Source organism: Lysinibacillus sp. FSL L8-0312, assembly GCF_038003285.1.
Classification (GTDB): Bacteria; Bacillota; Bacilli; order Bacillales_A; family Planococcaceae; genus Lysinibacillus; species Lysinibacillus fusiformis_D.
Genome location: NZ_JBBOOV010000001.1, coordinates 2534562 through 2765247 on the forward strand (window position 1 = coordinate 2534562; position 230686 = coordinate 2765247).

Below are 230686 nucleotides of genomic sequence, written 5' to 3' on the forward strand. Positions count from 1 at the left end.
ATCGTAATCATTATCCTTGTTCTTTCTTATATGTATCTAAGCATGTTGGACAAATACATGTCCTTTGCTCCGTTTGCACTGCATCTAATAGCTTTTCTGGAAAGCGCACCGTCATACACCAGCACTCTTTTTCACCTTTTGCTACCCCACAATGATTTTCTCCCCCACATAATGGACAGCTCTCTTCTCCAGTTGACATGTTCCTGCACCTCCTTTACCTACCATTGTAAAATAAAAAAAGGAAGAGCATTTAATACTTACTCCTCCCACTACGCTTATTGTTGGTGCTTGTGTATATCTTGCTTTACTTCTTCTATATCTGTGTCACTATAAATGGCCGTCCCCTGCCCTCCACTTTTAGCTAACAATGCCTTTACCTCATTATAGGATAATCCTGCATCTGCATTTTTTTGCTTTACTTCATTAATATTCGTGCCCACAGATGTAAAATGGGCTTCTTTTTCATGATTCATTGCGTTTTTACCTCCTACAATTCATCTGGCTGCATTTCAATTAATTCATCGCCTTCTCTTTTTACTCGTTTATTGAGCTCCTCTACTGGAATGGCGTCGACAGTCTGCATATCTTCATGCAAATCGAAAAGACTAATTGTATCTGATTCAACCATGTCAGGTTTGTCCTTGCTATTTAAATTCATAAACATTTTCTTTTCATGTGGTACTTTACTCATGTCCATTTCTGTCACACTCCTTTCTCTATAATGTGTGTAAAGCTGGACAGATTATGTGTCACTCCCTTTTGCACCTTTATCCATTCGATGATATTCAGCTATTTGAATCACTCGTACATGCTTTGTGTGCAATTCATGGTAGATGCCCCTACTATCCGTAAAGGAGATATTTTGATCGCGTTCACTTTTCACTAATTTCTCTGCTTCTTGTTGTGATTCAATATCAAATCATTTGAAGCATATAGTAAAATCATAAACCTTTGCAGAGGAGGGAATAATGATTGATTCATTCAGTTAAAGCTGGAGAAACACTGACTCAAATTGCTCAGGATTATCGTACTCCGTTGGCATCCATTATTGCTGCTAACCCAGGAATCCAGCCTGATCATCTTTTTATTGGTCAACAAATTGTCATCCCGGGCTTGCCAAATCCCGATACAATTCCTTACCGTATCGAAATATCTACCAATAATCGCTGGCTACGTTTATATAGAAATAATATCCTTCAAAAACAATACCCTATCGCAGTCGGACGCATGCTTCATGAAACACCAGTAGGCAGTTTTATTATCATCAATAAAGCTCCAAACCCTGGTGGTCCTTTTGGAACGATGTGGATGAGTCTCTCTAAAGAACATTATGGAATTCATGGCACAAATGATCCTAGCTCTATTGGGCATGCTGTTTCACATGGTTGTATTCGAATGCAAAATCAAGATGTTGAAGAGCTTGCCAGCATCGTCCCTATTGGTACAGAAGTAGTGATTCATCCCTAACGAAAGAGACTATCTATAGTTGTAAACCAAAATAGATAGCCTCTTGTTATGTTTAATCCTGTTCGCTTGTCTGGGCAAATTGCATATCACCTTTTTTTGAGGGATAAAGTGCATCATGAATAAATTGAGCATGATTTCTAACCAATCCCTATGTATATGCCACAAAATTAGACAATGATTTACCCCATTTCGTGAAATACAATTAGTAGCATTATTGTTTTCGTATAGGATGAAATGCTAAAAGCTATACTACCTATAGTTAAAGGAGAGCTATAGGAGGGAATACGTTGTCCACAAGTAAACAGTTATTATCCATATTTGCCTTAGGAGGCATTAATGAAATTGGAAAAAATATGTATGTAGTACAATATGCAGATGACATCATCATTATTGATTGCGGAGCAAAATTTCCAGATGAAACCTTACTTGGTATTGATTTAATTATTCCTGATATTACTTATTTACTGGAAAATAAAGGAAAAGTAAAGGCTCTAATTGTTACGCATGGTCATGAAGATCACATCGGTGGTATCCCCTATTTATTAAAAAAATTGAATGTGCCTGTGTATGCTACTCGTTTTACTCTAGGGCTTATCGAATTAAAGCTCAAAGAACATAAGCTGTTAAGAGAAACCGATTTAATTGAAATTCACGCTGACTCCGCTCTACATTTAGGACAAATGGATATTAGTTTCTTTAGAACTAATCATAGTATACCTGATTGTTTAGGAATCGTAATGGGCACTCCTGAAGGGAACGTAGTCCATACTGGCGATTTTAAATTTGATTTAACACCCGTTAATAATCAATTTGCCGATATTCATAAAATGGCTGAAATTGGTTCAAAAGGAGTGCTCGTTCTTATCTCGGAAAGTACGAATGCAGAGAGGCCAGGTTTGACACCTTCTGAACAGCTTGTTGGTCACCATATTGAGGATGCTTTTTTACATGCTGAACGGAAAGTAATCATTTCGACCTTTGCTTCAAACGTTAATCGTATCCAACAAATCGTACATGCAGCTATTGCTACCAATAGGAAGTTAGCTTTATTGGGACGCAGCATGGTCAATGTTGTTGATGTAGCGATAGAACGGGGCTATTTATTTGTTCCAGAAGATATGTTAATTGATGCACGAGAAGTGAAATACCTTCCACCAGAGGAGGTCGTGGTACTTTGCACAGGTAGCCAAGGCGAGCCTCTAGCTGCGCTTGCCCGTTTAGCAAATGGCAACCATCGTGAAGTGAAAATTCTTCCAGATGATACGGTTATTTTAGCGGCCTCCCCAATTCCAGGCAATGAGAAGGGTGTATCGCGGATTGTGGATAATTTGTTTCAGCTTGGTGCAAAAGTTATTTATGGATCTTCCAGCCATACAGGCATGCATGTTTCAGGACATGGTCATCAAGAAGATCTGAAGCTTATGCTAACATTTATGAAGCCACAATTTTTCATCCCTATTCATGGTGAATTCCGCATGCTACACCAGCATCGCTTATTAGCAGAAGCGGTTGGAGTCCAAAAAGGGAATACCTTTATTATGAAAAACGGCGATGTCGTTGATATTGAAAACTCGAAGGCACGACAAACTCGTAAAATTCCAGCAGGTGATACGTATGTTGATGGAATCGGCATAGGTGAAGTTGAAGGCATTGTCCTTCGTGATCGCAAGCAGCTTTCAGAAGACGGAATGCTTGTCATCGTCTTAACACTCAATAAAGTAGATGGTGCTTTTATTTCAGAACCTGATACCATATCCCGTGGTTTTGTTTATGCGAAGGATTTCGAGGAGCTGTTGAATAAGGTCAATGTGCTTACCAAAGAAATCGTTGTAGAACTACAAGAAGAAAACAGACAGCAAATCCATGTTCTACGACGTGAAATCAAAAGAGCAGTAGGACAATATTTATTTAACCAAACTAAACGAAAGCCTATGGTTTTACCAATTATTATTGAAATATAACTGATCGGTGCAAGGATTGAATGTCCATCTTGCACCGATTTTTGTTTTGTTCAATCACTTAACATTAAAATGATCATTCAAAAAATCACCATTAAAAAATATATGTAACATATCAATATATTGCCGTTGGAGCTGTTCAAAGCCATAATGTAGGTCATTTGAATGCTGTTTGACTTGCCTTGAAATATGATTAAAATACTGTGGGAGCCCCTCTATCGCCTTTACTAAAGAATCTTTATTAACTAATAAATGTTGGATAGCGTTTAATAACTGTGCTATGTGAAGTTGAATATCAATCGGTGGTAATTCAATCATTATATGATAGACATTACACACGTTATTATTTACTTGATACCATTTTAAAAAGTGCAATAAATAATCACTGACAATTATCGATTCATTAGGGATGATGGCAATAATATCCTGACCAATACATACAGCCTTTTTACACTGATAAATTGAGGATTCTTTCAAATTGATTTTGTTAAGAAGGATACTTTTAGCAGGCACTTGTGACATAGTCAGCGAATCCATTGTATGATCAACTCTCGGTACTTGACTAAAATCATCTTCTATTATTAATTTCATTAGCGTTTTTTCGGTTATGAAAGGAGTGCCTTCTCTCGCAAAACTTGTATCATTCATCATGCTATTACCCATTTGGATTTTTGCTACTTCTTCTATAAAAAACTGCTTCACCATGTTTGATCCTCCAATCCCCTGTCCCATTTTATACCCTTAAAGCAACCTTCACTAACGCCTTTTACCTAGTAACTTATTTAGGCTATTTGTCTAATAAATGATTTATCATTAAACATTGTACCATTTTAACGGTACTTTTTCTCTATTATACCACTATAATAGTATAGTCATTTCCACTATTTTTCACTAGCTTTTAACATAGAGGTGAATCATATGTCAGATTTTTTAAAGCTAGTAGGTGAACAACTCCGTATTATTAGATTATCCAAAGGGCTAAGCCAAGAAGAAGTGGCTGAAAGAACAGGGAAGTTAGGTTTCAGTAAAGGACGCGTTTCCAATATCGAACACGGACAATCTAATATTACCCTTAGTACATTGGAAACAATTATGAAGGCATTGGATATTACCCCTGAGGAGCTTTTTAATTTTCAAAAATTATCTGGCGTTACTGATATTGAGGAAAAGAACCTCATGCTAGACATTCATCGATCATTATTAAGAGAACGTAACTTAGACGAGGTAAAATACGTAGTTCGTATTACGAAGGATTTTTTAGATACGATTGATTCCCAATCGAAGAAAAACAGCTCCAATGGTCAATGACACATTGGAGCTGCTTCTTTTCAATAATAGCTACATACCAAACTTTTGACGATAGCCACATTTTCTGCATAGTTCCTCAACAGCCTCTCTTCGTGAGAAGCCATCTACAATCTTATTGGCACGTTCTCCCTCCACAATTTCTGAGAAGGATTTCTCATGAACATTTCCTAAATTAATGACACCTTCACCATCTAAGCAGCAAGGTACAACTGTTCCATCCACAAGAATAGCTGCTTGACTACGCAATGCATGACAAAAACCTTTACCCTCGTCCTCTTGTTCAAGCAAGCTCGGCCATTTAAATTCATGATCCTGATTCAAATAAACATGAGGAGCAATTTTTACCCCTTTACCAGGCTCTACTCTTTCTTCAATGTGATAGTCAAGATTATACTCGTTTTCTAATATTTCTAATGTCTCACGATTTCGACGTGCTGCAACATCCGAAACATGATCCTGTTGTAAATTCCATAAACGATAGGAAATGATGGTCTTATATTCTCTAGCATCCCGCACAAAATCCAAAATATCCCCCAAATACTTTTCACGGTTTTCAGAACCTTCATGCCCATCAAAACTATGCAATGAGAAATTAATTTGACGTAATGCCGGTTTTCCTAATATTTTTTCCCGATTCTTTTTGATAAGTGTCCCATTTGTTGTGATATTGACTTTAAATCCCTTTGCATGGGCGGCATCTAATAGCTGGTCGATCCTTGGGTGTAAAAGTGGCTCTCCTTTGACATGCAAATAAATATATTTGGTATGTGGGCGAATTTCGTCTAATATTTTATTAAATTGTTCGACTTTTATAAGTCCTTTTGCACGAGCTGTAGGTGGACAAAAACTACATGCTAAATTACAAACACTCGTTATTTCTATATAAACCTTTTTAAATGTTCTCAACGTTGCTTCTCCGTTCCCATTCACTAAATAATCAAATCTCATTCATTTTAACAAATTTATTGGATAGATAGCAAAAATCGTTGAGTTTACCTCTGGACACTCCTACCTTTTCTCTAGATAACATGGCTACACGTACAAGTGGGTTTACGAAGCGCTAATATGTTAATAGTATATTAAACGAAAGGAGGAGAAATAATGTCTGGTTTTAGTTCTAAAAATTTTTTTGGACCTGACGAACCTGAGCGGGAATCCTCTAATAAGCAAGGGAAAAATCATATAACGATTAATTTTACATTCAATATAGGAAATACAGACTTTCACTTTGAACAGCGAGCAGAAGGTGGAGGTCAAATCAATCATGATGTAGGTACAAATGCCAACCAAGGTGGACAAAATGCTAGTAACGGTAGTCATACACGCAATGTTCATTCTCAATTTGCTGATGGAAATGGCAGAAGTGGTATAGCTGGTAATCATAATGACGAGGCAGGTGGCCAGCAAGGAATAAAAGTACGGGATAGCTTAGTAATTGATAGCGATATCCATTCATCTTCAAATCATAGTGAAAGTAATGAAGAGGACATGGATGTGTTAACTGAAGATAGTGAGCAGTAGGATCTAAAAAACTTCTATCTGTTTGAGCAAGCTGTCAACAGATAGAAGTTTTTTATTAGACATTACGTTTATAATTTTTTGTACCATCATATGAATAGAGCATTGGCTTATTATCCACGTATGTTTCTAAATGTACCGGGCGACCCCATAGTTGATAAATATAAGGTAATACATTTTCTAAATACTGCGGATCTAACTCCATCCCTTCGTAACCATGTACTAAGTAGAGCTCACCATTACGTAAATAATCGCCATTTTTCACCACAATATATGGGAAGCCGCCGTTTACACGCATCGATACAAGCTGATCTCGTACCATCTCATGATCTTTATCAGTGATACGATATTCATTCCCTTTCTTTTGGAACAAATATAAATCTTCTCGCTTTGCCAAATCTTTGGTTAGGTAGTTTCGAATAAAGGAAATATCTGATTCTATCTCTCTTACCTCAAAGATTTTTTCACGTCCGGTGTTTGGCTGCACGCCTAACCGCTTCATTTCCTCTGTAGGGTTATTATAGCGATTTTCAATATCCTCAAAAATCTTTATCCCAAGGTAATATGGATTAATTGATGTTTTGGACGGCTGGACAACCCCTGCATTTAACTTGGCGAATTCGATTGTCTCAGCGGTTGTTAATTTTAATTCTCGCATGATTCGTTGATGCCAGAAGGAAGCCCATCCCTCATTCATTATTTTCGTTTCCAATTGTGGCCAAAAATAAAGCATTTCCTCCCGCATCATTGTTAATATATCTCGTTGCCAGTCTTCCAACTCACGGCTATACTCCTCTAGGAATAACAGGATATCCTTTTCTGGCTTTGGTGGAAATTGCTTTAATCTTCGTCTAATAGGTTTATACACTTTTTCTTTTTCTTCGATGCTCCACAAATCATCGTATGGTGATTTTGCTGGTGTTTTTTCATCTTCAAGCTCCTCATCCTCACTCCAAGATAGCTTAGGACGTATAATGGAGGGATCAATATGCTCTTGAATAGCTAACACTGCATCTAAAAACTGCTCAACCTCATCCTTGCCATATTCTCTTTCATAGCCAGCTATTCGTTCGGCCGTTGCCGTCATGCTCTCTACCATGTCTTTTCTAGTATTGGAAAAACGCACATTATTTTTAAAGAAATCACAGTGTGCTAATACGTGAGCGATAATCAATTTATTTTGAGTTAACGTATTGGTATCCAATAAAAATGCATAGCATGGATTAGAATTGATCACAAGCTCATAAATCTGACTAAGCCCTAAGTCATATTGAAGCTTCATTTTATGAAATTGTTTTCCAAAGCTCCAATGGGAAAAACGCGTAGGCATACCATAGGCGCCAAATGTATAAATAATATCTGCTGGACAAATTTCATAACGCATTGGATAGAAATCTAAGCCAAAGCTTGAGGCAATTTCGGTAATTTCATCTATTGCTCGGTGAAGCTCTTTCGTGTCCATTTTACGCCGCCTCCTTTGAACGTGGTGCTGAGCTCACTCTTCATTTTTTTTGAAAAAGCTCTTTAAGGCATCGTATACATCGCCCTTTTTTCTCAAAACATGGTATCTAAATTTGGGATCATCAATTTTCTTGTAAGTATACATAAGTGTTGAAAAACGGTTATGTTGGTTCACCTCACCATAGCCAAACATACTGGAGACATCCATTAACTCTCCCACCAGTTTCAAACACTTTTCATTATCCATTGAAATATTTTCACCATCTGAGAAATGTACAGGATAAATATTATAGCGAGAAGGATGATATTTACCTTCAATCAATTCCAGTGCCTTTTTATAAGCTGACGAACAAATAGTTCCTCCACTTTCTCCCTTTGTGAAAAATTCCTCCTCCGTGACCACCTTCGCCTCTGTATGATGGGCAATAAATTCTATTTCCACTGTTTCATACTTGGAGCGTAAAAACTTCGTCATCCAAAAGAAGAAGCTCCGTGCACAATATTTTTCAAAAGCTCCCATCGAACCACTCGTATCCATCATGGCAAGTACTACTGCTTTGGATTCGGGCTTTTCAATCTCATCCCACGTCTTGAAACGTAAATCATCATTATGGATTGGCGTAATTTCAGCTTTCCCTTTCATGGCATTGCGCTTTATTGCATTTAAAATCGTACGTTTTTTATCAACATTGCCCATTAGCCCTTTTTTTCGAATATCATTAAACTCTATTTTTTCGGTTTTAATATCTGCTTTTTCTTTTTGTTGTAAATTAGGTAACTCAAGTTCATGAAATAAGACGTTCTGAATTTCCTCAATACTGACTTCCGCTTCATAATAATCTTGGCCAGGCTTGTCACCCGCCTCTTTTCCTTTACCTTGAGCCTGATTTGCTTTACTGCCATCTCGAGCTACTACATCTCCAACACTACTATCCCCTTGTCCTTGCCCTACATGCTTAGAGTTATCATAGTTATATCGAATTTTATATTCATCAAGTGAACGAATCGGTATTTTAATAACCTCGCGACCATTAGACATCACAATACTCTCTTCACTAACTAAATCGGGTAAATTATTTTTAATCGCATCCTTCACTTTTTCCATATGGCGTTGCTGGTCCTGGTGCCCTTTACGATGGAGAGACCAATTTTCCTGAGAGATGACAAAGCGTTTATTTTCGTGTTCAGTCATTTTTATCCTCACCCATCTATCAAATTCGCTTTTTCTATACTATGCTTGTGAGCCAAATTCTTGAACTTTTTTCGTAAAATGAATTGTGCATCTATATTAATCCCTTGTCCTGATAGTAAAAGGAGTGCCCTAAAATTGGGACACTCCTATCTGACTTGTAACAATCCAAATCAAGGTGAAAATTAATTACCGATTGAGTAGACTTCCTACATATTGCAGCAGCTCATTTGCCGATGTTGTGTTATAGCCATGTTCATCAACTAGTCTTGCAACAACCTCATTAATTTTCTTCAGTTGAGATTCATCTGGCATTTTAGAAGAAGTAGTAATTTTCACAACATCTTTCAAGTCCGCAAATAATTTCTTTTGAATCGCTTCTCGCAATCTTTCATGAGAGTTGTAGTCAAATCGTTTACCTTTTCGTGCATAAGCAGAAATACGAATGAGAATTTCCTCACGAAATGCCTTTTTAGCATTTTCTGAAATACCAATTTGCTCCTCAATCGAGCGCATTAATTTTTCGTCAGGATTCATTTCCTCACCAGTTAGTCGATCGTATAGCTTATTTTTATTACAAAATGCCTCTACATTATCAAGGTAATTGTTCATCAATGATTTTGCCGATTCTTCATAGGAGTACACAAAAGCCTTTTGTACTTCATTTTTAGCAATTTCATCATATTCCTTACGTGCAACCGCAATGTAATTCATATATTTTTCGCGATCCTCTTGAGAAATAGAAGCATGCTGATCTAATCCATCCTTCAGTGCCCGTAAAACATCTAATGCATTAATCGATGGCACCTCTTTACGAATAATAGCAGAAGAAATACGGTTAATGATATAGCGTGGATCAATACCGTTCATCCCTTCGCTCGGAAACTCTTTTTTCAGCTCCTCCAAGTCAACGGAATTAAATCCCTCCACATTTTCTCCGTCGTACAAGCGCATTTTCTTAATCAGATCCACACCTTGTTTTTTCGGCACTTCTAATCTAGTGAGAACCGAAAAGATTGCTGCGGCCTTTAAAGCATGCGGTGCAATATGGACGTGGGACATATCACTCTCTTTTATCATCTTTTGATATATATGCTCTTCCTGACTAACTTTTAAGTTATACGGTATCGGCATAACGATAATTCGAGAATGTAATGCCTCATTCTTCTTGTTCGAAATAAAGGATCGATACTCCGTTTCGTTTGTATGAGCAACGATTAATTCATCTGCACTAATTAAAGCGAATCTCCCCGCTTTGAAATTTCCTTCCTGTGTTAGAGATAATAAGTTCCACAAGAATTTCTCATCGAGTTTCAGCATCTCCTGGAATTCCATCATACCCCTATTGGCTTTATTGAGTTCCCCATCGAAGCGATATGCTCGGGGATCTGATTCTGAACCAAACTCACCAATAGTAGAAAAATCAATACTTCCTGTTAAATCAGCAATATCCTGTGATTTAGGATCTGATGGTGTAAATGTTCCGATGCCCACACGTTTATCTTCCGAAAAGGTAATACGTTCAATCATCACGTTTTCAATACGCCCATCGTATTCCTTTTCAAGACGCATCGTATTTAAAGGCGATAAACTTCCTTCAATTCTTATACCATACTCTTCAAAAAATTCATTACGCAAATGATGTGGAATTAAATGTAATGGATCTTCATGCATAGGACATCCCTTAATTGCGTAAACCGCACCCTCATCTGTGCGCGAATATTGTTCTAATCCACGCTTCAGTAAAGTAACGATTGTTGATTTACCACCACTAACAGGTCCCATTAATAATAAAATACGTTTTCTAACATCTAACCTGCGCGCTGCTGGATGGAAATATTCCTCCACCAGTCTTTCAATTGCTGTTTCAAGCCCAAAAATTTCTTGTCCGAAAAATTTGTACATTTTTTGCCCATCGCGTTCCTCTACACCAGAACTTTTTATCATATTGTAGACGCGTGAATGGGCTGTTTGAGCAACTTCAGGTCTTTCCCTAATGATGTTTAAATAATCTGCAAATGTCCCTTCCCACTTCAGCCTATTTTCTTCTTCGCGATAGTTTTTCACTTTATCTAAAATGTTAATAGCCTTCCCTCCATTCAGGGCTTGATTTATAACATAGTATGAAGTTAATCGCATGATGATACCCATTACTTTTTCTTTGACGACGTTTCTTCTTATTATTTCTTTTTTAGGGATAAAAAGATTGCGGATTTATTGGCTGTTTAAGCTTACTGAATGAAGATAAAAATTTCGGTTATTCTAACGTTAGAAAGGAGGTCCATCATTGCATCGCCATTTTATTTTTCTTTTCACATTTTTATTTTTAGGAATGATGCTGTACCCTACTGCCTCTTTTGCAAAAGAGGAGCTAACAGAAGAAGAAGCTTTACAACAGCGTATGTCCTATTATGTACAATTTGATGAATTACTCATTCCTTGGCATTTTTTAGCGGCTATCGATCAGTATGAAAGAAATCTCCAATCTGTTCGTAAAGATATCCCTAAACGAGAAGGCTATTTGGCTATCCAATTTTCTGATGAATATTGGTCAGGCGCATTAAATCCTGTAAAGGAAGATACCTCACCTGAGACGATTAGCTATTTCGGTGGTATGGGCCTTGATGGGAATCATGATGGAATCGCTAGTCCAAAGGATGATGAGGATGTCATTTTTTCAATGGCTAGTTATTTAGGAAAATTCGGCACGACTGATGAGGATTTTAAATTAGCATTATGGGAATATTATGGAAGTGAAGAAGCAGTCAATCAAATTTTTACGATTTCCACACTGTACAGACATTTTAAAACAATTGAACTGGATGCACATACCTTCCCTCTCAATATTCGCTCGAATTACAGTTACAGGGGTACTTGGGGTGCCAATAGAGGCTGGGGTGGACGTCGGATTCATGAAGGAACCGATATTTTTGCAAGTTATGGAACCCCTGTCTTATCTACCTCCTATGGAATTGTTGAGGTAAAAGGCTGGAATCAATTTGGTGGCTGGCGTATTGGTATTCGTGATAATCATAACTCCTATCACTATTATGCCCACCTTGGTAGCTATCATAAGGACATTGAGGTAGGCTCTGTTGTAGAGCCTGGCACGGTGCTTGGCTATGTGGGAAGCTCTGGATATGGGAAAGAAGGTACATCAGGAAAATTCCCTCCTCATCTTCATTATGGTATTTACAAATTTAATGGAAGAACCGAATGGGCTTTTGATCCATACCCTTCATTATTGCAATGGGAGCGGCAAGCAAAAAAACAAAAACAATAGATCTTTTATAATACATGGCACTTGAAGCATTTTGCTACAGGTGCTTTTTTCTTATTATATAGGAAAATTATACGCAAATATATTCATTAGTCGTTAGACATCTATATATATTTAACTACAGGCAACCCAGAACCTATTATACGGTTGTACTAAAAAACTATTTTTAACTATTTTTACCGAAAGCCTTATTAATCTACACAAATAGTTATAAAATAATAATTATGATTGAATAAAATTCTCAATGAGATAGTAAAGGGATGGGGAAATGAAAGGCATTTTACAGTTTAAAACACTTAAAGCTCGAATTTTAAGTGCATTTATTTTTTTGTTAGTTTTAGTAGTGAGCTTTACAACCTATACTTACAATTCCAATACAAATATGGAGAGACAGGCAAAAGGTTTAGTAAAGGAAGATCTAGTTGTTTTAAATGCCAGTAAAAATTTAGCATTATCTATGAGTGTGCGACTATCAGCAGCTTTAAACTATGTAATGACTGGTGATGAAAAATATAAGGAAACGTTTAATGAATATCGTCAAATGGCTGAGGAAAACAATGCTATTCTAGACGAATATGAAACATCAGATGAACGTACTCTGCTAGTAGAAATAGCACGTGATTGGAGTAATCTTGTCAACACTGAGGTGTTTGATATCTACGAAAAGGGCAATAAAGAGTTAGCTTTAGAAAATTTAATGGATACACATGCCCTCGTGACAAAAGTACGCAATGGTTATGAGGAACTTGCGGATGAACGTGCCGATGCGATTACGTCCGTTGGTAATGATGTTGTTTCAACAAGCTCTCAAAACCGAACAATCGGGATTGCTTTCAGTTTAATTTTAACTATAGCTGGTATTCTAATTGCTATTATCACTGCTAGTACCATTTCCAGACCGGTTAAAGTTGTAGCGAATCGTATGAAAGAATTAGCAGATGGTAATTTGCAACTGGAGCCATTAGCAGTGAAAACACGAGATGAAATCGGCACGTTAATGCTTGCTGCTAATGAAATGAACAATAAATTAAAACAAACGATTCATTCCATCTACACCGTTTCAGAAACAGTGGCCGCAAGTAGTGAAGAGCTGGCTCAATCATCGAATGAAGTACAAGCAGGTACAGAGCAAATTACAGTAACCATGCAAGAGCTTGCTTCAGGTACAGAAACACAAGCGTCCACAACGGGTGATTTAGCAGAAACAATGACAGCCTTTAAGCGCAGTATTCATGACACGACACAAGAAGGCGTTGAATTAAAAGAACATTCTAGCCATGTCCAAAATTTAACGGTTTCTGGTAAAGGCTTAATGGTTCAATCGACTAAACAAATGGCTGCGATTAATGATATTATGCTAGATTCTGTGAAAAAGGTTGAAAGTTTGAATGAACAGTCCGCCGAAATTTCCAAGCTTGTGTCAGTTATAGACGAGATTTCAAATCAAACAAATTTACTCGCACTCAATGCAGCGATTGAAGCAGCACGAGCAGGTGAACACGGAAAAGGCTTTGCCGTTGTCGCAGATGAAGTCCGCAAGCTCGCTGAACAAGTACAATTCTCTGTCACGGATATTTCAACAATCGTCCATCGTATTCAAGGTGAGACAGACAATGTCACTTCTGCCCTACAATCAGGCTATGAAGAAGTTAAAAGAGGAACCGCACAGCTCGATCAAACAAACGAAACATTTGATCAAATATCAAATGCAGTAGAGGATATGATCGAGAATATTACGACCATTTCTACTAATTTACATCATCTTGCTCAAAATTCGGAGACCATTAATGTCTCTATAGATGACATGGCTTCTATTTCACAGGAATCCGCCGCCGGTGTTGAACAAACAACAGCAACTGTAGAGGAAACCGCCGCTACAATGGATGAAATCGCTAGAAGTGCAAATCAACTCGCAGGAATGGCTGAAGAACTAAACACCCAACTACAGCAATTTAAAATTTAACGAACTACACAACAAAAGCTATCTCAAATTTTTCTAATTCGAGATAGCTTTTTCGATTATTGCCAATGATTGATCGGAACTCTTTCCAATTCATGACGTTTGATAATTACGCTTATCTTTTGAAACCATTTCTCACAAAGCTCCATAGCTTCCTTGTAGTCCTCTTCCTCTTTTGAAATTGGCTCTTCACCATTATCCATAAACATATATTCTTGAATTGGCTCTGATAAATGATCCACCACTAATTTTAAAGAAAGCTGTGAAATTGTATCTTCCTCCACCTCCACTTCCTCTATTTCATCCGCTTCCCCAAGTAAAGACCCACTCATAAGGTGATTCTTTGTTCTAATCATAAACTCTTCGTCTTCCATGATGGCCACTTCATATATTTTGTTAAATGGAATCTCTATTATTGTCAACTCTTCATCTAGCGATTCTCTTCGTGCAAAAATAAGCGTATTTGTCTGTTCATTTAACAATAAAGCATTTAAAGCATCATTGGATAATGTACATTGGGTATGAGGAATAGCCATTATCTCTTCTTCACTAGCTTCCGTCATTTGTACCAAAGTTTGTGCAGCAATATAACGTTCTTTTATATATCGAATGCTACCAATACTGACTAAAGCAAGTCCTATTAAAAAAAATAATGGCTTAATGATGGCTAATTCAATTGCATTTGCTAGAAAAAGATAGACAATCCCTAATAAAATGAAGAAAATATTTTTCATTCAGACCCCGCCTTTATCAAGATAATTGCTAGAAAAAATAGGTTGATGTACTAGCAATTTTATTCTCGACTCTAGCTTTTCATTCTAATAAAAAACACGAATCCATTGAAATTCAATGACCTCGTGCTCTCCATAGTTTAATTTTTCTTTACTGCTTGCACCAAGGACATGTTGTGATGGTAGTACAAGTAAGCTCACCACGACAATTGTGATACCCATTATAAATTGACTTGAAAGCTTCCCCTAACATTCCCGGAATCCGGCTAATCCCAATAACAATCATACCAGCAATAATCATACTGCGTATTTTAGACTATTGAATGCATCTTTAATTAGTGTTTATTTACTTGAGAATACATCATTGTGAAGTTTTCATTCACCATGTCATTTATTGAACCTTTCCATTTCGGTATAAAATCATTTTGTCATATCAACATAAAAAAACAGCTACGACCTCAATGCGAGTTGTAGCTGCCTATTTCATTCCACTTACCCCTAAGTGTTTGATTGCATTATACGTTTTGTGTGACAAGTAAAACGGATGGTATAAACGATAGTGCAAACATAGCGATATACCATAATGAAGTACGACGTAATGAAAAACGAACTTTTTTTCGTTCTGCATAAAAAATATCTAACATAACTGCAACAATAAAAGGCATTGTAACGCATGCAATAGCTACTAATAAGATGTCAAAATAAATCATACAAGCACCCCTTTGTTTGTGAACATTTTTCATCTTTTTTGTGAACAATTTGTGATAAATTTATTGTACACAATTTCGTCACAAATTGTCAACGAATTTTAAAGAAAAAAATGGTACTTTATGATTTAAAACATCTGTCTGTTACCCTCTATATTTATATGTTAAGCCCCTTAAAAAATTACGTACGAACGAATCACCGCACTCTTTATAATTACGGTGACTTGGATTTCTTAAAATGGCACCTAATTCACCTTTTGTCACCTTAATTCCACCATCATATAAAATTTCAAGCATCTCCTCAGTTGTTAAGGATAAGGCAATTTTCACTTTCTTTAATAGCATATTGTTCGGACTTTCTTTTCCAGACACAGGTAGTGGTCCCTCAGCCTGTCCTTCCTTTGGCTTCTGTGGCCCACGTTTAAAGGTAATGAGTCCATTTAAAAAAGCTTCCAACATTTTATTATTACAACTAATGTATGTTTCTGGTGCTTCTTCCTCATCATTAATCTTAATGAGCATATTTAATACTTCTTCTTTCGTATAGTTCATACCACCTAGCTTAAAAATTTCCACCATATCTACATTTTTTATATCGAATGCATAGCGTAAACGAATTAAAATATCATTATTCGTCATTCTGTTGTTCCTCCTTTAATCAACCTTCTATAGTAAAGAGCCAGGCTTAATTATAACAGAGAGTTTGCTGATTATTGCTGGCTTTCCACAAGTTGTTGTTATTAGCATTTAGCGTGTGCGTTTCCTTCTTTTTAAATGTATGAAAAGTTGGTAAGCAACCATTCTAAGCTCAAGGAGGTGAGAACAATGGCTAACAATAACCGTAGTTCAAATAAGCTTCTAGTACCTGGCGTACACGAAGCTGTCAATCAAATGAAATATGAAATTGCACAAGAATTTGGCGTTCAGCTTGGGCCAGAAGCATCTTCTCGCGCAAATGGTTCCGTTGGAGGAGAAATTACAAAACGCCTTGTTGAAATCGCTGAGAAACGTTCAAAAGGTTTATTATAATTAAATAAAAACTAATAAAAAAAGAACGAATCCCATTTGAAGAAGTGGAATTCGTTCTTTCGTGATGTATAGGATTAAGCCGTTTGCAAACCCTTGCCTGTTCCCTGAAGTGTCAGCATGACGATAAAGGAAATGCAATACAATGCTGCTAAGTAAATCATAACGACTGTCATATCGTAACTTTGTAAAATATAGCCGACAAAGATTGGTGAAAATCCTCCTATTGCTCGACCAAAGTTAAAAATAGTATTTGTTGCTGTACTGCGAATTTGGACTGGATAGAAGCTACTAATTAATGCACCATACCCTGCAAACATTCCGTTAGAGAAAAATCCTACAACTGCACCGCCTAATAATATGGCTATTGCACCTGTTGCAAAGGAATAAAGGAATACTGCACAGGCTGAGGCTAATAAAAAGATACCGAATGTACGCTTTGCACCAAAACGATCCATAAATCTACCAAATGTCAGCATTCCAATAATCATGCCGACAGCGGTACTAATTGTCCACAAGGCTGAGCTGGAAACTGATAATCCTTGCGATTTTTGTAGCATAGATGGTAGCCAGATCATGAGGCCATTATAGCCTGCGATTTGAACAGTAGCCATTAAAATCAGCGAAAGAGTCGTCATCGTGATTCGTGGTGAAGCAAATAATTGGGCCAGTTTCCCTTTCTCTTGCTTATTGTTTTGTTTATTCTGTGACGCCACCCATTCTGGTGATTCATCAAGATTTTTACGTACGATAAAGGCAAAAATGACTGGTAATAAACCGACGAAGAATAAAGCTCTCCATCCTAAAGTTGGTAAAATGATGGCACTTAGTAATGCCGCTAAGATCACCCCATACTGTGCCCCTACACTTACATACGAAGAAGCTCTTCCTTGTTTATTCTTCGGCCAAGCCTCCGCCACAAGTGCCATACCAATACCATATTCCCCACCAGCTCCTAAGCCAGCGATAAATCTATAAACATAAACTTGCTCAATACTTGTTGCTACGCCTGTTAAGGCTGTTCCGATGGCAAATAATATGACGGTATACGTAAACACTTTTACGCGACCATATTTGTCGGCCAACACACCAAAAATAATACCACCCATTAGCATTCCAATATTCGTGATGGATGAAATCAATCCACCAGTTGCAAGATCAATATTAAATTCTGCAATAATCATTGTCATAGCAAAAGAAATAAACATAATGTCCATTCCCTCTAGCGTTAACCCTGCCACTGAAGCGACCACGGTTTTTTTACGATAATCCATTCTTTGTAGCCTCCAATTTTCTAGTTGTCGATCTCTTTTAGTGAATGGATTATAGCTGTCTTGTCCATTCTCTTTTGAAGCCTCACGGGACTTCCTTTAAAAGAGGAGTATGGAACAATAATAAAAGCCCTTCCGTCACAGAGGACAAAAGGGCATGACAAAGCAAAGATATTAGCTTAAAAATATCACATAGCCCTTTTCAGCCTCTCTGGACCGTATTAAAGGATTTATATATCGTTCATTTATACCGTTCTACATTCTATAAGATTACGAATGAAAAAGCAATGGTTGAATAGTGGAAATTAGCCTGATACTTCAATAAAGTTTTGGGCAAATTGATAAATCAAATGAGCTGGTACAGCTAAGTTCAGATTCTGACCATCATCAAAGCCTGCTGTTATCAAACCGACCAATCGTCCATGCATATCCAATAAAGCACCACCAGAACTGCCATTGGAAATAGCAGCCGTAAATTGAATCATGGACATTTTTCGAAGATCTCGAAAGCCTGAAACAATTCCATCAGAAACTGAATTAAATAATCCTAAGGGACTGCCAATCGCCACAATTTTTTGCCCGCGAACTAATTGACTCTCTATTTTAACAGGCAAAGGTAGACTTGTTCTGTCTACCTTCAAAATAGCCAAATCATGCATGTCATGATATTTCACAAATTGATGGGTAATATATTCGTTTGGATCATTTTCATATAGCACTGAATAATAGTTCCCACCACCTACAACATGCAAGTTCGTCAAAATATAGCCATCGCGATGGAGAACAACTCCAGAACCAAAACATAACACCTTACCATCTGCACCAAATGTCTTTATCATCACAACAGATGTCGCTAAAGAAGCCAACTGTTCATAACTACACTCTTCTGTAGTAACCATGCTAGTACTATGAACTGGGAGAATCGTCGGTTGTTGTGGTGGTATGCTTTTCATCGAGAGCATTTTAGGGATTATGAATTCTTTTTCATAGCAATTACGACAACTCTGCAAAGTAGATGATGCTGCTATGATAGGATACAAATTAGTGATATCCCCTTTAGGGTTCATATAACATATATCGCAGCCAAGTGTCGATAAAAAATATAAGAATAATGATTCATGCTGCGTAATGTCTCCTATAAAAACAATTTTAAAGGATGCTTGATTTTCCTTAGAAAAAATTTGTGGTAAATAATAATCCATCCAATATAAAAATTTAACTGCAAAGTTTTTTAGTAACGTGTCATTAGCATGCGGCTGATGTTCTTTAAAAAGATGGAGAATTTTTTTAAAGCTAAGCTTTTTTGTCCATTCAAGTTGATCATTCGGTAATTTACCGCATAAAGATGTCTCATACAGTAACTGCATACTATCAGCAGCAGCCTGCCAATCTCCCCAAAGCTCCGACAGTCTATCTGCATCTTTCTTATTATTGATGACCTCAAGCCTATGTAGTCGTAAATAAAATACGCTTTGCTTTGTGAAATACTCATCCATTTTTAAAATATCTTCTTTATAAAGATCTACAGAATCAGGTATACCAATATAACGTAGAAAGACCACTTCCTTCGTAAGGGCATTATTGTGAGGATTGATCTGCATAAACTCCTGAAAAGGATTGGCTAACTTTTTATACTTAATTTTTAACGGTCTCGTTGTCACAACCATCTTCATACAACTCCTATAAAACGTCATTACATATAATGGTACTTATATACAATTCTCTGATTTCTCTCTAAATCCTCTATTCCTTACGAACAAAAAAGCCCAACTCTATAAAGAATTGGACGTTTTCTTCACCTTTCTCAAATAAAAATCGACAGAAATATGACTAATGGTAGGGCTTGTCTAAAACAAGAACCCTGCCACCAGCATCTATAGCTAGAGCACCAATAGCTCATGCAAATGGCAAAACAGACTTAAAAAAGAAATCATATAAGAAAATGAAAAGCAATTAGCATTGAAAGTCCTCGCTCAAATGATCGAAAATTTGAGGACTCATTGGACATTCGTTACGAGCTATCTGGAGACAACATAAAAAATAGAGAAATCCGAATTCGGATTTCTCATTAATTGAAGCTAGTTATACCCCAGCCTCTCAAATGGTTTGCTTACTTAAATACTTGCGCTGCGGCAACAGCCTTTTTCCAGCCTGCATAAATATTGTCACGATACTCGTCACTCATATTTGGTGTAAATTGACGATCTAAATTCCAATACTTACCGATCTCCTCTGTTGAATGCCAATAGCCAACTGCTAAGCCTGCTAAATAGGCAGCACCTAAAGCTGTTGTTTCATTGATAACTGGGCGATCAACAGGGACATTTAATAAATCTGCTTGGAATTGCATTAAGAAATTATTTGCCACAGCTCCGCCATCTACACGCAATTTTGCTAACGGAATATTAGCATCTGCTTCCATCGCTGCTAATACATCCTTTGTTTGATAAGCTAATGATTCTAGTGTCGCACGTACAAAATGTTCCTTCGATGTCCCACGTGTTAAGCCAAAGACAGCTCCTCGTACATCAGAATCCCAATACGGTGTGCCTAAACCAACAAATGCTGGGACAACATAAACTCCATCTGTTGACTCCACACGCGTCGCATATTGCTCTGATTCACTCGCATTACGGAACATACGCAAACCATCACGTAGCCATTGAATCGCTGAGCCTGCTACAAAAATACTGCCCTCTAAAGCATACGTTACTTTACCATCTAAGCCCCAAGCTAATGTTGTCAATAATCCATTATTTGACTTCACTGCCTTTTCGCCTGTGTTCATTAACATAAAGCAGCCTGTGCCATATGTGTTCTTGACCATTCCTTCTTCAAAACATGCCTGACCGAATAATGCTGCTTGTTGGTCACCAGCAGCACCCGCAATTGGGACAGCAGAGCCAAAGAATAAAGCCTCCTCTGTATAGCCATAAATTTCAGAAGAAGGACGTACTTCTGGCAGCATAGAGGCAGGAACAGTTAAAATTTCTAAAAGTTCTTCATCCCACTGTAACTCATGGATATTATACATCAATGTACGAGAAGCATTTGAATAATCTGTTACATGTACTTTCCCACCCGATAACTTCCAAATGAGCCATGTATCAATTGTACCGAATAGCAATTCTCCTGCCTCAGCTTTTTCACGTGCTCCCTCAACATGATCTAAAATCCACTTCACTTTTGTGCCAGAGAAGTAAGCATCGATTAATAAGCCTGTTTTATCACGGAATAAATCATTGTAACCGCTTTCCTTTAGTTGCTCACAAATATCATTCGTTTGACGTGATTGCCAAACAATTGCGTTATAAACAGGTTTACCAGTATTTTTATCCCACACTACGGTTGTTTCGCGTTGGTTTGTAATCCCAATCCCTGCAATTTGGCTTGAATCCACTCCTTTTTCTGATAACACGGTTGCAATACAAGATAGGATAGATGACCAAATTTCCTCTGCATGATGCTCTACCCAGCCTGCTTGTGGAAAATGTTGTTGGAATTCTTGTTGGGCAGTGTGTACAATTTTACCCTTTTCATCAAATAGAATAGCTCTTGAACTTGTTGTGCCTTGGTCTAACGCTAAAATATATTTTTTTTCTGACATAGAAATCCCTCCAAATAAATTAGTCTTCAACTTGAACATTCTTGACAGTTAATTGTGCCCCTATGAAAATAGTAACAACAATCACTGCAACAATCCAAAATGCTATACTATTTTTCCCTTCAAATATTTGTTGGAAAAACAATGCACCAAATGTACCACCAATAATTGGACCTACAACTGGTATCCATGCATATCCCCAACCAGAATCACCTTTTCCTGAAATCGGCAAAATAAAATGGGCAATACGTGGACCCAAATCGCGGGCAGGGTTAATCGCATAGCCTGTTGGGCCACCTAAAGCCATCCCAATCACAATAATTAATAGACCAACTAAAAATGGATTTAAACCATCTGTAATCGTATTTGTACCTAACGCTAAAATGCCTAATACTAAAATAAATGTTCCTATCATTTCAGATAGTAGATTTGATAAAGGATGCTTAATAGCTGGCATTGTGGAAAATGGCGCTAATTTTGTATCTGCATCTGCTGTTGCCTGCCAATGTGGTAAATACATAAAGTAAACAAGCGTTGCTCCTAAAAATGCACCAATCATTTGTGCTGCAATATATGCTGGTACATCTCCCCATGGGAAATTGCCAATCGTGGCAAGAGCAATGGTTAGTGCAGGATTTAGATGAGCACCGCTAATTCCCCCTACTGCATAGGCTGCCATTGCAACAGCAAGTCCCCATGCAAAGGTAATAACAATCCATCCACCACCAAAGCCTTTCGATTTGTTTAGCACAGTACCAGCTACAACGCCGCCACCAAATAAAATAAGAATCATTGTGCCGACCAGCTCAGCTGTAAACGTAGACATAGTGAAGTCCCCCTTTGTGATAATAGCCCATAGAAAACAAAAAGGAACCCACATTTAATCAAACTACATTAAAACATGTAGATGAACAAATGTGGGTTCCTTTTCCTAACCACGCGCTTATGAACTTAAGTTCATTTTAGAGAAAAAAACATACAGAGTCAACTATTTATTGAAATTTTCCCATAATTTCTTATTAGATGTTGTAACGGCGATAGCGCCCCCAGTTAACGCTTCTTCAATATTGTCCACTGTACGCACTAAGCCACCTGTAATAACAGGGATTTGTGTCCGCTCATAGATTTCTTGAATCATAGACGGAATAATGCCTGGTAATAGCTCAATATAATCAGGCTGTGCTGTTTCAATCATCGAATAACTTTTTTCAAGAGCAATCGTATCAATCAAAAACACACGTTGAATAGCCATAATTCCACGAGCTTTGGCTTTCATTAGCATATTGGAACGAGTTGAAATAATACCAGCGGGACGAACATCATTACATAAAAAGTCCGCTGCAAAATTATCCGTTTTTAAGCCATGAATTAAATCAGCATGAATAATTAATTTTTTTCCATGCCGATGTGCCTCACGCTTTAAAGACATCAATAAGCTAATATGCACCTCCAAGAGGACAATATAAGTGAATGGACTTGCTATTATTTCGTCAAACTGCTTAACAGTACGCGCTGCAGGAATTACCTGTTGATTATCAAAATGCATACCATTCTCTCCTTCCCTTATAATACAGGGTAAATGCTCACCTTATATTATGAGAGTAACTACCTCATTATAGCGCAATTGTCGCTCGTTTTATTTCTTTCTTAACATCTTCTTCATATTGTGTACGTTGCTGTGCTGTCCAGTTGAGTTGCTTAGCCATTTCATCTAAAATAGCCTCTTTATATTGTTTAACAATGGCCATTTGGAAGAACATATATCCTGTACGGCGAACCATAAAGTCATTCGGATGAACGACCAATTCATGATGAATACCATACATTAATTGTGCATACAGCCATGATGGTAAAACTGGATGTCCTTCCGTAACATAGTTAAAGACAATATCTACATTGCTACCATAATGCTGTGTTAAAAATTTAGCCTCTTCTTCGGATAAGCCTAATTTTTTGCCTAATCTTGTATGGTCATGTAAGAAGGCATATAATTTCTTTGAACCGCCAATGTCACCACCAGAAATTGGTATTTTTTTTGTTGTACATGGAGAAGATTGAATGCCAAATTGTTGCTCTAGTTCCTGTGCAATCGTATTTAATACCGTTTCAGCCATTTTACGGTAGCCTGTTAATTTCCCACCTGCAATTGTTACAAGTCCTGATGGTGATACCCACACTTCATCCTTACGAGAAATTTCAGACGGATTTTTTCCGTCCTCATGAATCAACGGACGCACACCTGCCCAGCTTGATTCAATATCCGCATCTGTCACCTTTACATTTGGGAACATATAACGAATCGCGTTCATTATATAATCGCGATCCTCTTGATAAATATCCATATTACGAGCATCGCCCTCATAAAATGTATCTGTTGTTCCTACATAGGTCTTACCTTGACGAGGAATGGCAAACACCATGCGACCATCAGGTGTATCAAAATAAACAGCTTGTTTTAATGGGAATTTTGATTCATCAAAAACAATATGCACACCTTTTGATAAAATTAAATGCTTACCTGCCTGCTTCCCTTCAATTGTGCGCACATCATCCACCCACGGACCAGCAGCATTAACCACTGCCTTTGCACGAATATCGATTGTACGATCTGTTATTATATCCTTTGCTACAATGCCATTGATTTTTCGCTGTTCATTATATAAGAAGTTTTCGGCTTTCATATAATTAATTAATGTTGCACCTTTTTCAATCGCTGCCTTCGCTACCTCAATCGTTAAACGAGCATCATCCGTACGGTATTCCACATACATACCACCACCAAGTAATCCCTTTGTCTTCACTAATGGCTCCTTCTCAACGGTTTCAACTGCATTTAACATATAACGACGCTCAGCACGTCTGACTCCTGCTAAAAAATCATAGACACGCAAGCCAAGATTTGTAGAGTATTTTCCAAATGTCCCGCCCTTATGAAAAGGTAACAGCATCCAAACAGGTGTTGTCACATGTGGACCATTTTCATAAACAATGGCACGTTCCTTTCCTAACTCTGCTACCTCTTTTATTTCAAATTGCTTTAAATAGCGTAAACCCCCATGTACTAATTTTGTCGAACGGCTAGAGGTACCTGCTGCAAAATCCTGCATTTCCACTAATGCTACAGAAAGACCGCGAGCAATAGCATCTAGTGCAATACCACATCCTGTAATGCCCCCACCAATTACTAATAAATCATACTCCCTGCCTTGTAGTTCCTCCATTGTTTGTTGTCGTTGTATCGCAGAAGCTGTACTCATATTTTATTTCCTCCCTCATCATTTTAAAGATAAAAAAAGACCATCAAAAGCATATGTACGCTAGGTACATACGTTTTCAATGGTCTCTCAGTTACTCAAACCTGCTATTAACTTACTTTTTATTGTAATATGCACATTCGAAAAAGGCAAGTTTATGTTTTAGCAGTATACTGTTATGTGAAGAAATATGCGCTACGAAAGTAGCTACACATGCCTAAACAAAAACGTTTTTTAGCAAAAGATGATAGCCTCTACTGTTCATTTGAAACTTAATAAACATTTGATCGTAAATATATTAAAAAATTGTAACGGTTAAAAAGGATTGAGAATTTATGAAGGATTGGTGGCAAAGAAGAAAAGGCAAGAAGTACCACAGCGGTTATACATTTTTAGATTTCATTTTTGATATACTCGTTTGGATACCTGAACTCATTCTCTTGCCTTTTAGAGTCCTTTTCTGGTTACTTAGAGGCATAGGGAGATTGATTGGTGATGTATTTGATTTTGTCTAAAAAATGCTGTTTGCTTATAAAGGTTTAAATAAATAGGAAGATTCATTTGTAGCCTTTATACCAGAAAAAAAGCAAGAGTAAGGAGTGGATATTGCTTACTCTTGCTTTTTATGAATTATGCTCCATTCTTACCAGCTTACAGGTCACTCCATATTATTTGCTTCAAAGTTATCTAGCAATACACGCACTTCATCTGTTGATTTCGTGTTCATCAATTGGCTTCTTAATTCACCAGCCCCACGGAATCCTTTGACATAAATTTTGAAAAAGCGGTGAAGCCCTGTGATGGAACGTGGTAGTACTTCCGCATATTGATCTTGCAGATCGAGCTGCAGTCTTAAAAGATCAAGATACTCTTTACTGCTATGCTCTTTTGGCTCTTTTTCAAAAGCAAACGGATTTTTAAAAATACCTCGCCCAATCATCACGCCATCAATACCATATTGTTCAGCTAGCTGCAGTCCCGTTTGACGGTCAGGAATATCTCCATTGATTGTTAGTAGCGTATTTGGTGCAATACGGTCACGTAATTTTTTGATTTCCGGAATAAGCTCCCAATGCGCATCTACTAAGCTCATTTCCTTTCTTGTTCGTAGATGAATCGAAAGGTTCGCTATATCTTGTTGTAAAATATGTGTTAGCCACTCCTCCCACTCATTTATCTCCTTGTAGCCAAGACGGGTTTTCACACTGACAGGCAATCCACCCGCTTTTGCTGCTTGAATCAATTCTGCCGCGACATCTGGACGGAGAATAAGGCCACTCCCTTTTCCTCTTGATGCCACATTCGGTACAGGGCAACCCATATTAATATCAATGCCTTTAAAACCGAGCTCTGCCATACCAATACTCATTTGACGGAAATAGTCGGGATTATCCCCCCAAATATGTGCCACCATTGGCTGCTCATCTTCTGTAAAAGTCAAACGGCCACGTACACTTTTCTGTCCCTCTGGATGACAATAGCTATCCGAATTTGTAAACTCTGTAAAAAATACATCCGGCCGACCCGCTTCATTTACTACATGTCGAAAAACAACATCTGTCACATCTTCCATTGGTGCCAGCACAAAAAATGGTCGTGGTAAATCACGCCAAAAATTATCTATCATGTTAAACCCAAATCCTCTCACTATGAATAAAACTCTATACTTTCAGTCCAAAATATAAAGCTCAATTTTACATTTATATCATGCCCAATAACTTTTTGAAAATCAGTCACGTTTATTATATCGAAAATCGTTCTTAAATGGTAATTGTCTAAATAGAAAGCAGATAGTATAGATTTCTCTACACCATCTGCTTTTCTACTCTACTAACGTTAGCCAAGCAACTGCTTCACAATGCGTCGAATGCGGGAACATGTCTACTGGCTGAATTTCCTGTGTTTGATAGCCGCCATCCTCCAAAATACGAAGGTCGCGTGCTAGTGTAGCTGGGTTGCAGGAGACATAGACCACTCGCTTTGGTTGTTGCTCTAAAATGGTAGTTAGAAGTGCTTCGTCGCAGCCTTTGCGTGGTGGATCGACTACTAGTACGTCTGCTTCCTTGCCCTCCTTATACCATCTCGGTATAACTTCCTCTGCTGGGCCAGCCTCAAAATAAGTATTGGTAAAACCATTGAGTACTGCGTTGCGTTTAGCATCTTCAATTGCTTGTGGGACAATCTCCACGCCCATGACTGCCTTTGCTTTTTGTGCCAGGAATAAAGAGATGGTACCAATGCCACAATACGCATCAATGACGCGTTCATCCCCCTGCAAGTCAGCATAATCCAATGCTTGTTTATAGAGGACCTCTGTTTGCTCTGGGTTGACTTGATAGAAGGAACGAGCTGAAATCTCAAAACGTACATTGCCAATTGTATCAATAATGATGTCCTTGCCCCAAAGATTGATGGTATCATCACCAAAAATCACATTGGTTTTTTCATTATTCACATTTTGCATAATCGACGTAACGTTCGGAACTAATCTTTGAATCACTGCAACGGCTGCCTCTTTTTGTGGGAACTTTTTCTTTTTTGTTACAAGGACAACCATGACCTCACCTGTTGCTCGTGCTTTACGAATGACAACGTGTCGCAGCATTCCTTCGTGTGTATGCTCATTGTAAGGGCGAATTCCTATCGCCGTTAATTCCTTTTTCAAGCCTGCAAGAATGGCGTCCGCTTCTCCTGTTTGAATTAAGCAACGATCCATATCTACAATGCTATGCGTTTTTGTTTTATAAAAACCTGCAATCGCTTGTCCTTCTTCATTTACAGAGAAGGGGATTTGCGCTTTATTACGGTAATGCCAAGGCTCTTCCATTCCTTTTACAGGAAGAACAGGTGCATTAATTTTACCAATGCGCTGCATCACATTGCGCACCATATTTTCTTTCCACTTTAACTGCCCCTCATAGGATAAATGCTGTAGTTGACAGCCGCCACATTGCTTGAAATAATCACAGGGTGCTACTACTCGATCTGAAGATGGCTTAATAATATCTACAACTTTTGCAAAGCCATAATTTTTCAAGGTTTTCATCACATGTATTTCAGCTGTTTCGTTCGGAAGTGCGCCTTGTATAAATAGTGGGTAGCCATCAACCTTTGCGACGCCATTGCCATCATGTGTTAAATCTTCTATATAAACTGAAAGTCGATCATTTTTTTTCACGGGTGCTGACATTCGTACATCCTCCATTTCAATCTCCTTATTGTAGCATGTGTTGGCGAATGAAAAAAGAACAAGACTTGCCCGTTATATTGTTCTCCTCACTAACTTGAAAAAAGAGCCGCTATTCGCGACTCTTTTCTTGCTCTTTTGTAATATGATAATCCCTTGGTGCCCACCAAAATGCACACAAGATCCCAAGAATGACGACAATAAAAGGTGCATAAAAAATTAAGAAACTTTGCATACCTTGATTTCCTCCTATGCGTGATTGTCTTCTTTTCCTGTCACATAGTTTTTATTGAACAAGAATAGTTTCATCAATAAATAGAGTGAAGGAAGAAGAAGGCACAGCCCTAAAATAAATGCGATGACTAAAGCAACCGCCATTTGTGTGCTTGTAAAACTATCATAAATTGTTAAATACGGATACAGTAAGTATGGATATTGTGCTATCCCATATGCAAAGAAGGCTACAGCAAATTGAGCAATAAGAAGCCCAACTGCAAGTCCGTACTTTTTACGCATGGCAATGAGCATGACTGTAATAATAAATAAGACAGCTGAAATCGCAAACATCCACCATAAATTCACCATGTGACTATAACTTTCTGGGTTAATGGATTTCATTTCATACATAATGCCCAGTGCACTAATCATTAACGGTGCTGCCCAAACAAGTGCATATTTTCGCATCAGTTTAGTCGCTTCTACGTCATTTGCTTTATGAGCATACCACGTTAAAAATACGGCTGAAATATACAGCACAGCAGCGATGCTCAGTACCACAATGCTCCAAGCAAATGGACTTGTATATAAAGTCCAGTAGTTTAGCACAGGTTGCCCATCAATCAGATCAACATAGCCTCCACCAGCAATGGCAAAAACAACAGATAAGGAAGCGGGAATTAATAAACCTGCCACACCGTATGTCAGCGTATACCCTATATGTCCTCGCGTGCCGTACGATTCAAAGGCATAGTAGGAGCCACGAATTGCTAACAGTACAAGCGAAATACTGACTGGCACAAGTAAAATCGTTCCGTAATAAAAAGCAGTTTGTGGGAAAAATCCAACGATCCCTACGAAGAAGAATACTAAAAAGACATTGGTTACTTCCCAGACAGGCGATAAATAACGTTTGATAATATTTGTTAAAATATGATTTTTACCAATTAGTAGGCTATAAGCGTTGAAGAAGCCTGCACCAAAATCAATGGATGCGACAATGACATAGCCAAATAGAAAAATCCATAATACGGAAATACCTAATACCTCTAACGTCATAGGATGTCACCGCCTTTTTCAGAGTGGCGATCTTCAATTTCACGCTCGATTGGATTCTTTTTAAACATTCGAACCAAGACGACAATACTTCCTACTGCTAAAACTGCATAAACACCTGCGAACAATAGCATCATTAAATCCACATGGTCACTCGTAGTAGCTCCCTCCGGTGTGCGCATTAGACCATACAGTATCCATGGTTGACGTCCAACTTCCGCAAGCCACCAACCTGCTTCGATGGCAATGATTGACAGAGGTCCTCCCGCAACAATAATCCATCTATACCATCGCGAATGAATAAATTGCCAGCCCCGTGCTTTCCCTACAACATAAAGTAATGAAACTAGCACCATAAACATACCAATGGACACCATAATATCAAAGAGATAATGAATATAGAGTGGTGGTAAATCCTCCTCCGCAAATTGATCTAAGCCAATTACCTCTGCGTTAGGATTAAAATGTGCAAGAATGCTCAAAGCATACGGAATTTTAATGGCGTATTTTACTTCTTCTCCATCTAATACACCAAATAATACAAGCGATGCTTTACCCTCTGTTTCAAAATGCCATTCTGCAGCGGCTAGTTTTTCGGGTTGATATTCAGCTAAGTATTTTCCTGAAAAATCTCCAATTACAGCAGCAGCTATGGAGAAAATTAAGCCAATTTTCATAAGTAAAAGCAAGGATTTTTTATGGTATACATGCTTAGAGCCTTTTAACATTCTGTATCCCGCAATAGCTGCTAGTACAAATGCTGATGTCATATACGCTGTCACAAGTACATGCGCTACCTTTGTCGGCATGGCTGGGTTAAACATCGCTAAAAAAGGTTGAATATTGACAAGTTCTCCGTCTACAATATCAAATCCTTGTGGTGCATTCATAAAAGCATTAACAATTGTAATGAAGACCGCTGACATCGACGCTCCAACAGCGACAGGAATTAATAGTAGCATATGTTTTTTCTGACTATCAAAGCGGTCCCATGTATATAAATAGATCCCTAAAAATATAGCTTCAAAGAAAAATGCAAACGTTTCCATAAACAATGGTAATGCAATCGTTTGACCAGCAAGTTGCATAAAGTTAGGCCACAATAATGAAAGCTGTAAGCCAATGGCAGTTCCTGTTACAACACCTACGGCCACAGTAATAACAAAACCACGCGCCCAACGTCTCGCCATTAAGATATAATGCTCATCATTCTTTTTATACCCAGTCCATTGAGCAATCATAATCATCAACGGGACACCTACACCAATCGTTGCATAAATAATATGGAACGATAATGTTAACTCCGTTAATGCTCGACTCCAAAAGACTGCTGATTCATTAATCATCTCATTGCCCCCCTAACTTCCAAATATTCTTCCAAGAATGGAAAGTAGCATAATAATTGCAACACCAAAACTTATCCATATAAGTTTCTTTTCTTGTGACTTATACAAAGGCAACACTTCCTTTCCCTTATCCATACCCCCATTTTCCACTATTACAACGAATAAAACCTTAATAACGGACCGAAATTTCAGGCTATTATTAAGGTTTCAAATTTTGTTCAACTAATATACGCACATTTGCCAAACATTTTTCTAAATTCATTCACAATCTAAGTTCTAAAGATGAAATTGTATAATTTAGTCCATTCCAATTTAATAAAGCAAGCAATCGGATTAAGTAGGTTTTCAGAGATTCTTATGTGGCACAGTTCTGGTTTTCGGCTTCTATTGGGAAGGTTAACTTTGGGAGTGTGGGGGGGGTAGATATTTTTGGGAGTGGTGAAGCTTTTCTCTTTAGGGGACTTCCTAATATGCAGATCCCTTACTTTTATAAGTACGATCAGATAGAATCCAAAAAGCTCATCCAACTAAAATAGGATGAGCTTTTTGGATTGATTAAATACGGTCTTCTTCTCGAATATCTGCAAGTGGGACAAAGATTTCAATGTGACGCTTCAGATTTTCAAATGTAGCCGGTGCGTCTCCGCCATATTCGCCATCTAGGTTAAGATGGACTTCGTTTTCAGTCGTGACTTTGACAACGCTGGCTTTTTTATAAATGACACGATCGTCATTTAAATGTTCGCCTCGTAATGCCATAGCAGCTAGTTGAATAAACTCTGGAAGGCTTACTTTTTTCAGTACTATTACTGTAAAGTAACCATCATTAATACTCGCATCAGGGGCAAGTTTTTCAAAGCCACCTACTGAATTCGTTAAACCACATAGGAACATCATGGCGTCCCCATCAAATACTTCGCCATCATATTCAATACGCATATGGGAAGCTTTGATGGATGGAATCATTTCTACTGCCTTTACATAATAGGCTAACTGACCAAGCATTGTTTTCATTTTACTTGGTACTTCATAAGTGAGTTCTGTAATGCGTCCCCCAGCAGCAATATTAATGAAATAGCGTTCGCCATTTAAGAGACCCACGTCCACTGGTAATGTGTCGCCTTGAATTATAATGTCTACAGCCTCATCAATATTTCGAGGAATATGCACAGCACGGGCAAAATCATTTGTAGTGCCCATCGGAATTAGACCAACTTTCGGACGGTTTTCAAATGGACTTACACCTGAAACAACTTCATTTAATGTGCCATCTCCACCAACTGCGATGATGATATCAAAACCACGCTCTACCGCATTTTTTGCTGCAAGCGTTGCATCTCCCTCACATGTTGTTGCATGACAGGATGTCTCATAGCCTGCTACCTCTAGTTTTTCCAACACCTCTGGTAGATGTTTCTTAAATACTTCGCGTCCAGATGTAGGATTATAAATGATTCTTGCTCGTTTCATAACATACCTTCCTGCTTCATAAGATTCTATTTCATTCAACGAAATTCTACGTTGAAATGTTGCAATGCTCTTGTTATTTTTGTAATGCGTTTGTTACCTGTTTTTTGAAGTCCTCATAGACATACGTCCAGTAAGTTGAGTTCGAGATATTTTCCTCTCGAATTTCTGCATAAAGAGCTTTTTGAGCTTCTTCAAATGTTGGATCTTCTTTATCTGGTAAACTCGCTCGTTTCGTTACGACTAACTCTTGTAATTCAGGCGCACGTGGTCCCCATTTTCCTACAACCTCACCTGCATCATCTAACAACAGATAAATCGGGATAGCACGACCACCGTTTGTTAAATAACGATCAATTAACTCTGTATCAGCATCGCGAAAAACGGTACGCATTTCTAACCCTGCCGCTTCAGCAACACGACGAATAATAGGATTGTTTAACATAGCGTCTCCGCACCAATCTTCTGTAATAGTTAAAATTTTTGGCTGCTTATCTTTTAGTAATTCGATGAAGCCATCGTTTGTTGGCACTTCAAAACCATCATAAATACGGAAGCTCTCTTCTTTCAACGTCGTCATGTTCTCCATATATTGTTGTATCGAAATAGCTTCTTGAAAATATTGTTGTTCAGTTTTCATTGGCTCGTCCCCCTTATTATTGTCTATTCTATATTTTGCTATGAATACTCTTTTTAAACAACTATTAAGTGTTATAAATTGCAAATTAGTTACATTTTTGAAAATTAATAGCCGAGGGAGCAATAAAGCTCTCTCGGCTATTATGTTACAACGAGTATTATCGTTTGGCAATTTCTTGTTGTAATAATTTATTAACCATTGGAGGGTTGGCTTGACCTTTTGTTGCCTTCATAATTTGACCAACTAAGAAGCCAATCGCACGATCTTTACCATTTTTAAAGTCTTCGATAGATTGTGCATTGTTATCTAAAACTTCTGTTACGATGGCTAGTAGTGCACCTTCATCGGAAATTTGAACTAAACCTTTCGCCTTCACAATATCCTGTGCAGAACCACCGTTTTCTACTAATTCAGCAAATACTTTTTTACCGATCTTAGAAGAAATTGTTCCGTCAGTGATCAATTTCACCATCTCAGCAAGGTTTTCTGGTGTTAGTGCAGTATCTTTAAGGTCTTTTTGTTCCGCATTTAAGTAAGCTGAAACATCACCCATTAGCCAGTTAGCAGAAAGTTTCGCATCTGCACCGTTCACAATCATTGCCTCGAAGAAGTCTGAGATTTCTTTAGAAATAACAAGAACTCCTGCATCATATGGTGTTAAGCCTAATTCTTCTACATAACGTTTTTTACGAGCATCTGGAAGCTCAGGAATTTCTGATTTCACTCTCTCTAGCCATGCATCATCAATCGAAAGACGAACTAAGTCTGGCTCTGGGAAGTAACGGTAATCATCTGTTCCCTCTTTCACACGCATTAAAATTGTTTTACCTGTTTTTTCATCGAAACGACGTGTTTCTTGCTCAATAATACCGCCTGATAATAATACATCTGCTTGACGTAATTCCTCATGCTCTAAACCACGACGAACATAGTTGAAGGAGTTCAGGTTTTTAAGCTCCGTTTTTGTGCCAAATTCTTCTTGACCATACGGACGAAGAGAAATGTTGGCATCACAACGTAATGAGCCTTCTTCCATCTTACAATCAGATACGTCTGTATATTGAATAATTGATTTTAATTTTTCTAGGTAAGCATATGCTTCGTTTGGTGTACGAATGTCTGGCTCAGAAACAATCTCAACAAGTGGTGTACCTTGACGGTTAAAGTCAACTAATGAGTGATCCCCAGCATGTGAAAGTTTACCAGCATCTTCTTCCATATGAAGACGTGTAATACCGATACGTTTTGTATAGCCGTCTACTTCAATATCGATCCAGCCGTTTTTACCGATTGGTTTATCAAATTGTGAAATTTGATAAGCTTTCGGATTATCTGGATAGAAGTAGTTTTTACGGTCAAATTTTGTTTCTTGTTCGATTTCCATATTAAGTGCAAGTGCAGCACGCATTGCGAAATCTACTACATTTTTGTTAAGGACTGGTAGGACACCAGGGTACCCTAAATCAATTACTGTTGTATTTGTATTTGGTTCAGCACCAAAATGAGCTGGTGCTGGTGAGAAGATTTTTGAGTTTGTTTTCAACTCAACGTGTACTTCTAAACCAATGACTGTTTCAAAGTTCATGTTATTTTCCCTCCCACATTTGAGGAACTTGTTTATGGAACTCTGTTGCTTGTTCAAAAGCATGAGCTACACGGTAAATAGTTGCTTCATCGAAGTATTTACCAATAATTTGTAAACCAAGTGGTAGTCCGTTTTCAAAGCCACATGGAATTGAAATAGCAGGTACTCCAGCTAAGTTCATCGGGATTGTTAAAATATCGTTCGCATACATTGTCATCGGATCATCGACGTTTTCACCAATTTTAAATGCTGGTGTTGGGGATGTAGGCCCAATGATAACATCAAAGTCTTCAAATACTTTGTCGTAGTCTGCTTTGATAAGTGTACGTGCTTGTTGCGCTTTTTTATAATACGCATCATACGTGCCGGCACTTAGTGAGTAAGTTCCAAGCATGATGCGGCGTTTTACTTCATCACCAAAACCTTGTGCACGTGTTTCTTTATAAAGGTCCATCAAATTTGTAACATTTTCTGCACGGAAACCATAACGGATACCATCGAAACGAGATAAGTTAGAAGACGCTTCAGATGAAGAAAGGATATAGTATGCAGCAAGTGCATATTTTGAATGAGGAAGTGATACTTCTTCTACAGTAGCACCTAGGCCTTTTAATACCTCTAATGCAGTAAGCACTGATTGACGTGCTGCCTCGCCAACACCTTCACCAAGGAATTCCTTTGGTACAGCAATACGTAAGCCTTTTACATCACCAGTAAGCGCTGCAGCGTAATTTGGTACCTCTACGTTTGCCGATGTAGAATCATTTGGATCTAAGCCTGCGATGGCTTCTAATAATAGCGCATTATCTTCAACGTTGCGTGTAATTGGTCCAATTTGATCTAAAGAAGAGGCAAATGCAACTAGACCAAAACGAGATACACGACCATATGTAGGCTTCATCCCTACAACACCACAGTAAGCTGCTGGTTGACGGATTGAACCACCTGTATCTGAACCAAGAGAGAATGGTACTTCACCTGCTGCTACTGCTGCTGCAGATGCACCTGAAGATCCCCCTGGTACGTGGTTTAAGTTCCATGGATTTTTTGTTGTTTTATAGTATGAGTTTTCGTTAGAAGAACCCATTGCAAACTCGTCCATGTTTAATTTACCAACTGTAATCATGCCAGCTTCACGTAACTTATTGACAACAGTGGCATCATAAATTGGCATAAAGCCTTCTAGAATTTTAGAGGCACAAGTTGTTTCTAAACCTTCTGTTACGATGTTGTCTTTCACACCGATTGGAAGACCAAACAGTGGTCCACGCTCTTCAAATGGGACTTTATCCATTTCAGCAGCTTGTGCAGTTGCTTTTTCTTCGTTTGAAGCAAGGAATGCTTGTACATCGCTGTCAAGCTTTGCAATACGCTCGTATGCTTCTTTCGTTAAGTCAGCGATTGATAAGTTACCTGCTTTCATTTCCGCTTGTAACTCCTTAGCTGAACGTTCAAATAACGTCATGAGGAATCCTCCTATGTTTTAGTATTACATGATAGCTGGTACTTTTACTTGACCATCTTCTTGTTCTTTTACGTTTAACATCATTACTTCACGGTCTAAACCTTTTACAGCTACGTCTTCACGCATTACATTCACTAGTGGTAAAACGTGAGTTGTTGGTTCAACATTCGTTGTATCTAGCTCATTTAACTGCTCCGCAAAGTCTGTAATTTTTCCAAGCTGTTCAGCAAATTTCTCTGCTTCTTCTTCTGTAATAGCAAGACGTGCTAAATTTGCCACGTGCTTTACTTCTTCTTTTGTTAATTTAGCCATTTTTCACACCTCCGAATACTGGTTCAATTCATTGTTTTTATTGATAACAATAGGGTTGAATAAAGTTAACCATGCCAATAATCATAACATTTTTCATATTAAAAATCACAACTTTCACTAAAAATATAGAAACTTTCACTACTATAACAAAGTGTTGTCTCTATCTACCTATTGTGTCCCTCTAATTCTAGCCATCTACATAAAAATATAGCCAGCACAAAGGCTGACTATATTAATCATAGACATGCACGTAAGGGTCCTTATCATTGGCCTTCTTAATGATTAATGCCTCTGGGCCATTTATAGAAGTAACGCTCACCTCAACATGAATATTATCAAATTGATTGATTAGAATACCCGTCAAATATTGCGTAAAGCCTATTATTTCTGCTTTACCGAAAAATTGGATTGGAATTTCAATCGAAAGATTTTGTATTTGCTTATTACGATAGAAGCCTGTTCCAATCACACTTGTATAATTCGAGAAATATTTATCAACGTCTTGCTTAAAAATTTTGAAGTTATTGCTGACATCTCGGTAAACATCCTGTGAATCATCAGTTGGGAACAAGACATAATTTTCATCGATACCTTCCCACTCTGCAATACTGTTCTGTCCAGCTTTTGCTATACCATAGCTAAAATATGACCCTGGAATAATTTGATTGCGAGCTTGCTGCTTAAACAAACCAACAACAATTGGTACATCTTTTAACTCTTCACGTGTACGTAAACGGGAAACAATTTCAGCGGCCATTTTTTTGCCTTGCTCAACAAGTTCAGCTTCTGAAATTGGTTTTTCGTAATATTCGCCATACTGTTCTTTTTGGTAATAATAAATAGAGTTTAAGGCAAGACCTATTGAAATTCCGCCTAATTTCACTTTATTATCATTCGTTTTTATTAAGTAATTTTGCTCTACAATGTGGGATAAATAAACGGGAGCCTTCGTTGCCCGTTCTTCTGGTGTCATTGTGTCTGTGGTCGGCGGATTTAAACCATCTTCTGTTTGTGAACTACGGGCAAGCCAAGAGCTCACCGTACTTTCAGCTAAATATTGACCTTCTTGGAAGTAATAGTTTTCCGTGTCAAACTCATTTTGAGATAGACGCATTAAACCAGATTCAACTTCCTTCATATCATATTTCGTATAAATATTAGACACAACAAGACCTCTGCTTGCACTCTCTTTATAAGGAATAAGCGTCTTATAATAGGATTCATCAATTTGTATGCTTGGGATAATTGTTGTTTCAGCTTTTTCTTTCTGTTGCGTTTCCTGTGTAAGCTCTGTTTCCTTCTTGTCAGAAGGTACACAGCCGACTAGCATTGCAGCAGCTACGATTGCTGGAATGAGTCGAAAAGACTTCATTATTTAGTGCTCCTTTACTAATAGTCAGTTTTAGGTCGAAGAATCACTCGACGCCATGATGTAATCGTTTCGCATTCTCCCTGTGAGAAAGATATGCTGTCATGCACTTATTAGATGAGGTTAAGTTGTTCAATTAAGTTGTCTTCATTCCAAACTTCGATACCTAATTGCTCAGCCTTTGTCAGTTTAGAGCCTGCATCTGCTCCTGCGATCACAAGGTCTGTTTTTTTGCTGACACTGCCTGTGACAGTACCACCTAACTCTTCTATTTTCGCCTTTGCTTCGTTGCGTGTCAATTGCTCAAGTTTACCAGTTAAAACAATTGTTTTACCTGCAAAGGGACTATCACCTATAGCCACTTCTACTTTTTTACCTTTATACGTCATATTCACACCTGCCTCAGCAAGACGCTCAATGACTGCACGTGCATCTTCATTGGAGAAATACTCTACTAACGAAGAAGCCATTTTATCGCCAATTTCATAAATCGCTACTAGCTGTTCCTCTGTTGCTGCCATTACTGCTTCCATCGAACCAAATTGCTCTGATACGATTTTAGCTGCCTTTTCACCAACATGACGTATACCTAAACCTATTAATAAACGTTCCATTGAGTTTTCCTTTGAGGCTTGAATGGCATTCACTAAATTAGTTGCAGATTTTTCGCCCATACGTTCTAGTTCTACAAGTTGCTCAACTGTTAAATGATATAAATCAGATACATCATGTATTAAATCTGCACGCAATAATTGCTCTACTACTTTATCTCCAAGTCCATCAATATTCATCGCATTGCGAGAAACAAAGTATTTTATGCTTTCCGCAATTTGAGCAAAGCAGGCAGGATTTACACAGCGTAGAGCTACTTCACCTTCAATACGAATCAATTCACTATCACAAACAGGGCAATTTTTTGGCATGACATAAGGGACTGAATCCTCTGGACGTTGCTCTATTAGCACACCTACCACTTGAGGAATGATATCACCAGCTTTTCGAATAATGACTGTATCTCCAAGGCGAATATCCTTCTCTCGAATTAAATCTTCATTGTGCAATGATGCACGTTGTACCGTCGTCCCTGCTACTTGTACTGGCGTTAAAATAGCCGTTGGTGTTACTACACCTGTACGTCCTACTGTTAAATCAATAGTAAGTAATGTTGTGACAACTTCCTCTGCTGGAAATTTGTAGGCAATGGCCCAGCGTGGACTTTTGGCAGTGTAGCCTAGCTCATCTTGTTGAGCATACCGATCTACTTTGATAACGATACCATCAATTTCGTAAGCTAAATTCGGACGGTTTTCTGTCCAATGCTCTATAAAGGCCATGACCTCTTCAATTGTCGAGCAACGCTGACGCTCTTTGTTCGAAGGGAAACCAAGACCCTCTAAATAATCAAGCATTTCCGCATGCCCATCAATACCATATAACTCACCATCTCCACCAATAGCATAGATAAAAGTTGATAATTGACGACTTGCCGCAATTTTTGGGTCTAACTGACGTAGTGAGCCAGCAGCCGCATTACGCGGGTTAGCAAATAATTCTTCTCCATTGTCAGCACGTTGCGTATTTAATTTTTCAAATGATTTTTTTGGCATGTACGCCTCACCACGTACTTCGATTGTCACAGGATCTTTTAAACGTAGTGGGATCGCTCGGATTGTCTTTAAATTGGCTGTAATATCTTCGCCTACAACACCATCTCCTCTTGTTGCCCCTTGTACAAACACGCCATTTTCATATTTCAATGAAATAGCCAAACCATCTATTTTCAGCTCACATACATAAGAAAATTGGTCTCCAATTGCCTGACGTACTTTACGATCGAACTCTCGTAAATCTGCTTCATTAAAAGCATTTGAAAGACTAAGCATTGGATAATCATGTGTTACTTTTTTAAAGCCCTCAACCACTGCTCCACCAACACGCTGTGTAGGAGAATCGGGATAAATGAGTGATGGATTTGCTTCCTCTAATGCGATCAGTTCATGTAATAATTGATCGTATACACTATCAGCTACAACAGGATTATCTAACACATAATAGGCGTGACCATATTCATGCAATATTTTATTTAACTCCGCTACACGCTGTTCTATTTCGTTCATTTATGTTCCTCCGCTTACGCTTTTTCAATCGGTGCAAATTGAGCTAGTAATCGTTTTATGCCAATTGGTTGTGGAAAGGCGATATCAAGCTCTGTACTATCACCTTCACCTTTTACACTGACTACCATACCCGTTCCCCATTTTTTATGAATCGCCTTATCTCCAGCCTTCCAGCCAAATTGATCTCCACCCGTTGCTTGTAAACGAGCTGTAGCAGGCTGTGTTTGTTGAATAGCACCAAGCGTGCGCTTTTGATAGCCAGCTGTTGAACGATTATTAGTGGCAAACGGTAGCTTTGATTCTGCACCTGCCTTAGAAATGGACTCTGTAATGTCTTCTGAAATTTCACCTAAGAATCGGGAGGCGTTATTAAAGCTTGAACGACCAAAAATTGTTCGGCTTTGTGCACATGTTAAATAGAGACGTTCCTCAGCTCGTGTCACGCCAACATACATAAGACGGCGTTCCTCTTCCATCTCATCTTGATCGTCTAAAGAGCGTGAATGTGGGAATATATTTTCCTCCATACCGATAATAAAGACAATAGGGAATTCTAAGCCTTTAGCGGCATGCATCGTCATTAAAATAATATTGCCCTTAGAAGCATCTTCTTTATCTAGTGCATCAATATCAGCAATAAGAGCTAAATCTGTTAAAAAAGCAATTAAGCTTTTATCATCACTGCGCTCCTCAAAAGCCTTTGTGACAGATAAAAACTCTTCAATATTCTCTAGACGACTTTCTGCTTCAATTGTTTTTTCATTTTGCAGCATTGTACGGTAGCCTGATTTATCGATGACTTGCTCCACAATTTCAGTAACAGATAAATAATCCTGCATCTCTGTAAAGCCTTTAATCATTGCATAAAATTGCTCAGCTGAATTTGCTGCTTTCCCAGTTAGACCCATGAATACAAGATCATTCATCGCATCAAAAATGGAACGATCCTGATCAATCGCATAGCGTGCCATTTTTTCAAAGGATGTAGCTCCAATACTACGCTTCGGCTCATTAATAATACGTGCCAGTGATAAATCATCATCATTATTGGCAATCAGTCGTAAATAAGCTAGTAAGTCTTTAATCTCTTTTCGATCATAGAACTTTGTTCCGCCCACTATTTGATAGGCCATATTGGATTTAACAAGTACTTCCTCCATCACACGTGATTGAGCATTCGTACGATATAAAATAGCAAAGTCATCAAATGAACGATTTTCTTTTTCAATTAATTGCTGAATCGTTTGTACAACAAATTGCGCTTCTTCTTGCTCATTATAAGCTTTATATAAGGCAATTTTTTCACCCTCTGCATTTTCTGTGCGCAGTTCTTTTGGGTAACGTGTTGTATTATTTTGAATGACGTCATTTGCCGCCTGTAGGATGCGTTTAGTAGAACGATAATTCTGCTCAAGCATTATGACCTTGGCGTTAGGATAATCCTTTTCAAAAGATAGGATATTGCCAATGTCAGCACCACGCCATCGATAGATGGACTGATCGGAGTCCCCTACAACACAAATATTTTTAAATTTCTTTGCCAGTAACTGTACAAGTAAATATTGAGATTTATTCGTATCTTGGTACTCATCTACATGAATATATTGAAATTTATTTTGATAGTATTCGAGCACTTCAGGCACACGTTTAAACAATGTAATCGTCGTCATAATCAAATCATCAAAATCGAGCGATTGATTGCGACGTAGTCTTTTTTCATAGCCTTTATAGACACGTGCAACGGTTTGTTCATAAGGGTTTTTATCGTTCATTTGTCCAGCGTAATCGTCAGCAGTAATACATTCATTTTTCGCTGCACTAATCGCATTTAAAATCGCTCTCGGCTCAAAACGTTTAGGGTCAATATTCTCATCCTTCATCACATTTTTGATGACTGATAGCTGATCAGTGGAATCTAAAATGGAGAAATTACGAGATATGCCTAGTTGATCGATATTACGACGTAAAATTCTTACACACATTGAGTGGAAAGTAGAAACCCACATACTATCGCCGGTACCATTCCCTAGAACGCCATCAATACGCTCGCGCATTTCTCGTGCTGCTTTATTCGTAAACGTAATCGCCAAAATCTTTGATGGATATACTTCCTTTTCTATCACTAAATAAGCAATACGATGTGTTAAAACACGTGTTTTTCCTGACCCAGCACCTGCCATAATAAGTAACGGTCCATCAGTTGTTTTGACCGCTCTTTCCTGTTCAGGATTCATTCCTGCTAGTAAATTTTTTGTTAACTGTTCCATTTTGCACCGCCTTACAAACATTTGTTCTAAAATTATAACGTATTTTTAACAGCCTTAACAGTCGCAAGTGCAGCTTTTAAATCATCATATATAATATTTCCAACTACTACCGTATCTGCAAACTGTGCCATTTCCTTCGCTTGCTTTGCAGATGTTATGCCTCCACCATAAAAGAGCTTCGTATGTTTCAGCTCGTTTTTCACTGCGCGAACTACCTCTAGATCCCCATACATCCCGCTGTACTCGACATAAAATACAGGCAATTTAAAGAAATTTTCCGCCATGCGTGCATAGGCCACTACATCGTCAATCGTTAAATCCGTTTTCGCACCTGTTACTTGTGCTACTTTACAATCAGGATTTAAAATACAATATCCTTCTGCTACCAACTCTTCCCACACCATGATATCTCCGTACTCTTTTATGGCCTCATGATGTAAATTTTTAATCCATTTTGGATCATCACTATTTAATACCGTTGGAATAAAATAATAATCATATCCTGGAGTTACCGCATCAATTGTAGAAATTTCAAGCGCTATTGGTACCTCAAAACGACGTACACGAACAAGCAAATCTAATACGCCATCTAATGTCACATCATCCGTACCACCTACTAAAATGACATCTGTGCCTGACTCACAAATTTTTTCTAGTGCCTCATCTGAAATGTCCTTAGCTGGATCTAGCTTGAACACATGTCTCCATTCTAAATAATCCATTTAATTGACCACCTATCATTTTCTATCTATTCGTTTACAAGTATAGCTTATGATTCACGACAAAAAAATGAAAAAGACTGAGCAGAACTTCTACCCAGCCTCTTTCCCTACTATTCTTTTGGTGCTTGAAACGGTTTTTCATCAGGATACAAACGACCTAACATTTCATCATATGTATCATTCCCATAATCGAAGCAGCGACGCACACGTGAAATTGTTGCTGTACTTGCTCCTGTTTCCTTTTTAATGGATTCATAGGTTTTCTTCAAACGCAATAAATGTGCAACCTCAAAGCGTTGTGCCAACGATTGAATTTCACTAATCGTACATAAATCATCAAAAAACTTATAGCATTCTTCAATGTCTTTCAACTCTAACACGGCTTTAAATAATTGATCTGTTTGATGCCCCCGAATTTTTTCGATTTGCATGCAATTTTCCTCCCTTTAAGGCTGCGTTTTCACCATTGCTTGTAACCCTGGTGAAGATGGTACGAAATGAACCCACGACTTTCCTGGTACAAGCTTTACAGGCTCCCCTGATTGCTCTACAGCCATTGGTATTCCATTAACGTTCGTCCATTCGACTTCCCTCAAATAGCCATTTTGAAATACATACGCATTTCCACCAGACGTTAAATCAATTGCTTGGCGACCAACATCATCAATGGTTTGATGGTCCATTTCAAAAAATAGTACATTTGCCAATGATACTGTTTCGCCTGTTAACATATCCTTTGTGTCCACGCCAGCCGATTGTCGTTCATAGTGATTACTTTGATGATCATACACATACGAGTTGTGGAAATCTTCATTCTTTCCATAGTAAATATCAACTTGACTTGTTTCAATGCCTATTTTACCACGTTCATCGGGTTCATAAAAAGTCTGAAGTACTTTTTCACTGTAATTCATTGAAGCGCCTACCATTTCAGCACCTTTTAGGATGTTTTCGGATGTAATATATGAATTATGCGGAGCCACACGGTCCCTGGAACGACTAAAAAGTATACCATCATAAGCCATTCCATTGATATGATCGACGATACGATGATCGAGCATCGTTTTTGCCTCTGGACTATAGCCATGTGCTACATAAAAAGCATCAAATCCCTTTGCCATATCAATGAAATAGGAGCGTGCACTTCGAACTGGACCAATATTTTCAGGTAGCTCACTTTGGTATATTGCTAAAAAGCGTGTCACATTGCCTTCCGCAAGCATTTCATAAATGACATCTGCATCAGCCAATCCAGATTGTGGACGTGCTGCTGGATGATTATTAATTGTGACCATAATAGGCCGCTGTGTAATTTCTTCTAGCACAGCCTCCCCAGTGAGTGGAGCCACGAATTTGGGTTGTTGAACAGGCTCCTCCCCAACCGTTTCCTCCTCCACTATAGAGTCATCGTCTTCTTTTACTTTTGGTGTATCCTTTGAACATCCACCGATCAACAAAGCACTAAATGCCATTGCAATCCATAATTTCTTTGATTTGAACACAAGCATACCTCTCCTTTGAACACTTACACATGACGGCAATTGTTTAAACAGCTGAAACACTTTCATTAATTAGCGCATAACAGCAGGTAATAATAACTTATTCTTCATCACATCGAAAATCCCTTTTGGTGTTATACGAATATATGGTAAATGAGTGGATTGTAAAAATAATAACGTGTAAATAGCATCTCCTAATTGATAACCTCGATCTGCTAAAGCTTGTTTTAAAGCATTTTCTTTCTCCGTTAATGCAAGTACGTCTCCATCATATAAAAGTCCACCGATTGTTAATGGGATGTCCGCTATCACTTCTCCTTTTTCGACTAGGACAATTCCACCATTTCTAGCCTTCATTTCTTCGAAAGCTTTGATCATATCTTCTTTGTTTTTTCCAATTAGCAAAATATCGCCTGTGTTTGAATAGGAGGATGCAAAGCCTTGAACATCTGTCGCAAATCCTTTAATCATCGTATTCACATGCCAGTTACCTTCCCGGTTAAGGAGCATTAAATAGCACTCGTCATGATTCGCCAGTTGCCCTTCTCTAGTTATGAAAGAGTTATAAGGCTTTGTAATAACATCATTGACTAACTGAATACCAAAGGGCATTGAAAACTGAAAATCTTGTGAATCTAATGAAAAATCTAAATCTAATGCTGGGATTGCAGAATAATCAACTGATGCAAATTTATGCACACGTTCTCCATCACGCTTCAACCAAACACCCTTCGATAAGACACTTTCAGGAATAGGATGATATTCATCTTGTAAAATATTCAGGGAAGCGAAGCGACCTGTCGCGATAAACCCATGTAAATTAGACATATTATAATAGCGTGCCACATTATAAGAAGCCATTTGATAGGCATCGATTGGGGATACTCCTGCATCTAAGGCTGCCTGAATACATTTATCCATCACACCATCCTCATGGAATGAAGGTGGTGAGCCATCTGTTGTCATCATTAAATGATCAAAAATAGGAAGTTCTTTTTCTACTATTCCTTTTAGCAGATGTGGTAAATCTGGACGAATGGAAGAATAACGTAATGTTACTGCATAGCCCTGCATAATACGACGCTCTACTTCCTCCACTGTCATTGCCTCATGGTCCCCATCAGCACCAAGCAGTTTCATGCGTGCTAAAGTTCTTTCTGAAGCTCCTGGGAAATGTCCTTCAATTTTTTTCCCAAGCCCCTTTGCCATTTGCATACGATAAAGCATTTGATCGTCGCCATGCAGCAGCTTAGGCCAGCCTGTCAACTCTCCACCAAGCAAGACATCACTTCGCTCTAGCCATTCCAATATGGACGTATTAGAGAAAACTTCTTCCTCTTGCTCCAGTTCAGTTTGTGAATCAAAGCGAGTCCACCAATAAAAAGAAAACGGTAGCTTTTTCAAGTTATCCAAAATTGAAAACGCTTTCTTATTTTCTAAATTTAAAACAAAACTTAAATTATCGGAAATAAAAGCTGTTGTTCCAAGCTGACCACAAAAATCTGCAAATGACTGTGGATGATAAAGCTGGAACGGATGGACGTGTGGTTCAATATAGCCTGGTACAATTGTTTTCCCTGTACAATCCACCACTTCTGTTCCTTCTAATAAAGGAGGCATTCTGTCACCAGCATAGACAATGCGATCTCCTAAAATCCAAATGTTTCCTACTACAAATTGTTTCAGCATACTATGCAAATAACGTGCATTTTTCAACACGATATCTGGTGCCTTTTTCCCATCGATTACTGCTAATTGCTGTCGTAACTTTGTTATTTTCCATACTGGATCCATGCTATTCGCTCCTTCCTAATTTACGTAATTTTTCATTGTGTAAATCCAACTTGAAATCACATACTACTACTGCATAATCGCATACTTTCATAAAAATTATGCTTTATGCAATCATCTTGTTTCAATCGTAACACAGCACTTTCATAAAGCAAAGTGCACCTCGCTTAATTTTTCCACAATGACTAAAGGAGGAAGTATGATGATGCAGCAAGCAAATTTAAGCGAAAAAAATGCATTTTGTCGTTTTGCAATGGGTACAAGTTTGACAGCATTTGGTATCGCTAAAGTTTCTAGAGATCCTAATTGTACAAAAGGTCGATTAATGATTGCATTAGGTGCCATGAAAATGGCTGAGGGACTCTTTAAATATTGTCCAACAAAGGCGCTCTTAAGCTCCAATATGCAAAATGCCATGAACACCTCTATGCAAAGTATGTTCAGCGGGCAAAATTCTATGTCTTCTGAACAAATCGATAAACTCATGAAGGATTTTTCCTCTGCTATATCTGGTAATTCTTCAGGTTCACAAGCTACCGCTTCAAAACAATCTGACACCAGCACTTCAACTCAAAATTCCTCAAATAGTAGCGATTCTTCAACGAATAAAGCTCAAAATCCTTCTTAGTCAAAGGAGCCGTCCCAATCTATTATTGAGACGGCTCTTACCTCTTACGTTTGAAACAACAAGAGGTTTCAAAAGATGATTAAAAATATTTTAAAATTTAGTGAAAATAACAATTACTTAAATGTACGCCAGCCAATATCTTGACGGAAGAAAAAGTGATCCCATGTTTCTGTAGCAATTCCAGCGTATACCTTTTCCTGTGCTTCCTGCAAAGTAGGAGCTTTGGCAGCAACTAACAGGACACGGCCACCATTACCAACAAATTGGCCATCCACTAATTTTGTACCTGCATGGAATACTGCATGGGATGTGGAAAGTGCCTCTAAATTCGGTAATGCTTTGCCTTTTTCAACGTCACCAGGATAGCCTTCTGCTGCAATGACAACACCAAGCATCGCTTCTTCTGACCATTGTAAATCAAATGGCTGTTCATCCATTAAAGCCATCATAAATGCCCCAAAATCAGAAACCATACGCGGTAACACTACTTGCGTTTCTGGATCACCAAAACGAGCATTAAATTCTATAACCTGAGGACCTTTCTTTGTTAAAATTAACCCAGCATATAAAATACCTGTAAAGGAAGCACCATCAGCATCCATCCCTCTAACAGTAGGTTCTACAATTGTATGATATGCAAGATCAACTACTTCTTGAGAGATTTGTGGTACAGGCGAGTATGCACCCATGCCTCCAGTGTTTGGTCCTTTATCACCGTCATAGGCACGTTTATGGTCTTGTGCAATAACCATTGGATAAATTTGTCCTTTATGTACAAAGGACATAAAGGAGAACTCTTCTCCGTCTAAAAATTCTTCAATGACAACACGTGAAGAGGAATCACCAAAGCGTTGATTGCCAATCATATCCTCGACAGCTTCAATTGCTTCTTCCTCTGTCATGGCCACAACAACACCCTTACCAGCCGCTAAACCATCTGCTTTAATGACAATAGGCGCCCCTTGTTCTTGAATATAAGCGATCGCTTTTTCTGCTTCAGTAAACGTTTCATGTGAGGCTGTAGGAATATTATATTTATTCATCATTTCTTTCGCATAGGATTTGCTACTTTCGATTTGAGCTGCAACCTTTGAAGGGCCAAAAATACGTAAACCTCTAGCTGTAAAGAAATCAACAATGCCTTCAGCAAGTGGCTGTTCTGGGCCAACAAATGTTAACGCAATATCATTTTCCTTTGCAAATTGAGCAAGACCTGCGAAATCCATTGTATCAATAGCTACAACTTCTATTTCGCCTCCCATTCCATCATTGCCTGGCGCTACAAATACTTTGTGAACCGATGGAGAAATGCTAAATTGTTTAGCGATTGCATGCTCACGACCGCCGCTTCCGATTACTAATACATTCATTTTAGAGAATCCTCCTATTTGTAAGTAAGACCGAGATGAACCAGCATCTCGGTCTGTTTTGTTTCTTATATGTTTTATTAATTAGTGTTTAAAATGGCGTACGCCTGTGAATACCATAGCAATTCCATATTCATTTGCTTTATCAATGGAATCTTGATCTTTAATCGAGCCACCTGGTTGAATAATAGCAGTAATTCCTGCCGCTGCTGCTGCTTCAACAGTATCACTCATTGGGAAAAATGCGTCTGATGCTAGTGCAGCACCTTTTGCTTTTTCTCCAGCTTGCTCAAAGGCAATTTTAGCAGCACCTACGCGGTTCATTTGACCTGCACCAACACCAAGTGTCATTTGGGAATCTGTTACAACAATCGCATTCGATTTAACATGTTTGACAACTGACCAACCAAGCTGTAATGCTTCCCATTCCTGTTTTGTTGGTTCACGATCTGTCACTACTTTAATATCTGCATTGCCAAAACCATAGCGATCCGGCTCTTGTACAAGAAGGCCACCTTCAACAGATACTACGTTGAATTGATCTTGTTTTGCTTGCTCAAATGGAATAGTTAGTAAGCGAATATTTTTCTTTTGCGTTAAAATGTCCAACGCTTCTTGTGAGAATGCAGGTGCAATGATGATTTCTAAGAAAATGTGACTTAACTTTTCAGCAGTTGCTGCATCTACTTCCATATTTAACGCGATAATACCACCAAAAATAGATGTTGAATCTGCTTCATAAGCTTTATCGAATGCTGCCTCTAATGTAATACCTGTACCAACGCCACATGGATTCATATGCTTTACTGCTACAGCAGCTGGCATTTCAAATTCTTTGACGATTTGTAGTGCTGCATTACCATCTTGAATATTGTTGTAGGATAACTCTTTCCCATGTAATTGTGTAGCATAGGCCAATGAGAAGTCTGAGCCAAGACGTTTTTGGTAGAAAGCCGCTTTTTGGTGCGGGTTTTCTCCATAGCGTAAATTTTGCTTTAACTCATATGTCATCGTTAAGCTCTCTGGGAATTCTTCTTCTGTCAGGTAGTTCGAAATATAAGAATCATAAGCGGCTGTGTGACGGAAAACTTTCGCAGCTAATTGACGACGTGTTTCAATTGTAGTTGCGCCGTTTGCTTTTAGTTCTTCTAATACTGTTGCATAGTCATTGCTATCCACGATTACTGTTACATATTGATGGTTTTTTGCAGCAGAGCGTAACATTGTTGGGCCACCGATATCAATGTTTTCAATTGCATCATCCCATGTTACATTAGGCTTTGAAATTGTTTCAACAAATGGATATAGATTAACACAAACAATCTCAATTGGCTCAATTCCATGCTCGTTCATTTGTGCTTGATGAGAAGCATCGTCAAACTTTCCTAATAGACCACCGTGGATCATTGGATTTAATGTTTTCACACGACCATCTAAAATTTCTGGGAACTTCGTTACTTCATCTACTGCCGTTACAGCCACCGCATTATCCTGTAACATTTTTTTCGTACCGCCAGTTGATAAAATTTCATAACCTAATGCTACTAATTCCTTTGCAAATTCTAAAATACCATCTTTATTGGAAACACTGATTAATGCACGTTTTGTCACAACAATATCCTCCTAATTTTTATCGTGCTTACCACGAACTGACTTGCTTCTATAAGATTAATAGAGTTAGGTCTTACTTGTTGAGTAAGGTTCTCGACCTAACTCCTCTTCAGTTATTGTAATAATTGCTGTAAAGCCTTTGTATATAATAGATGCTCTTGCTTATGAATTTCAGCTTCTGTTGCCTCTCGATTTCCTTCAATGACAGGTACAGCAGCCTGCGCGATAATCGGACCAGTATCCATTCCTTCATCAACAAAATGCACCGTTACCCCTGTAATCTTTACACCATGATTGATTGCCTGACCAATGGCGTCCTTCCCGGGGAATGCTGGCAATAAGGAAGGATGGATATTAACAATTCGTTGCGGAAAGGCTGCTAATAATACGTCACTAATTAAACGCATATACCCTGCAAGCACAATCCATTTCACATCGCATTCATGTAAAGCATCGATAATGGCTGTCTCATAAGCTGCTTTTGATGCAAACTCTTTTGGATTTAATGCTAACACTGGAATCCCCAAATTTTCAGCACGTGTCACTACAAACGCACCGGGCTTATCTGTCACCACTAGTTCAATCTTTGCATGCAGTTCTCCACTTCCGATCGCCTCTTGAATGGCTTGAAAATTACTCCCGCTGCCTGATGCGAACACGGCGATTTTTGTTGGTGCAGTCATTACACTAAACTCCCATCATGCGAGCCATTAAACACTACTCCGTCGCCTTTGATAACACGTCCGATTGGATAAGCCTTTTCACCATTTGCTTCTACTGCTGCCATTACTTTCTCAGCTTCAGCTACTGGCACAGCTATTACAAAACCAATCCCCATGTTAAAGACATTATATAGATCTTTATCTTCTAACTGGCCTTTATCTTTTAGGAATTCAAAGATACGTAATACTGGCCAAGAACCTAAGTCGATTTCCGTTGCTAATCCTTCTGGCATCATACGCGGTAGATTTTCATAGAAACCTCCACCAGTAACATGAGCACAACCATGTACATCTGCTGCCTTTAAAGCTGCTAATACTGGCTTAGCATATAGCTTTGTTGGCACGAGAAGAGCCTCCCCGATCGGTCCTAAATCTTCATAGCCTTCAACAATGGCATCCACCGCATATTGCTGATCTGCAAAAACAATTTTTCGCACTAAAGAATAACCGTTTGAATGTACACCACTTGATGCAATCCCAATAAGCACATCGCCTTCAACGATTTTTTCACCTGTCACAATGGCAGACTTTTCACAAGCACCTACTGCAAACCCTGCTAAATCATATTCGTCTTCTTCATAAAGACCAGGCATTTCCGCAGTTTCGCCACCAATTAGTGCTGCACCAGATTGCACACAGCCATCTGCAACACCTTTAACAATTTGTTCAATTTTTGCAGGCTCTGCTTTTCCAAGCGCTACGTAATCTAAAAAGTACAGTGGCTCTGCTCCTTGAGCAACAATATCATTGACACACATTGCTACACAATCCACACCAATTGTATCGTGCTTATCTACCATGAACGCTAGTTTTAGCTTTGTTCCAACACCATCTGTCCCTGAAATAAGAACAGGTTCTTTAAGATTTAGTTTTGACAAGTCAAACATGCCACCAAAGCCACCGAACGTTCCCATTACACCTAAACGGTTCGTACGTTCAACATGAGACTTCATTCGTTTTACAGCTTCATAACCCGCTTCAATATTTACACCTGCTTGTTCATATGCCTTTGACACGCAGAGTTCCTCCTTATCATCCAAATCGCCTCAGTACCCTAGAAGTCTTTGTATAGCCTTCTACCGATCACCAATCCGTTGCGATGTTTTTCTTAACGTAATAGTTCTTTTTCATGTGGTAAGATGGTATCCGGGAAAATCTCTGTTGGATATTTGCCTGTAAAGCATGCTAAGCATAGCCCACGATTGTCATCTTCATATGGTCGTGCAATTGTCTCTACCATGCCCTCAACAGAAAGGAACGTAAGAGAATCTGCACCGATTGCATCACGAATTTCATCTACTTTATGACTAGAGGCAATCAGCTCTTCATGTGTGGAAGTATCAATGCCATAATAACAAGGATTTGTCATTGGCGGTGAAGAGATCACAACATGAACTTCTGCTGCACCAGCATCTTTTAACATTTTGACAATACGACGTGATGTTGTACCACGCACAATTGAATCGTCCACCATTACTACACGTTTACCCTTTACAACTTGAACAACTGGTGACAGTTTCATTTTTACACCACGTTCACGTAATTCCTGTGTTGGCTGAATAAACGTACGACCAACATAGCGGTTTTTAATAAGACCTAATTCATAAGGGATGCCACTTTCTTCTGCAAAACCAATCGCTGCTGAAATACTTGAATCAGGTACACCCGTTACTACATCAGCCTCAATATGCGCACATTCACGGGCAAGTTGTTTCCCCATACGCTTACGCGCCATATGAACATTAATGCCATCAATATCTGAATCAGGACGAGCTAAATAAACATATTCCATCGCACACATCGAACGCTTTTCCATATCAGCAAAGCGATCCGATTTTACACCCTCATCATTAATAATGATGAGCTCTCCTGGCTCCACAGAACGAACGAATTCTGCACCAATTAAATCAAATGCACAAGTTTCAGAAGCTACCACCCAGCCATCTCCAAGCTTTCCAAGAGATAATGGACGTAAACCATGTGGATCACGTGCAACAAGCATTTCATCCTTTGTCATAATTAAGAAAGAATACGCACCCTTTAATAGAGAAAGGGCATTTTTCACCTTTGCACGGAATGGTGAATGCGAGCTTTTCTTAATAAGATGCGCCAGCACTTCTGTATCAGAGCTAGAATGGAAAATACTTCCTTGTCGTTCTAGATACTGTTTTAAATGTGTCGCATTGACTAAGTTACCGTTATGGGCAATTGAAAGGCTACCAGTTGAGGAGTGGAATAATAGTGGCTGTACGTTTTCAATACCGCCGCCACCAGCAGTCGTGTAACGAACATGAGCAATAGCCGCTTTGCCGTTGACTGCTTTTAATTTATCTTCGTTGAAAACATCATTAACTAGTCCTTCGCCTTTCACCGCGCGAAGATGCTGTCCATCTGAAACGACAATTCCAGCCCCTTCTTGTCCACGGTGTTGAAGAGCATGTAGCCCGTAATAGCTAAGGTGTGCTGGACTTGGGTTACCCCAAATACCAAACACCCCACATTCTTCGTTTAAGCCTCTGAGTTCAGCAAGCATGGGATTGCTCCTTTCCAATTAGAACGGAATTCCTCCACTGTACCTTCTACAAGCACACCTTTGTCCCCGTTGATTTTAACAAGTGCATCATTTGTTACGACACCAATTTGGTGAGCATCTTTGATGATTTCTACAAATGCAGCAGCATTTTCTTCTTTGACAGTTACAACAAAACGAGATTGACTTTCGCTGAATAATGCAGTTGTAGCAGATCCTGCTAATGTTACTTCAACACCAAGACCGTTTGCACCGAATGTTGTCTCAGTAATAGCGACTGCAAGACCACCCTCTGCAACGTCATGGGCAGATTGTACAAGACCAGCTTTAATCGCCTTTAATAAAGCTTGCTGACATACCGCTTCCACTTCTAAATCTATAGCTGGCGCTTTTCCTGAAATAACGCCATTATTTAATAGTTTTTGTAGCTCTGAACCACCGAATTCAGTTTTTGTCTCACCAATGACAAAGACAAGATCTCCTGCAGCTTTTACATCCTGTGTAGTTACATGAGCTAAATCTTCGATAAGACCAACCATACCAATTGTTGGTGTTGGATAAACGGCTTCGCCTGAACGCTCATTATAAAGAGAAACGTTACCACCGATTACTGGAGCATTTAATGCCGTACAAGCAGCCGAAATACCATCCGCAGATTTTTCAATTTGCCAGAAGATTTCTGGTTTCTCTGGATTACCAAAGTTTAAGCAGTCTGTAATCGCAAGTGGCGTACCACCCGTTGCCACGATATTACGTGCTGCTTCAGCTACTGCGATAGCTCCACCCACTTCTGGATCTAAATAGATATAGCGAGAGTTACAGTCCGTTGTCATCGCTAAACCTTTATTTGTCCCACGTACACGAATAACGGCAGCATCAGACCCAGGCTTCACAACTGTCGATGTACGTACTTGATAATCGTATTGATCGTACACCCACTCTTTAGAAGCAATTGTTGGTGCTTGTAGTAAAGCATTTAAAGTTTCTTTATAATCCGTCACAACTGGTTCTACGTTCTCGATTGCTTGGAACTCAGCATAGTATGCAGGTTCAGCAGATGGTTTATGATAAACAGGAGCATCTTCTGCTAACGCATCAGCAGGTACTTCTGCCACTACTTGTCCTTTGTGTAAAAGGCGAAGCATTTTATCATCCGTTACTCGGCCGATTGCTACAGCATCTAAATCATATTTATCAAAGATCGCTTTAATTTCATCTTCACGACCTTTTTTCACCACTAATAACATACGTTCTTGAGACTCAGATAACATCATTTCGTACGCTGTCATACCTGTCTCACGTTGAGGCACTAAGTCTAAATTCATTTCTACGCCAGAACCCGCTTTTGAAGCCATTTCTGCTGATGAAGAAGTAAGACCAGCTGCACCCATATCTTGAATACCAACTAGAGCATCAGATTTTACAACTTCTAAACATGCTTCAAGTAAAAGTTTCTCCATGAATGGGTCCCCTACTTGTACTGCTGGACGTTGGTTATCTGATTCCTCTGTTAATTCCTCAGAGGCAAATGTTGCACCATGAATTCCGTCACGACCTGTTTTCGCACCGACATACATAACTGTATTGCCGACACCCGCAGCAATACCACGTTGAATATCTTGATGGTCGATTAAACCGACACACATTGCATTAACAAGTGGATTACCTTCATAGCAAGGATCAAATTGAATCTCGCCACCAACGGTCGGAATTCCGATACAGTTACCATAACCTGCGATACCCGCAACAACTTCTTCAAAAAGATATTTACCACGTGCTGATTTTAATTCACCAAAACGTAATGAATTTAGCATGGCGATTGGACGTGCACCCATGGAGAAAACGTCACGGATAATACCGCCAACACCTGTTGCAGCTCCTTGATAAGGTTCAATTGCAGATGGATGGTTATGTGATTCCATTTTAAATACTACTGCCTGTTCATCACCAATATCGACAATACCCGCACCTTCACCTGGACCTTGTAATACTTGTGGCCCTTTTGTCGGGAACTTACGTAGTACTGGCTTTGAATTTTTGTAAGAGCAGTGCTCAGACCACATTACTGAGAAAAGACCTGTCTCTGTCCAGTTAGGTAGACGTCCTAAAATACCTTCTACCATTGCAAATTCTTCGTCTGACATCCCCATACCAGCGTATAGCTTTTCATCCTTAATTTGCTGTGCTGTTGGCTCAAACTTAGTTGTTGACATGATTTTCCCTCCACTGCTTCACAATTGATTTGAATACTGCTAGACCGTCTGCGCCGCCCACCAATGCATCAACAGCTCGCTCTGGGTGTGGCATCATCCCTAATACATTGCCGCGCTCGTTTATAATCCCTGCGATATCTTCTAAAGAACCGTTTGGATTGTCACCTGAGTATGTGAATACGATTTGATTATTATCTTTTAGTGATTGTAAAGTTTCTTCGTCACAGTAGTAATTACCTTCACCATGTGCGATTGGAATATTGATGATTTGACCTTGCTCATATTGATTTGTGAATAATGTATTGTTGTTTTCCACTTTTAGCTGTACTGTACGGCACATAAATTTTAAGTTTTTATTGCGTAGTAAAGCCCCTGGTAATAAACCAGCTTCCGTCAGAATTTGGAAGCCATTACATACACCTAATACAGGTTTACCAGCATCTGCTGCTTTCTTAACCTCTGCCATAATGTTAGATTGATTAGCCATTGCACCACAACGAAGGTAGTCCCCATAGGAGAATCCTCCAGGTACTAATACGCCATCAAAGCCACTTAGATCTGTTGCTGTATGCCATACATATTCTACTTCTTCACCTAGCTCGTCTTTAATCGCATGATACATATCGATGTCACAGTTTGACCCAGGGAATACGAGTACTGCGAATTTCATGATTAGTTAGCCTCCTCGACTTCAAAACGGTAGTCTTCAATTACAACGTTCGTTAAAACCTTTTCACACATTTCTTTTACTAGAGTATCAATGTCACGTTCTGAGTCTTTAAGAGTTAGCTCAAGATATTTACCGATACGTAAATCTTCTACCTCACCGTAGCCCATTTTAGCTAAAGAACCTTGTACTGCAGAGCCTTGTGGATCAAGAATGCTCTCACGTAATGTTACATAGATTTTTACTTTTTTCATTGTTATTTGCCTCCGAGTCTAGAAAGTATAATAGTATAAACTTCAGTTAAATTACCAAGGTCTCGACGAAAAACATCTTTGTCTAACTTTTGCTTTGTAGTTGCATCCCAAAGTCTGCATGTGTCTGGTGAAATTTCATCTGCCAATAATACATTGCCATCCATATCACGGCCAAACTCTAATTTAAAATCAATTAATGTTACATTGATATCTGCAAAGATTGGCTGTAGAACTTTGTTAACAGCTAGTGCTCCATCATAAATGGCTGTTACTTCAGTAGGTGTCGCAAGATCCAGAACGTCAATATGTTCTGTCGTAATGAGTGGGTCGCCTAACGCATCGTCTTTATAGTAAAATTCTACGATTGGTCGTTTTAAGGCTGTTCCCTCTTCAAGACCAAGACGTTTTGCTAAACTTCCTGCGGCAATATTACGAACAACAACTTCAATCGGAATAATTTCTACTTTTTTTACAAGTTGTTGTGTATCTGATAATTGTTTTACGAAATGTGACGCAATTCCGTTTGCTTGTAATTTTTCGAAAATTAATGAAGTAATGCGATTATTTAAAATGCCCTTGCCGTCAATTTCTTCTTTTTTTTCGCCATTGAATGCTGTTGCACTATCCTTGTACTCAACTAGTAGCACATTTGGCTCCTCTGTTGTGAACAATTTTTTTGCTTTACCTTCATACAAAAGTTGACCTTTAGTCATGTCGTTTTTCCCCCTGATATTATGAGATACGCTTGTTATGAATGATCAGAATTGAATCGTGTCTCCACGATTCAACTCTGAAACATTTACTGGTGGCTCTAACATTTACTTTTAGATGGCTAAATAAATATTAGTTAAGTCCTAGTCGTTCAAAAATCATATCAACATGCTGTAAGTGGTAGTTATAATCAAAGCACTCATCCAGCTCTTCTTGTGTTAAATAAGATGTGATTTTTTCACTTGCATCGACCAATGTACGGAACTGAACTTGCTCGTCCCATGCCTGCATTGCTAAAGGTTGTACTGTATCATAAGCTTCCTCACGTACTAATCCCTTATCGATTAATGCTAATAAGATGCGTTGAGAATAAATAAGACCATATGTGCGTTCCATGTTACGTTTCATGTTCTCAGGGAATACTGTTAAGTTTTTCACAATATTACCGAAGCGATTAAGCATATAGTTAAGAGTAATTGTTGCATCCGGTAAAATAACGCGCTCTGCAGATGAATGAGAAATATCACGTTCATGCCATAAAGCTACATTTTCATAAGCTGTCACCATGTATCCACGCATTAAACGAGACATCCCAACCATGTTTTCAGAACCGATTGGATTACGTTTATGTGGCATTGCGGATGAGCCCTTTTGCCCTTTTGCAAAAGCTTCTTCTACTTCACGCGTTTCAGATTTCTGTAAGCCGCGAATTTCTGTTGCGAATTTTTCAATTGATGTAGCAACTAAAGCTAATGCACCTAAATACTGCGCATGGCGATCACGCTGTAAAGTTTGTGTTGAAATCGGTGATGCAGCAAGACCTAGTTGATCACAAACATATTGCTCAACACGAGGATCGATATTGGCATATGTTCCAACAGCTCCAGACATTTTTCCTGTTTCAATTACTTTGGCTGCTGCTTCAAAACGTTCAAGGTTACGCTTCATTTCCTCATACCATAAACCAAGTTTTAAACCAAAAGTTGTTGGTTCTGCATGAACACCATGTGTACGTCCCATCATCACCGTATGTTTATGCTCTTTTGCCTTAGCCGCAATAATATCAATGAAATTCACGATGTCCTTGCGCAAAATATCATTTGCTTGTTTGATTAAATAAGAAAGTGCTGTGTCTACTACGTCTGTAGAAGTTAAACCATAATGTACCCATTTACGCTCTTCCCCAAGTGTTTCCGAAACGGCACGCGTAAAGGCTACAACATCATGACGTGTTTCTTGTTCAATTTCTAAAATGCGATTCACATCAAATGAAGCATTTTCACGAATTTTAGCAACATCCTCTTTTGGAATATCGCCTATCTCTGCCCAAGCCTCACATGCTAAAATTTCAACCTCTAGCCAAGCTTGGTACTTATTTTGTTCTGTCCAAATTGCGCCCATTTCGGGTCTTGTGTAACGTTCAATCATCGCGTTTCTCCTTCTATTCTGACCAAATGCCAGAACTCTCGATTTGTTGTAGTGTTTCCTCTAAGCTTTTTGTCATAATCGTTACATGGCCCATTTTACGGTTTACCTTAGCTTCAGCTTTCCCATAAAGATGGATGGACCATTCAGGATATTTAGCAATTGAGTTACTGAGTGGCACGACATGCTGCCCTAATACATTGACCATAATGGATGGCGCCCAAAGTTCTGGCTTACGTAATGGCCAACCACAAACAGCACGAATATGCTGATGGAATTGTGAAACATTACACGCTTCTATTGAATAATGACCAGAATTATGAGGTCTTGGTGCTAATTCATTAATAACAATGCTACCATCTTCTAACACAAACATTTCTACTGCTAGCGTTCCTACTAAATGTAAGTAATCTGCAATTTTTAAAGCTTCTCGTTCCGCAGCTTGAGCTGTGCTTTCAGATATGCGAGCAGGCACAATTGTTTCATGCAGAATATGATGAACATGAATGTTCTCTCCAACTGGCTGACAATACGATTCACCATGACCATTTCTTTGAACAATGACCGATACTTCCTTTAGGAAAGGAACAAAACCTTCTGCAATACATTGAGAATGTGTGAATAGTTCTTTCGCTAAAGGTAAATCTTCAGTTGACTTTAAAAGCTGCTGTCCCTTGCCATCATAACCACCTCTTGCTGTTTTGACTATACAAGGATAACCAATCGAATCAATATTGGCTACTAATTCTTCATAAGTTTTTGCAACAATATATGGTGCTACTGGGCAACTAGCCTTCACAATAGCGTCTTTCTCTGTTATACGGTTTTGTGTAATACGTACCAACTCTGCTCCTTGAGGAACATAAGCCATTTGTGATAAGCGCTTTAAGCCTTCATAATCAATATTTTCAAATTCATAAGTGATAACATCACTTACTTCTGCAAGTTCTTCTAAAGCAGCTTCATCATCATATGGAGCTACAATACGAATATCAGCTACCTGCCCACACGGCGAGTCCATTGCAGGTTCAAGAACAGCCACTTTAAAACCTGACTCCTTTGCAGCAAGCGCCATCATTCGACCAAGTTGTCCTCCGCCTATAATACCTATCGTTTGTCCAGGATAAATAATCTTCGTCACACTAAGTCACCTGTGCTTTCTAATACTTGCTGCTTCGTTGCTTCACGTCTAGCATCTAATTTATTAGCAAGTACAGCATCTGTTGTTGACAAAATTTGAGCTGCTAGTAATCCTGCGTTTGTTGCTCCCGCTTTGCCAATCGCTACAGTTGCTACAGGTACACCACCAGGCATTTGAACGATAGATAATAATGAATCGAGTCCGTTAAGTGCACGTGATTGAACTGGTACACCAATGACAGGTAATGTTGTTTTAGCTGCTACCATTCCAGGTAAATGTGCAGCTCCACCTGCCCCAGCGATAATTACTTGTAGTCCTCGCTCACGAGCTGTCTCTGCATAGTCAAACATTAAATCAGGTGTACGATGTGCAGATACAACCTTTTTTTCATACGGTACTTGTAATTCATCTAAAATATCACATGCATGTTTCATTGTTTCCCAGTCACTTGAACTACCCATAATGACACCGATTTTCGGATTCATAAATTGTCGCTCCTTTTAAACGATAGAAAAATGATCAATTATTGTGCAAGCCTCTATTATTAATAGCTACTGCAATTTTTATCTATTTACAAAGAAAATCCCCAAATAAACTACTCTCTACTATTACACGTGAAAGCAGTTTACTTGAGGACTTAGTAAGACAAGAATATCTCCATGTACATAACTGCACAAGGATCTTCTCGTAATATGCCAAAAGTGCTTTCCCGCATAGTCCAGCATTTACGGTGCCGGGTAGAGACACTAGAGCCAATCCTCTAGCATATATGGGGGATTTATTTGTTTTTCCTTATCACATTTTAACAAGGGATTGCCTTATCGTCAATGCAAAAATGCGAACGTTTTTTATAAGTGTAAAAAAAACGTTCGGTTTTTGGTCAAATTTATTCAGTATCTTGAGTAGGTATAGCTTTAAATTGAATTTTTTGACGCAAAAAGGCTGGTTCACCATCTACTATATGAAAAAGCGGCTCTTCTTTTCGCCCTATGGCCATGAAACCATCCTGCTGCATTCTTGCTAAACAATCCTCGATCGACTCATTTTCTTGTACCTCATACCAAATTTGCTTTTTCCCCAACTTTTTCTTCCTCTCCACTTCACGTTTTACATATTTACTACTTGTATTACATTATACCTTTTGTTGCTTAAAGAAGTATGTAAGAACATATAATGAAGTTCTTTCAATAGAAAAAACTGCAGATTCATATCCGCAGTTTCAATTAAGGTTCATTAAATCCATAAAAAGCTTTAAAATAGATACCTAAAAATAATAATAGTAGGAATGAATGAAGGACAACAAGAACCATGCGATAGCCTTTAATGCCTAAGAGAGCACTAACAATGCCTAAACCACCTAAAATAAAGGGCATAAACATATTGACTTGATAGAGAAATGTAAAAAAGCCTCCATACCATTTCGTTGAATCATAACCAAACAGAAAGAATATAAGTAGTAGACTCAAGATCGAAATAGCCGTAAAAAGGTTACGCCTCATTTTGATTCCTCCTGTGAATCAAGATCAATCAATATGTACATAATTTATTATAGCATTTTATGAATATTTCATAAAACAAAAAAAAGCCATGGAATATATCCATGACTTTTTAAATTGCCTAGCGACGTCCTACTCTCACAGGGGGAAGCCCCCCAACTACCATCGGCGCTAAAGAGCTTAACTTCCGTGTTCGGTATGGGAACGGGTGTGACCTCTTTGCCATCATCACTAGACTATGGTCGGCTTTCAATATACATCGCATTTCTTCGTCAGCTTCTGTCGTTCAGTCAGTCACGTACTTGAGTACGCTCCTTCCCTCTCTCCATTGCTTCCTCGAACTACTCGTATCTTGAAACCCTTTATAAAAGAAATTGTTCTTTCAAAACTGGATAAACGGTTCATTGAATGGTTCAAACATTTTTGGTTAAGTCCTCGATCGATTAGTATTCGTCAGCTCCATGTGTCACCACACTTCCACCTCGAACCTATCTACCTCATCGTCTTTGAGGGATCTTACTTACTTGCGTAATGGGAAATCTCATCTTGAGGGGGGCTTCATGCTTAGATGCTTTCAGCACTTATCCCGTCCACACATAGCTACCCAGCGATGCCTTTGGCAAGACAACTGGTACACCAGCGGTGTGTCCATCCCGGTCCTCTCGTACTAAGGACAGCTCCTCTCAAATTTCCTACGCCCACGACGGATAGGGACCGAACTGTCTCACGACGTTCTGAACCCAGCTCGCGTACCGCTTTAATGGGCGAACAGCCCAACCCTTGGGACCGACTACAGCCCCAGGATGCGATGAGCCGACATCGAGGTGCCAAACCTCCCCGTCGATGTGGACTCTTGGGGGAGATAAGCCTGTTATCCCCGGGGTAGCTTTTATCCGTTGAGCGATGGCCCTTCCATGCGGAACCACCGGATCACTAAGCCCGTCTTTCGACCCTGCTCGACTTGTAGGTCTCGCAGTCAAGCTCCCTTGTGCCTTTACACTCTACGAATGATTTCCAACCATTCTGAGGGAACCTTTGGGCGCCTCCGTTACCTTTTAGGAGGCGACCGCCCCAGTCAAACTGTCCGCCTGACACTGTCTCCTGCCCCGCTAAGGGGCATGGGTTAGAATTTCAATACAACCAGGGTAGTATCCCACCGACGCCTCCTTCGAAGCTGGCGCTCCGAGATCTCTGGCTCCTACCTATCCTGTACAAGTTGTACCAAAATTCAATATCAGGCTACAGTAAAGCTCCACGGGGTCTTTCCGTCCTGTCGCGGGTAACCTGCATCTTCACAGGTACTATAATTTCACCGAGTCTCTCGTTGAGACAGTGCCCAGATCGTTACGCCTTTCGTGCGGGTCGGAACTTACCCGACAAGGAATTTCGCTACCTTAGGACCGTTATAGTTACGGCCGCCGTTTACTGGGGCTTCAATTCGCAGCTTCGCTTGCGCTAACCACTCCTCTTAACCTTCCAGCACCGGGCAGGCGTCAGCCCCTATACGTCACCTTACGGTTTTGCAGAGACCTGTGTTTTTGCTAAACAGTCGCCTGGGCCTATTCACTGCGGCTCTCATGCGCTTGCACGCTCAAGAGCACCCCTTCTCCCGAAGTTACGGGGTCATTTTGCCGAGTTCCTTAACGAGAGTTCTCTCGCACACCTTAGGATTCTCTCCTCGACTACCTGTGTCGGTTTGCGGTACGGGCACCTCTCACCTCGATAGAGGCTTTTCTTGGCAGTGTGAAATCAGGAACTTCGTCCATACGGACTCGCCATCACAGCTCAACGTTACAGTGTGCGGATTTGCCTACACACACGCCTTACTGCTTGGACGCGCATAACCAACAGCGCGCTTACCCTATCCTACTGCGTCCCCCCATTTCTCAAACGGTGAGGAGGTGGTACAGGAATATCAACCTGTTGTCCATCGCCTACGCCTATCGGCCTCGGCTTAGGTCCCGACTAACCCTGAGCGGACGAGCCTTCCTCAGGAAACCTTAGTCATACGGTGGACGGGATTCTCACCCGTCTTTCGCTACTCATACCGGCATTCTCACTTCTAAGCGCTCCACCAGTCCTTCCGGTCTGACTTCAACGCACTTAGAACGCTCTCCTACCACTGACATCGTAGATGTCAATCCACAGCTTCGGTGAATCGTTTAGCCCCGATACATTTTCGGCGCAGCGTCACTCGACCAGTGAGCTATTACGCACTCTTTAAATGATGGCTGCTTCTAAGCCAACATCCTGGTTGTCTGTGCAACGCCACATCCTTTTCCACTTAACGATTACTTTGGGACCTTAGCTGGTGGTCTGGGCTGTTTCCCTTTTGACTACGGATCTTATCACTCGCAGTCTGACTCCCGTGTATAAATATCTGGCATTCGGAGTTTGTCTGAATTCGGTAAACCGGGATGGCCCCCTAGTCCAAACAGTGCTCTACCTCCAGTATTCTCATCACGAGGCTAGCCCTAAAGCTATTTCGGAGAGAACCAGCTATCTCCAAGTTCGATTGGAATTTCTCCGCTACCCACACCTCATCCCCGCACTTTTCAACGTGCGTGGGTTCGGGCCTCCAGTAAGTGTTACCTTACCTTCACCCTGGACATGGGTAGATCACCTGGTTTCGGGTCTACGACCACGTACTATTTCGCCCTATTCAGACTCGCTTTCGCTGCGGCTCCGCCTTCTAAAGCTTAACCTCGCACGTAATCGTAACTCGCCGGTTCATTCTACAAAAGGCACGCTATCACCCATTAACGGGCTCTAACTACTTGTAGGCACACGGTTTCAGGATCTCTTTCACTCCCCTTCCGGGGTGCTTTTCACCTTTCCCTCACGGTACTGGTTCACTATCGGTCACTAGGTAGTATTTAGCCTTGGGAGATGGTCCTCCCGGATTCCGACGGAATTTCACGTGTTCCGCCGTACTCAGGATCCACTCAGGAGAGAACGAACTTTCGACTACAGGGCTTTTACCTGCTCTGGCGGACCTTTCCAAGTCGCTTCATCTAACTCGCTCTTTTGTAACTCCGTATTGAGTGTCCTACAACCCCAAGAGGCAAGCCTCTTGGTTTGGGCTCTTCCCGTTTCGCTCGCCGCTACTCAGGGAATCGATTTTTCTTTCTCTTCCTCCAGGTACTTAGATGTTTCAGTTCCCTGGGTCTGCCTTCAAGACGCTATGTATTCACGTCAAGATACTACGCGATTAAACGTAGTGGGTTCCCCCATTCGGAAATCTCCGGATCAAAGCTCACTTACAGCTCCCCGAAGCATATCGGTGTTAGTGCCGTCCTTCTTCGGCTCCTAGTGCCAAGGCATTCGCCGTGCGCCCTTAATAACTTAACCTAACGGCTTTCAATACACATCACATTTCGTTGTCAGCTTCACTCGTTCAATCAGTCACGTACTCAAGTACGCTCCTTCATTCACTCGATTGCTTCCTAGAACTGCTCGTGTCTTGAAACCCTTTTAATGTTATTAAGCCTATAAAAAACTTAAAAAAAATAAATGTGTTTGTTACAATTTCAATGTCGTTTTATCCAGTTTTCAAAGAACAAAGCTACTGCCTGCTTCTACATCTCGCAGCTTTGCGACGAAAGCGTAGCGACAGGAGCACATAATTAGAAGTAATTCATTCAAGAAGAATGAACCTTCAAAACTGAACGCAAAACGTAATCTTACAAACCCTAGGTTTGTATTCCGAAATAATCCTTAGAAAGGAGGTGATCCAGCCGCACCTTCCGATACGGCTACCTTGTTACGACTTCACCCCAATCATCTATCCCACCTTCGGCGGCTGGCTCCAAAAGGTTACCTCACCGACTTCGGGTGTTACAAACTCTCGTGGTGTGACGGGCGGTGTGTACAAGGCCCGGGAACGTATTCACCGCGGCATGCTGATCCGCGATTACTAGCGATTCCGGCTTCATGTAGGCGAGTTGCAGCCTACAATCCGAACTGAGAACGACTTTATCGGATTAGCTCCCTCTCGCGAGTTGGCAACCGTTTGTATCGTCCATTGTAGCACGTGTGTAGCCCAGGTCATAAGGGGCATGATGATTTGACGTCATCCCCACCTTCCTCCGGTTTGTCACCGGCAGTCACCTTAGAGTGCCCAACTAAATGATGGCAACTAAGATCAAGGGTTGCGCTCGTTGCGGGACTTAACCCAACATCTCACGACACGAGCTGACGACAACCATGCACCACCTGTCACCGTTGCCCCCGAAGGGGAAACTATATCTCTACAGTGGTCAACGGGATGTCAAGACCTGGTAAGGTTCTTCGCGTTGCTTCGAATTAAACCACATGCTCCACCGCTTGTGCGGGCCCCCGTCAATTCCTTTGAGTTTCAGTCTTGCGACCGTACTCCCCAGGCGGAGTGCTTAATGCGTTAGCTGCAGCACTAAGGGGCGGAAACCCCCTAACACTTAGCACTCATCGTTTACGGCGTGGACTACCAGGGTATCTAATCCTGTTTGCTCCCCACGCTTTCGCGCCTCAGTGTCAGTTACAGACCAGATAGTCGCCTTCGCCACTGGTGTTCCTCCAAATCTCTACGCATTTCACCGCTACACTTGGAATTCCACTATCCTCTTCTGCACTCAAGTCTCCCAGTTTCCAATGACCCTCCACGGTTGAGCCGTGGGCTTTCACATCAGACTTAAGAAACCACCTGCGCGCGCTTTACGCCCAATAATTCCGGACAACGCTTGCCACCTACGTATTACCGCGGCTGCTGGCACGTAGTTAGCCGTGGCTTTCTAATAAGGTACCGTCAAGGTACAGCCAGTTACTACTGTACTTGTTCTTCCCTTACAACAGAGTTTTACGAACCGAAATCCTTCTTCACTCACGCGGCGTTGCTCCATCAGGCTTTCGCCCATTGTGGAAGATTCCCTACTGCTGCCTCCCGTAGGAGTCTGGGCCGTGTCTCAGTCCCAGTGTGGCCGATCACCCTCTCAGGTCGGCTACGCATCGTCGCCTTGGTGAGCCGTTACCTCACCAACTAGCTAATGCGCCGCGGGCCCATCCTATAGCGACAGCCGAAACCGTCTTTCAGTGTTTCACCATGAGGTGAAACAGATTATTCGGTATTAGCCCCGGTTTCCCGGAGTTATCCCAAACTATAAGGTAGGTTGCCCACGTGTTACTCACCCGTCCGCCGCTAACGTCGAAGGAGCAAGCTCCTTCTCTGTTCGCTCGACTTGCATGTATTAGGCACGCCGCCAGCGTTCGTCCTGAGCCAGGATCAAACTCTCCATAAAAGAAATTTGAATAGCTCAAATTGTTTTGCTGGCATCAATTTTGATGTCCAAAATTTTGTTTCGTTCACTAAGCAAAGCTAGTTATTTGAAACTTTATTGATTACGTTTTGCTTGTTCAGTTTTCAAGGTTCATTTAATAGTTACATCAAGTAACTTTTTATAATTTAACATAATGTTAACTTCATGTCAACCGTTTATGTTAATATTTTTTTAGTTGTTCGTTTATCTCGTAACAACGTGTTTAAATATATCATCTTAAAAATAAGTTTGCAAGAGTTTCATTGAAGTAAAACTATTCTTATTTATTCGAAATCAAGTTTCTTCTATATAATGTAGAAAATTAATAACTTGATTTGTTTAGGCTATGCTCTATTTTGAATGTCTTAAACCCCAAAATAGTTTCGTGTTATTTTTGTTGTCAATGAAAAAGCACCTCTAATTATTAGTTTCTTACCTAACAATTGAGGTGCCTTTCAAAATATATTTAACTATCTTACCCAGATAAAGTACGCAAGGAAGACAAAGAATAAGCCATACATCATAGGATGAATTTCTTTTTTACGACCCGCTAATAACATTGTAATTGGATAGAATACAAAACCGATTGCAATACCAGTAGCAATTGAATAACCAAGTGGCATCATTAATACTGTAAAGAATGCAGGTACTGCTATTTCGAATTTATCCCAATCAATTAGACGTAATGATGATACCATCAGTACCCCTACGATTACTAGAGCTGGTGCAGTTACTGCTGGTGTTACAACAGCTAGTAATGGTGAGAAGAATAAAGCTACTAAGAATAGTACTGCAGTTACGACTGCTGAGAACCCTGAGCGAGCACCCGCTGCTACCCCAGAAGTTGACTCTACATACGCTGTTGTTGTTGATGTACCAAATAAAGAACCGATTGTCGTTGCTAGCGCATCCGCCATTAAGGCACGTCCTGCACGTGGTAATTTATTATCTTTTACTAAGCCAGCCTGTGTCGCTACAGCCATTAAAGTACCTGCTGTATCAAAGAAATCTACAAACAGGAATGTTAACACTACTACTAAAAACTTCACATTAAATAACGTTCCAATGTCACCAAGTGGTTCCAATGCTACCATAAATGTAGAGTCTACACTTGGAATAGCCGAAACAACTGCTGTTGGGGGATCAATGATACCTGTGATCATCCCAATAACCGCAGTAATGACCATCCCTAAGAAAATACCAATACTACGGAATTTAATGATAAGAATAACAGAAAGAATGATTCCGAATACTGCTAGTAATGTAGCTCCAGTAAAAGTTCCTAAAGTTACCAATGTCGCTGGACTATCAACTATAATCCCTGCACCTTGTAAACCTACAAATGTGATAAATAAACCAATACCTGCTGAAACAGCATATTTAAGTTGTACTGGAATGGCGTTAATAACAGTTTCACGAATACCCGTTAAAGATAAAATGATAAAGATAATTCCAGAAAAGAATACACCTGTTAAACCAGTTTGCCATGGAATACCATAAGCTCCGACTACAGTAAATGCGAAGAATGCATTTAATCCCATCCCAGGAGCAAGTGAAATTGGGAACTTAGCGAAAATCCCCATAATCAAAGAACCGACTGCTGCTGCTAATGCTGTTGCTACGAAAACAGCACCTTTATCCATCCCTGCATTTTCTAGAATACTTGGGTTAACAGCTAGAATGTATGCCATTGCAAGGAAGGTTGTAATACCACCAATTATTTCTCGGCGATAATTAGTTCCTAATTCATCGAACATGAAATATTTTTTCATTATCAAAAAATCCTCCGTATGGTCGTCTTCAATATCGAAAACAAAAAAGACACGCTGACTACTCTACTAGTCGCATGTCTACGATATATTTCATCACCATAGTGTGTGAAATAAATTAGTGTTTATACATAGATAAACCCAAATCGTAGTCAAGTTATTTACGGTAACTTGGTAGAAACTCACGGGCCTTATTCCCGACATTATACGACGACGTATTTAATTTACATTCGTAATATATCATTTCACTTTTTAGATTTCAACCCCATTTCCGAACATTTTTACAAAAATAAATACGAAAGTTCGTGTAAAATTCTTATTTAATGTTCATATTCAACTAATTCACCGCTAAATAAACGTAGTACTGAACATTTCTGTAATCAATAAAAAGCAAAAACCCCCTGGAACTCTTTCGAATTCTAGAGGATCGTCCCTTGAACGTTATGACTTAATTCATCACTTTACTTTGTAAGATTTGAATCCTTTTTTCTAGTTTTTCTTTCCAATCTTCCGCTAATGCATCCACTGCTTGTATTTGTTTCATAGCTATCGCATCTTTATTTTTAAAGTACACTTCATTGCCGTACAAAACTGTGATACGCGCAGGATGCTTTTCCACAACTTCTATTGTTGAATCTGCACAAATTGACCCCTCCTCCAGTACGCGTGCAAGATAACCTGTATAACCTGTTTCAATTAAACGTTTAAGTAATGTGGTTGCCTCAGTATATCTATCAATCGTACTACATGGAATACGTCCTTGTGTGATTTGTATGACGGCATTACCTATTTTATAAATATCCCCAATACAAACATCCGCTTCTAACATATTCGTTACTGTTAAATTTTCACCAAATGCAGCAGTAGGCAACGGTTTTCCAAGTTCATGTTCCCATTGTATGTAATGCTCTGCAGGGTATAAACAAACTGCACGGTCTGGGCCACCATGATGTTTTTTATCTGCCACATCATCCCCTTCGAAGCCACGCGATGACAAATAAACCTCTTGCATTTGTTGCTTTTCAATTCCTGTAATCATCGAACGTCCTTTACTATCAAGCAATTCTTTCGGCATTCCAACAGCAAGTGTGTGAATTATTGGCCTATTTTTCTCCATTTAAATCCCCCCCTAATCTGAATAGTACAATTCTTTTGCATTCATTTAGTTTACTACATACAGCACTTTACCAGCAATTACTGCTTTAACCTTGATATAATTCGAATTATACAATCTATGAATAGACTAAAAATGATCAAATCAAAAAACCCTAAAAACCTCTCAAGGCTTTTAGGGCAGTTACTGTTATTCCCACTCAATCGTTGCTGGTGGCTTAGATGTAATATCATACAGCACGCGGTTCACGTGTTTTACTTCGTTTACCATGCGGACAGAGATTTTCTCTAGTACGTCCCAAGGGATACGTGCCCAGTCAGAAGTCATGCCGTCGATAGATGTTACAGCACGGATACCGATTGCGTAATCATACGTACGTGCATCGCCCATTACACCAACTGAACGGATATCAGGTAATACCGTGAAGTATTGCCAGATGTCACGGTCAAGACCAGCATTTGCGATTTCTTCACGTAAAATGAAATCTGCTTCGCGAACGATTTCTAATTTTTCTTCTGTAACTTCACCAAGTACACGAATACCTAATCCAGGACCTGGGAATGGTTGACGCCAAACGATTTTTTCATCAAGACCAAGTTCTAAACCTAGCGCACGAACTTCATCTTTAAATAACGTTTTCAGTGGCTCGATTAATTGGAATTGCATATCTTCTGGAAGACCACCAACATTATGGTGTGATTTGATTGTTTGCGCCGTTGAAGTACCAGATTCAATGATATCTGTGTATAGAGTACCTTGTGCTAAGAAATCCATACCTTCAAGCTTCGATGCCTCTTCATCAAATACGTAAATAAATTCATTACCGATAATTTTACGTTTTTTCTCCGGATCTGATACACCTGCAAGTTTGTCCATGAAACGTTTGCGAGCATCAATTTTAATAAGATTCATATCAAAGTCTTCTGTGAATGTTTTCATTACTTGTTCAACTTCACCTTTACGGTTTAAGTTGTGGTCTACGAACATACAAGTCAATTGATCGCCGATTGCTTTATGAATTAAAACTGCTACAACTGATGAATCTACACCGCCAGAAAGAGCACATAATACTTTTTTATCGCCAACTATTTCACGAATTTTTGCGATTTCAAGCTCAATGAAGTTAGCCATTGACCAGTCGCCTTTTGCCTCACAAATATCGAATACGAATTGACGTAGTAAGTCATTACCATAAACAGAGTGACGTACTTCTGGATGGAATTGTACAGCATATAATTTGCGTTCTACATCTGCCATTGCAGCAATCGGACAAGATGCACTTGTAGCAATTACTTCAAATCCAGCTGGAACTTCTGTTACATGGTCACCATGGCTCATCCACACGATTTGCTCAGTTGGTAAGTCTCCAAATAACTTATTTGAAGTAGTGACTTTGATTTCCGCTTTACCATATTCACGCGTTTCAGCACCTTCAACTTTACCGCCATTTGTATGTGCCATTAATTGCATCCCATAGCAAATACCTAATATTGGTAAACCTAATTCAAAAATAGCTGGATCCACATGGAAGGCATTTTCATCATAAACAGAGTTTGGGCCACCTGAAAAAATAATACCCGTTGCGTTCATATCTTTAATTTCTTCCGCAGTTACCGTATGTGGGTGCAATTCACTGAAAACACCAAATTCACGGATACGACGCGTAATTAACTGGTTAAATTGGCTACCGAAGTCCAGTACAACGATTTTTTCTTGCTCTTTTAATAAAGGGCTAGCTGTCAAAATTTCCACCTCTTCTACTATTTTTAAAGGATATTTTCATTTGTTCAAAGAAAAACGCGAAGAAAGTAAAAAAACTTTCTACGCGTTCATAAGCTCTAGAATAGTGATAAAGGCGAATGCGTAGCAAAGTAAAGTGATTTACTATACTTTTCACCTAACGAAAACATCCGCCTTCATAGAGAAATCATTTAAGGTGATTTCGTAGAAACATCCGAACCCTATTATCGAACTTATATGAAAGCAATCCTTGCATTTAATTTTTTTCATTTTACTCTTTGTACACATTAAAATCAACTGATAGTGCGATTGATTAAATATTCCCAACTTTCTTTCAGCTCTCTAAAATCGACTTCTTCCTTATCTTTTCCATAAACATGTTGTTCATATACTTCTGTCAGCTTTTGCATTTCATCTGTCTCTAGCGCAGCATCTACTCGCTCAGCAAACGCACGCAATGTTTCCCCATCTCTTCTACGCAATCCAATACGGGATAATTGCTTCAACAATACATGGTAAGAAGAATCGAAGTTTGACCAATCCGCTACCTTTTTGCGATATACACGCACATGCATCTTAGGAATCCATGTTTTACGTTGTAAGTATAACGTAATACTAATAATGATCAGTAAAACCACGATGGCAATCCACACATAAGTGAATTTTTTCAGCCATGTCCATACTGCATCTAAATTAAATGTTGATGGAGACTGTTCCTTTTCAGATACCTTTTCTTGTGGTTGGGGCTGCTCTGGTTTTTTTTCTGGCTGCAATACCTCTTCCTGATCAGCTGTATCTAGTGGGATATCATAATCAATATTCACATTACCTGTAAAGCCGATGGTAGGTTCAAACTCCATCCAACCCGTGCCAGGTATATATGCTTCCACCCAAGAGTGCGCATTGTCATTCGTGATTCGATATTCGCGCAGTCCGTCTGTTATCGGTCCTACTGTGCCAGGTGCAAAGCCTTTAACCCATCTTGCTGGTATGCCTAGTGAACGTAAAAGCACAACCATCGAAGTGGAGAAATTATCACAATAGCCTACTTTAGTATCGAATAAAAATTGATCGACATAATCTTGATTTTCAGCAGGAATTGCCGCTTCATTTTTATCGTATCTAAAGCCATTGGTTCTAAAGTAACTTTCCACAGCTTTAATTTGATCGTATATCGTAGCTTTACCTTGCGTTATATCAGAAGCTAAATCTCTTACACGCTGCGGCAGCTGGTTTGGTAATTGTAGAAAACGATTATATGAAGGATCTAATGTTTCAAGTGTAGTAGGATATGACAATTGAAGCTGCTCCATACTATAAACTGGTTCACTATAAGACAATGAGTAGTTTGATAACGATTTTGATTCACCCGCCTGCTGCTCTATCGTCATTTTTTCAGTCTGCTCATCCTGAATAAATAAAGTGGCGTCTTGAGCTGAAACAGATAATAAACCATAAGTTTGAATCAAAAATGGCATTGGAACAGCAATATCTAATTGAATTTGTCGCTCATTTTCTGGTAATCCTACTTGTAAAGAAGTATGAATGGGTGTATTTGTTTCATAGACATTTTTGCCAAAGTTTCCATCCGAAATAATCCAGCCTTTTGATGTATACGTATCTTTTGTTTCAATACGCCAATAATGCCGATCACGAGAAGAAGCCGTGAAAATTAATGTATTATCCCCTTGGAATGGGCCTCCGAGCTGACTATCATCTTGGCCATAGCCAACTGATTTTTCCCCAGTTCCGCTTCCAGCTTGGCCAGTAATTTCTTGGATGAATGGCACAGGATCTGCCCATGTTGGTCCTGTCTTTGGTAAAAAGAATGCGACAGAGCTAACAAGCAATACTGAGACAAGCATCGGAATAACAATTTTCCATTTCTCCAGTATAGTACTTGTTGTCTCAACTTGAAGCCATAGACGTTTAACAAAGAGTACTCCTGTCATAATTAATCCAAGTACAATAACTTTTACAATAGCCGCTTTACCATCATAATCACTAAACGTATCTAATGTGGCAATAAAGAAGACAGTCATAGCAAAAAAGTAAAATATATTTTTCCGCACTGAAACCCAATGGTGAATTAAATAAACAAGCATCCAAATTAATACAAGAAATAGCACTGTCCTAAAGGCATTTGATACTTGTCCAAAATCCCCCGATAGTATAGAGGCCATATTCCCTGTCCATTCAGACAATAAAAACGGTAAAGTTTCTCCTGAAAAAACGGGGCTTGTACTATAAGTGAAGACAATAAGCCAAGTAATATAGCCTAACTTCACTAATCCAGATAATATTGGGTGTACTCGGCATAAACTTAACGCTAGGGATAAACCAATAAACACAAGGAAGAGTTGCATCCCGCCAGTATTCGTTAATTGCATAATAGGAATAAGCCATTCACGCAAAATGAAGAATATAATAATATACGCAATGGTTAATTCTATAAATTCCCCTAATGGTCGTTTCACGGTTTCATCACCTCCGTGAATAAATGATAAAAATCTGTTGGGTCTACATAAACGATTTGTATATGTTTATAGCGCATCATAAGCTCAGATTGCACAGGTGGCTGTTTTGCCACTACAAAACAAATACAGCTTTTCACTAAATTCGCAAGAGTATGTAGTAATTCTTCTGATACATCACTTGTCACATAAAGCAATGTTGCAACTTGCTTAAAAGATTGCTGATCATAAAATCTGAATTTGACATTCTCTGTAGGCTTTATAGCAGCTAAATGATACATAATCTGATCTAATTGCTTTTCACCTTGTATAACCGGGAATACTTTCGTCATTTCTCCAGCAGAAATAAAAGATAAATCTCCTCGTTCTTGAACAATCATCTGTAGCATGGATGCTACTAACTCCACTTTTTCTTCAAACATTGGAGATTTTTTAGCGTCTAATACGAGCAATAACTCTGAAGATTGTCGATCCTCAAACTCCTTCGATTGTAAGGTTTGCGTTCTCGCAAATGATTTCCAATGAATCCATGAAAAGCGATCTCCTGGAACATACTCTCTTAACCCAACAGCCATAGATGTGTCCTTTACAATGGAATAGGGTGACATCATAGAGCCAACATCATATTTCGTTTGAAGGGTAGCGTATTTCATCTCCCTGATTCTCGGATAAATTAAAATAGTTTGTTCCTTTTCTGCTATGACAGGCTTTTTTGCCCAGCCAAAGAAATCATAGAAAACCATTGTAACCCCTAAGTAGCGATGCTCTCCACGAGGCATCTTTTCCAAGTCATAATGCCAGCTAAATTTTTTCCTAAAGCCAACAAACTTAATGGCATTTGAATTTTCTATTTTAGCCTGTACTAACCCTTCACTATCTACAAGTTCCTCCATCATGATATAGGCAAATGGGAAACGTGTTCTTCTTTCTATCGTAATAAACACCTTTGCCGATTGCCCTCGTTCTATATGATTTGGTTCAATTTTACGCTCTACAAGTAAAATATCTTCTCTCACTACAAGGAACAAGAGTGCGTACACTAAAAATGGACTAACCGTAAAAAATACAAACCAGCTGACGAATCCTCCTTGGAACATAGCGTAACTAAATGTTACGACCATCAAAAAGGTAATCAATAAAAAATGTTTGCTTTTTTCTAAAAAGCCTTTCCATTTCTTCATTGTTCTGCAAACCTTTTAGTCGGAACAGGTATACTCGCAATAATGCGCTTGATTATTTCGTCTGCGGCTACGTTATCGTAGCGTGCATCTGGTTTTAAAACTAAACGATGGTTAAAGACAAATGGCACAAGATATTGAACATCATCGGGTGTCACATAGCTGCGCCCTTTCATAAATGCATAAGCTTGAGAAGCTTTCATTAGCGCTAATGTTGCCCGCGGACTCACCCCTAAATAAACATAGCTATTTTCCCTTGTTTGGGCAGCAAGCTCCACCATATAATTTTTAACTGAATCTTCCACATACACGCCCTGAACAAGCTCCTGCAATTCAATTAATTGCGTTACAGATAACACTGATTCGATTTTTTCAATTGGTTTACCATTTTCAGCTCTTCGCAAAATTTCTACTTCTTGCCCTCTAGATGGGTAACCCATTTTTATCTTCAATAAAAAGCGATCCAGTTGTGCCTCTGGTAAAGGATAGGTACCCTCATGTTCAATCGGATTTTGTGTGGCCATAACAAAAAATGGCTGGTTAATTAGCAGTGTTTTTCCGTCAATTGTGACAGATGCCTCCTCCATGCCCTCTAATAAGGCAGATTGTGTTTTTGGCGACGTACGGTTTATTTCGTCTGCTAATACAACATCCCCCATAATTGGTCCTGGGCGAAATTCAAACTCCATTGTTTTTGGATTATAAATAGATATACCAACTACATCTGAAGGCAATAAATCTGGCGTAAATTGAATGCGTTTAAACTGAGCGTCAAAGGATTTCGCAAGCGCTCGTACCATCATCGTCTTTCCTACTCCAGGTACATCCTCTAACAAGACATGCCCTCTCGCTAATAATGCGACAAGACTAAGCTCAGCAACCTCTCTTTTACCAATCATTACTTTTTCTATATTTTCTAAAACATCCTGTATTTGAGAATTCATAAATCAAAAAAGCCTCCCATTCCATCAGGCAATTGTGTGAATTGCACGATAACTTATCCTAAGCATAGCGAAATCTGTCTTCTAAAACAATTATCTGAAACCGCTACATACTATTGATCCTCATAAAGAAGGCTTGTTTGAATGTTATCAAACAAGCCTAGTCCTTATTATATAACGTCATTCCGTAATAGAATGTTACAAATTTATTCTTTTTAACCATATTTCTTCCAACGATGTAGCATCTTCTTGTAAAAAAATATTAGTTATCGTCCCAGAAACAATAATTTTCCCTTCATGTAAAACTAATATATCATCTGCTATTTCTTCAGCAAAAGACAGCAAGTGTGTAGAAAATATGACCGTATTCCCTTTCTCCTTTTCCTCCAACATCATATTTTTCAGCTGCGCTATCCAAAACGGATCAAGGCCATTAGTCGGTTCATCTAAGATCAACAAAGAACCGCTGCCAAGTAAGCTTTGCGCAAGATTTAATCGTTGTAGCATTCCCTTAGAAAACTGTTTAGCCTGTTGCCTGCGAACGTCCCACAAGGAAACGCGCTTCAAAACGTGCTCTTGTTCATATTTATCTACTTGTTTTAAAGATGCCAACAACTCTAAAATTTCAGCGGCAGTTAGCATAGTAGGGAAATCTACATCGTCAGGCATATAACGAATTGCCTGTGGTTTATGCCATATCATTTCCCCAGATTTTTGCTTTTCTTGACCCGTTAATAGTCGAATCAACGTACTCTTTCCTGCTCCATTGCCTCCAACCAGCGCTAAAATTCGACCTGAATGCAATGTAAAGGTTGCTTCTTTTAAACCTCTATCATTATCATAGACATTAGCTACATTTTTCGCTTCTAAAAGAATCATCGTTGCTGGTCCCCCTTTAATAACTTCGTAGCAAGCATAAGCGGCAAAACAATCCAACAAGTCGTCACAATCCCATATACCACGTGACCCAATGGCGACAAATAAAACTTCGTTACTCCATAAAACGCTGGACCAAGCACACTAGCTTGATTGCTGAATATAAAATAACCAAAGCGCAGCCATTCCACAGGATTTATATGTATCGTTATGATGGTAAGCTTTTGTAAAACATGACCAGCTACAACTGCACCTAGAGCCATTAAAGCATAAGATATAAGCAATAAAAAAAAGGACCATACAACAAGTGATAATGCTAGTGCAAATAACCTTGTTTGGGCAAATGCCCCCAGTGCAATACCTATTGAGACAAAAATAAAGATACTTAATAGCGTAAGGATAACTAAAACAAACGGTAATCGTACGCCGCCTAAAAAACCACCTAATGCTAAGACAACACCAAATGCCACTAACACAACCAGTAAAAAGGCAAGTGATGTTGCTACATATTTGCCTATAATATATTGTCGTCGTTTCATCGGATAGGTTTTTAGTAACGAATACCAACCAGATTCTATATCACCAGCTATACTCATACTTCCAATGCTTACAATAAATAATGGTAATAGAAACAATAATACATTTAAAAATGATGCTGTTTGACGTGTAAAACCCTCGATATCAGGTAAAGCCATTTGTTGAATGACAATAATTGCTACAAAAACAAATGTAAAAAGAAAGGCTACTAGTTGCATCCAACGACTTCTTAAAATTTGCTTCAGCTCTATTTTCACAAACATCACTCATGTATCCCCCAATTAAACGTTAGCAAATCCTGATAAGCCAATAGTTGACCATCTCCTTCATTAGTCATCCATTTTTGCGCTTCATCTTTTGTCGCAAATGCTAGAACTCCATAGTTCATCGGAGTCCAATACTCTTTGTTGTATACAAATGTCGCTTTATAAATGTCAATCCATTCATTGTTTGCCTTATTTTTAATATAGGCTGCGCCAACTTCATCCTCACCATTTAGCTCAAGATATTCCATCAGACACCCAATATCATCAAAAATCTCATAGTCTCCATTTTTCAAAACAATCTGTCCAGCATATTCATTATGAACAATACTCATATTACAAATTTCACAAACATCTGTTTCACTGATAATCTCACGTGGTTTATATGTTTTATCGCTACATCCTACCAATAGTGCACTGCATAAAATCAAAATAGTTATCCATCTAGTCATATTCGCATCCCTCTTTTCCAAAACCATAAACCACACATAGATACCACTAGACCAATTAACAATTGTATGATATTTATCGAAAACTCCGTCTTTCTCATATCGCTAAGTAATTTTGGTTCATTATCTACGAGTAGATTTTGTTCTGTTTTATTAATTTGCTGATCTAGTGACGTCAAGATCATGACGCTTGGTGATGCTACAAAAAATTGATAAACTGGTTGTCTCACCATCCACTGTCCAAAGCTCGATACAGCTACGTAGGGAACATCCCCGAAACCATCGCCCGCAACATCTATCCCAGTATAATCATCATAAAAATTGCCAATGAGACGCAAACCTTGGTGGTCTGATCTTGCTGTTAATATATTTCCCGTAAACTGATTATCATTTATGATTGAGTCATCCTCTACCTTTGTACCTTCTAATGCGGTCTGATTCATTCGAAAGCGATTTTCTTGTATTTGAATGTCTGAACTTTTTTGCAATGCTACACCTACTCGATTATTATGAAAGCTATTTTTTCTTATCATTGCTTGCTGAGTGTCATACATTAAAAGACCATAGCTATTGAAATCGTTATGGCTACTGACTGTATTATTAGCTATTTCTAAGTCAGTAGTCATCATGATCATTAGACCTGTAACATTATGTAAATACTTATTGAAAAGCACCTCCACACCACTCGAATACATAAAGTGTGTTCCGTAACGGCTATTCGTCACCTTGTTTCGTTGAACATCGATTTGCTTCACTTCTTCTACGTATATACCATCTTGCACTTGTTCAATAGTATTTTGTTCGATGGCAATGTCCTCGCTTTTAAACACAGCAATCCCATTGCCTTTTTCAGCATAATGTGACTGATTACCAATAATCCTATTTTCTAAAATTCGAACATGCTTTGAACGTTGAATATGGATACCTACTTGAACATCTTTTACCTCTATCTCTCTCAACTCTAGATTCTCTGCCTCATTGGCTACAATGCCTTTGTTTTTTGCACTTATCATTATATTTTCTACAGAGACATTAGCTACATGTTCAATTTTTAGTGCAGGGTTATTATTTAAAGAATACAACTCAACCCCCTCTTCTCCTCGTAGTATAATTGGTTTCTTCACCGTAAAATTCCCTTGGTAACGACCAGCAGGAATATGAATAATCTCTCCAGTTTTCGCTTGATCAATAGCAAATTGAATATCAAATTCCGCATATGCCGTTTGACTTGTAAATAGAAAAAACAAAAAGAAAAAACTGATTTGTTTCATCACTCTTCACCTCCCCATTCAGCATGAAAAGACTAGAGGAATGCCCCCTAGTCTAACGCTTTAATGACTGTGTCCCTCTTGTTCATGATTCATTCCATTCGAATGCATGGAACCAGATTCGCCATTTTCTTCCTCAGCCTTTTTTTGCATCATTTTCTTCTTACGTCTCTCCAATGCATCATCTTTAATTTTTTGTAGATCTTCAACGTAAGCTTTCGAATTTTCTTGGATATATTTATCTGCTTCAGCCTTGTTCACAAAATAAATATAGCCCCAGTTCATTGGAGATTTCAGCTCTGTTTTCACAATAGTTACATCTTCAACCTTTGCCCAATCCTTTGTCACAAAATCACGGACAAATTTTTCATTTTTTTCTTCATTGGCAACCTCCGCGTTCAACAAACAGCCAATATCGTCATAAAAAGCAATGGACCCATCTTCTTTTATAGCTTGTGTTGAAAATACTCCCATCTCGTGATCTTTCATGTAAACCTTCATATTACACATTTCACAAACTGTATCTTCCTTTGGCTCTTGTAACCGTGGGTCTACTAGCGAAGCAACCTGGACAGAATCTTCTTTCAATGTTGCTGTTTCATTTTTCGTAGCCTCTTGCTCCGTTTCCTTCTCTTTCACTTGGGCTTTTTCACTGCCACATGCTGCAAGTACAAATAATAATATTAGTGCAGGTAACCATAATTTTTTCACAACTATTTCCTCCAAATTTAGTTTTCTGTTGCTATACTCTACATTACAGATTAGTTGTGAAATTAGTTAAAAATCGGAGTGAAGAATTGGAAAAATTATCTTGAACATTCAATGAACATCTTCACTTCAAATATTTTGAATTTAGAGCAATTCTTTTTCCACTCTTATATAAAAACTCCCCACACTATGAATGTGGAGAGCTCGTTATTTATATGGAAGAACGGTAACTATTGAGTCGCTTCTTTTGTTTGCTTAAACGGCTTAGCTTTAACGCAGTTTCATTTAATTCCCGACGAATTTGTAAATCACTAGCACTATCCATATGAATAGGCGCTGTATGTTGATGTTGCTGCTGTTGATTTGGTGCATTTATTGAACTGTGCTTCTTCTCTTTATTTTTTTGCAAACTATTTTTAAATAGCTTTTGTGGATTTTGCCCAAAGTTATGGCTAATATCCCCAGCATGCAAATACTGATTTTCTTGCCGAAAAACACTGCTTGTCGTTGCACTCACTCTAGAAGTCCTCATAAAAAGTTACCCTCCCCTACATTTTATTATCCTTATAGGTAATTATATCGACATTATATGCTGATCATTAACAACATAGAACCAAATGGCATAAAAAAAGAGAGAAAAGAGCTATTTTCAAAAGCGAAGTTCACTTTTTCATAACTCTTTTCACTCATCTTACTTCCAAAAATCATCAAATATCGTAATTGGCATATGACGTTTATGTTGAGAACGCAAATAATATCCTTCTAAGATTCGGCGTGGTTCTTCAGGAATTTCTTTTCCCTCTAAATAATCATCGATTTGATCATATGATACACCAAGTGCCACTTCGTCTGGCAATGATGGACGATTCTCCTCTAAATCCGCTGTTGGCACCTTTTTATAAAGATGCTCAGGACATTTAAGTTCTGCTAACAGTTGTTTACCTTGTCGTTTATTTAGACGAAAAATCGGCATTAAGTCCGCTCCACCATCACCAAATTTTGTATAAAACCCCGTAATAGCCTCCGCAGCATGATCCGTTCCTAACACAACTGCCCCATTCATCGCGGCAATTGAATATTGCACCTTCATACGCTCACGAGCTTTTTCATTCCCTTTCACAAAATCATTCAGCTCAACGCCTGCATTTGCTAAAGCCAACACACTAGCATCTACAGCATTTTTTATATTCACAGTGTAAATTTTCGTTGGTTTTATATAATCAATGGCATCCTGACAATCTTGTTCATCAGCCTGCACGCCATATGGTAAACGTACAGCCAAAAAAGAATACTTCATTTCCCCAGCCTCTGCATTCAGTTCATCAATTGCCAACTGTGCTAGTTTTCCTGTTAACGTCGAATCTTGACCACCAGAAATACCAAGAACGAATCCTTTTACAAAGCTATAGTGTTGTGCATATTCCTTTAAAAAATCAATGGATTTACGTATTTCTTCCTGTACATTAATAGTAGGCAATACACGTAATTCTTCAATAATTTGTTGTTGTAAAGTCATTGTACCCGTCACTCCTCTTATTTACATTCGCTTAACCATATTGTGCACTTCTTCAATATTACGCATTTTATTATCCCAGCATTTTTGGCTGAGATCGACTGGATACTCTTCAGGATTCATCGCACGTTTATATTCATCCCACAGCAATTCTAAATTTTCCGCAGCATAATCACGCATTTCCACCAAAGTAGGATTTTGATAATTGATTACTCCATTTTTAATGACATGTTGATGTAAATTTTTTGCTTCAAAATTTGTGACAAACTTTGATACAAATGTATGGATTGGATGGAACATTTTTATGCGTTCCTCAGCTTGAGGGTTTTCTTCTTGCATCGTAATATAATCGCCCTCTGCCTTCCCATTTTTTTTATCGATAATACGATAGACATTTTTTAATCCTGGCGTTGATACCTTTTCCGCATTAGCCGAAATTTTGATTGTATCTTCAAGTTGCCCTTCGCTATTTTCGATAGCCACCATTTTATAAACTGCACCTAATGCAGGCTGATCGTAAGCTGTAATAAGCTTTGTACCAATTCCCCAAACATCTACTTTTGCACCTTGAGATTTTAAATTTAAGATTGTGTATTCATCTAAATCATTCGAGACAATGATTTTGGCATCCTGGAAGCCTGCAGCATCCAACATACGACGAGCTTCTTTTGATAAAAACGCGATATCACCGCTATCTAAACGTATGCCAATAAAGTTAATTTTGTCTCCTAGCTCTTTAGCTACTTTAATAGCAGTTGGCACACCTGATTTCAATGTATTGTAAGTATCTACTAAAAAAACACAATCACGATGACGTTTAGCATAAGCATGGAATGCATCATAATCATTTTTATAAGCTTGTACTAACGCATGTGCGTGTGTACCAGAGACAGGAATATTAAAAAGTTTACCTGCACGAACATTACTAGTAGAAGCAAAGCCCCCTATAAACGCAGCACGAGTTCCCCAAATAGCTGCATCCATTTCCTGTGCACGCCTTGTCCCAAATTCCATCGCCACTTCATTTTTAGTAATTTGTTTAATACGGCTTGCCTTTGTGGCAATTAATGTTTGGTAATTAACAATATTAAGCAATGCCGTTTCAATAAGCTGCGCTTCTACTAATGGAGCTTCAATTCGAACAATCGGTTCATTGGCAAAAACAAGCTCCCCTTCTACCATAGAATACATATCCCCTGTGAATCGAATATTTTTCAAGTACTCGATAAAGTCCTCCTTGTAGCCCACTTCCTCACGTAAATAGGTAATATCGGATTCGCTAAAATGAAAATCACGTAGATAATCAAGCATTCGCTCTAACCCAGCAAATATGGCATAGCCATTACCAAAAGGTAATTTCCTAAAATATAATTCAAAAACTGCTTTTTTATTATGTATGCCATCCGCCCAGTAGGATTCTGCCATATTAATTTGATATAAGTCTGTGTGTAGCGCTAAGCTATCATCTGCATAGTTTGATCTCAAAAGAAACCCCTTCTTCCGCTTTGATAATTAGTCCTAGTATACACTATATACCCAAATTCTTGCGTTTTACATATCTTCTATTTGATGTTAGGTTTTCTAACATAAATAGTCAGAAAATTTAGAACTGTTCACATTTTAGACACATTTTTTAGTACCGCTTTCATTCCTTTTATAAAAACATTTTCTGCAAACTATTTCGAGAATAGAAATATAAGATGTAAGGTAATATAACATGCATTCTAAAAAAACAATTGCATTGATTTTTATTCCGCTTTAACATGTAAATTAAATTTACGCAAGGAGCTGGTACACATGAAAAAAATTGAAGCAATCATTCGTCCTGAAGTTTTTGGGGCCGTTCGGGACGGACTTGCAAAGGAAGGAATTGCAGGTTTAAGCGTCTCTGAAATTGCCGGCTGTGGTCGTCAGTTAGGTAGAACAGGACTCTTTCGCGGCAATACGTATGAAATTGAATTTTTACCTAAATTGAAATTGGAAATGATTGTGGACGATGGGAAAATCGATGCCATCGTAGAGATTTTATTGCGTGAAGCAGCAACTGGCAAGGTCGGGGACGGAAAGATTTTCATTTATCCAGTAGAACAAGCAATTCGTATCCGAACAAAAGAAGTCGGATCGATTGCAGTAGAGTAAAGGGGGAAGATATAGATGGATGCAGTATTATTATCGGTTAATTTAATTTGGGTGATGCTTGGCACTATTTTAGTATTCTTTATGCACGCTGGTTTTGCTATGGTCGAGGCTGGATTTACCCGCTCAAAAAATGCCGTCAATATCATCATGAAGAATTTCCTAACGATTTCCCTTGGTGGCATTGTCTATTTTTTATGTGGTTACGCCATTATGTTCGGCGACACAGTAGGTGGTATTTTCGGCACTAGCGGTTTTGCTTTAAAAGGAGTAGATGATCTTTCCTTCTTTATCTTCCAAACAATGTTTGCTGCAACTGGAGCAACGATTTTGTCTGGCGCTGTCGCAGAACGTACTAATATTTTTGCTTATATCGGCGTCATTATACTTATGTCTTTAGTTGTTTATCCTGTTGTTGGTCACTGGGTTTGGAGTGGGCAAGGCTGGTTAACAGATCTAGGCTTTGTTGATTTTGCCGGCTCTACAGTTGTTCACTTAACGGGGGCTGTCGCAGCATTTGTCGCAGCTGTTATGGTTGGACCTCGACTTGGTAAATATGAAAATGGTCGAGTAAATGTAATTACAGGACACAGTATCCCATTAGGAGCTTTAGGCGTATTTTTACTTTGGTTTGGTTGGTTTGGCTTTAATGGAGCTTCAACGTTAGCTGCCGATCCTGAACTTGTTCCTAGTGTTATTTCCAATACATTCTTTGCAGCAGCTGCTGGTGTAGTTGCTACCGCTTTCTATACGAAATTCCGTTACGGTCATATTGATGGCTCCCTTACATTAAACGGTGCATTAGCCGGGCTTGTAGGGATTACGGCTGGTGCTGCGAATGTCAGTATCATGGGCTCCCTCATCATCGGCTTAATCGCCGCGCCATTACTTGTAGAAGGTGTACGTTTCCTTGAATGGAAGCTAAAAGTAGATGATCCTGTTGGAGCGATTGCGGTTCATGGTATTTGTGGTATTTGGGGAACATTGGCAGTTGGTTTATTTGACATTGGTGGTCAAGGTTTATTGTATGGCGGTGGTTTTGGTCTACTAGGGATTCAAGCAATCGGTGTCATCGCAACAGTTGCCTGGGTTAGCGTATCTGTGTCAGCAGGCTTATTGATTATCAAAGCATTTATCCCATTACGTGTAACAGCTGAAGAAGAGATTGCTGGTTTAGATGTAATGGAACATGGCGCTCCTGCTTACGAATTCCAAGACATTTTCAAAAGCTCTGCTGTACGAGGAGAAACCTTTGCTCATCGCTTAACACATTTCGGTAAATCACAAAGCAATGTCCAAGAAGAACAACATGTATAGCTAGTGGAAAATCTGCTCCTGTATCTCTAGATGATGGGGCAGATTTTTCTTTTTTAGTTAGGTAATTATTTCCAATTCTTTCGCTCAAAACGCTCTTCCCATTGCTCAAACCACCCTTCATCAACCTTCACTTAATTTAAACTTGCTCTAACTCAAGTAAAAACTGTTTCATAGCGAGGCCACTTCGGAAGCCTGTTAATTGACCATTTTTGCCAATGACTCGATGGCATGGAATAATCGCTAGTATTGGATTTGCACCAATTGCAGTCCCTACAGCTCTAACTGCTTTCGGATTACCAATGCGTTGTGCGATATTACCATAGGATGTTGTTGTACCATAAGGCAATTCTTTTAGGGCATCCCAAACGGCTAATTGAAAAGGTGTTCCCTTTACATGGACAGGTAGGTCAAACTCAGTAAGCTCCTTGTTAAAATAAGCAGTTAACTGAGCCTTATATGGCTGTAATTTTTCTGGATTTTCTTCAAAGCCATACCCTTTAAAAGGTTTTTTAGCCCACTCTTCTACTTCCTCAAATGATGCATTTGGTGTTCCTATATAGACAATACCTTTATCTGAAGCCACTAGATACATATCCCCTTGTGTATACGTTAATGTATCGACATACAATATTTGCATTTCCAAATCCCCTACTTTCTACTATTTAAACTGCATCTTCCAGTCATTTCATGCTACAGTTATTTTACCGACTATAACAAAGGAGTTTCAATAAATGAATACGTTATATGAGCCTGCCATTCACTTTCAACAAGTTCATTTTTCAGTAAATGACAAAATGATATTAAAGTCAATTACTGGGTCATTTCCAAAAGGGCAAATTACGACTCTTGTTGGTCCTTCTGGTGCTGGTAAAACAACGCTACTTAAATTATGTAATGGTCTTCTGTCACCAACAAACGGGCATATACTCGTTGAAAATCAGCCTATTTCTACATATGAGCCCACCGCTTTAAGGAGACATGTTGGTATTGCTTTACAGGCAGCTCCGATGATAGCAGGTACAGTGCTAGATAATCTCGCCCTTCCCCGTACACTACAGGGGCAAAAACTCTCGCAGCAGGAGGCTGTCCAATATTTAGAGGATGTTGGATTAAACGAAAGCTTCTTACACCAATCAACAAGTGAATTGTCTGGTGGACAACGTCAAAAGGTATCCATTGCACGAACCCTGATCAATCAATCCTCTATTTTATTATTAGATGAAATTACATCTGCGCTGGATCGTCAATCCGTACAAGAAATTGAAAAATTGATTGCTACTATTAACAAAAAATACAATGTCACGATAATTTGGATTACACATAATTTGCAACAAGCATTGACAATTGGTCACTATACATGGGTTATGATGGATGGTGAGTTAATTGAAACTGGTAAAAGTGCTTTACTTGAAGCCCCAACGAATCCACGTGTTGCAGCGTTTGTTCAGGGGGTTAATCAATGACATTTACAGCCTTATCCTTAACCCTAATCTTTGTCTGTATTCCTCTCATATTATCTAAAACATTAAAGTTGGATCTTGAAAAAGATACGCTCATTGCAACGTTACGTTCCATTGTTCAATTGCTTGCTGTCGGCTATATTTTAAAATTTGTTTTTGACGCCAATAGTTATGGTTATATACTTCTCATGGTAGCGCTAATGATTGTCGTCGCAACATTAAATGCACGAAAAAAAGGGGTGGGTATTAAAGGAATTACTTGGAAAATAGCACTGACACTTGTCGTCATAGAAATTGTTACACAAGGTGTCTTGCTAGGATTTCATATTGTTCCAGCTACTGCCCAGTATATCATTCCGATTAGTGGGATGTTAATTGGCAATTCGATGGTGCTGTCCATTTTATTTTTAAATCGTTTTACAGCTGAAATTAGTAGCCATAAAGATCAAATGGAATTAATTTTATCGCTAGGTGGCACGCCAAAACAAGCCGTTCATCGCCAACTGATCAATGCCGTAAAAGCTAGTATGATTCCTACGATAGAAAGCCAAAAAACAATCGGTTTAGTACAGCTACCAGGTATGATGAGTGGGCAAATTATTGGTGGGGCTGACCCTATCCATGCTGTCCAATTTCAACTTTTAATCATCTTTGCGCTCTTAACAACAGCAACATTATCCAGCATCATGATTGGTTTTTTAAGTTATCCTGTGCTATTTAATGAACGTATGCAAATACTTGATATGAAATAATTGTTAAGCTGAAATGAATATAGTTTAAAACATTTATGTTATACTAAAAAGAAAATGCAGTTAGGAGAATGACCATGTTATTACGCGATTTTTTCATCCAGTTATCTGAAAACCAACTATTAAATAGTGCTGCAAAGAAATATGGCCTAAAATTAGGAGCACAGAGTGTAGTAGCTGGTACAAATATTGAAGAAACAATTGCAAGCATCAAAGAACTAAATGCACATAATATTTCTTGTACGGTAGACAACCTAGGTGAATTTGTTTCAAGTAAAGAAGAAGCAACGGCTGCAAAAGAAAAAATCCTTACTGTAATCGAAGCCATCCATGAGAACGGTGTTGCTGCACATATTTCATTAAAACCATCTCAATTAGGTTTAGACATTGATGTTGATTTTTGTTATGACAACCTGTATGAAATAGTAGAAAAAGCCGCTTCTTATGATATATTTGTTAACTTTGATATGGAAGACTACGGCCGTCTTCAAACATCCTTTGATATGGTAGAAGAGTTATCTAAAACATTTAATAATGTTGGTACAGTTATTCAATCCTACTTTTACCGTGCAAAAGACGATATCGAAAAATTCAAGGACTACCGTTTACGTATTGTAAAAGGTGCTTATAAAGAGCCTGTAGAAGTCGCCTATCAAGATAAATTAGATATTGATTTAAACTTTATTGAGTTGATTGAATATCACTTGCTACACGGCAAATTTACGTCAATTGCAACACATGATCATAATATCATCGCACACGTAAAACGCTTTGTTGCAGATCATAATATTCCACTTGATAAATTTGAATTCCAAATGCTATACGGTTTCCGCACTGATATGCAAAAAGAGCTTGCAAAAGAAGGCTATAACTTCTGTGTGTACGTTCCATTCGGTGAAGATTGGTACGGCTACTTTATGCGCCGTTTAGCTGAGCGTCCTCAAAACCTTAACCTTGTAACAAAACAAGTGTTTACGAAAAAAACGAATACTGTTCTTGCTGTAGCAGCAGGTGCATTCGTTCTTGGACGTATAACAAAACGCAAAAAGTAAAAAAACGAACCTTATCGCGCTCATGCGATAAGGTTCTCTTTATTTGTTCCATCCTTTTTCTTTAAAGCGTGCAATGGCCTCAATACGATTACCAACATTTAGTTTTTCTAAAATGGTTGAAATATAATTACGTACCGTTCCAGCAGATAAAAATAGCTCTGCCGCAATTTCCTTTGTCGTCTTGCCCTCTGCCACAAGTGTCAGCACCTGGCTTTCACGCTCTGTTAAAGGATTTTCACTATCATCCTCATAGACAAAATCAACAAGCTCTGGTGCATAAATACGTTTACCGTCCATTATTGTACGAATCCCACTTACTAATTCCTCAATAGGGCTATCCTTTAATAAATAGCCTCTTACGCTCGCTTTCCTAGCACGCTCGAAATAACCTGGTCTGGCAAATGTAGTTAAAATAATGACCTTACAATCTGAGCCAATACTATGCATTTCTTCTGCTGCGTCTAGTCCCGTTTTCACTGGCATTTCAATATCCATAATACAAATATCAGGCTGATGCTCTGCCACCAGCGTCAATGCTTCCTCACCATTTTTTGCTAAGCCGACGACCTCCATATCCTCTTCCATACTAAGTAAAGAGCGAAGAGCCCCTAATAGCATCCCCTGATCTTCAGCGATCACAATTCGTATCATGTCACAAGCCTCTTTTCTATTCTATATGTTCTTCAGATTTTCTTTGACATTTTGATGCGTAATAGCCACTGGTATAGTTACCGTTAATGTAGTACCCTCAACACTTTCAATCTTAAAGGACCCATTAATAAACTCTAAGCGTTCCCGCATTCCCTTCAATCCGTTCCCCGTTTTCCATGCTTGTTTTTTCGTAATACCTTGTCCGTTATCCCGAACGATTAAGTAAACTTCCTTAAAGTTTTGATGGAAAGCAATTTCACATTTTGTTGCTCCACTATGTTTGACAACATTATTAACCGCCTCTTTTAGGCACATGCATAAAACATTTTCGACAAGTGGCGGAACTTGCAATGCATTTTTATCTCCTTCAAAAACAAACTCCATTTCTGCTGCCTTTAGTATTTGAGAAATACGCATTAGCTCATCCTCAAATTTTGCCGTCCGCATGTCTGACACCAATTCACGAACCTCTTTTAAGGCAATGCTTGCCGTCTGGCGTATATCCTTAATCTCAATCAAAGCCTGCTGTGGATCACGTTCAATCAACCTAGAAGCTAGATCACTTTTTAAGCCAATCATGGACAATTTTTGCCCCAAAGTATCATGCAAATCACGAGCAATTCGTTGTCGTTCCTCAAAAACAATTAACTCGGCAATACGTTCATTAGCTGTTTCTAACTGCCCCTCTAAGTTTTCACGTTTATTTTTGGAATAAATCGTTAATGGTAAAAGAACAACAGCTAGAATGGTTAGCACAACAAAAGGTAGCTGCGATAAAAATAAGTGAAGCTCCACAAAGAAGCCGACACCGGTAGATATAACTGTAAACCCAATATGTAGACCGTACATAATATAAAAGCCGACAGGTCTTCGTATGTTGCCAATAAAAAATGCTGTGAAAATAGATAGATACACATAGCCATATAAGATGGTCATGACAATATTGATGGCCATTTCAAAGCTGATCCACATATAAACTAAACCGCTTTTCGAATTCATGGAAAATCGATAGAAAATAAAATAAAGCATTAAAAACGTAATGCCAATCGAGATTTCGATATAAGATGATTTCCTAAAAATGAAGAAAAACGGTAGGAAACAAAAAATAATCCATAAATATACACTGAGCATTGGACTATTCGGAATAATACTATGCCATTTCCTCAACATAATCTCACGCTCTTTCCTACTTTTCCCTTATTATAACAAGAAAATTTAATTTATGCCTGCACACGCTTTAGACAAAACCCATCCTTTTACATAAAACAGCCATCTCGTTTGCAGAGATGGCTGTTTTCAACTAAGCGGCAATACTGCCTCTTGCTTTGCGTTTTATGATTTCATTTACTTCTTTAAACGATACAAATTTGCCTTGATCTTCATCATATAACTTGTAACGTAATGATTCTAAACTTGTACGTAACGTAATCGTTGTTGCCATGTGTAAAGGCGGCGTTTCATTATGTGCTTTTTCAAGATTATAGTTAGGTACTCGAGGAGCTAAGTGATGGACATGGTGGAAACCAATATTCCCTGTAACCCATTGTAAAATCTTTGGCAATTTATAATACGAGCTACCTTCCACTGCGGCTTTAACATAATCCCATTCTGATTCATGTTCAAAATAAGAATCTTCATATGTGTGCTGAATATAAAACAGCCAAATTCCTAAAGAACCAGCAATAAATAAGGTAACGCCTTGGACTAATAAAAATGCTTGCCAGCCCATGAAGAAAATTAAAGCAGCACAAATTCCGACCATAACGATATTCGTTAAAATTGTGTTCAAGCGTTCTTTCTTTCTTGCATCCTTACGATTAAAACGATTTAAGATAAGCACCATATATAATGGTCCTAACCCAAACATAACGAATGGGTTACGATAAAAGCGATACCATAATCGTTGTCCCTTTGAAGCTTGCATATATTCTTCCACTGTCATCATATCAATATCACCAATACCACGCTTGTCTAGGTTTGAGCTTGTTGCATGGTGAATTGTATGTTCACGTTTCCATTTTTCATATGGGAATGATGTTAGCACTCCAGTAAAAAATCCAACCCAGTCGTTTGCCTTTTTACTTTTGAAAAATGATCCGTGTGTGCAATCGTGAAAAATAATAAAAGTTCGTACGACAAACCCCGCTGAAATGGCACTTAAGCCAACTGTTAGCCAAGGTGAAACATCTACTAATAAGTAACCAGCCACCCACAATGCAATTAACGGTACAAGTGTATTTATCATTTGAAAAACACTTTTACCCGTATTAGATTTAGCAAATGGCGCTACATCTTGGCGTAACTTTTTTGTTTTTTCTTTAATAGTTGCCATCCTTTACTCCCTCGTTTCTTTTTTTCTTATGACCTCATCATAAAACAAGAGTACAAGTCAGTAACAGACGCAAACATCATAAAAAGGATATGACATTTGTCATATCCTTTTTATGATGTTGGTCCATTCAAATGCAACTGATAGAACACAAGGTCTAGCCATTGTTCAAATTTATAGCCTGCATTTTTAATTGTACCTGCATATTCAAAACCTAATTTTTCATGTACTTTAATGCTAGCAATGTTTTCTCCATCAATGCCAGCAACGAGTGTTTTGACACCCCGCTCCTCTGCAATCGCTATAAGCTTATGCATGAGCTTCGTTGCAATTCCCTTTTGATAATGCTCATTATGCACGTAGACGGAATGCTCCATTGTATATTGATAACCAGGGTAAGGACGGAATTGACTATAAGTAGCAAAGCCAGCAACAATCCCATTTTCCACAAATACAAGCAGTGGATTGCCGAATGCTTGCTGCTCCTTATACCATCGCATTTTTTCATCTAAAGTTTGTATATCATATCGGTAGACAGCCTTACTTGTTAAAATAATATCATTATAGATGTCTAAAACCTCAGGTATATCTTTTTCTTCCATGAATCGAATCATCCTGCTCACTTCCTTAATGAAATTGTCCTCACACTCTTCAATGATTCAATGGAATGGATATAGATAGTCAATTCATTGACTATCTATATCCTCCTATTTTACGCCTTAAACATTGAAGTAGCGAGCATCGGGATGAGCAAAAACAATCGCTGAAACAGATGCTTCAGGCTCCATCATAAAACCTTCTGTAAGGTGAACGCCAATATCCTCAGGCTTTAATAAGCCGAATAGTTTTTCCTGATCCTCCAAGTTAGGACACGCAGGATAACCGAAAGAAAAACGTTGCCCTTGATATTTAGCTGCAAAACGATCTCTCATTGTAAAATCAGTGGCATCTGGGAAGCCCCATTGGTCACGTATTTCTTGATGCATACGTTCAGCAAAGCCCTCTGCTAATTCTAGTGCAGTCGATTGCAGTGCATGGCTTTCAAGGAATTTGCCAGCCTCTTTTAACTGACGAGCTGTTGCCATAACCCCTTGCCCTGCTGTTACCACCATGAGCGCAATATAATCCATTTCTCCACTCTCTACCGTTTTTAAGAAATCGGCAAGACATAAAAATGGTTCTACTTGCTGGCGCGGGAAAGTAAAACGTTCAATTTCTGTTTTACTATCGGCAGGATCATAAACAACGACATCATCCCCATCCGCTTGAGCAGGGAAAAATTGATATAAACCTGAAGGCTTTAATAAATCACTTTTTAAATAATCATCTACTAAATCCTTTAGTTCTGTTGCTCGTGAATCACCGGCATCTAGCAATTGCTGAACCTGCCCTTTCAAGCCTAAATGATGTCCCAGCAATGTACGCATATTGACGTATGGATATAAATGCGATACTGCATAGTCTTTCTTCACATGACGACGTAAATCAGCTGGTAAAAATACTGACGCTCCCTTTACAGTACGTACTGGCTTTATTGTTATCTCTTTAGCTGGACGTGCAGCTCTTTTTACATCTGCCTCTAGACGTTTTTGACGAGATTCCTGGATTTCAGCTAAGAAATTCGCACGCGTTTCCTTACCCATTAATAGATTTGCTTGCTCTAATCCCTGCATAGCATCCTTTGAATAAATAACTGGACCATTGTATTCATCTGCAATTTTTGTTTCTGTAAAGCGTCGAGAAAGTGCAGCTCCACCAACTAAAATCGGTACATCAATGCCAGCCTCTTTGAAATCCTGAGCAGTAATGACCATCTGTTGCGCTGATTTTACCAGTAAGCCTGATAGCCCGATAAAATCTGGTTTTTCCTTGCGAATCGCTTCAATCAATTGTGCTGGTGTTACTTTAATGCCTAAATCGACAACCTTATAGCCATTATTACTTAAAATAATATCAACAAGGTTTTTCCCAATATCGTGCACATCTCCTTTAACGGTAGCCAAAACCATTTTCCCTTTTCCAGCACTCTCTTCATCCTTTTCCATGAATTGCTCTAAATGGGCAACAGCAGCCTTCATCACGCCTGCTGATTGTAAAACCTCCGCTACAATGAGTTGGTTATCATTAAACAATCGACCTACCTCAGCCATACCAGCCATTAAAGGACCATTAATAATATCAAGTGGCGCCTCAAAGATTTCGCGTGCAGCATCTAAATCCTCAATCAGCCCTTCTTTTGTACCTTCTAAAATATAATAAGCTAAACGACCTTCAACCGTTTTTGGTATATCCGCTTCGGTTTTTTCTTTCTTTTTATCACGATAAAAGTCTGTGAATACTGCTAATGTTTCATCATTCGTATTAAACAGTAAGTCATTTGCAAGTTTAATTTCTGCCTCTGGAATGGATGCATAACGTTCTAGTTTCTCTGTATTGACAATGGCATAATCTAAGCCGGCCTGTGTACAATGATAAAGATACACAGCATTCAGTACTTCACGGCCAACTGGTGGTAAGCCAAATGAAATATTACTTACACCCAGTACAGTTAATGTCTGTGGCATCTTTTCTTTGATTAGTCGAATTCCTTCAATTGTTTCTAGAGCCGATCCAATATACTGCTCATCACCAGTCCCTACAGGGAACATCAACGGGTCGAAAATGATATCCTCCGGTGCAAGTCCCCATTTTTCAGTTAATAATTTATAGGAACGTTCGGCAATTTCAAGCTTGCGATGACGATCAACGGCCATTCCTATTTCATCAATGGTTCCAACTACCAATGAGGCTCCATACTTCTTTACGAGTGGCATTACTGCATCAAATCGTTCTTCACCATCTTCTAGATTTATAGAGTTAATGATGGCTTTTCCTTGAGAAAATTTTAATGCTTCCTCAATGACCTTTTCATCTGTCGAGTCGATTACAAGAGGAACCTTAACCTTTTTCACAACCTCCTGCATAAAACCACGCATATCAGCTAATTCATCACGATCAGGGTTGGCTAAACAAATATCAATAACGTGTGCACCATTTTTTACTTGCGCACGTGCAATTTCTGCAGCTTCTTCAAACTTCCCATCAATGATTAAATTCTTAAATTTACGAGAGCCTATAACATTCGTTCTTTCACCAATAAATAATGGACGCATAGAATCGTCATACAATAATGGTTCGATTCCTGATACCGCATGACCATGTGTTTTCTCTGGTATTTGGCGTGGTTTTTCATCTTTTAAAACCTCACGGATAGCTGTGATATGAGCTGGAGTCGTCCCACAACATCCACCTACAATATTAAGCCAGCCCTTTTCTGCAAAGCCTTTTAATTTTTGTGATAAAGATTCTGGTGATTCATGATAGCAACCTTCTTCATCCGGCAAGCCTGCATTCGGATAACAGCTAATATAGCCTGTGGAAAGCTCTGCTAATGAACGAATATGATCCGTCATAAACTCTGGTCCAGTCGCACAGTTTAAGCCAACGGATAGTGGTTTAATATGTTCAATAGAAATATAAAAAGCATCAATCGTTTGCCCTGCGAGTGTTGTACCCATCGGTTCAATTGTTCCTGAAATCATGACGGGTAGTTCTTTGCCAGTTGCCGCGAAAGCACGTGCTACACCTAGAGTACCTGCTTTTACGTTTAACATATCCTGACTAGTTTCTAGTAAAAGGACGTCTGCTCCTGCCTCAATTAACGCCTTCGCCTGTACATAAAAGTTTTCCTCTAGCTCATCAAATGTAATACCGCCAGTTACGGATAATGTTTTTGTTGTTGGACCCATTGCGCCAGCAACAAAGCGTGGCCAATCTGATGTTGAAAAGTTATCCACTGCTTGACGAGCAATTTCGACGGCACGTTTATTAATTTCTTCCGCTTTTGCGCCAAGATCATATTCATTTAACACAAGAGGTGTCCCGCCAAAAGTATTCGTACAAATAATATCTGCGCCTGCCTCTAAATATTTATGGTGAATTTCCTTAATTACATCAGGTCTAGTAAGCACAAGATTTTCATTACAGCCATCAAGCTCCTCCCCGCCAAAATCCTCAGCGGATAAGTTTTCGTTTTGTAGCATTGTTCCCATTGCGCCATCAAGAATTAAAATACGTTTCTCTAGTTGCTTTTCAATCAAGTGCTTAGCCATGTATACTTACCCCTTTTTTCTGTTCATCCAATTGCTCAATATATTTCATCAACTCTAATGTCACATCATAACGTAAAAATGGAGTGATAAGGTAAATGCCATTGAAATACTGTGCAGCCACCTCAACTAATTCCTTCGCAATGGCAATCCCCTCAAATGTTGCACGTTCTTTATCTTCACCACAGGCCTTCATTCTTGCTAAGGCATCTTCAGATAATTTTATGCCTGGCACCTCATGATGTAAGAATTCAGCACTTTTATAACTTGTAACGGGCATAATACCAATATAAATAGGTGCTTGCAAATGCTTGGTTGCCTCATAAATTTCCACAATTTTTTCCTTCGTATATACTGGCTGTGAAATAAAGTAGTCTGCTCCATACTCAATTTTCTTCTCTAAGCGTGCCACAGCACGATCTAATACACGGACATTTGGATTAAATGCAGCAGCTACTGAAAAATTTGCTTTTTTACGAAGTGGTTTACCTGAGAAGGAAATGCCTTGATTTAACTGCTTAATTAATTGGATCAGCTCCATTGATGAGACATCATAAACACTTGTGGCACCTGGGAAGTCCCCAACTTTTGTTGGATCACCAGTAACAGCTAACACATCATGAATTCCTAATGCATTTAACCCCATTAAATGTGATTGCAGACCGATTAAATTACGATCTCGGCATGTAATATGTGTTAGAGGACGTACACCATTAGTACTCTTCAACAATGCACCCATAGCAATATTGCTAATACGTGGAGAAGCCAGAGAATTGTCTGCCATCATGACGACATCTGCTCCTGCATCATACAATTGTTTTGCCCCTTCCAGAAAACCATCAATTTCCAGATGTCTAGGTGTATCTAGCTCTACAATGACAGAGCGTTCGCGCTTTACTTTTTCATGAAGAGGTTCATACTTCGTTGGCTCTGCTTCACGAACAATTTGAATCTTCTCGGGTTTGGCATACTTTTCATGAACTGGTGATAACTCTTCTAAATACTTCTTCGCTGCTGCTATATGCTTCGGTGTCGTACCACAACAGCCCCCAATTAAGCGTACCCCTTGATCACGTAATTCTACAGCCGCTCGACCAAAATATTCAGCTTCTGACTCATAAACGACACGTCCATCTTCTAAGTCAAGGAGTGAAGCATTCGGATAAGCCGACATAAATGCCTTATCAGGAAGTTCTACACCTTCAAACGCCTGAATAGTATGGTGTGGACCTAGACGACAATTGACACCCACAATATCCGCACCAAGTTTTTCTAGCTCATGCAGGGCGTTATTTAAAGACATACCGTTTTGTAAAACACCAGGTTCGTGCATGGAAACTTGCGCAATAATCGGTAATTTTGTCTTTGTCCGTAGCATCTTTAAGGTAGCTGTTAATTCTTCAAAATCATAATAGGTTTCGAGTAAAAGGCCGTCTGGATTCCCAGCAAGTAAAACACTCGCTTGCTCCTCAATAGTTGCTAAGATTTCATCTAACGTTGCATCACTTTTACGAATACCACGAATACCACCAATTGTCCCTAAGACAAACTGACCTCCATCTGCCGCAGCTCGCTTTGCGATTGTAATCGCTGCTTCATTAAATTGTTGGACACGCGATTCTAATCCATAGCGAGCTAATTTAATGGCATTTGCACCATACGTATTCGTTTGGATGATATCAGCACCAGCTGCAATATATTCTCTATGAATCTTTTCAATTAACTCAGGTTTCTGTACATTCATTTCCTCATGACAATACTCCAAACCATAGCCATAAAGTACTGTGCCTATTGCGCCATCTGCCGTCAATACATGCGTTTTTAACCTTTCAAGCAATCTCATTAAACTAGCCTCTCTTCCTATATCTCTGTATAATAAAAAGCCTTCTTTTATAAAAAAAAGAAGGCTTTAATGACTCATCATTGTTTTTTCCTTCTCATCTTCGACTCAATGGTCTTCTGGATTTAGCACCTGACAAAAAAGTTGGTTGCTGAAGCTTCAATGGGCCAGTCCCTCTGCTTCTCTTGATAAGAATGTAGTATGAATTTTTTAAATAATTAAAAGAATCATATCGTTTACTGACGAATGAGTCAAGACTATTTCACATAACAAAGATATTTTTCACTTAAAAGCTTAGAAATTGGCTAGTTCCTTTGCAAGCTCCTCACCGATTTTTTTCCCATTTTGAATACAAGCACCAATCCCTACCCCAAAGTATGAACAACCTGCGATGGATAGATTAGGATAGTTTTCTTGTAATTCTTGAACTAAACCTTGTAATGCTTCACGGTGAGCTAGATCATATTTTGGCATTTGATCAATCCATTTTGTGACATTAATAACTGTTGGCTGTTCCTCTATTCCTAGGCTCTTGCGCACATCCTCTAAAGCAACCGCTGCTAATTCTTCGTCAGACATGGCACGGAGTTGCTCATATGCTGGATTGATGCTTTTATAAAAGAGTCGCACAAGTAATTTATGATCTCTTGATGTATGCCTCCATTTACGACTTGTCCAAGTTGCAGCATTACATGTAACGTCAGAATTATGTGAGACAATATAGCCCGTTCCATCTGCTGGCAATCTAGAGTCTGGTACATCAAAACCTAAATAGATCGTAATTGCTGAAGCTGTCGTAAATTGGTCAAAATAACGGTTTAATGATTCATCCTGTAGTAGGCCTTGAACAGCCTCATTCGGCAGTGCTAAAACGACATAATCTGTCTCGATGCTTTCACCATTAGCTAAGGCAATTGAATAGTGGTTTTCTTGCTTTTGAACATTGACAGTTGCGACACCCTTGATGATCTCTACATCAGTTAATGTTTGTTCGAGACGATCAATTAGAGAAGATAAACCGTTTTTGAACGATATAAACTTTTTATTGGCTGCTTTAGCAAATTGCTCACGATTCGCATCAAAGCCTTTTATGATACTTCCATACTCGTTCTTATAGTCAATCAAGTACGGTAAAGTAGAGGCAATCGAAAGCTGGTGTAAATCCCCTGAATAAACACCTGCAAGAACGGGTGCAATTTGATTTTTCACAAGCTCTTCCCCTAAATAATAGGTTAAAAACTCTCCAATTGAACTTTCCTTTGTGAAGTCTTTGTTTGGTAAAGTCAAATCTTTTAATGCATCTTGTTTACCTTGCTCTGTAATCAATGTGCTTTGCTCCAAGGATGCCAAACTCATTGGTATTCCAAAAGTAGAATCTGCCGGAATGGCATGTAATTCATTATTCGTATAAATATAGGAAATACCTGTTTCGTTGTAAACTAGATTCTCCTCAAAATCAAGCTCCTGTACAAGCTCCATAACACCTTTATGACGAGCTACAATCGAGTCAGCACCTGTTTCCATAATAAAACCTTGCTCATGTGTTGAATATAATTTGCCCCCTAAATATGTATTTTTTTCTACAAGCACTAGACGCACATCTACATTATTTTCCTTCACTTGACGTTGTAAATAATGCATTGTGCATAATCCTGTAATACCGCCACCTAATACAACAACTGTTTTCATAGTAACCGCCCCTATTTTTAGTTCTTCCTACAGTATAAACTTATTTTCATTGAAAATTACGTTAAACCCTTTACAAATTTAGCAAAAATAGAGCTACCTCATCTGTGAGATAGCTCTAGCTTAATCATATGGAATTTCCATTTCAAGATTTACAAAAATACACATATTTATAGGTACTATAGTGTTTAATATGTCTAAAAAATACGGAAACATAAACGTTAATTTAGTAGTCTATCCTTTTAGATTTTGGGAAAAGCTTGCTAAGTTTTCTGCTGAATTCGTTACTTCTGTAAATGATGTCCCTAACTCGTTTAATATCCCGACGATTGCTTGTATTTTCGTTGCCATACAGTCGTTTTGATCCTTTGCTTCTGTCATGGCTCCCAATATGCTTGTAAATTGACCTTCAGTTTGTAACATGTTTTCCTCACCTGACGCCACTTCATCTTGAATATTTGCCAGAGAATGCTCTAATTTCTCTGTCCGTTCACTCGTTTTTTTCAATAACAATGCCACCGAAGTAACCGAATCCTTCGTTTGAATAGATAATTTACGCACCTCATCAGCCACTACACTAAAGCCTTTGCCCGCTTCTCCAGCACGCGCCGCTTCAATTGCAGCATTCAATGCCAACAGATTGGTTTGATTAGCAATATTAGTAACAACATTCATGATTGTCTCCATTTCCCTAGACATATCCGATAATTGTTCAATATTTTCTTCTATATCATGAAGTGAATGAATAATATTAAGCATATTTTGTGATTGATTTTTTAAACGTTCACGACCTTCAAGTGCTTGATTTTCAGCCAGTGTTGAGACATCAAGTGATTTTTTAGCCAATTGTTTAATTTCGTCAGATTGCTTGCTTAAGCAGCAAAATGAATTATTTGTTTCCTGAGAAATTGTGGCAAGTGCTTCGGAAGAATCAACAATTTGTCGTTCAATAGCTTCTTTCTCATGCATCATTTTTTCTTTCATTTGTTCTACAGTGTTTTCAAAAGCCTCCAAAACCAGCTGCTGCTCGAAATTACAAATTTTCGATATGGCCCTGATCGTATTAAATTGATCTTGGGGGTGCTCTATATTTTTTTCGACTAAATCAATAAATGATATGGATAAATCTTGGAATGCGCAAATATACCATTGGGTTCTAAGCCCAATATGAACATGTACCTTTGCAATTTTTACTCGTCTTTGGTAATACACCTCATCAATGGTTCCGTTAAACATTTCAATAATATGCTGCCGTAGTGTTACTTTAAGTCTGTCTACAGAACTATGATGACTTATAATATCTACCAAATGATGCTCTGTTCCTATCATGTTGTAAAAACGGTTTACGATGTGATCTACATTGTCCATAACATATGGCTGGAAAGCTTTTAAATATTGTAAGTCTTGCTTCGTTAGATTCAGCATTTCAATTTGTTTCACCATTGATTGGCGAGTAGACAAATCCATTTTTACTGTATATTGCTGTAAATCCAATACCTTCGTCTTTCTCTGTTTTTGAAAAATCACACATCTTCCCTCTTTCATTCCGTTTACTTTCAGCAGGCTGAGAAACACCAAATCCCTTTTTTAACATATTGATTGATACAAGAAAAAATACCGATAAAAACAGATTAGCTATTATGCTATGGGCTAATACTCTTTCTGTCTGGCACACTTCCTCCAAAAGCATGTCGAGTACCTCTTTGTACAATCACATAAAAAATATTCCCGCTCAGCAAGCAGACCTAGTCAGTACATGACTAACAGTAGACTTATTTACGTATGCTTTATTTCAAAATCACTCATTTACATTAATCATTTTATAAATTGCTGTCAATCTTATCGATTCCGTTTTTTTACATATACCACACCAAAAGTCCCTATCTTAAAATTAATGGTAATGCATAAGAAAAAAGCTACCACAATATTATTTGGTAGCTTTTTTACCCGTTTTCTTGTTTATTATGCCTATTTTTTTTATTTTTCTTATCCTTTTTTATTAATCTTCTTTAAATATCACTATATCAATATTTTTTACCCTCTCCACAAGAGAATCTATATACCTAAAAACACAGCCCGTTTTAAATCAAAAGTTTTATAAATGTATGGCAAATAAATAATTCAAATAAACTATATTTTTTCACACAAAATTTACAATCCTTTAAGTTCCTGTAATATTTTAGAAGCTTCTGCAACACCAGCATCTGCTGCGAGGCCATACCACTTGATGGCTTCTTTCAGATTTCTAGCAATTCCTTCACCTTTATTGTAAATATGCCCTAGTTGTAGCTTAGCATCCGCGTCTCCTTGAATTGCAGCCTGTTTAAACCAATGAATACCTTTTTCGATATTGCGTATACCAGTTAGTCCATTACTCCATATATAGCCCAAATCATAAAAGGCATCTACATGATATTGTTCAGCCGCTCTTTCATACCAAAAGAGGCCGCGGTTTACCTCCTTTGTTTGACCCAAGCGTCCCTCTAAATATATTCCACCAAGCCGATATTGCGCTTCGACATAACCTAGCTCTGCTGATTTTTTGTAGGCATTAAAGGCTGCTTCTACATCTGCTTCGACACCCAGTCCCTGCTCGTATATAATTCCTAACGTAAACATCGCCTCTGCCACATTTTTTTCAGCAGCATAATCAAACCATTGTTTTGCTAATATAAAATCTTGCGGTACGCCTTCCCCATTGAAATACATATCCGCTAAATTATTGGCGGCATCCGCATGCCCCTGTAAAGCTGCTTTTTCATAGTATGAAAAAGCAAGGGAATCATTTTCTTCCACACCAATCCCCTCAAAGTAAAAATTCCCTAGTACGTATTGAGCATCTGCATGATTCTGAAGCGCTGCTAATTCAAACCATTTCAATGATTTTTCAGGTTGAAAATGTTCACCTTCTCTAGCGTTGTAGTATTCTCCCAATTGATATTGTGCATCTGCGTCTTGTTCTTCAACTGCTTCTTTATATAAATCAATAATGACTTCATGATCTAAATCCTCTTCATCTAAAATAGGGAGCTGTTCATCTTGATGACGGAAGTACCACTCCACAATATCAAGTACATCATCAACTACTGCTATACGGCTTGCTAGCTTTTCTAACGAAGAAATTTGCCAAACAAGGATATAGATAGATTCGGGAATGGCATCACGCAAGACATCGTCATATTCCGCTAACAATGTTAAAACATTCTCCTGTATGGACTGAGATTGTTCTGAATGGATAATTTGTAAATGCCGTTGTTGCTGTTCTTTCAATAGCCCTCGCACTATTTGATACAATATTTTTTGCAAGGCTGTTAGGGTAACTTCCGTGAATGTAAGTAATTTTATATTTTGAGCAAACCATGTATTTTCTGACTGTGTCAGATTTTGTAGGGAATCAATTCTTTCTTTATTTCGCTTGGCTAACATTTGCTCGTACATTATTTTCCTCCCTTGCACACTATGTAAAAAAACTGCCTTGCCACTATTATATGGAAGACAGTTGAAATTTGGTTACACATATGCTCTCAATAATAAGCCAACGAATAGCGTAATGATTAAAAAGACTGTAATATGGGCCCATTTATACATATCTAATAAGCCTATAAATTCTCGTGTAAATGCATTGGGAACATAGTAAAAGGCTGTCTTTGAGCCAATTCCTTCTGCATCTAGCTTTGCTTTCTTAGCATAAATACTTGCACGAAATACATGGAAATTATTGGTCACAAATAGCGAACGATATTTTTCTCCCTGCGCATGATGGTCCATTATTTTTTTGGAAAAGACCATATTTTGTTCTGTATTGGTCGATTGATCTTCGAGCAATATCTTGTCAGTGGGAAGATGATGTACATCTATTAAGTATTGTTTCATGGCATATGCCTCGGTTAGCTTTTCGTCATTGCCTTGACCACCAGAGACAATAACAAAAGCTCTCTCCCCATACTTTTTATACTGCTTTACTGCCTCATCTAAACGACTTGCTAAAAGTGGGGGCACTTTATCCCCAATTAACCCTGAGCCCAATACAATAATATAATTTGGTTCATAGCGTATGGGTGTAAAATGATACAGTATTGCATAGGCAAGGACACTTGTGTATAAAAACATTGTATAGCCAAAAACCAAAAACGCATAGAAGAAAAGAATATGCCAAAGTATATTTTCTATTTGGATAAAAATGACGAAAACATACCATATCATCATAATAACAAAACTTAGTCCGAGAATGGCTAACATTAAATTACGTACTTTACGCCCTTCCTTCTCTAATAATACTTTACTATTGAAAAACATTGCGATTGATAAAATAAACATAATGCTTGGAAAGCTTCCCAATATAATAAATATCCCCATTTCTGAAATAATCCCCTGATCATTTGGCAGCAATAATGGATAGTGCATAATGAACGCTCTTATCATATATATCCCTATTAAACCTAGTGCTACCGCATTGAGAAAGCGCCTTTTTTCTGTTAAGTACAACACGAGAAATAATGTGGTGAAAAGTGTTAAAGTTAGTAGCATCGTTTCACTCCTTTCTATTGCAGAATTTTCACAATCATGGCATTTGTCACTACTTGTTCAAATTTGATGATATAGCTCAATTATTGAAGGCGTTTGTTTTATTTTTTAATATAGTTCATGTAATATTACTATATAAGAACTAGTTTATGACCAAATTCAAAATTATATTGGAGGAATGTAAGTAATGAAAAAAATTCTTGCCGCTCTTTTTGCAGCGACACTGATATTTTCGACTGTTGGTGCAACATTATTCATTTCGGATACGCCAACGGCAGAAGCTAAATCCTATAAATCAGGTAAAAAAGGCTTCACTAACAACAACAACAACAATAATAGCTCGAATATCCAAAAATCTAAGGATACTTCTAAAGATCAAAATAATGCAACAACAAATAAAAACAACTCATCCTCTACTAATAAAGTAGATACTACTAAAAAAGGTGGCTTTTTCTCTGGCGGTCTAATGAAAGGCTTAATGCTTGGTGGTCTAGCTGGTTTATTATTCGGCAGTCTATTTAGTGGCATGGGGATTCTTGGCAATATTTTAGGTCTACTCATTAATGTAGCTGCAATTGCCGTTATCGTGATGCTTGTGGTTAAGATTATGAATATGTTTAAAGAGAAGAAGCGCAAAGAGGAAGCACAATGGCACAAATAATCAACGAACAAGATATTATTAATGCTATTTGTTTATCTCAAGCTTATTATAAAAACATTCGTCCCGAGGCAGTTCTTGTCGAATTGACTTACGAAGATGACGCTGGCTTTGGTGCAGAGGTTGAAGTAAACGGTCAAATCGAAGTGCTTAATACAGCAGCTATGATTGGTGCATTACGTGTTTGGATTAAAGATGTTCTACATAGTGACCCATTCTCAACTGGGATTGAGCTTGTTTTAGACGACGAGGAAGGCATTATTGCCAAACTATCATAAAAAAAGCAGTACAATGAATTGTTCAAAAATTCATCGTACTGCTTTTTACTTTTTCAAACGTTTCTTCATCTCTTCTTTTTCTTCCTCATTCAGAGAAAAATCTACGATAGAACGCCCTAGCATTAGCAACATAATAAACATTACTCCCGTACCAACTATTAAATAAATCATTGTAAATACTTTAGAATAAGTCGTTGTTGGATATAACCCTGTTTCTACGCCTGTTGGTATCAAACTCACTACAGCAAAATACATAGCATCTAACCAGTACCATCCTTCAGTTCCCTTGTAAAACAGTGTTCCTGATAAAATGATTAAAAACAATGTAGTAAATAATGAGATAAATTGAGGACGTTTAAATGACTTCCACAACCCTTTTACTAATCTTTTCGCAGATAATATAAATGACAGCATCCCCATTCTCCTCTTTAAATACGTTCTACAACATAGTTAGACTATACTTCGTTTTTATTAAAAACGTCAAAAGGTAGAGGTGATGTCCCCCTACCTTTTCAGCATTATTTAATGAATATTTGACTAAGGTTTGTAAATATTTTAGCGGCTTGACCTCTTGTTGTGACAGCTTCTGGTGAGAATTCCCCTTCATTTCCTGTCACAATCCCCAACTCATACAACATGGTAATGGCACGTTTTGTTTCTGCATTATAAGAGGTTACATCTGTAAATGGCACATCGCCCTTTGCACTATATGGTTGATTAAATTGCTGTTCATAGGCACGACTTATCATTAATGCTAGTTGAGCACGTGTAACAAACTGTCCAGGGTTAAATTTCCCATCCGTTCCTTTAATAAGCCCATGAACATATGCTGCTGCAATTTCTGATTGTGTTACTGCGTCATAATTTGCAATGTCAGTAAATGGTGCCTTCTCATCTGTAGATAACTCTAAACTTCTCACAAGAATAGCAGCGGCCTGCGCACGCGTTACACTACTATCAGGTCTAAATGTCCCATCCGTATAACCATTCATTAGCCCAGCATCCGCAGCTTTTTGAATGTATTCTTTCGCCCAGTGCTGTGCTGTATCTGTAAAGCTTACTGTTCCCTTTGTAGTGAAAGTAATCGTTGGATTTTGAATACTTTCATTACGAGCTGCATCGATTGCTTTGATGGAAACATTGTAGGTTGTATTTTCTGTTAAATCTTCAAGTGTAAATGTTGTCGTATCTGCATCCAATGTTGAGATTAATTTTCCATTCACATAGACATTGTAATTTGCCACACCTACATTATCTGTCGCGTCCTGCCATTTAACCTCTACAGTTGTACGATCTTTCACATCTACTTGAATAGCCTTCGTTATATCCCATAACGAGCTAGTTTTAATGATTGGTAAAAATGCTTCATTTGCGACTGCTAAATAACCAGCTTCACTTAAATGAATGTTATCAGGGTTTGGTAAATAGCTTGCAACATCCTTTGCAACAACATCGTATGTCGGCACAAAAATGGCGCCTGCTTTTTCAGCGGTTGTTTTAATTGTTGAATTCACTGTAGCCAATAACAGTTTAAATTGATTTTGTAGATTCTCACTATAGTATGGGAAAGAATTATAATAGCCCATCACATATATTTCTGCTTGTGGATTTATCTTTTTGATTTCAGATAGGATTGTAGCAATATTCGATACAGCTTCTTTAGTAGCTTTAACAAGGGCCATCGTATCAATTCCCGTTGTTTGGGACTCTTTTAATAATGGTAATAAATCATTTGCTCCAGCCGTTAATGTAATGATTTCTGCCTCTTTAATAGAAGCTCGTAACTTTACTTGTTCCTTTGTGTATCCAAAACCTGTGACTGTTTTTTCTACATCATTTTGTAAATCTGCTAAAACATTTTTCGTAGTGTAGCCTGACATAGCAAAGCCCTTATTATAAGAAGTAAGGAAGCCACCCTGCTGTAAGGCCTGTGCAATAAAATCCGTGTAGCCTAACCCAATAACACCTACCTCATTCATTCCATGTGCTAATGAGTCGCCTAGTGCCACATAATCAGATTGAATAACCCAGCTTGGTGCTATGTAGTCGTCTTGTTCTTGTGCATTAGCTACTACAGGGATGGTTAATTGCAAAGCCAGTACACTCGCTGCTAAATAACGAAATTTCTTTGATAATCGCATTTACTCTCTCCTCCACTTGTAAAATAGTCATTGTTTTCACTATTTTACTAGAGGCGAGTTAAAAATAGGTTAAATTACAGCAATCTTTTTAAACTTTTCTCTACTCAGACTGTATTTTTCCATATATTCCACCACCACCAACCTCGATCGCTAATTGACCCGTTCTAGCTAAATCAATTAAATGGGCGATTTTATGTGGCACAACTTGTTCAAGCTGGTTGAGCGTTACCACATGTAAAATATTCATTTCAGTACCAAATGCTTCTATTAGACGTTCCATCATTTTAGGGCCAATACCAGGGATGAAATCAAGTGGTACTTGATGAATATAAGGCGGTCTATTTCGTTCATTCAGAAAATCCTCTGATAGTTCCTGAATACGTGTAGCTACACCCTTTACGATTTGCATACTTCCACAGTTTGTACATATGGTAGCTTCGTTACCTAGTCGTTCTCCACATTTAGCACAGACCGTTTGATGATACTTGCCAAGCAAAGGATTTAAACCATAATTCGCTGTTACTGCTCGACCTTGTTGTTCATGTAGAGCCATTTTTAATTCTGCAAAATTTGCTTCTGCTAATTGTAACTTTTGATACTCACGTGCCAGTTTTCCAAGCGAATGGGCATCAGAATTACTAACGAACGTATATGCTTGTAATTCTTTGATACGACTTACCATATTGGTATCAGAGCTTAACCCTAATTCAATGGCATCGATAAGCTGCGGATCAAAGACTTCTGTTAAGCTACGCTCAACCCCTCTACCAAACAAACTTTTAAATGGTGTAAAAACATGGGCAGGAATAAACAGACCTCCCAATTCATGCACCTTTTGCTGTAATATGAGACCGTCACAATAAATTCGCTGTGAACTCAAGTGGATATTTTTCATATGTTGGGACATCCAATCAGAGAACTGCTTCATTAGCATCAGTGTTGGAAAGTAAGCAAGCACATGAATAGGTCCATGACAATATTGATCGTAAATTTCGATTTCCGACCCTGGAATCAACGTTGTTTCCTGAAAGCGTAGGCCGCCCTCTTTTAATTCCTGTAGTTCACCTTGTTCAATCATCTCCATCATTTCTTCGATTACTTCGGGTGAATGACAATCAATAATCCCAATAATATCTAATCCCTTTCTAGCACTAGCAGTCTCTAAAATTTTTGCTAATGTTAATGTTTTACTGCCAGTAATTTTCACTGCTCGCCCACTAGAAGTACGCCCAATATGAATATGTAAATCTGCATAAAATGTTTGCATTTCAATCGCTCCCTTTAGTATTTCAAGTACGTAAATTTTTTTGTTCAAGCGGACTCAAGATAAAAATACCTTACATCACAGCAAGGTATTTCTCACTTTATTATGATGGATGATTGGTGGTAGTGCTATTATTTGTCTCATAAGCACCTGAACTATGTGATGACCCTGACGATGAATCATAGGCAACTAATGTCACACCAATCTTTTTTTCAAGCTCGTTAATTTTCGCAAGTTGCTGTGGATCTAATTGAGCAAATTTAATGTCTTCCATTATCATCAATCCTTTCACTCATAAAGTTCCCTGAAATAAAAAAAGTATACTTCATTCCACCTCAACTTAATTGCTTAAAGCTTTGTGATTTAGCTAATTTCCAAACGTTTGTTGAATGAAAATGACTGATATTCAGTCATTTTTTATTGACATTGTTTTTCTCATCCTGTAACATACTAAACAAGTAAGGCAAAAGTGAGGGATTGCATGTCAAAGGAAGAAAAAATTATTCAAGCTGCAATTGAAGTTTTTCGCGAAAAAGGAATTGAAAAGACGAAGGTTTCAGATATCGTCAAAGCTGCTGGGATTGCTCAAGGAACATTTTATCTCTACTTCCCATCACGCCTTTCTGTCATGCCAGCTATTGCAAAAAATATGGTAGAAAGAATTATTACTACCGTAGATGAAGGTGTTTCAGATCATAAGCCTTTTGATCAGCAACTTGAAGAGGTTGTTGAAATCATTTTCTCGATCACAAAGGAATATGGTGATATCGTTGCACTCATTTATGCTGGAATTGCACAAACAGAGCATTTAAAAGAATGGGAAAGCATTTATGCACCATACTATGATTGGATGAGTAATTTCTTATTAACGGCTCAACAACAAGGCATCATTCGAGATTCAATTAATCCATCACGGTCAGCAAAGCTTATTATTGGTCTAATTGAATCTGCCGCAGAACAAGTTTATTTGTTTGATGACAGCAAGGATGAAACGATGACACTGCTTAAGCTTGAACTTCTAGACTTTTTATATCATGCACTTGGCCTACGTCACGCGTAAGTGACGTTCTCTTTTATCTACAAAATGACTGAACGTCAGTCATTAATTCTATTAATGAAAGGATTTTAATTATGCAAAAAGAATGGTTATATGTCGGTCTAACAAGTTTATTTGAATTGTTTTGGATATTTGGTTTTAATGTAGCAAGTTCCTGGTGGCATTGGATTATTATTGTGTCTATAATTGCTATCGATTTTCACTTCTTATCAAAAGCTTGTGAAAACCTACCTACTGGTACCGTATACGCTATTTTCGCTGGTGCAGGTGCAATTGGCACTACGTTAATGGACATTTTTATTTTCGATGGAGAGTTTAATGCGATTAAAGGTATTTTCATGTTTATTTTAATATCGGGCGTTATTGGATTAAAATTAGCAGATAACGCACCAACAGATCACGATGAAAAGAAAGGAGTGAATGCATAATGGGTTGGGTATATATTTTATTAGCAGCAATAGCCGAAATTATAGGTGTTATTGGATTACGCTTTTATAGTCAAAATAAAACGATACGAAATTTATTATTATATGTCGGTGGCTTTGGATTATCATTTGCCCTTTTATATGCTTCCTTCAATTATTTACAGCTAAGCATTGCCTATGTTGTCTGGGTAGGTATTGGTACTGTCGGTGCAGTGCTTGTCAATATCATTTTCTTTGGTGAATCCAAAAATCTACCACGAATTATCAGTATCATCGCTATTATCATAGGTGTAGCAGGGTTAAAGGCCGTATCTTAATTAAATTACAATCAAAGGACATCCTTCTTATATCGAGGAATGTCCTTTGTCATTTAAACCATTGAGTATATCTTTGAACCTGTTACATTTTTATAATTAAAAACAGATGGTCATTACTCTAGCTAATGAAAAATCCGTCTCCTGTATAAACATTGACTATTTTTCTAACTAAGAAACATAAGAACTCTTCCTGATATGACTGTTTCCTATGCCATGTATTTTCGTAAATGCTACTTTCATAATGAATATATTATGTAAATTAGTTGTCCTTACTTTTTTAAACTTGACTGACCTTCTTTGCGAATTGATCAGGAACATACGTGAGGTATGGTTTACCAGTCAAGGAATGTGTTTGAATATCAGCAAAAACACCAAATACTTCTTGTAACAATGCTGGTGTTAGCACTTCCTCCGGTGTCCCATGACACACGATTCGACCTTGCTGCAACACGTAAATTTGATCACAGTACATTGCCGCAATATTCAAGTCATGTAAAGCCGCAACTACTGTTAAATGTAAGGTTTGAATTAAGTCCATAAGCTGAAGTTGATGTTGGATATCTAAATGATTCGTTGGCTCATCTAATATAAGCACTTGTGCTTGCTGTGCTAGTGCTCGTGCAACCATTACACGTTTTTTCTCTCCACCTGAAAGGGAGCTAAAGCTTCGTTTTTCTAAATGAGCTATACCTGTTTGCTTCAAAGCATCTTTAACAATTTGAAAATCTTGCTCTTGATCTAGCTCTAACAGTTTTTTATGTGGCGTTCTCCCCATGCTAACTAAATCATGTACAGTGAAATCAAATAAAACAGGTGTATCTTGACTAACAACAGCTAAATTCTTCGCAATTGCTTTACTAGATTGCTTTAAAATATCATGCTCATTTAATAATACCGTCCCGCTTTCAGGTTTTAGAAGACGATACATATTTTTTAGCAATGTTGATTTGCCACTACCATTAGGACCAATTAACCCAACAAACTGCTTTTTCTTTATTTGAATACTTACTTCATGTAGTATACGTTGATCGTTAATGGAGAATGATACTTGCTTTGCTTCTAATGTCATATAAGTTAATCTCCTTCACCGAAAGAATAATTATTGCGACGGAGTAGCCAAATGAAAAATGGACCTCCGCAAAAGGCTGTAATAATACCAATTGGCATTTCCTGAGGAGCAATGATAATTCGAGCAAAGGCATCAGCCCACACTAAGAAAATCCCCCCTATTAAAGCACTAATCGGTATCACATATTTATAGTTAGATCCCACAATTAAACGTACTATATGAGGGATAATTAGACCTACAAAACCAATAGAGCCACTGACTGCCACCAGTACACCTGTTAACAGGGAGACAAGTAATATAAGCTGAATCCGAAATTGCTGAAGATTAACGCCTAACGTCACTGCCGCTTCTTCCCCAAGTAAAAGTAAATTTAAATTTCGATAGTGTAGCCAGAGAAGCCCAAATACGACGAAAAATATGGAAGCTGGAATGATAATATTATTCCATTTAGCTCCTGCTAGACTACCTAGCATCCAAAACATAACAGCTTTTAAAGCCCCCTCTTGCTTTGACATCATTAAAATAAAATTAGAAATGGCCGTTAAAATAAAGGAAACAGCCATACCTGCCAATAACAGACGAAAAATAGAAACCCGTCCCCCAACACGAGATAAGAAAAACACCAGTGCAATGGCAAGTAATGATCCTAGAAAGGCTGATATTGAAAGCGCGTAAATACCTAAAAATGAAAAGGCTCCTAAAATAATCACAGATGTCGCTCCGACGGCTGCCCCTGAAGAAATCCCTAAAATATACGGGTCAGCAATGGAATTTCGTACAAGCGCCTGAATCGCTGCCCCCGCAATGGCTAACCCCGCTCCAACAATAGCAGCTAGCAAAACACGAGGTGCTCTTATTTGCCAGATGATGATCTCCTGTGAGCGACTCCAATCCTGCTCTATGGCATTTTGTATAAAGGGGATTTTAGAAAGAATAACTTTCCATACATATAATGGTGTAACTGAAACTGAGCCAACCATTACAGCAAAGGTCATTGAAACAATTAATACCATAAAAAGTACGAAGGAAAATAACATAAATTTTTTATTCATCTGTTTCAAACTCCTACTGAATAGTGATGAATGAAGCAATAAAAAAAGGTATTCCATACGCAACGACGCATAGAAATACCCTAGAATAAACAAAGTCAGAAAAAATCCAGCTATTGTCCGTAATTGCTTGCATCCTCGTGGGCATTACAGGTATTACTAACTGGCAGGTCTCCTGGCTTCGATTCAACACCCTATAATTGCCTTCCCATTCTTCCACAGTGGCAAATAATATTATAGGACTCCTCGTTACAGTTGCGGGACAGCGTCGGACTTACACCGACTTCCCTTTTAAGTGACATTATAAAATGGCACACCAATAGTATTTGAATTTATAAAATTGTGACGATTCTATCATACATTTTTATAGATTGTTAGTCTACATGGAATTTTATTTCTAAGGAAGAACAATATATAAGCTGTATCTTCGCAGTTTTGAGCACAATAGCTATTTGCTCGTTATAAATTGGCTATCTATTACTTAATAGTTTTGGCATGGGAGGATACTCCACCACATCTTAGCCACTTTTCCTATCACATACATCAATAACATTTCGCTCTCTTCATTCATGTCAAAAAGCAATTGACATCCATCATTTCTGCACATTTGTTTGCTACAGTAAGGGAAAATAGTGAGGAGGATATTACATGATATTTAAAAGAAAATGGTCTACTGGACTTCTAGCAGTAACGGCCTTCATTAGTTTAACAGCTTGTGCGGAGGAGCAAACGAAGCCTGCATCTACTTCCAATAACACTGCTGAAGAAATGGATCATTCTACGATGAACCACTCAAGCTCAGGTGAAGTACCATCCACATTAAAGAACGCGGATAATCCGAAGTTTTCTGTTGGAAGTAACGTGATTATTACGGATGGACATATGGACGGTATGAGAGATGCCGAAGCAACAATAATAGGTGCCTATAACACGACTGCCTATGTTATTTCCTATGAGCCAACTTCCGGTGGAAAGCGTGTAGAAAATCATAAGTGGGTGATTCATGAAGAATTGATTGATCCAGAAGAAGCACCACTAGCCCCTGGCACAGAAGTAAAAACGGACGCAGCGCATATGGAAGGTATGGAAAATGCGACTGTCCGTATTGAGGAGGCTATCCAAACGACTGTTTATATGGTTGATTACACTTCGACCACAAATGGTGAAGCTGTTAAAAATCATAAATGGGTGACAGAAGAAGAATTAACCTCAAAATAATATGAACAACCTCTCCAGCATTTCTGGCAGAGGTTGTTTTCTAGCTTTTGTGTTGTAACGGTTTTCTATCAATTGACTTATGCCATTTATAGCCGATACCCCATACTGTTTGCAAGTAATCATCCGCAGGGAACCCACTTTTTCTTAATTTTTCTCGTAAATTACGCACATGAGAATCAATGGTACGATCTTCAATTGTCACATTATATCCCCAGACTGTGGTGATTAGATGTTCTCTAGAAAATACTTTATTTTGATGATCTAAAAATAAAACAAGCATGGAAAATTCCTTTGGTGTTAGGGGAATTGCCTCATGTTGAAAATATAATTCAAAGGATTCCTTATCTAAGCGAAGACCCTCAAAGCTAATAACCTTTTCCTCTATTTTCGATCTTCTTAATACCGCATATATACGTGCTAATAACTCTTCCTCATCGAAGGGTTTTAATATGTAGTCATCAGCACCGAGGTTTAAGCCTTTGACAATATCCGCATGCTCTCCTTTTGCAGTAAGCATAATGATGGGTACATCCCAAAACTTCCTAATTTCTTGGCACGCCTGCCACCCATCCATCTCTGGCATCATAACATCCAAAAGAATTAAATCTGCATGCCCATCTTCTAAAAAATCGAAAGCCTCTTGAACGGAAGACATAGCTCTACAATAAAAATTCGGCTCTAAATAAAGGGTTAATAAATCTAACATTCTTGGCTCATCATCAATGCATAAAATGGTTTTCATCTGTTTCTACCCCTTTAAAAGATAATTCAAAAGTAGTTCCTTTATTTATTTCACTGCTAACCTTCACTTCGCCCCCATGCGCCTGTACAAGTTCCTTGACAATAGCAAGCCCCAGTCCAGAACCACCTAAAGCACGACTACGAGATTTTTCCACTCGATAAAATCGTTCAAAAATATAGGGTAAATCCTTCTTTGGAATCCCCTTCCCTGTATCTTGAACGATAATGCTTAAAACATCATTGTGTTTCTTTGCGGTGACTGAAGTCGTATCTCCTGACGCACAATAGATTAATGCGTTATTTAATAGATTTATTAGGATTTGCTCTAGCCTTGCTTCATCTGCCCATACTGTCAAGCCCTCTTCATAACGTACAATAAAATGTATACCCTTCTCTTGAAAAGCAGGGCTTAGCTTTTTTTCAATGTTTGTAAAAAATGAATTTAAATGTACGTTTTGTTGTTCAATCACAAACGAGTTTTCATCCATTTTAGCTAAATCAAATAAATCTTTAATTAATCGAGAAAGTCTATTTGTTTCTTCTATTATAATGGCTAAATACTTTTGGCGATCCTGCTCTGTTAAATCCCGTTTCGAAAGAATGTCGGTATAGCCTTTAATAAAGGTTAGAGGTGTGCGAAGCTCATGTGCAATGCTCGATAAAAATTCCTTACGCTCATGCCTTAAATGATTCAGATCGTTAGACAACAGCTGTATAGCATTCGATAAATCCCCAAGCTCATCCTTTCCATTGGTAGAAAGGGCGACTGTAAAATCACCTTTGCTCATTTTCAATGTGGCCTCTTTCATTTGAATTAATGGTTTAGCAAGCTTTCGAGATAGAACGATAATGACTGCTATAGTGACAAGACCAGATACTATACCAACGATGAGAAAATGTTTATTTAAGCGTTTCATTAACGCATGAATGGAGTCTGTATTTTGAAACATAAAGACATAGCCAATCGTTCTTTGCTGATTTTGAATAGGACTAATAGTGGCAATCGCTTGAACCTCTTGCCAATCATCTTGTAAGATCCTTCCCTCATACGGTATTTTTCCCTCAATCTTATGGATCATATCACTAATTTCTAAATCAGGCTGCGAAGAAACCAGTATTGTTCCCTCATAATCAGTCACTACTACATCCGTACTTTCATTAGATTCCATAAGTACCACATGTGCTAGCGTTTCCTCGTTGAAGTTCTGTTCTAATACCGTACGATGTGAATTTCCCCTTGCTTGCAAACTTGCTAGCTCTTCCTCAACTCTAGAATTGGTTAAGGAGACATGTAAAAAAAACATCATAAATGTTTCGATACAAAATAATGTAATAAAAAAGATGATGCCCAGCTTTAGTGATAATTTTCTCATCTGTAACCACCATTTTAGAATTTCTTAAAAGTATAGCGTGAAAGTATGAAGATTTCATGCAGAAACAACATTAAAAAAATGTCTATAACGAAATGGACCTCCACTAAGGGAAATTTCTTGATGCTAATGCTTCTTCTTGTGCAGGGTCTTGGATTCGGCACAATGAGCTGCACCCAAAATATTGGACTTAAAAATCTACTATAGGGGGTGCAGGTAGTGATTTCTGATGAACAAAAATTAGCCGCAGTTCTAGCTTACTTTGAAGAAAAAGAAAGTACGTATCAGATTGCCAATCGATTACAGAGGGATCGACAGTACATTCGATTATGGATTGAATTATATCGCTATCATGGCATCGAAGGAATTATTCGTCCTCAAGGGTTCACGAATTACGAAGATTCTTTTAAAATAAAAGTAATTCAACACCTGATAGAGACGGGCGATTCGCTCCTTCAGACTGCTGCGAAGTTTAATATTCCTTCCCGTGAAACCGTTCGGAGATGGAAAAAACAATGGATGTCAACGGCTGGTGAGGTGCTCTATCAAGTAGAAAAGGAGCGCCAATCAATGCCAAAAAAACAACCACCTTCGTCCGATTTAAATGGAAAAACAACGGATGAGTTAAAAGCCGAAATTGAGTATTTACGGATGGAAAATGCCTATTTAAAAAAGTTGAAAGCCTTAGTTCAAGAAAAGGATGCCTTCAAATCCAAGAAAAAGTAAGAGCTGTCTATGAGCTAAGGTTGGATTTTCCTCTTCAAGCTCTATTAAAAGTCGCGAAACTTAAGAAAAGTACGTATTATTATCATCTCCAAAAATGGGTAAAACCAGATAAATATCAAACGATCAAAGAACGAATTCAGACGCTTTTTCATTACCATAAGGGGCGTTATGGCTATCGTCGTATTTGTTTAGCCCTCCGAAATGAAGGGTTTTTCATCAACCATAAAACGGTCCAACGATTGATGCAAGAATTGGGCTTAAAAGGGACGGTACGCCCTAAAAAATACCGTTCGTATAAAGGGACAGTCGGCTATGTCGCAGAGAATGTCATCCAACGTGATTTTGAAGCCACTGCACCCAATCAGAAATGGGTAACCGATGTAACGGAGTTTAAAATAAACGGTCAAAAAATCTATATATCCGCTGTATTAGATTTATTCAATCGAGAAATCGTTGGGTATGAGGTATCAAAATCACCTAATTTTGAGTTAGTTCAACAGTCTTTTAAGAAGGCGTTTACGTATACAAAGTTATCGAAAAAGAGTGGCTTAATCGTCCATTCTGATCAAGGATGGTTATATCAAATACCACGTTTTAAAGCGTTATTGGCAACACATGAAATCAAGCAAAGTATGTCACGGAAAGGAAATTGTTTAGATAATGCCGTGATAGAAAGCTTTTTTGGCATTATGAAATCAGAATTTCTATACGCAACAACGTTTAAGAACTACGAAGCATTCAAAAAAGCGTTAGTAGACTTTATCCACTACTACAATCATGAGCGGATAAAAATAAAACTCAACGGAAAAAGTCCAGTTGAGTTTCGAAGAGTTTCTTAAAAGTTCAAATTTTTGGGGTCAGTTCACAACTTTATAAAACGATTGTCACAACCCATGTACGTCAGCAACAGTTAATTAATTTAGTACTTAATATTGCTTAAGCTATCCTCGTTAACCTGACTTGCTATAAAATTAGTTGATGAGTAGTGGATTGATTGAAGAAAAACAAGCGACTCCTTGGGGATTAGCGTCACAGAAGTAGTTTTGGAGAGAATAATGTGGGTGAAACAGTTTATCGGATGATCCTTGAAAGCTTAGCTCTATGCAAAGAACAAAGTGATCGTTCACAAAGGAAATCAACTTTGCTTTGCTCAACTGCCATTCTTATTTTTCTAATAAGATGACCCATAAGTAAAGTATACTTATGGGTCAGATTTTAATTAAATGTATTTTTTTGCCCAGTTTAAAAAGTTATCGATGACTACATCAAGGAATTTTACTGTACCTTCATCAGTTAAATTGCCTTCTGCATCGAATTTAGTGTGAACAGCACCAATGTAAACATCATTGCCGCTTAGTAATGGTGAGTTAATGCCAGGAGAGAATAAAATATCGCGTAAATGTAATTGCGCTTTTACAGTACCTAAGTTCCCCATAGATGCACCCATAATGATAGATGGTTTACCAATCATTACTTTATCTACACGAGATAGCCAATCAATGGCATTGACCATAACGCCTGGTACTGTACCATTATATTCTGGTGTCACCCATAGTACAGCATCTGCCGCCTTTACTTTTGCTTTAAAATCAAGAACCTCTTGCGGTGCTTCATTTTCGATATCTTGATTATACATTGGTAGATCCTTTAAGCTTAAAACTTCAAGATCTAACTTTTCTGTATAACGTTTTTGAATAAATTGAGCTAATTGCATATTATAAGATTCTTTACGGATACTACCAACGATAGCTACCACTTTCATGATGTTTCCTCCTAAATGTACATTATTCATAGTATTTGTATAGCAATTCTATTTTATACCACATTAATAATAAGTGGCAAATTCTTCAACTGGCTTGCGATAGCCTCGTAAGCGACGACTGTCTTCTTTTTCTTTCCCAATTGTAATCATCAGTGCTATCTCTTTGGTTTCTGGCACATGAAATAGTTCTCGCAATTTCTGATGATCAAAGCCAATCATTGGACAAGTGTCCCAGCCGCGATTTTTTGCAGCAAGCATAAATAGCATGGCAGACAAAGACGCATTTCGAATAGCTTCATCCTTCATAAATGTCTCACCACGTTCTTCATAAAATTTAGTATTCTCTGCAACAATTTCTACTAGTTCACTAGCTGTTATTATACCCAAATCAACCATACCTTGACTTAGTTCAGCAGTATCTTTATAAGCTTCTTTATCACCTAAGACAAGGATTACCCCTGAAGCTGAATGCACTTTATATTGACCAAATGCCGCCTCTCGCACCTTTTCCTTCATATCCTCATCCAGCACAACGATATAGCTTGCATGCTGTAAGTTAAATGCTGATGGGGCGAGCTTAACATCCTCCAAAATAGGACGAATATCTTCCTCAGTCATCTTAACGCCCTTGATAAAATTATTAGCAGAGCGACGCTTATCAATCAGCTTGGAAAATTCCACTTATTAAACCCCCAATATAATTATGTATTCATCCAGTAGTAACCCTACTGAATGAAATAATATTACTCATATTCTTTATCGAACGTAATGGAGCTTCTTACAGTATCTATTGGACGAACGAGGCCTTCAATCTGCTCACGCTTTGGTTCTAAAAACGGTGGTAATGACAGTTTCTCACCTAGCGTTTCATATGGCTCATCACCCATAAACCCAGGACCATCTGTAGCCAATTCAAATAAAATTCGAGGTGCTACCCGTGCATACAATGATTCAAAGAAATGACGATTTACATAGCCAGATGTATGGAAGCCAAAGCTTTCAAAACGTGCAGTCCATTCATCTAATACTGCACGATTCTCTACACGAAAGGCTGCATGGTGAACCGTACCAAAGCCTTGTCGAGCAACAGGTAACACAGTGTTATGCTCTACAATAATTTGAGCGCCATTTCCACCCTCACCTACTTCAAATAGATGGAAATTCCCTTCTTCTGCAATTTCTTTAAAAAGCATCACTTTTTCTAGCATATCTTTAAAATATTTCACATTAGCTACACGAACAAATACTGGCCCTAAACCTGTAATTGCAAATTCTACTGGGATGGGACCATCTTGCCAAGGCGTGCCTGAAGCAACTCCTGTATTATGCTCATCAGAAATAAGCTGATAGTGCTGATCGTCAAAATCAACAAAGGACAATGTTTTTTTACCAAACTGTTCTTTAATACCTGTATGTTTTACAGTCAATCGATCAAAGCGCTTTACCCAATAATCTAAAGCTGCATCCGTCGGTACACGGAAAGAAGTTTTTGATATTTCATTTGTTCCATGTACCCCTTTTGGGATGTTGGGGAAATCAAAGAATGTCATATCTGTCCCTGCACTACCTTTATCATCTGCAAAGAATAAATGGTATGTTTGAATATCATCTTGATTCACTGTTTTCTTTACTAAACGCATACCTAAAACGAATGTAAAAAATTTATAATTCTCTTCAGCACTACTTGTAATAGCCGTTACATGGTGTACACCTTTTAAATGATTCATACAATATTCCTCCCATTTATCTCGACTTCGAGATATATGTGTAAAATTTTTTAATAATTAGTAGCGTTTTTACCTACTTTTTTAAGAGACAAAATCATTGTGTCCAGCTCCTGCGATTCCAATACTTCAAAAATCTCGTTTATTTTTTGTTCATGCCTAGGGAAAATCCTTTCCATTAAAGCCTGTCCCTCATACGTTAATAACACATACGTAACACGTCGATCTTTCGGACATGCCTTTCGATATACATAGCCTTTTTGCTCGAGCTTATCAATTACATAAGTAATACTACTGCTTGCAATTAATATTTTTTTACCAATCGCTTGAATAGGCTGCTCTCCATGATGGTACAAAAATTCAAGAACCGAAAATTCGGTTTGATTTAAATCATATTGAAGTAAATCTCTTTTAGTGGCATCCTGAATCGTTTGATATGCTCGGAACAAGACCGTAAATGCTTTTAAGTTACGATTGTCTTCCTTCATACGACTCCCTCTTTTACTTCGAATTCATTTATCTTTAATTCGAGATAATAATAACATATTCATTTTTAATCAGCAATCATTTTGTTTCTCACGTTTGCCATCTTCTTCTACGGGTAGAATGTAGTTGTAACTTATAAAGGAGGATTTTACATGAAAAAAGACGTCAATCAAAAACAACAACAGCTAAAAGCATTCCGAGTAAGTGATAAAGATCAACCTCTAACAACCAACCAAGGATTAAAAATATCGGAAGATGAACATTCACTAAAAGCCGGTGAACGAGGACCCACTTTATTGGAGGATTTTCATTTTCGTGAAAAAATGACTCATTTTGATCATGAACGAATTCCTGAACGAGTGGTACACGCACGCGGGTCTGCAGCTCATGGAATCTTTGAAACCTATAAATGCGCGAGTGACATTACAAAGGCTCAATTTTTAAATGGACAAGGAACTAAAACACCTGTCTTTGTTCGTTTCTCTACCGTTGCAGGCTCAAAAGGATCTGCTGATACTGTCCGTGATGTACGCGGCTTTGCTACAAAATTTTATACACAGGAAGGTAATTATGATTTAGTTGGTAATAATATACCTGTTTTCTTTATTCAAGATGCCATTAAATTCCCCGATTTTGTACACGCTGTAAAGCCTGAACCGAATAACGAAATTCCTCAAGCTCAAAGTGCCCATGATACGTTTTGGGATTTCATTGCAAATAATCAGGAATCTGCCCATATGGTCATGTGGCATATGTCCGATAGATCCATCCCACGAAGCTATCGAATGATGGAGGGCTTTGGTGTTAATACCTATCGCCTTGTCAACGCTGAAGGAAAAGCACACTTTGTTAAATTTCATTGGAAACCTATACTTGGGGTTAAATCATTAGTATGGGATGAGGCGCAAATCATCGCTGGAAAAGACCCCGATTTTCACCGTAGAGATTTATGGGAATCCATCGAACGAGGCGATTTCCCAGAGTGGGAGCTTGGTGTCCAACTTATTCCCGTTGAGGATGAATTTAATTTTAGCTTCGATATTCTCGATGCAACAAAAATATGGCCAGAGGAAGAAGTTCCAGTACGTATCCTTGGGAAAATGACACTGAACAAAAACGTTGATAACTTTTTTGCTGAAACGGAACAAGCTGCATTTCATGTTGGACATGTTGTACCTGGTATTGATTTTTCAAATGATCCTTTACTACAAGGTCGCTTGTTCTCCTATACAGATACTCAGTTAATAAGACTTGGAGGACCGAACTTCCATGAAATCCCTATTAATAAACCAATCTGTCCCTTCCATAATAACCAACGAGATGGCTATGGCCGACAAACCATTAATGTCGGGCAAGTTAGCTACCATAAAAACTCCTTAGCCAATAACTCACCCTCTCCTGTCTCTGAAAGCGACGGAGGATATAAACATTATGAAGAAAAATTGGAAGGACACAAAGTACGTGCACGTAGCGATAGCTTTAAAGACCATTTTTCACAAGCAAGATTATTCTGGCTCAGTATGACCGATGTGGAGAAAAAGCATATTATTAATGCCTTTAGCTTCGAACTTGGAAAAGTAAAAAATAAAGACATTCGAAAACAAGTTGTAGATATGTTTGCTCATGTCAGCTACACACTTGCATCAGCTATTGCTGATCAAATTGGTATAGTACCACCAATCCAAGTAGAAGTACCACATACTCAACAAATCTCACCTGCTGTTAGCCAAATGATCAATGCAGTCGAAAGTGTTAAATCTTTTAAAGTAGCTCTGATTGTAACAGACAATAGTAGTGAAAACTTAAACGAACTAATGGCTACATTGTTAAGTAAAAATATAGTGGTTGAACTTGTGAGTACTAAGCAAGGCATCCTAAATGGCTTTGAAATTCAAGAAACATTAGCTACTACCTCCTCCGTTCTTTATGATGGGGTTTATGTGACTGGAGCTTTCCAGCATTCTGATCAGCAATCTAAAGCACTACAATTCATTGAACAGGCCTATCAGCACTGTAAAACAATAGGCTATACGGAAAATGTTTCGTTTTTACAGCATCTTGCCAATAAAAATGGTGTGGCAAACAATCTGAATTCTTTTATTCGTTTCCTTGCTAAGCATCGACATTGGGTACGATAATGAATGGAAAAGCCAGCTAACGTATTGAATCTGTTAGCTGGCGTATTTCTTTTATTTAATTCGTGTAAATTCCTTTTCATTTCCGTCAACAAATTCAACATCGACTTCAATGGATTGGTAGTTGGCTTCAATATTAAATACTTTAATTACTTGATCGATTACCTCATCATTAGGTGTTGTCGAATCGAAATTTAACTGCTTAAATAATGGCTCTAATTTTGTATAAGCTTCATCCCCTTGCAGTCTTTCATTCTTACGGTCATCCTGTAACTTCGCTTCTATACCTGATTTTTTGTCTTCATATTCTACCTCATATGACTCTGTTGCAGAATAATCAACATCTAATGAAAACTCTAAAAAATTAAAGGTCATTTGGTCTGTTGGCGTATCACCAGTCTGCTGTGTACCATTTTGATTTGCTGGTGCGTTAGTAGGTACGTCCTTTACCTCATCCTTATTACAGCCATAAAGAATAACAGTCATGAAAGAAATCGTTAATAAAAATTTCAATTTCAAATTATACACTCCCTTCTTTCCATATTATTTCCCCATCCAGCTATAAACTAACCCAAAAAAGACATCTCCTTTGATGAGGAAATGTCCTTTTAATGACACGCTAATTAATAATAGAAGTTGCGATCAACTTTATTTTCTTGAATAGCCTTTGCTAAACGGACTGTTGAGATAGCCAAGTCAGCATATGACACACTCTTCGTAGCATTAAAGTTGTTTTGCTGTGCATCAATTAGACCCATACCATGTGCTAAAGCAATATAGCCTGTATACGCTGGATCAATTGAAGTTGCATCAGCAAAGTTTAATTTATAAATATCTTTATATTTAGCAACATTATCTAATTGTAATAGTTTGATTGACCACTCTGCGAACTCTTGACGAGTCAGAGTCGCATCCAATGCAAATTGATTTGCAGGCTGTATGATCCCCATTTTAACAGCTTGTTCTACTACTCCATAGAGTGGATGCTTTTTATCAATATTGTTAAAGGATTGCTTTTCACCATCTCCATTACCATAGTAACCATATGTTAAGGAATGTAATAAAATTTTCAATGCTTCTCCTTTTGTCACAGCAACATCCGCATTAAAGTTTGCTAGATCTTTTACCTCTAACACATTTTGATTTAATAAATAATTTAACTCTTTGGCAGCCGTTGGGTGAGAAATAACAGGCTTCTCTTTAGAGTCATCTACATTATTTAACCATTCACCAGAAATAGCATCAATCTGGTTAAATAAACTACCATTGTACGTAGGAGCATACACTAAATCATAATGTTGTTTATTCTCCATATCTTGTTTTACATATTGTAGTTGCAATGTAAGTGCCTTGCTATAGGCTTCTTTTGCTTTGTCAGCTGAAATGACCTTATTGATAGATGGCCAGCTATCTATCTTTTGCTTATATACACTTAGTGAGCGTAAAGATCCATCAGAGCCAATACCTACATATAAGCCATCTCCTACAACTGCAATTCCATTCATAATGCGTGGGAAGGTGAAGTAATATTCCTTACTATATTGATCAAATACAGCATCCTCGATTGGCATTGAATACTCATGTAGATATGAAGGTGCCCATTCCTTCAAGTAATCAGTTGCCTTCTTCAATGCAGCGTCCTTCGAAATAGCATTTACTTTGTTATCTACTAAAAAATCTCTCGATAGGTCATGATACTGAACTAGTTCACCTGTCGCCTTATTGATTTCTAAAGAGCTACCAGATCCACCATTGCCATACATATACGTATAGTTTACAGAGTATATCGTCTCACCATTGTCATTTTCTCTTTCATCTACTAATTCTATATTGAGCTTCGCTTTACTCTCATCAACCTTTAAGAAATTTTTCGCGAACTCTTCAGCCTCTGCTGCCGTCATACCGTTCTTTCTTGGTGGTAATGGCTGTGCTGAAATTTTCTCAACACTCTTTGTCTTCGGCAATTGCTCAGTAAAACCATTTGCTGTCTGCCATTGCCCATTTAGAGCATGTACACCATTGAACCCTGTGGCAGGCGTATACACAAGCTTCACATTACGTTGATTAGATCTGTAGTCGTAATCAATATAATAACGAAGCTCGACAGCTAAATTATCACGAACTTGTGCCAGCATATCTTCCTCATTCTTTTTTTGATCTAAACGATCAAAGGAAGCTTTACTAATAGATTCTGCATTACTAGACATCCCCGTAATTTCACCATTTGCCAGAACATGAATAGTAATACTTTGATCTCCAATAAGAACCCCATTATAAATTGGTGAATAGACAAAGGAGTAAGTAATTGGTTCTGATAACGGTCTAGTAATATTAAAACCATATTCGTTATAATCATCACGAAGTTTGTAATTATCCGAATCAACAAATTTACCCAGGAATTTTTGTGCAATTTTTTGCGCCTCATTCTCTAAATACTTTGCTGGATAGATTGCTTCTGCTATATTTGCAGGCTGATAATAAAAACTTTCTAGTTCTAAATCATCGCCCTTAAATACAAAACTACCATGTGCATCTTTACCATTAATTGTCTTATAGAAGTTTAGTTCATATCGAACCGTTGTATCATCTCTATAAAAATGACCTGGTCCAGAATTAAAGTCATTATCTGCTACAAATTTGAACTCTTCTGGGAATAGTGAACGTAATTTTTTTATCAGCATGTTTTTTGTAACTTTTGTTTCAGTTGAAGCTACCTGAATTTCGATACGCTCCGATGATTCCTTTACATTTGCAGATACATGCGAAATTGGTGCTAAAATACCAACAGAAAATGCTGTTGACGTCAAAATAATACCTAACTTTTTAAATTTACCCAAAATATCCCTCCTAAAATACTATTTACCATAATTATAATGTATTTTCCGATATTTAGAAATGTTTTTTACAGATAATTTCCACTTAGAAGAAAATACATTGGGTAAACCCTATTTTCCTTCCTCATGTTATTTCTTCACCACATCAAAATTGGCTCCAATTAATACCCAATTTTGAGGGAATGGTAGCCCCAACTTCCAATAACCAATACCACGGAGATTATATTGTTTAATAAGATTGAATTTTGCTTGAATAGATCTAGCATCTTCAAACCACACCATATGTGCCCTACCTTGCTCATCATAGTATTCAAAGAATGGTGCTTGGGCTCGCCAATCAAACTGAATTGCTGCATTATAACGTTTGGCAATTTCAATGGCTCTTTGTGGGCTAAGTGCTTCCGCGTACGGTCCACCCTGTACAAAAGGTAACGTCCAGTCATAGCCATATAAATTTTGTCCAAGCATAATTTTACTTGCAGGTATTTCACTAATCGCATATTTTACAACAGCTTCTACCTCAGGGAGAGGCGAAACGGCCATTGGCGGTCCTGCAGAATATCCCCATTCATAGGTCATGAGTAAAACAAAGTCGACTATTTCTCCATGCGCCCTATAATCATGTGCTGCTGTCCATGGACCTCGTTCACTATCACTTGTTTTTGGAGCTAGTGCGGTAGACACTGTATATCCTTGAGCATGGAATTTTTCGACAGCTCTTCTTAAAAAATTGTTATAAGCTTGTCGTTGATCTGCTGGCAAATTTTCAAAGTCAAAGTGGATATCTTTCACTTCCCCAAGTCGCTTTGCTTCTGCAAGAATATTATCAAATAATAAATCTTGAACAGCCGTACTTTGAAAAATATCTCTCGCTAACTCGCCACTAAAACTAAAATTCTCCAGATTGGAAATAACCATAGCCAGAGATGCTCCCGTATCATCCGCAATTTGTGTCACACCTTGACTCGGTGGTCTCTGTAGGGTTCCATCCCTTCTTGCCTCATAACTGAATAAAGCTAAATATGTTAAATAGGGACCCGCTTCCCTAGCCTGATTCAAGAGGGCCTCGCTAACAGATGTTCCTCTGGGCTCTAAATACGCCAATGTTTCTGCCCTGGTTTTTGGCGGTTGTGGAATATATAATCTCGTTCCAATAGCTAATGGTTGATTGGGATTAATACCATTTACTTGAGCAAGCGTTACATAATTAATACCAAAGCGTTGCCCGATTGACCATAAGCTATCGCCTGGCTGTACATAATAAAAACTTCCGACAATTGGGATCACAAGAGCTTGCCCCACCACTAAACGATTTGGATCGGGAATTTGATTGGCCTCTACAATACTCTGAACCGTAGTCCCATACGCCTGCGCAATACCCCATAAAGACTCGCCAGCCCGTACAACATGTATTTGAATGATTTTGCCTCCTTCTCGCTTGATAAAATCATACCTATAAATCTTATGAAACCCGATAAGAAAAGATGTCTTGCTACAACACCACAAAAATCTATTACTTCGAATAGTGGATGAATTTTGTCATCCTTTTTAAAATAGTTTTTTTATTAGTGTATGAATAATAATTTCCTAAGGCTTCGGAACCCCCATTCACCTGATTTTTTGTTTGCTATGTATTCTACTGCTGTATGCCATGTACTCGATAATATCCATGTTTTTACTTTCCCTTCATTTTAATGTTTTCAATATATCTAGTGTCCTATCTTCTGCTTCTTCTCTACTATTTGTATAAGAAAACGCAAAATGATACACAACCCTAAAATATTTATCGTACAAACGTTCTATATATGACATATCCTTCTGTATAAATTCCCCCTCTTTCTACCTTATACATAAGTCTCTGTACGCTAGTTTTTGTCGCACTTTTCCCGAAATATTTAACGCAACTAGTATCATATGCCTTATTCTTTTCACTATCACCACTCTTGTATAATGAAATTATTGTAAGGAGGTGTTAGATTGCGTTTATTTTACCAGCAAAAAGTAATCGGCAAGAAATCTCGTAAGCTTCAAAAAATTCCATTTTCTATTGATGAGCCTGTTACAACTTTACAAGATTTACTTGTTCAACTTGTGACACAGCAGGTACAACAATTTAATGAAAAAATGGTCGATACACCACTTCATCTTTACTTAACGGATCAGCAATTAGATGACGCAACCCAGTATGGGAAAGTACATTTTGGAGAGAAGAAAAATGATTCTTTACAGTCCGTTGACCAAGCCATGTCCAATATGCTTCAAGCATTTCAAGATGAGCTGTTCTTGGTCCTTCACAATGAGGAGTCGCTAGATTCTCTTACTACACCTTTAACCATACAGGAAGACGATGTTTTTACATTCATTAAATTAACTATGCTTGCAGGACGCATTTGGTAAGGAGGGATATTTCATGACACTTTCACATGAACAAAAAACATATTTTCAAGGTATAGTCGATTCCGCACCTATAGCTATACAGCCATTAGCTGCAGCATTACTAAAATATATGGACAACAGAGATTATGAAATAGAACAGCTGATTGCTGCTCAACAAAATTCAACACTTGAAGAGCTATTTAGTGGTCCACTATTTGACGTGCTTACGCTATTTTCTTCACAAGAACGTGCACTAAAGATTAAGAAACTAGCATTACGTTTTGATGCTACAATGTTCCAAACCGATGTTTTACGTCGATCATTTCGTTCATCTCAACCCGTGCAGGATCATCTTTTCCACTGTTTACAATTAATAGAAGAAATGCTGACCTTTGAGGAAATTACTTTGGAGGAGTTACTAGCGAATCATCATCAATACGAACATGGTACCTATCCCAATTACAGCTCTTACGTTTTGAAGAATGAAAATATAAAAGTAATGGGCTTTAACGTCTTTGAACAGTTGCTTGCTGACGAACTCTCTTTAGAAAATCCTTCTATTGAAGAGGTAGTGGAAAGTATTTTATTTGATGAGCATCACAGTAGCTTTTTCGGTCATCCGTTCATTCGGGGTATTTTTAAGTCCAATAACCACCGTATGCATGAAGCTCTTGGCAAATTATTAGTAGCAGCTGCCCGTCAAGAAGGGCTACGACAAGCAATCGTTGAAAATATTGACCATGGCAATCTTGATGCACAGCTAAAAATGATGAAACTTATTCAAGAACATCAACTAACACGCTTCTCCTCTGTGATTCGAGCAGTCGATACTTGGATGGGGCTTGGCTATAATAGCTTTGAAAATCAAAAAGTGACGGAGGAAGTTTTAGCTTTAGCTGTCCAAGCCATCGAACAGGATAACTTTATTGAACAGCTACTAAAGAGTGATCGTACAATTGATATTTATGTCGCATTATGGGCAACTGCTACAAGGGACTATACAAGGCTAGATGCTGTCGTGACAACGCTCTTAAAGCGTAACAAACATATCCAGCTTACAACGCTTGCCTTTTTAAAAAATTTATCTAAGACCTCCTTTACAGCGCCATTTGTGAAGGATTTAATTTTAACGACGAAAGATATCGAGTTATTTGCCTTTGCATGGGGCAATTTCCTCTATGCTAACCACTATATTAATAGCGAGTATGCAAGAGATCATGAATGGGATCAAAACCTTCAAAAATTCATGCAAGAAAATGCACAGTTGCAAGGCATTGAATATCTATTATTCAAACAACTGGAATGGGCTAAGAATGAAGTTACAAAAGAAGGGCTGAATATTACAGGTAAACCTTTATCCTTTGTCCATGTCCATTTATCATTAGAAGATTTAATTTCAACCCAAATTATTTTGGCCCATCATGTACAAGATGAGGTATTATTCCAACGAATTATTGCACAGGCAGATTCCTACTCACCATCAAGTAGAATCGGCTTACTTAATATTTATTGTCTTGATCCTAAAACACAAGGTCAACGTGAATTTTTATTTAATTCTTTACGAGATCGCAGCTCCATCAATCGTTCTCTTGCATTGAAAAAAATACATGCTCTGACACCAACCGAAGAAGAAATCGTAAAAATTGAAGATCTTTTAGCTAATAAATCAGGGGCACTTCGTAAAGAGGCTATCTCCTTGTTAAAAGCTCAACCACAGGACCCGTTATTGCAAAGTGCTGAACGACTGATAAAAGATAGTAAGCAGTTAAAAAGGCTTGGAGGACTTGAATTACTGTTAGAAGCTTCTAAGGACGACAATTTAACGAGTGAGCAAATTACCACTTTATGTTCCTTATTACCAAAAATAACAAAAAGTGAACAAGTTCTGTTAGAACAATTAGTAGCAAGGGATGTACCACAGTATAACGAGCGCAATGGCTTTGGCTTATATACGCCGCATTCCCCTATTCAATATGATCGTATTGCCGATGGGGCCATTCAAATGAATGGTGAAGAACCTTGGCAGCAGCTTGTTCCTTTCTATGTACAGACACCGACACCATTTGAACAATTTTTTCAATATGATATTGAAAAATTGCTGTCGAAGCTTGAGCAACTTATCCAAGTACTTGATGAACATGCTGAACTTGAGTATGAGACGTACCAATGGAATGATACGCCCATCACCACTACATTAGGGCAAAAATATAGTGTTATAGCAACTAAATCGGATAATCAACGACATGCTAGTCTTGATGCTTATCCTATTCCTGAAGAAATTATCCAATGGATGAAGACATCATTATTTAGTAATGAAGACTTAGCCTATTTTAATTTTTATCATAGTCTATCAGAATACCCTTCTGCACATGATCTTTCCGAAGCAGCTCATACACTAATTAAACCGTTCTTCCAATACAAAGAATTAAAAGCACGTGTTGCTCAATTTAATTCCTTGAAATATGACCATACAATTCAACAGATTTTCTCAGTGCTATCCCAAGATATCGATAAAATCTCAGGTGAGACAGTGCTGCATCAGGAAGCACTTTCATTATTAGAAAAGCATGCACCCGAATTTAATCGCTTTGAACAGGCAATAGGCATTATGTTACAGCTATTCGATCAAATCCCTGTGGATCAGTGGCAACTTGATGTTCGAGAAAAAGGTTATTATTACTATCGTTCCACATCTACCATTATCGATTTAGATGTTGTGGAGACATTCGTGGATCGATGCGGATCTGATTACTCAACATATGGTGAATATGTCAAAATGCTAGCTGTCAATGAAGAGCTAACAAAGCGTATGAAAAATGAAAGCTATAGCCCGAACGTCTACAATTTATCTTTATTCCAATATTTAGACGCCATGAAGGTTGGTTTATTTACGCAAGATCACTTATTTGAAGCCATATTTACCAATACGCTCGCTTCAGAAATATTTAACGAGCCAACTAAATTACTAGAACGTTATCAACAGTCATTTGATGATTTAACAGATTTCTTGGCTATTCGCGAACAAGCGATTGATCGTATTTTAGCCATAGAGCTAAAGCGTGGTGATACACCTACCACTGTAACCAAGCTTGCTAGTAATATTTCTTATTTTGAGGGTATTCATTATTTCTTACAAATTCTACAGGCACTTGATGGAGAAAAGCTTGCACGAGGTTATATTTGGCAAGCCGAAACGAAAAAGGATGTATTCTCTCGATTGCTAACTAGCTGCTACCCTAAAAAAGAAGAAACGGCACAGCAATTAAAAGAGGCGTGGGAACAAACAGATATTTCAAAAGAACGTTTAATCGAAGCCATGATGTACAACCAGCATTGGATAGACCTTGTCAGTGAGGTCATTGACTGGGATGGATTAAAGGAATCAGCCTGGTATTTTATCGCCCATACAACTGATTCTTTATCAGACTTTGCCAAAGATCAGATTGCCCTCTTCTCTAGCATAACTGCTGAGGATTTTCGTGATGGTGCATTCGATTTAGCTTGGTTCCAAAGTGCCTACGAAACACTTGGTGCAAAAAAATTCAAACTCGTCTATGATGCAGCAAAATATGCTTCTGAAGGAGCCAACCATCGTCGGGCACAGCTTTATGCAGATACGGCTATCGGTAAGCTCAGTCCCAAACCATTTATGCAAGAAATTCAAGACAAGCGTAATAAAGATAAATTACGCGCACTTGGCCTGATTCCTTTAAATAAATCTGATGATAAAGATGCCCTAACACGCTATCAATTTATTCAACAATTTTTAAAGGAAAGTAAGCAATTTGGTGCGCAACGCCGGGCTAGTGAAGCACGCGCAGCCAGTATTGCACTAGAAAACTTAGCACGTAATGCTGGTGATGGAGAAGCCACACGCTTTACATGGCGTATGGAATTATCAGCCTTTAACGACATCAAGCATTTATTTAAAGCACAACAAATCGAGCAAATTACAGCTCATTTGCAAATTGAAGAAGATGCGTCTGTAGCCATTGTCGTTGAAAAGGATGGTAAACGTCTAAAGAATATTCCTGCTGCATTAAAAAAACATGCTGCTATTGTAACCTTGCAGGAAGCTCGAAAAGATTTACAAGAACAATATAAACGGGCGCGTCCAGCACTGGAGCAGGCTATGGAATTAGAAACCGTATTTTCAGCTGATGAGCTTATCCATTTATTAGCTCATCCGATTCTAGCTCCCCTTTTACAAAAGCTCATCTTTATCAGTGATGAACATGTTGGCATGCTTACACCAGATGGCTTACAGCTTTTATCTGCTGACATTGTGGCACTGGCACCAACGTCCGCCATCAAGATTGCCCACCCTTATCACCTTTTAGAAAGTGGTCAATGGAGACAGTGGCAAGCCTATATGTTTGAGCACAAAATACAACAACCATTTAAGCAAGTGTTCCGTGAGTTATATCTCATCAATGCAGATGAAAAAGCACAAAAACAATCATTGCGCTATGCAGGACATCAGGTAAATCCATCACAAACGATAGCTTTGCTGAAAACACGAGGCTGGCAAATGAGTTATGAAACAGGGCCTCGTAAAGTGTATTACAAGGAAAATATTGTGGCATCCTTGTATGCACAGGCAGATTGGTTTACCCCAGCAGAAATTGAAGCACCTGCAATCGAAGGGGTTTACTTCTATGATCGTCTAACCGGCAAAAATATCGTGTTAGATGTTATTCCTGCTACGATATTCTCTGAGGTTATGCGAGATATTGACCTTGTTGTCAGCGTTGCTCATATTGGTGGTGTAGATCCTGAGGCAAGTCATTCTACTGTTGATATGCGCAGTATTATTGTAGAAGAATTAGCTAAATTATTGAAGCTAAACAATGTGGAAGTGAAAAAACAGCATGCCCTGATTGAAGGTAAGCTAGCAAGCTACTCCTTACATTTAGGAAGTGGTGTGGTGCATCAAGTAGGTGGTTCGATGATTCCGATTATTGCTGTTCCATCACAGCATCGTGGACGAATTTTCTTACCAATGGTGGATGATGATCCACGCACAGCCGAAATCATGTCAAAACTGTTATTACTAAGTGAAGATACTAAAATTAAAGATCCTGCCATTTTAACTCATATTCGTAGCTATGAACAAATGCGCTAATGTAAGCCAAGTAAAAACAGGTGACAAAACAAGTCACCTGTTTTTATTGTACATCCGTTTTAATCATTTCAAATAATAGTGGTACATTCGTACCTCGTTGCAATGAATGGCAACCTTCCATTAAAAACGACCAACTTTTCTTTATTTTTTCCCTATAAGGTAGCTCTGAACTAACCGGGAGATAGGCTCTCAAATATTCTTCAATTGTGCCAGATAGATTGTCCATAAACGCATCTGCTTTTTGTATTTTTTCTGTTGGGATTTCATTGCGCTCATCCCATAAAACATGCTCTAAATTCGTAGAGAAATAAAACAATTGATAAGGTACTTTCATACGATTAATGCTAAAATGGTCGTTGGCAATTAAAATTTTAGCATTCTTCGCTTTCATGTCATTACGTTGTTCAATTTGTTCTTTACGCTTAGCTGACTTCACTAAAATAGCATCCTCAGTATAAAATAAATTTTGCTCAATTTTCTCATCTACCTTGACACATTCCGGTGCAATAAAGCAACCATCCGTATCTGTAATATGAACGACAGCAGTTAAATCATTTGCTAAAAATTTATATTTTTCAAGATAGCTTTGGATTACTCGTACCACACTATTTTTAATATTCGGGATACGTTTATGGGCATCCCATTTTGTCAAAATATCTTCACGTTGTACATCAAAACGTATGGTTGAATTCGCAAAGTGAGCATCTAAATAATCCTCTAAAATGATTTGCTCCGTTTGTCCTTCCACAATGATTAAGAGTACCTTTTTAGTCATACTGAACACCCGCTTTACGAAAAGCACGTTTAATTTTAAATGTTTTGGTTTCCTTATAGACATCTTCATCCTGTCCACCAAGTTGAATAGCACGTAAGTAGACATCTCTAGCATTATTTACTTCTTTAATGCCTTTTAGCTGCATATAGCGGTGATTTTCATTTGTCGTTGTAAACCATAAGTTTTTAATAGCTAGCACCTCTAACACACGTAGATTATGGGATGTAAAAATAAGTTGTCCTTTTCCATCCTCATCTATCACTGTTAACAACTCACCCAACAAATATTCAAATACTCCCGAATCTAATTCATCAATAACCACACAGGCATTCGGATTATTGTAGACAGCTATCAATACACTAAGAACAGAAATGATCTTTAAAATCCCCTCAGACTCTGTTCGCAGCGGTAATTCCCTCTCTCCACGCTGTGATAAAAATTCAAAACGAATTCCCGGCTCACCATTATCCATCATTTGCTTTGTAATCACATTAATTTTAATAGTTAGACCTGGAATAATAGCCGTTAACACACGGTTACTTTGCTCAATTACTTCACATAATGCATAGAATGCATCCTCTCGTAATATGGCTGGTCCCTTTAAATCGTAAGGTATTAGACCTCTCGTTTTCTCTAAATGAATACTAAACGGCATGATCCGTTCTTCAAATAATGGTGCTATATTTTGATTATTAACAACATGTAAGTCTCTATTAAAATCAACCGCAATATTTTGAAGTAGTTGCATTTCTTGCTCCGAAAGTCGTTCCTGTAACAATGGCTTTACATCTTTATGGAATAGAAATGACATATATTGCTTTCTTGCTAACTGTTGAATAACAAGTAATTGGATACGTGCCTGCTCACTTAAATCAGCCAGTTTTGATTGACGAATTCGGACGTCCTTCTCTGTTACAGCTACTAATATCTTTGAACGCTTCCCTTTAGCATTTTCTCGATAGCTAAGACGTTCCAGCGTTGTATATAACCGATGCTGATCCTCCTGTAGCTCCACATAGTAATTTACATAAAACGTCCCAAATTGATTTTCAACTAAAAATTCGACATCTATGCAGGCTGTTTGCTCACCTGCTAAGATAAGTCGTTTTTCTTGTGAGGGTAGTTTCACTTCAGCAAGCCAACCCGATATAAGTGTCTTTAATATTTCAAATGCATCCACAATGGTTGTCTTTCCAGAGCCATTCTGTCCATACAGCCCTACAACATTTGCTTGTAGAAATGTCTCAAAATTTACTCCTAGTACAATTTCGCCTTGTCTTACATTTCGTAAATTTTGTATGTTCATCTTTTTTATTTTAATAATCGCCATTTGCTAAACATCCTTTTAACCTTTTTCCTTATTATAATAAAAATCGTTATATTTTATAACAATTTCAACCTTAAGTATCGACTAGCCTAAAGCCTATGGCAATTATCGCAATAGGCATATGTTAGAAAAAATGAAGAAAGGTGTGTTTCATTGGTTTATCCTAGATTAGCTCCTGATGATTTTAACAGTCAATTTCGCCCAGGTATGAAAATATGGGTAACACTCCCCACAGGTACTTATGCAGGTACATTGATTCGAACATTTGGCACTGGAGGAAGAACAGCTGAAATCCAGCTAGATAACGGTCAAATAGTGACTGTGGATGTTAGTCAAATTACTGCCGCAGGTACAGGTACACCACCTGGTAGTTCCTATCCTCCGCCATATCCACCACCCTATCCACCACCTTATCCGCCGCAACCATACCCTCCACGTCCATATCCGCCACAACCTTATCCACCGCAACCCTATCCTCCACGTCCATATCCACCACAGCCCTATCCGCCGCAACCTTATCCACCACGTCCAGGAGGGCAATATCCCGGTTTCCCACCACCATTAATACCAGGATTGCCTAATATTTTACCAGGTATCTTTGGTAATCCTCGACCATAGCCAATTAGAAAAGGTTATTTCTTTGTTCATCTTTGAATAAAGAAATAACCTTTTTTTCATTTTATTCCCATAATAAAAATGACAGAAAACCATAGCATTCTCAATGCATATCAGACATTACAAAATAAGTAAAAAGCCCTAACAAGGAGTTGAAAAATAGGATATCCACCAAATTTTTAATTCAATTGAAATCGACTAGTTCCAAGCAAACTTCTTTTTTATACTAGTAATCGTTCGAGTTTTTGTAAAAATACAGACTAAAATACAAAATAGACAGACTAAAAAACTAAATTCCATTCTTTAATTTTATAAATCTAGACTTTAAATAGTAAGTTTTCTGGGTTGTGAATCAATTTTTTTGGCAGTATAGTAGTTTAATGTTAGGGGATAAATAGATTACTTTGCATTCATAAATATTTAATATGCATCTGGACTTCTACGAATAACATCACAATCTTCAATGTGCAGTACATTGACTAAATTATCCATTTCTTATCCTTAGCTTGAAATATTTGTTATATCATATTAGGAGGAAAAGTATGAAAAAACGCAAGAAGCAGCATATGTCCATTAGCAAAAAACTAACCGTAATAATGGTAAGTATTTTATTATTATTTGGTTTAGTTACTTTAGGCCTTTCTTATTATATTGTCAGAAATAGTAATTTAACAGATATGGATCAATCGCTCTCTGACAAAGGCATGATCTTAGCAAAAACGATTGATATCAATACGTTGAAATCAATACTAGATAATCCAACAAACAGTAACTCCGACGCCTTAAAATTAACAAGAGAAATGGATGCGATCAATGACAATTCTGATAGCATTACCAATCTATTTTTAATTACGGTTAATGGAGAAAATATTAATGCACCTGTTCTTTCATCTAGTATACTAGAACTAGGTGCTGAATATAATCAAGATATGATTGCTATGGGTTTATCTCCCGATTTCCTAGCAAGAATCAAAGAGGTTTTTAACACAAAAAAAGCAACAGCAACAGATATTTATAGCGATGAGTTTGGTAGCTACAAAACGGGCCTCACACCCATTTTAGATGAAAATGGTGATATGTTGGCTGCATATGCCATTGACTATGACGTATCGATGGTAACTGGAAAAGCCATGTCTGAAGCTCTATGGACATTATTAGTCACTGTTATTTTCTTAATTGGTTCATCTATTGCTGTATACACTCTTTTGAGAAAAAAATTAACACCAATTCAACAGCTTTCCTTACAATCTAAAAAAGTAGCAGAAGGTAATTTAGAGCTTGAACCATTATCCGTTACTTCTACAGATGAAATAGGAACGCTCACACAAAACTTTAACTTAATGATTGAAAATCTAAAAACTGTCATTAAAAGTACAACAAACGTTTCTGCTCGTGTGTCAAACACAGCCAACGTTTTATCGGCAAATATGCAGGAAGCTTCCGATTCTTATAATAATGTAGCTTCTTCCATGCAAGAAATTGCGAGTGGTGCGGATCTCCAAGTTCAAAAGGCAAAAGAGAGTACGATTACTATTGAAGAAATGAGTATTGGTATCCAACGCATTGCGATGACATCCAATCAAATTTCAGAATCCTCTATCTTAGCATCAGAGGAAGCTGAAAGAGGTAATGAATCGACAAATAAATCAGTTGCACAAATGAATGCGATTAGTAAAGCTGTAAATCAGTCTGCTGCTTCTGTTAAATTACTTGGCGATCACTCCAATAAAATTGAAGAAATTGTGGGCATTATTACGGGAATCGCTTCCCAAACAAATTTACTGGCATTGAATGCAGCCATCGAAGCTGCCCGTGCTGGAGAAGCTGGTAGTGGGTTTGCAGTGGTTGCTGACGAGGTACGTAAGCTTGCTGAACAGTCTGAGGCATCTGCACGGGAAATTTCTACACTTATTTCTCATATCCAGCATGATACAAACGAATCTGTCAATATCATGGTTCACGCTGTAGAAGAGGTCGATCATGGAATTGTTATGATTAATGATTCAGAAAAATCATTTAGCCAGATTCTAACTTCCATTCATCATGTAACAGGACAAATTCAAGAGCTTTCTGCTACGATTGAAGAAATGGCAGCTGGTATGGAAGAAGTAACATCTGCTGTTAAAGATATGGAAGACTTCTCTATCAATTCAAAAGACAATACGAGAGCAGTTGCCGCAACTTCTGCCTCTCAGCTGAATACCGTACAACGAGTTTCTGAAGAAGCTCAAGTATTATCCGAGTTATCTGATGAACTATTAAATGTTGTTAATACCTTTGTAGTGAAATAAAAAAGCGAAAGGGCTGCTCTTATCAGGAGATGTATGTCCGTTAGAATTCTGAGAATGATTCATTTTCTGTGGAACTAATGGCATAAACACTCCTTCATAAGTGTCTGCCCTTTTCTAAAATAGGAGTTGTCATGATTGAATAATAAACGAGAATTTGATGTATACCCATTAGAGAATAATACGCATTCTTATGAGCCACAAACTCTACCATCCAATCGTACACAACTGTTGAACGAAGAAGATTTACTAGCCTATCAAACTTTAAACCAAACATTAGCTGACTACGATCAAAACACCACAATACCTGACGTATTTTATCAGGCAGCACAACAGTTTGCTGAACGCATTGCATTGTCCTTTGAAAATGGTAAGATGACCTACCATCAGCTAAATGAACAATCCAATCAAGTTGCTCACATGCTAATAGCAAACGGTCTGCAAAAAGGAAACTATGTGGCAATCGTTATGGAACGAAGTAAAGAAACAATCATCAGCCTTTTAGGTGTCCTGAAAGCTGGTGGTGTATATGTTCCTATTGATCCAAGCTACCCGAAAGAACGGTGTCAGTATCTATTAAACGATACAGGTGCCCCGTTTATTCTAACGAAAAACGAACATACAGCATTACTGAATGATTTCATACATAATGATTCCCAAACACGTACAGTGTTAACGATCAACCAATCAGAAAAAGGCTACTCACAGGAAAATCTAACTTGTGAAATACATCCATCCGACCTAGCCTATATTATTTATACTTCTGGTTCTACGGGCAAACCAAAAGGGGTTATGCTTAAACATGAATCTGTTATTAATTTGATTACAGATAATCAAAGAATCTACCATTCAACACAAGACGATGTATATTCTCAGTTTATCTCCTATAGTTTTGACCCATCAGTAACAGAGACTTTTACCGCTTTCTTTTCTGGAGCAAGGCTTCATATGCTAACAAGTGTGGAACGTCTATCGATTGAAGCATTTGCTGATATGATTGGTCGTGAGCAAGTAACCGCTGCCACTGTACCCAATGCTTTCTTTACACAGCTAGCAACACATTTACCTGTAGAATACCGAGAAAAACTGACAACACTAAACTACCTATCTGTTGGTGGCGAAGCTCTATTACCTGCTGTCGTTCAAAAATGGCATGAAAAATTTGGATTAACTACAGAGATTATTAATCTTTACGGACCAACTGAATGTACAGTATTGTCCTCTTACTTCAAGATAAAGGATTCTATAATAGATAAACAATCCAGTATTCCTATTGGCAGACCAATCGCTAATTATGAGATGTATGTTGTTAATGACGATGAGCAGCTTTGCCCAGTTCATGAAACTGGAGAATTATGTATTGCAGGTGCTGGTTTAGCAGCAGGCTATTTACATCAGCCAGAAAAAACGGCTGAGGTATTTGTACCTCATCTATTGAAGCCAGAACAAAAAATGTATCGTACAGGTGATTTAGTTCGCCTATTACCTAGTGGTATTATTGAATTTGTTGGGCGCAAGGATTCACAAATCAAAGTAAGGGGCTTCCGTATTGAGCTTGGAGAAATTGAAACGGTGTTAAGCAATCATCCTAACATTCAGGAAGTCGTAATCATTGCGAAGAAAAAGTCCGATGGTAACAATCATTTATTTGCCTACTATACAGTGACTAGTGGTATACAACTTGAGGAAGATATTTTAAGAGACTACCTGTCAACTCTTCTACCAGATTATATGGTGCCTGAGCGTTTTATAGAATTGCCTGAAATGCCGCTTTCTCCTACAGGAAAAATCGATCGAAAACAACTAGCATCACTGGAAGTGGTTTTATCGCGTAGCCATGCATACAGCGCACCCCAAAATAATATACAGCAGCTGCTAGCTACCGCATGGGAAAATGCACTTGGTATCGAGCCAATAGGCATTTACGATAATTTCTTCCATATTGGAGGTCATTCATTAAAAGTGCTTGAAATTCTTGTACAAGTGAAAAAGCATATACCATTCTTAAAAATACAAGATTTCTTCCACTACCAAACGATTGCAGAGCTAGATCAATATATTCGTCATTATCAGCCGGAAGCTAATGACAATCAAGAGCAACCAGCTAATCTTGTTTTTAAGGATTTAATGGAGCCAAGTCCGCTGCAAGTCTCTCAAACTGTAAGACCCTTGCCAATGACGTCGGTATTATTAACAGGAGCTACAGGTTATTTAGGAAGCCATATATTATACGAGCTGTTAACAGCAACAAATGCACATATTTACTGTCTTATTCGACCAGGTGCCCATGCAACGATTGAGGACAAGCTAATGGATAGTATGCAATTTTACTTTGGCAACGATCTTGTTCATCCTATGAAAGAGCGTGTCACAGTTATCCCAGGCGACTTAGGAAAGCAACAACTTGATTTATCTGATGAAGCTGAACAAATGTTGCTGGAAAAAATCAATGCAATCATTCATTGTGGTGCAGATGTACGTCATTTTGGTGCGGCTGACCATTTCAATAATGTCAATGTGAATGGTACTCGCCATTTGCTTGAAATAGCTAAACGAAAACCGGGTATGCATTTCCATTATGTATCAACAATTGGTATTCCAGAGGAGTTAGCTGCCATTCAATGGGGCTCAAATGAGGCAAAAGGTAATTTTAATTACGATGTGAAGCTTAATAATGTGTATACCCAAAGTAAGCTAGAGGCGGAAAATCTTGTTCGAAATGCTGTAAATGATGCCATTCCTATTTCCATTTATCGTGTAGGAAATTTAAGTTGTCACTCTGAAACAGGCAAATTCCAACGTAATATTGATGACAATGCCTTTTACCGTATGATTAAATCGATGCTTTATTTAGGTAAAACACCTACTGCACAATGGCATGTTGACTTTACTCCTATTAATTATGCGAGCCAAGCACTCGTTTCTCTGGCGAGTCAGCCAGCAGCAAACGGTCATGTCTTCCATTTATGTAATCCTGTATCGCTTCCTTATTTAGAATTAATCGACATGATTAAGGAATTTGGCTATGATCTATCAATCGTTTCAGCACAGGAATATACAAATTGGCTATTGCATAGTGAGCATACAAAAGAAGCACAGGAATATTTATCGTTAGCCATTGCTCAGCTTGAAGGTGATGGAGCTGGTGATTCCCCGTTTATTTTCAATTGCAAAAAAACACTAGAATTTTTAGTCAACACGAAAATTGAATGTGCAGTACCTAATACAGCCTTTATTCACAGAATGATTCAATATGGAATAGATACAGGCTACTTCCCTGCTCCAAGTCAAGTCAACATAAGATAATCAAACAGGATATACAGCTATTTGCATATCGTTAACACTAACAGAGTGGGATACTTTTTTTAAGTACTCCCTTCTGGTGTTTAACGAAAATTTAAGAAATACAGGCTTTTGCAGGATCAGCAATGAGCATTGCTTGGTTGGGCATGTGCTATAAACCTCATTTGTTTGATACCATTAATATTAAGCGAGCCAAGAAAGAACTTTCTAGCTCGTTCTCGATTCACAACATCCTTTATCCATCTGCTGAAACAATTACAATGTTTAATAGAGAGCTGCTTCCATTGCTATAACAAAAAGGAGGAGAAATTAATAATTTCTCCCCCTTTTTTAAGCTGTCTAATCGACTCTCTTATTTAAATAAGTCTGGATACATCTCTTTTGCTAATGCTTCCATTCCATCTATTGTGTTGTAGCCATAACCAAACATGTAATTATAATCTACGATATAAATTTGTTTATTTTTAATAGCTTTCATGCTTGAAAGTTTAGGATTTGCATAAATTTCTTCGCGTACTTTTGTTAGATCAGAACCATCCCAGTTAGGAAGAATTAATACATCTGGATCTGCTGCAATTAATGTTTCAACACTTACATCGCCTGTTTCATCTTTGAAAATGTTATCTAATTTAACCATTTTGAATGCGTCATTGAAGAATGTTTCATCGTGAGCTGGGTATACAAAAAGCTCTTTTGGATCATTTGTATGCAAATAAGCAAAAGTTTTTTCTTCTTTAATACTTTCTAATTTTGAAGAAATGTTTTGTTGTCGCCCTTTTAATTCTTTAATAAAGCTATCCGCTTTGTCTTGCACTTTGAAAATTTTACCGATATTTTCGATATCTTTGTAAATAGAATCATATGTGCCACCTGTTACAGATGATTCTAAAACATATGTTTTAACGCCCATTTCATTAAGTGAGTCTACTGTCCCTACGCCCCATTCAGCATTATCAAATAAGCCACCGCGACCAAATACAAGATCAGGATCAGTTCCTAATGTAACCTCTTTCCCTACATACTCATCACTTAAAATATTTAACTTAGCGTATTCTTCTTCTACAGATTTATCGACTGCACCAAAGTTTGCACCGACACCAACGATTTTATCACCTAATCCTAAATGTAATAATAATTCTGCTGCTGGGCGTGTATTAGCCATAATTCTTTCAGGTGCTTTATCGAATACTTGATCTTTCTTTTCCCACGTTGAGCCTCCCTCAGCCTTTGCAAAGTTAGCAACTGTCAGTGGATAATAATCTTTTGTTTGTGTTTCCTCAGCTGTATTTTTTGATGTGTTACCACAAGCTGTTAATGTTAATAAAGCTGCTAAACCAATTCCTAATAATAGTTTTTTCTTCATGGTGTTCCTCCTATAGTCCATATGCAAAGCCTAATCCGTTTGTCACGGGATTAGTAAACGTTTGACATTTAATATGATATAAAGCTTCTATTGTTTCCGGTGTTAAAACCTCTGCTGGTGTGCCATGCGCATAGATTTCACCATCTTTGACCGCATAGAGATAATCACAGTAATGGGCTGCCATTTCTAAATCGTGAAGCGCTGCTAAAACACCGATGTTTAAACTTCTAACACAGGATAGTATTTCGATTTGATAACGAATATCTAAATGGTTTGTTGGCTCATCCAAAATCATAAATTTAGGCTGCTGAGCAATCGTTCTTGCTAAAATAACTCGTTGCTTTTCGCCACCAGATAGTGAAAGAAAACTACGCCCTCTATAGGATTGTAAGTTCGTACGCGTTAACGCCTCTTCCACTATGTCAAAATCCTTTTGGTTATCTGACTCTAGCATTTTTTTATGAGGTGTTCTGCCTAACATCACCATTTGCTGTACCGTTAAATCAAAATGCATTTCATTGAATTGCCCTACTACACCTAAGTGCTGAGAAATCTTTTTTTCAGGACTCTTCAAAACATCTAAATCATCTAAAAAAACCATCCCTTTTTGAGGCACAAGGCTTTTATAAATACTTTTCAATAAAGTTGACTTTCCGCATCCGTTTGGTCCGATTAAGCCCACAAATTGTTGCTTATTCACATGAATGGATATGTTTTTTACTATTTCCTTTTTGCCGATCTTTACCTCTATTTCCTTTGCTACTAATTCCATTGTTCTACCCTCCGAAGTTGTAACCTTTTTTTACAATCATATAGATAAATAATGGCGATCCAATGACAGAAGTAATGATACCAATTGGTAATTCAACATTTTGGATTAATGTTCGAGACAGAATATCCGCCCAAATCATGAAAAGACCACCTAAGAGCAATGTTCCTAACATTAATCGTTTATGGTCTGCTCCAAAAATGCCTCTCGTGATATGTGGAATAATTAAACCAACAAAACCGATCATACCCGCATAAGCAACCATTGTTCCTGTAATGAGCGAAGTAAGGATCATGTACAATTTGCGATAAGCACTTAGATTGATACCTAATGTGATAGCTGATTCATCTCCAAGTAGCATTGTATTTAGCACACGATGTTGGAAAAGGAATAACGCAGCCCCTAGCACAATCACAATTGTTAAAATCGGTGTTTTATCCCAGCTAGCAGAGGCCAAGCTTCCCATAGACCAAAACGTAACGGTTTTAATGCCCTCAGCATTATTCGCAAAAAAGATAATAAGACTTGAAAAAGAACTACATAATGCTCCAATGACAACACCTGATAAAACAAGTTTGACTGATGTCGCTTTACCACCAATGCTGGATAAGATCAGCACTGCCATAGAGGTAATCATTGCCCCTGCAAATGCTCCAAAGGCTACCCCAAACTGTGCCAACAATGCACTACTTCCAAAACCAACTAGAATGGCAAAGGTTGCACCCAATGACGCCCCTGAAGAAATACCAAGTATGTATGGATCAGCAAGGGGGTTTTGTACAACCGCCTGCATGACAGTCCCGCATAGTGCAAGTCCAACGCCAATCAATAATGCAAAAACCACACGAGGCATTCTGACCTGTAAAATAATATTCAAGTAGGATTCACTATCCACACTATCAAGCGAGCCAAGCTTCCCGTTGGATATAGTATGTAGCAAAATATCCATTGATTGCTTAAAAGGTATGCTGACTTGTCCTATTGATACAGAAAAAACGGCAGATATTAAAATGGCGCCTATTAAAAGCAAGATAATAACATAATAAATATTGCCCATTCCTATTCTGTTAGCTTCCTGATTATCCAAGATTTCACCTCTATCTAACAAACTATTAGTTAATGATAACGATTATCATTTTCATTTTGTATTGTAAGTGATAATCTTTTGAAAAACAACAGGAAAATTTTTAATTATAGATTATTCATACATTTAGTAGATGAATAATCCACTAATGGCGCTTTCATTCACTAAAATTATTTTTTCGTTGAGCATCACAACAATAAGTTTAGAAATCCCATTTATTATATAGAAGAGAAAATTTAGGAATTTCTAATTAACTAAATATAATCAACAATTGAATGCGAAAATGCTCGCTTTTATTTTTGACTATGGGTCTGTTTTATTTGGTTTATGATTATCTCATTGGGAACTAGAGGAATTAGCTATAGGAGAATTGCTATTGGAATCCCCCTCGCCTAACTACCTTGACTAAAGGTTAGGCAACAGGAAAATCAGCAATCGATGATGGAGGTAAATTTAAACAATTTATTGGAGCTATGATGAAATCACCCTGCTGTTAAATGGATCATCGACTATAAATAGAGCTCATTGGAAAAAGGGGACTGAATGGGACAAATATAGAACGATATACTTGTTACAAGCGCTGTACATTTAAGGTATTCATTATAAAAACCACTTCCCATAAAGTTATGGAAAGTGGTTATGTTTAGTCAAAAATTTTAGCTGAAACTAAAACTTACATCATGCCTGGCATACCGCCCATGCCACTCATATCTGGCATTGCTGGTGCTGCTTCTGGAATATCTGCTACAACTGCTTCTGTTGTTAAGAATAGCGCTGCAACTGATGCTGCGTTTTGTAAAGCTGAACGAGTTACTTTTGCTGGGTCCACTACGCCTGCTTCCATCATGTTTACCCATTCGCCAGTAGCTGCATTGAAACCAATGCCAACTTCTTCACGTTTTAGGCGATCCACGATGATTGAACCTTCAAGACCAGCGTTATTAGCGATTTGGCGAACTGGTTCTTCTAAAGCACGTAAAACGATTTTCACACCTGTAGCTACGTCGCCGTCTACTGATTCAGCTGCTTTTTCCACTGCTGCATAGACGTTAAGAAGGGCTGTACCACCACCTGATACGATACCTTCTTCAACAGCGGCACGAGTAGAGTTTAGGGCATCTTCAATACGCAGTTTACGTTCTTTAAGCTCAGTTTCTGTTGCAGCACCAACTTTGATAACTGCTACGCCACCTGCTAATTTTGCAAGACGTTCTTGTAATTTTTCTTTATCGAATTCTGATGTTGTTTCAGCAAGTTGTGCACGGATTTGACCAATGCGTCCTTCGATTGCGTCTGCACCGCCAACACCTTCAACGATTGTTGTGTTGTCTTTTGTTACAACAACTTTTGCTGCACGTCCAAGTGAAGAAATATCCGCTGATTTTAGGTCTAAGCCTAATTCTTCAGTAATTACTTGACCACCAGTTAGGATAGCGATATCTTCAAGCATTGCTTTACGACGATCACCGAAGCCTGGTGCTTTTACTGCTACAGCATTGAATGTACCACGAAGCTTGTTCACAACAAGCGTTGCAAGTGCTTCACCTTCCACGTCTTCAGCAATGATTACTAATGGACGACCTTGTTGTACCACTTGTTCTAATAATGGTAATACTTCTTGAATGTTTGTAATTTTTTTATCAGTAATTAAAATGTATGGGTTATCAAGAACCGCTTCCATTTTATCTGTGTCAGTTACCATGTAGTGTGAAGCATAGCCACGGTCAAACTGCATACCTTCTACTACATCAAGTTCTGTTGTGAAGCCTTTAGATTCTTCGATTGTAATAACGCCGTCGTTACCAACACGCTCCATTGCTTCAGCGATCAGTTGTCCAACTTCATCATCTGCAGCAGAAATAGCAGCAACTTGTGCAATTTCTTCTTTATTGCTTACTGGACGAGAAATAGCGTGTAATTCTGTAAGTGCAGCAGCAACTGCTTTATCAATACCTTTGCGGATACCTACAGGATTTGCACCAGCCGTAACGTTTTTCAAGCCTTCACGAATAATTGCTTGTGCTAATACTGTTGCTGTTGTTGTACCGTCACCAGCGATTTCATTTGTCTTAGAAGCAACCTCTGCTACTAATTTTGCCCCCATGTTTTCATATGGGTTTTCTAGCTCGATTTCTTTAGCGATTGTTACACCATCATTTGTAATAAGTGGTGAACCGAATTTTTTTTCTAAAACAACATTACGCCCTTTTGGTCCTAATGTTACTTTTACTGTATTCGCTAATTTATCTACACCTTGTAACATTAATGAACGAGCGTCTTCTGAGAATTTAATATCTTTTGCCATGAGAATTTACCCTCCTGAAATGGAATATTCGTTAAGCTTCTTCAATATATTTATATCAATTTCATCTTATTGTCATTTTCGTTAAACAAACAATAAGCCTTCACCTTTATTTAAGGTGTGAATAATGTACTTATTCAATAATTGCAAGAATATCGCTTTCGCGTAAAATTAGGTATTCATTACCTTCAAATTTAACTTCTGTTCCAGCGTATTTAGAGAAAATAATGCGGTCGTCAACTTTAACGTCAAGCTCTACACGTTGCCCGTTCTCTAATACACGACCTGTCCCAACTGCTACTACTTTACCCTCTTGTGGTTTTTCTTTTGCAGAGTCAGGTAGTACAATACCGAATGCAGATTTCTCTTCTACCTCGATTAGTTCAATTACAATACGATCTCCTAGTGGTCTTAACAAGTGAAACAACCTCCTAATAATTAAATAATTGTTAAAATTTATTAGCACTCTATATTAATGAGTGCTAACACAATTATTATGATAATCAATCACACTTTTTTTTGCAAGCCAGAACTTCGAAAAATTTTGTTTTCTTTCCATATTCCTCTACAATAGAAAGGAAGCATATGAATGGAAAGGATTTTGACTGTGACTAATTCTCAAAAAATAACGAAACATAAAAAAACAGCCCTGTATGTCTTATTAATTTATATCTTGATGCAGATTTCAAGCAGATGGCTGCTCTTACCGTTTCATAAGCTCGTTATGAAGATAACTGGTCTAGCTTCTGAACAAGCGGCTCCCATTACTCAAGGCTGGTATATTGCCCTTAGTTTTGCTATTGCGCTCATTTTAAGCTTAATCCTAACATCTCGTGATAAAGCCTTTTGGAACATTTATCAAGGAAAAAAGGAAACGATCCCTCTTACAATTGTTTGGGGAATCTTCGGTTTCTTCCTCGTGTTCTTTGGTCAAATGATTGGTGCCGCTATTGAGATGGCTGTTTTCGGTATCGAAGGAGGTTCCCAAAATACCGCAGATATCGTCGCTATAGCTCAAGGTGCTCCCGTTGCTATATTAGCGATTGTTGTATTTGGGCCTATTTTAGAAGAATTCGTCTTCCGCAGAGTCATATTTGGCTCGCTTGTCCAAACAACAAATTTCTGGGTGGCGGCTATAGTAAGTGCCATATTCTTTGCGATTATCCACTTCGACTTCTCGCATATCTTGCTTTATACCATTTGTGGCTTAATATTTGCCTTTTTATATCACAAAACAAAACGCATTTGGACTTCTATTATCGCACACGTTATGCTTAATGGATTTGTGACACTTGTACAATTCTATGCAGAGCCATTGCAAAAGTTTCTTCAAGAACTAGAAAAAATGCAATAATTTTTTGTAAAGTCATCGTAAAGCGGAATTAGAACACAAAAGCTCGGTGTCCCATTGAGGGCACCGAGCTTTATCTATTACTGTTGATTCAATTCTTCTATTTGTCGTCGTTGCTGCTCAAGCGCCTCTTCAATCTGACGCTTTTGCTCCGCTTCCTGTTCTTCTTTTAAACGAATTTCCTCTGATTTAAGATATTTCTTATAACCAATCCGAGAAATCATAATACTAATTTCATACAAGATAAACAATGGCACAGAAACCATTAAATGTGACGCCAACTCAGGCGGTGCAATAATCGCTGCACATACAAATAAACCAAAGTATGAATATTTACGAATTCGAATTAGTAAATCTGGACTTAATATACCAATTCGCGAAAAGAATAAAACAACAATCGGTAACTGGAATAGAAAACCAAAAGGTATTGTAAGCTTAAACAAAAATGTAAAATACTCATGTATACCAATGGTTTGCTGTATCTCCAAATCATTCGATAAATTCATCATGAATTTTATGACATACGGGAAGAGTAAAAAGTACGAAAAAGATAACCCTGCAATAAACAATAGAAATGAATATGGTATATAGCTTAGAGTGGCTTTACGTTCTACTTCTCTTAATCCAGGGCTAATAAACGACCACAATTGATACATCAACACTGGCGATGAAAGAATAAAGGCAATTATAAAAACAACTTGGATATAAATTGCAAGTGGTGTGACTACGTCAAATGCATGAAGCTCAATATTATATTTTGCTCCAGTCATTTGAAGGTATTTAACAAGCGGCTTTGCGACGAAAAAGCCGCCAGCCATAGCGAGAACAAAGAAAACGGCAACAATGAACAGCCGTTTTCTTAATTCTTCTATATGCTCAATGACAGTTAGATCTTTTGGATTCATTCCTCAAACATCCTAACTTACTTATCTAGTTCTTTCTTTTTCTTGTCATCATCATCTTCGTCGGCTAAACCTTTAGTAGCATTTTTGAATTCACGTAGTGTTGAACCAAATGCCTTACCAAGCTCTGGTAACTTCTTAGGGCCAAAAATTAATAACGCGACAATTCCGATAATAATGAGGCTCATAGGACCAATTCCACCCATTACAGCCACCTCCTCTTTATATCCATCATTTTAACGCATATTTCGCCATTTTGCTAACTAATTATATGTGAAAGTTTTTCGTCTCTCTCATAGGTTTACCCGCATTTTATTAAAAAATATTATTTGACAGAAATGGTGAATTACACTTAAAAATATGTATTATTTTCACACTTCCTGATTACGAATTAAATAGATAAGCGCTTGCAATTCTACCGATAAATCAATGGTTAAGAGCTGCATTCTATCTGGTACTGTTAACCGTTCTGGTGTAAAGTTTAAAATACCTTTTGCATTCATTGCTGCTAAACGATCCGCCATTTTTTGTGCGGAGCGTGGTGAAACGGTTAAAATCGCAAGCTCTGCACCGTATTCAGCATACTTCTCCTCCAGCAAATCTGGATGAAAAACAGGAATATTACTAATCATTTTGCCATCCTTCGGTGCTTTAGAATCGAATGCTACGACAATATGTGTATTATGGTTTTTTTGAAAATTATATTTTAATAATGCACTGCCCAAATTCCCCACGCCAATTAACGCTACTTTTGTCGCTTCATGTTGATCAAGCGTCTGGCTAAAAAATTGTAATAAATGCTGCACATCATAGCCATAGCCCTTTTTACCAAGAGCGCCAAAATAAGAAAAATCACGGCGAATCGTTGCAGAATCTATTTTCATCGCTTCACTCAGTTCCTTCGACGAAATACGTTCCATACCTTCTTGTGCAAAGTTTTGAATAAATCGATAGTAAAGAGGAAGTCTTTTTGTAGTGGCTTGTGGAATTTTTAATTCTTGTTTCAAACTTTCTCCTCCTTATGATGAACCTCAATCAATTTTACTGTATTTAACTACTAATTTTAATACATTTATCCTTAACTATATACAACATTTTTGCAATCCACTAGCGTATTTCTCTTTAGTTAATGGCGCTTTGTACGCAACTAACTAAAAAGAAATCGTTTCAATCTTACATGACTGCTAGGAATAAGTAAAGCACCTACATTGCATGCAAATCGTTCATCCATTACACTAAGGTAGAATTGAGGTGTCAAGAATGATTGTTTTACAGGTCAATCAACTAACTAAATCCTTTCTTGCAGATGAAATTTTAAGTGGTGTTAAATTAGAGGTTCAACACCGTGATCGCGTTGCCTTAGTAGGGCGAAACGGTGCAGGTAAATCGACTTTATTAAAAATAATCGCTGGTCAAATGTCCTATGACTCTGGGGATATCATTATCCCAAAGGGCGTTCAGGTTGGCTATTTAGAGCAACATGCTGGATTAAATTCTACGTTAACTATTTGGGATGAAATGATGACCATTTTCGAACCGCTTTTAGCTCAAGAACAAACGCTCCGCTCGCTCGAACAGCAGATGGCTGATCCTACCGTTTACGAAAATTCCACTCTGTATGCGAAAGTTATGTCGGAATACGATCAACTACAGCATACTTTTAAGGATGCTGGCGGCTATCAATATGAATCGGACATACGTTCAGTGCTTCATGGAATGCAGTTCTATCCCGAAGACTATGATAAACCCATCAGCTCACTATCTGGTGGACAACGCACACGTTTAGCACTGGCTAAGCTTTTACTTAGTAAACCAGACCTTTTAATTCTCGATGAGCCTACGAACCATTTAGATATCGAAACATTATCTTGGTTGGAATCTTATTTAAAGAGCTATGAAGGAGCTATTTTAATTGTTTCCCATGACCGCTACTTCTTAGACCAAGTCGTTTCCATTGTCTACGAGGTGTCACGTCATCGTGTTACAAAATATACAGGCAATTACAGTGCTTATTTAGATGAAAAGGCTAAAACCTATGAACGCGATGTCAAACTTTTTGAGCGTCAGCAAGATGAAAAGGCCAAGCTAGAGGATTTTATCCAAAAGAATATTGCACGTGCCTCTACAACAAAAATGGCACAAAGTCGACGTAAAATGCTTGAACGAACTGAGTGGATGGAATCGCCAGATGGTGATGAGAAATCCGCTAGTTTTGGTTTTACTATCGAACGTCAAAGTGGTAATGATGTTTTATCCGTCGATGATTTAACAATCGGCTATGATGATCAGCTAATATCTAGTGGTATTAACCTGCGCACTTTTCGCGAGGATCGGATAGCCCTTGTTGGACCAAATGGGGTTGGTAAATCAACATTATTAAAAACAATTGTGAAAGATTTAACACCTCTTGCAGGTGCTATTCGTTATGGTACTAATGTACAAATTGGCTATTATGATCAAGAGCAAGCAAAGCTTTCAAGCAATAAAAGTGTCTTGAAAGAGCTATGGGATGAATGGCCGCTCATGAATGAAAAAGATATTCGCACTGTCTTAGGACGCTTCCTATTTAGTGGAGAAGATGTGGATAAAACCGTATCCTCTTTATCAGGCGGTGAAAAAGCACGCCTTGCACTCTCAAAATTAATGATGCAAAAGGCCAATTTTTTAATTCTCGACGAACCTACAAACCATCTAGACTTAGATAGTAAAGAGGTTCTGGAAAATGCACTGATTGATTATCCTGGAACGCTTCTATTTGTCTCCCATGACCGCTACTTCATTAATCGTATCACAACGAAAGTGGTGGAGTTGTCTGGAACTGGATCATTTGAATATTTAGGTGACTATGATTATTATGTAGAGAAAAAACAGGAACTGTTGGAGCTAGCGCAAATGAAGGCTGCCTCCCAACTACAAGTACAGCAAGACCTACCTGATAAGACTTCTACCTCTAAAATTGATAAAGAGGCAAAAAAACGCGAACGTCAAATTAGACGTACTATTGAAGAACTAGAAGTGAAGATGCAAGAAACGACAGCTAGCATTGATAGGCTCGAGGAAGCTCTCTGTGACCCTGCAATTTTCACGGATCACGAAAAAATTTCACAGCTTCAAGACGAATTAGCTATTGCTAAAGAACAGCATGAGCGATTGGAATTAGAATGGTTAGAGCTAAATGAGGAACTTGAAAATATGAATATGTAGTTACTGATTTTAAGCCATGTGCCTCGCCGCATGGCTTTTTTCTTTACACACCTTTATTTTTCATATATATTGGTCAAGTGCTATTTTTCGACAAAAAGTGCCCACAGTTTTATACACACTATAAATCTAGTAATACCAACATATCAACAGAGTTTTCCACATTGTCCACAATCAAAAATTATTTTATCCACATCATCCCTTGTAAAACATGCTACTATATATTGAATAATCACAAGTTATGCACAAGTTATCAACATATTGTGCATAAGTACGCGTGTTCGGTACTTAGTTCGCTCCATTACCTGTGGATAATTTTCTGAAAAATTTGTCAATTAACGTGTTGAATATTATTATTCTCTTCGCAACGTTCATTTTTTATCAACAAATTTTCGACAATCAAAAAAAGAGATATCTTCAATAAGATACCTCCTTCATTTACTGCTACACCCAAGATTTTAACTCCATTCCGGGACGTCCATTCATCATTAAGTTTCCTCGAACCCCCGCCTCAAACATTGGCATGGCTGCTGCTCCAATCATTGCCGCATTATCTGTACACAATTTGAGTGGTGGTACAAAAAATGGGATACCTTCCTCGGCAAATACAGCCTCTAAAGCGCTTCGCAGACCTTTATTCGCTGCTACACCACCAGCTGCTATGACTTGCTTCACCTGATATTCGCGAGCAGCACGCAATGTTTTCGCTGTCAGTACTTCGACAACACTTTCCTGAAAACCTTTAGCAACGGCTGCTGGCGAAATAGCTTCGCCTCGTTGATCCATATTGTGTTTATAATTGATAACTGCTGATTTTAAGCCACTAAAGCTAAAATCATAAGAACCCTCCTCTAACCAAACTCTTGGAAAAGGGACAGCCTCTTCACCCTCATGAGCAAGCTGATCAATACGTGGTCCACCTGGATAAGGTAAGTTTAAAACGCGTGCCACTTTATCATAGGCTTCACCAGCTGCATCATCTCGTGTTTCACCAATGACCTCAAAGGAGCCATGTTCCTTCATATAAACAAGCTCTGTATGACCACCTGATACGACAAGTGCCAACAAAGGAAATTCCATTGGCTGAACAAGTGCATTGGCATAAATATGTCCTGCAATATGGTGGACGCCAACAATCGGCAAGCTGTTAGCAAAAGCAAAAGCCTTAGCTGCGTTAATGCCAATCAATAATGCCCCTACAAGACCTGGGCCCTCTGTAACAGCAACTGCATCTAAATCGGCTGGCTTTAAATTAGCTTGTGCCAGTGCTTCTTCTATTACTACTGTAATTTGTTCAACATGATGACGTGATGCAATTTCAGGTACAACCCCACCAAATCGCTTATGACTTTCTATTTGAGAAGCCACAACATTCGACACAATTTCATGACCATTTCGAATAATCGCTGCAGCTGTTTCATCACAACTTGATTCTATTGCTAATATCAATACATTATTCATTATAAATTCACCCACATGACAAGGGCATCCTCCCCGTTATCAGTATAATAGCCTTTCCGTATGCCACCATCTTGGAATTGAAGCTTGCGATAGAGATTTTGTGCAACCATATTTGTTACACGTACCTCTAACGTCATGACCTCCATTCCATGTAAACGAGCTATTTGCATCGCCTCACGCATTAACCCCTCGCCTATCCCTCGGCCACGTGCCTCCTCAATAACAGCTACATTTGTAATTTGAGCTGCATCTATGACCATCCACATCCCACAAAAACCAATAATACTGTCATTTTCATCTATAGCCAGCACATAATGCGCATACTGATTTTCATGCACTTCGTAGTAAAAGGAATCTAACGTCCATGGCACTGGAAATGAAGTCACTTCAATTTCATAAACCGTTGGCACATCGTCAGAAACCATTTTACGATAAGTTACATTCCTACTCATGTTCCTTCTCCTTCTGTTCTTTCAGCCAGTTCGCCTCAGCTTCTGCAATCCGTTTATATTGTGGAACAAAGTGATGGATAGCTTCGACTCTAGGTAACTCTAATTTCGTTGCTACACGAATGACTTCCGTTGCGCGTGGCAAGTCAAAACTAAATGGTGCACGTACTGCTGTATCACCAAGCACCTGTTCAATATTCTTCCAAAATATATCAACATCTGTTCCTACAAATAGAATAGGCGCCTCTAATGCCTTTAAACGCACTAATAAATCATCAATATGTACATGATGATCCTCCACAAGGGCCTCTAATGTCTCGCCCTGATAAACAGCTGTGTAGACATTGCCTCTTCTAGCATCAATAATTGGGCAAATCAATCCGTTGTAAAGAGCAGCATTAGCAGCCAATGTCTTTAAGCTAGATACACCAACTAAAGGCTTCTGTAATGTCCATGCTAGGGTTTTTGCTAATGTCACGCCTATACGAACACCTGTATAAGAACCTGGCCCTTCAGACACTGCAATCACATCCAAGTCATTCGGTTTTAAACCTATTCGTGCCAAGATTTCTTCAATCGCCGGCATTGCACCTGCAGAATGCGTTAATTTTATGTTTTGTACCATCTCGGCCACCACTTTGCCATCCTTCACAACTGCAATGGAGAGTGGTGTATTTGCTGTTTCTATTCCTAACCAAATCATTTCATTAGCTCCTCACATAGTGCCTCATAGCGTTCTCCACGAGGTATTAACACAAAGCGTCGTTCATTTTCTCCGATTCGGTAAATCTCTATCGCTAAGCGATCCTGTGGCAAATCCTGTTCAATTAAATGCGCCCATTCGACCACTGAAACTGCATCTCCATAAAACAGCTCATCCCAGCCTAGGTCTTCATCACTTTCTGCTAACCTATACACATCTAAATGATTAAACGGTAATCTCCCCTCATACTGCTTAACAATCGTAAATGTTGGACTGTTGACTGTTCGTTTGACCCCAAGTCCCTTTGCCAAGGCTTTCGTAAATGTTGTCTTGCCAGCACCTAGATCCCCTTCTAATGTAATCGTATCTTGAGCTTCTAGTATATTGGCAAGTTTAATGGCGAAACGTTCTGTATCATCAACTGAATTCATGATTATTTCATACATATTCTTTTTTCCTCTCATCACTACATTACCTCTAGTTTACCTAAACTAACGAAAATGTTCAAAGCATCCAATATCAATTATACCTGCTTTGATTGTGCTTGTTAAAAAGCCCTGTTCTGTGATGACAATAGTTAGGTAACCTAAATGCAAACAAAAACACGTCTTCTCTTATGAAGACGTGTCAACTATCTATTGGAATGACCTTTTACAGCTATGATCTCTTTAGCAATTAATTTATCATCCTTAAATTTCACTATATAAGCCTGAGTCAACAGGGTTTCATCATTCCAACGATATTCATTATTTTTAACCTTTTTACCTGCGCCGCCTGCTGTCTCTACTACCTCAATATATGACATATCATTTTTTAATTTCTCAAATTCTACTTCGTTCATATTTTTTTGCCAGTGATACGTATTTGCTTCTTCAATCTCTATAATAGGATCTCCACAGCCTACCATCATAATCATGGAACCAATAAGCAAAGGTAAATAAAGACGTTTTAAGAAATGGTCTTTGCTCATATAAACACCTCCGTAGCCAATCCGATTACTTCTAAATTTTTACCCCTAATTTTTATTTTAGAAACATATCTCATTTTACCTTATAAAAACGCCCTCATTTATCGGTAATTTTTACTATTTTTAGATAATGTTAAAAATATGCAATAAGTTAGGCTCATGTCAATAATTCAATTAACTTCACTGGGATTGGGTGATTTTTTAGTAGCAGTAGAGGCGTTATTTAGGGCAATAGATGTTATTTTATTAAAACCAATGGGAGGTTGGTCATAAAGGCTTCAGAAATTGTAAAGCTTTTAGCCTCTATGTTTCTACCCTATGAACTGGGTCTTTATAAAATGATGCTTTCACAATTTCAACATAAGCTTGAATGCATTTCATGCTCAAATGCTAAGTTGAAAGAAAATCATTATTAAATAAAAAAAGCTCTTATGACTGTAGCAGTACATAAGAGCGATCATATCAATTTTAAATGGCGGTCCCGACCGGGATCGAACCGGCGATCTCCTGCGTGACAGGCAGGCATGTTAACCGCTACACCACGGGACCTCTTTAAGACATTTATAAATATATCATATAGTAAAAAGCTATGCAATATATATTTTCATATTTTTTCTTCTCATAATTTCTGCAATTGGCATCGATCTTGCAAATAAATTAATAGTTTTAACAACACTATTTAGTAGGAGGTTGGTGCCATGGTTCGGTACATATTTACACGAATTGGTTATATGATCATTACCCTTTTTATTATTATTCTACTGTCATTTTTATTAATGAAAGCTTTGCCAGGTTCACCATTTAATGATGAGCGTCTTCCGGAGCCTCAAAAAGAGCTACTTTACAAAAAATATGGGTTAGACAAGCCTGTTCCTGTGCAATTTGGCATTTATTTAACGAATCTTGTACAAGGAGATTTAGGAGTTTCTTTTGTCTTTGATAATCGACCAGTGACTAAAATTATTCAGGAACGTATCGGTGCATCGGCAATTTTGGGCTTTCAAGCCATTATAGTGGGAACAATTATTGGGCTTTTATTAGGAATTATAGCGGCTCTAAAACATAACACTATTATTGATTATGGAGCCACAATACTAGCCGTACTAGGTATATCGATTCCATCGTTTGTCTTTGCAGGCTTTCTACAATATTGGGTTGGCGTTAAACTAGGCTGGCTACCCATTGCCTTTTGGAATGGCTTTGAATATTCTATTTTACCAACGATTGCTTTAGCAGTTGGAGTAGTTGCTACAATTGCCCGTTTCACGCGCATTGAAATGCTAGAAGTACTTAGTCAAGAATACATCTTAACCGCAAAAGCCAAAGGTTTATCAAACCCTTTTATCATTACAAAACATGGTATTCGAAATGCCATGATTCCAATCGTGACTATTATTGGTCCGTTAACTGTTAACACTATTACTGGTTCACTTGTTATTGAAAAGATATTCAGTATTCCAGGTTTAGGTGAGCAGTTTGTTAATTCTATTATTACCAACGATTATCAGCTAATTATGGGAACAACTATTTTTTATGCGGTGCTATTTGTAACCGTTATTTTAATCATCGATATTTTATACGGGTTGATTGATCCCCGAATCCGTGTGACAGGAGGCGATAAGGCATGACTATAAAATTGACAGAAGGTATAACTAAGAGCTATTCAAAGGAGTTATTTGAATATGCATCGCAAACTGATATTACGGATGATATCACCTATCGTCCTGAGCAATCATTTTGGCAAGATGCATGGCGTGGTTTGCGGAAAAATAAAGCAGCTATTGTTGGGTTATGTACTATTATCGTCGTTATATTACTTGCCATTTTCGGCCCTTTTATGAATAGCCACGGTTATGATGAACAAAATATTGCGCGCACTAATTTACCTCCAAAAATTCCTGTCCTTGAGAATATTTCTTTCCTAGGCTTGAATGGTGTTGATAGCCGAGGCGTAGACCAATATGAAGCAAAAGGGATTGCAGAATATTTTTGGTTTGGTACAGATGAATTAGGTCGAGATCTTTGGACGCGTATATGGGAAGGAACACGAATTTCTCTTTATATTGCTTTTTTAGCAGCAACCATCGATCTCATTATAGGGGTTGCCTATGGGGCTGTCTCAGCATTTTATGGTGGTCGGACAGATAATATCATGCAACGTATTATTGAAGTGTTAGTTGGTATCCCTGGCCTAATTGTGAACATACTTTTGATTCTTATTTTAAAGCCAGGGATTATTTCGATTACGATTGCAATGGTGATTGTAGGCTGGATCAGTATGGCTCGAATTGTTCGAGCACAAATATTGAAGTTAAAATCATATGAATATGTGCTTGCTTCACGGACACTTGGTGCTAGTAACCAACGTCTCATTTGGAAGCATTTAATTCCCAACACGCTTGGGCCAATTATTGTTGCAACTACGTTTACTATTCCAGGAGCCATTTTCACGGAAGCATTATTAAGCTTCATCGGATTAGGGCTACAGCCTCCAACAGCTTCTTTAGGAACAATTGTCAATGATTCGTATAAATTACTACGAATTTATCCACATGGCATGATTGTTTCATCTATTGTCATTAGCTTGATTATGATTAGCTTTAATTTACTCGGGGATGGACTGCGTGATGCATTCGATCCAAAAACTCGTAAATAAGGAGATGCTCTAAATGAAAAAAATATTAGAAGTGAAAAATTTAAGTGTCTCATTCAACACATACAACGGTGAGGTACAAGCAGTACGCAACATTTCATTTGATTTATTTGAAGGTGAAACCTTAGCCATTGTAGGCGAGTCTGGCTCAGGAAAATCAGTTACTTCTAAAAGCCTTCTTCGCCTCAATCCAACTGAGACAACGATATTAAAAAGTGGACACATTTTATATAACGGACATAATATTTTTACTTGCAGTGAGCAAAAAATCCGAGCAATTCGTGGAGCTGAAATAGCCATGATATTTCAAGATCCAATGACTGCTTTAAACCCTACGATGACGATTGGTCGCCAAATAGCAGAAAGTATAAAGAAACATACAACTTTACGTGGCCAACAAATTACTAACCGTGTTATAGAACTATTGCAACTAGTCGGTATTAAAGAAGCTGATAAACGATATAAACAGTACCCACACCAATTTTCTGGAGGGATGCGCCAACGAATAGTGATTGCCATGGCGCTAGCTTGTGAGCCGCGCATCATTATTGCCGATGAGCCTACTACAGCACTAGATGTTTCGATCCAAGCACAAATTTTAGAATTACTAAAAAACATACAACAAAAAATGAATTTATCGATTATCTTTATTACCCATGATTTAGGTGTTGTCGCCAAAATGGCTGATCGTGTTGCTGTTATGTATGCTGGAAAAATAATTGAAATTGGCTTAGTTGATGAAATTTTTTATCATTGTCAACATCCTTATACACAAGGCCTACTTGCAGCCATGCCTAATCCAGATATTGATACCAATTCATTGTATGCCATTCCAGGAACACCACCAAACCTGCTTCAGCCACCTACTGGAGATGCCTTTGCAGCTCGTAATAAACATGCATTGAAAATTGACTTTATAGAGGAGCCACCGATGTTTCAAATAAGCGACACTCATTTCGCAGCAACTTGGTTATTGCATAAACACGCACCTAAAATAGTACCGATTCATCAACAACCTACACAGGTACAGCAAGAGAAAAGTAAAGCACCCACTGTATTCGATAAAGAACATCCATATTTATCATTAAAGGAGGTCAAGCAGCACTTTTCTTTAGGAAAAAACACTGTTAATAAAGCTGTTGATGGCATTACGTTCGATATTTATAAAGGAGAAATTTTTGGTCTAGTGGGAGAATCAGGATGTGGTAAATCTACAACTGGACGTTCCATAATTGGACTCAATTCGATTACTAGCGGAGAAATTCACGTTGATGGTCGTAATATCAATGACAATCAAACAAAAAAAGACAAACTAACTTTCAATAGCAAGGTGCAAATGATTTTCCAAGATCCCTATTCTTCCCTTAATCCGCGTATGAAAATAGCGGATATTATTGCAGAAGGATTGGCCATCCATGAAGTACCAAAAAGTGAATGGAAGCCCAAAATATATGAGCTATTAAAAATAGTAGGATTAACAAAGGAGTATGCAAACCGTTATCCTCACGAGCTTAGTGGTGGACAACGTCAGAGGATTGGTATTGCACGTGCTCTTGCTGTAGAACCTGAGCTCATCATTGCAGATGAACCTATTTCTGCGTTGGACGTGTCCATCCAGGCACAAATAGTGAATCTACTGAAAAAGTTACAAAAGGAACGTGGATTGACCTATCTTTTTATTGCACATGACTTGTCGATGGTGAAATATATTAGTGATCGTATTGGTGTGATGTATCGAGGAAAAATCGTTGAGCTAGCAGACAGTCAAGAGCTCTATGATCACCCAGTACACCCTTATACGAAGTCATTATTATCAGCCATTCCATTGCCAGATCCTAAGTTAGAGCGAGAACGCAAACGCATTATTTTTAATGAAGCTACCTATCAAGCTAGCAGAAATTATGAGAGTGAAAGCTTTGTAGAGATACGGCCTGGTCACTTTGTTATGCTGACAGAAGAAGAGCTTGTCCAATACCGTCTAGCACAAGAAGGAGGTATATCACTTTGAATATAAAGGTCACAGCCCTACTTGCTAGCTGTATTGTCATAAGTTCCCTTAGCTATACTTGGCTCCTCCATCAACCAATAACTTTTTTAACATTGATCAACAATATTTTCCTTATTTCACTTTCATTCACTATTGTAGGTGCATCATTATTTGTTGTGCAAGGTGGGCTTTTTAATGGTATCGCCTATAGTTTTAAACGTTTTTTTGCACGTGTCACTAAAAATGGTGCCTATGCCTTTGAATTAGATGGAGATTTAGAATTTGTTCATGCACCTTCCTACACCTTCACTTATCCACTATTACTAGCGGGTATACTTGGCTGTTCCGCAACAGCCATTTTATCGATAGTTTTCTATCTATAAATGAAAAACAAAACCATCAATAGAATTTTGTGAAAGGTGAAAAAGGATTTCCGTTGCAGGTTAATTGCTTTCCTGTGGTTGAGCGCCGAGCCGCTTCGCTCAAATGTTTCTTTTTAGCAAAGTTTTTTAAATAAAGTCTGGTAGAGGGGTGTTGTCACTCATCACTTCTCCACATTGAAAATAAGAGGCTATCTACAAATAATGGGCTATTTTGCTCGCTACGCCTCGTATGAAAGATAAGGAAAGACGCTTTTGCATATGGCGAGACTCTGGAGCAAACGCAGTGAGTGAAGCAGCTCATCGGACGCTGGCGGAACGGAAATCACCCCCCTCGCCTTTCAAAATAGCTTTTTCTGCCGTTGACATCGCCCTTTTTCAACAACATGAAAAAATGCTGTCCTCCGAAAGTAGAGGACAGCATTTTTTAGTTTACAATTTCTACCCATTTATAGCTTATGTCAGCTGAGAATGGATGCTCATATAAATTTTTCACGTATGGTTTTGTCAAACGACTTAACCCTTTTTGAAATGTTGGAGCGAATGCTACGTCTTCCATCATTAATTTTTCAGCTTGCTGCATAAGTTCCCAGCGCTCTATAACATCAGAGGTAGTTTTCGCTTGTTTTATTAATGCATCCACTTTTTCATTTTTATAGTTGGATTGATTATAATAAGCTGTTGATTCAAATAATTCAATGTAAGTCATAGGATCTTGATAGTCAGGACCCCAACCGCCATAGTCTAAGTCAAAATCAACAGCCCCCTCTAATGCAAGTTTTTGCTTATTAGGCTGCATATTAATTGTTAGCTCTAAGCCTTCTAAATTCGTCTCTAATTGATTTTTAATAAATTCAGCAGCTTTCTTAGATTCTGCACGGTCATATGTTAAAAACTCCAGCTTTACTTGGTCTACACCAAGTTCCTTTTTGCCAGTAGCCCATAGTTCCTTCGCTAATTCGATATCTGTTTTATTCATATCACCGTTTCCATCGCGGAAGTCATTCCCCTTGTCATCTGTTGATAATCCCTGTGGTACTAAATAATAAGCAGGAATAGAACCATCCTGTAATATCACATCAGCAAAGCCTTGTTTATCCCATGCCAAATCAATGGCTTTACGAATGTTTTGATTAGCTAAATATTGATTTTCGTGATTTATACGAATAAAATACGTATTTGGCTTTAAAAACGTTGAATACTCTGGACTGTCTTTATATTGAGCGACATACTCACTCGATAACTCGGCAGTGTCTATTTCACCAGCCTCATAGAGATTGACAGCCGTTGCTGTATCTTTGACAATTTTTTGTGTGATTTTAGTAAGCTTGACAGTGTCTTTATCCCAATAACTTTCATTTTTGACGAACGTCCATCCTTGCCCATGTTGCCAAGATTCCATCTGGAAAGGACCATTATAGATCATATTAGCCGCTTCTAGCGCATATTGATCGCCTTGGGATTCTGTAAATTCTTCATTTAATGGGAAGAACGGTGCATAAGTCGTTAAGCTAATAAAATACGGAATAGGCGCATTTAGTTGCACTTCTAATGTTTCATCGTTTAACGCCGTAATACCTATTTCCTCTACCTTTCCATAAAGTGGGTCCTCTTCTGTTTGAACATTGGCCGCATTTTTTATATCCAACATTAAGTAAGAATAAATTGCTTGTGTTTCTGGGTTTATAGCTCTTTTCCAAGCATATTCAAAATCATGTGCTGTAACTGGAGACCCATTACTCCACACTGCATCCTTGCGTATTTTAAATGTATAAACTGTACCATCCTCAGAAACTTCATGTGACTCTGCCATACCCGGAACTGGTGTATTTTCAGGCCCTATACGATATAACCCCTCGAACACAGAGTTCATTGCCGTCACAGCAAGTGCATCTACACTCCCCAATGAGCTCATTGTCGTTAAATCACCTGTTGCAACTAAATGAAGCTCTTGTGCAGCAGTATTGTCGCCTTCATCAGTAGATGCATTGTCTGATTCATTACTATTTGTAGTATTTCCAGAAGTATTGTTTTCTTTCCCGTAACAACCGACCAATACAATGAGCATTAATCCTAACAATACGACAAGCCATTTTGTTTTTTTAGCCATCCTCAAAACCCCTTTGATTTTATTGCACGAATGAAATCGCACTATAAAAATCTATGCAATTTTCATGCCGACGCCAAATATTTTTAAAATTGGCACAGATTTTGCATTATAATTTCACTAAAGGGGGAATGACAACATGTCAAAATTAGAACAATTACGAAATGCTTTACAAGCACAAGATACAAGCGCAATGATTATCACAAATGCACAAAACCGACGTTATCTAACAGGATTTACTGGAAGTGCAGGAACGGTTGTAGTAACTAATAGGCGCGCACTTTTATTAGTGGACTTCCGCTACACACAACAAGCAACGGAGCAAAGTAAAACTTTCGAGGTTCATGAGATTGATCGCAACCGTATATATGAAACGATTCAAGAGATTTTAGATCAAGATTCAATCCAATCAGTTGGCTTTGAACAACATCACGTAACTTATTACGCCTATCAATTAATGGCTAATAAATTGACAGCAACATTAAAGCCTTTATCTAATATTGTGGAAAATTTACGTATGATTAAGACACCAGAAGAAATTGAAATAATTAAGAAGGCAGCTTGGATTTCAGATGAGGCATTTAAGCATATTTTAACATTCATTAAACCGGGTGTTTCAGAAATCGAAATTGCCAATGAATTGGAATCCCATATGCGAAAAAACGGTGCAACTAGTGCTGCATTTGATATGATTATCGCTTCAGGTCATCGCTCTGCTCTACCACATGGTGTAGCATCTTCAAAAATAATTGAGCAAGGTGACATGCTAACACTTGATTTTGGTGCTTATTATCAAGGCTATCGTTCTGACATGACAAGAACTATTGCTGTTGGTGAGCCACCTGAACAATTAAAAGAAATATATCAAATTGTTTATGATTCCTTGCAACATGCTCTTTCTAATATGAAAGCTGGTATGACAGGGCAAAATGCAGATAGCTATACACGTGACTACATTACAGCTAAAGGCTATGGGGACAATTACGGACATGGAGCAGGACATGGCATCGGGTTAGATATCCATGAAAATATATTCATGTCGTCAGTTTGTGAAGACATCTTAGAAGAGAATATGGTACTTACAGTTGAGCCAGGCATTTACGTTCCACAAGTTGGCGGTGTTCGCATAGAAGATGATGTCATCATTACAAAAGACGGTGTAGAAGTGATCACACACTCACCAAAAGAACTCATTATTTTATAATTTCTTTACACTTATCCTATAGATGTTTACTTTTTTTACACTGTTTAAAAACCTTTCATTTCAACATTTTGAGCTTTTTATTGGAAGCTTATAATATATTTCGTTGCACATGTCAAAATTTCTTGTCACTATATTTTCTAAGGTTAGATAGATTGATAGAGAATCGAGGTTTTATTATGCAACTTTCTATTAAGCAAACACAAGAATTACAAATAGTTATGTCTGCCCAACTTCGTCAGGCAATCGAGCTACTCCAATATTCAACTCAGGAATTAGAACAATATATACGTGAACAAGAACTCGTTAATCCTTTAATTGAATTAAGTGAACCAACACTTAAAGACCATCTACAGATTCCAAAAATGAGTAGCAGACATCTTGATATTATGCATCTTGCCACAAAATGTGAAAAAAATGTTCGTGATGAACTATTCCAACAGGTCAGGCTAACATTTTCTAACGAAAAGGACATTCAACTCTTAAAACATATTATTTATCATTTAGATGACAATGGTTATTATGAGCATTCAACACAAACGTCTTATAATGACCTAGAAATTGAAAAGGGCATTCATTTATTACAAACAATTGGTCCCTTAGGAATTGGTGCACGCAATTTGAAGGAATGTTTACTATTGCAAACCATTTATTGTCATAACAGCCCTGCTCATGCTGAAACCGTTATTTCTAATTATCTAGAAGAGCTTGCCAATAAGAAGTGGAAACAAATCTCAAAAGAGCTGGATATATCGCTAAGTGACTTACAAATGATCTATCTTTTTATACAATCACTACAGCCAAAGCTGAGCTCATTATTTTATCAAGAGTTGGTACATATGACGATACCAGATATCATTGTTGATATCGTTGATGGTGGGATTACCTTTTCGTTAAATGATTATTATTTACCAAAAGTTAATATTCACGCTGACTACTTTCCTTATATAAAAACGCATTCCTCAGAGAAGAGTTATTTTAAAAAACACTTAACTGACTACCACTGGTTAGTTAACAGCATTGAACAACGTCGAAATACAATGATCAATATCATGAAGGCACTTATTGAAAAACAAAAGAAGTTTTTTCTATATGGCTTTGATGCCATGCAACCACTTACGTTGCGTGAAATTGCTGACCAAATAGATGTTCATGAATCAACGGTTAGCCGCATTACAACGAATAAATATGTACAAACTGCTTTTGGCACATTTGAATTAAAAGAATTATTCACCTCTAAATTGTCAACAGCAAATGGTCATAGTGTGTCGCAAATAAAGGTGAAGTCATTGCTGTCAGACTATATAAAATCTGAAAATAAAGTAAAGCCCTTCTCTGATCAAAAAATAGCTGAGTATTTTAACTCTGCGTTGGGAATTGAAATATCTCGTCGTACCATAGCAAAATATCGCGAGGACATGAACATACCTTCCTCTGCTAGACGTAAAATAAACCAGTTTAAATAATGAGAAAAGGAGCTATCTATTGGGGGTAGCTCCTTTTCCATCTAAACAAATTTAAAGCAGACTCACTTATTATTGCTTCATATTGACAAATACACTTTTCACCTCAGTATAATTGGACAAACCATATTCGCCGCCCATTTCACGACCAATACCTGACTGTTTATAGCCACCAAATGGCATCGTTTCCCATTCTAAGCCAAAATCATTAATCCATACTGTTCCTGCCTGTAGTTTACTAGCAATATAATGTGCTTTTTTTACATTTTCTGTCCAAATGCTTGCAGCAAGTCCATACTTACTATTATTAGCACGCACGATCACTTCTTCTATTGTTTCAAACGATAGAATAGACATAACAGGTCCGAAAATCTCCTCCTGAGCAATCGTCATCGTGTCCTGTACATCAGCAAAGATAGTTGGTTGTACAAAAAATCCCTTTTGGAGTGCTCGATTACCACCAGCTACTAAGCGAGCACCCTCTTCTTTTCCTTTTTCAATAAAACCAAGGACTGTATTTAATTGTTTTTGTGACACTAACGGGCCCATTTCTGTTTCCGGATCTAGTCCTGGTCCTACCTTCAATGCCTTAGCCTTTTCTGCAAGTCGTTCAACAAATTGATTGTATAGACTACTATGCACAAATACTCGTGTACATGCGCTACAGTTTTGGCCGTGATTGTACATCGTTCCAGCAAAAGTTCCCTCTATTGCTTCCTGTACATCTGCATCTGGTAACACAATAGCAGGAGATTTCCCTCCAAGCTCTAATGTTACACTTTTCACTTCATCAGCTGCCTTTTTCATCACGTGGATTCCAGTTTTTGTTGATCCAGTGAAGGCTACTTTAGCTACACCTTTATGTGTAACAATAGCTTCTCCAGCTTCTCCCGTACCCGGTACAATATTTACTACACCATTTGGAAAACCAGCTTGTTTCATTAATTGCCCTACATATAATAATGATAATGGCGTTTCAGCCGCTGGTTTGATGACAATCGTACACCCTACAGCTAACGCTGCGCCTAGCTTCCATGCCGCCATTGCAAGAGGGAAATTCCAAGGAATAATTTGACCTACAACACCAACAGGCTCATGTACAATATAATTTAAGTAATCCTTGGATACTTGTACAGTCTGTCCTGTAATTTTTGTCGCCCACCCTGCATAATAACGGAAATGCTGAACAGTGCCATCCACATCATCTGCGAGAGCAGTTTGATATGGTTTACCATTGTCTATTGATTCAAGCTGTGCTAGCTCTTCACGATGTTCTTCTAGTAAATCTGCCAATTTATAAATAATTCGTGAGCGTTCAGCTGCCTCCATCGTTGACCATGCACCATCAAATGCTTTTTGAGCAGCTTCTACTGCAAGATCAATATCTTCTGCCTGTGCTTCGCTTACTACAGCGATGACCTCTTCATTAGCAGGATTTAGAACATTCAATGTTTTACCTGATTGAGCTTGCATGTATTCACCGTCGATATACAAGCCGATTGTGGACTGTAGAAATTCCTTTACTTGTGGTTTTAATGTCAACACTGCCTCCATCATTCATCCCCCTTTGCATTAATAATGTTCAATTGCCAGTACGTCTAAATTAGTCATAATTGCTTTAAGTTGGGCATCTTCTTCCTCTGTTAGTGGGAGTCGTGGTAGACGACATGGTCCCCCTGCCCATCCTTTTAGTTCCATTGCACGTTTAGTGATTTGTACATATTTACCTGATCCCTCTAAAAATGCACATAAAGGTAATAAACGATCATAAATTGCCCAAGCTGCCTCTAAATTTCCTTCTTTTACTTGACTATATAACTTTGTGACAAGCTCTGGCACAATATTTCCAGATACAGAAATCCACCCAACAGCCCCAACTAAAAATGATTCTATGGCTAAGTCCTCTGAACCACAAAATACTTTAATATTATCTTGGCCTTGACGTACGATATCACGCGCTTTTCCAATACTGCCGCTCGATTCCTTAATGTGTGTAATATTTGGAACATCTCTACCTACTTTTAAAATCGTTTCTAAACCAATATCTACCCCCGAAGTAAACGGATTATTATAGATCATAATAGGGAAGCTTACAGATTCGGCTACTGATTTAAAATGAACATATATTTCCTCATCTTTTGGGTGTGCATAATAGGAATTAATCAATAATGCTGCGTCTGCGCCGGCCAGTTCAGCCTGCTGTGTATAGGTGATAGCCTCTGCAGTTGTCTCAGCAGCTGTACCAACAATCAATGTAATTCGCCCTTTAATTTGATCTACAGCTACTTCTACTGCTTTAAACCGTTCTTCTTTCGTTAAACTTACAAATTCGCCTGTACTACCGTTAATAGCAATACCTGTTACCCCTGCTTCAATAAAATGTTCAATATTTTGACGGAAACCATCCCAATCAATGTCCGTTTGGTTTTTCATTGGTGTTACTAATACCGGAAATACACCTTCTAATTTTTTCATCTTTTTTTCCTCCTCTATCCTCTTTTATTACACTATGATAAATCCATGCTGCAAAGGATCTTCACGGTCCACTACAAATTGATGGATTCCTGTGATATATCCTGTTAATGCAATTTCATAGCCAGCTTCATGCTTTTGACTAATTTCAATGCTGCTACCAAAAATACTGTCATTTTTTTTGACAGCTTCTTCCCCTAAAACTGCTAGTAACGCCAATGTACTGTCCACACCAGGTGAACGTAATATATAGCCATCTCGCTCAAAGGTAACTGACCGTACTGAACTGTCCAGCTGTTCATACATAATGACACCATCCGCTGTACTATATTTCTCACTTTCTAGTAATCCCCACGTACTGATTTCTGCTAATTCATCTAGAACAATTGCCTTTAATTGATGTGGTTTTTCTACAACAAAGTAGCGGCGCTCATTATCGATAATTACTTCGTCACCTTCTATATGCGCTGGCTTCAATGTCAAATGAACTGATAAAACAGTATCTTTCGGTTCAGAAAGTTTTACATAGGCTTCATAAACACCTTTTACTGTTTCAATAGAGTAAATATTATCTCTTGAAAGCTCTATTATTCCTTGCTCAATCAACGCTGTCATTGTGGCTACAAGTGCTTCATACTTAAAATTTGTAGAAGCCGAATGTTGGAAAAATAATAGTCGATAGGATGCAATAGCTGATGGTAAAACAAGACAGCCATTCATTCCACGGTGTCCTCTAGGTTCATTCAGAAGCAATTGTTTTGTATCTTCGAATTGCGTATTTAAAGCATGAGCCGCTTCCGTAATATTTTCATGCGCAAGTATGATTGGTGATTGCACAATAATACGAAAGGCTTCTCCCACTACTTGTGTATCGATCGTTTGAAAAGACTTATGAAAATTCATGCTTATCCTCCCTTAGTGATCCATTGGCGGAATCATCAAATAGCCCTCTTTCAGTGGATCCTGATTATTGTAAAAGAATCGATGCATACCCATAACCCAGGCAGATCCTGTTACCTCTGGAATAACAGCGGTTAGGCCACTAATAGCTACTTCTTCTAGTACACGTGCTTTAAACATTGTCCCCACAATACTTTCATAGACGAAGGACTCATTGAGAGCAAGCTCATTTTTTGAATAGAGTGTAGCAATTTTTGCGGATGTACCAGTGCCACAAGGGGAACGGTCAATCCCTCCTGGCGGAACAACAACTGTATTTTTTAAATCTGCTAATGGATTGACTGGGTCTGTATAAAACTCAATATGTGTAAGTCCATGGATAAATGGGAATTCTGGATGGACAATATCTTCCTTAGCATTCACAGCATTGCGGAGACGAATAGCTGTGTTAATAATTTTCGTTGAATTGTCTACAGCTAAGTTTAGATTGATTTTTCTAGCATCTATAATGCCGTAAAAGTTCCCTCCATAAGCTATTTCACATTCCACTACACCTAATTCAGAATCATTTATTTCAATCGTTTTTAATAGAAAGGATGGTACATTTTTAAATGTCACTTCCTTCGCTACGCCATCCACTACTTTAATCTTTACATCAATTAAACCTGCAGGTGTGTCCAATTTTATGTTTGTATAAGGTGTATTAACCTCTATTAAATTTGCTTCAATAAGTGCTGTACAAACGCCTATTGTGTCATGTCCACACATCGGCAAGTAACCACCTGTTTCTATATAAATCACTCCAAAATCTGCTTCGGGATGGCAAGGATCTGTAATGATAACACCTGACATCACACTATGTCCTCGTGGTTCATTCATAAGAAATTTTCGAATCCAGTCAAAATTCTCTTGCATAAATAACATTTTTTCAGACATTGTTTTGCCTTCAAGCTTAGGCATACCGCTTATTAATGAACGTGTTGGATTCCCGCCTGTATGGGTATCAATTGTTGTAAAGAGCTTTTGAAATTTCATTTGTGAAGTACTCCTTTCTGGAAACGACTAAGATGAACTGGTTCAGTAGGAATGCATGTATCTTTGTACTGTAGTAATTCTTGGATAAGCTTCCCAGTAACTGCAGCCAAGCTAATTCCATCTCCTTCATGACCTGCCGCAATATAGAAACCAGGCACTTCTTCTACTTCACAAATAATAGGTAAATGATCTTCCGTCCATGGTCTTAACCCTGCATATGTACGAATAATCGACATATCAGCGATTTTTGGATAAAAACGTACAGCACGTCTAGCAATCATTTTCACCACATCATGATTCACCTTCGTGTCAAAGCCTACAAATTCGCGACTACTTCCTATTAAAAAATTTTGTGCCTCTGTCGGCTCAAACACTAACGCTACTCCGTATTTTTCAATATCCACATCCACTTTACGTTCTCCACCAAATTTTGAAATTAAATAACCAAATTCCATCACTTTTCTTAGCCCTACTAGTTGCTGACGTGATGCGACAAGAATATGTCCTTTGCGAGGTTTAATTGGAATATCAACACCCAGCATTTGCCCAATAAACGGTGCCCAAATTCCACAAGCATTAATTACTTTATTTGCTGTTATCCATCCCTCATTCGTTTCAAGTAAAAATGTACCATCTGGCTGTTTCGTAATATTTTTGACTTCTGTATGTTTTTTTATCTTTGCCCCTAACTTTTCAGCTGAGTGGAACATAGAAAATGTCAGCATATATGGGTTCACTGTTGAATCGGTTTTACATTCCAATCCACCGTATAAGTCATCTGCAAAGTATTTTGACTCATTCCGCAAGTCCTCACGATCTAACATTGTAAAATCTAAACCCGCCTCCCGTTGACGATTAACCCACTGCTGAGCAGCCTCCATCTCTAGCTCACTTTCACAAACAAGAATGCTGCCAGGATTCCGATATTCAAAGCTCATATCTAACTCTCGATTTAACTCATGTACTAATCTTTGACTGACTAAAGACATTTGACTGTCAAAGCCAGGATCTTTATCAATAGCTAAAATATTGCCATCACAGCGAGAAGAAGTACCACTCGCAAGTTCATTTTTTTCAAGTATTGTGATATCAAGGCCCGCTTTTGCACAATAATAAGCAATTGCTCCACCAATAATGCCACCGCCAATAATGACGATATCATGATGGGATTTCTTCATGTCTCTCCCCTCCTTTTCTATTCATGACTGTATGATGCAAAAAACATGCCAATCTATCTTATTGGAATTTGTTTGATAAACTAGTCACTATGTGTCAAAATTATTTATATTATTCAAAATAATTTGACAAATAAATAATGAGGGGGGACTTACATTGCATCCATATCATTTAATAATGAATAAAATATTAAAACGTAACTTTGCTATTATTTCTACTGACGATATAGTGTCCAAAATAAACGATGACAGCAAACAATATTTTGTGCTTGAAAATAATAAACCCTATGCAACAATGCGCGGTAAAAGAAAAAATGATGTTCACTATGTTGCTTGTCATACCATCCAGTTGGATTGCCCACTCAACATAGCTATTGAATATATGAAGGAATATGAATTTTTACTAGTTTGTAGTGAGGAAAAACAATATTTAGGATATTTATGGAGAGAGTCCTTAGTATACGATCTTGCCTATGAATTAGAATGTGGCAATGCTTATTTACAAACCATTTTAGACACAATAAATGAATCATGTACTGTCATTGATGCTGAACAAAATGTTGTTTATTGGACGAAGGGAGCAGAAAGCATTTTTTCTGTGTCTGGAGAAAATATTATTGGAAAGCCCATCACTCAATTTTTCAAAGAAGATCAACTAGAAATTTTACATACTTTACAGCATAGAAAATCTGTTTATCAACAGCAGCATTTTCCTCGGGAAGATCTCGTCGTCATGATCAATTCAAACCCTGTTATGCTGCATGATAAGACAATTGGGGCAGTCGTTGCTGAAACTGATATTACCCATGTCAAAAAATTAAACGAAGAGCTTCATCTTACATCTGAAAAATTATTGAATTTAGAGAAACAGATGAATACTAATGGCTTAGCCTATGATCCATTTACACTTATTCGTGGCAATAGTCCAAAGCTTAAAGAAGTATTAGAAAAAGTAAAAAAGGTAGCAGAAACCGAGGCAAATATTTTAATTTACGGAGAGAGTGGAGTTGGTAAAGAACTGTTTGCACGTGCAGTTCATGCCATTCGAGAAAAGCCTGAAGCACCATTTGTCGCTATCAATTGTGGAGCCATTCCTAGTGGCTTATTTGAAAGTGAGATATTTGGTTATGAAAAAGGAGCTTTTTCTGGAGCCCATCAAAAAGGAAAAAAAGGTAAAGTAGAGCTTGCACGTGGAGGTACTTTATTTTTAGATGAAATTGGTGAAATGCCGCTAGAAATGCAAGTAAAGATTTTGCGATTGCTACAGGAAAAAACGTTTTATACAGTTGGCGGTACAAAGGAAATGGACGTTGAATTTAATTTAGTAGCTGCTACTAATAGAGATTTAAAGCAATTAGTGGCAGAAGGAAAATTCAGAGAGGATTTATATTATCGACTGAATGTGGTGAATTTCACAGTTCCCCCGCTTCGAGAGCGAGCATCAGATATTTTAGAAATTAGCAATTATTTCTTATATGAAAAATCGATTAAATATAATCGACCTATTCAAGGAATCCCAACTGAAATAGCCAATGTTCTTTTAAAATACCAATGGCCAGGCAATGTACGAGAATTATCTAACGTTATCGAGCGACTTGTTGTATTTTCTGATGAGGGAGCCATTCATATGGAAGACTTACCTACGGATATTTTAGCAGCTATGCCAAAAGATGAAAAGTTGGAAGTTAAGAGGGATTTTCCTCTAGGGACAGAGCTTAACAATCAACTTGAACATTATGAACGAGAAATTATTTTAGAACAGCTTGCCAAAGTAAATGGTAATAAAAAAATATGTGCTAAAAACTTAGGCATTACTCGTGCCACTTTATACAATCGATTAAAAAAATTAAACATAGATGTCTAACTTTTTAAAATAAATGTCAATGTTTCTATACACTACTTTCACATATGTCTATAAAATCATTTTCTTAGCGACTTTCTTTTTTCTGGCATAGTTTTTGCATTATCTAGTATGGAAAGTATTTCATATAGTAGAGGTGGAACTATGCAAAATAAATCGATGATTGTATGTCGTTGTGAAGAAATTAGTTACGATGAATTAATAGAAAGCGCATCAAAATATAAGTGCTCTGCACGAGAACTGAAGTTACGAACACGTGCAGGAATGGGCTATTGCGGTGGCCGTACATGCCGTACTATGGTAGATAATATTGCTCATCTTCATCATCCACGTACAAATGATGAAATTTCATTAAAACATCAGGCACCCATTCGACCAGTGCGATTCTCCGATTTAGGGGAGGTTAAATCATGACAGAACGTATAATTACCCACCCCGTTTTAGGGAATTTAATCCAAAAAGAAAAAATAACTTTTACTTTTGACGATCAGGTAATTGAAGGTTACAAAGGTGAATCCCTAGCTGCTGCATTGCTAGTACAAGGAATCCGCACTTTACGTTTGCACGAAGAAACAGGGCAGCCTCGAGGCATTTATTGTAATATTGGTCACTGCTTTGAATGCCGTGTCAATATAAACGGCTTGGACGGCGAGCGAGCATGCTTAACCCCTATTTCAGATGGGATGGTTGTAAAAAGTGGGCAGCCACTTCCTACGACAGTAAGGGACTGGAGGAAGAACCATGAATAATAAAGTAATTATAATTGGAGCTGGTCCTGCTGGGCTTGCGGCGGCCATTACATTGGCGGAAAAAAATATTGCTGTCCTTGTTATCGATGAATATTTATATGCTGGCGGGCGATTACTTGGACAATTATATGAAGAGAAGCCAGGAACATGGTGGAATGGTATTGTGGAATCTGAACGTTTATTAAAACGAGCTAAAGCAGTCAATGTTGAATTTTTACTACAAACAAGTGTATCCGATTTAGAAAAAGTGGATCAAACGTGGATCATCCACACAACCAAAGGTATATTTCGTACCCAACATCTGCTATTAGCTACTGGAGCTGCCGAATCACCTTTCCCAATTCCAGGCTGGACTCTACCGGGTGTAATGTCTGTTGGAGCAGCACAAGTAATGACAAATGTGCATCGTGTGAAGCCTGGTAAACGGGGAGTCATTGTCGGGGTCAATGTACTATCTTCTGCTATTGCGATGGAATTACAATTAGCAGGGGTTCAAGTAGCAGCTATCACATTACCTCCCTCTAACTTGTTAGCGAAGAAGAATAGTAATCCTTTAGAAGTTATGAACTCCTTATTACATGTAGCTCATATGGCTCCCTCCCCTCTTGTTAAAATGGGCAGCAAATTGATGAAAAATGACTTTATGAAAAAGCTCGGTATTTCCTTTTATCCCAAAAATGGTGTGAAAATGTGGGATATACCTATTATGTTGCGTAAAGCTGTTATTGAAATCGTCGGTAAAGATCAAGTTGAAGGGGTCGTTTTAGCAACAGTGAATACAGATGGCTCTCTTGTTAAAGGTAGCGAACAACGAATCAAAGCAGATTTTATTTGTATCGCTGGCGGCCTATACCCTTTAGCAGAACTTGCCTCTTTAGCTGGTTGTCCATTCCATTATATCGAAGAATTAGGTGGGTTCATTCCTTTACATAATGAACAAATGGAAACTAATTTAGAGGGGTTGTATGTCGCTGGAAATATTACGGGCATTGAAGGAGCCAAGGTAGCATTAGCACAAGGAAAAGTTGCTGGCCTTACAATTGCTCAACGTCTCAATGCAGGAGCCTCAAAGTATGATATTAAGCTTGCTATCCAAGATGTTGAAAAAACAAGAGCTACTGCACATATTCAATTTCATCCTGAAATTTCAGCCGGTCGTCAACAGATGAAACAAATTTGGGATGAATCTGTTGGACCGCTTACGATTCATTAAAAATGCCTATTAAAGAATAAAAGTCTTTTTCTCATCTTCATGAGTAAAAGGCTTTTTTGCTTTATGGCATAAAACATGCAATACATATGATGTGATTAAAAATCGTGAAAGGAGGTTTTGATTCTTAAACAATATGCCATATATGTACCTTCCATAATATTGAATTACTGATTTGTGTGACAAAATGGATGCTGCTGTATAGTACACAATTTCTTGGGTGGGAATTTCGGGTTTTGATTGAAGAAAACAAGGGGGAAAATCTATGGAGACAATCGTTAATACATTGGTCGATTATATTTGGGGGAATGCACTCGTATACTTAGCATTAGGTGTGGGTCTTTACTTTACCATCCTGACAAAAGCTGTTCAATTTCGTTATATTCCTGAGATGATTCGTTTATTACGTGAACGTAAAGAATCAAAAGAAGGAATCTCGTCGTTCCAAGCTTTTTGTATGGCATTGTCTGGACGAGTTGGTGTTGGTAATATCGCAGGTGTGGCTACGGCCATTGCTGCTGGTGGACCAGGCGCAGTATTTTGGATGGGTGTTATGGCATTTCTAGGGGGTGCAAGTGCATTTATAGAATCTACCCTTGCCCAATTATATAAAGAAAAGGCTGATGGTCAGTATCGTGGTGGTTCACCATACTATATCGAAAAGGGTTTAAAACTAAAAGGCTTTGCTATATTTGTTGCGTTTGTTATCTGTCTTTCATATGGTGTTCTAGTGCCTGGGATCCAGGCAAACACAATTGCCACTTCATTTAATACTGCTTTTCATATTCCACCATTTATAACAGGCGCGGTGATTGTTGTTCTTTTGGGATTAATCATATTTGGTGGTGTTAAACGTATAGCTCGTGTTGCTGACAAAATTGTTCCTATCATGGCACTTGCCTACGTCATTTTAACACTTATCATATTAGGGGCTAATGTGAGTGAAATTCCAGGTATGTTTAAACTTATTATTACAAGTGCTTTTGGTACTAATGAAATCTTTGGGGGTATAGTTGGTACTGCAATCGCCTGGGGTGTAAGACGCTCCGTATTTTCAAATGTAGCTGGAGCTGGAGAAGCAACATTTAGTTCTGCTGCTGCTGAAGTATCTCATCCTGCTAAACAAGGCTTAGTTCAGGGTTTCTCAATCTATATTGATACAATCATTGTATGTACTGCTACAGCATTAATGATTCTCATTACAGGTATGTATAACGTTACCCCTTCAGGAACAACGGCACCGTTAGTTGAAAATATCCCAGGCGTCGTGGCAGGTACTGCTTATACACAAGCAGCAGTATCTACAGTATTCCATGATTTTGGAAGTGGATTCGTGGCTATTGCCATCTTCCTCTTCGCATTCACCACTCTAATGGCATACTACTATATTGCAGAGACAACAATTGTTTATTTAGATAATAAGCTACGCTTCCCCATTTTGAAATTAGTATTAAAAATAATCTTCTTACTCGTTGTTTATGTCGGAAGTGTACAATCGGTCAGTCTTATGTGGGGGCTTGGAGATATTGGATTCGGAAGTATGAGTTATTTAAACTTTATTGCGATTGTATTATTAACCAAACCAGCCATTCAAGTTTTGCGAGATTATGATCGACAAAAAAAGGCTGGTCTCGATCCTATTTTTGATCCAAGAGAAGTTGGAATTAAAAATGCTGATTTCTGGATAGAATATAGCAACAGTCATAAACGGAAATAAAAAAACAGTCAGCATACAGCTGACTGTTTCTATTGCCTAGCGACGTCCTACTCTCACAGGGGGAAGCCCCCAACTACCATCGGCGCTAAAGAGCTTAACTTCCGTGTTCGGTATGGGAACGGGTGTGACCTCTTTGCCATCATCACTAGACTATGGTCGGCTTTCAATATACATCGCATTTCTTCGTCAGCTTCTGTCGTTCAGTCAGTCACGTACTTGAGTACGCTCCTTCCCTCTCTCCATTGCTTCCTCGAACTACTCGTATCTTGAAACCCTTCATAAAAGAAATTATTCTTTCAAAACTGGATAAACGGTTCATTGAATGGTTCAAACATTTTTGGTTAAGTCCTCGATCGATTAGTATTCGTCAGCTCCATGTGTCACCACACTTCCACCTCGAACCTATCTACCTCATCGTCTTTGAGGGATCTTACTTACTTGCGTAATGGGAAATCTCATCTTGAGGGGGGCTTCATGCTTAGATGCTTTCAGCACTTATCCCGTCCACACATAGCTACCCAGCGATGCCTTTGGCAAGACAACTGGTACACCAGCGGTGTGTCCATCCCGGTCCTCTCGTACTAAGGACAGCTCCTCTCAAATTTCCTACGCCCACGACGGATAGGGACCGAACTGTCTCACGACGTTCTGAACCCAGCTCGCGTACCGCTTTAATGGGCGAACAGCCCAACCCTTGGGACCGACTACAGCCCCAGGATGCGATGAGCCGACATCGAGGTGCCAAACCTCCCCGTCGATGTGGACTCTTGGGGGAGATAAGCCTGTTATCCCCGGGGTAGCTTTTATCCGTTGAGCGATGGCCCTTCCATGCGGAACCACCGGATCACTAAGCCCGTCTTTCGACCCTGCTCGACTTGTAGGTCTCGCAGTCAAGCTCCCTTGTGCCTTTACACTCTACGAATGATTTCCAACCATTCTGAGGGAACCTTTGGGCGCCTCCGTTACCTTTTAGGAGGCGACCGCCCCAGTCAAACTGTCCGCCTGACACTGTCTCCTGCCCCGCTAAGGGGCATGGGTTAGAATTTCAATACAACCAGGGTAGTATCCCACCGACGCCTCCTTCGAAGCTGGCGCTCCGAGATCTCTGGCTCCTACCTATCCTGTACAAGTTGTACCAAAATTCAATATCAGGCTACAGTAAAGCTCCACGGGGTCTTTCCGTCCTGTCGCGGGTAACCTGCATCTTCACAGGTACTATAATTTCACCGAGTCTCTCGTTGAGACAGTGCCCAGATCGTTACGCCTTTCGTGCGGGTCGGAACTTACCCGACAAGGAATTTCGCTACCTTAGGACCGTTATAGTTACGGCCGCCGTTTACTGGGGCTTCAATTCGCAGCTTCGCTTGCGCTAACCACTCCTCTTAACCTTCCAGCACCGGGCAGGCGTCAGCCCCTATACGTCACCTTACGGTTTTGCAGAGACCTGTGTTTTTGCTAAACAGTCGCCTGGGCCTATTCACTGCGGCTCTCATGCGCTTGCACGCTCAAGAGCACCCCTTCTCCCGAAGTTACGGGGTCATTTTGCCGAGTTCCTTAACGAGAGTTCTCTCGCACACCTTAGGATTCTCTCCTCGACTACCTGTGTCGGTTTGCGGTACGGGCACCTCTCACCTCGATAGAGGCTTTTCTTGGCAGTGTGAAATCAGGAACTTCGTCCATACGGACTCGCCATCACAGCTCAACGTTACAGTGTGCGGATTTGCCTACACACACGCCTTACTGCTTGGACGCGCATAACCAACAGCGCGCTTACCCTATCCTACTGCGTCCCCCCATTTCTCAAACGGTGAGGAGGTGGTACAGGAATATCAACCTGTTGTCCATCGCCTACGCCTATCGGCCTCGGCTTAGGTCCCGACTAACCCTGAGCGGACGAGCCTTCCTCAGGAAACCTTAGTCATACGGTGGACGGGATTCTCACCCGTCTTTCGCTACTCATACCGGCATTCTCACTTCTAAGCGCTCCACCAGTCCTTCCGGTCTGACTTCAACGCACTTAGAACGCTCTCCTACCACTGACATCGTAGATGTCAATCCACAGCTTCGGTGAATCGTTTAGCCCCGATACATTTTCGGCGCAGCGTCACTCGACCAGTGAGCTATTACGCACTCTTTAAATGATGGCTGCTTCTAAGCCAACATCCTGGTTGTCTGTGCAACGCCACATCCTTTTCCACTTAACGATTACTTTGGGACCTTAGCTGGTGGTCTGGGCTGTTTCCCTTTTGACTACGGATCTTATCACTCGCAGTCTGACTCCCGTGTATAAATATCTGGCATTCGGAGTTTGTCTGAATTCGGTAAACCGGGATGGCCCCCTAGTCCAAACAGTGCTCTACCTCCAGTATTCTCATCACGAGGCTAGCCCTAAAGCTATTTCGGAGAGAACCAGCTATCTCCAAGTTCGATTGGAATTTCTCCGCTACCCACACCTCATCCCCGCACTTTTCAACGTGCGTGGGTTCGGGCCTCCAGTAAGTGTTACCTTACCTTCACCCTGGACATGGGTAGATCACCTGGTTTCGGGTCTACGACCACGTACTATTTCGCCCTATTCAGACTCGCTTTCGCTGCGGCTCCGCCTTCTAAAGCTTAACCTCGCACGTAATCGTAACTCGCCGGTTCATTCTACAAAAGGCACGCTATCACCCATTAACGGGCTCTAACTACTTGTAGGCACACGGTTTCAGGATCTCTTTCACTCCCCTTCCGGGGTGCTTTTCACCTTTCCCTCACGGTACTGGTTCACTATCGGTCACTAGGTAGTATTTAGCCTTGGGAGATGGTCCTCCCGGATTCCGACGGAATTTCACGTGTTCCGCCGTACTCAGGATCCACTCAGGAGAGAACGAACTTTCGACTACAGGGCTTTTACCTGCTCTGGCGGACCTTTCCAAGTCGCTTCATCTAACTCGCTCTTTTGTAACTCCGTATTGAGTGTCCTACAACCCCAAGAGGCAAGCCTCTTGGTTTGGGCTCTTCCCGTTTCGCTCGCCGCTACTCAGGGAATCGATTTTTCTTTCTCTTCCTCCAGGTACTTAGATGTTTCAGTTCCCTGGGTCTGCCTTCAAGACGCTATGTATTCACGTCAAGATACTACGCGATTAAACGTAGTGGGTTCCCCCATTCGGAAATCTCCGGATCAAAGCTCACTTACAGCTCCCCGAAGCATATCGGTGTTAGTGCCGTCCTTCTTCGGCTCCTAGTGCCAAGGCATTCGCCGTGCGCCCTTAATAACTTAACCAAGTTATTAAGCCTATAAAAAAACTTAAAAAATAAATGTGTTTGTTACAATTTCAATGTCGTTTTATCCAGTTTTCAAAGAACAAGTTTTGAAGCTTTTCATTCAAGAAGAATGAACCTTCAAAACTGAACGCAAAACGTAATCTTACAAACCCTAGGTTTGTATTCCGAAATAATCCTTAGAAAGGAGGTGATCCAGCCGCACCTTCCGATACGGCTACCTTGTTACGACTTCACCCCAATCATCTATCCCACCTTCGGCGGCTGGCTCCAAAAGGTTACCTCACCGACTTCGGGTGTTACAAACTCTCGTGGTGTGACGGGCGGTGTGTACAAGGCCCGGGAACGTATTCACCGCGGCATGCTGATCCGCGATTACTAGCGATTCCGGCTTCATGTAGGCGAGTTGCAGCCTACAATCCGAACTGAGAACGACTTTATCGGATTAGCTCCCTCTCGCGAGTTGGCAACCGTTTGTATCGTCCATTGTAGCACGTGTGTAGCCCAGGTCATAAGGGGCATGATGATTTGACGTCATCCCCACCTTCCTCCGGTTTGTCACCGGCAGTCACCTTAGAGTGCCCAACTAAATGATGGCAACTAAGATCAAGGGTTGCGCTCGTTGCGGGACTTAACCCAACATCTCACGACACGAGCTGACGACAACCATGCACCACCTGTCACCGTTGCCCCCGAAGGGGAAACTATATCTCTACAGTGGTCAACGGGATGTCAAGACCTGGTAAGGTTCTTCGCGTTGCTTCGAATTAAACCACATGCTCCACCGCTTGTGCGGGCCCCCGTCAATTCCTTTGAGTTTCAGTCTTGCGACCGTACTCCCCAGGCGGAGTGCTTAATGCGTTAGCTGCAGCACTAAGGGGCGGAAACCCCCTAACACTTAGCACTCATCGTTTACGGCGTGGACTACCAGGGTATCTAATCCTGTTTGCTCCCCACGCTTTCGCGCCTCAGTGTCAGTTACAGACCAGATAGTCGCCTTCGCCACTGGTGTTCCTCCAAATCTCTACGCATTTCACCGCTACACTTGGAATTCCACTATCCTCTTCTGCACTCAAGTCTCCCAGTTTCCAATGACCCTCCACGGTTGAGCCGTGGGCTTTCACATCAGACTTAAGAAACCACCTGCGCGCGCTTTACGCCCAATAATTCCGGACAACGCTTGCCACCTACGTATTACCGCGGCTGCTGGCACGTAGTTAGCCGTGGCTTTCTAATAAGGTACCGTCAAGGTACAGCCAGTTACTACTGTACTTGTTCTTCCCTTACAACAGAGTTTTACGAACCGAAATCCTTCTTCACTCACGCGGCGTTGCTCCATCAGGCTTTCGCCCATTGTGGAAGATTCCCTACTGCTGCCTCCCGTAGGAGTCTGGGCCGTGTCTCAGTCCCAGTGTGGCCGATCACCCTCTCAGGTCGGCTACGCATCGTCGCCTTGGTGAGCCGTTACCTCACCAACTAGCTAATGCGCCGCGGGCCCATCCTATAGCGACAGCCGAAACCGTCTTTTAGTGTTTCACCATGAGGTGAAACAGATTATTCGGTATTAGCCCCGGTTTCCCGGAGTTATCCCAAACTATAAGGTAGGTTGCCCACGTGTTACTCACCCGTCCGCCGCTAACGTCGAAGGAGCAAGCTCCTTCTCTGTTCGCTCGACTTGCATGTATTAGGCACGCCGCCAGCGTTCGTCCTGAGCCAGGATCAAACTCTCCATAAAAGAAATTTGAATAGCTCAAATTGTTTTGCTGGCATCAATTTTGATGTCCAAAATTTTGTTTCGTTCACTAACCAAAGCTAGTTACTGAAAACTTTATTGATTACGTTTTGCTTGTTCAGTTTTCAAGGTTCATATCATTGTCTCTTCGGACAACTTCTTTAGTCTATCAGACAACCGGAAAGTTGTCAACACTTTTTTGGAGCGGGTGATGAGAATCGAACTCACGACATCAGCTTGGAAGGCTGAGGTTTTACCATTAAACTACACCCGCATAATATGATTTATAAATTGGCGCGCCCGGCAGGAGTCGAACCCACAACCTTCTGATCCGTAGTCAGACGCTCTATCCAATTGAGCTACGGGCGCATATAAGAATATAAAATTAATTGACTTGGTGCGGCCGAGAGGACTTGAACCTCCACGGGGTTGCCCCCACTAGGCCCTCAACCTAGCGCGTCTGCCGTTCCGCCACGACCGCATTCAATCAGTAACTTTCTCATTATACTACAAGGATCTGAGAAGTCAATGTTTTTTCCTAAAAAGATGAGCCATGAAGGACTCGAACCTTCGACCCTCTGATTAAAAGTCAGATGCTCTACCAACTGAGCTAATGGCTCAAATTAAGAAATGAATGGCTGGGGTACTAGGATTCGAACCTAGGCATGACGGAATCAAAATCCGTTGCCTTACCGCTTGGCTATACCCCAAAAAGTGGCGGTCCCGACCGGGATCGAACCGGCGATCTCCTGCGTGACAGGCAGGCATGTTAACCGCTACACCACGGGACCAATAAATAGTATTAATTAAATTATGAAGAAATGACCCCTACGGGATTCGAACCCGTGTTACCGCCGTGAAAGGGCGGTGTCTTAACCACTTGACCAAGGGGCCATGGCTCCGAAGGCAGGACTCGAACCTGCGACAACCTGATTAACAGTCAGGTGCTACTACCAACTGAGCTACTTCGGAATACTATGTTTTGCTGTCGTCGTTATCTTGTCGACTTTTACTATTATAGGGACAACTCAACAAAACGTCAACTATTTTTTTATAATTTTTTATTCCACTAGTATTAGCCTACCCAAACACTTACTACAGCAATACTTCTCAACATTCATTTTTATTTTCCGTACATATAGTTGTTGGCAATTGACACAAGTATAAGTATGACGATGATGTCTTTTAGTTGTAGCTTTAGGGGGTTGTAAAACTGAGCAAAATCGAGGTGCATTTACTTTTCTTAATAGCTCTCGAAAATCTTTATCTCGATGTTGATACCCTTTACCTTCAATATGTAAATGATAATGACATAATTCATGGAGTACAATACCTTCAATCTCTCTATAGCCATATAACTCATAGGCTTTCGGGTTTATCTCAATATTATGAGATTGTAAAAGATATCGTCCACCAGTTGAACGTAATCTAGCATTAAAGTAGGCCTGATGCTGAAAAGGTTTTTGAAAGCTTTCCAAGGATAAGCTGTGAACAAGTTGTTGTAACTCCTCATTGTTCATATATTAATCACCTCTAACAACAAGAATACCACACTGTGTAGTATAGACAGTGTGGTAAATATTTATTACTTAAATTATAATGTTTGATTTTTAGGCGGAAGCATTGTTAAAGAAATACGCCCTTTATTGACATCTATTTGTTCTACCCATACTGTGACAATATCACCTAATGCAACAACTTCTAATGGATGTTTAATGCGTTTGTTTTGTAATTTAGATATATGCACCAACCCGTCTTGCTTTACGCCAATATCAACAAACGCTCCAAAGTCCACCACATTTCTCACTGTGCCTTGCAGTTCCATACCTACTTTTAAATCTTCCATTTTTAATACATCTGTTTTAAGCAAAGGCTGTGGGAAAGCATCACGTGGGTCACGACTTGGTTTCATTAAAGTATCCACAATATCTTGAATAGTCACAACACCTATGCCCAGCACGCTACTTAAATTTTGAATATCTAAAGCTGCAATAGCTTCTTCGGCTTTCGGCGTCCCTAGCTCTTTTTTATCAATTTGAGCTTCTGCTAATATTTGTTCAGCTAAATCATAGCTCTCTGGGTGAATACCTGTAGCATCGAACGGATTTTTTGCTTCAGGGACACGTAAGAAGCCGATAGCTTGTTCATACGTTTTAGCACCTAGCCTTGGAATCTTCTTTAATTGTGCACGTGTAGAAAATTGACCATTTTCTTCTCGCATCTTCACGATATTCTCTGCAACTGTTTTGGATAAACCAGAAACGTATTGTAAGAGTGAAGAAGAAGCCGTGTTTACATCAACCCCTACTTTGTTAACAGCAGTTTCTACTATAAAAGTTAGTGATTCATTTAATTTTTTTTGAGAAACATCATGCTGATACTGACCTACACCAACCGCTTTAGGTTCAATTTTCACTAACTCCGATAAAGGATCTTGTAAGCGGCGTGCAATGGACACAGCACTACGCTGCTCAACCTGTAAATCGGGAAATTCAGCCCGTGCAATATCTGACGCTGAATAAACAGATGCTCCCGCTTCGTTGACAATAACATACGCAACATCAGTAGTAAGTTCATTTAGTACATCTGCAATAAATTGTTCTGTTTCACGCGATGCTGTACCATTACCAATTGCAATTATGCTTATTGGATATTTTTCTAAAATTCCTTTCACAGTAGCTTTCGCTTTTGCTACATCTGGTTTAGGAGGATGTGGATAAATAGCTGTAACCTCTAACATTTTCCCCGTTTCATCTACAACTGCTAACTTACAACCTGTGCGGTAAGCTGGGTCAACCCCCAATACATATTTCCCTTTCATAGGTGGCTGCAGTAATAAATTACGTAAATTCTCAGAGAAAATATGAATTGCTTGTGTTTCAGCTTTCTCTGTCAATTCGTTTCGTAATTCTCTTTCAATCGAAGGCTGAATTAAACGTTTGTACGAATCTTCAATTGCCAGTTTTACTTCTGCAATTGCAGGAGATGAGCCAATTGCAGGTATCCATTCCTTCCACATAATCATCAAAACTCTGTCTACTGGCACTTGGATTGAAACCTTTAAAACTTCCTCTTTTTCTCCACGGTTGATCGCTAAGATGCGATGCGGAACGATGCGATTAACAGGTTCTTCATACTCGTAATACATTTCAAAAACATTTTTTTCATCGATCTCAGCATTTTTTACAGTCGTTACAAGGACTCCATCTTTCCATGAATAGGCGCGGATTTTTTCACGAATCGCAGCATCATCCGCAAAACGTTCTGCTAAAATATCTCGTGCGCCCATTAGTGCTTCTTCTGTATTGGCAACCTGTTCATTATCCACAAAACCAACCGCTAGCTGCTCTAATGCGTCATTACTAAACGCCAAGAGAAGTTCTGCAAGAGGTTCTAATCCTTTTTCTTTGGCAATCGTCGCCTTTGTACGTCTTTTTTGCTTGTAAGGTCTATATAAATCCTCTACCCGCTGTAAGACGGTTGCAGCAAGTATGGCTTTTTCTAATTCTGGTGTAAGTTTTTCTTGCTCTCGGATTAATCGAATAACCTCTTCTTTCCGTTGTTCAAGTTGCTGTATGTAGTGATAACGATCCTCCACAGCTTTAATTTGCACCTCGTCGAGAGAGCCCGTTGCTTCCTTTCGATAACGTGCAATAAATGGTACCGTATTTCCCTCTTCTAATAACTTAATAACAGCATCTACTTGCCCTGGTTTGACTACAACATCCTTTGCAATGAGCTGTAACATTTGCTTTTGTTCCACATCATCACTACCTTTTTCTTTTCATTTTACCATTACACCTTACTAAAAATGCAAAAAGATAGTCTACTCAGACGAATATGAGTAGACTATCTTCATCCATTTATAAGTGTTTAACACATAAAACACCCAAAGAAAGATTAGAGCGAAACACCGCCACTTGCTAGAATAGCCTCTTGTAATTTCTTTATTGCTTTCCTTTGTATTCGAGATACATGCATTTGAGAAATTCCTAATCGTTCTCCAGCTTCTTTTTGACTAAGTTGCTCTAAATATGTAAGCTGAATAATTTGTTTTTCCCTTTCATTTAACACAACAAGCGCCTCTGAAACAATCATGCGTTTATTAGTCATTTCATAACCATCGTCTTCCCTACCCAAAATATCAAATAAGGTGACTGTACTGCCATCTGAATCTGACTCTATCGAATGATCCATAGAAAGAGCCTGATAGCTACGGCTCATTTCCATCGCTTCCAATACCTCTTCCTCGGCTACTTCTAATCGCTCAGCAATATCTTGAATAGAAGGAGAACGCTGCAATTCAATCGTCAGCGCCTCCACTGTTGATTTGATTCTCGGTCCTAATTCTTTTATTCGTCTAGGCACATGAACATCCCATGTTTTATCACGTAAAAAACGCTTGATTTCTCCAACAATCGTTGGCACAGCAAATGCTTCAAAACTACGACCAACATTCGGATCAAAACGTCTGATTGCACCTAACAATCCCAGCATCCCTACTTGAACAATATCATCATAATAAGATTTACCATTCGAATATTTACGAGCTATTGACTCAACTAGATATCGATAATGAATCACTAATTTTGTTTGCGCTTCATCATCCTCCGTTGACTGGTACAATTCAATCCACTTTAGTATATCTTCCTTGGATGAAGATTTATGTAGTGATTCTTTCGACATTTTTTTCCACCTGCTCTCTAGCGACATACTTTGTCATGAAGACAGTTACGCCACCATCGTTATTGATCATCACCTCATCCATCAAAGTTTCCATTAAATAAAGTCCTAAGCCACCTTCTCTTAGCCCTGCAATACTTTCCTCAGGATGATACGGTCCAATCTTAGACTTGATCTCTTCGAAATTAAAGCTGTTGCCATAATCCGCAATCATCATTTCCATTTTATTGTCATACAAAGCACACCCGATGACAATTTCACCTTCTTCTTCATCCTTATAAGCATGGTGAACAACATTTGTCACAGCCTCACTTGCAGCAATTTTTAAATCTTCGATATCATCATAACTAAAGCCAATCCTACTAGCTAAGCCCGAGACAGTTAATCGAATGACACTGACAAATTGCGGTTTAGCAGGAACTCTAATTTCAATATAGTCAAATTCCTTCATTATTTTAATTCCACCTTTTTATCAGTTTCAATATCCATCAAATCACTTAGACCCGTAATTTCAAACAATCTTTGCAATCTATTCGATAAACCAACTAGCTTCACTTTGCCATTTTCACGTAATGCTCTTTTATAAAAGGCAACAAATATCCCAAGACCTGTACTGTCCATGTAATTTACTTTTGATAAATCAAGTTCAATTTCTAATCCGTCTGTAATCTTTACCGCTTCTAATTCCTCTCTTAAACCAGACGCGGTAAATGTATCGATTTCCCCTTCAACAAAACCAAATAATTTATGATCAATCTCTTTAAAATATATCGTTACGTCCATATAGCACACCTCCACCATATTTGTTAGACTATTGTCTATTCCCTATTTTATTAATAATTAAACCTATTTTTTTAAAATAACGACAGTAAAATCATCCGATAGTTTAAAATTCTGAGCTTTCTCTATTTCCTTATAAAGAAGTTGGCACAACTGCTGGGCTGTTAAATGTCTATTTTGTTTTATTAAAGTTGTAATAACCTCTCTAGAATTCAAGTCTTCCTGTGCTCTAAATTCAGTCACACCATCGGTCATCATAATAATTAAATCATTGTCCTCTAAAACAATGTCATGAAACGAATATTTTGTTTCAGGTAAAACACCGAGTAATAAGCCTTTAGCCTCCAAAGAATAGAATCGATCGTCCTTGGCAATATAGTGTAACGCTGGCTCATGACCTGCCGAGGCATAAGAAAAGATATTGTGTTGTACATCTAAGCATCCATAAAACATAGAAACAAACATACTGTCGTCCACACCTTTTTCAATTACCCTGTTAATGACTTCTAAAACATAGGAAGGATCTTTATATGCATATCCTAATGTTTCAAGCCCATATTTCACCATCGACATACATAACGCAGCAGGAACTCCCTTGCCGACAACATCTGTCACTGCCACACTTAAATATTCTTCACCATCATGAAAAAAATGTACATAATCACCATTCATTCTACGAATAGGAACTGAAATCATTCCTATATCAATACTTTCTAGCTGCGGCACATATGTTTTTAATAGCGTTTTTTGAATGTTTGTCGCAATTTTCATTTCCATCTCGTATTCAGCTTGCTTTTGAAGTAAGCTTTGATGCTCTCTATGTGCCATCCCATAATGAACCATCACTTCAATAAGAAAATCATAGGCTGGCTGTGATTCACTCATTTGATCAGGAAATATTTGTTCAACAGCATTTTTATGAATACTAACAACATCCTCTGGAGATATATTTTTTTGAATTAACTGACGCGTGAAATTTTGAGCAATATATAAATTTCTTTCAGTTTGGCTGACCATATAATCTGATAATATTTTTTTATACTGAGCTTCTAATTGTTTCAATTTCTTCACGTCCTAACGCAACCATTTTTCCGCCCTTATTGTTGTACCCACTCCCATGACAGATTGAATATCTAAACTGTCCATCAATCGTTTAACACCTGGTAAACCAGCTCCTAGCCCTCCTGAAGTAGAATAACCATCCTCCATTACTTTGCGAACATTTTGAATCCCAGGTCCTTTATCTGTTGCAATAACGACTATTTTCTTTTCATGATCTATCTCAACCCTTTCAATTTCAATCGTCCCTATATTCGCATATAAATATATATTTCGTGCTAATTCACTAATTGCTGTGGTTATACGAGCTTGATCAACAGTGCCAAATCCAAGTGCTCTTGCTTCATTACGCCCCAGTTGTCTTGCTGCCACAATATCCCACTCTGTAATAATTTCAACCGAAGACTTACATGTCACTGCTGTCCCTCCATTTCCTTACAGTGTTATACTCTTACACTATAGTTCGACCTGCTGGACTTAAATTAAACTTCATAACCTCTATTAATGGAATATTCTATGTAAATTTTCATATACCTTTTAAGAATTTTTTCAAAAATCTATTTTTATTAAAAATCTTGAATATATCTTAAAGCTTTTTGTACTATTTATCAATTACGCCTCAACGGAATTTAGCTCCGATTTATTGAAGCTGCTCGAAAAACTTTTCTTCAAAATTTGTGACTTCTGCCAGAGGTTTTATCTAACAAAATTGAACTTTTATGGAGAGTTGGCCAGCTGAATCAAGATAAATAGTAAATTCAAATTATCGATAGAGAACAAAAAAAGCACCGAGATTTTATTATCTCGATGCTTCTATACACATATGTATATCAAAATTTAACTAGACCTAAACTAATCATCAACGCTCCATCAACTTTTTCCATCACAGCATGATCAAGTTGCGTAATACGATCCGTCAATCTTGACTTATCAATTGTCCGCACCTGTTCTAGCAAAATAACCGAATCACGTTCAAAACCATACTTTTCAGCATTGATTTCAACGTGTGTCGGTAACTTTGCCTTTTGAATCTGTGCAGTGATAGCTGCGATGATGACAGTCGGACTAAATCGATTGCCAATATCATTTTGAATAATCAGCACCGGTCTAGTGCCTCCTTGTTCAGAACCTATTACCGGTGATAAGTCTGCAAAAAAAACGTCACCACGTTTTACATTCAAAGTGTCATCCCCCGCTAACGAGACGCTCCACCATATGCTGTGCTTCATATTCTGCATGCAAGCATTCACTTGCAATCATTAAATTAATATGAGACATTTCAACATATCCTTTAATCATAGCTTCCCGTATTTGATTTGGTTGCTCCTGCATTAAATTTTTGCGCGCCAAAGTACGCACAAAAGATTCACCTTCAATTACTTCCTTTGTTTGTAGAAATAGTCTGTCTTGAACAGCAATTGTAGCTTCTCTTAACTTTTTCTCGTACACAGCAAGCACCTCCAACGGAACCATACACTTTTTCATTACTTCTCATTCTATCATTGAAAGATATTGTTGAAAAGACATGAAATGACAAAATATCTGACAATTTGAAGTACAAATTGTAAAAATATGTTGGTTGTCGAAGGTATATGCTGAATAATTATTATTGCAATGTTCTTCCAAATATGAGTTACTTTATGTTTGGAAAAGAAATAAGTTCTCCAGTGCTAATTTATTTACCAAATTCAACTTTTACATTGGAATGTTGTTCATTACACATTACAGTGAATGCTATTGAGAGAATGTGTACTGTGTATCAGTAACTAATTCTAATGAAGGTTCATTAAAAGTATATTCTAGGAACTCTTGCTGTTATAATGCATGGTATTTCATAATTAATTGTTTCAAGCTTTGTAGCCCACTCATCGATGGAAATCACATGCTGTCCTTGTTGACCAATGAGTGTTACCTTCTCACCTATAGCATATGCTTTTGGTAGCGCAACCATACATTGGTCCATACAAATTCGTCCAACAATCGGCACTTTCTGTCCATCAACCAATACTTCTTGTCCACCTAACTTACGAATTACGCCATCTGCATAGCCAATCGGAATAGTTCCTATCCACGTCTCCGTCTGAGCAGTAAACGTAGCGCCATAGCCAACTGATTCACCTGCTTTGATTTGCTTCACATGAACAAGTTCACTCTCAAGCGAGAAGGCAGGCTTTAGTGGGAATGGTAAAATGCTTTCCACATAGGGAGAAGGAGATAATCCATACAGCGATATCCCATATCGAACAGCATCATACTGTAGGTGTGAATTTTTCACTAATGAAGCTGCCGTATTAGATGCATGAACAAGTCGCGGCTTTAAAGGCATGACTGATAAACACTTCTCAAAAAACTGCACTTGCTGATTAAAATGTGTCGAATTTTCTTCATCCGCTGTCGCAAAGTGAGTGAATATGCCATCTAGCTCCACATTAGCTGTAGACTGTATGGTTTCGTATAGTTCTACTAGCTCTTGCTCTGAGCGAATGCCTAGTCTCCCCATTCCACTATCTACTTTTATATGTAGACGCAAAGGAAGTTCTTCATTCACTAAAAGAGGAGCTGCTTGTTGAATCCAATCACTAGCAAATGCTGTAAGAATAATACGCTGTTGTGCTGCATAAGGAGCAAAGGAAACAGGAGATGCACCTAATATTAGTATGTCTGGTTCTTCAAAATGTGCTCGTATATGTAATGCTTCGTCGGGCGTTGCCACTGCAAGTATTGTGGCACCAGCCTCAAGTGCCGCCCGTGCAACGGCTACATCTCCATGGCCGTACGCATTTGCCTTTACTACAGCAATAATTTGAACATTAGGTTGTAAAAATTCTTTTAAATTTTTAACGTTCTGTTGGATTGCTTGCAAGTCTATCATTGCTTTGGTTGGTCGAAAATACTGCTGTGTCTTCATAAGAATACCCTCTTTATTTTTAATTAAAACACTATGTATGACATACATTTGTTCTAGTACGTCTATTTAGCTTGTCCACACAATGTTATTGTTCCATTCTCCAGAACTCTCACTTTAAAGGAAATAACTTAACATTTTCTAAACAGTGAGATCTTATTTCATATTGTCAATAAGCTACAGCTTTCATATTTCTGAAAGCTGTAGCTAGCAAAGTTACTTCATACTACTTATCGTCATAGATGTAGCAACTTCAATCATCTCTTCTCGCGTCAACTTGCTTGAAGCTACAAAGAATTCAACACCATCTTTTTCCCAACTAATCGATGTATCTGTAATAGCTCCTATTGTATAGCCTAAGTCAACTGGATCACCAGGTGACGATACTGGTAACATTGAATTTTCCTTTGTTACTGGTTGCTGCATAACTGTAAATGCCTTTTCACCATCGAAAGTTAGGATAACACGTTCCATACCATTTTCTTGCACAACTTTTTCATTCGCTAATTGTGCCCAATTTAGAACAGGATAATGTGTTTGGAATTCTTGATATTCAACTTCTGCACCAACTGCTTCTTTTTCATCTTTTCCTTCTTGCCCCTCTTTGTCAGCAGGTGTAGCTTGTTCACCTTTCGTGCTATCTTTATCAGTGAATTGTTCAACAGCATACTCTTTTGCAGCATGTTGCACACCTAATTTTATTTTCTTAAAGGTGATACGAATTTGCTCTTCCTTCACATCATTCATAATCGCTACAGAGGTTGGCAATAAAGTTTTCTTATCTACCGTAATGACTTGATGAGGCATACTATTTTTATAGCTATTTCTAGTAGCCGCTTCAAATATATATGCTTTTTCTTCTTCTTTCATGACAAGATTTTTATCTTCTGCTAAATCTTCTGCTAGCGCTCCAATTAAGTAAGCCTGACTATTTTTCTTTGGCCAGTCACTTTGGAATTTATACATTTTGTTTAATGTCGGTGTTACTACAAAAACGCCATCAGCATTACGCACAATCATTTGAGAAACATCTTTCCCACTTTCGACTACTTCTACTCGATAGAAATCAGGTTTTGTATGCCATACTGTCACATCATAATTTCTTGGCTCACCACCAGATTTAATCTCCATCGATGCATTTAACTCATAACCATTTGTTTCTGCCCATTTACCATTCACTTTCTTCAACACTTTTTCCTGTGAGGCTGCACCACATGCCGACAGAAGTAATATCGTACAAAGTAAGACGAGCCATTTAACTATACGGTTGCCCACGCTTTCACCCTTTCTTCTTTCAAATCCACTACGACAATATATGAACCGTATTTGTCAGTTATGTCATTTGAAGAAAGGGCAATATATTTAAATTTATAAGCCAACCTTTTAGACAAGTTCAGTACTATTCTAATAAGATTACTTGAGCAGCCGCATATTGTTTAGAATGCGTAATACTAACAAATCCATTGACAAGCTCTTCCTTAAAATATAAGACGGGATTGCCAGCCTCTCCTCTTAATATCTCCATATCATGAAGCTTACATTGTTCCCCAAGGCCTGTTCCTAGCGCTTTCGAAAATGCTTCTTTAGCAGCAAATCGCCCTGCCAAAAATTCTATTTTACGAGTTTCTGAATGACCATCAAATAATTTTTTTTCCTTAACTGTTAAAATGCGATCTTTAAATTTATCTGTACGTTTCATGGCTTTTTCAATACGATCTATTTCTACAATATCGAGACCAATTCCCTTAATCATGTGACCTTCTCCTTTACCTATTTCCAACAAGGCATGTATAATAATTGTAAATTGAGGTGGAGCCATGTTTAGTAGAACAGAAAATTTTAAGCAATATACAAAGTATTACCCTATTGTTTCAACTTTAATAGCAATTAACTTAACGCTTTATGTATTGTCTCTTATACCCGGCGTCGGAACACTCTTGTGGAATTACGGAATCCAAGCAAATTTCCTGATTCAAAATGGTGAATGGTGGCGTGTCTTTTCTGCAATGTTTTTACATGCAGGATTTATGCATATGTTTTTTAATATGTTTTCCTTATATCTCTTTGGTCCAGAGCTTGAAAAAATCGCAGGTAAAGCACGCTTCATCACAATTTATTTGGTTTCAGGTATTGTAGGCAACATGGCAACCTATATCTTCTATGATAGTAGTTATGCGAGTCTTGGTGCAAGTGGGGCTATTTTTGGAATTTTTGGTGCTTTTGGGGCATTAGTTTACTATACACGTCGTACAATGCCAATGCTTCGTAAGCTCATCTTACCAATCATCATCATAAGTGTCATCATGACATTTCTTCAACCAAATGTGAATGTTTATGCACATTTAGGCGGTTTAGTAACAGGTTTCATTCTTGGACTTGTCTATTTACACCCAAAAAGAATTTTAAGCTGGCGTAAACAAAAGATGTCGGGTAGACCATAAAACTTAAAAGAGGAGCAGCTCAATCATGGAGTTGCTCCTTTTTCATTAGAACGAATACATACTATAAAATCACAGTGGCCTCATTTGCCATCTTAACCTTTTTCCATTCAGCGGCGGTTAAGCCATAAACAACTTGGTCAACATGATGATCATAAAGCCACTCTGCATCCCTTAAACGCCCTTCTTCATGGAAGCCCAATACTTTGGGAATTGTACGACTGCGAATATTCCCTACCGCTACACGTACTTCAATACGATTTAACATTAAATAATTAAAAGCATAATCAATCAATGCTTTCATTGAATTTGTTACGAGCCCCTTCCCCACAAACTCATTTCCTAGCCAGTAGCCAATGCTTGTCCATTTATGCTGCCAGTTGATTTGATGATAGCCAATTACGCCTGCAAGCTCTCCATCATAGTAAATCCCTGCTTGTATACCATTATGATCAGCATATTGTTGCATAGCCTTTTTGACGAATTGCTCTGTATCTTCTACAGTTTTAACACTCTCTACAAATGGCAGCCATTCACGTAATGTATCCCTTGAACGGTCAGTTAAAGCAAATAATTCATCTACATCACTCAAGTCTAATAGCTTTAAATAAGCGCTTTCATTAATATCATATTTAAACAAAGTCCCCCACCCCTTTTGTTCTATTTATTTTATTATAAACAGCATTCACATATATTTATAGTTAAAAAAGCTAATCCTTCCATAAAATTGAAAGGATTAGCTTCATGTTGTTGAAAAAAGGTGATGTCAATGGCAGAAACAGCCATTTCGAAAGGCTAGGAGTTAATTTCCCTTCCGTTAGCGTTCTTTCCAGGGAGCGTCCGATGAGCCGTAGTAAATAAAATAGCTCATTATTTGTATGATTGGAGAAAGGATGGCCTCTTATGTTCGATGTGGAGAAGTAATGAGTGGCAACACCCCTCCATAAAGAAGAATGAATACTTCACTTTATTAGAAAACCTTTCTAAAAAGGTACCATTTTCATGGATTGGAGTGGAAGGCTACTTGACTCCCGTGGGATAGCGAGACAGGCGAGCCCCTGCACGGAGGAAGCGGCTCGGCGCTCGCCCACAGGAAAGCAAGTAGCCTGCAACAGTAATCCATTTTCACCTTTCGAAAAAATTCTATATAAATGTTTTTGTTTTTCAACACTATGAAGCTAATCCTCCCATAAAATTGAAAGGATTAGCTTTTTAGTTCATTAATGTTCATACCAAGTTAAGATTGTTTCTGCATCCTGTTGCTCTATGCTTGATACACTTCCCGTTGTACCAGTTGCTCCAGACATGACTGTTGCTTTTATAGACATAACATTTTTTCTTTTTTGAAAGTAAGATTGTGTACTTTGAATGGATTGAATTCGCTTTTTCTCCACAATCAATGTAATACGACTAAATACTCGATACTGCATGGCCAGTTGCTTTCCATCAATTTGATAGCCTGCTGTTTTATGCTGCCATATTCCGATTAGGATTGTTAACGGAATTAACAGTAATGACAACAGTCCATACGGATAAAAGTAATAACTACATGCACCCATAATTGGAATTAGCCAAATAAAATCTATTCGATAGAAGAATGGTCTTGCTCTTTTTGGTGATCGAATAAACGAAGGATGCCAATTCATATCTGGGAAAAGCTGCTCTAATGTGTGCAAACAATCCTGCTTCTTAATGAGTGGAAACAAAGTAATCTTTTTATCATTCCCATCTTCACCGTTGCCTCCAGCGCTTTCAACGACCACCGTTGCAAAGCCAGTTAATTGACGCAAAGGGTTTTCAACAATACGAATGGCTTGAATTCGATTCAGCGGTAAAGTAATACGCTTTTTCTCTAAAAGTCCCTTGGTGATAATCAATTTTTCTTCTTCAATTCGGACTGTATAATCATAGTAATTAATCAGTGTGATGACAACTGATACAACCCAAGCTACAATTAAAACGAACATCGCTGTTAGAGCGACTAAAAATGCCCCGACTTTCACAAAATCAGCTAGTTCGTGAAATACTGTTTCATAAGGAATAATATCGGAAAACTGTGAAGCAATTGCTGCAAGACCTGATAGTACGACACCGATTCCACCAGATGTTGTTGCTAAAACGAGTAAATCACGTATGGACATATGGTAAATCGTTGGAATTAAGGCCGCTTCCTCTATCACTTGGATTTCTTCCTGATCTTGTTGTTGATCTACCCCATTTTTAGCCCGACGCATTTCTAATTCAATAACATCTGCTGCCGCTTTACGGATTGCTGTCAGTTCGACCTCAGGCTTACCTCCCTTACTACCTGCTGTTTCAACCTGAACTTTCACTAAACCAAAGATGCGATGAAAAATCCCCTCGTTATAATTTAAGCTTTGTATACGTTCAAAAGGAATATAACGCTTCTTTTTAACAAACAATCCATACTTTATGCGTAACTCCCCGTCTTCAAACCAATAAACAAATGTCCGCCATTTTATAATGCCCCCAATAAGTGCAAGAAGTGCCGCACCTCCCCAGACACCAAAAAGTAAAATGGTATCAAAAAAATGATCGCTATGAAAATTCAAAGAAAAATTAAAGCCGTTTCCTATGATAATAATGGCAATTGGTAATATCATACTTTTTAATGCTTTAACGCTCGTAATAACTGCAGATACTGGATGTAAACGATTAATTTCTTTAGACATCATCTTCCGCCACCCTTGCTAAATCAGAGATGCGAGCACGAAGTATATCTGCTTCGTCCATAACAAGCGCAGGAATCGTATGTACAGTTGCTGCTGTTGAAATTGAAATATTACCTAAGTCGTATTTTTTCAAAATCGGTCCTTGTGTTGTATCAACATGTTGAACACGTACCATTGGTATTAATGTACGTTTCACAACAAATAAACCATGTTGTACTTCGATTTCATGCTCACGAACCTCATAACGCCATCGTTCCCATCTTATTTTCGGGAATACAAAAATGGATAGTATTGCACTTAGAACTACAATTGCCCCAGCTATGAAGTAAATAAATGACGGCCATTCAAAATAATATGTACCGTAGCTTACTAGCCCCGCTACAATGAATAACACCAATGTTTGTATGACACCATATAAACGCCACACAGTTAACCCTTTTCGGGATATTTGATGAATCGGCTGTGCTCTCAATATCGTTCCCCTCTCTTTCTTCATTAGGTGTATACGGATTTACTCACCTTTTTGTTTCAACTATAGCCGAAAAAAAACCTTACAGCCACTATGACTGTAAGGTTTATCATAAAGAATTAGTATATTCGGTTAAAATTAACCTTCGTGACGTCGTGGAGAGCGGGAACGACCTTGTCCAGCTTCTCTACGACCTCCCTCACGGCGTCCGCCTTCTCGACGGCTACTGCTACTACTGCTATTGCGACGATCTCCACTGCGAGCGCCGTCACGACGTCCGCCACCAAAGCTACGGTTACCTCGGCCACGATCACCGCCACTACGGTTACTGCTAGAACGCTCACGTCGCATTGGTAATGGACGCTCTTCTGTGATTGTTACTGGTGTATCGTCTGGCTCTCTCGTTAATGAACGTAGAGCAGCTGCAACAACGTCAATTGCTTCATGATTATCTAGTACTTCCGCTGCAAGTGTGCGGTAATCACCTAAATTGTTATTAGCAATAAGATTTTCCAGTGTTTCCACAGCTAAACGTTGTTGACCCTCTAATGCTTCATCAGTTGTTGGTGGGCGAAGAGGTGTCATACGTTTTTTCGTTGTTTCTTCCACAATACGTAAGTAACCCATTTCACGAGGTGTTACAAATGTTATGGCAAGACCTGATTTACCCGCACGACCTGTACGTCCAATACGGTGAACATAAGATTCAGGATCTTGAGGAATATCAAAGTTATAAACGTGTGTTACACCAGAAATATCAAGTCCACGAGCGGCAACGTCCGTCGCAACAAGGATATCGATTTTATTTTCTTTAAACTGGCGTAATACGGAGATACGCTTCGCCTGGCTTAAATCACCATGAATACCCTCAGCTAAATAGCCACGAATAGATAGGGCCTGTGCAAGCTCATCTACACGACGTTTTGTACGACCAAAAATAATAGCAAGCTCTGGTTGGTGAACGTTTAATAAACGAGATAAAACATCAAATTTTTCACGTTCAGCAGACTTAACAAAATATTGATCGATATTATCAACTGTTAATTCTTTTGCTTTAATTTTCACAATTTCTGGATCACGCATAAATGTTTCTGCAATTTTACGGATTGCTGGTGGCATTGTTGCTGAGAACAGTAATGTTTGACGTTCAGAAGGCACGTTTTCTAAGATTGAATTAATATCATCGATAAAGCCCATGTTTAACATTTCATCTGCTTCATCCAATACTAATGTTTGAACATCTTCTAATTTTAACGTACGACGATTAATATGATCAATAATACGTCCTGGTGTACCAACAATGATTTGAGGTCTATTTTTCAGTGCACGAATTTGACGGCCAATTTCTTGACCTCCGTATACTGATAATAATTTTACGCGCTTGTCATAGCCAATTTTATATAGCTCTTCTGAAACTTGAATCGCTAACTCACGAGTTGGAGCAATAACTAACGCCTGAATATTAGGGTTTTTTGGATCAATTTTCTCAATTAGTGGAATCCCGAAAGCGGCAGTTTTACCAGTACCTGTTTGTGCTTGACCTAATACATCACGGCCTTCAATCGCAAAACGAATAGTACCTTCTTGGATTGGTGTTGCTTCTTCAAATCCCATACGCTTTACTGAGCGTAATGTAGATTCGCTAATATTTAATTCTGAAAAATTTGTCAAACTTCTCAATCTCCTTTTTTTCCTTTTAAGTTGACAAATGGTTACATTTTCAGATGAAGTTGTCGGCAAATTCGAGCCTGTGTAGTGGAACGTTTCCGTTACTTAAAAATTTTCTCTACATGATAGTCCATATAGAGCTCTCTTATATGAAAAGGAAAGCCCGGTCTTTACCGAGCGGTTCGATTCTGTCGTAATTATTCACTTTAGAATAAAACCGTTGTGTTCAAAAAAAAGTACCCTTCAACCAAATATGAAGAGTCTTCGCACAAAATGTATCCATTGCTTACACTAGTCTAACATGGCTTTAAATCCTATGCAACGATAACGCATGAGTCGTAATAATCTGACTACTTTATTTATCCCTTAAAAACGTTAAAACCCTTGGAAACCATTCAGAACAATCTTCCTCAAAACATATATGATGCTTGCCATTATCAGAAAAATACAAATTTTTATCTTTCGAGGCTAATTTATCAAAAAGGAATTGCGCCGTATGATAGGGCACTATTCCGTCCAATTTCCCTTGCACGATATAAACAGGAATTTGAATATGTTGATAATAAGGTTCCACCATTCTAACCAGCTTCATAAATTCTATTGTGGATGCTAAAGGCACATTGTTAAATTTATGATGGTATCGTAAAAAAAGTTCGTTATTCGTCAAATTACGGTGGTAAGCCTCTGTAGCAAGCACTTTAAAATCATTGACTAACTGTTTGGGACTGACATACTTTGCAGCAGCACTTAATAATACGAGTTTTTTTACTTTATAACGTTTAGCTAAATATAATGCTATGATTCCCCCCATTGAAAAACCAACGACGATTACCTCATCTACTTTTTTAGCTAATGATCGAAAGGCAAGCTCGGCATCCATTAACCAATGCTTCGCTGTAAAACCACTCATTTGTAATTCTTCTCCATGCCCTGACAACGTCGGCTCTACAATTAGCCAATTTGTCTGTGCCCGTAAGTATGTTGTGAATGGCTCCACTTCATAAGGTCCACCTGAAAATCCATGAATACATAGTACACCTACTGACAACGTCCTCACCTCGTTTAACAATGAATAAATCGGTGAGCCTAATCCCACCGATTCATTGGTTACTGTGACGTAAATGCATTTAAGATCGTCTCTAATTTCATACCACGCGAGCCTTTAAGTAAAACAATAGATGATTCATTCGCTAGTTTTAGCTTTTCAATAATAGCCGTATAATCATCTGCTACATACAGTAAACGTTCTTTCTCAAAGCGCTCTTTTAATACTTGATAAAGATATGCCATCCGAGGGCCAAATAAGCAGAGATAATCAATTTCATGCTCATTTATATATGCTGCTAGCCCTTCGTGAAAACTTTGCTCATTCGGTCCAAGCTCCAGCATATCTCCTAACACAAGCCATTTTTCAGGTCGAATTGTAGAGGAAGCCATAAATTGAATAGCAGCCTTCACCGAGGTTGGTGCTGCATTATAGGCATCGTTGATAAATAGTGCTCCATTTGTTCCTTGTACTTGTTGCATCCTCATATCTGTTAAGACTACATGCTCTAAGGATGTACGAATTTGTTCATTGTTTAAACCTAGCTTATGAGAAATTAACATCGCCACTAATGTATTTTTTACTTGATGCTTACCAAGAACTGAAATAAAGAAGTCGCCTTCAATGATTCCATGCGTAGTAAAGTGACTGCCATCCGCATTAGCATGAATATTTTCAGCGTATAAAAGATTACCTGGCTCTAATCCGAACGGCACTGCTTGTAAGTGCTGTTCCTTGGCCACCAATTCTTGGAGCAGCGGTTCATCACCATCATAGAATAATAGACCATCAGGCTGCATCCCTTGAATAATTTCAAATTTTGCTTTTGCTATACCTGCTCGTGACCCTAAATCCTGCATATGAGCCTCGCCGATATTAGTAATAACCGTCATATGTGGACGAGCAAGCTTCGTTAAAAATTCAATTTCACCAAAACCACTCATACCCATTTCAAGAACAGCAACATCTGTATTTTCATCAAGCTGTAAAATTGTAATAGGTAACCCTAATTGATTATTAAAGTTCCCAATAGTCTTTTGTACTTTAAAAAATGGCGCAAGTGTACCCGCTAAAATATCCTTTGTGGATGTCTTACCATTTGAACCTGTAATGCCGATAAATTTCGCCTTATGTTCATTACGATAGGCTCTTGCCATTTCCTGTAAAGCTACTTCTGAGTCATCCACAAATAGTAAAGGATAACCTTCTGGAGGATTTGGTTCATCTTTTTGCCAGAGTGAAGCTCCCGCACCTTTCTCAAATGCTTGAACAACAAACTGATGCCCATTTGTTTGCTCGCCACGAAATGGCACAAATAGATCTCCTTGTTGAATTGTTCTTGTATCGATAGAAATTCCTGATACAACGGTATCGCCAAAAGCAGCCATATCCTCATTTAACCATGCAGCTAATTGTTTTAATGTTTTTTTCACAATAATCCCACTCAGTCTTTTTTATAGTGAAGCTGTTGTTTTTCTTCGTAACGTTCGATTGCTAGCTTAATGAGACGGTCAATCAGCTCTGGATAGCTCACATTTGTATGTTGCCATAATAATGGGTACATACTTACAGGCGTGAAACCAGGCATTGTATTCACTTCATTGATGTAAACGCTATTTTCAGCCGTTACAAAAAAGTCGGCACGAACTAAACCGCTACCATCTATTGCTTTAAATGCACGTTTTGCTAATTCCTTTAAGCTTGTCACAGTTTCCACTGGCAGCTCCGCTGGAATAATAAGGGCTGTAGAACCGTCCTTATACTTCGAGTCATAATCATAAAATTCAGTGACTGGTTTAATTTCGCCTGGCACCGAAACTTCAGGATAATCATTACCTAACACGGCTAGTTCAACTTCGCGAGCCATAATACCTTGTTCTACAACAATTTTACGATCATATTGCAGAGCAATCTCAATTGCTTTTATTAATTCCTCACGATTAGTTGCTTTGCTAATCCCAACGCTTGAACCTAAGTTTGCAGGCTTCACAAACATCGGCCAACTCAAGCCCTGTTCACATCGTTCAATGATGGTCTGTTGCTCGTTTTTCCACTCACTACGAATAAAGTACGTATAGGGCACTTGTGGTAAGCCTGCAATTTCAAATAATTGCTTCATCACCACTTTATCCATACCAGCTGAAGATGCTAATACACCGTTTCCTACATACGGTAAATTCAGTACTTCCAGTAATCCTTGCACAGTTCCATCCTCACCATTTGTTCCATGTAACAATGGGAAAATAACATCAAACTGCACCGTATTGCCTTTTTCATCGATTAAAAAATCAGTAATATTATTTTCTAAAATTGTGGCATTATCACCAAATTGTAATTCTTCTATTGCACTTACAGGTTTTTCTAAACGTTCTCCACGTCGCCATTCCCCGTCAGATGTAATGAAAATCGGATATACTTCATACTCCTCGAAATTCAAAGCTCCAGTGACTGCACGAGCTGTCGATAATGACACCTCATGCTCCGCTGACTTTCCGCCGTATAATAAACCGATTCTTTTTTTCATTTTTGTGCCCTCCACATACTTCTTGAGTACTATTAGTTTATCATGAAACGTCTTGACAAATGACATAAAAATCTCACCGTAATTTTTGACGGTGAGATTTTGACATTTCATTGATTATGCCTTAGTTGCATCTAATTTTTAAATTGTCTAGGCTCAATTCAAAATTCGGAATATCTGCCAACAACTGATCTTCATTTGATAGTCGCTTTTTCGCAAAAATCATTACTGTTATGAAGATTAAATAATATAAATCAATTCATCATGTTCCGTTTTCAGGATCGTATTTAAGTCATCCCAAACTTCATCAGGAAATGAATACTCTGATAGGTTGCGAACTTCTATACCATAGGCTACCTTTGGTTTTTCAATTCTGTACAAAGATAATAACGCTCCGTCCTTAGCAAAGGATCGGTAAGATCGTAAAAAATCGGGCGATATAGATGGAATACTCGCCTTTACTTTTCGACGCCAAAAACCAGTACTCCGTTCCTTTTCACGAATTAAACTATTAAATACATTGGCAACCAATAAATCCGAATCACTTAAATGACGAAAATAAATTTTTGTCATCTTCTCTTGATCTGAAGAATAATAGACAAATCTATTTTGTAATTTGTTAAAAAATGCAGACGTAATCGGTTCTTTTTTATGACTTATGTAAAGCAATTCTCCTTGTTCCATTGGTGTCAGATGATCTAGCCTCTTTTCGTCCATAAAATCAACCCAACACAATTCCTTTGACTCTGCTGATTTTTTCACAAAACGAGGAACTTCATCTTCCAAGACATATTCAAATTGTGTATGCATATTAAAAGAACCGTCTTCATAGGAATGTTTTAATAACAGTAAGTGATGCAGTGGTTCAAGTGCAGCCACAAATTGCGGGAATTTTAACCCGCTAAAAATGACAAATTTATCTACATCATTCATATGAACATAAATATGATACATAAAATCATCAGCTGACTTTAATTTTTTAGCCACAACCATCACCCCATTCTTCACTACATTATAAGTCTAAACATGATTTTTTTGAAACATTTTATGTTAATTGTCGTCCCAACTATATGCACAGGCATAAAAGTATTTTTTGCGTTATAATAGGAATGTTAAACATGCATTTGCATATTAATTTAAGATTACTCAATGAGTACAAGTATTGCTGAAAATTCCATTGACAATGTTCAAAGCAAGTTGCAAGCTTATCAATAGATATGAGTTATCTCATACACTCTACTGGTCAATAGCTCTCTTCTTTGAACAATTATAAACGAAATTGGAAGATTCGCATCATATTTACTCATATTGAGATACTATTTTAATTTAGGTGGCTTTTATGGAAAATAAACGAAATTTCGCAAACCGTTTTGACTGGACCCTCGCTTTTATTCTTTTCACTTTTCTAGTCATCAGTTTGTTAGCTATTGCATCTGCCCAGACATCGGGTCAATATGGCATTAACTACGTACCTAAACAAATGCAATGGTATGTTATTGGTGCAGTAATTATTGGCATCGTCATGTTTTTTGAGCCAGATCAATATAAAAAAATGTCATGGTATATGTATGGAGCAGGGATTGCCTTATTGGTACTGCTTATTTTTATGCCTGAAGGAGAAGGTCAAATCGGTGCACCCGTTAATGGTGCTAAAAGCTGGTATCATACGCCGATTGGAAATATTCAGCCTTCTGAGTTTATGAAAACTTTTTACATTTTAGCACTAGCACGACTAATCAGTAAGCATCATGAAGTTTATTCGTTAAAATCAGTAAAAACGGACTTCCTACTACTAGGGAAAATTGGTATCACACTCATCATACCATTGGCTATCATTATGAAGCAGCCTGACCTTGGTTCTGCTCTTGTATTCTTTGCGATTACTGCTGCTCTTATCATCGTAGCCGGAATTTCTTGGAAAATCATTCTGCCGACCTTTTTAGGTGGAGTGGTAGCAGGTGGCACCCTACTGTGGATGGCACTTTATATGCAGGATTTCCTAGAAAAAACGTTCGGCTTAAAGGCTTATCAATTTGCTCGAATTTATTCTTGGCTAGACCCCTATTCCTATTCATCTAGCGAAGGCTATCATTTAATAACATCGTTAAATGCTATTGGGTCAGGAGAGATCTTTGGTAAGGGGTTCCGAAATCGAGAGGTATATGTAGCAGAAAACCATACCGATTTCATTTTTACTGTTATCGGTGAAGAATGGGGCTTTATTGGCGCTAGTATTGTTATTTGTGTTTTCTTCTTATTAATTTATCACTTAACAAAGACAACGCTCTTATTGAAAGATCCATTCTCAACATATGTTTGTGCAGGTATTATTGCCATGATTACTTTCCACGTCTTCGAAAATATAGGCATGACTATTCAGTTATTACCAATTACAGGTATTCCGCTTCCGTTCATTAGTTACGGAGGAAGTTCTTTAATGGGCAATGCTTTAGCCATTGGGCTAGTCTTTAGTATGCGGTTCCATTATCGAACGTACATGTTTACGACACATGATGAAGATGAATAAATATAGAAAAAGGGAAGTCTCGCGCATTGAGACTTCCCTTTTCCTATTGTAAACGAGTTAAGCTTGAACTTGCGGAGTCTGCGTTGGTGGTGTTAGCACTTTTAAAAGTTCTAGTCGAGACTTTGTTACAGTGGCTGTTACACCCAACTTAGATAAATTCGAAACAATCTTTTTCAAATCTACTTCTTTCCTCATACATTCCACCTCAATCTTTCCTCGATTTTATATAACGTTTTAGGGAACAAAAAAGTTTCATTTTTCTACGAGTAAGATGTCTGACAAATTTATCATACCATTTAACTTACATATAAAATTTTTCATTTTTGTTACATTGTAAATTATTTATACCACCAAACACTTATAAAATAACCACAATCACTATATTTTATTCATCTTCAATTAATAACTATCTCCACCATGTTTCTCCATCCGTATTCTTGTCATCGTAAGAGCAAGAAGGGTAGAATGTACATAGTGAAATATTGTATGAAAGCAGGGAACTGTATGAAAAAGGCAATTTTATTATTGATGTCTGTTCAATTTCTCGTTTACCTAGGATTTGGCATTATTATTCCTGTCTTACCTGAGGTGATTGTGCAGCAAAATTGGAATGATCTCCACGTCGGTGGTTTACTAACCGTATATTCACTTGCAAGTTTCTTTACAGCACCATTTTGGGGCATGCTATCAGATAAGATAGGTCGTAAACAACTAATCTTAACAGGTCTGGTTGGTTTTAGCCTTAGTTTTGTTATTTTTTCATTATTTATAGATAACCTAGCTATTTTGTATGTCTCACGCATTGTAGGTGGTTTATTCTCAGGAGCATTGTATACAGCAGTAACAGGATTTATCGCAGATATGTCCAGTGAAGAGGATCGTAATAAATATATGGGCTTTATGGGCATGTCCATTGGTCTTGGCTTTATTTTTGGTCCAGCAATCGGTGGGGTGCTAGGCCATTATAGTTTGCAATTACCATTTATCGCATCCGCATCATTAATTGCACTATTATTTATTTATGCAAGTTTCGTCTTAAAAGAACCTGAAAAACGGAAAGATTCAACTAAACGTGCTATTGTACCAAAAGGCGCTAGCAAGATGCTACAGTACCGTGTGCGTTACTTATTTATGTTTTCATTTTTAGTAACCTTTATGCTAGCGGGTGTTGAGGCTACTTTCCAACTATTCCAAATCGAAAAGATTCATATTACACCATTACAAATTGGATATTTATTTATGTTTAGTGGTTTCGTTGATGCAGCCATTCAAGGTGGCGTTGTTCGACGTATAAAAAATGGCAGCGAAACAACATGGTTAATCGGTGCTCAAATTGTAACAGCAATCGGTATGCTATTATTCACACTCACAGCTAATCTTTTTATCGCTGGTCTAGCCCTATGTGTCTTTACAGCTGGTAATGCACTTGCTAGAACGTGTGTGGTATCGCTCTCCTCGAAAGAATCTGGAGGACAATATGGAACTGCCGCAGGTCTTTCCTATTCAATGGATAACTTAGGACGTATTCTTGGTCCACTATTTTTCACTTGGTTATTTACGATGCAAGCAAGTCTCGGGTACTATATATCGGCAGCAATAGCCATTCTTTCGATAAGTTTGATTTTTATCTATAAGGCTTCCAGTAAATCATTGCGTTTTGAATAGATTCTCACTATACCGTAACTTGTTATACTTTAAAGACCTAGAGAGATATTCGGAGGGTTTGCATGAACAAAGCAACAAATTTTTTACTTCCTAAAGAGCTAGAAGCTTTTCGCTCAGAAATCGAAGACACGCTACTTTCAACAATCATTATTCAGCCATACCAACGTTCAACTACGTTAACTGAAAGTAAATTTGCTGGCGAACCCTATCTCCCCTCTTTTCAAACCTATCCAAAAGATTTAACAGGGGAGCCAATGAGATTATTAGCTCAAATTAATTTTGCCGAAATCCCACCACTACTAGGTTTTCCTTCAAGGGGATTACTGCAGTTTTTTATTTCAGCCAATACTTTTAAAACTACTACTGTCAATTATTACGAAGACATTTTTCAGCAATTTTATAAAGTAAGATTTTATCCAACTGTTAATGACAGTACAGCCCACTCCCAACAGGCACACTTTTCTATACCGACTACATTAGATGGCTTCCCTATTCGTCAGGAATTAGCTTTACAATTTCAGCTAACACAGGAACCCATTTCTGCACTAGATTATCGAGCACAACGTCACCTTCCCTTCCTCCTATCCTCCCAGATGGATGATGTGCAAGAGATTTATTTGCAACACTTCCTAGGAGCGGGAGCTAAAATTGGTGGCTATGCTTATTATTTAAATGAGGATATTCATCAAGAGTCCTTGCTACTTCAGCGCTATAATGTCTTATTATTACAAATTGACTCTCATGATGAATTAGGAATTATGTGGGCAGATTGTGGTGTTGGCAAGTTTTTTATTAACCGAGAAAAGCTTCTTCGAAAGGATTTTTCCGATATTTTATTTCAATGGGAAAATTACTAACGAAAACATGCGGATTATCCCTTACGAATCGAAGAGATAATCCTTTTCCTACCTAGCTAGATTTCATATCTTCTTTCTTCTTTTGAAGTAGGCTATACTTATGTATGTTGTTAACAATAGTAAAGGCAGGTGTAGGAATGAGCATTTTTACAGACATAGAATATTTAGTCCCTTTAACCTTGTTTTTTAATATTTTATTAGCCATGACCATCATTTTTTTAGAACGTAAAGATGCTACCTCTACATGGGCATGGATTCTTGTATTATTTTTCTTGCCATTAGTTGGATTTATTTTGTACTTATTACTTGGAAGGCAGTTACGAAGAAAGCATTTATTTCGTTGGGAAGGGCGTAAGGATATCGGGATAGATAACCTCATTAGCTATCAAATGGAAGCCATTCGCAGTGAAACATTTGAGTTTCGCATTGCAAACGCAGAAAATTATCAAGAAATGATTTATATGCACCTTAGAACAAACAATGCGGTATTAACACAGGACAACCATTTAGATATTTTCGATGATGGTGCCAATAAATTTGAACAACTCCTAAAAGATATTGAAGCAGCTAAAGATCATATCCACATTCAGTATTATATTTTCCGTCTAGATGACTTAGGTACACGTATCGTGAATGCACTGATTAAAAAAGCAAAACAAGGTGTCAAGGTACGTCTACTCTATGATGAGATGGGCTCACGTAATGTAAAAAAGCGTCATTTTAAAGAATTGCTGAATGCTGGAGGTGAAGTAGAGGTTTTCTTCCCATCCATTTTGCCACTTCTCAATCCCCGTCTAAATTTTAGGAATCACCGTAAAATTGTTGTCATTGATGGTCGAATTGGCTATATTGGTGGCTTTAATGTCGGTGATGAATATCTTGGGCTACAAAAAAAATTCGGTTATTGGAGAGACACTCACTTGCGAATTGAAGGAAGTGCGGTGCATCCACTGCAAACTCGCTTTTTACTCGATTGGAATCAAGCAAGTGCACAGCAGAAAATGGGCTACTCTGATCGCTACTTCCCTGCTATCCCGCAAAAGGGTGATGTTGGCTTACAGATTGTTTCAAGTGGACCAGACTCAGACTGGGAACAAATTAAGATTGGTTATTTAAAACTTATTAATATGGCGAAAAAATATATTTATATTCAAACACCTTATTTTATCCCAGATGTAAGCTTCTTAGACGCCATTAAAATCGCAACATTGTCGGGCATTGATGTGCGCATTATGATTCCTAACAAACCTGACCATATGTTCGTTTATTGGGCTACTTATTCCTATGCCGGTCAGTTATTACGTGCAGGAGCGAAAGTCTACATTTATGAAAAAGGCTTTATCCATGCCAAAACCATTATTATTGATGACGAGGCATCGACTGTCGGAACAGCTAATATCGATGTCCGAAGTTTCAGTCTGAATTTTGAAGTCAATGCCTTCATCTATGATGCAAACATATCGCACCAACTTGCAGAGCTATTTGAAAAGGATATTTTTGATTGTACGGAATTAACATGGGAAATGTATAAAAACCGCTCAGCACTTATTAAATTTAAAGAATCCATTTCACGTTTATTAACGCCTATTTTATAAAAATAAAAAGGAAGAGAGCCTGTTCATAGTGAACCGCATCTCTTCCCTTTTTATTTCACTCCTAAATATTCTTCCAACGTAATATTTTGCTTTGTAATCTCTTTTGCAATATCTTTGCCTACATAACGATAATGCCAAGATTCATACATATAACCTGTAATATCTTCTTTATTTTGTGGGAAACGTAAAATAAAACCATACTCTTGAGCATGCGCAAATAGCCATTGTCCTGCTGGCGTTTCTCCAAATTCTGCTGTCAGCCATACATCCTCTTTTCCACGCTCTCCTATATCAAACGCTAAGCCTGTTTGGTGTTCGGAATAGCCTGGTCGAGCACTGTATCGATCTGCTGCTGCTTGTCCATCACGTTTTACATAGTTATCATAAAGTTTTGTTTGATATTCAAAAGAACGATACCCACTAAATGCAACTAAATCAAATCCTTGTTGCTTGGCGGCAGCTAACATCTGATTTAGAGCTTGTCGTGCCTCTGGATTTTCTTCAGGTGCAAAGGTAGAAGGAAGTGGATATATTTTATTTGCTAGCAAAATACCATTTATGTAGGTTGGTTCAGTAGGTAATGTTTGATTTGGTAGATAACCGTTTTCGTCAGGTTGCTGCTCTGATTCTGCAGGTGTTTCAGGTGTATTGTCTGGCTCCTCTGTTACAGAAGAGTCTTTCTCTGTAGAGTCGTTTGTTTCTGTTGTTTTTGGTTGCTCATCAGTCGCACTATTTACTTGATCATTTTTATAGTTATAGACTACAAAAATAGCTGCGATTAACGCGATAGAAATCAAAGCACCTATGATGAGCGGAAGACGATTGTTTTTCACTATTTATGCCCCTTTTAAAATATCAGGTACAACAAGGATATTGCTCTGAAAACATGCCATCCTGAAAATACCCATTTTTTTGTATTACTCGTTATAATCTTATTTTAGCACTGTTCACATTTTCAGGTGTGAATTTCCCATGTAAATATTTATTTAGTCTGTTAGAACAATGACAAATACTGCTATTGAAGCAATAGCAAAAAAGATTGCCATATACTTCATCCACTTTGCTTCTTTTACATAGCCCTGCTCTGCAAAACTTTTAGCTCTAAACCCATTTGATAAAGCGAACATAATCGTCATCGCAAGTACGGCAAAATTAAATTTCCCTATAATAATAAATACGAGTGCCGCAATACTAAAAATTGCAACAAGAATAGATGCTAGCCACTTTCTGTTCATCTTGCTGACCTCCTAAAAAAGTCGAGGCAACAGAGGCGCCTCGACATTGTTTAATTTATTTTTTTGCTTTTTCGGGATGCTCCGAATAATATTTACGCCCAATATATGTTTGAATAATCAATAATGCACCGCTGACAGACCAATACAGAGGTAGCGCTGCCATAGAAGACATTGAGATAAAGACAATCATAATTGGTGAAATATAAATAAACATTTTCATTTGAGCCTTTTGTTGCTCAGGTACAGTCCATAATGATACACGCGCTTGGACTAAGTAAACAATCCCTGCAATAATGGTCATAACGATATCAGGTGACCCTAAACTAAACCATAAAAACTCATGTGATTTTACATCCGCAGAATACAAAATCGAGAAATAAAGTCCCATAATAATTGGCATTTGAATTAACATCGGTAAGCAACCCATGTTAAGTGGATTAATGCCATGCTTTTGATAGAGAGCCATCATTTCTTGTTGATATTGTGTTTGCTCTTCTTTTGTCTTAGCTTCCTTCATTTTTTTCTGAACGGCTTCCATTTCAGGCTTGAACGCATCCATTTTCGTTTTCATCAATTGCTGCTGACGATAGTTTTTTAACATAATCGGCATTAGAACTAAACGAATTAGAACCGTGATCGCAATGATTGCTAAACCATAGCTTCCTGAAAAGATATCATTCCCGAAAAACTCCAGTAAAAATTCCATAGGTTTTACAAAGATACTATAGAAAAAACCTTCTTTGTTTTGCACTGCTTGACAGCCACTAAGCACAAAAACTGCTAGACCAAGCATTGAAAAGAGTTTCAAATTTTTCATTTTTCCACCTACTATAATTTATCAACTACTGTGAAGTATACCTTATAGGCTCTACCTTTATCAAATAGCAAGTGCTACTAATTTAGACCGCAGTTGTTCGTAAAAAAGGTGCGAGCTTTAGCCATGCTAAACGTTCGCACCTTTTCACATCTTATGCTCAAAATTTAAACATTCTGTAATTCAGTCTCTGCCATTTCAAAACGATAAAATTCATGATGAAGTTCATCTCTGAAATGCTTTGGTGTAACACCTGTATATTTTTTAAAAATACGAGTGAAATAACTTTGGTTACAGAAATGGAACTGATCTGAGATAGATGTAATACTTTTATTTGTATGTCGTAAGTAGTATTGTGATTCTTCTACACGTCGAACATTTAAATACTCAACTAATGTAATACCTACATGTTCTCTGAAAATACGTGATAAGTGACTAGTACTGATATGAAAGTTATTAGCGATACTTTCTACAGTTAAATCATTCTCAAGTTCATCATTTATATACATAATTACTTTGTTGACCGTCTGATGTCGGAAAGTCGGTTGTTTGCGATCTGCAATAAAGTAAACAAAGAAATCAATTAAATCATCCGCAAATTGTAAAAACTCTGCGTCTTTCATCTGATTTTCTATCATATCGTTACAAGCAATATTAAAAGCAAAGGCTTTTTTCGAAGGTACTTGATTGTCCAGCAGTTTACGGGCAACAATTGATGATAAAACGGAAAAATAACTTCGAACAATTTTAATGACCTGCTTACCAAAACGGATTGAAAGAATATCAATTAACTCATGCAAAGACTTTTTCGCTTTGGTAGATTCTAAATGGTAAATTTCAAATATTAATTTCGACTCAATATTAAAAAATTCTTCGACACCGATATATTGATTAATATTATCGATTTCTTGGAAGTATCTTTTGGATATCGTTTCTGACATAGAATGTTGATGTAGTTGCATAATCTTCCCCATCTTTCCTCAGAGTGCACGAATTGCATGACAAAATCTGACACCAATCCCAACGAATTAAAAATAAGAAAATAGTATTTGCTTATTCAATATAAGAACTGAGTCCTATTTCACAATTTTTTATTAAAAATAACTCAAAAATAACCCAACTAAAACACCAAATCTAAAAAAAATAGACTATACAGTGGATTTTACCATATTCTGCGATTTCCTTTCAACCACATTTTACTTGCTACTCTAGTTCTAATTTATCACATACGCATAGTAGAAACCTCGTAAACTTATTCCTAACAATTAGATTTTACCATATACCTATTAAAAAAAATTAGTCATTATATAAATTTATTTACAAATTATACAAGACATCTTACACCATTTTAATGAGTCAATCGACATTTTTCTATTTTATTCCTAAATCTTCTCTATATAATTTATATGGATATGTAGTAAAATAGATGATAATACTATTTTTAAAAGTTTAGACGAGGTGTTTAAAGTGGATCCAAAACAAATAGAAGAAATAATGGAGATAATTAAGGAGTTCTTCCCTGAGAATACATCCATTGCTATCTCTGATACAAATGAATATTTGTATTACCAGCCAAGCAAAAAAGTTGATTTAAAAATTAAGCCGGGTGATCCGATTAAAGAAGGTTCAGCCGCACACAAAGCACTTAGCTATGGTCAAAAAATCAGCTCATACATCGAACCTGATGTTTTTGGTGTCGCTTACTATGGAATGAGTATTCCTTTAATGGAGGAAGGCGAAACTAAAGGAGCTATTACTGCTATCTTCCCGCAAAAACCATCAGCATTCTTAACAAATTATATTACCATCAAAATTGATGATTGCTGGTACCCAATCAAACATGATCAAGTGATTTATTTAGAAACTCAACTCCGTAAAACATTTGTTAAAACAATGACTCGTGAAGGTTATCACCGTTTGAACCTAAGTGATCTAGAGCTATTTTTAGCACCTGACTCATTTATTCGTTGTCACCGCTCTTATATCGTTAACATTGACTTCATCGATGAAATTCAACCAGATTCACACTCAACGTTTTTATTAATTATGAAAGATGGTACGCGCATTCCGGTTAGCCAACGCTATGCAAGCTACTTCCGTCGTTCTCTAGGTTTTTAATATGGACAGACAGCGAGCAATTTTATGAATTGTTCGCTGTTCTTTTTTGCGTTAAAAGAGACCACTTCTCTCCCCTCCATTAACAATTTTGACACAGTTTTTAATGTAGAAATTTTCTAATTTTATACAACTCTACAATAAAACGTTTTCTCTGTCGAAAAATCATCTTAATGCTCGATTTTCCTTTTTTTACTCAATTTAATGCTAATTCTAAAGTTTTTGTGACAATTTGGTGATAGTATTATTCAAATGGTTGGAGTCATACTACAACTGAATAAACAGAAAATTCTCAAATGTTTTTTCTAGTTTTGTAATCGGTTTCCATCAAAATTATTTAGGGGAGGATTTTTTTATGGATGCAAATGTTCAAAAACGCCTAGGTTTAAAAGAACTTGAGAGTAAAATTGTTACTGCTGAAGAAGCAGCAGCACTTATTTCTAACGGTGATGTAGTTGGGATGAGCGGTTTTACTCGTGCTGGGGACGCAAAAGTTGTGCCAATGGCATTAGTTGAGCGCGCGAAAAATGAAGAATTCAAGATTGATGTATATACAGGTGCATCATTAGGACCAGAAGTAGATAAGTACTTAGCAGAAGCTGGTGCAATTCGTAAACGTGGACCATTCCAAGGGGACGCAGGTATCCGTAATTTAATTAATTCTGGAGATGTCTTATATGTAGATGCTCATCTTTCTCATAACGCTGAGCTAGTACGTCAAGGAATTATCGGGCCAATTAAATATCTAATTCTTGAAGCTGTTGCAATTACTGAAGATGGATTAATCATTCCAACAAACTCTGTAGGTAACTCACCAATTTTTGCAGAATATGCAGAAAATATTATTATCGAGTTAAACATTTCTCACCCAGAAGCTTTAATTGGTATCCACGATATTTATGTTCCAGGTGAACAAGGTAATCGTGAAGCAATTCCAATGACCAATGCTATGCAACGCATTGGTGAAATCGGTATCAAAGTTGATCCAGCTAAAATTAAAGCAATTGTTATTTCTGAAGAGCCAGATGCCCCTTCATTAATCGTTCCACCAGATGAAGAAACACAAACAATGGCTAACATTTTATTAAACTTCTTCAGTGATGAAATTAAAGCAGGTCGTCTAACAAAACAATTAATGCCTTTACAATCTGGTGTCGGTTCTGTAGCAAACGCTGTACTAGATGGTTTCGCAGATTCTGAATTCGAAGATCTCATTGTGGCATCAGAAGTACTGCAAGATGCAGTATTTAACCTGATTGATGCAGGCAAAGTTAAATTTGCTGCTGCTACTTCCATTACACTGACTGAGGAATTACAGAAGAAAGTATACGGCAATTTAGAAAAATATGCCGATAAAATTTGCTTACGTTCACAAGAAATTTCTAACCACCCAGAACTTATACGTCGTTTGGGACTAATCTCAATTAATACGGCTTTAGAGTTAGATATCTATGGTAACGTTAACTCTACACATGTATCTGGAACACGTATGATGAACGGTATCGGTGGTTCAGGAGACTTTGCACGTAACGCACGTCTTGGTATTTTTGTTACAAAATCATATGCAAAAGGTGGAGCTATTTCATCGATTGTGCCAATGGTTTCTCATGTTGACCACACTGAGCATGATGTGGATGTAATTGTAACAGAGCAAGGTATTGCTGACTTACGTGGTCTTGCACCAAAAGAGCGTGTACCTTTAATTATTGAAAACTGTGCACATCCAGATTACAAAGAACAATTATGGGATTACTACAACCGTGCAGTTGAGGCAACAGGTAACCACCAAACGCCTCATCTTTTAGAGGAAGCACTTTCTTGGCATGTAAATCTTGCTAAAAACAAAACAATGAAAAAAGAAGTTGTAAAAGCTTAATTTCTTAATTTTTGGACGTCTAATAAGTCAAAACTTATTGGGCGTCCTTTTGTATTGGAAATGTTATAATAGAACTACGAATCTAACTTACTATAATGTTCTATTTCATCGGAGGAGCTATGAAGAAATTTATCTATGTAATTATTTTCTTTTCGTTTTTCGACCTTTTTACCCAGCTTCCTGTTATGAGTACATATGCTGAATCTTTAGGAGCATCAGCATTTCTAACTGGTCTAGCAGTGGGTATGTATTCACTTTCCAATACATTTGGTAATATCATTTCAGGCTTTTTAACAGATCGTAAAGGACCTTTTATCATACTAATTGTTGGTCTTTTCACAACAGGTTTATCGTTAACACTATATAATTTAATAGAGGAGCCAATCGCACTATTAATTGTACGTTTTATCCATGGACTTGTTGCAGGCTTCATTGTTCCTGCTGCCTTCACATTTTTAGCAAATGCTACTGAGCAAGAAAAAAGAGGTAAGGGCAGTGCTATTTCTGGTGCATTTGTTGGTATTGCTGCCATTATAGGCCCTGCTTTTAGTGGTATTTTAGCAAGTCGAACAAGTGTCCCATTTGTTTTCAATATCACGGCAAGCTTTATGCTGCTATTAGGCATTCTTGCGTTCTTTCTACTGAAAGCAAACCAAGTAAAAAAAGAGAAAGCAGAACCGAATACATATATTCCGATAAGGGTCTTTTTTAAGAACACGGGAACATTAAAAGCCTTTTTAGGAGCCTTCTTCTTAATGTTTTCTCAAGGTGTCATTGCTTATCTACTTCCGCTCAAAGTCCAATCTTTAGGCTATGACTCTCGTTTAAGCGGTACTTTAATGAGCACATTTGGTATAATTGCTGTTCTTGTTTTTCTTTTACCAACGAACCGCATTTTTGATAAGGTTGATCCTCTGAAAACATTGTCTGTTGGTATAGGGTTAATGGGCATAAGTCAATTATTAATTAGTCAAGCTGATTCTAACACTTTACTTTATATAGCGATGGCTTGTTATGGCGTCGGTTTCGGTTTCCTATTCCCTTCAGTCAATTCCTTACTAATTGACTCTACAACTGCTGAAGTACGAGGAAAAGCGTATGGTTATTTTTATGCATTTTTCTCTCTTGGCGTCGTTTTAGGCTCTTCTTTATTAGGCTGGCTGTCACTTGGTACAATTAGCGGCTTTATATTTACTGGAATCGTCCTTTTGCTCTTTGCAGGAGCGATCCTTATTTCACACAAAAGACCTTCTCATGCTTAAATGAGAAGGTTTTGTTTTTATTTTTCTTTTTCTTGAATTTCTTCGTTATAGAAATGGACACCTGTATGTCCTCCACCCTCTGCTACCATTTCATTCGAAGCAATTTTAGTTGGAGATGTGCCCGCCTCTGTTGCTACCTCTGTTGAAACTCGTTCTGTAATTCTGTCATCCATATTAGGTCCAGATGTGAGATACGTTTCGAATTTAGCTTTCATACTATTAAACATCGTTAGTGCTTTATCACGATTCTCTTTTTTACTTAAGTAAGATGCTGCTAATCCCGCTAAACCTGCAAGGACAACACCTGTTCCTTTTCGTTTTGCCATGATCTATGACCTCCTAAAAATATAAAAACTAGCTCTGTAATATAGTTTTTCCCTAATCTTAGAAGAATAAACATTATTTTTTTATAACTTCTAGCATATATATAAATGTAAGACTTATACTTGCTTTTTTATCTAGTAATGATACTGCTATTCAATACAATTCGTCTCGTTTTTATTGCGGACAATCACACTCCATCTCCTACCAAAACTCAACTTGAAAACCTTCTATTTTTTCATTCAACATAATTTTGTAACTATTTATGATTATAAAAGGCAAGTAAAGGGAATTAATGAATTAATACTAAAAATAGGAGAGTGGTTAGGATGAAAGAATTCGATTTAGCTTATGATTGGATAGATATGGCTGCATTACTAGGTGGAGCTAGCTTCTTAACGGTATTAATTTATAGTGTCACTCTACTGTAAGGAGCTGCTTACATGATTTGCTCTGGCAATTAAAAGGCAATCCGCTTAATCAAAAGCAGATTGCCTTATTTTTATTGTTTCACGTCATTATATGCATCTGATTTTTCAAATGCGGCTACAACATAGGAACAAACGGCCTCCATTTTATAACCCTTTTCACGTGCATACGATGCTGCTTGATCGAGTAATTGTTTGGCCACACCTTGACCACGGAGCTTATCTGATACATATGTGTGATCCATTACCATTACTGAGCCATTTTGCTGCCAAGTAATTTCTGCGAGTTTTTCCCCTTCTTGCTCATTCAAAAATGCATATTGATTTTCCGCTAGTTGCTGTAATTGGAATTCCATTTCTCACCACTCCTTTTTTTCATAGTACCATAGCTTTTTATATTTTCACAAAATTTGTGTACTCTTTGTGTTATGCAAAAAAATCTGAACACCCACTCTAGCATACTGAGTAGGTATTACAGATTTTTTTAACGACTATAAAACTTTAGCTAAACCATGAAGAAATGGTATCTTTTAGATTTGCGAAGAAACTTTTCACACTTTCCCAGAAACCTTTATCTTCCATGAGTGAGCCGAATTTTTCTTGGATTGTGTTACTAATATCATTTAACTGTTCAGACCATTTACTAAAATCAATGTCTAGCTTACTGATTTTATTCATTAAATCTACTAGCAATTGACGGTCCTTTTCACTTAAATTAATTTCAAGTTTGTTTAATTGCTCTTGTACAATTTTTTCTACTTCTTCACGTGTTGCTGGCTTCAATTCCGCAATTTGCTTTTTAATTTCTGTCAGTAATTCTGCAACCTTAGCATCATCTACCCCTGCAGATTCTGCAATAGATGTAGCCACTGATAATTCTTCGTTGGCAACATCGGTACGCTCAATATCAAGCGTTTCGCCTGTTGTAACTTCATATGCCTTGTAAATACCTACTAGCGCTGAATGTCCCGTAACAGCTTTTGGCGCAGCTACTTGTACCGTTGCATCTTGAATTCCTGCCGTAAGCATCGCATTCGCGTACATTTCAGAAGTTACCTGCGTAATATTAGATGGCGTTACAATCTCTATAACTAAACCTTTCCCCGTATCTCTACGTGTAATTTTCGCAGAAGAATACATACGAGAGCTTGAATTACTATCTTTAATGTATTTTACTAGATCCTCACCAGACACAGTAATTTCTTCGATTTCAGGTTCTTCACTTACTTTTAATGATTTTTTGACGGATTCTTTTTCAGCCTCAGATAAATTTGCTCCATATACGACGATAGGTACGCCCAATTTTTCATCAATTGCTTTTGGAGGCGTATTATCAGATGCAAACCCTGTTGCTGGTGCCATCACTCCAAATACCAACATTGTAGCTGTTAGTATTTTAATCCATGTTTTTTTCAAATCATGTGACCCCTTTCGCTAAAACATCTATTAGCCTGTATAATGTATGCCACTATACAATTATTAGTACGAAAAAAAGACGAGAAGGTTTCAGATGTCTCTCGTCACTTTTTCTGTGGTAATGCAATTCTAGCAAGTGAATTTTCCACTAAACTTCTTCAGTCCAACCGTCTTGTTGCTTTATTTTACCAGCCTTCATGAGTGTTCCTAGTGCACGTTTAAATGCCCCTTTACTCATATTGAACATTTCTTGAACCTCTTCAGGAGATGATTTATCACCAAATGGCATTTTGCCGCCCACATCTTGTAGATAAGTCAATATTTGCTGTGCATCATTTGAAAGTCGTTCATGCTTTCTTGGTAAAAGGGAGCCATTCATCGAACCATCCTCTTTTACGTCGATAATCCGTACAACTACATCTTGTCCTAATCGAGGCTCTGCATTGCGCTCTGATTCATGAACAAAAATACGGTAAGGCGCTTCTACCCCTAGTAAAAATGTGCCAACTGGTAACAAACGATATGGACGTGCCTGAATGTTTTTATTGTGCATATCTTCTAGTGCACCTTCATATAGTTCTGTCACTTTTTCTTCCGTTGCCAAACGTCCAAATAAATCACCATTTCGATCCGTGCGCAAAGTCATAAATACATGGTCACCTGGTTCTGGCCACAACTCTTTTACTGCTGGTAAATCCTCTGCTCTTACTAAAACCTCACGAGATGTACCAATATCTACAAAAGCACCTTCACGTTCAACTACTTTCAAGACACGAGCCCAGCCATATTCTCCTTGAGTAAAAGCTGGAATAGCCGTTGTAGCAGCCAAATCACCACGACGATCTACAAATAAAAATACTTCAAGGCGATCACCTACTGCTAGTGGCTCTGTTACCTCTGAAGCATTTAAAGGGAGTTCTTCCACTCCATTTGTTAAAATCCATTTCGATGCTTGTTGCTCTAATACCGTTAATGTAACAACTTCACCTGATTGTAATGCGTTCATATTGTCTTCCTTTCCTTCACACCATCATTTTAAAGATTATGCTGTGTCTTAGATGCCTCTAATTTTTTCACGATGTCTGGATTCTCTTCCATTACTTGCACAAGATCTGCAATACGATCGATTGAATTCCAACTTAAATGATGTTCAATTCCCTCAACATCATCATAAATACGCTCTTCATCCACACCAATCATTCGTAAAAACTGCTCGAGCAATTCATGGCGCTGCACAAGACGCTTGCCAAGCTTTTCTCCTTTAGGCGTCAATGTCAGTCCACGGTATTTTTCATAAACTAAATAACCATCTTTATCTAATTTTTGAACCATTTTTGTAACAGAAGAAGGAAGTACAGATAATGCTTCAGCAATGTCAGACACACGCGCATATCCTTTGTTGGCGATTAATAAATATATTTGTTCGATATGGTCTTCCATACTAGGTGTTGGCATATCCTTTTCCCTCTCTTTCCTTTTCTTACTCTCTAGTTTACTACAAGCTTGGCTTAAAAGTTAACTGAAAATACATATGTCAGAAAAACACTTCTTCTCCAACTTAAAAAGAGCCTCTTCTATTAAGAAGTAGGCTCTACTTTGTGTCGAGGATACTTATTTACCACATGTAACGCATGAATAATCTCTTTGTTGATGCGCTCAATACTTTCAGGAGTATTCATTTCTTTAAATGCCTCATCTCTGGCTTCCATAGATGTAACATACTTACTTGGCAATGCATTTAGTGTAAGTGCCACCGTGTCGAATTCACAGATTTCGCATTTACAAAATGTTTGATATTCTGGTCCTCGTAGTAAAAAGCTTACTAAACCACGCACAATCTCTTCTGTAACATTTACTAAAATAGGATCTGACATATTCAAACTTTCGCCTCATTTATATTTAATTGTTACATTACTCCTGAAACTATAATAGCCTTTTAAAAATGCTTTTTCAAGAATCCCTAGTAGCATCTATTCGCATAAAATTCATAGCGTTAGAGTGAGATTAATTTCCTACCTTATTTTACATAACTACACCTTACATACTATTTTTTTGCTCTAATTAGTCTTAAAGAATTAAATACAACTAATAGCGTAGCACCCATATCCGCAAAAATTGCTATCCATAATGTCAGCCATCCTGGAATGACAAGCAACAACGCAATTAATTTTAAAACTAGGGCAAATATAATATTCTCTTTAATGATGCGTAATGTTTTTCTGCTCAAGCCAATGGTATACGGAAGTTTGGTTAGATCGTCACCCATTAAGGCAATATCCGCCGTCTCAAGAGCTGCATCTGTTCCTGCTCCACCCATGGCAATTCCTACATTTGCAGTTGCTAATGCTGGTGCATCGTTTACCCCGTCCCCAACCATCGCTACAGCACCAAATTGTGCACGTAAATCCTTAATCGCCATTAATTTTTCCTCTGGTAATAAACCAGCGCGCACATCTGTCATCTTTAATGAAGTAGCAATAGCTTGTGCTGTGGGTTCTGCATCACCTGTTAACATCACCATATGCTTTACTTTCAAGGCATTTAATTTTTGTAATACGTCCTTACTTTCATGGCGCAATTGATCAGCAATTCCAATAAGCCCAATAAATTGGCTATTCGAAACAGCTGCTATTACTGTTTTACCCTGTTCTTGCAATTTTTTAACTTGATTTTCAATTTTTTTATCTACAGTAGTTAATGTCACTATCCATTTCATACTGCCTACATAAATAATCTGATTGTCTACTGTAGCATACGCACCCTTACCTGTTACTGATTGGAAATCTGTTGGTACTAACTCTGGTAAATTTTTATCATGCGATTTTTTTAAAATAGCTTTAGCCAAAGGATGCTGAGACTGCTTTTCTACTGCTGCAACTAGTTGTAATACATAGTCCTCTGAGCAATTATCTGTTGTCACAATATCCGTTACTGCTGGTTGTCCCTCAGTTAATGTACCTGTTTTATCAAAGGCTACAGCTTCAATATGTCCTAATTGTTCTAAATGAACACCGCCTTTAATAAGTACACCTTGCCTTGCAGCATTCCCAATTGCAGTTACAATGGCAACTGGTGTAGAGACAACAAGTGCACAAGGACATCCTACAACTAAAACAGCTAAACCTTGGTAAATCCAGTGCTGCCAGTCACCTACTAATAATGGTGGAATAACAGCTACTAGAAAAGCAATAATCATGATGGCTGGTGTGTAATATTTTGCAAAGCGATCAACAAATTGCTGAGAAGGTGCTTTTTCTGCCTGTGCTTCTTCTACCAGATGAATAATTTTGGCAATGGTTGTGTCTTCCACACGCTTTGTCACACGTACTTCGAGCGCACCCTCTTCATTAAGAGTCCCAGCAAATACTTCATCATTTACTGTTTTATTAACAGGAATCGATTCACCTGTAATGGCTGCTTGGTTGACTGCAGACAACCCGCTAATCACAATCCCATCCATCGCAATCTTTTGCCCTGGCTTGACAATTAAAATATCACCTATCTCAATGTCTTCTGTTGGTAGTTCCATCTCATGGAAGTGTTCTCCGTGAGCTCTTTTAATAATAGCTGTTGGTGGAGCTATATCCATTAACTGACGGATGGACTGACGAGCTTTATCCATTGAATACGCTTCAAGCGCCTCACTCACAGCGAATAAAAAGACGACAACAGCCGCTTCTTCCCATTCGCCAATAATAGCAGCGCCAATAATGGCAATCGTCATAAGCGTTTTCATATCAAATTCAAAGCGAGCTAGATTTCGGAAGCCTATTTTAAAAATGCCAACTCCACCCACAAGGATCGCTAATATGAACATCGCTATCGGTAGCGGATGTGATTCCTCTAGCATACTAACAAATAGATAACCTAAAATAACAAAAAGCAAAGATATACCAGCTAGAACATTCTCTTTTTTACGGTAAAAAGGGGTAGCATTGTCAAGTGTTCTTGCTGCTGATTGGGTAACCTTAATGCCATCAAAGGCACCTGCTTCTTCAATTTGATCGACACTAATAGGGCCGATTACAGTAATTTTAGAAGCGCCAAAATTAACTTGTGCATCCTGTACAGCAGGTATAGCCTTTACATTCTTCTCAAATTTCGCCGCACAGCTGGCGCAGGATAGATTTTGTAGCCTGTATTCTTGTTTAGTTGGTGTCGCTGCCATTGGCAATCCCCTCTTTCGCATGTTCATAGGCAATTGTTACAATTTGGTATATATGCTCATCTGCTAAAGAATAATACATTTGCTTTCCTATACGGTGTGATCTGGCTAAATTATTTTCTTTTAAATATCGTAAATGATGGGATGCTGTCGCTACTGATGACCCAATAATAGTTGCAACATCACAAACACATAATTCATCTTCTACTGTTAAGGCATAGGCAATTTTAAGTCTTGTTTCATCAGATAATGCTTTTAAAAATTTTGCTACACCTGACAAATCAGGCATTTGTTGTTGTACCTTCGTGACCGCTTCTTCATGTACATGCGTCACCTCACATATTTCTTTTGGCATTTTCTCACCTCATTCAAATATTCGTTTGATTGTAATCAATATAACATATTATTCCATCATATTCAAACGAATATTTGAATGTTAATGATCTATATCATTGTAATTTTTAATAAAAAAAGTTAGCGCACTTATTATGTACGCTAACCTTTTTATTACTGCGCCTTTAATTGTAATGTTTTTCCTTTTATATCTTCTTGTTTCACAAACGTTTGATGATAATCACCATTCGCCCAATCAAGCACTTGATCCTGGTACCAATCAGACTTTACGTGCCCGCTCTGACCAGGACCAACAATATGATAGGCTGAGCTTAAATCCCCTACATCTACCACAAAACGCCAAGATGCACCATGATTTACATTACCAGCTAAATCATTATCTGCTGCTTGTACAGTAACCTTCGATCCCCCGATTGGAACCTTTTCAGCATTAAAGTAAGCGGCAAGAATTGGTGAGGCACTACCCAATGTATGATCAAACGTAAGCTGATGGTAATCACCCCATTGCCACTTCGCTGCATTTTTGCCGAATTGATCTTGTAATTGTGCAATTGTCAGCTCAAATGCCTTATAAACTGTCTCATCCACACCACCCTGCTCCTCAATCCAAATGCTTTTCTCTCCTGCATACGCTGTACGTAAGAGTTGGTCTGTAATATTAAACTTCCCATACATGATGTCATACATATCTTCAGGCATTTGATCCTTAAACAACACTTCCTGTAACTTAATCATAAGTGTATGGAAGACAAGGGGTACACCTGATTCCTTTGCATCTACCATATCCCAATCCTCTAACATAGCAATAATCTCTGTGTACTGACCATCCTGCTCTTTCGCTTTTATAGATGTTAATAAATCGGGTAGAAACTCTCTTGCATAAAGATTATGCTGATCCATTTGCAAATCCATCATATCTTCTACTGTAATTTCATCATTTGCCTCTAGCACTTCTTTAATTCTCTCGAAACGATAAGGCTGCGCCCAGAAATCCGTGATGTGATAAGGATAGTCCTCTCCAATGACTTGGTTATTCGCCGTTGCAATAAAGCCTTCCTTTGGATTCACTACAGTCGGTAGTTTATCCCAAGGAATAAAATCTTCCCAGCCATAGTCACTAGAATCACCTGGCACTGGTAATTGTCCATCACCTTGCTTACGAATAGGTATTTGACCATTAGCTTTATAGGCAATTGTGCCATCCTTTGAGGCAAAAACAAAGTTTTGAGCTGGTGCCTTAAAATCTTCTAATGCTTTTTCAAAGTCCTCCCAAGATTTTGCCTTATTAAACCCAAGCACCGCTCTCAATTCCGCTGTAGGTTGAAGCGCTGTCCATTGCATCGAAAATTGTGCTGTGGGCTCAGTATCCTTAAAAGCTAAATCTGTCATAATAGGGCCGTGACGCGTGACAACGACGTCAAAATCTACCGTTTCACCATCCTTCACCTTGATTGGCTCATCACGTACCTCCGCTTGCTCCCACTGACCATCATAGCGGAATTGTGTTGGGTCATCCGGATTTGGTATTTCAATATATAGATCCTGTACATCTGGCCCCACATTCGTAACACCCCAGGCAATTTCATCATTATGACCTAAAATAATACCTGGAATTCCTGCAAAAATAACACCACTGACATTTTGTTGTGGGGATTGTAGGTGCATTTGATACCAAATAGAAGGTGTACTTAACCCTAAATGTGGGTCATCTGCTAAAATCGGTTTTCCAGATTTCGTTTTATCCCCAGAAACAACCCAGTTATTACTACCATTAAATTCATTTGGTAATAAATCTGCACTAAACTGCCCTGCCACTGCTACAGGAGTTTGGATATTGGCCTCGATAATGGACGAAGCATTTTCAGGATATTTAATAAATAATTCCTTCGCCTTTGCTTCATCAAAGTTTTGTAATGCCCAGTGACGGAAGGCTAATGTATTCCAATTCCCGCCCAAATCATAAGCCATATATTTACCTATCGTTAAGGAATCAACAACCGTCCATTCCTCAGGTTCATAGCCTAACAAAGCAAATTCATAGCTTAAGGTATTGTTTTCCTTCGCCTGTGCTATAAAAGCATTTACCCCTTCAGCATACCATTCTAGTACTTGCTTACTTTCTTCATCATAAGCTGCTAATGATTTCTCCGCCGCATCACGTAAACTGAACGTACGGAAGTGCTTGTCCGTATTAACGGTTGCTTCCCCAATGATTTCAGATAATCGACCACTTGCCTGTCTTCGTGCTAAATCCATTTGAAACAGTCGATCTTGCGCTTGGACATAACCTTGTGCACGATACAGATCGGCATCTGTTTCAGCCAAAATATGCGGAACCCCTTTATCATCCCTTGTAACCGTCACATCCTGATCCAGAATACTAACAACTAGCTCACCATCAACTACTGGCTTGGATTTATTCATAAACCATGTAAATCCAATAAAAGTCACAACAGCCAAAGCAGCTAATACCCCAGCAAAAACAATGAGCCACTTTTTCCACCTAAACTTTCTCTTTCCCACTGCATAACCCCCTCTTTGCACTATATTCACGTTTTACCTTCCCAAACCCGTTTTAACGAGCAAATTTTTTAGCGAATTTCCGTATGTTATGTATAAAAAATCTTCTTTAAATACAAAATTTTATATCAATTCGCTATTAAAATAGTATAAACAATAAGAATTTTGAAGGCTACTGAACCGTTTTGAAAAATCATATTTTCCTATAGAGGAAGATATGACTTTATATGAGAAGGTTATCTTGTGTTGGTTTCATAGATTTCGGCTTACAGTCTCCTATTTTATGAGCGCTTCGATGCTACCCTTTAGTGGTTCCCTCAACTCTTTGCTTTCACTTTTGAGCGAAGCAACCCCTATTAATTTTCTAGAACAACCATAAAAAAATCGTATTTTCTCTATGAAAATACGTCAGACTGTAGACAAAAGCCCATCGAGAAGTTCACTCTCGATGGGCTTTTGTCATTTTTCTTCCTATTTTATTTTTAACATTTGGTAATATACTACCAAATTCAACATACTCTTCGAGCTTAGTTGCTCTCTTAAGCTACTTGCCACGTCCAAGTAGCCAGTTTCTTCAAATTCATGGCAGCAAAAGTAAGCATCGCCTGCATGGACAATTTTTTTAGACCTCTTAAGGTTGTCCATCGCATACCATGCTTTTCTTTTGCATCGGCAAAGACACGCTCAATCGTTTCTTTGCGCTTTGCATAAATCTGTTTGATGTCATAGGAATGGCGTAAATGTTCAGCTTCCTCCACATACGACTCCCAAATATGGCGTTGAATGAGTTTTTGATGATGCTTACTTTCTGTACATTGGGAAAGGCTTGGACACTTCGCACAAATCAAAGGATTCGATTTATATTGGCGATATCCTTCCTTCGTCGTTGTCGCATACTTCAATATCTGCCCTTGTGGGCAAAGATAACAATTATAGTGCTCGTCATATGTATACTCGTGCTTTCGGAAGAATCCATCTTTCGTTTTAGGACGTGTATACGGAAGAACAGGCAACATTTGATTCTCTAACAAAAAGTTCGTAATCGCTGGTGTTTTATAGGCTGCATCTGCCGCAACGGCGATTGGTTTTTGAACGTTTTGAATGACCCTTTCCACAAGTGGCTGTAATACATGGCTATCGTGCACATTTCCCGGAGTCACAATGGTACCTAAGACAAAGCCTTTTTCGTCTGTGGCTGCATGGAAAGAATACGCAAACTGTTTCGTACGTTCATCCTTCACGTAATAGCCACTTTCAGGATCTGTCGTGCTTTCCTTTATTTCTTTCCATTCTTCTTTTTCAAATTTCTCCGGGGGAAAGGGCTTTTTTCCGTGTTCTTCACGATCCATATTTAACTCTAATTGAAGTTTCTCTTCATAAGCCCGTGTTTCTTTTCGCACGACCTTTTTATCATACTTCCGTTTATTCGCACTCGCTTTCACATGCGTGGAATCGATAAATAAATGGTCTGCATGGAGGAGTCCCTGATGCATAATCTCTTTTAATATACGATAGAAAATCTGTTCAAATATATCGGTGTCATGAAAGCGACGGGCATAATTTTTACCGAAGGTAGAGAAATGCGGGACTTCTGTATGGAAGCCAAATCCTAAAAACCAACGATACGCCATATTCGTTTCAATTTCTTTGATCGTTTGACGCATGGAGCGAATGCCAAAAACATATTGAATAAACGTCATTTTAAAGAGAACAACAGGATCAATACTTGGACGCCCATTAGGTGAATAGAGATGTTCTACTAAAGGATAGATAAATGAAAAATCAATAGCAGCCTCTAGTTTTCGCACTAAATGATCGTTGGGAACTAATTGATCAATCGTTAACATTTCTAATTGTTCACGTTCATTGGTATGATTTTTCGTCATCATGGTTGATCACCTCAAAAGTTTACTTTTTATCAATAGATGAATAAGGAATTCTTTATGTAGAAGTTGATTGGAACGAAGGGCGGCGACTCCTGCGGGAAAAGCGGGAAAGTCGAGATCCTGGACTGAGCGAAGCGAGGGAAGCAGCTCGACCCCGCCCGCGGAAAGCGTCCGCCCGTAGTGGAAATCAACGGCTTTACTTTTTTACTTTATTTTATTGTAAAAGAAAAAAGACTGTAAGCAAACTCAAAATTCATTGAGTTTGTCTACAGTCTGTCGTATTTTCTCTATGAAAATACGTTTTTTTAGCACTAGACATGTAATTGTAATTCAATTGGGCAGTGATCGCTGCCCATAATGTGTGGGTGGATTGTTGCAATATCAATTTGATTCTTTAATAGATCAGAAACAACAAAGTAATCAATACGCCAACCAATATTGCGTTCACGTACTTTATTCATATAAGACCACCATGTGTAATGATCAGTTTCATCAGGATGCTTATAGCGAAAAGAATCTACAAAACCACTTGCTAATAACTCTGAGAATTTCGCTCGCTCTTCATATGTAAATCCTGAATTTCCTATATTAGACTTTGCATTTTTTAAATCAATTTCAGTGTGTGCAACATTTAGGTCACCACAATAGACTACGGGCTTCTTACTATTCAGTTTTTGTAGATAGCTTGCTAAACGGTCCTCCCAATCTAAGCGGAGAGGTAATCTGGCTAAATCGCGCTGTGCATTCGGAGTATAGACATTCACTAAATAGAAGTTTTCATATTCTAATGTAATAATTCTACCTTCATCCTGAGTGTCTTCCTCCCCCACTCCATACTTAACAGACAACGGGGTATGCTTAGTGAATATAGCGGTTCCTGAATACCCTTTCTTCTGTGCATAATTCCAATACTGCTCATATCCTTCAAGAGCAAGCTCTACTTGTCCAGCCTGACATTTTGTTTCTTGGATACAAAAGAAATCTGCTTTCATTTGATGAAAGAATTCTAAAAAGCCTTTACCTAAGCATGCTCGTATTCCATTAACATTCCATGATATAAATTTCATTTCATCCTCACTCCTAAAAAAACGCCCTTCGACTTAAACGAAGGGCGTGATATTATAGATCGTCACCAACAATTTTAACTTCTGTCTCTAATTCAACACCAAATTTTTCCTTCACGACGCGTTGGACCATTCGGATTGTTTCAATATAGTCAGTAGCAGTGGCATTACCTTTATTGACAATAAAACCTGCATGCTTGGTAGAGACTTCTGCATCACCTACACCTTGGCCTTGCAAGCCACTATCTTGAATAAGTTTACCTGCAAAATGACCTGGTGGGCGTTTGAAGACACTTCCAGCAGATGGGTATTCTAAAGGCTGCTTTGATTCACGTTGGAACGTTAAATCAGCAATCTTCGCATCAATTTCTTCTTGCACCCCTACCGCCAATTGAAATTCAGAGGATAACACATAATAGCCTTTTTTGGCAATTATGCTTTGTCGATAGCCGAGCTCAAGCTCTTCTTTGGATAATATTAAAATGTTTCCTTCTCTCGTTAACACCTTAGATGAAACGATAATATCCTTAATCTCACCGCCATAAGCACCTGCATTCATAGCCATTGCTCCGCCAATTGATCCAGGAATACCACAAGCAAATTCGAAACCAGTTAAAGAGGCTTGCGCTGATAGCTTCGATACATCTTTGATTAGTGCACCACTTTGTGCGTAAACATGCTCACCATTAATACGAATCTCATCCAGACTTGAGAATGTTACAACGATTCCTCTATGACCGCCATCACGAACAACCATATTTGAGCCGTTGCCTAACATTAATAAAGGAATATTATTTATATATGCATAGCGAATAACTGATGCTGCCTCTTCTTCTGTTTCAGGAAGAACAAAAACATCTGCTTTGCCACCTAATTTTGTCATTGTATATTGCTGTAAAGATTCATCTAACTTAATATTGGCAGGATTAATATTTTTTGCTAAATCCTTCGCCCATTGTTCTTTTGTCATGAGAGCTAATTCCTTTCTAACGTCCTTCTTACTCTACACCAGTATGGATTTAGAACCCCAATTTGACAAGTAAAATGAAGGGTATTTTTATCTCATATTATATGACAGGTAAGACCTGTGCAGAGATGATGAATATTATAAAGAAAATTGACAGTCATTCCAAGTGTCGTTTTTGGCACAATATTAAAACCAGTTTATTTACTAGTAGAACAATCTGTTCATGTTAGAGCCAACTACTTGCCCATGTTTCTATATTGCGGATAGCGCCTTCTAATGCTCGACCTTTATCTGTTAAAGAATACTCTACGCGTACAGGAACTTCGGAATATACTTTGCGTTCAACAAGCCCTTCTTTCTCAAGTTCCTTTAAGCGTTCTGATAATAAGCGCCCACTGACAGGTAAGGCAGACTCGATTTCATTAAAACGCTGTGGTCCATCTAGTAATTGATATAATATTAACCCCGTCCATCGTTTTCCGATTAAATCCATTGCTTTTGCTAAACGAGGACATAAAGTTGTCTCATTCATAATTTTTCACCTCTATGTAACTATTGTAACGATTAATGTAGTAAATGTAAATTTGAAGTAACTTATTTACATAAAATAATCAATTAACTTTTTTATATTAAATTACTAAAAGTAACTTTAATCTCATTTTTTTCAATTTATAGAGGGAATTTTTTAGATCACCTGCTAACAATAAAATGCCCATCTTTATAAGAATATGACTAACATGCTCACAGATTACACTTTTATAAAAGTGTCTACATTTCCACATTTATGAAAAACTCATTGAATAAGCAAATTATTTACTTTATCATTCGTTGTAGAATGCTGTTTTAGGGGGTTTTCAAATGAAAAAATACACTATTGATTTCAGTCATTCAACAATTGGCTTTTCTGTGCGACATATGATGATTTCCCGTATTCACGGAACATTCGAAGCGTACAATGCTGAGATAGTTGCAGCAGATATTGAACAAATGCAGAAGGCAAACATTTCATTTACTATTGCCGTGGCTAGTGTCTCCACCAAAAATCATGATCGTGATGTCCATCTCGTTTCTCCCGATTTTTTTGATGCAGACGTCTATCCAAAAATCATATTTACTTCTACATACATTGATCAACTTCATGAAAGAAAATTTGCAATTCATGGGGATTTAACTATCAAAAACATAACAAGGCCCATTGTATTTACAACAGTATATACAGGAAAAGGTGTCAATCCATGGGCACAAGAAGTATTTGGCTTTCAAGCAAAGACACAAATTGATCGTCGCGATTTTAATCTAGTCTATAATACGTTTCTAGAAACAGGCGGCGTTTTAATCAGTGATGAAATAGATATTGTTGTTGATCTAGAGTTAAATCTTCTGTAAGAATCACCTCAACACCAAAGGAAAGGAGTAATTTAGATGCTCTGGTTTGACGATCAATTTTTATTTGGTTCCGTTTTTATAACGATTATCTTTTTCATTGTTTTCGGCAGCATTGCCTTCATAGTTGTGAAAGGCATTATCAGCTGGTCTAAAAACAACAGTTCTCCCATTTTAACGGTACCCGCTAAGGTTGTGACAAAACGTACAAATATACGTGGAGGCTCTAATAATACTGGAGCATCTACGTCCTATTATGTAACGTTTGAAGAACTAAACGGAGAGCGTCATGAACTAAAAATGAATGGGCACGACTATGGACTGCTAGTAGACGGGGATTTCGGCATTTTAACTTATCAGGGCACACGGTACCATTCATTTAACAGACATAAAAAGGAGAGTAGCGATTAAATCGTACTCTCCTTTTCATAAACCGTTATTTAATTAAATATTTAGCGAATCCAGCTTCTGTTTCTGCTAAATATTCGATGCTACTACCTGCAGGAATGAACTTTTGTGCATCTTTTGCAGATAGGTAAATAACCTTTGTATTAGCTGGGAACGGCACAAATGACCAGTTATTATCCGCAGCAGGATTAATTGTTTTATTCGCCATAATATAATCAACTACAGCTTGGCGATTTTCATACGCATAGTTAGTAATATTAGAGCCATCAGCATTTTTAAATGTTGCCCCATATGATCCACCAACACGATAATTGTTTGTAATAATGATGAATTCTTGTTTTAGATCGATTGGCTTACCATTATATTGTACATTTTTAATACGGTTTGCCTTCTCATCAACAAGGATACCACGGCGATCATATTTTGCTGGTGATGATACATCAATTTGATACGTTAAGCCATCCAACACGTCAAAATTATAAGAACGTGCTTCTGAATCGATAATATTTTGCTCTTCTGTTTTATTCGAATCAATTGTTGCAAAAATACCCGCAGCCATTTCTAACCATTCAATTGCTTGAGCACCTGTCACTTTAATAGTAGCAACAGTATTATCATAATGATAGATGTCCGCCATATTTTTAATGGCAAGTGGTCCCACAGGAATGTTTGTGTAATCTAGTGGGTTATTTCGAGAGCCTGCTTTGAAAGGTGCTCCAGCAGAAAGAAGAGGTGTCTTTTCATCAGCAGTACCTTTTAACTCCTGTTCAATAAACCATTTTTGTGCTTGTGTTACGATTTGAATAGAAGGATCATCTTGTACCATTGAGAAATAGCTATGGATTGGTGCAGTTGTTTCTCCAACAGGCTGACGGATATATGTTAATGTACCTTCATGTGCTTCTTTAATAGCCTTTAGCACTGTTGCAGATGGTTTTAAGCCTTCTTGCTTAATTGATTGCAATGAACCTTTACCGTCTACCACTACCCACTCTGATCCTTGTTGTTCCAATTTTAAATCAATGACACCAAGGTGACTACCATAGCTACCCGCCATAACAGTCGGTACACCGTGAATCGTACCCTTTTCTTGATCTACATCTTTCAAGTCCTTATAGTCACCAGGGAATGTTAAATGAGAATGCCCTGTAATTAAAGCATCGATGCCTTCAATTTCTGCTAGTTGGTAACCAACATTTTCAGCACCCTTCACATAAGTGTCCCCACCAATACCTGAATGCGAAAGAACAACAATTACATCTGCACCAGCTTTCTGCATGTCTGGTACTACCTCTTTTACTGCTTCAACAGGCTCCTGCATTTCCACTTTACCTGCTAAATGAATGGCATCCCATTCAACAATCTTTGTTGGAACGATTCCCGTTACACCAACTTTTAGTGTATGCTTTTTACCTGAGCTATCGACCACTTCTTTATCAAGAATGACATACGGTGTATACATACGCTTTTTCGTTTTTGCATCGTAAGTATTAGC

General features: G+C 38.3%; 201 protein-coding genes, 9 tRNA genes, 6 rRNA genes and 5 riboswitches (1 of these 221 running past the window's edge). Of the genes, 51 read left to right on the forward strand and 165 right to left on the reverse strand.

Annotation, left to right across the window (positions count from 1 at the left end):
* Window positions 1–10: 10 nt before the first annotated feature.
* From MHI22_RS12855 to MHI22_RS12870, 4 genes are all read right to left on the reverse strand, one after another.
* Window positions 11–199, reverse strand: coding sequence for a cysteine-rich CWC family protein (locus tag MHI22_RS12855; RefSeq protein ID WP_340812156.1), 189 nt, complete (start codon window positions 197–199; stop codon window positions 11–13).
* 76 nt (window positions 200–275) lie between these two features.
* Complete coding sequence (locus tag MHI22_RS12860; RefSeq protein ID WP_058843710.1) at window positions 276–473, reverse strand: hypothetical protein; 198 nt, start codon at window positions 471–473, stop codon at window positions 276–278.
* Window positions 474–487: 14 nt separating this feature from the next.
* Complete coding sequence (locus tag MHI22_RS12865) at window positions 488–697, reverse strand: hypothetical protein (RefSeq protein ID WP_058843711.1); 210 nt, start codon at window positions 695–697, stop codon at window positions 488–490.
* 45 nt (window positions 698–742) lie between these two features.
* Window positions 743–883: a hypothetical protein gene (locus MHI22_RS12870; protein ID WP_170829902.1), complete on the reverse strand. Its 141-nt coding sequence runs from the start codon at window positions 881–883 to the stop codon at window positions 743–745.
* An 89-nt stretch (window positions 884–972) separates the two neighbouring features.
* On the opposite strand from MHI22_RS12870, the gene MHI22_RS12875 reads away from it, so the two are divergent.
* The gene (locus tag MHI22_RS12875; protein ID WP_036123389.1) at window positions 973–1467 is read left to right on the forward strand and encodes a L,D-transpeptidase family protein; all 495 of its coding nucleotides are present in this window, start codon (window positions 973–975) and stop codon (window positions 1465–1467) included.
* 287 nt (window positions 1468–1754) lie between these two features.
* The gene (locus tag MHI22_RS12880; RefSeq protein WP_036123392.1) at window positions 1755–3428 is read left to right on the forward strand and encodes a ribonuclease J; all 1674 of its coding nucleotides are present in this window, start codon (window positions 1755–1757) and stop codon (window positions 3426–3428) included.
* 54 nt (window positions 3429–3482) lie between these two features.
* On the opposite strand, the gene MHI22_RS12885 is transcribed toward MHI22_RS12880, so the two are convergent.
* Complete coding sequence (locus MHI22_RS12885) at window positions 3483–4130, reverse strand: hypothetical protein (protein WP_340812158.1); 648 nt, start codon at window positions 4128–4130, stop codon at window positions 3483–3485.
* 213 nt (window positions 4131–4343) lie between these two features.
* Here MHI22_RS12885 and MHI22_RS12890 point away from each other — a divergent pair, with 213 nt between their 5' ends.
* Window positions 4344–4733: a helix-turn-helix domain-containing protein gene (locus MHI22_RS12890; RefSeq protein ID WP_004225641.1), complete on the forward strand. Its 390-nt coding sequence runs from the start codon at window positions 4344–4346 to the stop codon at window positions 4731–4733.
* A 30-nt stretch (window positions 4734–4763) separates the two neighbouring features.
* Here MHI22_RS12890 and MHI22_RS12895 read toward each other — a convergent pair whose 3' ends face one another.
* Window positions 4764–5639: a radical SAM/SPASM domain-containing protein gene (locus MHI22_RS12895; protein ID WP_058844185.1), complete on the reverse strand. Its 876-nt coding sequence runs from the start codon at window positions 5637–5639 to the stop codon at window positions 4764–4766.
* Window positions 5640–5834: 195 nt separating this feature from the next.
* On the opposite strand from MHI22_RS12895, the gene MHI22_RS12900 reads away from it, so the two are divergent.
* Window positions 5835–6254, forward strand: coding sequence for a hypothetical protein (locus MHI22_RS12900; RefSeq protein ID WP_036123400.1), 420 nt, complete (start codon window positions 5835–5837; stop codon window positions 6252–6254).
* A 55-nt stretch (window positions 6255–6309) separates the two neighbouring features.
* Here the strand turns inward: MHI22_RS12900 and MHI22_RS12905 are convergent, their stop codons facing one another.
* The 3 genes from MHI22_RS12905 to MHI22_RS12915 all read right to left on the reverse strand — a co-directional run bounded on the left by MHI22_RS12905 (window position 6310) and on the right by MHI22_RS12915 (window position 10986).
* A complete protein-coding gene (locus MHI22_RS12905; RefSeq protein ID WP_036123402.1) occupies window positions 6310–7713 on the reverse strand; it encodes a SpoVR family protein in 1404 nt (467 codons plus the stop codon).
* 33 nt (window positions 7714–7746) lie between these two features.
* Complete coding sequence (gene yhbH, locus MHI22_RS12910) at window positions 7747–8904, reverse strand: sporulation protein YhbH (RefSeq protein WP_036123405.1); 1158 nt, start codon at window positions 8902–8904, stop codon at window positions 7747–7749.
* 186 nt (window positions 8905–9090) lie between these two features.
* Window positions 9091–10986, reverse strand: coding sequence for a PrkA family serine protein kinase (locus MHI22_RS12915; RefSeq protein ID WP_036123495.1), 1896 nt, complete (start codon window positions 10984–10986; stop codon window positions 9091–9093).
* Window positions 10987–11188: 202 nt separating this feature from the next.
* On the opposite strand from MHI22_RS12915, the gene MHI22_RS12920 reads away from it, so the two are divergent.
* On the forward strand, window positions 11189–12184 hold the full coding sequence (locus MHI22_RS12920; protein WP_036123406.1) for a M23 family metallopeptidase: 996 nt from the start codon (window positions 11189–11191) through the stop codon (window positions 12182–12184).
* A 265-nt stretch (window positions 12185–12449) separates the two neighbouring features.
* Complete coding sequence (locus MHI22_RS12925) at window positions 12450–14144, forward strand: methyl-accepting chemotaxis protein (protein WP_340812160.1); 1695 nt, start codon at window positions 12450–12452, stop codon at window positions 14142–14144.
* A gap of 56 nt (window positions 14145–14200) precedes the next feature.
* Here the strand turns inward: MHI22_RS12925 and MHI22_RS12930 are convergent, their stop codons facing one another.
* The 4 genes from MHI22_RS12930 to MHI22_RS12945 form a co-directional block, all read right to left on the reverse strand.
* Window positions 14201–14875 carry a hypothetical protein gene (locus tag MHI22_RS12930; protein WP_036123410.1) on the reverse strand — a complete coding sequence of 225 codons (675 nt, stop codon included), beginning with the start codon at window positions 14873–14875 and terminating at the stop codon, window positions 14201–14203.
* An 84-nt stretch (window positions 14876–14959) separates the two neighbouring features.
* A complete protein-coding gene (locus MHI22_RS12935) occupies window positions 14960–15094 on the reverse strand; it encodes a hypothetical protein (RefSeq protein ID WP_257982955.1) in 135 nt (44 codons plus the stop codon).
* Between the two features lie 293 nt (window positions 15095–15387).
* A complete protein-coding gene (locus tag MHI22_RS12940) occupies window positions 15388–15582 on the reverse strand; it encodes a hypothetical protein (RefSeq protein ID WP_036123412.1) in 195 nt (64 codons plus the stop codon).
* 141 nt (window positions 15583–15723) lie between these two features.
* Window positions 15724–16218 carry a YehS family protein gene (locus MHI22_RS12945; protein ID WP_036123415.1) on the reverse strand — a complete coding sequence of 165 codons (495 nt, stop codon included), beginning with the start codon at window positions 16216–16218 and terminating at the stop codon, window positions 15724–15726.
* A 186-nt stretch (window positions 16219–16404) separates the two neighbouring features.
* Between MHI22_RS12945 and MHI22_RS12950 the strand changes: the two genes are divergently transcribed.
* Window positions 16405–16608, forward strand: coding sequence for an alpha/beta-type small acid-soluble spore protein (locus MHI22_RS12950; RefSeq protein ID WP_004225662.1), 204 nt, complete (start codon window positions 16405–16407; stop codon window positions 16606–16608).
* Between the two features lie 74 nt (window positions 16609–16682).
* On the opposite strand, the gene MHI22_RS12955 is transcribed toward MHI22_RS12950, so the two are convergent.
* The 6 genes from MHI22_RS12955 to MHI22_RS12980 all read right to left on the reverse strand — a co-directional run bounded on the left by MHI22_RS12955 (window position 16683) and on the right by MHI22_RS12980 (window position 24737).
* Window positions 16683–17879, reverse strand: coding sequence for an MFS transporter (locus tag MHI22_RS12955; RefSeq protein ID WP_101966919.1), 1197 nt, complete (start codon window positions 17877–17879; stop codon window positions 16683–16685).
* 302 nt (window positions 17880–18181) lie between these two features.
* The gene (locus tag MHI22_RS12960) at window positions 18182–19543 is read right to left on the reverse strand and encodes a trypsin-like peptidase domain-containing protein (protein WP_340812162.1); all 1362 of its coding nucleotides are present in this window, start codon (window positions 19541–19543) and stop codon (window positions 18182–18184) included.
* A 443-nt stretch (window positions 19544–19986) separates the two neighbouring features.
* Window positions 19987–21483, reverse strand: coding sequence for a glycerol kinase GlpK (glpK, locus tag MHI22_RS12965; protein ID WP_340812164.1), 1497 nt, complete (start codon window positions 21481–21483; stop codon window positions 19987–19989).
* 19 nt (window positions 21484–21502) lie between these two features.
* Window positions 21503–22306 carry an MIP/aquaporin family protein gene (locus tag MHI22_RS12970; RefSeq protein WP_036123422.1) on the reverse strand — a complete coding sequence of 268 codons (804 nt, stop codon included), beginning with the start codon at window positions 22304–22306 and terminating at the stop codon, window positions 21503–21505.
* Between the two features lie 162 nt (window positions 22307–22468).
* A complete protein-coding gene (locus MHI22_RS12975) occupies window positions 22469–23026 on the reverse strand; it encodes a glycerol-3-phosphate responsive antiterminator (RefSeq protein WP_036123424.1) in 558 nt (185 codons plus the stop codon).
* 67 nt (window positions 23027–23093) lie between these two features.
* Entirely contained in the window at window positions 23094–24737 is a 1644-nt protein-coding gene (locus MHI22_RS12980) for a glycerol-3-phosphate dehydrogenase/oxidase (protein ID WP_340812166.1), read from the reverse strand.
* Between the two features lie 332 nt (window positions 24738–25069).
* Here MHI22_RS12980 and MHI22_RS12985 point away from each other — a divergent pair, with 332 nt between their 5' ends.
* The gene (locus tag MHI22_RS12985; protein ID WP_101966915.1) at window positions 25070–25249 is read left to right on the forward strand and encodes a hypothetical protein; all 180 of its coding nucleotides are present in this window, start codon (window positions 25070–25072) and stop codon (window positions 25247–25249) included.
* 143 nt (window positions 25250–25392) lie between these two features.
* Here MHI22_RS12985 and MHI22_RS12990 read toward each other — a convergent pair whose 3' ends face one another.
* The 17 genes from MHI22_RS12990 to MHI22_RS13070 form a co-directional block, all read right to left on the reverse strand.
* Window positions 25393–26361 (reverse strand): tRNA dihydrouridine synthase, encoded by a 969-nt coding sequence (locus tag MHI22_RS12990; protein ID WP_340812168.1) that lies wholly within the window; start codon window positions 26359–26361, stop codon window positions 25393–25395.
* A gap of 195 nt (window positions 26362–26556) precedes the next feature.
* Window positions 26557–27924: a 23S rRNA (uracil(1939)-C(5))-methyltransferase RlmD gene (rlmD, locus tag MHI22_RS12995; RefSeq protein WP_340812716.1), complete on the reverse strand. Its 1368-nt coding sequence runs from the start codon at window positions 27922–27924 to the stop codon at window positions 26557–26559.
* Between the two features lie 109 nt (window positions 27925–28033).
* Window positions 28034–28156 (reverse strand): cytochrome bd oxidase small subunit CydS, encoded by a 123-nt coding sequence (cydS, locus tag MHI22_RS13000; protein WP_004225690.1) that lies wholly within the window; start codon window positions 28154–28156, stop codon window positions 28034–28036.
* A gap of 14 nt (window positions 28157–28170) precedes the next feature.
* Window positions 28171–29196: a cytochrome d ubiquinol oxidase subunit II gene (locus MHI22_RS13005; protein WP_036123446.1), complete on the reverse strand. Its 1026-nt coding sequence runs from the start codon at window positions 29194–29196 to the stop codon at window positions 28171–28173.
* Window positions 29193–30539 carry a cytochrome ubiquinol oxidase subunit I gene (locus MHI22_RS13010; protein ID WP_101966913.1) on the reverse strand — a complete coding sequence of 449 codons (1347 nt, stop codon included), beginning with the start codon at window positions 30537–30539 and terminating at the stop codon, window positions 29193–29195. The genes MHI22_RS13005 and MHI22_RS13010 overlap by 4 nt, the downstream gene beginning before the upstream one ends.
* Before the next feature lie 555 nt (window positions 30540–31094).
* Complete coding sequence (locus MHI22_RS13015; RefSeq protein ID WP_036123451.1) at window positions 31095–32009, reverse strand: diacylglycerol kinase; 915 nt, start codon at window positions 32007–32009, stop codon at window positions 31095–31097.
* Window positions 32010–32082: 73 nt separating this feature from the next.
* On the reverse strand, window positions 32083–32646 hold the full coding sequence (locus MHI22_RS13020) for a thioredoxin family protein (protein WP_036123452.1): 564 nt from the start codon (window positions 32644–32646) through the stop codon (window positions 32083–32085).
* 157 nt (window positions 32647–32803) lie between these two features.
* A complete protein-coding gene (gene gatB / locus MHI22_RS13025) occupies window positions 32804–34231 on the reverse strand; it encodes an Asp-tRNA(Asn)/Glu-tRNA(Gln) amidotransferase subunit GatB (RefSeq protein WP_036123454.1) in 1428 nt (475 codons plus the stop codon).
* 1 nt (window position 34232) lies between these two features.
* A complete protein-coding gene (gene gatA / locus MHI22_RS13030) occupies window positions 34233–35696 on the reverse strand; it encodes an Asp-tRNA(Asn)/Glu-tRNA(Gln) amidotransferase subunit GatA (RefSeq protein WP_058844195.1) in 1464 nt (487 codons plus the stop codon).
* Window positions 35697–35720: 24 nt separating this feature from the next.
* On the reverse strand, window positions 35721–36008 hold the full coding sequence (gene gatC / locus MHI22_RS13035) for an Asp-tRNA(Asn)/Glu-tRNA(Gln) amidotransferase subunit GatC (RefSeq protein WP_004225708.1): 288 nt from the start codon (window positions 36006–36008) through the stop codon (window positions 35721–35723).
* A gap of 232 nt (window positions 36009–36240) precedes the next feature.
* Entirely contained in the window at window positions 36241–37380 is a 1140-nt protein-coding gene (locus MHI22_RS13040) for a CamS family sex pheromone protein (protein ID WP_340812171.1), read from the reverse strand.
* A gap of 110 nt (window positions 37381–37490) precedes the next feature.
* On the reverse strand, window positions 37491–39494 hold the full coding sequence (ligA, locus tag MHI22_RS13045; protein ID WP_340812173.1) for an NAD-dependent DNA ligase LigA: 2004 nt from the start codon (window positions 39492–39494) through the stop codon (window positions 37491–37493).
* Window positions 39495–39508: 14 nt separating this feature from the next.
* Window positions 39509–41761, reverse strand: a complete 2253-nt coding sequence (pcrA, locus tag MHI22_RS13050; RefSeq protein ID WP_036123463.1) for a DNA helicase PcrA — start codon at window positions 41759–41761, stop codon at window positions 39509–39511.
* A gap of 32 nt (window positions 41762–41793) precedes the next feature.
* Window positions 41794–42483, reverse strand: coding sequence for a heptaprenylglyceryl phosphate synthase (locus MHI22_RS13055; protein WP_340812175.1), 690 nt, complete (start codon window positions 42481–42483; stop codon window positions 41794–41796).
* Window positions 42484–42593: 110 nt separating this feature from the next.
* Entirely contained in the window at window positions 42594–42914 is a 321-nt protein-coding gene (locus MHI22_RS13060) for a YerC/YecD family TrpR-related protein (RefSeq protein WP_004225717.1), read from the reverse strand.
* Window positions 42915–42929: 15 nt separating this feature from the next.
* Complete coding sequence (locus MHI22_RS13065; RefSeq protein ID WP_442916384.1) at window positions 42930–43985, reverse strand: DUF3048 domain-containing protein; 1056 nt, start codon at window positions 43983–43985, stop codon at window positions 42930–42932.
* A 69-nt stretch (window positions 43986–44054) separates the two neighbouring features.
* The gene (locus MHI22_RS13070; protein ID WP_338651926.1) at window positions 44055–45776 is read right to left on the reverse strand and encodes an adenine deaminase C-terminal domain-containing protein; all 1722 of its coding nucleotides are present in this window, start codon (window positions 45774–45776) and stop codon (window positions 44055–44057) included.
* 199 nt (window positions 45777–45975) lie between these two features.
* Between MHI22_RS13070 and MHI22_RS13075 the strand changes: the two genes are divergently transcribed.
* Window positions 45976–46401, forward strand: a complete 426-nt coding sequence (locus MHI22_RS13075) for a YgaP-like transmembrane domain (RefSeq protein WP_058844200.1) — start codon at window positions 45976–45978, stop codon at window positions 46399–46401.
* A gap of 113 nt (window positions 46402–46514) precedes the next feature.
* Here MHI22_RS13075 and purD read toward each other — a convergent pair whose 3' ends face one another.
* The 31 genes from purD to MHI22_RS13230 all read right to left on the reverse strand — a co-directional run bounded on the left by purD (window position 46515) and on the right by MHI22_RS13230 (window position 82144).
* Entirely contained in the window at window positions 46515–47771 is a 1257-nt protein-coding gene (gene purD, locus MHI22_RS13080) for a phosphoribosylamine--glycine ligase (RefSeq protein ID WP_036123475.1), read from the reverse strand.
* 81 nt (window positions 47772–47852) lie between these two features.
* On the reverse strand, window positions 47853–49379 hold the full coding sequence (purH, locus tag MHI22_RS13085; protein WP_036123476.1) for a bifunctional phosphoribosylaminoimidazolecarboxamide formyltransferase/IMP cyclohydrolase: 1527 nt from the start codon (window positions 49377–49379) through the stop codon (window positions 47853–47855).
* A 113-nt stretch (window positions 49380–49492) separates the two neighbouring features.
* Complete coding sequence (gene purN / locus MHI22_RS13090; RefSeq protein WP_101966909.1) at window positions 49493–50062, reverse strand: phosphoribosylglycinamide formyltransferase; 570 nt, start codon at window positions 50060–50062, stop codon at window positions 49493–49495.
* Window positions 50062–51117 carry a phosphoribosylformylglycinamidine cyclo-ligase gene (purM, locus tag MHI22_RS13095; protein ID WP_036123480.1) on the reverse strand — a complete coding sequence of 352 codons (1056 nt, stop codon included), beginning with the start codon at window positions 51115–51117 and terminating at the stop codon, window positions 50062–50064. The genes purN and purM overlap by 1 nt, the downstream gene beginning before the upstream one ends.
* Window positions 51118–51209: 92 nt before the next feature.
* Window positions 51210–52634 (reverse strand): amidophosphoribosyltransferase, encoded by a 1425-nt coding sequence (purF, locus tag MHI22_RS13100; RefSeq protein WP_058844201.1) that lies wholly within the window; start codon window positions 52632–52634, stop codon window positions 51210–51212.
* Window positions 52610–54844: a phosphoribosylformylglycinamidine synthase subunit PurL gene (gene purL, locus MHI22_RS13105; RefSeq protein WP_340812178.1), complete on the reverse strand. Its 2235-nt coding sequence runs from the start codon at window positions 54842–54844 to the stop codon at window positions 52610–52612. Before purL ends, purF begins: the two co-directional genes overlap by 25 nt.
* Complete coding sequence (gene purQ, locus MHI22_RS13110; RefSeq protein WP_054611985.1) at window positions 54831–55514, reverse strand: phosphoribosylformylglycinamidine synthase subunit PurQ; 684 nt, start codon at window positions 55512–55514, stop codon at window positions 54831–54833. Before purQ ends, purL begins: the two co-directional genes overlap by 14 nt.
* A 2-nt stretch (window positions 55515–55516) precedes the next feature.
* Window positions 55517–55765, reverse strand: coding sequence for a phosphoribosylformylglycinamidine synthase subunit PurS (gene purS, locus MHI22_RS13115; protein WP_036124064.1), 249 nt, complete (start codon window positions 55763–55765; stop codon window positions 55517–55519).
* Between the two features lie 2 nt (window positions 55766–55767).
* Entirely contained in the window at window positions 55768–56478 is a 711-nt protein-coding gene (purC, locus tag MHI22_RS13120) for a phosphoribosylaminoimidazolesuccinocarboxamide synthase (protein ID WP_089934996.1), read from the reverse strand.
* Between the two features lie 130 nt (window positions 56479–56608).
* The gene (purB, locus tag MHI22_RS13125) at window positions 56609–57904 is read right to left on the reverse strand and encodes an adenylosuccinate lyase (protein ID WP_036124073.1); all 1296 of its coding nucleotides are present in this window, start codon (window positions 57902–57904) and stop codon (window positions 56609–56611) included.
* Window positions 57905–57917: 13 nt separating this feature from the next.
* Entirely contained in the window at window positions 57918–59042 is a 1125-nt protein-coding gene (gene purK, locus MHI22_RS13130) for a 5-(carboxyamino)imidazole ribonucleotide synthase (protein WP_036124076.1), read from the reverse strand.
* A complete protein-coding gene (purE, locus tag MHI22_RS13135) occupies window positions 59039–59527 on the reverse strand; it encodes a 5-(carboxyamino)imidazole ribonucleotide mutase (protein WP_089934991.1) in 489 nt (162 codons plus the stop codon). Before purE ends, purK begins: the two co-directional genes overlap by 4 nt.
* Window positions 59528–59736: 209 nt before the next feature.
* Window positions 59737–59835, reverse strand: a riboswitch (purine riboswitch).
* A 93-nt stretch (window positions 59836–59928) separates the two neighbouring features.
* The gene (locus MHI22_RS13140; RefSeq protein WP_089934989.1) at window positions 59929–60123 is read right to left on the reverse strand and encodes an NETI motif-containing protein; all 195 of its coding nucleotides are present in this window, start codon (window positions 60121–60123) and stop codon (window positions 59929–59931) included.
* Window positions 60124–60265: 142 nt separating this feature from the next.
* Window positions 60266–60541, reverse strand: a complete 276-nt coding sequence (locus MHI22_RS13145; RefSeq protein WP_036124085.1) for a hypothetical protein — start codon at window positions 60539–60541, stop codon at window positions 60266–60268.
* A gap of 116 nt (window positions 60542–60657) precedes the next feature.
* Window positions 60658–60774: ribosomal RNA gene (gene rrf / locus MHI22_RS13150) — 5S ribosomal RNA — on the reverse strand.
* A 187-nt stretch (window positions 60775–60961) separates the two neighbouring features.
* Window positions 60962–63889 (reverse strand): 23S ribosomal RNA (locus MHI22_RS13155).
* 370 nt (window positions 63890–64259) lie between these two features.
* Window positions 64260–65811: ribosomal RNA gene (locus MHI22_RS13160) — 16S ribosomal RNA — on the reverse strand.
* The 16S, 23S and 5S rRNA genes sit together here, the layout of an rRNA operon.
* A 488-nt stretch (window positions 65812–66299) precedes the next feature.
* Window positions 66300–67601, reverse strand: a complete 1302-nt coding sequence (locus MHI22_RS13165; RefSeq protein WP_036124549.1) for an NCS2 family permease — start codon at window positions 67599–67601, stop codon at window positions 66300–66302.
* Window positions 67602–67727: 126 nt separating this feature from the next.
* A riboswitch (purine riboswitch) is annotated at window positions 67728–67829 on the reverse strand.
* A 217-nt stretch (window positions 67830–68046) separates the two neighbouring features.
* Entirely contained in the window at window positions 68047–68715 is a 669-nt protein-coding gene (locus tag MHI22_RS13170; protein ID WP_101967016.1) for an MOSC domain-containing protein, read from the reverse strand.
* 186 nt (window positions 68716–68901) lie between these two features.
* Window positions 68902–70455: a glutamine-hydrolyzing GMP synthase gene (gene guaA / locus MHI22_RS13175; protein WP_036124553.1), complete on the reverse strand. Its 1554-nt coding sequence runs from the start codon at window positions 70453–70455 to the stop codon at window positions 68902–68904.
* Between the two features lie 156 nt (window positions 70456–70611).
* Window positions 70612–70713: riboswitch (purine riboswitch) on the reverse strand.
* 32 nt (window positions 70714–70745) lie between these two features.
* Entirely contained in the window at window positions 70746–72929 is a 2184-nt protein-coding gene (locus MHI22_RS13180; RefSeq protein ID WP_340812181.1) for a DUF4129 domain-containing transglutaminase family protein, read from the reverse strand.
* On the reverse strand, window positions 72926–74107 hold the full coding sequence (locus MHI22_RS13185) for a DUF58 domain-containing protein (RefSeq protein ID WP_340812183.1): 1182 nt from the start codon (window positions 74105–74107) through the stop codon (window positions 72926–72928). Before MHI22_RS13185 ends, MHI22_RS13180 begins: the two co-directional genes overlap by 4 nt.
* Window positions 74104–75048 (reverse strand): AAA family ATPase, encoded by a 945-nt coding sequence (locus MHI22_RS13190; RefSeq protein ID WP_249646066.1) that lies wholly within the window; start codon window positions 75046–75048, stop codon window positions 74104–74106. Before MHI22_RS13190 ends, MHI22_RS13185 begins: the two co-directional genes overlap by 4 nt.
* 195 nt (window positions 75049–75243) lie before the next feature.
* On the reverse strand, window positions 75244–75924 hold the full coding sequence (locus MHI22_RS13195) for an ABC transporter ATP-binding protein (protein WP_058845190.1): 681 nt from the start codon (window positions 75922–75924) through the stop codon (window positions 75244–75246).
* Window positions 75921–76721: an ABC transporter permease gene (locus tag MHI22_RS13200; protein WP_249646071.1), complete on the reverse strand. Its 801-nt coding sequence runs from the start codon at window positions 76719–76721 to the stop codon at window positions 75921–75923. The genes MHI22_RS13195 and MHI22_RS13200 overlap by 4 nt, the downstream gene beginning before the upstream one ends.
* Window positions 76721–77173 (reverse strand): nitrous oxide reductase accessory protein NosL, encoded by a 453-nt coding sequence (locus MHI22_RS13205; protein ID WP_058845192.1) that lies wholly within the window; start codon window positions 77171–77173, stop codon window positions 76721–76723. Before MHI22_RS13205 ends, MHI22_RS13200 begins: the two co-directional genes overlap by 1 nt.
* Window positions 77170–78441 (reverse strand): right-handed parallel beta-helix repeat-containing protein, encoded by a 1272-nt coding sequence (locus MHI22_RS13210; protein WP_330493955.1) that lies wholly within the window; start codon window positions 78439–78441, stop codon window positions 77170–77172. The genes MHI22_RS13205 and MHI22_RS13210 overlap by 4 nt, the downstream gene beginning before the upstream one ends.
* A 60-nt stretch (window positions 78442–78501) precedes the next feature.
* Complete coding sequence (locus MHI22_RS13215; protein ID WP_340812186.1) at window positions 78502–79149, reverse strand: hypothetical protein; 648 nt, start codon at window positions 79147–79149, stop codon at window positions 78502–78504.
* Window positions 79150–79357: 208 nt separating this feature from the next.
* Complete coding sequence (locus MHI22_RS13220) at window positions 79358–79678, reverse strand: hypothetical protein (RefSeq protein WP_058845195.1); 321 nt, start codon at window positions 79676–79678, stop codon at window positions 79358–79360.
* Window positions 79679–79837: 159 nt separating this feature from the next.
* Entirely contained in the window at window positions 79838–80662 is an 825-nt protein-coding gene (gene nadE, locus MHI22_RS13225) for an ammonia-dependent NAD(+) synthetase (protein WP_271911045.1), read from the reverse strand.
* 21 nt (window positions 80663–80683) lie between these two features.
* Window positions 80684–82144 (reverse strand): nicotinate phosphoribosyltransferase, encoded by a 1461-nt coding sequence (locus tag MHI22_RS13230; RefSeq protein ID WP_082673778.1) that lies wholly within the window; start codon window positions 82142–82144, stop codon window positions 80684–80686.
* A 312-nt stretch (window positions 82145–82456) separates the two neighbouring features.
* Between MHI22_RS13230 and MHI22_RS13235 the strand changes: the two genes are divergently transcribed.
* Window positions 82457–82798, forward strand: a complete 342-nt coding sequence (locus MHI22_RS13235) for a P-II family nitrogen regulator (RefSeq protein WP_036124574.1) — start codon at window positions 82457–82459, stop codon at window positions 82796–82798.
* Window positions 82799–82813: 15 nt separating this feature from the next.
* Window positions 82814–84112: an ammonium transporter gene (locus tag MHI22_RS13240; RefSeq protein ID WP_058845197.1), complete on the forward strand. Its 1299-nt coding sequence runs from the start codon at window positions 82814–82816 to the stop codon at window positions 84110–84112.
* A gap of 136 nt (window positions 84113–84248) precedes the next feature.
* Here MHI22_RS13240 and MHI22_RS13245 read toward each other — a convergent pair whose 3' ends face one another.
* A complete protein-coding gene (locus MHI22_RS13245; RefSeq protein ID WP_271911049.1) occupies window positions 84249–84749 on the reverse strand; it encodes a methylated-DNA--[protein]-cysteine S-methyltransferase in 501 nt (166 codons plus the stop codon).
* Window positions 84750–84843: 94 nt separating this feature from the next.
* Between MHI22_RS13245 and MHI22_RS13250 the strand changes: the two genes are divergently transcribed.
* The 3 genes from MHI22_RS13250 (at window position 84844) to MHI22_RS13260 (ending at window position 87373) form a co-directional block, all read left to right on the forward strand.
* Window positions 84844–85575, forward strand: coding sequence for an ABC transporter ATP-binding protein (locus MHI22_RS13250; protein WP_058845199.1), 732 nt, complete (start codon window positions 84844–84846; stop codon window positions 85573–85575).
* On the forward strand, window positions 85572–86324 hold the full coding sequence (locus MHI22_RS13255) for an ABC transporter permease (protein WP_340812188.1): 753 nt from the start codon (window positions 85572–85574) through the stop codon (window positions 86322–86324). Before MHI22_RS13250 ends, MHI22_RS13255 begins: the two co-directional genes overlap by 4 nt.
* Window positions 86325–86398: 74 nt before the next feature.
* On the forward strand, window positions 86399–87373 hold the full coding sequence (locus tag MHI22_RS13260) for a proline dehydrogenase family protein (protein ID WP_036124585.1): 975 nt from the start codon (window positions 86399–86401) through the stop codon (window positions 87371–87373).
* Window positions 87374–87412: 39 nt separating this feature from the next.
* Here MHI22_RS13260 and MHI22_RS13265 read toward each other — a convergent pair whose 3' ends face one another.
* The 10 genes from MHI22_RS13265 to MHI22_RS13310 form a co-directional block, all read right to left on the reverse strand.
* The gene (locus MHI22_RS13265) at window positions 87413–88024 is read right to left on the reverse strand and encodes a response regulator transcription factor (protein ID WP_036124587.1); all 612 of its coding nucleotides are present in this window, start codon (window positions 88022–88024) and stop codon (window positions 87413–87415) included.
* A gap of 21 nt (window positions 88025–88045) precedes the next feature.
* On the reverse strand, window positions 88046–89194 hold the full coding sequence (locus MHI22_RS13270; protein WP_419185187.1) for a sensor histidine kinase: 1149 nt from the start codon (window positions 89192–89194) through the stop codon (window positions 88046–88048).
* Between the two features lie 130 nt (window positions 89195–89324).
* The gene (locus MHI22_RS13275; RefSeq protein ID WP_036124589.1) at window positions 89325–90356 is read right to left on the reverse strand and encodes a fatty acid desaturase; all 1032 of its coding nucleotides are present in this window, start codon (window positions 90354–90356) and stop codon (window positions 89325–89327) included.
* A gap of 110 nt (window positions 90357–90466) precedes the next feature.
* Window positions 90467–90967, reverse strand: a complete 501-nt coding sequence (locus MHI22_RS13280) for a GNAT family N-acetyltransferase (protein ID WP_340812190.1) — start codon at window positions 90965–90967, stop codon at window positions 90467–90469.
* A gap of 105 nt (window positions 90968–91072) precedes the next feature.
* Complete coding sequence (metH, locus tag MHI22_RS13285; protein ID WP_058843594.1) at window positions 91073–94504, reverse strand: methionine synthase; 3432 nt, start codon at window positions 94502–94504, stop codon at window positions 91073–91075.
* Window positions 94497–96344, reverse strand: a complete 1848-nt coding sequence (locus MHI22_RS13290; protein WP_036124596.1) for a bifunctional homocysteine S-methyltransferase/methylenetetrahydrofolate reductase — start codon at window positions 96342–96344, stop codon at window positions 94497–94499. The genes metH and MHI22_RS13290 overlap by 8 nt, the downstream gene beginning before the upstream one ends.
* Window positions 96345–96435: 91 nt before the next feature.
* A riboswitch (SAM riboswitch) is annotated at window positions 96436–96536 on the reverse strand.
* A gap of 99 nt (window positions 96537–96635) precedes the next feature.
* On the reverse strand, window positions 96636–98030 hold the full coding sequence (locus tag MHI22_RS13295; RefSeq protein ID WP_058843593.1) for a protoporphyrinogen oxidase: 1395 nt from the start codon (window positions 98028–98030) through the stop codon (window positions 96636–96638).
* A gap of 231 nt (window positions 98031–98261) precedes the next feature.
* Entirely contained in the window at window positions 98262–99554 is a 1293-nt protein-coding gene (locus MHI22_RS13300) for a globin-coupled sensor protein (protein ID WP_036124600.1), read from the reverse strand.
* A 624-nt stretch (window positions 99555–100178) separates the two neighbouring features.
* Complete coding sequence (locus tag MHI22_RS13305; protein WP_036124602.1) at window positions 100179–101465, reverse strand: SEL1-like repeat protein; 1287 nt, start codon at window positions 101463–101465, stop codon at window positions 100179–100181.
* Window positions 101466–101537: 72 nt separating this feature from the next.
* Window positions 101538–102554, reverse strand: coding sequence for a YdcF family protein (locus MHI22_RS13310; RefSeq protein ID WP_340812193.1), 1017 nt, complete (start codon window positions 102552–102554; stop codon window positions 101538–101540).
* 184 nt (window positions 102555–102738) lie between these two features.
* On the opposite strand from MHI22_RS13310, the gene MHI22_RS13315 reads away from it, so the two are divergent.
* Both MHI22_RS13315 and MHI22_RS13320 read left to right on the forward strand, forming a co-directional pair.
* Window positions 102739–103212 carry a hypothetical protein gene (locus tag MHI22_RS13315; protein ID WP_249646068.1) on the forward strand — a complete coding sequence of 158 codons (474 nt, stop codon included), beginning with the start codon at window positions 102739–102741 and terminating at the stop codon, window positions 103210–103212.
* Window positions 103200–103487, forward strand: coding sequence for a DUF2653 family protein (locus MHI22_RS13320; RefSeq protein WP_036124608.1), 288 nt, complete (start codon window positions 103200–103202; stop codon window positions 103485–103487). The genes MHI22_RS13315 and MHI22_RS13320 overlap by 13 nt, the downstream gene beginning before the upstream one ends.
* A gap of 45 nt (window positions 103488–103532) precedes the next feature.
* Here the strand turns inward: MHI22_RS13320 and MHI22_RS13325 are convergent, their stop codons facing one another.
* From MHI22_RS13325 to MHI22_RS13340, 4 genes are all read right to left on the reverse strand, one after another.
* Window positions 103533–103901, reverse strand: a complete 369-nt coding sequence (locus MHI22_RS13325; protein WP_036124610.1) for an ion channel — start codon at window positions 103899–103901, stop codon at window positions 103533–103535.
* Window positions 103902–104005: 104 nt separating this feature from the next.
* Window positions 104006–105628 carry an S-layer homology domain-containing protein gene (locus MHI22_RS13330; RefSeq protein WP_340812195.1) on the reverse strand — a complete coding sequence of 541 codons (1623 nt, stop codon included), beginning with the start codon at window positions 105626–105628 and terminating at the stop codon, window positions 104006–104008.
* Window positions 105629–105728: 100 nt separating this feature from the next.
* Window positions 105729–106895, reverse strand: a complete 1167-nt coding sequence (locus tag MHI22_RS13335) for an endonuclease Q family protein (protein WP_340812197.1) — start codon at window positions 106893–106895, stop codon at window positions 105729–105731.
* Between the two features lie 100 nt (window positions 106896–106995).
* Window positions 106996–107166: a hypothetical protein gene (locus MHI22_RS13340; protein WP_170829888.1), complete on the reverse strand. Its 171-nt coding sequence runs from the start codon at window positions 107164–107166 to the stop codon at window positions 106996–106998.
* Between the two features lie 207 nt (window positions 107167–107373).
* On the opposite strand from MHI22_RS13340, the gene MHI22_RS13345 reads away from it, so the two are divergent.
* The 3 genes from MHI22_RS13345 to MHI22_RS13355 all read left to right on the forward strand — a co-directional run bounded on the left by MHI22_RS13345 (window position 107374) and on the right by MHI22_RS13355 (window position 108691).
* Entirely contained in the window at window positions 107374–107952 is a 579-nt protein-coding gene (locus MHI22_RS13345) for a TetR family transcriptional regulator (RefSeq protein WP_036124620.1), read from the forward strand.
* A gap of 71 nt (window positions 107953–108023) precedes the next feature.
* Entirely contained in the window at window positions 108024–108377 is a 354-nt protein-coding gene (locus MHI22_RS13350) for a DMT family transporter (protein ID WP_036124623.1), read from the forward strand.
* Window positions 108377–108691 (forward strand): DMT family transporter, encoded by a 315-nt coding sequence (locus MHI22_RS13355; protein WP_058843587.1) that lies wholly within the window; start codon window positions 108377–108379, stop codon window positions 108689–108691. Before MHI22_RS13350 ends, MHI22_RS13355 begins: the two co-directional genes overlap by 1 nt.
* 277 nt (window positions 108692–108968) lie before the next feature.
* On the opposite strand, the gene MHI22_RS13360 is transcribed toward MHI22_RS13355, so the two are convergent.
* Both MHI22_RS13360 and MHI22_RS13365 read right to left on the reverse strand, forming a co-directional pair.
* The gene (locus MHI22_RS13360) at window positions 108969–109760 is read right to left on the reverse strand and encodes a heme ABC transporter ATP-binding protein (RefSeq protein ID WP_036124627.1); all 792 of its coding nucleotides are present in this window, start codon (window positions 109758–109760) and stop codon (window positions 108969–108971) included.
* Between the two features lie 5 nt (window positions 109761–109765).
* Window positions 109766–110812: a FecCD family ABC transporter permease gene (locus MHI22_RS13365; RefSeq protein ID WP_330493949.1), complete on the reverse strand. Its 1047-nt coding sequence runs from the start codon at window positions 110810–110812 to the stop codon at window positions 109766–109768.
* A 145-nt stretch (window positions 110813–110957) separates the two neighbouring features.
* Window positions 110958–111145: riboswitch (cobalamin riboswitch) on the reverse strand.
* 312 nt (window positions 111146–111457) lie between these two features.
* On the opposite strand from MHI22_RS13365, the gene MHI22_RS13370 reads away from it, so the two are divergent.
* Complete coding sequence (locus MHI22_RS13370) at window positions 111458–112027, forward strand: YdhK family protein (RefSeq protein WP_340812201.1); 570 nt, start codon at window positions 111458–111460, stop codon at window positions 112025–112027.
* 40 nt (window positions 112028–112067) lie between these two features.
* On the opposite strand, the gene MHI22_RS13375 is transcribed toward MHI22_RS13370, so the two are convergent.
* Both MHI22_RS13375 and MHI22_RS13380 read right to left on the reverse strand, forming a co-directional pair.
* On the reverse strand, window positions 112068–112769 hold the full coding sequence (locus MHI22_RS13375; protein WP_036124632.1) for a response regulator transcription factor: 702 nt from the start codon (window positions 112767–112769) through the stop codon (window positions 112068–112070).
* Window positions 112747–114141: a HAMP domain-containing sensor histidine kinase gene (locus MHI22_RS13380; protein ID WP_089934263.1), complete on the reverse strand. Its 1395-nt coding sequence runs from the start codon at window positions 114139–114141 to the stop codon at window positions 112747–112749. Before MHI22_RS13380 ends, MHI22_RS13375 begins: the two co-directional genes overlap by 23 nt.
* Before the next feature lie 216 nt (window positions 114142–114357).
* Here MHI22_RS13380 and MHI22_RS13385 point away from each other — a divergent pair, with 216 nt between their 5' ends.
* A complete protein-coding gene (locus MHI22_RS13385; RefSeq protein WP_180957783.1) occupies window positions 114358–114864 on the forward strand; it encodes a helix-turn-helix domain-containing protein in 507 nt (168 codons plus the stop codon).
* A complete protein-coding gene (locus tag MHI22_RS13390; RefSeq protein WP_340812692.1) occupies window positions 114849–115703 on the forward strand; it encodes an IS3 family transposase in 855 nt (284 codons plus the stop codon). Before MHI22_RS13385 ends, MHI22_RS13390 begins: the two co-directional genes overlap by 16 nt.
* Before the next feature lie 380 nt (window positions 115704–116083).
* On the opposite strand, the gene MHI22_RS13395 is transcribed toward MHI22_RS13390, so the two are convergent.
* The 4 genes from MHI22_RS13395 to MHI22_RS13410 all read right to left on the reverse strand — a co-directional run bounded on the left by MHI22_RS13395 (window position 116084) and on the right by MHI22_RS13410 (window position 118838).
* Window positions 116084–116626 carry an NADPH-dependent FMN reductase gene (locus MHI22_RS13395; protein WP_271911067.1) on the reverse strand — a complete coding sequence of 181 codons (543 nt, stop codon included), beginning with the start codon at window positions 116624–116626 and terminating at the stop codon, window positions 116084–116086.
* A 63-nt stretch (window positions 116627–116689) separates the two neighbouring features.
* Window positions 116690–117307, reverse strand: coding sequence for a nitroreductase family protein (locus MHI22_RS13400; RefSeq protein WP_089934260.1), 618 nt, complete (start codon window positions 117305–117307; stop codon window positions 116690–116692).
* 62 nt (window positions 117308–117369) lie between these two features.
* Window positions 117370–118353: a ring-cleaving dioxygenase gene (locus MHI22_RS13405; RefSeq protein WP_340812203.1), complete on the reverse strand. Its 984-nt coding sequence runs from the start codon at window positions 118351–118353 to the stop codon at window positions 117370–117372.
* Window positions 118354–118403: 50 nt separating this feature from the next.
* Window positions 118404–118838: a MarR family winged helix-turn-helix transcriptional regulator gene (locus tag MHI22_RS13410; protein WP_036124642.1), complete on the reverse strand. Its 435-nt coding sequence runs from the start codon at window positions 118836–118838 to the stop codon at window positions 118404–118406.
* Between the two features lie 150 nt (window positions 118839–118988).
* Here MHI22_RS13410 and MHI22_RS13415 point away from each other — a divergent pair, with 150 nt between their 5' ends.
* Complete coding sequence (locus tag MHI22_RS13415; protein ID WP_271911069.1) at window positions 118989–120974, forward strand: catalase; 1986 nt, start codon at window positions 118989–118991, stop codon at window positions 120972–120974.
* A gap of 51 nt (window positions 120975–121025) precedes the next feature.
* On the opposite strand, the gene MHI22_RS13420 is transcribed toward MHI22_RS13415, so the two are convergent.
* The 3 genes from MHI22_RS13420 to MHI22_RS13430 all read right to left on the reverse strand — a co-directional run bounded on the left by MHI22_RS13420 (window position 121026) and on the right by MHI22_RS13430 (window position 125107).
* A complete protein-coding gene (locus MHI22_RS13420) occupies window positions 121026–121490 on the reverse strand; it encodes a YusW family protein (RefSeq protein WP_036118972.1) in 465 nt (154 codons plus the stop codon).
* Between the two features lie 104 nt (window positions 121491–121594).
* Window positions 121595–123808 carry a YcdB/YcdC domain-containing protein gene (locus tag MHI22_RS13425; protein ID WP_340812205.1) on the reverse strand — a complete coding sequence of 738 codons (2214 nt, stop codon included), beginning with the start codon at window positions 123806–123808 and terminating at the stop codon, window positions 121595–121597.
* A 126-nt stretch (window positions 123809–123934) separates the two neighbouring features.
* Window positions 123935–125107, reverse strand: coding sequence for a glycosyl hydrolase family 18 protein (locus MHI22_RS13430; RefSeq protein ID WP_419185182.1), 1173 nt, complete (start codon window positions 125105–125107; stop codon window positions 123935–123937).
* A 675-nt stretch (window positions 125108–125782) separates the two neighbouring features.
* Between MHI22_RS13430 and MHI22_RS13435 the strand changes: the two genes are divergently transcribed.
* Together MHI22_RS13435 and MHI22_RS13440 are read left to right on the forward strand one after the other, a co-directional pair.
* Window positions 125783–126202: a hypothetical protein gene (locus tag MHI22_RS13435; RefSeq protein ID WP_058843580.1), complete on the forward strand. Its 420-nt coding sequence runs from the start codon at window positions 125783–125785 to the stop codon at window positions 126200–126202.
* Window positions 126203–126215: 13 nt separating this feature from the next.
* Window positions 126216–131306: a DUF4132 domain-containing protein gene (locus MHI22_RS13440; RefSeq protein WP_340812206.1), complete on the forward strand. Its 5091-nt coding sequence runs from the start codon at window positions 126216–126218 to the stop codon at window positions 131304–131306.
* Window positions 131307–131349: 43 nt separating this feature from the next.
* Here MHI22_RS13440 and MHI22_RS13445 read toward each other — a convergent pair whose 3' ends face one another.
* Together MHI22_RS13445 and MHI22_RS13450 are read right to left on the reverse strand one after the other, a co-directional pair.
* On the reverse strand, window positions 131350–132081 hold the full coding sequence (locus tag MHI22_RS13445) for a hypothetical protein (protein WP_036118980.1): 732 nt from the start codon (window positions 132079–132081) through the stop codon (window positions 131350–131352).
* The gene (locus MHI22_RS13450; protein WP_101967020.1) at window positions 132074–133411 is read right to left on the reverse strand and encodes an AAA family ATPase; all 1338 of its coding nucleotides are present in this window, start codon (window positions 133409–133411) and stop codon (window positions 132074–132076) included. Before MHI22_RS13450 ends, MHI22_RS13445 begins: the two co-directional genes overlap by 8 nt.
* 150 nt (window positions 133412–133561) lie before the next feature.
* Here MHI22_RS13450 and MHI22_RS13455 point away from each other — a divergent pair, with 150 nt between their 5' ends.
* The 3 genes from MHI22_RS13455 to MHI22_RS13465 all read left to right on the forward strand — a co-directional run bounded on the left by MHI22_RS13455 (window position 133562) and on the right by MHI22_RS13465 (window position 139617).
* On the forward strand, window positions 133562–134026 hold the full coding sequence (locus tag MHI22_RS13455) for a hypothetical protein (protein ID WP_036118983.1): 465 nt from the start codon (window positions 133562–133564) through the stop codon (window positions 134024–134026).
* 539 nt (window positions 134027–134565) lie between these two features.
* The gene (locus MHI22_RS13460; RefSeq protein WP_036118985.1) at window positions 134566–136314 is read left to right on the forward strand and encodes a methyl-accepting chemotaxis protein; all 1749 of its coding nucleotides are present in this window, start codon (window positions 134566–134568) and stop codon (window positions 136312–136314) included.
* Window positions 136315–136449: 135 nt separating this feature from the next.
* Window positions 136450–139617, forward strand: a complete 3168-nt coding sequence (locus tag MHI22_RS13465; protein WP_340812208.1) for an amino acid adenylation domain-containing protein — start codon at window positions 136450–136452, stop codon at window positions 139615–139617.
* A gap of 349 nt (window positions 139618–139966) precedes the next feature.
* Here MHI22_RS13465 and MHI22_RS13470 read toward each other — a convergent pair whose 3' ends face one another.
* The 5 genes from MHI22_RS13470 to groES all read right to left on the reverse strand — a co-directional run bounded on the left by MHI22_RS13470 (window position 139967) and on the right by groES (window position 145550).
* Window positions 139967–140977, reverse strand: coding sequence for an ABC transporter substrate-binding protein (locus tag MHI22_RS13470; RefSeq protein ID WP_036118989.1), 1011 nt, complete (start codon window positions 140975–140977; stop codon window positions 139967–139969).
* Window positions 140978–140987: 10 nt separating this feature from the next.
* A complete protein-coding gene (locus MHI22_RS13475; RefSeq protein WP_036118991.1) occupies window positions 140988–141749 on the reverse strand; it encodes an ABC transporter ATP-binding protein in 762 nt (253 codons plus the stop codon).
* 4 nt (window positions 141750–141753) lie between these two features.
* Window positions 141754–142833 (reverse strand): FecCD family ABC transporter permease, encoded by a 1080-nt coding sequence (locus tag MHI22_RS13480; protein ID WP_036118993.1) that lies wholly within the window; start codon window positions 142831–142833, stop codon window positions 141754–141756.
* Between the two features lie 670 nt (window positions 142834–143503).
* Window positions 143504–145135, reverse strand: a complete 1632-nt coding sequence (groL, locus tag MHI22_RS13485) for a chaperonin GroEL (protein ID WP_058843576.1) — start codon at window positions 145133–145135, stop codon at window positions 143504–143506.
* A 130-nt stretch (window positions 145136–145265) separates the two neighbouring features.
* On the reverse strand, window positions 145266–145550 hold the full coding sequence (gene groES / locus MHI22_RS13490; protein ID WP_004224358.1) for a co-chaperone GroES: 285 nt from the start codon (window positions 145548–145550) through the stop codon (window positions 145266–145268).
* A 171-nt stretch (window positions 145551–145721) separates the two neighbouring features.
* Between groES and MHI22_RS13495 the strand changes: the two genes are divergently transcribed.
* Complete coding sequence (locus tag MHI22_RS13495; protein WP_058843575.1) at window positions 145722–146486, forward strand: CPBP family intramembrane glutamic endopeptidase; 765 nt, start codon at window positions 145722–145724, stop codon at window positions 146484–146486.
* A 77-nt stretch (window positions 146487–146563) separates the two neighbouring features.
* Here MHI22_RS13495 and tatC read toward each other — a convergent pair whose 3' ends face one another.
* From tatC to MHI22_RS13510, 3 genes are all read right to left on the reverse strand, one after another.
* Complete coding sequence (tatC, locus tag MHI22_RS13500; RefSeq protein ID WP_036119000.1) at window positions 146564–147388, reverse strand: twin-arginine translocase subunit TatC; 825 nt, start codon at window positions 147386–147388, stop codon at window positions 146564–146566.
* A gap of 17 nt (window positions 147389–147405) precedes the next feature.
* On the reverse strand, window positions 147406–147591 hold the full coding sequence (locus MHI22_RS13505) for a twin-arginine translocase TatA/TatE family subunit (protein WP_010857065.1): 186 nt from the start codon (window positions 147589–147591) through the stop codon (window positions 147406–147408).
* A gap of 165 nt (window positions 147592–147756) precedes the next feature.
* Window positions 147757–148392 carry a redox-sensing transcriptional repressor Rex gene (locus tag MHI22_RS13510; RefSeq protein ID WP_036119002.1) on the reverse strand — a complete coding sequence of 212 codons (636 nt, stop codon included), beginning with the start codon at window positions 148390–148392 and terminating at the stop codon, window positions 147757–147759.
* Window positions 148393–148645: 253 nt separating this feature from the next.
* Between MHI22_RS13510 and MHI22_RS13515 the strand changes: the two genes are divergently transcribed.
* Window positions 148646–150589, forward strand: a complete 1944-nt coding sequence (locus tag MHI22_RS13515; protein ID WP_340812211.1) for an ABC transporter ATP-binding protein — start codon at window positions 148646–148648, stop codon at window positions 150587–150589.
* 441 nt (window positions 150590–151030) lie between these two features.
* Here MHI22_RS13515 and tsaD read toward each other — a convergent pair whose 3' ends face one another.
* The 6 genes from tsaD to MHI22_RS13545 form a co-directional block, all read right to left on the reverse strand.
* Window positions 151031–152047, reverse strand: coding sequence for a tRNA (adenosine(37)-N6)-threonylcarbamoyltransferase complex transferase subunit TsaD (gene tsaD / locus MHI22_RS13520; RefSeq protein WP_340812212.1), 1017 nt, complete (start codon window positions 152045–152047; stop codon window positions 151031–151033).
* Window positions 152047–152499, reverse strand: coding sequence for a ribosomal protein S18-alanine N-acetyltransferase (rimI, locus tag MHI22_RS13525; RefSeq protein WP_058843572.1), 453 nt, complete (start codon window positions 152497–152499; stop codon window positions 152047–152049). The genes tsaD and rimI overlap by 1 nt, the downstream gene beginning before the upstream one ends.
* Window positions 152492–153199, reverse strand: coding sequence for a tRNA (adenosine(37)-N6)-threonylcarbamoyltransferase complex dimerization subunit type 1 TsaB (tsaB, locus tag MHI22_RS13530; RefSeq protein WP_058843571.1), 708 nt, complete (start codon window positions 153197–153199; stop codon window positions 152492–152494). The genes rimI and tsaB overlap by 8 nt, the downstream gene beginning before the upstream one ends.
* Window positions 153196–153645, reverse strand: a complete 450-nt coding sequence (tsaE, locus tag MHI22_RS13535) for a tRNA (adenosine(37)-N6)-threonylcarbamoyltransferase complex ATPase subunit type 1 TsaE (RefSeq protein ID WP_036119017.1) — start codon at window positions 153643–153645, stop codon at window positions 153196–153198. The genes tsaB and tsaE overlap by 4 nt, the downstream gene beginning before the upstream one ends.
* A gap of 185 nt (window positions 153646–153830) precedes the next feature.
* Window positions 153831–154169 (reverse strand): hypothetical protein, encoded by a 339-nt coding sequence (locus MHI22_RS13540; RefSeq protein ID WP_036119013.1) that lies wholly within the window; start codon window positions 154167–154169, stop codon window positions 153831–153833.
* A gap of 470 nt (window positions 154170–154639) precedes the next feature.
* Window positions 154640–154715, reverse strand: a tRNA-Asp gene (locus MHI22_RS13545).
* Window positions 154716–154864: 149 nt separating this feature from the next.
* Between MHI22_RS13545 and opp3b the strand changes: the two genes are divergently transcribed.
* From opp3b to MHI22_RS13565, 4 genes are read left to right on the forward strand one after another with little or no spacing between them, the layout of a single operon-like run.
* Window positions 154865–155794, forward strand: coding sequence for an oligopeptide ABC transporter permease (gene opp3b, locus MHI22_RS13550; protein WP_058843570.1), 930 nt, complete (start codon window positions 154865–154867; stop codon window positions 155792–155794).
* On the forward strand, window positions 155791–156822 hold the full coding sequence (gene opp3C / locus MHI22_RS13555) for an oligopeptide ABC transporter permease (RefSeq protein WP_340812213.1): 1032 nt from the start codon (window positions 155791–155793) through the stop codon (window positions 156820–156822). Before opp3b ends, opp3C begins: the two co-directional genes overlap by 4 nt.
* Before the next feature lie 13 nt (window positions 156823–156835).
* Window positions 156836–158827 (forward strand): ABC transporter ATP-binding protein, encoded by a 1992-nt coding sequence (locus tag MHI22_RS13560; RefSeq protein ID WP_089934215.1) that lies wholly within the window; start codon window positions 156836–156838, stop codon window positions 158825–158827.
* Window positions 158824–159189 carry a DUF3899 domain-containing protein gene (locus MHI22_RS13565; RefSeq protein ID WP_340812215.1) on the forward strand — a complete coding sequence of 122 codons (366 nt, stop codon included), beginning with the start codon at window positions 158824–158826 and terminating at the stop codon, window positions 159187–159189. Before MHI22_RS13560 ends, MHI22_RS13565 begins: the two co-directional genes overlap by 4 nt.
* 424 nt (window positions 159190–159613) lie before the next feature.
* Here the strand turns inward: MHI22_RS13565 and MHI22_RS13570 are convergent, their stop codons facing one another.
* Window positions 159614–161296: a peptide ABC transporter substrate-binding protein gene (locus MHI22_RS13570; RefSeq protein WP_340812217.1), complete on the reverse strand. Its 1683-nt coding sequence runs from the start codon at window positions 161294–161296 to the stop codon at window positions 159614–159616.
* 136 nt (window positions 161297–161432) lie between these two features.
* Between MHI22_RS13570 and MHI22_RS13575 the strand changes: the two genes are divergently transcribed.
* Window positions 161433–162497, forward strand: a complete 1065-nt coding sequence (locus tag MHI22_RS13575; protein ID WP_036119051.1) for a M24 family metallopeptidase — start codon at window positions 161433–161435, stop codon at window positions 162495–162497.
* 176 nt (window positions 162498–162673) lie between these two features.
* Window positions 162674–163960: an RNA polymerase factor sigma-54 gene (gene rpoN / locus MHI22_RS13580; RefSeq protein WP_340812218.1), complete on the forward strand. Its 1287-nt coding sequence runs from the start codon at window positions 162674–162676 to the stop codon at window positions 163958–163960.
* A gap of 69 nt (window positions 163961–164029) precedes the next feature.
* Here the strand turns inward: rpoN and MHI22_RS13585 are convergent, their stop codons facing one another.
* The 5 genes from MHI22_RS13585 to MHI22_RS13605 are packed head-to-tail and all read right to left on the reverse strand — an operon-like array spanning window position 164030 to window position 169542.
* Window positions 164030–165511 (reverse strand): aldehyde dehydrogenase family protein, encoded by a 1482-nt coding sequence (locus tag MHI22_RS13585; protein WP_089934210.1) that lies wholly within the window; start codon window positions 165509–165511, stop codon window positions 164030–164032.
* 18 nt (window positions 165512–165529) lie between these two features.
* On the reverse strand, window positions 165530–166432 hold the full coding sequence (gene dapA, locus MHI22_RS13590) for a 4-hydroxy-tetrahydrodipicolinate synthase (RefSeq protein ID WP_058843566.1): 903 nt from the start codon (window positions 166430–166432) through the stop codon (window positions 165530–165532).
* 27 nt (window positions 166433–166459) lie between these two features.
* Complete coding sequence (locus MHI22_RS13595; protein ID WP_089934207.1) at window positions 166460–167332, reverse strand: proline racemase family protein; 873 nt, start codon at window positions 167330–167332, stop codon at window positions 166460–166462.
* A gap of 12 nt (window positions 167333–167344) precedes the next feature.
* Window positions 167345–168364, reverse strand: a complete 1020-nt coding sequence (locus MHI22_RS13600) for a proline racemase family protein (protein ID WP_058843565.1) — start codon at window positions 168362–168364, stop codon at window positions 167345–167347.
* Window positions 168361–169542 (reverse strand): NAD(P)/FAD-dependent oxidoreductase, encoded by a 1182-nt coding sequence (locus MHI22_RS13605; RefSeq protein ID WP_036119068.1) that lies wholly within the window; start codon window positions 169540–169542, stop codon window positions 168361–168363. Before MHI22_RS13605 ends, MHI22_RS13600 begins: the two co-directional genes overlap by 4 nt.
* Before the next feature lie 175 nt (window positions 169543–169717).
* Here MHI22_RS13605 and MHI22_RS13610 point away from each other — a divergent pair, with 175 nt between their 5' ends.
* The 5 genes from MHI22_RS13610 to MHI22_RS13630 all read left to right on the forward strand — a co-directional run bounded on the left by MHI22_RS13610 (window position 169718) and on the right by MHI22_RS13630 (window position 175076).
* Complete coding sequence (locus MHI22_RS13610) at window positions 169718–171403, forward strand: sigma-54 interaction domain-containing protein (protein WP_058843596.1); 1686 nt, start codon at window positions 169718–169720, stop codon at window positions 171401–171403.
* Between the two features lie 141 nt (window positions 171404–171544).
* The gene (locus MHI22_RS13615) at window positions 171545–171814 is read left to right on the forward strand and encodes a (2Fe-2S)-binding protein (RefSeq protein WP_058843564.1); all 270 of its coding nucleotides are present in this window, start codon (window positions 171545–171547) and stop codon (window positions 171812–171814) included.
* On the forward strand, window positions 171811–172149 hold the full coding sequence (locus tag MHI22_RS13620; protein ID WP_036119074.1) for a (2Fe-2S)-binding protein: 339 nt from the start codon (window positions 171811–171813) through the stop codon (window positions 172147–172149). The genes MHI22_RS13615 and MHI22_RS13620 overlap by 4 nt, the downstream gene beginning before the upstream one ends.
* On the forward strand, window positions 172142–173362 hold the full coding sequence (locus tag MHI22_RS13625; RefSeq protein ID WP_089934205.1) for an NAD(P)/FAD-dependent oxidoreductase: 1221 nt from the start codon (window positions 172142–172144) through the stop codon (window positions 173360–173362). The genes MHI22_RS13620 and MHI22_RS13625 overlap by 8 nt, the downstream gene beginning before the upstream one ends.
* Window positions 173363–173624: 262 nt before the next feature.
* A complete protein-coding gene (locus MHI22_RS13630) occupies window positions 173625–175076 on the forward strand; it encodes an alanine/glycine:cation symporter family protein (protein ID WP_340812227.1) in 1452 nt (483 codons plus the stop codon).
* A 34-nt stretch (window positions 175077–175110) separates the two neighbouring features.
* Here the strand turns inward: MHI22_RS13630 and rrf (MHI22_RS13635) are convergent.
* The 23 genes from rrf (MHI22_RS13635) to acpS all read right to left on the reverse strand — a co-directional run bounded on the left by rrf (MHI22_RS13635) (window position 175111) and on the right by acpS (window position 191252).
* Window positions 175111–175226, reverse strand: a 5S ribosomal RNA gene (rrf, locus tag MHI22_RS13635).
* 187 nt (window positions 175227–175413) lie between these two features.
* Window positions 175414–178341, reverse strand: a 23S ribosomal RNA gene (locus tag MHI22_RS13640).
* A gap of 182 nt (window positions 178342–178523) precedes the next feature.
* A 16S ribosomal RNA gene (locus tag MHI22_RS13645) occupies window positions 178524–180075 on the reverse strand.
* A gap of 197 nt (window positions 180076–180272) precedes the next feature.
* Window positions 180273–180346: transfer RNA gene (locus MHI22_RS13650), tRNA-Gly, on the reverse strand.
* Between the two features lie 18 nt (window positions 180347–180364).
* Window positions 180365–180441: transfer RNA gene (locus tag MHI22_RS13655), tRNA-Arg, on the reverse strand.
* Window positions 180442–180467: 26 nt separating this feature from the next.
* Window positions 180468–180553: transfer RNA gene (locus MHI22_RS13660), tRNA-Leu, on the reverse strand.
* 66 nt (window positions 180554–180619) lie between these two features.
* Window positions 180620–180692: transfer RNA gene (locus MHI22_RS13665), tRNA-Lys, on the reverse strand.
* A gap of 15 nt (window positions 180693–180707) precedes the next feature.
* A tRNA-Gln gene (locus MHI22_RS13670) sits at window positions 180708–180782 on the reverse strand.
* 5 nt (window positions 180783–180787) lie between these two features.
* Window positions 180788–180863: transfer RNA gene (locus MHI22_RS13675), tRNA-Asp, on the reverse strand.
* A gap of 31 nt (window positions 180864–180894) precedes the next feature.
* Window positions 180895–180966, reverse strand: a tRNA-Glu gene (locus MHI22_RS13680).
* A 1-nt stretch (window position 180967) separates the two neighbouring features.
* Window positions 180968–181044: transfer RNA gene (locus tag MHI22_RS13685), tRNA-Asn, on the reverse strand.
* An 89-nt stretch (window positions 181045–181133) separates the two neighbouring features.
* Complete coding sequence (locus MHI22_RS13690; protein WP_036119086.1) at window positions 181134–181592, reverse strand: SprT family protein; 459 nt, start codon at window positions 181590–181592, stop codon at window positions 181134–181136.
* 74 nt (window positions 181593–181666) lie between these two features.
* On the reverse strand, window positions 181667–183835 hold the full coding sequence (locus MHI22_RS13695) for a Tex family protein (protein ID WP_036119089.1): 2169 nt from the start codon (window positions 183833–183835) through the stop codon (window positions 181667–181669).
* Between the two features lie 137 nt (window positions 183836–183972).
* Window positions 183973–184758, reverse strand: coding sequence for an RNA polymerase sigma factor SigB (gene sigB, locus MHI22_RS13700; protein ID WP_036119097.1), 786 nt, complete (start codon window positions 184756–184758; stop codon window positions 183973–183975).
* Entirely contained in the window at window positions 184736–185206 is a 471-nt protein-coding gene (gene rsbW, locus MHI22_RS13705) for an anti-sigma B factor RsbW (RefSeq protein WP_036119099.1), read from the reverse strand. The genes sigB and rsbW overlap by 23 nt, the downstream gene beginning before the upstream one ends.
* Window positions 185206–185538, reverse strand: coding sequence for an STAS domain-containing protein (locus MHI22_RS13710; protein ID WP_036119101.1), 333 nt, complete (start codon window positions 185536–185538; stop codon window positions 185206–185208). The genes rsbW and MHI22_RS13710 overlap by 1 nt, the downstream gene beginning before the upstream one ends.
* 63 nt (window positions 185539–185601) lie before the next feature.
* A complete protein-coding gene (locus MHI22_RS13715; RefSeq protein ID WP_371327986.1) occupies window positions 185602–186552 on the reverse strand; it encodes a PP2C family protein-serine/threonine phosphatase in 951 nt (316 codons plus the stop codon).
* Window positions 186553–186609: 57 nt separating this feature from the next.
* Window positions 186610–187011: an anti-sigma regulatory factor gene (locus MHI22_RS13720; RefSeq protein WP_036119108.1), complete on the reverse strand. Its 402-nt coding sequence runs from the start codon at window positions 187009–187011 to the stop codon at window positions 186610–186612.
* Between the two features lie 413 nt (window positions 187012–187424).
* Window positions 187425–187775 (reverse strand): type II toxin-antitoxin system PemK/MazF family toxin, encoded by a 351-nt coding sequence (locus MHI22_RS13725; RefSeq protein ID WP_004232054.1) that lies wholly within the window; start codon window positions 187773–187775, stop codon window positions 187425–187427.
* 4 nt (window positions 187776–187779) lie between these two features.
* A complete protein-coding gene (locus tag MHI22_RS13730) occupies window positions 187780–188043 on the reverse strand; it encodes a hypothetical protein (RefSeq protein WP_036119113.1) in 264 nt (87 codons plus the stop codon).
* 337 nt (window positions 188044–188380) lie between these two features.
* Window positions 188381–189502 (reverse strand): alanine racemase, encoded by a 1122-nt coding sequence (gene alr / locus MHI22_RS13735; protein WP_036119117.1) that lies wholly within the window; start codon window positions 189500–189502, stop codon window positions 188381–188383.
* A 213-nt stretch (window positions 189503–189715) separates the two neighbouring features.
* Window positions 189716–190774, reverse strand: coding sequence for a LolA family protein (locus MHI22_RS13740; RefSeq protein ID WP_036119122.1), 1059 nt, complete (start codon window positions 190772–190774; stop codon window positions 189716–189718).
* Window positions 190775–190898: 124 nt separating this feature from the next.
* Entirely contained in the window at window positions 190899–191252 is a 354-nt protein-coding gene (gene acpS / locus MHI22_RS13745) for a holo-ACP synthase (protein WP_036119125.1), read from the reverse strand.
* 64 nt (window positions 191253–191316) lie between these two features.
* On the opposite strand from acpS, the gene MHI22_RS13750 reads away from it, so the two are divergent.
* Window positions 191317–191940 (forward strand): rhomboid family intramembrane serine protease, encoded by a 624-nt coding sequence (locus MHI22_RS13750; protein WP_036119129.1) that lies wholly within the window; start codon window positions 191317–191319, stop codon window positions 191938–191940.
* A 61-nt stretch (window positions 191941–192001) separates the two neighbouring features.
* Here the strand turns inward: MHI22_RS13750 and MHI22_RS13755 are convergent, their stop codons facing one another.
* From MHI22_RS13755 to MHI22_RS13790, 8 genes are all read right to left on the reverse strand, one after another.
* Window positions 192002–192577 (reverse strand): GNAT family N-acetyltransferase, encoded by a 576-nt coding sequence (locus MHI22_RS13755; RefSeq protein ID WP_340812232.1) that lies wholly within the window; start codon window positions 192575–192577, stop codon window positions 192002–192004.
* Window positions 192578–193157: 580 nt separating this feature from the next.
* Window positions 193158–194630 carry a PH domain-containing protein gene (locus MHI22_RS13760; protein WP_058844724.1) on the reverse strand — a complete coding sequence of 491 codons (1473 nt, stop codon included), beginning with the start codon at window positions 194628–194630 and terminating at the stop codon, window positions 193158–193160.
* Window positions 194623–195102 carry a PH domain-containing protein gene (locus MHI22_RS13765; RefSeq protein ID WP_089934468.1) on the reverse strand — a complete coding sequence of 160 codons (480 nt, stop codon included), beginning with the start codon at window positions 195100–195102 and terminating at the stop codon, window positions 194623–194625. The genes MHI22_RS13760 and MHI22_RS13765 overlap by 8 nt, the downstream gene beginning before the upstream one ends.
* Window positions 195103–195237: 135 nt before the next feature.
* Window positions 195238–196770: a DEAD/DEAH box helicase gene (locus MHI22_RS13770; RefSeq protein WP_340812234.1), complete on the reverse strand. Its 1533-nt coding sequence runs from the start codon at window positions 196768–196770 to the stop codon at window positions 195238–195240.
* Between the two features lie 352 nt (window positions 196771–197122).
* On the reverse strand, window positions 197123–197815 hold the full coding sequence (locus MHI22_RS13775) for an alpha/beta hydrolase (protein ID WP_058844726.1): 693 nt from the start codon (window positions 197813–197815) through the stop codon (window positions 197123–197125).
* A 59-nt stretch (window positions 197816–197874) separates the two neighbouring features.
* Window positions 197875–199245, reverse strand: coding sequence for a UDP-N-acetylmuramoyl-tripeptide--D-alanyl-D-alanine ligase (locus MHI22_RS13780; protein ID WP_036119153.1), 1371 nt, complete (start codon window positions 199243–199245; stop codon window positions 197875–197877).
* Window positions 199246–199256: 11 nt separating this feature from the next.
* Window positions 199257–200336, reverse strand: coding sequence for a D-alanine--D-alanine ligase (locus tag MHI22_RS13785; RefSeq protein ID WP_058844727.1), 1080 nt, complete (start codon window positions 200334–200336; stop codon window positions 199257–199259).
* Window positions 200337–200573: 237 nt separating this feature from the next.
* Complete coding sequence (locus MHI22_RS13790; RefSeq protein ID WP_036119163.1) at window positions 200574–201326, reverse strand: hypothetical protein; 753 nt, start codon at window positions 201324–201326, stop codon at window positions 200574–200576.
* A gap of 346 nt (window positions 201327–201672) precedes the next feature.
* Between MHI22_RS13790 and MHI22_RS13795 the strand changes: the two genes are divergently transcribed.
* Window positions 201673–202860 (forward strand): FtsW/RodA/SpoVE family cell cycle protein, encoded by a 1188-nt coding sequence (locus MHI22_RS13795; protein ID WP_036119166.1) that lies wholly within the window; start codon window positions 201673–201675, stop codon window positions 202858–202860.
* Between the two features lie 57 nt (window positions 202861–202917).
* Here MHI22_RS13795 and MHI22_RS13800 read toward each other — a convergent pair whose 3' ends face one another.
* Entirely contained in the window at window positions 202918–203055 is a 138-nt protein-coding gene (locus MHI22_RS13800; RefSeq protein WP_164908744.1) for an Lmo0850 family protein, read from the reverse strand.
* A gap of 309 nt (window positions 203056–203364) precedes the next feature.
* Here MHI22_RS13800 and MHI22_RS13805 point away from each other — a divergent pair, with 309 nt between their 5' ends.
* The 3 genes from MHI22_RS13805 (at window position 203365) to cls (ending at window position 206977) form a co-directional block, all read left to right on the forward strand.
* Entirely contained in the window at window positions 203365–204525 is a 1161-nt protein-coding gene (locus MHI22_RS13805; RefSeq protein WP_058844749.1) for an MFS transporter, read from the forward strand.
* 62 nt (window positions 204526–204587) lie between these two features.
* Window positions 204588–205382, forward strand: coding sequence for a YwqG family protein (locus MHI22_RS13810; RefSeq protein WP_058844728.1), 795 nt, complete (start codon window positions 204588–204590; stop codon window positions 205380–205382).
* Window positions 205383–205519: 137 nt separating this feature from the next.
* Complete coding sequence (gene cls / locus MHI22_RS13815; protein WP_036119229.1) at window positions 205520–206977, forward strand: cardiolipin synthase; 1458 nt, start codon at window positions 205520–205522, stop codon at window positions 206975–206977.
* Between the two features lie 50 nt (window positions 206978–207027).
* On the opposite strand, the gene MHI22_RS13820 is transcribed toward cls, so the two are convergent.
* The 4 genes from MHI22_RS13820 to MHI22_RS13835 all read right to left on the reverse strand — a co-directional run bounded on the left by MHI22_RS13820 (window position 207028) and on the right by MHI22_RS13835 (window position 209988).
* Window positions 207028–207810, reverse strand: a complete 783-nt coding sequence (locus MHI22_RS13820) for a M15 family metallopeptidase (RefSeq protein WP_036119172.1) — start codon at window positions 207808–207810, stop codon at window positions 207028–207030.
* 153 nt (window positions 207811–207963) lie between these two features.
* Window positions 207964–208212, reverse strand: coding sequence for a hypothetical protein (locus MHI22_RS13825; protein WP_058844729.1), 249 nt, complete (start codon window positions 208210–208212; stop codon window positions 207964–207966).
* Window positions 208213–208267: 55 nt separating this feature from the next.
* Window positions 208268–209029 carry a membrane protein insertase YidC gene (gene yidC / locus MHI22_RS13830; RefSeq protein ID WP_036119178.1) on the reverse strand — a complete coding sequence of 254 codons (762 nt, stop codon included), beginning with the start codon at window positions 209027–209029 and terminating at the stop codon, window positions 208268–208270.
* 164 nt (window positions 209030–209193) lie between these two features.
* Window positions 209194–209988: a helix-turn-helix transcriptional regulator gene (locus MHI22_RS13835; RefSeq protein ID WP_036119181.1), complete on the reverse strand. Its 795-nt coding sequence runs from the start codon at window positions 209986–209988 to the stop codon at window positions 209194–209196.
* A 505-nt stretch (window positions 209989–210493) separates the two neighbouring features.
* Between MHI22_RS13835 and MHI22_RS13840 the strand changes: the two genes are divergently transcribed.
* The 3 genes from MHI22_RS13840 (at window position 210494) to MHI22_RS13850 (ending at window position 214279) form a co-directional block, all read left to right on the forward strand.
* Window positions 210494–211144 (forward strand): LytTR family DNA-binding domain-containing protein, encoded by a 651-nt coding sequence (locus MHI22_RS13840; protein WP_036119184.1) that lies wholly within the window; start codon window positions 210494–210496, stop codon window positions 211142–211144.
* Between the two features lie 352 nt (window positions 211145–211496).
* Window positions 211497–213017, forward strand: coding sequence for a succinate CoA transferase (locus tag MHI22_RS13845; RefSeq protein ID WP_036119187.1), 1521 nt, complete (start codon window positions 211497–211499; stop codon window positions 213015–213017).
* A 119-nt stretch (window positions 213018–213136) separates the two neighbouring features.
* Window positions 213137–214279 (forward strand): MFS transporter, encoded by a 1143-nt coding sequence (locus MHI22_RS13850; protein WP_036119191.1) that lies wholly within the window; start codon window positions 213137–213139, stop codon window positions 214277–214279.
* Window positions 214280–214296: 17 nt separating this feature from the next.
* Here MHI22_RS13850 and MHI22_RS13855 read toward each other — a convergent pair whose 3' ends face one another.
* The 13 genes from MHI22_RS13855 to MHI22_RS13915 form a co-directional block, all read right to left on the reverse strand.
* The gene (locus MHI22_RS13855) at window positions 214297–214605 is read right to left on the reverse strand and encodes a hypothetical protein (RefSeq protein WP_036119194.1); all 309 of its coding nucleotides are present in this window, start codon (window positions 214603–214605) and stop codon (window positions 214297–214299) included.
* 497 nt (window positions 214606–215102) lie between these two features.
* Complete coding sequence (locus MHI22_RS13860; protein ID WP_036119196.1) at window positions 215103–215384, reverse strand: GNAT family N-acetyltransferase; 282 nt, start codon at window positions 215382–215384, stop codon at window positions 215103–215105.
* Window positions 215385–215529: 145 nt separating this feature from the next.
* Entirely contained in the window at window positions 215530–216444 is a 915-nt protein-coding gene (locus MHI22_RS13865) for a DUF1002 domain-containing protein (RefSeq protein WP_340812238.1), read from the reverse strand.
* A 148-nt stretch (window positions 216445–216592) separates the two neighbouring features.
* Complete coding sequence (locus MHI22_RS13870; protein WP_036119203.1) at window positions 216593–217450, reverse strand: CvfB family protein; 858 nt, start codon at window positions 217448–217450, stop codon at window positions 216593–216595.
* A gap of 29 nt (window positions 217451–217479) precedes the next feature.
* A complete protein-coding gene (gene mntR / locus MHI22_RS13875; RefSeq protein ID WP_036119205.1) occupies window positions 217480–217899 on the reverse strand; it encodes a transcriptional regulator MntR in 420 nt (139 codons plus the stop codon).
* Window positions 217900–218021: 122 nt separating this feature from the next.
* A complete protein-coding gene (locus MHI22_RS13880; protein WP_369802788.1) occupies window positions 218022–218318 on the reverse strand; it encodes a late competence development ComFB family protein in 297 nt (98 codons plus the stop codon).
* A gap of 170 nt (window positions 218319–218488) precedes the next feature.
* On the reverse strand, window positions 218489–220612 hold the full coding sequence (locus MHI22_RS13885) for a heavy metal translocating P-type ATPase (protein WP_271911138.1): 2124 nt from the start codon (window positions 220610–220612) through the stop codon (window positions 218489–218491).
* Window positions 220593–220964, reverse strand: coding sequence for an ArsR/SmtB family transcription factor (locus tag MHI22_RS13890; protein WP_036119214.1), 372 nt, complete (start codon window positions 220962–220964; stop codon window positions 220593–220595). Before MHI22_RS13890 ends, MHI22_RS13885 begins: the two co-directional genes overlap by 20 nt.
* 152 nt (window positions 220965–221116) lie before the next feature.
* Entirely contained in the window at window positions 221117–223486 is a 2370-nt protein-coding gene (locus tag MHI22_RS13895) for a penicillin acylase family protein (RefSeq protein ID WP_340812241.1), read from the reverse strand.
* A 536-nt stretch (window positions 223487–224022) separates the two neighbouring features.
* Complete coding sequence (locus MHI22_RS13900; RefSeq protein WP_340812243.1) at window positions 224023–225372, reverse strand: IS1182-like element ISBsp5 family transposase; 1350 nt, start codon at window positions 225370–225372, stop codon at window positions 224023–224025.
* Window positions 225373–225680: 308 nt separating this feature from the next.
* A complete protein-coding gene (locus MHI22_RS13905) occupies window positions 225681–226436 on the reverse strand; it encodes an exodeoxyribonuclease III (protein ID WP_340812245.1) in 756 nt (251 codons plus the stop codon).
* Between the two features lie 52 nt (window positions 226437–226488).
* Window positions 226489–227403: a UDP-N-acetylmuramate dehydrogenase gene (gene murB, locus MHI22_RS13910; protein ID WP_271911143.1), complete on the reverse strand. Its 915-nt coding sequence runs from the start codon at window positions 227401–227403 to the stop codon at window positions 226489–226491.
* Between the two features lie 223 nt (window positions 227404–227626).
* Window positions 227627–227932 (reverse strand): winged helix-turn-helix transcriptional regulator, encoded by a 306-nt coding sequence (locus MHI22_RS13915; protein ID WP_036119224.1) that lies wholly within the window; start codon window positions 227930–227932, stop codon window positions 227627–227629.
* A 326-nt stretch (window positions 227933–228258) separates the two neighbouring features.
* Here MHI22_RS13915 and MHI22_RS13920 point away from each other — a divergent pair, with 326 nt between their 5' ends.
* Both MHI22_RS13920 and MHI22_RS13925 read left to right on the forward strand, forming a co-directional pair.
* Window positions 228259–228786, forward strand: a complete 528-nt coding sequence (locus MHI22_RS13920; RefSeq protein ID WP_036119238.1) for a YceI family protein — start codon at window positions 228259–228261, stop codon at window positions 228784–228786.
* 36 nt (window positions 228787–228822) lie between these two features.
* Window positions 228823–229194, forward strand: coding sequence for a DUF2500 domain-containing protein (locus MHI22_RS13925; RefSeq protein WP_101966900.1), 372 nt, complete (start codon window positions 228823–228825; stop codon window positions 229192–229194).
* Between the two features lie 25 nt (window positions 229195–229219).
* Here the strand turns inward: MHI22_RS13925 and MHI22_RS13930 are convergent, their stop codons facing one another.
* On the reverse strand, window positions 229220–230686 hold the 3' portion of the coding sequence (locus MHI22_RS13930) for a bifunctional 2',3'-cyclic-nucleotide 2'-phosphodiesterase/3'-nucleotidase (RefSeq protein WP_058844738.1). It continues 894 nt past the right edge of the window; the window shows 1467 of its 2361 coding nt (coding positions 895–2361); its start codon lies off the right edge, out of view; it ends in the stop codon at window positions 229220–229222.

Coding starts and splice junctions, on each gene's coding strand:
- MHI22_RS12855 (WP_340812156.1), bottom strand. CDS start 199: ATGTCAACTGGAGAAGAGAGCTGTCCATTATGTGGGGGAGAAAATCAT.
- MHI22_RS12860 (WP_058843710.1), bottom strand. CDS start 473: ATGAATCATGAAAAAGAAGCCCATTTTACATCTGTGGGCACGAATATT.
- MHI22_RS12865 (WP_058843711.1), bottom strand. CDS start 697: ATGGACATGAGTAAAGTACCACATGAAAAGAAAATGTTTATGAATTTA.
- MHI22_RS12885 (WP_340812158.1), bottom strand. CDS start 4,130: ATGGTGAAGCAGTTTTTTATAGAAGAAGTAGCAAAAATCCAAATGGGT.
- MHI22_RS12890 (WP_004225641.1), top strand. CDS start 4,344: ATGTCAGATTTTTTAAAGCTAGTAGGTGAACAACTCCGTATTATTAGA.
- MHI22_RS12900 (WP_036123400.1), top strand. CDS start 5,835: ATGTCTGGTTTTAGTTCTAAAAATTTTTTTGGACCTGACGAACCTGAG.
- MHI22_RS12905 (WP_036123402.1), bottom strand. CDS start 7,713: ATGGACACGAAAGAGCTTCACCGAGCAATAGATGAAATTACCGAAATT.
- yhbH (WP_036123405.1), bottom strand. CDS start 8,904: ATGACTGAACACGAAAATAAACGCTTTGTCATCTCTCAGGAAAATTGG.
- MHI22_RS12925 (WP_340812160.1), top strand. CDS start 12,450: ATGAAAGGCATTTTACAGTTTAAAACACTTAAAGCTCGAATTTTAAGT.
- MHI22_RS12930 (WP_036123410.1), bottom strand. CDS start 14,875: ATGAAAAATATTTTCTTCATTTTATTAGGGATTGTCTATCTTTTTCTA.
- MHI22_RS12935 (WP_257982955.1), bottom strand. CDS start 15,094: ATGGGTATCACAATTGTCGTGGTGAGCTTACTTGTACTACCATCACAA.
- MHI22_RS12940 (WP_036123412.1), bottom strand. CDS start 15,582: ATGATTTATTTTGACATCTTATTAGTAGCTATTGCATGCGTTACAATG.
- MHI22_RS12945 (WP_036123415.1), bottom strand. CDS start 16,218: ATGACGAATAATGATATTTTAATTCGTTTACGCTATGCATTCGATATA.
- MHI22_RS12950 (WP_004225662.1), top strand. CDS start 16,405: ATGGCTAACAATAACCGTAGTTCAAATAAGCTTCTAGTACCTGGCGTA.
- MHI22_RS12955 (WP_101966919.1), bottom strand. CDS start 17,879: ATGGATTATCGTAAAAAAACCGTGGTCGCTTCAGTGGCAGGGTTAACG.
- MHI22_RS12960 (WP_340812162.1), bottom strand. CDS start 19,543: ATGGTTGTGACAACGAGACCGTTAAAAATTAAGTATAAAAAGTTAGCC.
- glpK (WP_340812164.1), bottom strand. CDS start 21,483: ATGTCAGAAAAAAAATATATTTTAGCGTTAGACCAAGGCACAACAAGT.
- MHI22_RS12970 (WP_036123422.1), bottom strand. CDS start 22,306: ATGTCTACGTTTACAGCTGAGCTGGTCGGCACAATGATTCTTATTTTA.
- MHI22_RS12975 (WP_036123424.1), bottom strand. CDS start 23,026: ATGCATTTTGATAATCAACAGGTAATTCCTGCAGCGCGTACTGTTAAG.
- MHI22_RS12980 (WP_340812166.1), bottom strand. CDS start 24,737: ATGAGTACAGCTTCTGCGATACAACGACAACAAACAATGGAGGAACTA.
- MHI22_RS12985 (WP_101966915.1), top strand. CDS start 25,070: ATGAAGGATTGGTGGCAAAGAAGAAAAGGCAAGAAGTACCACAGCGGT.
- MHI22_RS12990 (WP_340812168.1), bottom strand. CDS start 26,361: ATGATAGATAATTTTTGGCGTGATTTACCACGACCATTTTTTGTGCTG.
- rlmD (WP_340812716.1), bottom strand. CDS start 27,924: ATGTCAGCACCCGTGAAAAAAAATGATCGACTTTCAGTTTATATAGAA.
- cydS (WP_004225690.1), bottom strand. CDS start 28,156: ATGCAAAGTTTCTTAATTTTTTATGCACCTTTTATTGTCGTCATTCTT.
- MHI22_RS13005 (WP_036123446.1), bottom strand. CDS start 29,196: ATGACGTTAGAGGTATTAGGTATTTCCGTATTATGGATTTTTCTATTT.
- MHI22_RS13010 (WP_101966913.1), bottom strand. CDS start 30,539: ATGATTAATGAATCAGCAGTCTTTTGGAGTCGAGCATTAACGGAGTTA.
- MHI22_RS13015 (WP_036123451.1), bottom strand. CDS start 32,009: ATGAAACGAGCAAGAATCATTTATAATCCTACATCTGGACGCGAAGTA.
- MHI22_RS13020 (WP_036123452.1), bottom strand. CDS start 32,646: ATGAAAACTGAACAACAATATTTTCAAGAAGCTATTTCGATACAACAA.
- gatB (WP_036123454.1), bottom strand. CDS start 34,231: ATGAACTTTGAAACAGTCATTGGTTTAGAAGTACACGTTGAGTTGAAA.
- gatA (WP_058844195.1), bottom strand. CDS start 35,696: ATGACGTTATTTGAACGTTCAGCTAAGGAGTTACAAGCGGAAATGAAA.
- gatC (WP_004225708.1), bottom strand. CDS start 36,008: ATGGCTAAATTAACAAAAGAAGAAGTAAAGCACGTGGCAAATTTAGCA.
- MHI22_RS13040 (WP_340812171.1), bottom strand. CDS start 37,380: ATGAAGTCTTTTCGACTCATTCCAGCAATCGTAGCTGCTGCAATGCTA.
- ligA (WP_340812173.1), bottom strand. CDS start 39,494: ATGAACGAAATAGAACAGCGTGTAGCGGAGTTAAATAAAATATTGCAT.
- pcrA (WP_036123463.1), bottom strand. CDS start 41,761: ATGGAACAGTTAACAAAAAATTTACTAGCAGGAATGAATCCTGAACAG.
- MHI22_RS13055 (WP_340812175.1), bottom strand. CDS start 42,483: ATGGATTATTTAGAATGGAGACATGTGTTCAAGCTAGATCCAGCTAAG.
- MHI22_RS13060 (WP_004225717.1), bottom strand. CDS start 42,914: ATGCAAATCGAAAAAATTCGGGGGCATCAAACAGATCAATTATTTAAA.
- MHI22_RS13070 (WP_338651926.1), bottom strand. CDS start 45,776: ATGGATCCAGTATGGAAAATAACAAAGTTACGACAGCAATTAGCAGTA.
- MHI22_RS13075 (WP_058844200.1), top strand. CDS start 45,976: ATGATGCAGCAAGCAAATTTAAGCGAAAAAAATGCATTTTGTCGTTTT.
- purD (WP_036123475.1), bottom strand. CDS start 47,771: ATGAATGTATTAGTAATCGGAAGCGGCGGTCGTGAGCATGCAATCGCT.
- purN (WP_101966909.1), bottom strand. CDS start 50,062: ATGACTGCACCAACAAAAATCGCCGTGTTCGCATCAGGCAGCGGGAGT.
- purF (WP_058844201.1), bottom strand. CDS start 52,634: ATGCTTGCTGAACTCAGAGGCTTAAACGAAGAATGTGGGGTGTTTGGT.
- purL (WP_340812178.1), bottom strand. CDS start 54,844: ATGTCAACAACTAAGTTTGAGCCAACAGCACAGCAAATTAAGGATGAA.
- purQ (WP_054611985.1), bottom strand. CDS start 55,514: ATGAAATTCGCAGTACTCGTATTCCCTGGGTCAAACTGTGACATCGAT.
- purS (WP_036124064.1), bottom strand. CDS start 55,765: ATGAAAAAAGTAAAAATCTATGTAACATTACGTGAGAGCATTCTTGAT.
- purC (WP_089934996.1), bottom strand. CDS start 56,478: ATGACTAAAGGTCAACTTTTGTATGAAGGTAAAGCAAAAAAATTGTTC.
- purB (WP_036124073.1), bottom strand. CDS start 57,904: ATGATTGAACGTTACACAAGACCCGAAATGGGCGCAATTTGGACAGAA.
- purE (WP_089934991.1), bottom strand. CDS start 59,527: ATGAATCCGAAAATCGGTGTCATTATGGGTAGTTCAAGTGACTGGGAA.
- MHI22_RS13145 (WP_036124085.1), bottom strand. CDS start 60,541: ATGAGGCGTAACCTTTTTACGGCTATTTCGATCTTGAGTCTACTACTT.
- MHI22_RS13165 (WP_036124549.1), bottom strand. CDS start 67,601: ATGAAAAAATATTTCATGTTCGATGAATTAGGAACTAATTATCGCCGA.
- MHI22_RS13170 (WP_101967016.1), bottom strand. CDS start 68,715: ATGGAGAAAAATAGGCCAATAATTCACACACTTGCTGTTGGAATGCCG.
- MHI22_RS13185 (WP_340812183.1), bottom strand. CDS start 74,107: ATGAAGAAATGGAAAGGCTTTTTAGAAAAAAGCAAACATTTTTTATTG.
- MHI22_RS13190 (WP_249646066.1), bottom strand. CDS start 75,048: ATGAATTCTCAAATACAGGATGTTTTAGAAAATATAGAAAAAGTAATG.
- MHI22_RS13195 (WP_058845190.1), bottom strand. CDS start 75,924: ATGATTCTTTTAGAAGCGAAAAATGTAGCTAATGTCTATGATAATGAT.
- MHI22_RS13200 (WP_249646071.1), bottom strand. CDS start 76,721: ATGTTTGTGAAAATAGAGCTGAAGCAAATTTTAAGAAGTCGTTGGATG.
- MHI22_RS13205 (WP_058845192.1), bottom strand. CDS start 77,173: ATGACTAGATGGATAACTATTTTGATTTTATGCAGTGCACTATTGGTA.
- MHI22_RS13210 (WP_330493955.1), bottom strand. CDS start 78,441: ATGAAACAAATCAGTTTTTTCTTTTTGTTTTTTCTATTTACAAGTCAA.
- MHI22_RS13220 (WP_058845195.1), bottom strand. CDS start 79,678: ATGAGGACTTCTAGAGTGAGTGCAACGACAAGCAGTGTTTTTCGGCAA.
- nadE (WP_271911045.1), bottom strand. CDS start 80,662: ATGACTTTACAACAACAAATTATTGAAGAATTACGTGTATTGCCTACT.
- MHI22_RS13235 (WP_036124574.1), top strand. CDS start 82,457: ATGAAAAAAATTGAAGCAATCATTCGTCCTGAAGTTTTTGGGGCCGTT.
- MHI22_RS13240 (WP_058845197.1), top strand. CDS start 82,814: ATGGATGCAGTATTATTATCGGTTAATTTAATTTGGGTGATGCTTGGC.
- MHI22_RS13245 (WP_271911049.1), bottom strand. CDS start 84,749: ATGCAAATATTGTATGTCGATACATTAACGTATACACAAGGGGATATG.
- MHI22_RS13250 (WP_058845199.1), top strand. CDS start 84,844: ATGAATACGTTATATGAGCCTGCCATTCACTTTCAACAAGTTCATTTT.
- MHI22_RS13255 (WP_340812188.1), top strand. CDS start 85,572: ATGACATTTACAGCCTTATCCTTAACCCTAATCTTTGTCTGTATTCCT.
- MHI22_RS13260 (WP_036124585.1), top strand. CDS start 86,399: ATGTTATTACGCGATTTTTTCATCCAGTTATCTGAAAACCAACTATTA.
- MHI22_RS13265 (WP_036124587.1), bottom strand. CDS start 88,024: ATGATACGAATTGTGATCGCTGAAGATCAGGGGATGCTATTAGGGGCT.
- MHI22_RS13270 (WP_419185187.1), bottom strand. CDS start 89,194: ATGTTGAGGAAATGGCATAGTATTATTCCGAATAGTCCAATGCTCAGT.
- MHI22_RS13275 (WP_036124589.1), bottom strand. CDS start 90,356: ATGGCAACTATTAAAGAAAAAACAAAAAAGTTACGCCAAGATGTAGCG.
- MHI22_RS13280 (WP_340812190.1), bottom strand. CDS start 90,967: ATGATTCGATTCATGGAAGAAAAAGATATACCTGAGGTTTTAGACATC.
- metH (WP_058843594.1), bottom strand. CDS start 94,504: ATGGCTAAGCACTTGATTGAAAAGCAACTAGAGAAACGTATTTTAATT.
- MHI22_RS13290 (WP_036124596.1), bottom strand. CDS start 96,344: ATGAGATTGCTTGAAAGGTTAAAAACGCATGTATTGACGGCAGATGGC.
- MHI22_RS13295 (WP_058843593.1), bottom strand. CDS start 98,030: ATGAAAACAGTTGTTGTATTAGGTGGCGGTATTACAGGATTATGCACA.
- MHI22_RS13305 (WP_036124602.1), bottom strand. CDS start 101,465: ATGTACGAGCAAATGTTAGCCAAGCGAAATAAAGAAAGAATTGATTCC.
- MHI22_RS13310 (WP_340812193.1), bottom strand. CDS start 102,554: ATGCTACTAACTTTAACACTTTTCACCACATTATTTCTCGTGTTGTAC.
- MHI22_RS13315 (WP_249646068.1), top strand. CDS start 102,739: ATGAAAAAAATTCTTGCCGCTCTTTTTGCAGCGACACTGATATTTTCG.
- MHI22_RS13320 (WP_036124608.1), top strand. CDS start 103,200: ATGGCACAAATAATCAACGAACAAGATATTATTAATGCTATTTGTTTA.
- MHI22_RS13325 (WP_036124610.1), bottom strand. CDS start 103,901: ATGCTGTCATTTATATTATCTGCGAAAAGATTAGTAAAAGGGTTGTGG.
- MHI22_RS13330 (WP_340812195.1), bottom strand. CDS start 105,628: ATGCGATTATCAAAGAAATTTCGTTATTTAGCAGCGAGTGTACTGGCT.
- MHI22_RS13335 (WP_340812197.1), bottom strand. CDS start 106,895: ATGCAAACATTTTATGCAGATTTACATATTCATATTGGGCGTACTTCT.
- MHI22_RS13340 (WP_170829888.1), bottom strand. CDS start 107,166: ATGGAAGACATTAAATTTGCTCAATTAGATCCACAGCAACTTGCGAAA.
- MHI22_RS13345 (WP_036124620.1), top strand. CDS start 107,374: ATGTCAAAGGAAGAAAAAATTATTCAAGCTGCAATTGAAGTTTTTCGC.
- MHI22_RS13350 (WP_036124623.1), top strand. CDS start 108,024: ATGCAAAAAGAATGGTTATATGTCGGTCTAACAAGTTTATTTGAATTG.
- MHI22_RS13355 (WP_058843587.1), top strand. CDS start 108,377: ATGGGTTGGGTATATATTTTATTAGCAGCAATAGCCGAAATTATAGGT.
- MHI22_RS13360 (WP_036124627.1), bottom strand. CDS start 109,760: ATGACATTAGAAGCAAAGCAAGTATCATTCTCCATTAACGATCAACGT.
- MHI22_RS13365 (WP_330493949.1), bottom strand. CDS start 110,812: ATGAATAAAAAATTTATGTTATTTTCCTTCGTACTTTTTATGGTATTA.
- MHI22_RS13370 (WP_340812201.1), top strand. CDS start 111,458: ATGATATTTAAAAGAAAATGGTCTACTGGACTTCTAGCAGTAACGGCC.
- MHI22_RS13375 (WP_036124632.1), bottom strand. CDS start 112,769: ATGAAAACCATTTTATGCATTGATGATGAGCCAAGAATGTTAGATTTA.
- MHI22_RS13380 (WP_089934263.1), bottom strand. CDS start 114,141: ATGAGAAAATTATCACTAAAGCTGGGCATCATCTTTTTTATTACATTA.
- MHI22_RS13395 (WP_271911067.1), bottom strand. CDS start 116,626: ATGAAAGTGGTAGCTATCGTTGGTAGTATCCGTAAAGAATCTTATAAT.
- MHI22_RS13405 (WP_340812203.1), bottom strand. CDS start 118,353: ATGAATCATTTAAAAGGTGTACACCATGTAACGGCTATTACAAGTAGT.
- MHI22_RS13410 (WP_036124642.1), bottom strand. CDS start 118,838: ATGAAGGAAGACAATCGTAACTTAAAAGCATTTACGGTCTTGTTCCGA.
- MHI22_RS13415 (WP_271911069.1), top strand. CDS start 118,989: ATGAAAAAAGACGTCAATCAAAAACAACAACAGCTAAAAGCATTCCGA.
- MHI22_RS13440 (WP_340812206.1), top strand. CDS start 126,216: ATGACACTTTCACATGAACAAAAAACATATTTTCAAGGTATAGTCGAT.
- MHI22_RS13445 (WP_036118980.1), bottom strand. CDS start 132,081: ATGACTAAAAAGGTACTCTTAATCATTGTGGAAGGACAAACGGAGCAA.
- MHI22_RS13450 (WP_101967020.1), bottom strand. CDS start 133,411: ATGGCGATTATTAAAATAAAAAAGATGAACATACAAAATTTACGAAAT.
- MHI22_RS13460 (WP_036118985.1), top strand. CDS start 134,566: ATGAAAAAACGCAAGAAGCAGCATATGTCCATTAGCAAAAAACTAACC.
- MHI22_RS13470 (WP_036118989.1), bottom strand. CDS start 140,977: ATGAAGAAAAAACTATTATTAGGAATTGGTTTAGCAGCTTTATTAACA.
- MHI22_RS13475 (WP_036118991.1), bottom strand. CDS start 141,749: ATGGAATTAGTAGCAAAGGAAATAGAGGTAAAGATCGGCAAAAAGGAA.
- groL (WP_058843576.1), bottom strand. CDS start 145,135: ATGGCAAAAGATATTAAATTCTCAGAAGACGCTCGTTCATTAATGTTA.
- MHI22_RS13495 (WP_058843575.1), top strand. CDS start 145,722: ATGGAAAGGATTTTGACTGTGACTAATTCTCAAAAAATAACGAAACAT.
- tatC (WP_036119000.1), bottom strand. CDS start 147,388: ATGAATCCAAAAGATCTAACTGTCATTGAGCATATAGAAGAATTAAGA.
- MHI22_RS13505 (WP_010857065.1), bottom strand. CDS start 147,591: ATGGGTGGAATTGGTCCTATGAGCCTCATTATTATCGGAATTGTCGCG.
- MHI22_RS13515 (WP_340812211.1), top strand. CDS start 148,646: ATGATTGTTTTACAGGTCAATCAACTAACTAAATCCTTTCTTGCAGAT.
- tsaD (WP_340812212.1), bottom strand. CDS start 152,047: ATGAATAATGTATTGATATTAGCAATAGAATCAAGTTGTGATGAAACA.
- rimI (WP_058843572.1), bottom strand. CDS start 152,499: ATGAGTAGGAATGTAACTTATCGTAAAATGGTTTCTGACGATGTGCCA.
- tsaB (WP_058843571.1), bottom strand. CDS start 153,199: ATGATTTGGTTAGGAATAGAAACAGCAAATACACCACTCTCCATTGCA.
- tsaE (WP_036119017.1), bottom strand. CDS start 153,645: ATGTATGAAATAATCATGAATTCAGTTGATGATACAGAACGTTTCGCC.
- MHI22_RS13540 (WP_036119013.1), bottom strand. CDS start 154,169: ATGAGCAAAGACCATTTCTTAAAACGTCTTTATTTACCTTTGCTTATT.
- opp3b (WP_058843570.1), top strand. CDS start 154,865: ATGGTTCGGTACATATTTACACGAATTGGTTATATGATCATTACCCTT.
- opp3C (WP_340812213.1), top strand. CDS start 155,791: ATGACTATAAAATTGACAGAAGGTATAACTAAGAGCTATTCAAAGGAG.
- MHI22_RS13560 (WP_089934215.1), top strand. CDS start 156,836: ATGAAAAAAATATTAGAAGTGAAAAATTTAAGTGTCTCATTCAACACA.
- MHI22_RS13570 (WP_340812217.1), bottom strand. CDS start 161,296: ATGGCTAAAAAAACAAAATGGCTTGTCGTATTGTTAGGATTAATGCTC.
- MHI22_RS13575 (WP_036119051.1), top strand. CDS start 161,433: ATGTCAAAATTAGAACAATTACGAAATGCTTTACAAGCACAAGATACA.
- rpoN (WP_340812218.1), top strand. CDS start 162,674: ATGCAACTTTCTATTAAGCAAACACAAGAATTACAAATAGTTATGTCT.
- MHI22_RS13585 (WP_089934210.1), bottom strand. CDS start 165,511: ATGGAGGCAGTGTTGACATTAAAACCACAAGTAAAGGAATTTCTACAG.
- dapA (WP_058843566.1), bottom strand. CDS start 166,432: ATGAAAAAATTAGAAGGTGTATTTCCGGTATTAGTAACACCAATGAAA.
- MHI22_RS13595 (WP_089934207.1), bottom strand. CDS start 167,332: ATGAATTTTCATAAGTCTTTTCAAACGATCGATACACAAGTAGTGGGA.
- MHI22_RS13600 (WP_058843565.1), bottom strand. CDS start 168,364: ATGAAATTTCAAAAGCTCTTTACAACAATTGATACCCATACAGGCGGG.
- MHI22_RS13605 (WP_036119068.1), bottom strand. CDS start 169,542: ATGAAGAAATCCCATCATGATATCGTCATTATTGGCGGTGGCATTATT.
- MHI22_RS13610 (WP_058843596.1), top strand. CDS start 169,718: ATGAATAAAATATTAAAACGTAACTTTGCTATTATTTCTACTGACGAT.
- MHI22_RS13615 (WP_058843564.1), top strand. CDS start 171,545: ATGCAAAATAAATCGATGATTGTATGTCGTTGTGAAGAAATTAGTTAC.
- MHI22_RS13620 (WP_036119074.1), top strand. CDS start 171,811: ATGACAGAACGTATAATTACCCACCCCGTTTTAGGGAATTTAATCCAA.
- MHI22_RS13625 (WP_089934205.1), top strand. CDS start 172,142: ATGAATAATAAAGTAATTATAATTGGAGCTGGTCCTGCTGGGCTTGCG.
- MHI22_RS13630 (WP_340812227.1), top strand. CDS start 173,625: ATGGAGACAATCGTTAATACATTGGTCGATTATATTTGGGGGAATGCA.
- MHI22_RS13690 (WP_036119086.1), bottom strand. CDS start 181,592: ATGAACAATGAGGAGTTACAACAACTTGTTCACAGCTTATCCTTGGAA.
- sigB (WP_036119097.1), bottom strand. CDS start 184,758: ATGTCGAAAGAATCACTACATAAATCTTCATCCAAGGAAGATATACTA.
- rsbW (WP_036119099.1), bottom strand. CDS start 185,206: ATGAAGGAATTTGACTATATTGAAATTAGAGTTCCTGCTAAACCGCAA.
- MHI22_RS13710 (WP_036119101.1), bottom strand. CDS start 185,538: ATGGACGTAACGATATATTTTAAAGAGATTGATCATAAATTATTTGGT.
- MHI22_RS13715 (WP_371327986.1), bottom strand. CDS start 186,552: ATGGTCAGCCAAACTGAAAGAAATTTATATATTGCTCAAAATTTCACG.
- alr (WP_036119117.1), bottom strand. CDS start 189,502: ATGAAGACACAGCAGTATTTTCGACCAACCAAAGCAATGATAGACTTG.
- acpS (WP_036119125.1), bottom strand. CDS start 191,252: ATGATTAAGGGAATTGGTCTCGATATTGTAGAAATAGATCGTATTGAA.
- MHI22_RS13750 (WP_036119129.1), top strand. CDS start 191,317: ATGTTTAGTAGAACAGAAAATTTTAAGCAATATACAAAGTATTACCCT.
- MHI22_RS13760 (WP_058844724.1), bottom strand. CDS start 194,630: ATGTCTAAAGAAATTAATCGTTTACATCCAGTATCTGCAGTTATTACG.
- MHI22_RS13785 (WP_058844727.1), bottom strand. CDS start 200,336: ATGAAAAAAAGAATCGGTTTATTATACGGCGGAAAGTCAGCGGAGCAT.
- MHI22_RS13790 (WP_036119163.1), bottom strand. CDS start 201,326: ATGGTTGTGGCTAAAAAATTAAAGTCAGCTGATGATTTTATGTATCAT.
- MHI22_RS13795 (WP_036119166.1), top strand. CDS start 201,673: ATGGAAAATAAACGAAATTTCGCAAACCGTTTTGACTGGACCCTCGCT.
- MHI22_RS13800 (WP_164908744.1), bottom strand. CDS start 203,055: ATGAGGAAAGAAGTAGATTTGAAAAAGATTGTTTCGAATTTATCTAAG.
- MHI22_RS13805 (WP_058844749.1), top strand. CDS start 203,365: ATGAAAAAGGCAATTTTATTATTGATGTCTGTTCAATTTCTCGTTTAC.
- MHI22_RS13810 (WP_058844728.1), top strand. CDS start 204,588: ATGAACAAAGCAACAAATTTTTTACTTCCTAAAGAGCTAGAAGCTTTT.
- cls (WP_036119229.1), top strand. CDS start 205,520: ATGAGCATTTTTACAGACATAGAATATTTAGTCCCTTTAACCTTGTTT.
- MHI22_RS13825 (WP_058844729.1), bottom strand. CDS start 208,212: ATGAACAGAAAGTGGCTAGCATCTATTCTTGTTGCAATTTTTAGTATT.
- yidC (WP_036119178.1), bottom strand. CDS start 209,029: ATGAAAAATTTGAAACTCTTTTCAATGCTTGGTCTAGCAGTTTTTGTG.
- MHI22_RS13835 (WP_036119181.1), bottom strand. CDS start 209,988: ATGCAACTACATCAACATTCTATGTCAGAAACGATATCCAAAAGATAC.
- MHI22_RS13845 (WP_036119187.1), top strand. CDS start 211,497: ATGGATGCAAATGTTCAAAAACGCCTAGGTTTAAAAGAACTTGAGAGT.
- MHI22_RS13850 (WP_036119191.1), top strand. CDS start 213,137: ATGAAGAAATTTATCTATGTAATTATTTTCTTTTCGTTTTTCGACCTT.
- MHI22_RS13855 (WP_036119194.1), bottom strand. CDS start 214,605: ATGGCAAAACGAAAAGGAACAGGTGTTGTCCTTGCAGGTTTAGCGGGA.
- MHI22_RS13860 (WP_036119196.1), bottom strand. CDS start 215,384: ATGGAATTCCAATTACAGCAACTAGCGGAAAATCAATATGCATTTTTG.
- MHI22_RS13870 (WP_036119203.1), bottom strand. CDS start 217,450: ATGAACGCATTACAATCAGGTGAAGTTGTTACATTAACGGTATTAGAG.
- mntR (WP_036119205.1), bottom strand. CDS start 217,899: ATGCCAACACCTAGTATGGAAGACCATATCGAACAAATATATTTATTA.
- MHI22_RS13880 (WP_369802788.1), bottom strand. CDS start 218,318: ATGTCAGATCCTATTTTAGTAAATGTTACAGAAGAGATTGTGCGTGGT.
- MHI22_RS13885 (WP_271911138.1), bottom strand. CDS start 220,612: ATGGCAGCGACACCAACTAAACAAGAATACAGGCTACAAAATCTATCC.
- MHI22_RS13890 (WP_036119214.1), bottom strand. CDS start 220,964: ATGCCAAAAGAAATATGTGAGGTGACGCATGTACATGAAGAAGCGGTC.
- MHI22_RS13900 (WP_340812243.1), bottom strand. CDS start 225,372: ATGATGACGAAAAATCATACCAATGAACGTGAACAATTAGAAATGTTA.
- MHI22_RS13905 (WP_340812245.1), bottom strand. CDS start 226,436: ATGAAATTTATATCATGGAATGTTAATGGAATACGAGCATGCTTAGGT.
- murB (WP_271911143.1), bottom strand. CDS start 227,403: ATGACAAAAGAACAATGGGCGAAGGATTTAGCAAAAAATATTAATCCT.
- MHI22_RS13915 (WP_036119224.1), bottom strand. CDS start 227,932: ATGAATGAGACAACTTTATGTCCTCGTTTAGCAAAAGCAATGGATTTA.
- MHI22_RS13920 (WP_036119238.1), top strand. CDS start 228,259: ATGAAAAAATACACTATTGATTTCAGTCATTCAACAATTGGCTTTTCT.
- MHI22_RS13925 (WP_101966900.1), top strand. CDS start 228,823: ATGCTCTGGTTTGACGATCAATTTTTATTTGGTTCCGTTTTTATAACG.